The 230,686-nt window shown below is 71.1% G+C and carries 196 protein-coding genes, 5 tRNA genes, 1 pseudogene and 1 riboswitch; of the genes and pseudogenes, 139 read left to right on the top strand and 63 right to left on the bottom strand.

Annotated elements, in window-relative coordinates:
* From ACIQRW_RS24660 to ACIQRW_RS24720, 13 genes and pseudogenes are all read left to right on the top strand, one after another.
* Positions 1 to 130, top strand: a pseudogene (locus ACIQRW_RS24660) (IS481 family transposase); the annotation flags it as partial.
* 172 nt (positions 131 to 302) lie between these two features.
* Positions 303 to 1,346: an agmatine/peptidylarginine deiminase gene (locus ACIQRW_RS24665; protein WP_403764094.1), complete on the top strand. Its 1,044-nt coding sequence runs from the start codon at positions 303 to 305 to the stop codon at positions 1,344 to 1,346.
* The gene (locus ACIQRW_RS24670) at positions 1,343 to 1,957 is read left to right on the top strand and encodes a TetR/AcrR family transcriptional regulator (protein ID WP_403764096.1); all 615 of its coding nucleotides are present in this window, start codon (positions 1,343 to 1,345) and stop codon (positions 1,955 to 1,957) included. The genes ACIQRW_RS24665 and ACIQRW_RS24670 overlap by 4 nt, the downstream gene beginning before the upstream one ends.
* 308 nt (positions 1,958 to 2,265) lie before the next feature.
* Positions 2,266 to 3,873: a citramalate synthase gene (gene cimA / locus ACIQRW_RS24675; protein WP_403764098.1), complete on the top strand. Its 1,608-nt coding sequence runs from the start codon at positions 2,266 to 2,268 to the stop codon at positions 3,871 to 3,873.
* Positions 3,874 to 4,173: 300 nt separating this feature from the next.
* Complete coding sequence (locus ACIQRW_RS24680) at positions 4,174 to 5,148, top strand: LacI family DNA-binding transcriptional regulator (protein WP_403764099.1); 975 nt, start codon at positions 4,174 to 4,176, stop codon at positions 5,146 to 5,148.
* A gap of 88 nt (positions 5,149 to 5,236) precedes the next feature.
* On the top strand, positions 5,237 to 6,916 hold the full coding sequence (locus tag ACIQRW_RS24685; RefSeq protein ID WP_403764101.1) for an ABC transporter substrate-binding protein: 1,680 nt from the start codon (positions 5,237 to 5,239) through the stop codon (positions 6,914 to 6,916).
* Between the two features lie 27 nt (positions 6,917 to 6,943).
* Positions 6,944 to 8,062: an ABC transporter ATP-binding protein gene (locus ACIQRW_RS24690; protein WP_403764103.1), complete on the top strand. Its 1,119-nt coding sequence runs from the start codon at positions 6,944 to 6,946 to the stop codon at positions 8,060 to 8,062.
* Positions 8,059 to 9,039: an ABC transporter permease gene (locus ACIQRW_RS24695; RefSeq protein ID WP_398616003.1), complete on the top strand. Its 981-nt coding sequence runs from the start codon at positions 8,059 to 8,061 to the stop codon at positions 9,037 to 9,039. Before ACIQRW_RS24690 ends, ACIQRW_RS24695 begins: the two co-directional genes overlap by 4 nt.
* Positions 9,040 to 9,098: 59 nt before the next feature.
* Positions 9,099 to 10,103, top strand: coding sequence for an ABC transporter permease (locus ACIQRW_RS24700; protein ID WP_403764105.1), 1,005 nt, complete (start codon positions 9,099 to 9,101; stop codon positions 10,101 to 10,103).
* A complete protein-coding gene (locus ACIQRW_RS24705; RefSeq protein WP_403764107.1) occupies positions 10,100 to 11,116 on the top strand; it encodes an ABC transporter ATP-binding protein in 1,017 nt (338 codons plus the stop codon). Before ACIQRW_RS24700 ends, ACIQRW_RS24705 begins: the two co-directional genes overlap by 4 nt.
* 66 nt (positions 11,117 to 11,182) lie before the next feature.
* Positions 11,183 to 12,595 (top strand): GH1 family beta-glucosidase, encoded by a 1,413-nt coding sequence (locus ACIQRW_RS24710; RefSeq protein ID WP_403764109.1) that lies wholly within the window; start codon positions 11,183 to 11,185, stop codon positions 12,593 to 12,595.
* Positions 12,596 to 12,661: 66 nt separating this feature from the next.
* The gene (locus ACIQRW_RS24715) at positions 12,662 to 15,769 is read left to right on the top strand and encodes a glycoside hydrolase family 3 N-terminal domain-containing protein (RefSeq protein WP_403764111.1); all 3,108 of its coding nucleotides are present in this window, start codon (positions 12,662 to 12,664) and stop codon (positions 15,767 to 15,769) included.
* Between the two features lie 57 nt (positions 15,770 to 15,826).
* Positions 15,827 to 17,209, top strand: a complete 1,383-nt coding sequence (locus tag ACIQRW_RS24720) for a hypothetical protein (protein WP_403764113.1) — start codon at positions 15,827 to 15,829, stop codon at positions 17,207 to 17,209.
* Positions 17,210 to 17,352: 143 nt separating this feature from the next.
* Here ACIQRW_RS24720 and ACIQRW_RS24725 read toward each other — a convergent pair whose 3' ends face one another.
* Both ACIQRW_RS24725 and ACIQRW_RS24730 read right to left on the bottom strand, forming a co-directional pair.
* A complete protein-coding gene (locus ACIQRW_RS24725) occupies positions 17,353 to 19,662 on the bottom strand; it encodes a FlgD immunoglobulin-like domain containing protein (RefSeq protein ID WP_403764115.1) in 2,310 nt (769 codons plus the stop codon).
* Positions 19,663 to 19,796: 134 nt separating this feature from the next.
* A complete protein-coding gene (locus ACIQRW_RS24730; RefSeq protein ID WP_403764117.1) occupies positions 19,797 to 20,807 on the bottom strand; it encodes a YdcF family protein in 1,011 nt (336 codons plus the stop codon).
* 137 nt (positions 20,808 to 20,944) lie between these two features.
* Between ACIQRW_RS24730 and ACIQRW_RS24735 the strand changes: the two genes are divergently transcribed.
* Together ACIQRW_RS24735 and ACIQRW_RS24740 are read left to right on the top strand one after the other, a co-directional pair.
* The gene (locus ACIQRW_RS24735) at positions 20,945 to 21,178 is read left to right on the top strand and encodes a hypothetical protein (RefSeq protein WP_403764119.1); all 234 of its coding nucleotides are present in this window, start codon (positions 20,945 to 20,947) and stop codon (positions 21,176 to 21,178) included.
* A 181-nt stretch (positions 21,179 to 21,359) separates the two neighbouring features.
* Positions 21,360 to 21,500 (top strand): hypothetical protein, encoded by a 141-nt coding sequence (locus ACIQRW_RS24740; RefSeq protein WP_403764121.1) that lies wholly within the window; start codon positions 21,360 to 21,362, stop codon positions 21,498 to 21,500.
* Positions 21,501 to 21,529: 29 nt separating this feature from the next.
* Here ACIQRW_RS24740 and ACIQRW_RS24745 read toward each other — a convergent pair whose 3' ends face one another.
* The gene (locus ACIQRW_RS24745) at positions 21,530 to 22,117 is read right to left on the bottom strand and encodes a TetR/AcrR family transcriptional regulator (protein WP_403764123.1); all 588 of its coding nucleotides are present in this window, start codon (positions 22,115 to 22,117) and stop codon (positions 21,530 to 21,532) included.
* A 140-nt stretch (positions 22,118 to 22,257) separates the two neighbouring features.
* Here ACIQRW_RS24745 and ACIQRW_RS24750 point away from each other — a divergent pair, with 140 nt between their 5' ends.
* The 3 genes from ACIQRW_RS24750 (at position 22,258) to ACIQRW_RS24760 (ending at position 24,542) form a co-directional block, all read left to right on the top strand.
* Entirely contained in the window at positions 22,258 to 23,139 is an 882-nt protein-coding gene (locus tag ACIQRW_RS24750) for an NAD(P)-dependent oxidoreductase (RefSeq protein WP_403764125.1), read from the top strand.
* Between the two features lie 93 nt (positions 23,140 to 23,232).
* Entirely contained in the window at positions 23,233 to 24,105 is an 873-nt protein-coding gene (locus ACIQRW_RS24755; protein WP_403764127.1) for a GyrI-like domain-containing protein, read from the top strand.
* A gap of 194 nt (positions 24,106 to 24,299) precedes the next feature.
* Positions 24,300 to 24,542 carry a hypothetical protein gene (locus tag ACIQRW_RS24760; protein ID WP_403764129.1) on the top strand — a complete coding sequence of 81 codons (243 nt, stop codon included), beginning with the start codon at positions 24,300 to 24,302 and terminating at the stop codon, positions 24,540 to 24,542.
* 88 nt (positions 24,543 to 24,630) lie between these two features.
* Here the strand turns inward: ACIQRW_RS24760 and ACIQRW_RS24765 are convergent, their stop codons facing one another.
* Together ACIQRW_RS24765 and ACIQRW_RS24770 are read right to left on the bottom strand one after the other, a co-directional pair.
* Positions 24,631 to 24,813: a DUF397 domain-containing protein gene (locus ACIQRW_RS24765; protein WP_403764411.1), complete on the bottom strand. Its 183-nt coding sequence runs from the start codon at positions 24,811 to 24,813 to the stop codon at positions 24,631 to 24,633.
* The gene (locus tag ACIQRW_RS24770; protein WP_403764131.1) at positions 24,744 to 25,739 is read right to left on the bottom strand and encodes a Scr1 family TA system antitoxin-like transcriptional regulator; all 996 of its coding nucleotides are present in this window, start codon (positions 25,737 to 25,739) and stop codon (positions 24,744 to 24,746) included. The genes ACIQRW_RS24765 and ACIQRW_RS24770 overlap by 70 nt, the downstream gene beginning before the upstream one ends.
* Positions 25,740 to 25,852: 113 nt before the next feature.
* Between ACIQRW_RS24770 and ACIQRW_RS24775 the strand changes: the two genes are divergently transcribed.
* Together ACIQRW_RS24775 and ACIQRW_RS24780 are read left to right on the top strand one after the other, a co-directional pair.
* Positions 25,853 to 26,266: an ATP-binding protein gene (locus ACIQRW_RS24775; RefSeq protein WP_403764133.1), complete on the top strand. Its 414-nt coding sequence runs from the start codon at positions 25,853 to 25,855 to the stop codon at positions 26,264 to 26,266.
* Positions 26,267 to 26,341: 75 nt separating this feature from the next.
* Entirely contained in the window at positions 26,342 to 27,325 is a 984-nt protein-coding gene (locus ACIQRW_RS24780; protein ID WP_403764135.1) for an NAD(P)/FAD-dependent oxidoreductase, read from the top strand.
* Positions 27,326 to 27,335: 10 nt separating this feature from the next.
* On the opposite strand, the gene ACIQRW_RS24785 is transcribed toward ACIQRW_RS24780, so the two are convergent.
* Positions 27,336 to 27,506, bottom strand: coding sequence for a hypothetical protein (locus tag ACIQRW_RS24785; RefSeq protein WP_215108372.1), 171 nt, complete (start codon positions 27,504 to 27,506; stop codon positions 27,336 to 27,338).
* Positions 27,507 to 27,846: 340 nt separating this feature from the next.
* Here ACIQRW_RS24785 and ACIQRW_RS24790 point away from each other — a divergent pair, with 340 nt between their 5' ends.
* A complete protein-coding gene (locus ACIQRW_RS24790) occupies positions 27,847 to 28,113 on the top strand; it encodes a GlsB/YeaQ/YmgE family stress response membrane protein (RefSeq protein WP_217229323.1) in 267 nt (88 codons plus the stop codon).
* Between the two features lie 144 nt (positions 28,114 to 28,257).
* Positions 28,258 to 29,781: a catalase gene (locus tag ACIQRW_RS24795; RefSeq protein ID WP_403764137.1), complete on the top strand. Its 1,524-nt coding sequence runs from the start codon at positions 28,258 to 28,260 to the stop codon at positions 29,779 to 29,781.
* A 151-nt stretch (positions 29,782 to 29,932) separates the two neighbouring features.
* On the opposite strand, the gene ACIQRW_RS24800 is transcribed toward ACIQRW_RS24795, so the two are convergent.
* The gene (locus ACIQRW_RS24800; RefSeq protein WP_403764139.1) at positions 29,933 to 30,406 is read right to left on the bottom strand and encodes an NUDIX hydrolase; all 474 of its coding nucleotides are present in this window, start codon (positions 30,404 to 30,406) and stop codon (positions 29,933 to 29,935) included.
* A 106-nt stretch (positions 30,407 to 30,512) separates the two neighbouring features.
* On the opposite strand from ACIQRW_RS24800, the gene ACIQRW_RS24805 reads away from it, so the two are divergent.
* Positions 30,513 to 31,127 (top strand): GNAT family N-acetyltransferase, encoded by a 615-nt coding sequence (locus ACIQRW_RS24805; protein WP_403764141.1) that lies wholly within the window; start codon positions 30,513 to 30,515, stop codon positions 31,125 to 31,127.
* A 76-nt stretch (positions 31,128 to 31,203) separates the two neighbouring features.
* Here ACIQRW_RS24805 and ACIQRW_RS24810 read toward each other — a convergent pair whose 3' ends face one another.
* The gene (locus ACIQRW_RS24810; protein ID WP_403764143.1) at positions 31,204 to 31,752 is read right to left on the bottom strand and encodes a hypothetical protein; all 549 of its coding nucleotides are present in this window, start codon (positions 31,750 to 31,752) and stop codon (positions 31,204 to 31,206) included.
* A 670-nt stretch (positions 31,753 to 32,422) separates the two neighbouring features.
* Between ACIQRW_RS24810 and ACIQRW_RS24815 the strand changes: the two genes are divergently transcribed.
* The 3 genes from ACIQRW_RS24815 (at position 32,423) to ACIQRW_RS24825 (ending at position 43,214) form a co-directional block, all read left to right on the top strand.
* Complete coding sequence (locus ACIQRW_RS24815) at positions 32,423 to 36,115, top strand: LamG domain-containing protein (protein WP_403764145.1); 3,693 nt, start codon at positions 32,423 to 32,425, stop codon at positions 36,113 to 36,115.
* Between the two features lie 225 nt (positions 36,116 to 36,340).
* A complete protein-coding gene (locus ACIQRW_RS24820; protein ID WP_403764147.1) occupies positions 36,341 to 42,835 on the top strand; it encodes an RHS repeat-associated core domain-containing protein in 6,495 nt (2,164 codons plus the stop codon).
* A 22-nt stretch (positions 42,836 to 42,857) separates the two neighbouring features.
* Positions 42,858 to 43,214, top strand: a complete 357-nt coding sequence (locus ACIQRW_RS24825) for a hypothetical protein (RefSeq protein ID WP_403764149.1) — start codon at positions 42,858 to 42,860, stop codon at positions 43,212 to 43,214.
* A gap of 129 nt (positions 43,215 to 43,343) precedes the next feature.
* On the opposite strand, the gene ACIQRW_RS24830 is transcribed toward ACIQRW_RS24825, so the two are convergent.
* Complete coding sequence (locus ACIQRW_RS24830; RefSeq protein ID WP_403764151.1) at positions 43,344 to 43,910, bottom strand: MSMEG_1061 family FMN-dependent PPOX-type flavoprotein; 567 nt, start codon at positions 43,908 to 43,910, stop codon at positions 43,344 to 43,346.
* Between the two features lie 211 nt (positions 43,911 to 44,121).
* Here ACIQRW_RS24830 and ACIQRW_RS24835 point away from each other — a divergent pair, with 211 nt between their 5' ends.
* The 4 genes from ACIQRW_RS24835 (at position 44,122) to ACIQRW_RS24850 (ending at position 48,276) form a co-directional block, all read left to right on the top strand.
* The gene (locus ACIQRW_RS24835; protein WP_403764153.1) at positions 44,122 to 45,189 is read left to right on the top strand and encodes a FecCD family ABC transporter permease; all 1,068 of its coding nucleotides are present in this window, start codon (positions 44,122 to 44,124) and stop codon (positions 45,187 to 45,189) included.
* A complete protein-coding gene (locus ACIQRW_RS24840; protein ID WP_403764155.1) occupies positions 45,186 to 46,274 on the top strand; it encodes a FecCD family ABC transporter permease in 1,089 nt (362 codons plus the stop codon). Before ACIQRW_RS24835 ends, ACIQRW_RS24840 begins: the two co-directional genes overlap by 4 nt.
* A 64-nt stretch (positions 46,275 to 46,338) precedes the next feature.
* Entirely contained in the window at positions 46,339 to 47,148 is an 810-nt protein-coding gene (locus ACIQRW_RS24845; protein ID WP_403764157.1) for an ABC transporter ATP-binding protein, read from the top strand.
* A 90-nt stretch (positions 47,149 to 47,238) separates the two neighbouring features.
* Positions 47,239 to 48,276 carry an iron-siderophore ABC transporter substrate-binding protein gene (locus ACIQRW_RS24850; protein WP_403764159.1) on the top strand — a complete coding sequence of 346 codons (1,038 nt, stop codon included), beginning with the start codon at positions 47,239 to 47,241 and terminating at the stop codon, positions 48,274 to 48,276.
* An 89-nt stretch (positions 48,277 to 48,365) separates the two neighbouring features.
* Here ACIQRW_RS24850 and ACIQRW_RS24855 read toward each other — a convergent pair whose 3' ends face one another.
* Together ACIQRW_RS24855 and ACIQRW_RS24860 are read right to left on the bottom strand one after the other, a co-directional pair.
* Positions 48,366 to 48,986, bottom strand: a complete 621-nt coding sequence (locus ACIQRW_RS24855; protein WP_403764161.1) for a YceI family protein — start codon at positions 48,984 to 48,986, stop codon at positions 48,366 to 48,368.
* Between the two features lie 315 nt (positions 48,987 to 49,301).
* Complete coding sequence (locus ACIQRW_RS24860) at positions 49,302 to 50,468, bottom strand: DNA gyrase subunit B (RefSeq protein ID WP_403764163.1); 1,167 nt, start codon at positions 50,466 to 50,468, stop codon at positions 49,302 to 49,304.
* Positions 50,469 to 50,951: 483 nt separating this feature from the next.
* Here ACIQRW_RS24860 and ACIQRW_RS24865 point away from each other — a divergent pair, with 483 nt between their 5' ends.
* The gene (locus ACIQRW_RS24865) at positions 50,952 to 51,476 is read left to right on the top strand and encodes a hypothetical protein (RefSeq protein ID WP_403764165.1); all 525 of its coding nucleotides are present in this window, start codon (positions 50,952 to 50,954) and stop codon (positions 51,474 to 51,476) included.
* 52 nt (positions 51,477 to 51,528) lie between these two features.
* On the opposite strand, the gene ACIQRW_RS24870 is transcribed toward ACIQRW_RS24865, so the two are convergent.
* Positions 51,529 to 52,200 (bottom strand): peptidoglycan-binding domain-containing protein, encoded by a 672-nt coding sequence (locus ACIQRW_RS24870; RefSeq protein WP_403764167.1) that lies wholly within the window; start codon positions 52,198 to 52,200, stop codon positions 51,529 to 51,531.
* A gap of 167 nt (positions 52,201 to 52,367) precedes the next feature.
* Positions 52,368 to 53,594: a glycoside hydrolase family 64 protein gene (locus tag ACIQRW_RS24875; RefSeq protein ID WP_403764169.1), complete on the bottom strand. Its 1,227-nt coding sequence runs from the start codon at positions 53,592 to 53,594 to the stop codon at positions 52,368 to 52,370.
* A gap of 372 nt (positions 53,595 to 53,966) precedes the next feature.
* Between ACIQRW_RS24875 and ACIQRW_RS24880 the strand changes: the two genes are divergently transcribed.
* From ACIQRW_RS24880 to ACIQRW_RS24890, 3 genes are all read left to right on the top strand, one after another.
* Positions 53,967 to 57,836, top strand: a complete 3,870-nt coding sequence (locus tag ACIQRW_RS24880; RefSeq protein ID WP_403764171.1) for an endo-alpha-N-acetylgalactosaminidase family protein — start codon at positions 53,967 to 53,969, stop codon at positions 57,834 to 57,836.
* 291 nt (positions 57,837 to 58,127) lie between these two features.
* The gene (locus tag ACIQRW_RS24885; RefSeq protein WP_215111292.1) at positions 58,128 to 59,711 is read left to right on the top strand and encodes an acyl-CoA carboxylase subunit beta; all 1,584 of its coding nucleotides are present in this window, start codon (positions 58,128 to 58,130) and stop codon (positions 59,709 to 59,711) included.
* A gap of 71 nt (positions 59,712 to 59,782) precedes the next feature.
* Positions 59,783 to 59,986: an acyl-CoA carboxylase subunit epsilon gene (locus tag ACIQRW_RS24890; protein WP_030076048.1), complete on the top strand. Its 204-nt coding sequence runs from the start codon at positions 59,783 to 59,785 to the stop codon at positions 59,984 to 59,986.
* A 75-nt stretch (positions 59,987 to 60,061) separates the two neighbouring features.
* On the opposite strand, the gene ACIQRW_RS24895 is transcribed toward ACIQRW_RS24890, so the two are convergent.
* The 8 genes from ACIQRW_RS24895 to ACIQRW_RS24930 all read right to left on the bottom strand — a co-directional run bounded on the left by ACIQRW_RS24895 (position 60,062) and on the right by ACIQRW_RS24930 (position 70,727).
* Positions 60,062 to 60,643 carry an ATP/GTP-binding protein gene (locus ACIQRW_RS24895; RefSeq protein ID WP_014048542.1) on the bottom strand — a complete coding sequence of 194 codons (582 nt, stop codon included), beginning with the start codon at positions 60,641 to 60,643 and terminating at the stop codon, positions 60,062 to 60,064.
* A complete protein-coding gene (locus ACIQRW_RS24900) occupies positions 60,624 to 61,280 on the bottom strand; it encodes a DUF742 domain-containing protein (protein ID WP_403764174.1) in 657 nt (218 codons plus the stop codon). Before ACIQRW_RS24900 ends, ACIQRW_RS24895 begins: the two co-directional genes overlap by 20 nt.
* A gap of 90 nt (positions 61,281 to 61,370) precedes the next feature.
* Positions 61,371 to 61,784: a roadblock/LC7 domain-containing protein gene (locus ACIQRW_RS24905; RefSeq protein ID WP_006127847.1), complete on the bottom strand. Its 414-nt coding sequence runs from the start codon at positions 61,782 to 61,784 to the stop codon at positions 61,371 to 61,373.
* A 10-nt stretch (positions 61,785 to 61,794) separates the two neighbouring features.
* Positions 61,795 to 65,031, bottom strand: coding sequence for a nitrate- and nitrite sensing domain-containing protein (locus ACIQRW_RS24910; RefSeq protein WP_403764176.1), 3,237 nt, complete (start codon positions 65,029 to 65,031; stop codon positions 61,795 to 61,797).
* Positions 65,032 to 65,392: 361 nt separating this feature from the next.
* Positions 65,393 to 65,974 carry an ATP/GTP-binding protein gene (locus ACIQRW_RS24915; RefSeq protein ID WP_073213974.1) on the bottom strand — a complete coding sequence of 194 codons (582 nt, stop codon included), beginning with the start codon at positions 65,972 to 65,974 and terminating at the stop codon, positions 65,393 to 65,395.
* Positions 65,955 to 66,362, bottom strand: a complete 408-nt coding sequence (locus tag ACIQRW_RS24920) for a DUF742 domain-containing protein (protein ID WP_003966010.1) — start codon at positions 66,360 to 66,362, stop codon at positions 65,955 to 65,957. The genes ACIQRW_RS24915 and ACIQRW_RS24920 overlap by 20 nt, the downstream gene beginning before the upstream one ends.
* Positions 66,363 to 66,497: 135 nt before the next feature.
* Positions 66,498 to 66,911 (bottom strand): roadblock/LC7 domain-containing protein, encoded by a 414-nt coding sequence (locus tag ACIQRW_RS24925; protein WP_006127850.1) that lies wholly within the window; start codon positions 66,909 to 66,911, stop codon positions 66,498 to 66,500.
* 9 nt (positions 66,912 to 66,920) lie between these two features.
* Complete coding sequence (locus ACIQRW_RS24930; RefSeq protein ID WP_403764178.1) at positions 66,921 to 70,727, bottom strand: nitrate- and nitrite sensing domain-containing protein; 3,807 nt, start codon at positions 70,725 to 70,727, stop codon at positions 66,921 to 66,923.
* A 584-nt stretch (positions 70,728 to 71,311) separates the two neighbouring features.
* On the opposite strand from ACIQRW_RS24930, the gene ACIQRW_RS24935 reads away from it, so the two are divergent.
* From ACIQRW_RS24935 to ACIQRW_RS24975, 9 genes are all read left to right on the top strand, one after another.
* The gene (locus ACIQRW_RS24935; protein ID WP_403764180.1) at positions 71,312 to 71,494 is read left to right on the top strand and encodes a hypothetical protein; all 183 of its coding nucleotides are present in this window, start codon (positions 71,312 to 71,314) and stop codon (positions 71,492 to 71,494) included.
* 94 nt (positions 71,495 to 71,588) lie between these two features.
* Positions 71,589 to 72,374 carry a fumarylacetoacetate hydrolase family protein gene (locus ACIQRW_RS24940; protein ID WP_401156610.1) on the top strand — a complete coding sequence of 262 codons (786 nt, stop codon included), beginning with the start codon at positions 71,589 to 71,591 and terminating at the stop codon, positions 72,372 to 72,374.
* 7 nt (positions 72,375 to 72,381) lie between these two features.
* Positions 72,382 to 73,851, top strand: a complete 1,470-nt coding sequence (gltX, locus tag ACIQRW_RS24945; protein ID WP_403764413.1) for a glutamate--tRNA ligase — start codon at positions 72,382 to 72,384, stop codon at positions 73,849 to 73,851.
* Between the two features lie 99 nt (positions 73,852 to 73,950).
* A complete protein-coding gene (locus tag ACIQRW_RS24950) occupies positions 73,951 to 74,670 on the top strand; it encodes an HAD family hydrolase (RefSeq protein WP_403764182.1) in 720 nt (239 codons plus the stop codon).
* A gap of 88 nt (positions 74,671 to 74,758) precedes the next feature.
* Positions 74,759 to 74,830, top strand: a tRNA-Gln gene (locus ACIQRW_RS24955).
* Between the two features lie 38 nt (positions 74,831 to 74,868).
* Positions 74,869 to 74,941: transfer RNA gene (locus ACIQRW_RS24960), tRNA-Glu, on the top strand.
* Between the two features lie 62 nt (positions 74,942 to 75,003).
* A tRNA-Glu gene (locus ACIQRW_RS24965) sits at positions 75,004 to 75,076 on the top strand.
* A gap of 12 nt (positions 75,077 to 75,088) precedes the next feature.
* Positions 75,089 to 75,160 (top strand) — tRNA-Gln (locus ACIQRW_RS24970).
* Between the two features lie 20 nt (positions 75,161 to 75,180).
* A tRNA-Glu gene (locus tag ACIQRW_RS24975) sits at positions 75,181 to 75,253 on the top strand.
* Between the two features lie 204 nt (positions 75,254 to 75,457).
* Here the strand turns inward: ACIQRW_RS24975 and ndgR are convergent.
* Positions 75,458 to 76,174: an IclR family transcriptional regulator NdgR gene (gene ndgR, locus ACIQRW_RS24980; protein WP_003966003.1), complete on the bottom strand. Its 717-nt coding sequence runs from the start codon at positions 76,172 to 76,174 to the stop codon at positions 75,458 to 75,460.
* Between the two features lie 174 nt (positions 76,175 to 76,348).
* On the opposite strand from ndgR, the gene leuC reads away from it, so the two are divergent.
* From leuC to ACIQRW_RS25000, 4 genes are all read left to right on the top strand, one after another.
* Positions 76,349 to 77,776: a 3-isopropylmalate dehydratase large subunit gene (leuC, locus tag ACIQRW_RS24985; RefSeq protein WP_403764185.1), complete on the top strand. Its 1,428-nt coding sequence runs from the start codon at positions 76,349 to 76,351 to the stop codon at positions 77,774 to 77,776.
* A gap of 2 nt (positions 77,777 to 77,778) precedes the next feature.
* Positions 77,779 to 78,372, top strand: a complete 594-nt coding sequence (leuD, locus tag ACIQRW_RS24990; RefSeq protein WP_403764187.1) for a 3-isopropylmalate dehydratase small subunit — start codon at positions 77,779 to 77,781, stop codon at positions 78,370 to 78,372.
* A 104-nt stretch (positions 78,373 to 78,476) separates the two neighbouring features.
* Positions 78,477 to 78,704 carry a hypothetical protein gene (locus tag ACIQRW_RS24995; protein WP_030589444.1) on the top strand — a complete coding sequence of 76 codons (228 nt, stop codon included), beginning with the start codon at positions 78,477 to 78,479 and terminating at the stop codon, positions 78,702 to 78,704.
* A gap of 142 nt (positions 78,705 to 78,846) precedes the next feature.
* Positions 78,847 to 79,521, top strand: a complete 675-nt coding sequence (locus tag ACIQRW_RS25000; protein ID WP_397924014.1) for an HU family DNA-binding protein — start codon at positions 78,847 to 78,849, stop codon at positions 79,519 to 79,521.
* 95 nt (positions 79,522 to 79,616) lie between these two features.
* On the opposite strand, the gene ACIQRW_RS25005 is transcribed toward ACIQRW_RS25000, so the two are convergent.
* Together ACIQRW_RS25005 and cofC are read right to left on the bottom strand one after the other, a co-directional pair.
* Positions 79,617 to 79,820 (bottom strand): hypothetical protein, encoded by a 204-nt coding sequence (locus tag ACIQRW_RS25005; RefSeq protein WP_403764189.1) that lies wholly within the window; start codon positions 79,818 to 79,820, stop codon positions 79,617 to 79,619.
* 10 nt (positions 79,821 to 79,830) lie between these two features.
* Complete coding sequence (cofC, locus tag ACIQRW_RS25010; protein WP_403764415.1) at positions 79,831 to 80,517, bottom strand: 2-phospho-L-lactate guanylyltransferase; 687 nt, start codon at positions 80,515 to 80,517, stop codon at positions 79,831 to 79,833.
* A 147-nt stretch (positions 80,518 to 80,664) separates the two neighbouring features.
* Between cofC and ACIQRW_RS25015 the strand changes: the two genes are divergently transcribed.
* From ACIQRW_RS25015 to ACIQRW_RS25025, 3 genes are read left to right on the top strand one after another with little or no spacing between them, the layout of a single operon-like run.
* Positions 80,665 to 81,417 (top strand): lysophospholipid acyltransferase family protein, encoded by a 753-nt coding sequence (locus tag ACIQRW_RS25015; RefSeq protein ID WP_403764191.1) that lies wholly within the window; start codon positions 80,665 to 80,667, stop codon positions 81,415 to 81,417.
* Positions 81,414 to 82,424: an NAD(P)H-dependent glycerol-3-phosphate dehydrogenase gene (locus tag ACIQRW_RS25020; protein ID WP_097867896.1), complete on the top strand. Its 1,011-nt coding sequence runs from the start codon at positions 81,414 to 81,416 to the stop codon at positions 82,422 to 82,424. The genes ACIQRW_RS25015 and ACIQRW_RS25020 overlap by 4 nt, the downstream gene beginning before the upstream one ends.
* Positions 82,425 to 82,458: 34 nt before the next feature.
* Complete coding sequence (locus tag ACIQRW_RS25025; RefSeq protein WP_403764193.1) at positions 82,459 to 83,634, top strand: D-alanine--D-alanine ligase family protein; 1,176 nt, start codon at positions 82,459 to 82,461, stop codon at positions 83,632 to 83,634.
* A 19-nt stretch (positions 83,635 to 83,653) separates the two neighbouring features.
* Here ACIQRW_RS25025 and ACIQRW_RS25030 read toward each other — a convergent pair whose 3' ends face one another.
* Both ACIQRW_RS25030 and ACIQRW_RS25035 read right to left on the bottom strand, forming a co-directional pair.
* On the bottom strand, positions 83,654 to 84,142 hold the full coding sequence (locus ACIQRW_RS25030) for a DUF3515 domain-containing protein (RefSeq protein ID WP_359620816.1): 489 nt from the start codon (positions 84,140 to 84,142) through the stop codon (positions 83,654 to 83,656).
* 20 nt (positions 84,143 to 84,162) lie between these two features.
* Positions 84,163 to 84,396, bottom strand: a complete 234-nt coding sequence (locus ACIQRW_RS25035) for an Lrp/AsnC family transcriptional regulator (RefSeq protein WP_006127869.1) — start codon at positions 84,394 to 84,396, stop codon at positions 84,163 to 84,165.
* A 219-nt stretch (positions 84,397 to 84,615) separates the two neighbouring features.
* Between ACIQRW_RS25035 and ACIQRW_RS25040 the strand changes: the two genes are divergently transcribed.
* Both ACIQRW_RS25040 and thiD read left to right on the top strand, forming a co-directional pair.
* Positions 84,616 to 85,596, top strand: coding sequence for a thiamine-phosphate kinase (locus ACIQRW_RS25040; protein ID WP_403764196.1), 981 nt, complete (start codon positions 84,616 to 84,618; stop codon positions 85,594 to 85,596).
* Between the two features lie 36 nt (positions 85,597 to 85,632).
* On the top strand, positions 85,633 to 86,454 hold the full coding sequence (gene thiD, locus ACIQRW_RS25045; protein WP_403764198.1) for a bifunctional hydroxymethylpyrimidine kinase/phosphomethylpyrimidine kinase: 822 nt from the start codon (positions 85,633 to 85,635) through the stop codon (positions 86,452 to 86,454).
* Positions 86,455 to 86,538: 84 nt separating this feature from the next.
* Here thiD and rpmB read toward each other — a convergent pair whose 3' ends face one another.
* Positions 86,539 to 86,724 (bottom strand): 50S ribosomal protein L28, encoded by a 186-nt coding sequence (gene rpmB / locus ACIQRW_RS25050; protein WP_003965989.1) that lies wholly within the window; start codon positions 86,722 to 86,724, stop codon positions 86,539 to 86,541.
* A 256-nt stretch (positions 86,725 to 86,980) separates the two neighbouring features.
* Here rpmB and ACIQRW_RS25055 point away from each other — a divergent pair, with 256 nt between their 5' ends.
* The 9 genes from ACIQRW_RS25055 (at position 86,981) to mutM (ending at position 96,249) form a co-directional block, all read left to right on the top strand.
* Positions 86,981 to 88,681 carry a DAK2 domain-containing protein gene (locus ACIQRW_RS25055; protein WP_403764200.1) on the top strand — a complete coding sequence of 567 codons (1,701 nt, stop codon included), beginning with the start codon at positions 86,981 to 86,983 and terminating at the stop codon, positions 88,679 to 88,681.
* Between the two features lie 57 nt (positions 88,682 to 88,738).
* Complete coding sequence (gene recG / locus ACIQRW_RS25060) at positions 88,739 to 90,961, top strand: ATP-dependent DNA helicase RecG (RefSeq protein ID WP_403764202.1); 2,223 nt, start codon at positions 88,739 to 88,741, stop codon at positions 90,959 to 90,961.
* 138 nt (positions 90,962 to 91,099) lie between these two features.
* Positions 91,100 to 91,684, top strand: coding sequence for a 16S rRNA (guanine(966)-N(2))-methyltransferase RsmD (gene rsmD / locus ACIQRW_RS25065; protein ID WP_403764204.1), 585 nt, complete (start codon positions 91,100 to 91,102; stop codon positions 91,682 to 91,684).
* 26 nt (positions 91,685 to 91,710) lie between these two features.
* On the top strand, positions 91,711 to 92,190 hold the full coding sequence (coaD, locus tag ACIQRW_RS25070; RefSeq protein WP_176968165.1) for a pantetheine-phosphate adenylyltransferase: 480 nt from the start codon (positions 91,711 to 91,713) through the stop codon (positions 92,188 to 92,190).
* A 116-nt stretch (positions 92,191 to 92,306) separates the two neighbouring features.
* Positions 92,307 to 93,422, top strand: a complete 1,116-nt coding sequence (locus tag ACIQRW_RS25075) for an ATP synthase F0 subunit B (protein ID WP_403764206.1) — start codon at positions 92,307 to 92,309, stop codon at positions 93,420 to 93,422.
* Positions 93,423 to 93,582: 160 nt separating this feature from the next.
* On the top strand, positions 93,583 to 94,254 hold the full coding sequence (locus tag ACIQRW_RS25080; RefSeq protein WP_050358610.1) for a DUF177 domain-containing protein: 672 nt from the start codon (positions 93,583 to 93,585) through the stop codon (positions 94,252 to 94,254).
* Between the two features lie 2 nt (positions 94,255 to 94,256).
* The gene (gene rpmF / locus ACIQRW_RS25085) at positions 94,257 to 94,430 is read left to right on the top strand and encodes a 50S ribosomal protein L32 (protein ID WP_003965982.1); all 174 of its coding nucleotides are present in this window, start codon (positions 94,257 to 94,259) and stop codon (positions 94,428 to 94,430) included.
* Between the two features lie 19 nt (positions 94,431 to 94,449).
* Positions 94,450 to 95,274, top strand: coding sequence for a ribonuclease III (gene rnc / locus ACIQRW_RS25090; protein WP_003965979.1), 825 nt, complete (start codon positions 94,450 to 94,452; stop codon positions 95,272 to 95,274).
* A 114-nt stretch (positions 95,275 to 95,388) separates the two neighbouring features.
* Positions 95,389 to 96,249, top strand: coding sequence for a bifunctional DNA-formamidopyrimidine glycosylase/DNA-(apurinic or apyrimidinic site) lyase (gene mutM / locus ACIQRW_RS25095; RefSeq protein WP_403764208.1), 861 nt, complete (start codon positions 95,389 to 95,391; stop codon positions 96,247 to 96,249).
* Here mutM and ACIQRW_RS25100 read toward each other — a convergent pair.
* Both ACIQRW_RS25100 and ACIQRW_RS25105 read right to left on the bottom strand, forming a co-directional pair.
* The gene (locus tag ACIQRW_RS25100) at positions 96,222 to 96,608 is read right to left on the bottom strand and encodes a winged helix-turn-helix transcriptional regulator (protein ID WP_403764210.1); all 387 of its coding nucleotides are present in this window, start codon (positions 96,606 to 96,608) and stop codon (positions 96,222 to 96,224) included. The genes mutM and ACIQRW_RS25100 overlap by 28 nt on opposite strands.
* Before the next feature lie 100 nt (positions 96,609 to 96,708).
* Positions 96,709 to 97,662, bottom strand: a complete 954-nt coding sequence (locus ACIQRW_RS25105) for a CAP domain-containing protein (RefSeq protein ID WP_403764212.1) — start codon at positions 97,660 to 97,662, stop codon at positions 96,709 to 96,711.
* Between the two features lie 232 nt (positions 97,663 to 97,894).
* Between ACIQRW_RS25105 and ACIQRW_RS25110 the strand changes: the two genes are divergently transcribed.
* From ACIQRW_RS25110 to ACIQRW_RS25125, 4 genes are all read left to right on the top strand, one after another.
* A complete protein-coding gene (locus tag ACIQRW_RS25110; RefSeq protein ID WP_026291025.1) occupies positions 97,895 to 98,176 on the top strand; it encodes an acylphosphatase in 282 nt (93 codons plus the stop codon).
* 438 nt (positions 98,177 to 98,614) lie between these two features.
* A complete protein-coding gene (locus ACIQRW_RS25115; protein WP_003965973.1) occupies positions 98,615 to 98,827 on the top strand; it encodes a hypothetical protein in 213 nt (70 codons plus the stop codon).
* Positions 98,828 to 99,150: 323 nt separating this feature from the next.
* The gene (locus ACIQRW_RS25120; RefSeq protein ID WP_403764214.1) at positions 99,151 to 102,870 is read left to right on the top strand and encodes an AAA family ATPase; all 3,720 of its coding nucleotides are present in this window, start codon (positions 99,151 to 99,153) and stop codon (positions 102,868 to 102,870) included.
* A gap of 205 nt (positions 102,871 to 103,075) precedes the next feature.
* A complete protein-coding gene (locus ACIQRW_RS25125) occupies positions 103,076 to 104,494 on the top strand; it encodes a sugar porter family MFS transporter (RefSeq protein WP_403764216.1) in 1,419 nt (472 codons plus the stop codon).
* Positions 104,495 to 104,607: 113 nt separating this feature from the next.
* Here ACIQRW_RS25125 and ACIQRW_RS25130 read toward each other — a convergent pair whose 3' ends face one another.
* The gene (locus tag ACIQRW_RS25130; RefSeq protein WP_403764218.1) at positions 104,608 to 105,564 is read right to left on the bottom strand and encodes an LLM class flavin-dependent oxidoreductase; all 957 of its coding nucleotides are present in this window, start codon (positions 105,562 to 105,564) and stop codon (positions 104,608 to 104,610) included.
* Positions 105,565 to 105,780: 216 nt separating this feature from the next.
* On the opposite strand from ACIQRW_RS25130, the gene ftsY reads away from it, so the two are divergent.
* Positions 105,781 to 106,989, top strand: a complete 1,209-nt coding sequence (ftsY, locus tag ACIQRW_RS25135; RefSeq protein WP_403764220.1) for a signal recognition particle-docking protein FtsY — start codon at positions 105,781 to 105,783, stop codon at positions 106,987 to 106,989.
* An 87-nt stretch (positions 106,990 to 107,076) separates the two neighbouring features.
* Here the strand turns inward: ftsY and ACIQRW_RS25140 are convergent, their stop codons facing one another.
* The gene (locus tag ACIQRW_RS25140) at positions 107,077 to 107,724 is read right to left on the bottom strand and encodes a bifunctional DNA primase/polymerase (RefSeq protein WP_403764222.1); all 648 of its coding nucleotides are present in this window, start codon (positions 107,722 to 107,724) and stop codon (positions 107,077 to 107,079) included.
* A 456-nt stretch (positions 107,725 to 108,180) separates the two neighbouring features.
* Here ACIQRW_RS25140 and ACIQRW_RS25145 point away from each other — a divergent pair, with 456 nt between their 5' ends.
* From ACIQRW_RS25145 to ffh, 5 genes are all read left to right on the top strand, one after another.
* Complete coding sequence (locus tag ACIQRW_RS25145; protein WP_403764224.1) at positions 108,181 to 109,656, top strand: hypothetical protein; 1,476 nt, start codon at positions 108,181 to 108,183, stop codon at positions 109,654 to 109,656.
* Positions 109,657 to 110,031: 375 nt separating this feature from the next.
* A complete protein-coding gene (locus ACIQRW_RS25150; RefSeq protein WP_403764226.1) occupies positions 110,032 to 111,384 on the top strand; it encodes an ammonium transporter in 1,353 nt (450 codons plus the stop codon).
* Entirely contained in the window at positions 111,381 to 111,719 is a 339-nt protein-coding gene (locus tag ACIQRW_RS25155; RefSeq protein WP_007452846.1) for a P-II family nitrogen regulator, read from the top strand. The genes ACIQRW_RS25150 and ACIQRW_RS25155 overlap by 4 nt, the downstream gene beginning before the upstream one ends.
* Positions 111,720 to 111,748: 29 nt before the next feature.
* Positions 111,749 to 114,208, top strand: a complete 2,460-nt coding sequence (locus ACIQRW_RS25160; RefSeq protein ID WP_403764228.1) for a [protein-PII] uridylyltransferase — start codon at positions 111,749 to 111,751, stop codon at positions 114,206 to 114,208.
* A 121-nt stretch (positions 114,209 to 114,329) separates the two neighbouring features.
* Positions 114,330 to 115,877, top strand: coding sequence for a signal recognition particle protein (gene ffh / locus ACIQRW_RS25165; RefSeq protein WP_403764230.1), 1,548 nt, complete (start codon positions 114,330 to 114,332; stop codon positions 115,875 to 115,877).
* A gap of 75 nt (positions 115,878 to 115,952) precedes the next feature.
* Here ffh and ACIQRW_RS25170 read toward each other — a convergent pair whose 3' ends face one another.
* A complete protein-coding gene (locus ACIQRW_RS25170) occupies positions 115,953 to 116,837 on the bottom strand; it encodes an SAM-dependent methyltransferase (protein ID WP_403764232.1) in 885 nt (294 codons plus the stop codon).
* 451 nt (positions 116,838 to 117,288) lie between these two features.
* On the opposite strand from ACIQRW_RS25170, the gene ACIQRW_RS25175 reads away from it, so the two are divergent.
* From ACIQRW_RS25175 to ACIQRW_RS25255, 17 genes are all read left to right on the top strand, one after another.
* On the top strand, positions 117,289 to 117,882 hold the full coding sequence (locus ACIQRW_RS25175) for a hypothetical protein (RefSeq protein ID WP_398063140.1): 594 nt from the start codon (positions 117,289 to 117,291) through the stop codon (positions 117,880 to 117,882).
* 157 nt (positions 117,883 to 118,039) lie between these two features.
* The gene (gene rpsP / locus ACIQRW_RS25180) at positions 118,040 to 118,480 is read left to right on the top strand and encodes a 30S ribosomal protein S16 (RefSeq protein ID WP_215108526.1); all 441 of its coding nucleotides are present in this window, start codon (positions 118,040 to 118,042) and stop codon (positions 118,478 to 118,480) included.
* 2 nt (positions 118,481 to 118,482) lie between these two features.
* Entirely contained in the window at positions 118,483 to 118,722 is a 240-nt protein-coding gene (locus ACIQRW_RS25185; protein ID WP_073771547.1) for an RNA-binding protein, read from the top strand.
* Positions 118,723 to 118,843: 121 nt separating this feature from the next.
* Positions 118,844 to 119,437, top strand: a complete 594-nt coding sequence (rimM, locus tag ACIQRW_RS25190) for a ribosome maturation factor RimM (RefSeq protein ID WP_403764235.1) — start codon at positions 118,844 to 118,846, stop codon at positions 119,435 to 119,437.
* The gene (gene trmD, locus ACIQRW_RS25195) at positions 119,437 to 120,258 is read left to right on the top strand and encodes a tRNA (guanosine(37)-N1)-methyltransferase TrmD (protein ID WP_397923960.1); all 822 of its coding nucleotides are present in this window, start codon (positions 119,437 to 119,439) and stop codon (positions 120,256 to 120,258) included. The genes rimM and trmD overlap by 1 nt, the downstream gene beginning before the upstream one ends.
* A gap of 130 nt (positions 120,259 to 120,388) precedes the next feature.
* Positions 120,389 to 120,739: a 50S ribosomal protein L19 gene (gene rplS, locus ACIQRW_RS25200; protein ID WP_265599056.1), complete on the top strand. Its 351-nt coding sequence runs from the start codon at positions 120,389 to 120,391 to the stop codon at positions 120,737 to 120,739.
* A gap of 66 nt (positions 120,740 to 120,805) precedes the next feature.
* Positions 120,806 to 121,576 (top strand): signal peptidase I, encoded by a 771-nt coding sequence (gene lepB, locus ACIQRW_RS25205; protein ID WP_403764238.1) that lies wholly within the window; start codon positions 120,806 to 120,808, stop codon positions 121,574 to 121,576.
* A complete protein-coding gene (gene lepB / locus ACIQRW_RS25210) occupies positions 121,569 to 122,645 on the top strand; it encodes a signal peptidase I (protein ID WP_403764240.1) in 1,077 nt (358 codons plus the stop codon). Before lepB (ACIQRW_RS25205) ends, lepB (ACIQRW_RS25210) begins: the two co-directional genes overlap by 8 nt.
* Entirely contained in the window at positions 122,548 to 123,441 is an 894-nt protein-coding gene (gene lepB / locus ACIQRW_RS25215; RefSeq protein WP_403764417.1) for a signal peptidase I, read from the top strand. Before lepB (ACIQRW_RS25210) ends, lepB (ACIQRW_RS25215) begins: the two co-directional genes overlap by 98 nt.
* A 50-nt stretch (positions 123,442 to 123,491) precedes the next feature.
* Positions 123,492 to 124,247, top strand: a complete 756-nt coding sequence (lepB, locus tag ACIQRW_RS25220; protein WP_403764242.1) for a signal peptidase I — start codon at positions 123,492 to 123,494, stop codon at positions 124,245 to 124,247.
* Complete coding sequence (locus ACIQRW_RS25225) at positions 124,244 to 124,732, top strand: NUDIX hydrolase (RefSeq protein ID WP_403764244.1); 489 nt, start codon at positions 124,244 to 124,246, stop codon at positions 124,730 to 124,732. The genes lepB (ACIQRW_RS25220) and ACIQRW_RS25225 overlap by 4 nt, the downstream gene beginning before the upstream one ends.
* Before the next feature lie 64 nt (positions 124,733 to 124,796).
* The gene (locus tag ACIQRW_RS25230; protein ID WP_003965949.1) at positions 124,797 to 125,105 is read left to right on the top strand and encodes a DUF2469 domain-containing protein; all 309 of its coding nucleotides are present in this window, start codon (positions 124,797 to 124,799) and stop codon (positions 125,103 to 125,105) included.
* A 158-nt stretch (positions 125,106 to 125,263) separates the two neighbouring features.
* On the top strand, positions 125,264 to 125,623 hold the full coding sequence (locus tag ACIQRW_RS25235; protein WP_215108509.1) for a YraN family protein: 360 nt from the start codon (positions 125,264 to 125,266) through the stop codon (positions 125,621 to 125,623).
* Complete coding sequence (locus ACIQRW_RS25240; RefSeq protein WP_403764246.1) at positions 125,623 to 127,245, top strand: YifB family Mg chelatase-like AAA ATPase; 1,623 nt, start codon at positions 125,623 to 125,625, stop codon at positions 127,243 to 127,245. Before ACIQRW_RS25235 ends, ACIQRW_RS25240 begins: the two co-directional genes overlap by 1 nt.
* Before the next feature lie 329 nt (positions 127,246 to 127,574).
* Positions 127,575 to 128,687 (top strand): DNA-processing protein DprA, encoded by a 1,113-nt coding sequence (dprA, locus tag ACIQRW_RS25245; RefSeq protein WP_403764419.1) that lies wholly within the window; start codon positions 127,575 to 127,577, stop codon positions 128,685 to 128,687.
* A 254-nt stretch (positions 128,688 to 128,941) separates the two neighbouring features.
* Entirely contained in the window at positions 128,942 to 129,778 is an 837-nt protein-coding gene (gene whiG / locus ACIQRW_RS25250; RefSeq protein WP_403764248.1) for an RNA polymerase sigma factor WhiG, read from the top strand.
* A 105-nt stretch (positions 129,779 to 129,883) separates the two neighbouring features.
* Positions 129,884 to 130,441, top strand: a complete 558-nt coding sequence (locus ACIQRW_RS25255) for a helix-turn-helix domain-containing protein (protein ID WP_351048204.1) — start codon at positions 129,884 to 129,886, stop codon at positions 130,439 to 130,441.
* Here ACIQRW_RS25255 and ACIQRW_RS25260 read toward each other — a convergent pair.
* Positions 130,431 to 131,141 carry a murein hydrolase activator EnvC family protein gene (locus tag ACIQRW_RS25260; protein WP_403764249.1) on the bottom strand — a complete coding sequence of 237 codons (711 nt, stop codon included), beginning with the start codon at positions 131,139 to 131,141 and terminating at the stop codon, positions 130,431 to 130,433. The two genes, ACIQRW_RS25255 and ACIQRW_RS25260, sit on opposite strands and share 11 nt — an antisense overlap.
* Before the next feature lie 345 nt (positions 131,142 to 131,486).
* On the opposite strand from ACIQRW_RS25260, the gene rpsB reads away from it, so the two are divergent.
* From rpsB to ACIQRW_RS25305, 9 genes are all read left to right on the top strand, one after another.
* A complete protein-coding gene (gene rpsB, locus ACIQRW_RS25265; protein ID WP_228923188.1) occupies positions 131,487 to 132,437 on the top strand; it encodes a 30S ribosomal protein S2 in 951 nt (316 codons plus the stop codon).
* A gap of 99 nt (positions 132,438 to 132,536) precedes the next feature.
* Positions 132,537 to 133,373, top strand: coding sequence for a translation elongation factor Ts (gene tsf, locus ACIQRW_RS25270; protein ID WP_007452481.1), 837 nt, complete (start codon positions 132,537 to 132,539; stop codon positions 133,371 to 133,373).
* Between the two features lie 161 nt (positions 133,374 to 133,534).
* Positions 133,535 to 134,311: a UMP kinase gene (gene pyrH, locus ACIQRW_RS25275; protein WP_097962327.1), complete on the top strand. Its 777-nt coding sequence runs from the start codon at positions 133,535 to 133,537 to the stop codon at positions 134,309 to 134,311.
* 122 nt (positions 134,312 to 134,433) lie between these two features.
* Positions 134,434 to 134,991: a ribosome recycling factor gene (gene frr, locus ACIQRW_RS25280; RefSeq protein WP_018960718.1), complete on the top strand. Its 558-nt coding sequence runs from the start codon at positions 134,434 to 134,436 to the stop codon at positions 134,989 to 134,991.
* Positions 134,991 to 136,073 carry a phosphatidate cytidylyltransferase gene (locus tag ACIQRW_RS25285; RefSeq protein ID WP_403764252.1) on the top strand — a complete coding sequence of 361 codons (1,083 nt, stop codon included), beginning with the start codon at positions 134,991 to 134,993 and terminating at the stop codon, positions 136,071 to 136,073. The genes frr and ACIQRW_RS25285 overlap by 1 nt, the downstream gene beginning before the upstream one ends.
* Positions 136,074 to 136,182: 109 nt before the next feature.
* Positions 136,183 to 137,289 (top strand): 23S rRNA (adenine(2503)-C(2))-methyltransferase RlmN, encoded by a 1,107-nt coding sequence (rlmN, locus tag ACIQRW_RS25290; protein ID WP_403764254.1) that lies wholly within the window; start codon positions 136,183 to 136,185, stop codon positions 137,287 to 137,289.
* Positions 137,290 to 137,368: 79 nt separating this feature from the next.
* A riboswitch (TPP riboswitch) is annotated at positions 137,369 to 137,485 on the top strand.
* An 81-nt stretch (positions 137,486 to 137,566) separates the two neighbouring features.
* The gene (locus tag ACIQRW_RS25295) at positions 137,567 to 138,661 is read left to right on the top strand and encodes a thiamine ABC transporter substrate binding subunit (protein WP_403764256.1); all 1,095 of its coding nucleotides are present in this window, start codon (positions 137,567 to 137,569) and stop codon (positions 138,659 to 138,661) included.
* An 80-nt stretch (positions 138,662 to 138,741) separates the two neighbouring features.
* Positions 138,742 to 140,367, top strand: coding sequence for an ABC transporter permease (locus tag ACIQRW_RS25300; protein WP_403764421.1), 1,626 nt, complete (start codon positions 138,742 to 138,744; stop codon positions 140,365 to 140,367).
* Between the two features lie 5 nt (positions 140,368 to 140,372).
* The gene (locus ACIQRW_RS25305; RefSeq protein WP_403764258.1) at positions 140,373 to 141,422 is read left to right on the top strand and encodes an ABC transporter ATP-binding protein; all 1,050 of its coding nucleotides are present in this window, start codon (positions 140,373 to 140,375) and stop codon (positions 141,420 to 141,422) included.
* Positions 141,423 to 141,661: 239 nt separating this feature from the next.
* On the opposite strand, the gene ACIQRW_RS25310 is transcribed toward ACIQRW_RS25305, so the two are convergent.
* Complete coding sequence (locus ACIQRW_RS25310) at positions 141,662 to 142,330, bottom strand: response regulator (RefSeq protein WP_403764260.1); 669 nt, start codon at positions 142,328 to 142,330, stop codon at positions 141,662 to 141,664.
* Complete coding sequence (locus tag ACIQRW_RS25315; protein ID WP_403764262.1) at positions 142,324 to 143,610, bottom strand: sensor histidine kinase; 1,287 nt, start codon at positions 143,608 to 143,610, stop codon at positions 142,324 to 142,326. The genes ACIQRW_RS25310 and ACIQRW_RS25315 overlap by 7 nt, the downstream gene beginning before the upstream one ends.
* A 141-nt stretch (positions 143,611 to 143,751) precedes the next feature.
* On the opposite strand from ACIQRW_RS25315, the gene ACIQRW_RS25320 reads away from it, so the two are divergent.
* From ACIQRW_RS25320 to ACIQRW_RS25330, 3 genes are all read left to right on the top strand, one after another.
* Positions 143,752 to 144,984: a glycosyltransferase 87 family protein gene (locus ACIQRW_RS25320; protein WP_403764264.1), complete on the top strand. Its 1,233-nt coding sequence runs from the start codon at positions 143,752 to 143,754 to the stop codon at positions 144,982 to 144,984.
* Entirely contained in the window at positions 144,981 to 146,189 is a 1,209-nt protein-coding gene (locus ACIQRW_RS25325; protein WP_403764266.1) for a glycosyltransferase family 4 protein, read from the top strand. The genes ACIQRW_RS25320 and ACIQRW_RS25325 overlap by 4 nt, the downstream gene beginning before the upstream one ends.
* Before the next feature lie 104 nt (positions 146,190 to 146,293).
* Positions 146,294 to 146,749, top strand: a complete 456-nt coding sequence (locus ACIQRW_RS25330) for an SRPBCC domain-containing protein (RefSeq protein WP_018960709.1) — start codon at positions 146,294 to 146,296, stop codon at positions 146,747 to 146,749.
* A gap of 50 nt (positions 146,750 to 146,799) precedes the next feature.
* On the opposite strand, the gene ACIQRW_RS25335 is transcribed toward ACIQRW_RS25330, so the two are convergent.
* The 4 genes from ACIQRW_RS25335 to ACIQRW_RS25350 all read right to left on the bottom strand — a co-directional run bounded on the left by ACIQRW_RS25335 (position 146,800) and on the right by ACIQRW_RS25350 (position 150,750).
* Positions 146,800 to 147,960 carry a hypothetical protein gene (locus tag ACIQRW_RS25335; RefSeq protein WP_403764268.1) on the bottom strand — a complete coding sequence of 387 codons (1,161 nt, stop codon included), beginning with the start codon at positions 147,958 to 147,960 and terminating at the stop codon, positions 146,800 to 146,802.
* Positions 147,942 to 148,679, bottom strand: coding sequence for an ABC transporter ATP-binding protein (locus ACIQRW_RS25340; protein ID WP_403764270.1), 738 nt, complete (start codon positions 148,677 to 148,679; stop codon positions 147,942 to 147,944). Before ACIQRW_RS25340 ends, ACIQRW_RS25335 begins: the two co-directional genes overlap by 19 nt.
* 215 nt (positions 148,680 to 148,894) lie before the next feature.
* A complete protein-coding gene (locus ACIQRW_RS25345; RefSeq protein WP_403764272.1) occupies positions 148,895 to 150,274 on the bottom strand; it encodes an aspartate aminotransferase family protein in 1,380 nt (459 codons plus the stop codon).
* Complete coding sequence (locus ACIQRW_RS25350; RefSeq protein WP_007452460.1) at positions 150,259 to 150,750, bottom strand: Lrp/AsnC family transcriptional regulator; 492 nt, start codon at positions 150,748 to 150,750, stop codon at positions 150,259 to 150,261. Before ACIQRW_RS25350 ends, ACIQRW_RS25345 begins: the two co-directional genes overlap by 16 nt.
* Positions 150,751 to 150,927: 177 nt before the next feature.
* Here ACIQRW_RS25350 and ACIQRW_RS25355 point away from each other — a divergent pair, with 177 nt between their 5' ends.
* The 3 genes from ACIQRW_RS25355 to ACIQRW_RS25365 all read left to right on the top strand — a co-directional run bounded on the left by ACIQRW_RS25355 (position 150,928) and on the right by ACIQRW_RS25365 (position 154,318).
* The gene (locus tag ACIQRW_RS25355) at positions 150,928 to 152,367 is read left to right on the top strand and encodes a gamma-aminobutyraldehyde dehydrogenase (RefSeq protein WP_403764274.1); all 1,440 of its coding nucleotides are present in this window, start codon (positions 150,928 to 150,930) and stop codon (positions 152,365 to 152,367) included.
* Between the two features lie 190 nt (positions 152,368 to 152,557).
* Positions 152,558 to 153,721: a spermidine/putrescine ABC transporter substrate-binding protein gene (locus ACIQRW_RS25360; RefSeq protein WP_403764276.1), complete on the top strand. Its 1,164-nt coding sequence runs from the start codon at positions 152,558 to 152,560 to the stop codon at positions 153,719 to 153,721.
* 54 nt (positions 153,722 to 153,775) lie between these two features.
* A complete protein-coding gene (locus tag ACIQRW_RS25365; protein WP_403764278.1) occupies positions 153,776 to 154,318 on the top strand; it encodes a hypothetical protein in 543 nt (180 codons plus the stop codon).
* 73 nt (positions 154,319 to 154,391) lie between these two features.
* On the opposite strand, the gene ACIQRW_RS25370 is transcribed toward ACIQRW_RS25365, so the two are convergent.
* From ACIQRW_RS25370 to ACIQRW_RS25395, 6 genes are all read right to left on the bottom strand, one after another.
* On the bottom strand, positions 154,392 to 155,606 hold the full coding sequence (locus tag ACIQRW_RS25370; RefSeq protein ID WP_403764280.1) for a serine hydrolase domain-containing protein: 1,215 nt from the start codon (positions 155,604 to 155,606) through the stop codon (positions 154,392 to 154,394).
* 140 nt (positions 155,607 to 155,746) lie between these two features.
* Entirely contained in the window at positions 155,747 to 156,409 is a 663-nt protein-coding gene (locus ACIQRW_RS25375) for a response regulator (protein ID WP_403764282.1), read from the bottom strand.
* Positions 156,406 to 157,584, bottom strand: coding sequence for a sensor histidine kinase (locus tag ACIQRW_RS25380; RefSeq protein ID WP_403764284.1), 1,179 nt, complete (start codon positions 157,582 to 157,584; stop codon positions 156,406 to 156,408). The genes ACIQRW_RS25375 and ACIQRW_RS25380 overlap by 4 nt, the downstream gene beginning before the upstream one ends.
* Complete coding sequence (locus ACIQRW_RS25385) at positions 157,584 to 158,381, bottom strand: SAM-dependent methyltransferase (RefSeq protein WP_403764286.1); 798 nt, start codon at positions 158,379 to 158,381, stop codon at positions 157,584 to 157,586. The genes ACIQRW_RS25380 and ACIQRW_RS25385 overlap by 1 nt, the downstream gene beginning before the upstream one ends.
* 81 nt (positions 158,382 to 158,462) lie before the next feature.
* Positions 158,463 to 159,176, bottom strand: a complete 714-nt coding sequence (locus ACIQRW_RS25390; protein WP_403764288.1) for a glycerophosphodiester phosphodiesterase — start codon at positions 159,174 to 159,176, stop codon at positions 158,463 to 158,465.
* A 22-nt stretch (positions 159,177 to 159,198) separates the two neighbouring features.
* A complete protein-coding gene (locus tag ACIQRW_RS25395; protein ID WP_403764290.1) occupies positions 159,199 to 160,233 on the bottom strand; it encodes an adenosine deaminase in 1,035 nt (344 codons plus the stop codon).
* A 120-nt stretch (positions 160,234 to 160,353) separates the two neighbouring features.
* Here ACIQRW_RS25395 and ACIQRW_RS25400 point away from each other — a divergent pair, with 120 nt between their 5' ends.
* Positions 160,354 to 161,061, top strand: a complete 708-nt coding sequence (locus ACIQRW_RS25400) for a DUF4190 domain-containing protein (RefSeq protein ID WP_403764292.1) — start codon at positions 160,354 to 160,356, stop codon at positions 161,059 to 161,061.
* A 406-nt stretch (positions 161,062 to 161,467) separates the two neighbouring features.
* Here ACIQRW_RS25400 and ACIQRW_RS25405 read toward each other — a convergent pair whose 3' ends face one another.
* The gene (locus ACIQRW_RS25405) at positions 161,468 to 162,025 is read right to left on the bottom strand and encodes an NADAR family protein (RefSeq protein WP_403764294.1); all 558 of its coding nucleotides are present in this window, start codon (positions 162,023 to 162,025) and stop codon (positions 161,468 to 161,470) included.
* 207 nt (positions 162,026 to 162,232) lie between these two features.
* On the opposite strand from ACIQRW_RS25405, the gene ACIQRW_RS25410 reads away from it, so the two are divergent.
* From ACIQRW_RS25410 to ACIQRW_RS25445, 8 genes are all read left to right on the top strand, one after another.
* The gene (locus ACIQRW_RS25410; RefSeq protein ID WP_397654607.1) at positions 162,233 to 163,747 is read left to right on the top strand and encodes a gamma-aminobutyraldehyde dehydrogenase; all 1,515 of its coding nucleotides are present in this window, start codon (positions 162,233 to 162,235) and stop codon (positions 163,745 to 163,747) included.
* Positions 163,748 to 163,809: 62 nt separating this feature from the next.
* Positions 163,810 to 165,057, top strand: a complete 1,248-nt coding sequence (locus ACIQRW_RS25415) for a PotD/PotF family extracellular solute-binding protein (RefSeq protein ID WP_403764296.1) — start codon at positions 163,810 to 163,812, stop codon at positions 165,055 to 165,057.
* 132 nt (positions 165,058 to 165,189) lie between these two features.
* Positions 165,190 to 166,344 carry an ABC transporter ATP-binding protein gene (locus tag ACIQRW_RS25420; RefSeq protein ID WP_403764298.1) on the top strand — a complete coding sequence of 385 codons (1,155 nt, stop codon included), beginning with the start codon at positions 165,190 to 165,192 and terminating at the stop codon, positions 166,342 to 166,344.
* Positions 166,341 to 167,282 carry an ABC transporter permease gene (locus tag ACIQRW_RS25425; protein ID WP_403764300.1) on the top strand — a complete coding sequence of 314 codons (942 nt, stop codon included), beginning with the start codon at positions 166,341 to 166,343 and terminating at the stop codon, positions 167,280 to 167,282. The genes ACIQRW_RS25420 and ACIQRW_RS25425 overlap by 4 nt, the downstream gene beginning before the upstream one ends.
* Positions 167,282 to 168,085 carry an ABC transporter permease gene (locus ACIQRW_RS25430; protein WP_403764302.1) on the top strand — a complete coding sequence of 268 codons (804 nt, stop codon included), beginning with the start codon at positions 167,282 to 167,284 and terminating at the stop codon, positions 168,083 to 168,085. Before ACIQRW_RS25425 ends, ACIQRW_RS25430 begins: the two co-directional genes overlap by 1 nt.
* 24 nt (positions 168,086 to 168,109) lie before the next feature.
* On the top strand, positions 168,110 to 169,528 hold the full coding sequence (locus ACIQRW_RS25435) for an NAD(P)/FAD-dependent oxidoreductase (protein WP_403764304.1): 1,419 nt from the start codon (positions 168,110 to 168,112) through the stop codon (positions 169,526 to 169,528).
* A 149-nt stretch (positions 169,529 to 169,677) separates the two neighbouring features.
* Positions 169,678 to 170,151: a hypothetical protein gene (locus ACIQRW_RS25440; protein ID WP_403764306.1), complete on the top strand. Its 474-nt coding sequence runs from the start codon at positions 169,678 to 169,680 to the stop codon at positions 170,149 to 170,151.
* Positions 170,152 to 170,240: 89 nt separating this feature from the next.
* Complete coding sequence (locus ACIQRW_RS25445; protein ID WP_403764308.1) at positions 170,241 to 172,064, top strand: chitinase; 1,824 nt, start codon at positions 170,241 to 170,243, stop codon at positions 172,062 to 172,064.
* Here the strand turns inward: ACIQRW_RS25445 and ACIQRW_RS25450 are convergent.
* Both ACIQRW_RS25450 and gabT read right to left on the bottom strand, forming a co-directional pair.
* The gene (locus ACIQRW_RS25450) at positions 172,015 to 172,863 is read right to left on the bottom strand and encodes a phosphatase PAP2 family protein (RefSeq protein WP_403764310.1); all 849 of its coding nucleotides are present in this window, start codon (positions 172,861 to 172,863) and stop codon (positions 172,015 to 172,017) included. The two genes, ACIQRW_RS25445 and ACIQRW_RS25450, sit on opposite strands and share 50 nt — an antisense overlap.
* A gap of 148 nt (positions 172,864 to 173,011) precedes the next feature.
* Positions 173,012 to 174,352 (bottom strand): 4-aminobutyrate--2-oxoglutarate transaminase, encoded by a 1,341-nt coding sequence (gene gabT, locus ACIQRW_RS25455; RefSeq protein ID WP_403764312.1) that lies wholly within the window; start codon positions 174,350 to 174,352, stop codon positions 173,012 to 173,014.
* A 267-nt stretch (positions 174,353 to 174,619) separates the two neighbouring features.
* On the opposite strand from gabT, the gene ACIQRW_RS25460 reads away from it, so the two are divergent.
* From ACIQRW_RS25460 to ACIQRW_RS25480, 5 genes are all read left to right on the top strand, one after another.
* Positions 174,620 to 177,052, top strand: coding sequence for an ATP/GTP-binding protein (locus ACIQRW_RS25460; RefSeq protein WP_403764314.1), 2,433 nt, complete (start codon positions 174,620 to 174,622; stop codon positions 177,050 to 177,052).
* Positions 177,053 to 177,238: 186 nt separating this feature from the next.
* Entirely contained in the window at positions 177,239 to 178,813 is a 1,575-nt protein-coding gene (locus tag ACIQRW_RS25465; RefSeq protein ID WP_403764316.1) for a PucR family transcriptional regulator, read from the top strand.
* Between the two features lie 55 nt (positions 178,814 to 178,868).
* Entirely contained in the window at positions 178,869 to 179,465 is a 597-nt protein-coding gene (locus ACIQRW_RS25470) for a TetR/AcrR family transcriptional regulator (protein ID WP_403764318.1), read from the top strand.
* A 100-nt stretch (positions 179,466 to 179,565) separates the two neighbouring features.
* Entirely contained in the window at positions 179,566 to 180,801 is a 1,236-nt protein-coding gene (locus tag ACIQRW_RS25475; RefSeq protein WP_403764320.1) for an MFS transporter, read from the top strand.
* A gap of 145 nt (positions 180,802 to 180,946) precedes the next feature.
* Entirely contained in the window at positions 180,947 to 182,392 is a 1,446-nt protein-coding gene (locus tag ACIQRW_RS25480) for an aldehyde dehydrogenase family protein (protein WP_403764321.1), read from the top strand.
* 457 nt (positions 182,393 to 182,849) lie between these two features.
* Here the strand turns inward: ACIQRW_RS25480 and ACIQRW_RS25485 are convergent, their stop codons facing one another.
* On the bottom strand, positions 182,850 to 185,867 hold the full coding sequence (locus ACIQRW_RS25485; protein ID WP_403764323.1) for an NACHT domain-containing protein: 3,018 nt from the start codon (positions 185,865 to 185,867) through the stop codon (positions 182,850 to 182,852).
* 219 nt (positions 185,868 to 186,086) lie between these two features.
* Between ACIQRW_RS25485 and ACIQRW_RS25490 the strand changes: the two genes are divergently transcribed.
* From ACIQRW_RS25490 to ACIQRW_RS25530, 9 genes are all read left to right on the top strand, one after another.
* Entirely contained in the window at positions 186,087 to 186,392 is a 306-nt protein-coding gene (locus ACIQRW_RS25490; RefSeq protein WP_403764325.1) for a hypothetical protein, read from the top strand.
* A 60-nt stretch (positions 186,393 to 186,452) separates the two neighbouring features.
* Positions 186,453 to 188,408 (top strand): acyl-CoA dehydrogenase family protein, encoded by a 1,956-nt coding sequence (locus tag ACIQRW_RS25495; RefSeq protein ID WP_403764327.1) that lies wholly within the window; start codon positions 186,453 to 186,455, stop codon positions 188,406 to 188,408.
* A gap of 86 nt (positions 188,409 to 188,494) precedes the next feature.
* Positions 188,495 to 189,736 carry a 3-phosphoshikimate 1-carboxyvinyltransferase gene (aroA, locus tag ACIQRW_RS25500; RefSeq protein WP_403764329.1) on the top strand — a complete coding sequence of 414 codons (1,242 nt, stop codon included), beginning with the start codon at positions 188,495 to 188,497 and terminating at the stop codon, positions 189,734 to 189,736.
* 71 nt (positions 189,737 to 189,807) lie between these two features.
* Entirely contained in the window at positions 189,808 to 191,061 is a 1,254-nt protein-coding gene (gene dxr / locus ACIQRW_RS25505; protein ID WP_403764331.1) for a 1-deoxy-D-xylulose-5-phosphate reductoisomerase, read from the top strand.
* Positions 191,058 to 192,368 (top strand): M50 family metallopeptidase, encoded by a 1,311-nt coding sequence (locus tag ACIQRW_RS25510; protein WP_403764333.1) that lies wholly within the window; start codon positions 191,058 to 191,060, stop codon positions 192,366 to 192,368. The genes dxr and ACIQRW_RS25510 overlap by 4 nt, the downstream gene beginning before the upstream one ends.
* Before the next feature lie 171 nt (positions 192,369 to 192,539).
* The gene (gene ispG / locus ACIQRW_RS25515) at positions 192,540 to 193,694 is read left to right on the top strand and encodes a flavodoxin-dependent (E)-4-hydroxy-3-methylbut-2-enyl-diphosphate synthase (protein ID WP_397923872.1); all 1,155 of its coding nucleotides are present in this window, start codon (positions 192,540 to 192,542) and stop codon (positions 193,692 to 193,694) included.
* A 187-nt stretch (positions 193,695 to 193,881) separates the two neighbouring features.
* Entirely contained in the window at positions 193,882 to 194,727 is an 846-nt protein-coding gene (locus ACIQRW_RS25520) for a GNAT family N-acetyltransferase (RefSeq protein ID WP_265599017.1), read from the top strand.
* Between the two features lie 68 nt (positions 194,728 to 194,795).
* The gene (locus ACIQRW_RS25525; protein WP_403764336.1) at positions 194,796 to 195,377 is read left to right on the top strand and encodes a GNAT family N-acetyltransferase; all 582 of its coding nucleotides are present in this window, start codon (positions 194,796 to 194,798) and stop codon (positions 195,375 to 195,377) included.
* A gap of 69 nt (positions 195,378 to 195,446) precedes the next feature.
* Positions 195,447 to 197,150, top strand: coding sequence for a proline--tRNA ligase (locus tag ACIQRW_RS25530; protein WP_403764338.1), 1,704 nt, complete (start codon positions 195,447 to 195,449; stop codon positions 197,148 to 197,150).
* Between the two features lie 154 nt (positions 197,151 to 197,304).
* Here the strand turns inward: ACIQRW_RS25530 and ACIQRW_RS25535 are convergent, their stop codons facing one another.
* From ACIQRW_RS25535 to ACIQRW_RS25545, 3 genes are read right to left on the bottom strand one after another with little or no spacing between them, the layout of a single operon-like run.
* Entirely contained in the window at positions 197,305 to 198,219 is a 915-nt protein-coding gene (locus ACIQRW_RS25535) for an aminoglycoside phosphotransferase family protein (protein WP_403764340.1), read from the bottom strand.
* A 31-nt stretch (positions 198,220 to 198,250) separates the two neighbouring features.
* Positions 198,251 to 198,781, bottom strand: a complete 531-nt coding sequence (locus tag ACIQRW_RS25540; protein ID WP_403764342.1) for a ferritin-like domain-containing protein — start codon at positions 198,779 to 198,781, stop codon at positions 198,251 to 198,253.
* On the bottom strand, positions 198,778 to 199,317 hold the full coding sequence (locus ACIQRW_RS25545; protein WP_403764344.1) for a hypothetical protein: 540 nt from the start codon (positions 199,315 to 199,317) through the stop codon (positions 198,778 to 198,780). The genes ACIQRW_RS25540 and ACIQRW_RS25545 overlap by 4 nt, the downstream gene beginning before the upstream one ends.
* A 176-nt stretch (positions 199,318 to 199,493) precedes the next feature.
* Between ACIQRW_RS25545 and rimP the strand changes: the two genes are divergently transcribed.
* From rimP to ACIQRW_RS25595, 10 genes are all read left to right on the top strand, one after another.
* Positions 199,494 to 199,997 carry a ribosome maturation factor RimP gene (rimP, locus tag ACIQRW_RS25550; RefSeq protein WP_215107249.1) on the top strand — a complete coding sequence of 168 codons (504 nt, stop codon included), beginning with the start codon at positions 199,494 to 199,496 and terminating at the stop codon, positions 199,995 to 199,997.
* A 2-nt stretch (positions 199,998 to 199,999) separates the two neighbouring features.
* A complete protein-coding gene (gene nusA / locus ACIQRW_RS25555) occupies positions 200,000 to 201,040 on the top strand; it encodes a transcription termination factor NusA (protein ID WP_007452815.1) in 1,041 nt (346 codons plus the stop codon).
* A 113-nt stretch (positions 201,041 to 201,153) separates the two neighbouring features.
* Positions 201,154 to 201,432 carry a YlxR family protein gene (locus tag ACIQRW_RS25560; protein ID WP_403764347.1) on the top strand — a complete coding sequence of 93 codons (279 nt, stop codon included), beginning with the start codon at positions 201,154 to 201,156 and terminating at the stop codon, positions 201,430 to 201,432.
* Positions 201,433 to 201,584: 152 nt separating this feature from the next.
* Positions 201,585 to 204,743 carry a translation initiation factor IF-2 gene (gene infB / locus ACIQRW_RS25565; protein ID WP_403764349.1) on the top strand — a complete coding sequence of 1,053 codons (3,159 nt, stop codon included), beginning with the start codon at positions 201,585 to 201,587 and terminating at the stop codon, positions 204,741 to 204,743.
* Between the two features lie 199 nt (positions 204,744 to 204,942).
* A complete protein-coding gene (locus ACIQRW_RS25570; RefSeq protein WP_403764351.1) occupies positions 204,943 to 205,236 on the top strand; it encodes a DUF503 domain-containing protein in 294 nt (97 codons plus the stop codon).
* 36 nt (positions 205,237 to 205,272) lie between these two features.
* Complete coding sequence (gene rbfA, locus ACIQRW_RS25575; protein WP_403764353.1) at positions 205,273 to 205,788, top strand: 30S ribosome-binding factor RbfA; 516 nt, start codon at positions 205,273 to 205,275, stop codon at positions 205,786 to 205,788.
* Positions 205,785 to 206,741, top strand: coding sequence for a tRNA pseudouridine(55) synthase TruB (gene truB / locus ACIQRW_RS25580; protein ID WP_403764355.1), 957 nt, complete (start codon positions 205,785 to 205,787; stop codon positions 206,739 to 206,741). Before rbfA ends, truB begins: the two co-directional genes overlap by 4 nt.
* Positions 206,742 to 206,974: 233 nt before the next feature.
* A complete protein-coding gene (locus ACIQRW_RS25585) occupies positions 206,975 to 210,517 on the top strand; it encodes a trypsin-like peptidase domain-containing protein (RefSeq protein WP_403764357.1) in 3,543 nt (1,180 codons plus the stop codon).
* A gap of 43 nt (positions 210,518 to 210,560) precedes the next feature.
* The gene (locus tag ACIQRW_RS25590; RefSeq protein ID WP_403764359.1) at positions 210,561 to 211,517 is read left to right on the top strand and encodes a bifunctional riboflavin kinase/FAD synthetase; all 957 of its coding nucleotides are present in this window, start codon (positions 210,561 to 210,563) and stop codon (positions 211,515 to 211,517) included.
* A 63-nt stretch (positions 211,518 to 211,580) separates the two neighbouring features.
* Entirely contained in the window at positions 211,581 to 212,711 is a 1,131-nt protein-coding gene (locus ACIQRW_RS25595; RefSeq protein ID WP_403764361.1) for an XdhC family protein, read from the top strand.
* Here the strand turns inward: ACIQRW_RS25595 and ACIQRW_RS25600 are convergent, their stop codons facing one another.
* On the bottom strand, positions 212,712 to 214,037 hold the full coding sequence (locus ACIQRW_RS25600; protein ID WP_403764363.1) for an MFS transporter: 1,326 nt from the start codon (positions 214,035 to 214,037) through the stop codon (positions 212,712 to 212,714).
* Positions 214,034 to 214,669, bottom strand: a complete 636-nt coding sequence (locus ACIQRW_RS25605) for an ArsR/SmtB family transcription factor (protein ID WP_403764365.1) — start codon at positions 214,667 to 214,669, stop codon at positions 214,034 to 214,036. The genes ACIQRW_RS25600 and ACIQRW_RS25605 overlap by 4 nt, the downstream gene beginning before the upstream one ends.
* Positions 214,670 to 214,841: 172 nt before the next feature.
* Between ACIQRW_RS25605 and ACIQRW_RS25610 the strand changes: the two genes are divergently transcribed.
* A complete protein-coding gene (locus ACIQRW_RS25610) occupies positions 214,842 to 215,399 on the top strand; it encodes a dihydrofolate reductase family protein (RefSeq protein WP_403764367.1) in 558 nt (185 codons plus the stop codon).
* A 12-nt stretch (positions 215,400 to 215,411) separates the two neighbouring features.
* On the opposite strand, the gene ACIQRW_RS25615 is transcribed toward ACIQRW_RS25610, so the two are convergent.
* From ACIQRW_RS25615 to eccE, 9 genes are all read right to left on the bottom strand, one after another.
* A complete protein-coding gene (locus ACIQRW_RS25615; RefSeq protein WP_403764369.1) occupies positions 215,412 to 216,479 on the bottom strand; it encodes an oligopeptide/dipeptide ABC transporter ATP-binding protein in 1,068 nt (355 codons plus the stop codon).
* Positions 216,476 to 217,594 carry an ABC transporter ATP-binding protein gene (locus ACIQRW_RS25620; RefSeq protein WP_403764371.1) on the bottom strand — a complete coding sequence of 373 codons (1,119 nt, stop codon included), beginning with the start codon at positions 217,592 to 217,594 and terminating at the stop codon, positions 216,476 to 216,478. The genes ACIQRW_RS25615 and ACIQRW_RS25620 overlap by 4 nt, the downstream gene beginning before the upstream one ends.
* Positions 217,540 to 218,514, bottom strand: coding sequence for an ABC transporter permease (locus ACIQRW_RS25625; RefSeq protein ID WP_403764373.1), 975 nt, complete (start codon positions 218,512 to 218,514; stop codon positions 217,540 to 217,542). Before ACIQRW_RS25625 ends, ACIQRW_RS25620 begins: the two co-directional genes overlap by 55 nt.
* Entirely contained in the window at positions 218,511 to 219,602 is a 1,092-nt protein-coding gene (locus ACIQRW_RS25630) for an ABC transporter permease (RefSeq protein ID WP_403764375.1), read from the bottom strand. The genes ACIQRW_RS25625 and ACIQRW_RS25630 overlap by 4 nt, the downstream gene beginning before the upstream one ends.
* Positions 219,603 to 219,605: 3 nt before the next feature.
* Positions 219,606 to 221,483 (bottom strand): ABC transporter substrate-binding protein, encoded by a 1,878-nt coding sequence (locus tag ACIQRW_RS25635; RefSeq protein WP_403764377.1) that lies wholly within the window; start codon positions 221,481 to 221,483, stop codon positions 219,606 to 219,608.
* A 218-nt stretch (positions 221,484 to 221,701) separates the two neighbouring features.
* Entirely contained in the window at positions 221,702 to 224,770 is a 3,069-nt protein-coding gene (locus ACIQRW_RS25640; RefSeq protein WP_403764379.1) for an SCO5717 family growth-regulating ATPase, read from the bottom strand.
* A 419-nt stretch (positions 224,771 to 225,189) separates the two neighbouring features.
* Positions 225,190 to 225,423 carry a DUF397 domain-containing protein gene (locus ACIQRW_RS25645; RefSeq protein ID WP_032792700.1) on the bottom strand — a complete coding sequence of 78 codons (234 nt, stop codon included), beginning with the start codon at positions 225,421 to 225,423 and terminating at the stop codon, positions 225,190 to 225,192.
* An 86-nt stretch (positions 225,424 to 225,509) separates the two neighbouring features.
* Positions 225,510 to 226,220, bottom strand: coding sequence for a hypothetical protein (locus tag ACIQRW_RS25650; RefSeq protein WP_215102984.1), 711 nt, complete (start codon positions 226,218 to 226,220; stop codon positions 225,510 to 225,512).
* On the bottom strand, positions 226,217 to 227,572 hold the full coding sequence (gene eccE / locus ACIQRW_RS25655; protein ID WP_403764382.1) for a type VII secretion protein EccE: 1,356 nt from the start codon (positions 227,570 to 227,572) through the stop codon (positions 226,217 to 226,219). The genes ACIQRW_RS25650 and eccE overlap by 4 nt, the downstream gene beginning before the upstream one ends.
* A gap of 183 nt (positions 227,573 to 227,755) precedes the next feature.
* Here eccE and eccB point away from each other — a divergent pair, with 183 nt between their 5' ends.
* Both eccB and mycP read left to right on the top strand, forming a co-directional pair.
* Complete coding sequence (gene eccB / locus ACIQRW_RS25660) at positions 227,756 to 229,288, top strand: type VII secretion protein EccB (RefSeq protein ID WP_403764384.1); 1,533 nt, start codon at positions 227,756 to 227,758, stop codon at positions 229,286 to 229,288.
* A gap of 13 nt (positions 229,289 to 229,301) precedes the next feature.
* Complete coding sequence (mycP, locus tag ACIQRW_RS25665) at positions 229,302 to 230,564, top strand: type VII secretion-associated serine protease mycosin (RefSeq protein WP_403764386.1); 1,263 nt, start codon at positions 229,302 to 229,304, stop codon at positions 230,562 to 230,564.
* Positions 230,565 to 230,686 lie beyond the last annotated feature (122 nt).

The following is a 230,686-nucleotide window of genomic DNA, read 5'->3' on the forward strand; positions in this document are numbered from 1 at the left end:
CTCGAACGAGGAGCGGACCCAGGCCCTGGCAGACTTCCTCCACACCTACAACCACCACCGCTGCCACACCGCACTCGGAGGCCAGCCCCCGATCACCCGCGTCAACAACCCTGCGGGTCAATACACCTAGGGCTCTCGTCCGGGCTCCCGCCCAGGGATCGGGCCGCACCCGTCTTGTCGCCGGTGCGGCCTTTTTCCTGCCCGAGGAATAGAGCGTCGCTCTAAAAGATTGGGCCGAAACTTTCCTGCCGCTTCGGAGCACCGTTAGAGTGACACTCTAACCCCCTCGCTCAGGAGCCCCCATGCCCGTCGCCCCCGCCCCCTTCCGTATGCCCCCCGAGTGGGGCCCCCACGAGCGCACCTGGATGGCCTGGCCGGGGCCCAACCCCACCTTCGCCTCCGACGCCGAGCTGGACGAGGCCCGCCGCGCCTGGGCCGGTGTCGCTCGGGCCGTGCGGCGCTTCGAGCCGGTGACCGTGGTCGTCGGGCCCGGTCAGGAGGAGGGGGCGGCGGCGCTGCTCGGGCCGGACGTGGAGCTGGTCGTGCGGCCGCTCGACGACGCCTGGATGCGGGACATCGGCCCCACCTTCGTCACCGACGGCCGGACGCTCGCCGCCGTCGACTGGACGTTCAACGGCTGGGGCGCCCAGGGCTGGGCCCGCTGGGAGCACGACCAGCACATCGCCCGGGCCGTCGCCGAGCTGGCCGCGGCCCCCGCCCACAGCTCCCCGCTCGTCAACGAGGGCGGCGCGATCCACGTGGACGGCGAAGGCACCGTCCTGCTCACCGAGACCGTCCAGCTCGGCGCGGAACGCAACCCCGGCTGGACTCGGGAGCAGGTCGAGGCGGAGGTCCACGCCCGCCTCGGCACCGAGAAGGCCATCTGGCTGCCCCGGGGGCTGACCGGCGACTACGGGACGTACGGCACGCTCGGCCATGTCGACATCGTCGCCGCCTTCGCCCGCCCGGGCACCGTGCTCGCCCACGTCCAGCCGGACCCGGCCCACCCCGACCACGAGGTCACCCGGGAGAATCTGGCGATCCTCCGGGCCGCCACCGACGCCAGGGGGCGCCCTCTGGAGGTCGTCGAGGTGCCCGCGCCCACCGTGCTCCGCGACGAGGACGGGCAATGGGTCGACTACTCCTACATCAACCACTACCTCTGCAACGACGCCGTGATCCTCTGCGCCTTCGACGACCCGCGCGACGAAGAGGCCGCCGCGATCTTCCGGGGCCTCTTCCCGGACCGTACGGTGACGCCGGTCGACGCCCGTACGATCTTTGCCGGCGGTGGAGGCATCCACTGCATCACCCAGCAGCAGCCGAAGGTCCGAGCGAACCCATGACCCGCGCCCCCCGCCGTACCCACCACGCCGCCCCGCCCCGCGATGACGTCCTCGCCGCCGCCATGGCCACCGTCGCCGAGCGCGGCCTCGACGGGCTGACCATGGCCGGGCTGGGGCGGGAGGTGGGGATGAGCAGCGGGCACCTCCTCTACTACTTCCGCACCAAGGACGAACTGCTCCTCCAGACCCTGGAGTGGAGCGAGCGGCGCCTCGGGGCCGAGCGCGGCGCCCTGCTCGCCCGGCCGGGGACGGCCCGCGAGCGGCTGGACGCGTACATCGACCTCTACCTGCCCGCCGGGCACCGCGACCCCCACTGGACGCTCTGGCTGGAGGTCTGGGGCCGCTCGCAGAACGCCGACGACGACGCCCGCTCCCGGCAGGCCGCGATCGAGGGCGTCTGGCACCGTGACCTGGTGGCGCTGCTCGCCGAGGGGGTCTCGCGCGGCGAGTTCCGGCCGGTGGACGCCGACCGGTTCGCCGCCCGGCTGCGGGCGCTGCTCGACGGGTTCAGCATCCATGTGACCGTCGGGATCCCGGGGACGGGCCGCGAGCAGGTGCTGACGCAGGCGGCGGAGTTCCTGGACGAGACGCTGGCACGGGGCGCTCACTGAGCGATGCGACCAGCGTCACGACCGCATCCTGAGACACCGCAGTCACGGGGCCGTCGCTGTGCGAGACTGCCTCCGTGTCCTCGTTCGTCATGATTATTGGCAGCAGGCGCGCCGGTCCGCAGTGACCGCCCCGTACCACCCTGTACGGCGCGGCCATCGTGCCCCAGACCCGCGCGCAGACCTCTCGCACCCGCGAGGGGTTTTTTCGTTTTCCGGCCCGCACCCGGGCTGGGCGGAGCGCGCGAGATGATGGGGGCAAGTGGAGCCCGATCGTCCGGATCCACTCATCCGACAGGAGTCAGATCAGCATGACCACCAAGGCCAACGCCACCGACGACAGTTTCCATGTCTTCGACACCACACTGCGCGACGGTGCTCAGCGTGAGGGCATCAACCTGACGGTCGCCGACAAGCTGACCATCGCCCGTCATCTGGACACCTTCGGTGTGGGGTACATCGAGGGCGGCTGGCCGGGGGCCAACCCGCGCGACACGGAGTTCTTCGCCCGCGCCCAGCAGGAGATCACGTTCGAGAACGCCCAGCTCGTGGCGTTCGGCGCCACCCGCAGGGCCGGCGGCAGCGCGGCCGAGGACCCCCAGGTGAAGGCGCTCCTGAGCTCCGGCGCCCCCGTGATCACGCTGGTGGCCAAGGCGCACGACCGGCATGTGGAGCTGGCCCTGCGCACCACCCTGGAGGAGAACCTGGAGATGGTCCGCGACACCGTCTCCCACCTCCGCGAGCAGGGCCGCCGGGTCTTCGTGGACTGCGAGCACTTCTTCGACGGCTACCGCGCCAACGCCGAGTACGCGAAGTCCGTGGTCCGCACCGCGTACGAGGCGGGCGCCGAGGTCGTCATCCTCTGCGACACCAACGGCGGCATGCTCCCCGCCCAGGTCCAGGCCGTCGTCTCCACCGTCGTCGCCGACACCGGCGCCCGCCTCGGCATCCACGCCCAGGACGACACCGGCTGCGCCGTCGCCAACACCCTGGCCGCCGTGGACGCCGGCGCCACCCACGTCCAGTGCACGGCCAACGGCTACGGCGAGCGGGTCGGCAACGCCAACCTCTTCCCGGTCGTCGCCGCCCTGGAACTCAAGTACGGCATGAGGGTGCTGCCCGAGGGCGCGCTCGCCGAGATGACCCGCATCTCGCACGCCATCGCCGAGGTCGTCAACCTCACCCCCTCCACCCACCAGCCGTACGTGGGTGTCTCGGCCTTCGCCCACAAGGCCGGGCTGCACGCCTCCGCGATCAAGGTCGACCCCGACCTCTACCAGCACATCGACCCCGAGCTGGTCGGCAACACCATGCGGATGCTGGTCTCCGACATGGCGGGCCGTGCCTCCATCGAGCTGAAGGGCAAGGAGCTCGGCATCGACCTCGGTGACGACCGAGCCCTGGTCGGCCGGGTCGTGGAGCGGGTCAAGGAACGCGAACTCCAGGGCTACACCTACGAGGCCGCCGACGCCTCCTTCGAACTGCTGCTGCGCGGCGAGGTCGAGGGCCGGGCCCGGCGCTACTTCCGTACGGAGTCCTGGCGGGCGATCGTCGAGGACCGCCCCGACGGCACCCACGCCAACGAGGCCACCGTGAAACTCTGGGCCAAGGGCGAGCGGATCGTCGCCACCGCCGAGGGCAACGGCCCGGTCAACGCCCTGGACCGGGCCCTGCGCGTCGCCCTGGAGCGGATCTACCCGCAGCTCGCCAAGCTGGAGCTGGTCGACTACAAGGTCCGCATCCTGGAGGGCCGCACGGGCACCGAGTCCACCACCCGCGTGCTCATCACCACGGGTGACGGCACCGGCGACTGGGCGACCGTGGGGGTCGCCGAGAACGTCATCGCCGCCTCCTGGCAGGCATTGGAGGACGCGTACACCTACGGCCTGCTGCGCGCGGGCGTCGAGCCCACGGAGTAGCCCGCCGGGAACGTACCCGCGCGAGAGCCGCCGCCCGTCACCGGGTGGCGGCTCTCGCGCGTTCAAGAGGTGAACGCACAACACTCCCTGCCAGGTGGGCAGATGGGTCCGGACCAATCTCGGCGTGAAGTATTGACGGCCCCGTATCGGCGCGGTTAACTCCAGCCGCAACGCCGGTACCGGTTCCGGAACCGGTACCGAACGCGTCGGCGGACGTGCCGCAGCCCTGCCCGCCGCACTGCCCCACCCTGCTCCCACCTGCTCGTTCCCCCACCCCTGCCTGGTCCCGTGGAGGCCCGGATGCGTGTCACCATCGCCGATGTCGCCCGTGAGGCCGGCGTCAGCAAGACGACCGTGTCGCGGGTCATCAACACCAAGGGCGAGGTGGACCGCTCCACAGCGGCCCGTGTTCGTGAAGTGATCGCACAGCTCGGCTACGTACCCAGCTCCGGAGCCGTCGGTCTCGCCCGCGGTTCCAGCCGTACGGTCGGCATGCTCGTGCCCTCGCTGACCTGGCCGTGGATGGGCGAACTGCTCCAGGGCGTCGTCGACACCGTCGAGGCCGCCGACTACGGGCTGCTGCTCTTCACCTGCAACCGCGGGGCCGAGTCCGTCCAGCGCTTCACCAGCCAGGTGTCCGCGCGCGCCTTCGACGGGCTCGTCGTCGTCGAGCCCGAGAACACCCTCGGCCACCTCACCGAACTGCACCGCGACGGCCTGCCGATCGTGCTCATCGACGATCGCGGCCACCACCCGGAATTCCCCTCCGTCGTGACCACCAACCACGAGGGGGGCGCGTCCGCGGCCCGCCACCTGCACGCCGCCGGACGCTCCCGGCCCCTGGTCCTGACCGGCCCGCAGAACTTCGGATGTGTACGGGACCGGCTGGACGGATTCCGTTCCGTGCTGCCCACCGAACTGGTCGTCGAAGGAGACTTCACCGAACGCGGCGGGCGGCTCGCCGTCGAGGAACTCCTCGCGCGCGGCGTCGCGTTCGACTCCGTCTTCGCGCACAACGACATCAGCGCGGCGGGCGTGCTCCGCGCCCTGCGGGCCGCCGGTCGCCGGGTCCCGGACGACATCGCCGTCGTCGGCTTCGACGACATCCCGATGGCCGAACACACCGAACCGCCCCTGACCACCGTGCGCCAGCCCACCCGCCGGATGGGCGAGACGGCGGCCCGAATGCTGCTCTCCCACCTCGGCGGCACGCCCGTACCGGACGGACCGGCCGTGCTGCCCACCGAACTGGTCGTGCGCCACTCGGCGCCGTGACGGACCCGGCCGCACGGCCGCGCCCCGCTTCGCCCCCTTCCGCCCGCCGGGATCTCTCCGACCCCGGCAGCCCCTTCCTGGAGTCGCCATGTCCGCACGCCGTCGCACCACCCTCAGAGCGGTCGCCGCAGCCACCGTCGTGGTGGCGCTCGCCGCCGGTTGCTCGAACGCCAACTCGGGTGCCAACAAGGGGGGCGGCGCCGCGGGCGGCGTACTGACCCTGGGCAAGCCGGACGGGCCGCAGACGAACAACAGCAACCCGTTCCTCAACACCTCGGCGGGTGCGGTCCTCGGCTACCGGTACATGATCTACGAGCCGCTGGCCATGACGAACATGATCAAGCCCACCGAGAAGGCCGACCCCTGGCTCGCCTCCGAATGGGCCTGGGAGGACAACTTCACCAAGGTCACCTTCACCCTCGACGAGAAGGCGAAGTGGGCCGACGGCAAGCCGCTGACGGCCGCCGACGTGGAGTACACCTTCAACCTCCTCAAGAAGCACTCGGCGCTCAACTGGAACGGCATCCCCTTCGACGGGATCGCGGTCGAGGACGGGAAGGTCGTGCTGACCTTCGAGGAGTCCCAGTTCGTCAACCAGAACAAGATCATCCAGACCTTCATCGTGCCCAAGCACATCTGGGAGAAGGTCGAGAACCCGGAGACCTGGCCCAACCGCACCCCGGTCGGCTCCGGACCGTACAAGCTCAAGACGTTCACCCCGCAGACCACCACCCTGACCGCGACGCCGAGCTACTGGAACGGCACCACGAAGGTCAAGGAGCTGCGCTACACCGCGTACAACGACAACAGCGCCGCCACCACCGCGCTGGCCACCGGCAAGGTCGAGTGGTCCTTCGTCTTCATGCCGAACCACAAGCAGCTGTTCATCGACAAGGACCCCGAGAACCACCAGCTCTGGTTCCCCTCCGGCCTCGGCATCCACGGCCTGTGGTTCAACACCGCCCGCAAGCCCTTCGACAACCCGGCGCTGCGCAGGGCGATGGCGATGGTCGTCGACCGCAAGGCCATCCACATCCAGGCCCAGGCCACGCTCTACCCGGAGATCACCAACCCGACCGGCATCCCGCTCCCCGCCGGTGAGCCCTTCCTCGCCCCCGAGTACCGGGACGCCACCACCAAGCCCGACGTCGCCGGGGCCAAGAAGGTGCTCGACGAGGCCGGGTTCACCCTCAGCGGCGGGGTGCTGAAGGACCCGGACGGCAAGCCGGTGAAGCTGACCTTCACCGACCCGGCCGGCTGGAACGACTACATCACCGGGCTCGCGATCATCAAGGACAACATCAAGGAACTCGGCATCGACGCCAAGGTCAAGACGCAGACCGCCGAGGCCTGGGGCGCGGACGTCGCCAACGGCAACTTCGACGCCACCCTGCACTGGACCAACAGCGGCGCGACCCCCTACGACATGTACCAGAACATCATGGACGGGGCGATCCTCCAGCCCATCGGCAAGAGCTCCCAGCAGGGCAACTTCGGGCGCTTCAAGAGCCCCGAGGCCACCGCGGCGCTCAAGGAGTACGCCAACGCCACCGGGGACGAGGCCCGGACGAAGGCCCTCAACACCATCCAGAAGATCTTCGTCGAGGAGGCGCCCGTCATCCCGACGGCCGCCGCGCCCATCGGAGCCGAGTACTCCACGAAGAACTGGATCGGCTGGCCCACCGAGGCCAACCCGTACGCCCCGCCGCAGCACACCCAACCCACCGCGCTGGAGATCGTGCTCAACCTCAAGCCCTCCTCCAAGTAGGCACGGGGAAGACGGGAAGAACCGGCCATGACAACCAGCGACCAGCCCGGGCACGTGCCGTCCGGCACCGATGTGGTGCTCGAAGCGCGCGGAGTCACCAAACACTTTCCCCTGCGACGCACCGCCCGCGACCTGTTCGCCCGCCGGCGCCGCAGCGTCCACGCCGTCGACGACGTCTCGCTCCGGCTGAGACGCGGCACCGTCACGGCCCTGGTGGGGGAGTCCGGCTCGGGCAAGTCCACCGTCGCCCGCCTGCTGGCCCAGCTCCATCCGCTCACCTCGGGCGAGATACGGCTGGGCGGCGAGCCGGTGGTGGCCGGTCGCGGCCGGTCCTTCCGCCGCTACGTACGCCGGGTCCAGCTGATCTTCCAGGACCCCTTCGCCTCGCTGAACCCGGTGCACACCGTGCGCTACCACCTGACCCGCGCCCTGAAGATCCACGGCCGGGCGGGCAGCGGGGAGGCGGAACTGGAACAGAACCTGGCCGACCTGCTGAACCGGGTCCAGCTGACCCCGCCCCAGCAGTTCCTGGACAAGTTCCCGCACGAGCTGTCGGGCGGGCAGCGCCAGCGCGTCGCGATCGCGCGGGCGCTCGGCGCGGACCCGCAGGTCCTCCTCGCCGACGAACCCGTCTCGATGCTCGACGTGTCGATCCGGCTCGGCGTCCTCAACCTGCTCCGCGACCTCAAGGAACGCCTCCACCTGGCGATCCTCTACATCACCCACGACATCGCCTCCGCCCGCTACTTCGCCGACACCACCCTCGTGATGTACGCGGGCCGGATCGTCGAGGGCGGCGACAGCGAACGCGTCACCCAGCACCCCGCCCACCCCTACACCCAGCTCCTGATCGCCTCCGCACCCGACCCCGACCGGATCGTCGCCGAGGAGGAACAGGAGGAGACCGGCACCGGCGAGCCGCCCTCCCTGATCACCCCGCCCGCCGGCTGCCGCTTCCACCCCCGCTGCCCCAAGGCGATGGAACGCTGCCGGACCGAACTCCCGCCGCGCTTCGACCTGCCCGACGGGCAGTGGGCGGCCTGCTGGCTCTACGACGGGGCGGCGACGGGACGAGCCGCCGCGTACGGCGCGGCCGCGCCCGCCACCGGCGTCAACGGCCCGGCCACGAAGGAGGCCACCCGGTGAAGTACATCCTCCAGCGCCTCGCCTTCTACGCCGTCACCGCGTGGGCCGCGATCACCATCAACTTCCTCATCCCCAGGCTCATGCCGGGCGACCCCGTCCAGGCCCTCCTCAGCCGCTATCAGGGGCAGCTCGACACCAAGGCCATCGACTCCCTGAAGGCCCTGTTCGGCCTCGACGAGCAGCAGTCGATGTGGCAGCAGTACACCGACTACTGGGCCCACCTCCTCGACGGCGACCTCGGCCTCTCCTTCACCTTCTTCCCCACCCCGGTCAGTGAGGTCATCGGCCAGTCCCTGCCCTGGACCCTGGCCCTGGTCGGCATGACCACGCTGATCAGCTTCGTGCTGGGCACCGGTATCGGCGTCTACAGCGGCTGGAAGCGCGGCTCCTGGCTCGACTCCCTGCTGCCGGTCACCACCTTCATCTCCTCCATCCCGTACTTCTGGCTCGGCCTCGTCGCCATCGCCCTGTTCGCCGAGAAGTGGTCGCTGTTCCCGAACTCCGGCGGCTACGACAACGCGCTCGTCCCGGCCTTCGACTGGCCGTTCATCTCCAGCGCCCTCTACCACGCGGTCCTGCCCGGCGTGACGATCGTCCTCAGCGCGGTCGCCGGCTGGATCCTCGGCATGCGCAACATGATGGTCACCGTCTCCTCCGAGGACTACGTGATGGTGGCGCAGGCCAAGGGACTGTCCGAGCGGCGCGTGATGTTCGGCTACGCGGCCCGCAACGCGGTACTCCCCAACATCTCCGGCTTCGCCCTCTCCCTCGGCTTCATCGTCGGCGGCACCCTGCTCGTCGAGATGGTCTTCACCTACCCGGGCATCGGCTTCCAGTTGCTCCAGGCGGTCGGCGGCAAGGACTACCCCCTGATGCAGGGCGTCTTCCTGATCATCACGCTCTCCGTCCTCGCGGCGAACCTGCTGGCCGACCTCGTCTACGCCGCCCTCGACCCCCGTACCCGGAAGGAGGCGTGACCGTGCCCGACCCCGCCGTCCGCGCCGCCCGACCCCGTACCCGGAAGGCCTGAGGCCCCATGTCCGTCACCGCCACCGATGTCGCCGTCCTCGACGGCGCACCCCCGCCCGCGGCGCCCACCCGCCGGGCCCGGCTCCGGTTCCTGCGCGGCGGGAAGACCCGCACCGGGCTGATCCTGTTGGCGTTCTTCGTCCTGCTGGCGGTCGCCGGGCCCTGGCTCGCCCCGTACGACCCCGACGCGATGAGCGACCAGCTGCTCCAACCGCCCTCCGGCGAGCACTGGTTCGGCACCACGCACACCGGGCAGGACGTCTTCTCGCAGATCCTCGTCGGCACCCGGGGCGTCCTGGTCGTCGGGCTGCTGGCCGCCGTCATCGCGACCGCCCTGTCCGTCCTCATCGGGGTCAGCGCCGGATTCCTCGGCGGGGCCGTCGACGAGATCCTCTCCGCGCTCTCCAACATCTTCCTGGTGCTGCCCGGACTCCCGCTGATCATCATCGTCGCGAGCTTCGTCCCCGACACCGGGGACATCGTCATCGCCGTCGCCATCGCCCTGACCTCCTGGGCCTGGGGAGCGAGGATCCTGCGCGCCCAGACCCTGTCGCTGCGCCGCCGCGACTACGTGGAGGCCGCCCGCGCCACGGGCGAGTCGACCCCCCGGATCATCCTCTTCGAGATCCTGCCGAACCTCACCGCCGTCATCGCCTCCGGCTTCGTCGGCACGGTCATCTTCGCGGTCCTCACCGAGATCACCCTCGCCTTCATCGGCGTCGCCGACATCTCCCACTGGAACTGGGGCACCGTGCTCTTCTGGGCCCAGTCCAACCAGGCCCTCGCCCAGGGAGCCTGGTGGTGGTTCGTCCCGGCCGGCCTCTGCATCGCCCTGCTGGGCACCGCGCTCGCCCTCATCAACTTCGGCATCGACGAGTTCGTCAACCCCCGCCTGCGCACCGCCACCGGATCCTCCCGGAAGGTCAAGATGCGCGTCGGCTTCACCCCCGTGGCCCGGAAGACCCCCGGTGCGGGCCACCCCGGGCAGAGCAGCAAGGAGCCGCGCCCATGAGCGCCGAGCCGGTCCTGACCATCAGCGGACTCAACGTCGACTACGGCACCGACAGAGACGCCGTCCACGCCCTGCGCGACATCGACCTGACCCTCCACCGCGGCGAAGTCCTCGGCCTCGCGGGCGAGTCGGGCTCGGGCAAGTCCACCCTCGCCTACGCGGTGACCCGGCTGCTGTCCCCGCCCGGCGTCATCACCGGGGGAGAGGTCCACTACCACCGGCCCGGCGGCGACCGCGTCGACATCCTCTCCCTCGCCCCGCACCAGCTGCGCGCCTTCCGCTGGCAGGAGCTGTCCATCGTCTTCCAGGGGGCGATGAACTCCCTCAACCCGGTGCACACCGTCCACAGCCAGCTCACCGACGTCCTCGCCGCCCACCGGCCCGAACTGAGGAAGCGCCAACGCACAGCAAGGGCTGAGGAGTTGCTCAGCCTGGTCGGCATCTCCGCCGACCGGCTCGCCGCCTACCCGCACCAGCTCTCCGGCGGCATGCGCCAGCGCGTGATGATCGCCATGGCGCTCGCCCTGGAACCCGAGATCGTCATCATGGACGAGCCGACCACCGCGCTCGACGTCGTCATGCAGCGGCAGATCCTGCGACGACTCGTCCAGTTGAGGGAACAGCTGAACTTCTCGGTCGTGTTCATCACCCACGACATCTCCCTCCTGATCGAATTCTCGGACCGGATCGCGATCATGTACGGGGGCCGCATCGTGGAGGAGGCGGGTGCGGCGGAGATCTACCGCGACCCCCGCCACCCGTACAGCGACGGGCTGCTCCACTCCTTCCCCGCGCTCCACGGCCCCCGGCGCGAACTGACCGGCATCCCCGGCTCCCCGCCCCACCTCTCCGCGATGCCCACCGGCTGCGCCTTCCACCCGCGCTGCGGCAAGGCCTTCGAGCCGTGCGCCGCCGAGATCCCGACGCTGACCCCGCCCACCGCCGAACCCGGCCGCGCGGTCGCCTGCCACCTGCACACCACCCGCCACGGAACACCGGGGGCCGCCCGCTGACCGCACGCGCCGCGCCCTGCCGCCCACGTACGCCTACGCCCACGTCTCTACGCCTACGGAGCCCCGATGAACCTCGCCCCCACCCCGCAGCGACTCCTCCGTCCGGCCCCGGTGCGAGGGCTCCCGACCGACTTCCGCTGGGGCGTCGCCACCTCCTCGTACCAGATCGAGGGAGCCGTGGCCGAGGACGGCCGCACCCCGTCCATCTGGGACACCTTCTGCCGGGTGCCTGGGGCCGTCGAGGGCGGCGAGAGGGGCGATGTGGCCTGCGACCACTACCACCGGATGCCCGAGGACGTGGAGCTGATCGCGGGCCTCGGCATCGACACGTACCGCTTCTCGCTCGCCTGGCCCCGCATCCAGCCGGGCGGCCGGGGCCCCGCCAACGCCAAGGGCCTCGACTTCTACAGACGCCTGATCGACGAGGTGCAGGGGCGCGGGATCACCCCCTGGATCACCCTGTACCACTGGGACCTGCCGCAGGAGCTGGAGGACGCGGGCGGCTGGCCCGCGCGGGACACCGCCCTGCGCTTCGCGGAGTACGCGGCCCTCGCGTACGAGGCCTTCGGCGACCGGGTCGAGCACTGGACCACGCTGAACGAGCCCTGGTGCTCGGCGATGCTCGGTTACGCCTACGGCCTGCACGCCCCCGGCCGCCGCGACCTCGGCGACGCCATGGGCGCCGTCCACCATCTGCTCCTGGGCCACGGTCTGGTCGCCGGCGCACTGCGGGACGCGGCCGGGAGCAACCCCCTGGAGCTGGGCATCACCCTCAACCTGGGCACCGCCACCCCCGAGACCGACAGCGCGGCCGACCGCGAGGCGTGCCGCCGCGCCGACGGCATGGGCACCCGGCTCTACCTCGACCCGCTCGTCCACGGCCGCTACCCCGAGGACGTCGTCGCGGACCTGGCCGCCCAGCACATCGAACTCCCGGTCAGGGAAGGCGATCTGGCCGCCATCGCCGCCCCGCTCGACGTCCTCGGCGTCAACTTCTACCGGGGCATGCAGTTCTCGGGCGTCGCCGAGGACGGATCGGCCGCCGGGGCCGACGGCCTCCCCGTCACCCGGGTCGTGGAGCGCGACCTGCCCCGTACCGCGATGGACTGGGAGATCACCCCCACCGAACTCACCGACCTGCTCGTGCGGTTGCAGCGCGACTACGCCCTGCCGACCGTCATCACGGAGAACGGCGCCGCCTTCGACGACACCGTCGCCGCCGACGGCTCCGTCCCCGACGCCGACCGCACGGCCTACCTCGCCGACCACATCGCCGCAGTCGTCGCCGCCCGCGCGCAAGGGGCCGACGTCCGGGGCTACTTCGCCTGGTCGCTGCTGGACAACTTCGAGTGGGCGTACGGCTACGACAAGCGGTTCGGCATCGTCCGGGTGGACTACGACACCCAGGTCCGCACACTCAAGGACAGCGCCAAGTGGTACCGCGACACGATCCGCCTCACCCGCCGCGAGCGCGCGTAGGGCCTGCCGACAGCCCTGACCCGCCGGCCCGTTCGGGCGACCGACCCGAGAAGAGAGCGCTCCCAGATGCCCCGTACACCGCACCTCCGCCCCCGGCCCCGGACGGGCCGGAGCAGAACCGCGACGGCCGCCCTCGCCGCCGTGGCCGTGCTGGCCACCCTGCTCGCCGGATCGGCCACCGGACCCGCCGCGGCGGCCGATGAACCGGCCCCCGTCCTCGTCGACCGCTTCGAGGGCGAGGTGCCCCTCGGCGGTCAGCCGCCCGCCGACGCCCTCTTCACCTGGGGCGGCGACGCGGACGACCACCCGAAGCTGAAGCTGGCCGAACGCGCGGACGCCCCCGAGGGCGGACACGTCCTCGAAGGCTCCTACGACATCAGCGCGTACGGCGGCTTCAGCCACGAGTTCGCCGCCGACACCCCGCCGCGGGACTGGACCGCCCACCAGGGCGTCCGCTTCTGGTGGTACGGCCAGAACACCGCGCCCCTGCCGCCCGGCTCCGGCAAGAAGATCAACTTCGAGATCAAGGACGGCGGCGCGAACGGCGGCGCTTCCGAGCTGTGGACCACCTCCTTCACCGACGACTGGGAGGGCTGGCACCTGGTCGAGATCCCCTTCGCCGACTTCGTCTACCGGGCCGACTACCAGCCCGTCGGCGGCATCGACCAGCTCCTCGGCCTCAACGAGATGTGGGGTTACGCCCTCACCCTGCCCGGCGGCGCGCCCGGCACGTTCGCGATGGACGCCGTCGAGCTGTACGGCAAGGCGGACCCGGCCCTCACCGCGAGCGTCGTCACCGACTCGCCGGTCCGGCCGGTGAAGAACGGCGACCGTGCCGATATCAGCCTCTCCGTCGCCACGACCGGCTCCGTGCCCACGGAGGAGCCCGTCACCGTCACGTACACCACGAAGGGCGGCACGGCCGAGGCCGGGAAGGACTACACCCCGGTCACCGGCAGCCACACCTTCCCCGCGGGCACCGCTGCCGGCACCACCCACCGGATCACCGTCCGCACGGCGAAGGCGTCGAAGCCCGCCGGGGCGAAGACGATCCCGCTGGAGCTGACCGTCACCGGCGCCAAGGCCCCCAAGGAGAACCCGCAGGTCGTCATCGACGCCCACGGGCTCCCGTACCAGAACGCGAAGCTGCCCGTGAAGCAGCGGGTGGCGGATCTGCTGGGGCGCATGTCGCCCGCCGAGAAGGCCGGCCAGATGACCCAGGCCGAGCGCAACGCGCTCCGCGCCCCCGGTGACATCGCCGCCTACGACCTCGGTTCGCTGCTCTCCGGCGGCGGCTCGGTCCCCACCCCCAACACGGCGGCCGCCTGGGCGAAGATGACCGACGCCTACCAGCTGCGCACCCGGACCACCCGCTTCCAGATCCCGCTGATCTACGGCGTGGACGCGGTGCACGGGCACAACAACGTGGTCGGCGCGACGATCATGCCGCACAACATCGGCATCGGCGCGGGCCGCGACCCGAAGAGCGCGGAGCGGACCGGCGCGATCACGGCGAAGGAGGTCCGCGCCACCGGCGTCCCGTGGGACTTCGCCCCCTGCGTCTGCGTCACCCGCGACGAACGCTGGGGCCGCTCCTACGAGGCGTTCGGCGAGGACCCCGCCCTGGTCGAGGCCATGGAGACGGTCATCCAGGGCATGCAGGGCAGTCCGTCCGGCAAGGACCTGCACCGCAACGACAAGGTGCTGGGCAGCGCCAAGCACTTCGTCGGCGACGGCGGCACCGCGTACGGCTCCTCCACCACCGGCTCGTACACGGTCGACCAGGGCGTCACCGAGGTCACCCGCGAGGAGCTGGAGGCCGTTCACCTCTCCCCGTTCGAGGAGTCGGTGAAGCGGGGCGTCGGCACGGTCATGCCGTCGTACTCCTCGCTGGACGTCCTGGGCGATGACCAGGGCCCGGTGAAGATGCACGCGAACGCCGAGATGATCAACGGCGTCCTCAAGGACCGGATGGGCTTCGAGGGCTTCGTCATCAGCGACTGGCAGGCCATCGACCAGATTCCCGGCGACTACGCGAGCGACGTCCGTACCTCGGTCAACGCCGGTCTCGACATGATCATGGTCCCGACCGCCTACCAGGACTTCACGAGGACCCTGAAGGACGAGGTGGCGGCGGGCCGCGTCACCGAGGCCCGGATCGACGACGCGGTCGCCCGCATCCTCACCCAGAAATTCCGCCTCGGCCTCTTCGAGAAGCCGTACGCGGACACCACCCACCTGGACAAGGTCGGCTCGGCCGAGCACCGCGCGGTGGCCCGTGAGGCGGTGGCCAAGTCCCAGGTGCTGCTGAAGAACGAGGGAGCGGTTCTCCCGATCGAGCCGGACCAGAAGGTGTACGTCGCCGGGTCCAACGCCCACGACATCGGCAACCAGGCCGGCGGCTGGACCATCAGCTGGCAGGGGTCCTCCGGGGAGACCACCACCGGCACGACGATCCTGGAGGGCATGCGAAAGGCGGCGCGGACCCCCGAGTCCGTGACGTTCTCCCAGGACGCCTCCGCCGCCACGGACGGTTACGACGTGGGCGTGGTCGTCGTCGGCGAGACCCCGTACGCCGAAGGCATCGGCGACGTCGGAAACGGGCACGACCTGGAGCTGACGGCCGCCGACCGGGCAGCGGTCGACAAGGTCTGCGCCGCCATGGAGTGCGCCGTCCTCATCGTCTCCGGCCGCCCCCAGCTCATCGGCGACCGGCTCGGGAAGATCAACGCACTGGTGGCCTCCTGGCTGCCGGGCTCCGAGGGCGACGGCGTCGCCGACGTCCTCTACGGCAGGCGGGCCTTCACCGGACAGCTCCCGGTGACCTGGCCGAAGTCGGAGGCCCAGCTCCCGATCAACGTGGGGGACACCGCCTACGACCCGCAGTTTCCGTACGGCTGGGGCCTGACCACCCTGAAGAAGCCCCCGGTCGGCGGTGAGCCGGCCCTCGCTGCTCTCGCCGTCGCCGCCCGGGCCGCCGAGAAGGCGCACCTGGGGAAGACCCCGGCGGGCAGGGCGATCGTGGACCGGGCCCGGCTGCTGGTCCAGCGGAAGATCGACGGGGCGTTCACCCAGGAGGTCTCGAAGCCGTTCGCGGAGGCGGACCACCTGCTGCTCACCGGTGATCTGACCGGGGCGGTGGACAGGCTGCGCACGGCGTACCGGGCGGCGTAGGAAACGCGCTCCCAGGCGGGCGACGACGTTCGTCGCCCGCCTGGAGTAGCGTTAAGTATGAGGAAAAGGCTCTTCCCCGCGCTGCTGGCGGGCCTGCTGCTCATCTTCGCAGCGGCGGCCCTCGCCCTGACCTCCCCCGCGTCGGCCGCGCCCGCCGCGACCATCCAGGACGCCGCCCAGGCCCTGCGCGACGACCCGGTCTACGTGGACCCGGGCGCTCGCGATCAGCTCTCCGTCGCTGACGAGAAGGCCCTGGAGAACAAGATCACGGACGCCGGCAAACCGGTGTTCGTTGCCGTCCTCCCCGATACCCCGGCCTTCCCCGCGGAAGGCCTCCTCCAGACCCTGCGCAGCGACACCGGCATCACCGGCGTCTACGCGATACGCCTCGGCGACGGCTTCGACGCGGGCGCGGACCCGCAGGTCATGCCCACCCGAGCGGTCGACAACCTCACCGCCGCCGTGGAGAGCCCCACCACCGCCGGCAACGCCGACACCCAGCTCAACGCCTTCGTCGACCGCGCCGTCGAACAGGCCCGGGGCAGCGCCCCCGCCTCCTGGTCCGGCGGCTCAGACGGTGCGGACGGGGCCGGAGCCCCGGTCGGCGGCCTGATCACCCTCGGCGCGCTGGTCGCGGCGGGCGGCGCGGGCGCGTTCGCGATCTCCCGCCGCAACAAGCGCCGCCAGGAGGAAGAGGAGCGCGCCGCGCTCGACAAGCTCCGGGTCGTCGTCGACGAGGACATCACCGCGTACGGCGAAACCCTGGAACGCCTGGACTTCCACCCGGCTGAGAAGGGCGCGGACGACACCATGCGCGCCGACTACGAACGGGCCCTGGACTCCTACGAGAGCGCCAAGACCAAGATGGAAAGGGCCACACACCCCTCGGACGTCCGGGGAGTCACCCGGTCCCTGGAGGACGGCCGCTACTCCCTCGCGGTCCTGGAGGCCCGCCGCACCGGCGCGGAGATCCCGGCCCGCCGCCCGCCGTGCTTCTTCGACCCGCGCCACGGCCCCTCGGTCGCCGACGTGCTCTGGACCCCGTCCGGCGGCGCGTCCCGCGAGGTCCCGGTCTGCGGCGCGGACGAGGCGCGGCTCACCCGGGGCGAGGACCCGATGAGCCGTACGGTCGACGTCGGCGACGGCAACCGCCGCCCGTACTGGGAAGCGGGCCCGGCGTACGGCCCGTGGGCCGGCGGCTACTTCGGCGGTGGCCTGCTCCCCGGCCTCCTGGTCGGCACCATGCTCGGCTCGATGCTCGCGACCCCGGCGTACGCCTCCGAGTACGGCGGCGGTGACTTCGGCGGCGGCGCGGGCGGCGACTGGGGCGGCGGTGACTTCTCCGGCTCCGACTTCGACGCCTCGGGCTTCGGCGGGGGCGGCGGTTTCGGCGACGGCGGAGGCTTCGGGGGCGGCGGCTTCGACGGCGGCGGATTCTGAGCGTTCGTCGCCGCCCTCCCGCGCCCGGGGCCCGGCGGATCCCCGCAGCCGGGGCCCGGACCACGGTCCGGGGCCCGGCTGCGCGCCGGACCACGCCCCGGGGCGGCGGAGGGCCGCCCCCGGACCGTGGTCCGGATGCGCGCTCAGCCGGTGGTGACCCTCAACGTGCCCGAGGCGGTGACATCCGCACCCGTGCCGTCCGATGGGGCCGCAGTCAGCCTCCAGGTGTAACCGCCGGCCGGCACGGGGTCGCCGGAGGCTGACGTGCCGTCCCAGCTGACGCGTACCGTGCCGCGCGTGTCCTCGCCCGTCCAGGTGCGGACGGTCTCGCCGGTCGAGCGACGGGTGAGGGTGAGCTGCCAGGACGCCGCCGGCTTGGAGAGCCACCACGCGGCGCTCCACGCGCCCGCCGAGGTGGCGGGCACGGTGCTGTGGGTGACGCCCAGGGGGGAGAGTGCCTGCTGCGGGGCGGTGACGTGGATGGTGTCGTCGGTCCCGACCCAGGCGAGCTTGCCCGCTGCCGGGTCCAGGGTCCAGGTGGTGCCGCGGCCGTCGTCGTCCGTGGGCGGCTTCACGCCCGTGACGGTGCCCAGGTCGGCGGTGGATCCGTCGGGACGCAGAGCGGTGAGGCGCAGGTCCCCGGAGGCGTCGCGCGCGGCCAGGAACCGGTCGCCGAGCAGGACCCGGGACACCGGGGCGGGGTAATCGCGGTGCGTCGCCGTGTCGTACACGCCCGCCGCGTCCTGGGAGGCACAGCTCCAGTACACGAGGCTGCCGCTGACCTGGAGTTCGGAGGGCACGCAGTCGACGCCCAGATCATGGCTCCCGGTCGCCCGCCCGGAGCGCGGGTCGACCACGTTCACCGTGCCGGGATTGCCGGGCGCCGACTTGTACAGCCGGTCCCCGGCCAGCGCCGCGCCCTGCGCCCGCTGGTCGCGGACGACGAGGTCGCGGGTGATGTCGACGACGTACTGCCGGCCGCCCGCCTCGTACAGCACGAACTCCGGTGATGTGTCGATGATGCGGCCGAGGCCGTTCATGTCCGCCAGGGGGATGCCGTCGGTCTGCTGGTCCGGGTCGTCGCCGGTCACGAGGACGTCGCCGCCGGTCTCCGGATCTCTGATCACCTGGGCCAGTCCCTCGTCCGTGCCGTCGGCGAACCTGCCCGCCGTCACGAGAGCCGGGAACGCGGCGAGCGGAGCGCCGTCCGCCGGGTCGGGACCCGCCCCGATCTCCTTGCCGTGCATCTTCCCGTCCCTGTCGAGGTAGTTGATGTACCGCAGCCGTCCCCGGTCGAGGCTCAGCGCCCCGATCGTGCCGTCCGCGGTCTTGACCAGGGGAACCTCCCGCAGCACCAGCTCGCTGACGAGTTCCAGACCGTTGATGCTGAACAAACGGATCGCGCTCTTGCCGTCGTCGCCCCTGCCGAGCGCCACGACCGAACCGGTCCCCTCCGCGCGGAGGAAGGTCCCGAAGACGCTGCCCAGGAGCATCCGGGGAGTGTCCGCACCGGCGAACGGCGTGAGATACAGCGGGCCGCTCAGACCCTCGTACCAGAGCACGTTGTCGCCCACCACGTAGGAGGTGACGTCACTGTCGGAGGACGCCGTGGTGATCGGGACGACGCGGGGCGCGGCCGTGCTCTCCCGCTGACGGACCCTGACGCCCGGCCCGCCGTCGCCGCCCCGCGAGAACCAGCTGACGGTGGTCTGCGTGATGCGGAAGCTGCTCGCGTCACCGGTCACGGGCAGCGGCACGACCCGGCCGTTGTACGCGGTCAGGATGCCGTAACCGGGGGAGCCGTCGGCGAGGCGGTAGCCGATGACGAGCTGGTTGGACCACGAGCTCAGCAGCACGGGCTCGGCTCCGACGGTGGCCCCCGCGGGCAGCTGGACGACGGGATCGTCGGCGGCGGCCCCGCCCCGGGCCACCCGCAGTTCGTGACTCCCGTCGCCCCGGTCGACCGTCGCCAGCACCCAGCCGCCCGAGATGCGCAGGTTGAGGTAGCCGGCGGGCACCGTGACGGTGCTCGTGAAGGCGGGGTCCTCGATGCCGATCCGCACGACGTCCGTGCCGCCGTCCGCGCGCGGCCGCGTGTAGATGGCCCGGTTGAACTCGTCGTGACCGTGGACGAGCATGTCCTCGGCCACGTCGTCGAGTTCCGGCACCGCCTTCGTACGGCTGTTGTACGTGTTCGTCCAGAGGTAGCTCTGGCCCTCGCGGTGCAGGACACCCTGGCTGCCGGTCGCCAGGACCGTCTCGTGGCCCTCGCCGAACCGGTCCGGCGCGGGTATCAGGACCTCCGCCGCCTCCGCCTTCCCGGCGGCGTGGGCCGTGGCCGGCAGAGCCGTGGCGAGCCCTGCGGCCAGCACCACCGCGACGGCCGCCGCCCCTGTGGCCCGCCCGGTACGCCGGCTGTGGGTGCGGCTGTTCGTGTGCAGGTGTCGGGACACCTGACCCCCCTCGTCAGTTGACCGATGATGCGCATCCGCGATGCGAACGTGATCAACCTTATTCATGTGTGGGGGAGTTGTGGCTGAAACGTGGGTAATCGGTGATACGAAGAAGGGCCGACGGGGGACGGTCGCTACTTCCGGCTCACCCACCAGGCGGCCACTCCGCCGAGGACGATCAGCACGCACATCACCGTGTTGCTCCGCCGGTAGTCCACGAGGATCGCGGTGAACTCGCGGAGCGTCGCGTTGGGCCAGAAGTACGCGGCCGTGGGCGAGCCCACCACCTGCCCCCGGATCCGGACCCGCCGGGCGGTGAGAGCGGCGCGGAAGGCGTGGTAGTTGTTCGTGACGACGACGCACCGGTAGCCGGGCTTGGCCTCCTCCATGATCGCCTTGCTGAACCGCAGGTTCTCCTCGGTGTTCGTCGACCGGTCCTCCCGCTCGATGAGGTGTGCCGGAAAGCCCTCGGCCACCAGGTGGTCGGCCATCGCGTGGGATTCCGGCAGGTCCTCGTCGGGCCCCCGCCCGCCCGAGGTGATGAGCACGGGGGATCCGCCGCGCCGGGAGAGCCGTGCGTGCACCTCGCGCCCGCGCTTCAGTCGGCTGGCCAGCAGCGGCGGCACGGTGGAGCCGCCGACGAGCCCCGAGCCCAGTACGACCACGAAGTCGGCCTTGCGGCGCACCCGCAGCCGCCCGTAGAGGAACGCGTAACAGACGAAGCACAGGAACAGGAACGAGAAGTAGAGCGCCAGCCCGCCGGCCGCCGTCGCCGCGCCGATCAGTATCGGTGTCCGCAGGGCGGCGGCGGTGGCGAGCAGGGCGACCACGGCGAGGATGGCCAGGGCGGCCAGCAGGGAGAGCAGATTCGACGGGCTCCTGCCCTCCTTGCGCAGCATGCGTACGCCGTTGAGGAACAGGAAGCACGTCAGTACGAGCACCGCCACCGCCCCCAGGCCCAGCAGGGACCACACCACGACGGGCGCGGAGGCGGAGCCGGAGTCGACCAGCCGGTACAGCAGGCCGGCCAGCGCACAGAGCGCGGCGAGCCCCAGGATGACGGCGTTACTGAACTTGCGGCGCTCGCGCAGCACGCTCACACAGAAGACGAGGAAGAGGAGTGCCGCGGGGGCGTAGACCACCATGCGCACAGACTAGGCAGCGCTCAGGGAGCCGTTGACGGCGAGGTGGGGAAAGGCGACTGCGACCGGACGCTGTCGCCAGGTTCTGTGATCGTCGATCGGGGCGTGCCCTTTGGGGGGTCCGAGCCGTTGAACCCGGCATGAAGAAGCGAAGCGTACTCGCCGCCGTCACCCTCGCCACCGGAGCGGTCATCGCCGCCATCTCCCCGCCCCCGGGAGGCGGGGACACCGCGCACGCCGCCGAGCCGCCCATCAGCCTGGGCGCGCTGGACAACGTCGGCGAGCTCGGCACGCTGGTCGACGGTGCGGCGGGGGCGACCACCTCCACCGCCGGCACGGTCACCAGCACCGTGGAAGGCGCCCAGCTCAGCTGAACCGGCTGGGAAAGGGGGTGGGGGCGACCGAAGGGTCGCCCCCACCCCTTTCCCGTTCCCGGCGCCCCGCCGACGGGCCGGGCCGACCGTGCGGCCCCCGGTCAGGCCAGAAAGTCGACCTGCGGGCAGGAGCCCGCCCCGGCGGCGGCCCGGTAGACGGCTGCGCGGGGCGACAGCCGAGATGCTCCAGTTCTGCGCCGACAACAGCATCGCCGCCGACGTCGAGGTCCTCCCATCGGCACAGGTGGACACGGCACTCGACCGCCTCCGGCGGAACGACGTCCGCTACGGCTCCGTGCTCGACCTGTCCGACCTGGACTGAAGAGACGGCCGGCCGTACAGGTCAGGGCCTCAGCGGCCGGGTGCGTCGACCCCGTACGACCTGATGAGCCGGGCCAGCTGCCGGCCCGCCGCCAGGAGGGGGTCATCGCTCCGGTTGACCTGGGCGGTGACCTCGGCGCCCTCCATGGCGCTGATGACGGTGGTCGCCAGCTCGCGGGCGGCCTCCGCCGGGAATCCGCAGCCCAGCAACTTGTCGCGGACGAGCCGCTCCCAGCCGTTCAGCGCGTCGGCGCAGACCTGCTGGAGCTTTGAGTCGGTCCCGAGCGTCTCCAGGGCCGCAGCCGTCACCGGGCAGCCGTCGACCCAGCCCGACTCCTTGAGCCCGGCGGCCAACTGGCGGGTGCAGGAGAGCACCGCCTCCGCCGGGTCGGACTCGCCGTCCAGGGCTTTCTCCAGCAGCGCTGCGAACTCCTGCGCGCTGTACCGGATCGCGGCGACCGCGACGGCCTCCTTGCCACCCGGGAAGAAGTGGTAGATCGACCCCAGCGTGGCCTGCGACTCCGCGGCGATCTGCTTGATGCCGGTGCCGACGTAGCCCTGCCGCTGGATGAGGCGCGCGGTCGCCACGACGATCCGGTCCCGGGTGCTGGTCTGCATGCCGTCACTGTAGCGGGCATTGGGTAGAGCGTTCGTTCTAGAGCTGTGCTAGCTTTTCGATGTGCTCTGAATAGAGCGATCGTTTTAGTCGGGGCCAGGGGTCCGATTCTCTTTCCCGACCCACCTGTTGGAGGTAGGCAATGAACAGCGCACAGAACTCGGTCACCGTCATCGGACTGGGCCCCATGGGCCGGGCGATGGCCGCGGCCTTACTCGACCGCGGATACGCGGTCACCGTCTGGAACCGCACCGCCTCCCGCGCGGACGACCTGGTGGCCCGAGGGGCGACCCTCGCGCAGAGCCCCGCCGACGCCGTCGCGGCGAACGAGGCGATCGTCCTCAGCCTCACGGATTACGCGGCGGTCAACGCCGTACTGGAGCCCGCGACGCAGGCCCTGGACGGCCGGGTCCTGCTCAACCTCACCTCCGCCACGCCCGAGGAGGCCCGCGCCGGAGCCGACTGGGCGGCTGGGCACGGTGCCGTACAGCTCACCGGTGGTGTCAACTCACCTCCGTCCGGCATCGGGCAGCCCGAGTCGTCGACCTTCTACAGCGGGCCGCGCGAGGTGTTCGATCGGCACCGGGCGGTGCTCGAAGTGCTGACGGGCCGGGCCGAGCACCACGGCGAGGACCCGGGGCGTGCCGCGCTGCTCTACCAGATCGGCGTGGGGATGTTCTGGACCGCCATGCTGGGCTACTGGCAGGCCGTCGCCCTTGCCCGCGCGAACGGCCTGACGGCGGCCGACTTCCTGCCGCACGCCGACGACACGGCGAACTCCCTCACGCAGTTCTTCGCCTTCTACGCCGACCGCATCGACGCGGGAGTGCACGTAGGCGACGTGGACCGCCTGGCCATGGGGATGGCGAGCGTCGAGCACGTCCTGCAGACCAACGCCGACGCGGGAGTCGACACCGCCCTCCCGGCCGCCGTCGTCGACCTGTTCCGCCGGGGCGTGGAGGCGGGGCACGGCGCGGACAGCTTCTCGTCCCTGGTGGAGCTGATGGCGAAGCCCGGGAAGTAGCCGTCCGCCGGACCGACCGATCCGGGCACGGACGGTCGGGTCCGGCAGGATGACCTCTTCCTACGGTGAACGAGCAAGGGAAGGAGTCAGCGGTTGCTGGAACGGCTGAACGACGCGATGGAGCACATCGAGGCGCATCTCGGTGAGCGCATCGAGATGGCGGAGCTCGCGCGTATCGCGATGACGTCGGAGTACCACTTCCGCCGGATGTTCTCCGCGCTCGCGGGGCTCCCGCTGTCGGAGTACATCCGTCGCCGCCGCATGACGGTCGCGGGGGCCGAGGTGCTCGGCGCCCCCGACCGGACGCTGCTGGACGTGGCGGTGCGGTACGGCTACGACACGGGGGAGGGCTTCGCCCGCGCCTTCCGTGCCGTGCACGGCATCGGCCCCGGCGAGGCCCGGAGAAGCGGCGCGGTTCTGCGGTCCCAGCAACGGCTGACCTTCCGGCTCATCGTCGAAGGGAGTAGCGACATGCGGTACAGGCTGGTGGAGAAGGACGGCTTCCAGGTGGTCGGAAAGAGGGCACGCGTGCCTCTGATCCACGAGGGTCCGAATCCGGCCATCGCGGAGTTCATCCGGGGGATCGGCCGGGAGGAGCTGGACCGCATCGCGGCCCTCTCGGACCAGGAGCCGGCGGGCATCGTCGGGGTGAGCGACCAGCTCGACCCGAGCCGCGCGGAAGGCACCGAACTCGACTACTACCACGGGGTGGTGACGAGCGCGGAGGCTCCGGAGGACCTGGACGCCCTGGACGTACCGGCAGGGGCCTGGGCGGTCTTCGAGAGCGAGGGCGAGTTCCCGGGGGCCCTCCAGTACCTCTGGCGGGACGTGTTCACCCAGTGGTTCCCGTCGAACCCGTACGCCTCCCGGCCCGGCCCGGAGATCCTGCGGGTGCGGCTGTCGGAGGAGGGGAAGCGGGCGGAGGCGGAGCTGTGGATCCCGGTGGAGCGGACCGCCGGGGGCTGAGCGAGCCGCGCGAAATATGCGGCACGGCACAGGTTTACGGCCATGGGGCATATGCGATGTCTTAATGGTCCAGACCTATTGTGCGGCGGGGCTCCGCTCGCTAGCTTTTCCCTGGCGGCGCGCGCTGATCGGTTTGGCTCTACCCATTCACTGATGCACTGTCATGTGCGTTGACTGAAAACGGAGTTACCGACATGCGTAGACGTATCACCACCGTCGCGGTCACTGCTGTGGCGGCGGCCGCGATGGCCCTCGGCGCGGCCTCCACCGCCTCCGCAGTGGGCTCGGGCTACACGATCCGTGGCCACTACGAGTCGCAGGCGGCCTGCCAGGCCGCCGGGGCGGCCGGCGCCGCCAACCACATCTGGAGCCCTCTGTTCATCTGCAAGCCGTTCGCGGCCAAGCCGAGCGTGTACGAGCTGTGGGTGCGCTACTGATCCCGCCGCGCACAGACGGGAACCGCCCCGCTTCCGGCCGAGTTGGTGGCCGGGGGCGGGGCGGGTTCTCTTCGTGTACGGGGGTGGCTCAGACGGCCGCGCTGCCGTGGACGAAGGCGCTCCAGGCGGCGGGCTCGACGGTGAGGACGGGGCCGTCGGTCACCTTGGAGTCGCGGACGTGGACGGCGGAGGGGTGGGCGGCTACTTCGACGCAGGCTCCGCCGTCGCCGTTGCTGTAGCTGGACTTGCTCCAGTGGTAGGCGACCTCAATGCAGTCTCCGCCGTCGCCGTTGCTGTAGCTGGACTTGAACCAGTGGAGGGCTGTGGAACCGGGGGCGGGGTGTGCTGCGCGGGACATGTCTCTCCAAGCAGTGCGTCAAGCAGTGCGTCCAGTAGCCGGGTGCTCTCCGCGACGGTGAGCGCCTGGGAACGCAGCATCCCATACCTCTGCATAAGCGCGCTGACGTCGGCGGGTTCGTCGTACAGCTCTCCGCGCAGCTGGCCGTCGACGTACACGAGCCCGTCGTGGTCGGGCGTCTCCAGCAGAACGAGCGGCCCCGCGAGCCCGGCGTGCCGAGGGGTGTTCCGAGGCATGATCTGGATGGTGACGAACGGCAGATCCATGCAGCGCCGCAGGTGGAGGAGCTGCTCAAGCATGACGTCGGGGTCGCCCATCTGGGCGTGCAGGATGCTCTCCTCCAGGATGAAGTGGAGGATCGGCCGGGGCTTGCGCTCCAGGATCTTCTGGCGGCCGAGGCGCTCCGCGACCCGCTTCTCGATCTCGTCCTCTTCGAGCGGTGGGTAGTTGCAGCCGAAGATGAAGCGGGCGTACGCCTCGGTCTGGAGCAGCCCCGGGATGAGCTGCGACTGGTACGAGAACAGGCTCACCGCGTTCTGCTCGTACTGCACGAAGTCCTTCACCAGCGCCTGATAGCGCTCCTTCCGCGGAATTCGCTCCACCGCGACCCGCAAGGCGCCCTTGGTGTCCAGTAGTTCATCGAGCTGGGTGGCCAGGTCCAACTGAAGCGCCCGCCGCCCCTGCTCGATCGAGGCGATCGTGTCCTCGCCCACCCCGGCGGCCTGCTCGGCGAGGGCGGCCTGTGTCAGCCCGGCGAGTTTGCGGAAGTGGCGCAACTGCGCCCCGACCAGCTGCCATGAGGTAACTCGCCTGATGCCGCTCTGCTTTCCCGGTTGCATGACCTGGCTCTCCCCGTTCTGGTCCCGCTGTCAACCCGTCAGAACCCGTACAAAAGCTTTTGTACGCCTCTCCGCTCTGCTGAAGCCTAGTTACAGCGTGTGAGCGTGGAAGCATGAACGAGACAACCCAACTCCCGTACTACCGCGCCGCCTTCTACTGCCGTGAGCGCAGGTCGATCCCGGTCGTACGCAAGTTCGCCCGTAAGGCGCTGATCGAGTGGGAGTGCGAGAAGCGCGCGGACGATGTGCTGCTCTGCGTGACCGAGCTGGCGACCAACGCCCTCCGCCACGGCGTCCCGCCGGGGCGTGGCTTCAAGGTCCACATCTACCTGGAGCGGATCGAGAACGCGCTCCGCGTCGAGCTGCACGACAGCGGCGACGGCGAGGTGCGCCCGTCCGACGGGATGCCGGGGGCCGACGACGAGGGCGGGCGCGGGTTGCTGCTGGTCGAGGCGCTGGCGGACAAATGGGGGGTGGGCGAGCGGAACCCCGGCAAGATCGTGTGGTGCGAGTTCGACCTCTCCTGACTTGCCATTCCGGCAAGGATGTTTGTCGTTTCGGCCTCATGGGCGCACTCTCTTCCTCAACCGGAGGTGATCCGCATGGAGAGCAGGAGAGACGACATGAAGCAGCAGCGGTACGACGTGGTGATCGTGGGCGGCGGGGCGGCCGGCCTGAGCGGGGCGCTGACCCTGGCGCGGGCCCGGCGTTCGGTCCTGGTGATCGACGCGGGCGAGCCCCGTAACGCGCCCGCGTCCCACGTCCACAACTACCTGGGCCGCGAGTCGACCCCGCCCGGCGAGCTGCTGGCGATCGGCAGGGGCGAGGCCGCCGGGTACGGGGCGGAGATCGTCGAGGGCCGGGTGGCCTCGGCCGAGCGGCTGCCGGGCATGCGGGGCTTCCGGGTGGCGACGGAGGACGGCCGGAGCGTCGAGGCGCGCAGGCTGCTGGTGACGACGGGGCTCGTCGACGAGCTGCCGCCCGTGCCCGGTCTGGCGGAGCGCTGGGGGCGCGAGGTGCTGCACTGCCCGTACTGCCACGGCCACGAGGTGGCGGACCGCCCGATCGGCGTGCTCGCCACCGGGGCCCTCGCCGTGCACCAGGCGCTGATGTGGCGGCAGTGGAGCGAGGACGTCACCCTCTTCCGGCACACGGGCCCGGAGCCGACGGACGAGGAGTACGAGGAGCTGGCGGCCCGGGGCGTGGCGGTGGTGGACGGCGAGGTGACGGGCCTGGAGGTCGCGGACGACCGGTTCACCGGCGTACGGCTGGCCGGTGGCCGGGTGATCCCGCGCGAGGCGCTGGTGGTGCAGGCGCGCTTCGTCGCGCGTTCGGCCGTACTGGAATCGCTGGGGCTGGTCCCGGTCGCGCAGGAGATGGGCGGCGAGGTGATCGGCACGTACATCCCCACCGAGCCGACCGGCGCGACGGAGGTCCCCGGAGTCTGGGCGGCGGGCAATGTCACCCGCCTCACCGAACAGGTCATCGGCGCCGCCGCGGCCGGCCTCATGGCGGGCGGGGCGATCAACGGTGACCTGATCACCGAGGACACCCGTGACGCGGTGGAGGCACGGCGGCGCGGCTGAGCGGGCGCCGTTACGGGATCAGGGCCCCGAGGAGGTCGCGGGCCCACCCGAAGAACGTGTGCACCAGCACCGCCAGCAGCACCAGAACCCCCAGGATCACGGCGGTGACCCAGGAACAACTGCCCCCGGGGCCCGCCGATGGCTCGTCCCGCCCGCCCAGCTCCGCATCGAACAGATCCATGGTTCCGTCCCCATCCCGCCCCATCACCCGAGACCGGTGACCGGAGCCCCCCGGCTCCGTGGGTGAAGACTCGCACGGTCGGGAGCGGCCTGAGCAGGCGGTGCCGTACTCGGATGGGGGAGGGGAAAGTACTCAGTCGGCTCGACCGCCCTTGATGCTCACGCCCGTGTCGGTCCACGTCCGTGCCGTGCCCGTCCGGCGTAACGCAGGCAGGTCAATCGTGGAGCCCCTGGGGTGACGGGCGAGGCCCGGCGGATGTGTGAGTTCCGGTTGAGGGGATACGCGGAGGGTCCCGGCACCACGAGGGTGCGGGGCGTCGGCAACGTAGAAGGAGATTTCCGTGGGCATCATCGCCTGGATCCTCATCGGCCTGTTCGCGGGGCTCATCGCCAAGGCGCTGACGCCCGGCAAGGACCCCGGCGGCTGCCTCATCACGATGGTCATCGGCATCGTGGGCGGGCTGCTCGGCGGCTGGCTCGGCAAGGTGATCTTCGGTGTCGACTCGATCGACGGATTCTTCAGCCTGTCGACATGGATCGCCGCCGTCGTCGGCTCGGTGATCGTCCTGCTCGTCTACCGACTGGTCGCGGGACAGCGATCGCGCTGACCCGGCACGGAGGTCCGCCGGGCGCAGGTCCTCGACGAGTCAATTCATCCAGGTTTGCCTACATTGGCAGAGGGTCAACAGGGCAGCCGTAGTAGGAGCCATCGCCGACACGTCTGCGGAAGACAAACAAGAGGAAACGACGACATGACCGACACCTCTCGCAAGCCGACCACCTCCGACTCCGGCGCCCCGGTGGAGAGCGACGAGCATTCGCTCACCGTCGGCCCGGGCGGGCCGATCCTGCTCCAGGACTCCTACCTGATCGAGCAGATGGCCCAGTTCAACCGCGAACGCATCCCCGAACGCCAGCCGCACGCCAAGGGAAGCGGTGCCTTCGGCAAGTTCGAGGTGACCGCGGACGTCTCCCGGTACACGAAGGCCGCGCTCTTCCAGCCCGGCACGACGACCGACCTGGTCATCAGGTTCTCCACCGTCGCGGGGGAGCGGGGCAGCCCGGACACCTGGCGGGACCCGCGCGGCTTCGCGGTGAAGTTCTACACCAGCGAAGGCAACTACGACATGGTGGGCAACAACACCCCCGTGTTCTTCGTGAAGGACCCGATGAAGTTCCAGCACTTCATCCGGTCGCAGAAGCGCCGCGCGGACAACAACCTCCGCGACCACGACATGCAGTGGGACTTCTGGACCCTCTCGCCGGAGTCGGCCCACCAGGTCACCTGGCTGATGGGCGACCGGGGCATCCCGCGGACCTGGCGCCACATGAACGGCTACACCTCGCACACGTACATGTGGATCAACGCCGAGGGCAAGCGGTTCTGGGTGAAGTACCACTTCAAGACCGACCAGGGCATCGAGACGTTCACGCAGCACGAGGCCGACCAGATGGCCGCCGCGGACACGGACTACCACACGCGTGATCTCTTCGAGCACATCCGCGACGGGGAGTTCCCGAGCTGGACGCTGAAGGTCCAGATCATGCCGTACGAGGACGCGAAGGACTACCGGTTCAACCCGTTCGACCTGACCAAGGTGTGGCCGCACGGCGACTACCCGCTGATCGAGGTCGGCCGGATGACGCTGGACCGCAACCCCACGGACAACCACGCCGAGATCGAGCAGGCGGCCTTCCAGCCGAACAACCTGGTGCCGGGCATCGGCCCGAGCCCGGACCGCATGCTGCTGGCCCGGCTGTTCAGCTACGCGGACTCGCACCGCTACCGCATCGGCGGCAACTACCAGCAGCTCCCGGTCAACGCCCCCGTCGTCCCGGTGCACACGTACTCCAAGGACGGGGCGATGGCGTACCGGAAGACCACCGACCCGGTCTACGCCCCGAACTCCAAGGGCGGCCCGGCGGCCGACACGGAGCGCTACGGCACCCCGCCGAGCTGGTACGCCGACGGCGACATCACCCGGGCCGCCTACGTCGACCATGCCGAGGACGACGACTGGGGCCAGCCGGGCACGATGGTCCGCGAGGTCCTGGACGACGCGGCACGGGACCGGCTGGTGGACAACATCGTGGGCCACCTGCTGAACGGGGTGACCGAACCGGTGCTGAAGCGGGCGTTCCAGTACTGGACGAACGTGGACGCCACCCTCGGCAAGCGCGTCGAACAGGGTGTCCGCGCGAAGGCGGGCGAGAAGGACCCCAAGGCGGCGGAGCAGAGCAACCCCGCACGCTCGTCGATGCAGCGCAAGGCCTGAGGCGGGCCCGGCCGTACAGCAAGGCCCTCGCCCCGTCGGACCGACGGGGCGAGGGCCTAGCCGTTTCCTCCCCGGACCGTGGGCCGGGGCGATCAAAGGCGAAGGTGCAGCGGCCCACCACCGTGCTTCGGCCTCCTCCACACGGGATCGCTCAGTGCTGGATCAGGCCGCAGACCGGGACGGGGGCGACGTGCCCGGAGGGCGGAAGGGTCCGCGCCAGGGCGAGCCCGACGTCCACCAGCGACGACCGGTGCAGGCGGGCCACCTCGGGCAGCGGGGTCCACGCCGATTCGGCGGTGTCGCCGTTCGGCTCGGGCCGCAGCCGGCCACCGGTGACGCGGACACGGTAGAAGACGCCGACGTTCTGCAGCTCGGGCGCACCGGGCCGGCGTCGCTCGGCCGCCGGAACCACCCGCGAGTCCACGCCGAGCAGACGCTCGACGACGGCCTCCAGCCCGGTTTCCTCGGCGACCTCCCGGATCACCGCGTCGTACGGATCCTCCGCGTGCTCGACCCGGCCGCCCGGAAGTGTCCACGTGCTCTCGCCGCCCGGATCCACGGCAAGCGCGAGCAGGACCCGCCCGTCCTCGATGCACACCGCGTACGCGGCCAGTCGCCGATCCATGCGGGGAGGGTATCGCCGGAGTCCGGGCACGTGCGTCCGGAGGGGGCGGCGTCTGAGGACCGGCGTCCGGGACCCCCCTCACCGCTCAAGATCATCGCGGTGCAGAATGACCTGTATGTCGATAAAGAACACGCCTCAGGCGGCCACGCTCGACGATGCCCCGTCGATCAGCCGCACCCTGGCCCGCGCCTTCGCCGACGACCCGATGATGGGGTGGTTCTTCCCCGGCGGGGCCTCGCGCGAGCCCGACCTGGTCCGTTACTTCACCACGATCTTCACCCGCCAGTACGGACGCCACGGGGTGTGCGAGCGCACCGGGTCCGCGGCCGCGTTCTGGGTGTCGCCGGAGGGGCAGGAGAAGGCCGTTCCCGACGCGGAGACCGTCGCGGAGCTGGAGGAGATCCTGGGCGACCGGGCGCCCCTGTTCCGCGAGGCCGTCCAGGCCGCCGCCGAGCAGGGACCCAAGGAACCGCACTGGTACCTCGCGGTCGTCGGCGCGGACCCGGCCGCCCGGGGGCAGGGGCACGGGGCGGCGCTGCTGCGTTCCGGGCTCGCCAAGGCGGACGCGGCGGGCCTGCCGGTCTATCTGGAGTCCTCCAAGCCGGACAATCTGCCCTTCTACGAGCACTTCGGCTTCACGGTGCTGGGCGAGGCGGCACTGCCCGGCGGCGGACCGGCGCTGTGGGTGATGCGACGGGAGCCGCGCCCGGCCGGGCGCTAGGAGGACGACGGCGGGTGGGGCCCGAGGCCCCGCCCGCCACGTCGGGCGTATGACCACGATCGGCGCGCCGGCCTGTTCAGAGGCGGGCGGCGGGGAGGGGCTCCACGGCGAACGGGCGCGGCCCGAAGGCCTGGTCGGAGCGGGCGCGCACCAGCGGGAGCGCCTGACGGAGGTCCGCGCCGAGGTGGTGCAGCGAGTCGCCACCACGCGACTCCCAGACGGCGAACTCCCCGTTCCTGTCGCGTGATGCGGTGTTCCACAACAAGGCATCGTCGTTCTCGCTCCACGCGAAGACCTCCAGGCTGGCCGCCAGGGACCACTGGCCGTCCGGCTCGATCATCCAGTCGAACTCCTCGGCCTCGCCCTCTCGGTAGCTCGCGCGAATACGCGCCGTGAGCCGGTCGGCCCGACCGTGCAGGCCGTCGGCGTACCCCGGCAGGACCGGTGGATAGACCAGCCACATCCCGAAGGTGCGTCCCCACCCCGCGTGGCGAACGAACGCCCGATAGGAATCCGGGAACCCCCCGCCGTCCGCGAAGCGGAATCCGTCGAGGACCTCGAAGTCGATGTGCTCCACCGTCGGTGCACCCGGAAGACGCAGCTCGGCCACGGGATCGCTGATCATGCCGTGGATGCTAGCGACCTGGACCCACAGAACGACCGGGGTTGCGGAACGCGCACGACCAGCGCGGTGGCAGGACGGTCCCCGCGCGCAACCCGCACGGGGACACCTGGGACGTCACGTGCCGGGTCCCGGACGGCTGCCTGCTGCTGGTGCTGTCCACTCGGACCGGGTCGCCTGTCCGCAGGCAGAGGGGCGGTGCGCCGGTTCCGACGCCCCCGAGAACCGCGGGGATCACTGACTGCTACGACGATCCTCGCCCCACGCCGGCGGACGGCGTGCCCAGTTCCAGGCCCCGACGACGGCCAGAGCGGAGCAGGGGCGCGGTGGAGGAGCATCCGGCCCGCGTTCACCTACCGGAACTCCTCGTGATCGGCGTGAGGATGCCGCGCAGGACCGGCACCAGCGCGGCCGCGTCAAATCTGCTTGCTCCGTGACGAGTTGCCGAAATAGCCGACCGTTCGGTCCGTTTCCTCAAACGCGACCCTAGTGTCCTTCTTCGGTCGAACTCGCCCACCTTTGCTATCGCTACGCGGATCAATAGTGAGCTGGATCACGCTTGACGCGTCCCCTGCAACCCCTGATATTTGGCTGACTTTTGTGAAGGCCATGTGGAAAACGGGGCGGGTTCGTGATTGGTGTGGTGTGGCGTCGAGGGCGTCACGGTGTGTGCGTGGCGGCCGTTCTGGCCGCCATGTTGAGCGTGGCTCCCGGCGAGAACTCGCAGGCGGTGGCGTCGCCCGTCCCTCCGGCCTCTGTGGAGTCCCCGGAGCTCCGGGCCTCGGCCGCCGCCGTCGCGGCCGGCGAACGTGTGGAGGTTGTGGAGGAGCGCTCCGAGCGGGAGACCGTCTTCGCCAACCCCGATGGGGCGACGTTCACGCTGGAGAAATCGATCACTCCGGTTCGCGTGGCTTCCGATGGGGAGTGGGTCGAGCCGGATCCGACTCTGGTGCGCAATACGGACGGGTCGGTCGGTCCTGAGGCGGCCGCCGTGGACCTCTCGTTCTCGGCCGGGGGCGACGGCGCCGACCTCGTCACCATCGCCGAGGGCGGGCAATCCGTGTCGCTCGGCTGGCCGGGCGTGCTGCCCGCGCCCCGTCTCGACGGACAGCACGCGGTCTACGAGAACGTCCTGCCGGACGTGAACCTGATCCTCACCGCGACGGTGGAGGGCTTCCGGCAGGTGCTGGAGGTGAAGACGCCCGAGGCGGCGGCGAACCCGGCACTCAAGGCCATCGAGTACCGCATCGGCGCGCAGAACCTGACCGTCACGGCCGGGGTCGGCGGAGGAATGGACGCTCTGGACGGCAACGGCCGACCCGTGTTCCGTTCACCTGCCGCCCGGATGTGGAACTCCGCCGGCGACGGAGCGGCCGCCGCTCCGGCCGGGCGTTCCCTCTACCTGGCCTCTCCCACCGGTTCCGCCACTGACGAGCCCGTGGCGGTCGGCCCGGTGGAGGAGGGCGATCACCTGGCGGGTCCAGGTGCGGGTGACGCGTCCGCGGCGATGCAGCTGAAGCTCACGGGGACGACGGTGACGGTCGAGCCCGACGCCGATCTGCTGTCCAGCACCGACGAGAACGACTTCCCGCTCTACATCGACCCTCCGGTCGAACTGAACGAGTCCGAGCGCACCGTGCTCTCCTCGGACGGCGACGTGTTCTGGAACTTCTCCGGCGGCGACAACGGCATGAGCGTCGGGAAGTGCGGTTCGGCGGTGATCGGAGGAGTCTCGTACTACTGCGGCAACGGCTATGTGAACCGCATGTACTTCGAGTTCGCCCCCGGTAACCTCAAGGGCAAGCACGTCCTCGACGCCACCTTCCGGGTGACGGAGACCTGGTCGTTCTCGTGCGACGCACGCTGGATCGACCTGGAACGTACGAACAACATCTCGTCGTCCACGAAATGGCCCGGCCCCAAGAAGCTGGACCAGATGGGCGACCGCAACGTATCCGCCGGTCGTGGCAGCCACTGCTCCCCGTCCCAGCCGCGTGCACCGATCGAGTTCCACGACTACGCGCCGGAGCCGGACGAGAACCTGACGCTGACGGTCCGCAGCTTCGCCGACGGCAAGATCTCGCGGCTGACGCTCATGCTCATGGCCAAGGACGAGTCCGACACGATCGCGTGGAAGCGGTTCGACGACGATGCCGTCCTGAGCGTCGACTACGTCGGCAAACCGGCCAAGCCCAGCAACATCGGTCCTGTCGTGGGCGGATCACACGACTGCAACACGGTCGAATCCGATCCGGCGGTCGTCACCGATCCCACCCCAGACCTGACGGCCACACCGCAGACAGCGGCTGGCGGCGAGTCCGGCGCGAAGCTCCGCGTCGCCATGGACGTCGACAGGAAGCAGAGCGACGGCACCTGGGTCAACGCGATGAGTGAAATCGTCCGTCCCAGCAGTGGATATGTCGGGGACAACGTCAAGGTCACCGCTACGGCACCGACGCTCCCGGAGAACACTCCCCTGCGGATGCGCGCCTGGACACGTTCCCACTATGGCTCCGAGTGGCTGGCCGGTCCTTCCAACGGATCCACCACGGGATGGTGCTACTTCAAGATCGACAGCAAGGCTCCCAAGCCTCCGACGATCACCTTCAATTACGCGGACGAGGATGCCTACACACCGTGCACGGCCAATGACTGTGTGCCGCACGGCAAGCCCGGCAAGGCGGGATCGTTCAATCTGGGCCCCGCGCCGGGCGATGTGAACACCGCGTACCGCTACCGACTGACCAGCGGCTCGTTCGACTCGGGCTGGTCCGCGTACAAGCCGGGGGCCACCGCGACCATCGCGCCCGTTCCACCAACTTCGGGCACGATGGTGCTCTTCGCGGAGGCCAAGGACAACTATGCGGCCGGGGCGGCCAATTCCGTCGAGTTCGTGGTGAAGGAAGGCGAAGGCCCTGTAGCGCGCTGGAACTTCGCCGAGACGTCCGGCGCCGCTTTGGACACGTCCACTACCGATCAGTCTCTGCGGGACAACGCAGCCCTGGCCGGCGGAGCGGTCCGTACCGACCGGGGCCGTCGGGGGGAGGTCACGGTCACTCGGGCCACGGAAACGACGTCGGCAGTCAAGAACACCGACAGCGGTCTGAAACTGAACGGCACGACCGACTACGCGGTCACCAGCGGCCCGGTCATCGACACACGTGCCTCGTACACCGTTGCCGCCTGGGTGCGAATGGACGTTCCTACGCGCAATGCCACGGTGTTCGGCCAGAACGGTGTCAACCGAAGCCCCTTTTATCTGGGATACGAGCACACCAGCAAGAAGTGGTCCTTCCGTGAGGTGAACACCGATGCTGCGGTCGGCACACCGTTCTCCTATCAGAGGGTCGAGTCCAAGAGGCCGGCGGTGCCGATGGTATGGACGCACCTGGCCGGAGTGTTCGACGCCGCCAACAACACGATCAGCCTCTACGTGAACGGGGAACTGCAGGGCACCACGCCCTTCACGACAGCCTGGGCCGCCCCAGGGCCCTTGCAGATCGGCCGGGTTCAGTGGTCGAGCGTGTACACCGACTACTTCCCCGGTGTGATCGACGAGGCGGCCGTCTGGCAGGAAGCGCTGACCGGCACTCAAGTGGCCGAGGAGAGTGAGCTCATCGACGCCCATGCATTGCCGTCCGTTGAGCTGGTCACCGCCTGGACTCCCGCAGGAGCACAGGGAACAACGCTCAGAGACACCGTGTCGGGGTACGGCTCCGATCTGGCGCTGTCATCGGGTGCCTCACTGGCCGATGACGAACTCGTGCTGAACGGGACCACCGGGGCGGGTACGACAGCTGGGCCCGTCGTAGACGACTCGGGCTCCTTCACAGTTACTACGCAGGCGGTCGTTGACGCAGCGAAGATCCTTTCCAAGCCGGACGGTTACAAGGCTCAGATTCTCGGTCAACGCACAGCCACGGGATCATCATGGAGCCTTTGGTTCGAAAAGACCGGTACGCGACAGGAACCCGAACTCGACGAGAACGGCGACCGGATCGTCGACGAGAACGGAAATCCCAGAACGACACCCGTTCCGGTCGGCCGCTGGCACTTCGGGCGCCTGACCGCAGATGGCACCGGGGCTTCCGTCGAGAGCATGGAAGAAGCACTGATGGACACGGAGACCCGTCTCACCGGTGTCTACAACGCCCGGCACCGGACGATCCAGCTATATCTCACGTCCGACCAGCAGGCCAGCGACGGCATCGCCTACACCGCACAGGTCGGAACCGGCGAACTCGCGGTCGGTAAGGGCTATCTCGGGTCCTGGGCCAATTACCTCCCCGGCCGACTCAGTGACATCCGCCTCTGGGCAGGCGCGCTGAGCGACAGCAAGCAGGTCTCCGACGTCGTCGGAACCTGAACCGCTTCCGTACCTGCTTCCTCGGGGGCGGTCGGCTCCGTACACGCGGGCCGCCCCCTGTCCCCCCGCACTCCACACCGCTGTCCCGCCTTCGAGCGGTTCGGCCGCTCCCGGAGAGATGACGTGTCCGTGTCCCGATCCCTTCCCGCCCTTCTGAGACGTATCTCAGTACGCAGCTCCGCCTCCGGTGGCGCTGGGAAGCTCCGCGTACCCCTCGTCGGGGCGTTGGCGCTCGCCCTCTCCGTACCGGCCGGACTCACCCCGATCGCCATGGCAGCGGACCCGTTGGGGCGTCCCGATGTCCCGGAGCCCCGGGTCAGCAAGGTCCAGACCGTTCCGGCCGTCGGGACGAGCAAGGCGCGCGAGCGCGCGGCGAAGAACAAGGCCCTCAACGCTCGGCAGGCGGCACAGGCCCGTGGCGAGCACGCGGCACGCTGGCCCAAGCCCTCGCGGAGTGACCAGGAGATATCCGGCAAGCCCGGCACATCGGGGGCCGGGCCCGTCTCCCTGACCGCGCCTCGCCCCGCGACCTTCTCCCGCGCGGCGAAGCCGACGCCGATTGCCGACGGCACGGCCAGGGTGAGCGTTCTCGACCAGAAGGCCGCTCGAAGCGCGGGTGTCACCGGCGTGATGTTCACCGTCGCGGCGGACTCCCCGGGCGATGCGGGGCTGATGGTCGACTACTCCTCCTTCGCCGACGCGGTGGGCGGAAACTGGGGGCCCCGCCTCGGCCTGGTGTCCCTCCCCGCATGCGCGCTGACCAGCCCGCGGAAGCGGGAGTGCCGAGCGCAGACCGTCGTGCCGTCCCGGAACGACGCCGTCGCGCAGACGGTTTCCGCACAGGTGGCCGTACCTCGTACTGCCGCGACCAGGAGCGGCGCGTCCTCGGCGGCCGTCTTCGCCGTGACGGCATCCGCCACTCCGGCGTCCGGCGCGGGCGACTACCAGGCGACGCCGCTGGCAGCGTCCTCCAGCTGGGAGGCCGGCGGCTCGTCGGGATCGTTCACCTGGTCCTACCCTCTCAGTGTGCCGCCCGCAGCCGCGGGCCCGTCGCCATCTCTCGGCATCTCCTACGACTCGGGCAGCATCGACGGCCGGACCTCGAACACCAACAACCAGGGTTCCATGCTGGGCGAGGGATTCGACCTCACCTCCTCCTACATCGAGCGCAAGTACGGCTCGTGCGAGGACGACGGGCAGAACGACAAGCTCGACCAGTGCTGGAAGTACGAGAACGCCTCCCTCGTCCTGAACGGCAAGTCCACCGAGCTCGTCAAGGACGACGGCACGGGCGTCTGGCGGCTCAAGAACGACGACGCCTCCCAGGTCACCCACGAGACCGGCGCCACCAACGGTGACGACGGCGACGACATCGTGGGCGGCAAGGGCGACGGCAAGGGCGAGTACTGGAAGGTCATCACCGGTGACGGCACGGTCTACACCTTCGGCCTGAACAAGCTGCCCGGTGCGGGAACCGAGCGGACCAACTCCGTCTGGACCGTGCCCGTCTTCGGCGACGACTCCGGAGAACCCGGATACTCCTCCGGCACCGGCTTCTCCGGCCGCGCCAAGACCCAGGCGTGGCGCTGGAACATCGACCTCGTCACCGACGTCCATGGCAACGCCGCCACCTACTGGTACAAGGCGGACACGAACCACTACGCCAAGAACGGCGACAAGACCAAGCTCGCCGAGTACACCCGAGGCGGCTACACCCAGGAGATCAAGTACGGCCTGCGCTCGGACGCCCTGTTCACCGGCAACGCGTCCGGGAAGGTGGACTTCGACTACAGCGAGCGCTGCACCGCCGACGACTGCTCCTCGTTGACCGAGGACACCGCGAAGAGATGGCCGGACGTCCCCTTCGACGCCATCTGCACGGCCGGCGAGACCGACTGCCTGGCCACCGGCCCGTCCTTCTTCACGCGCAAGATGCTCACCGGCATCAACACGAGCGTCTGGTCCACGGCCGCCGAGCCCGACGCTTACAAGCCGGTCGACAGCTACACCCTCGCCTACCAGTTCCTGGACGGCGCGGACATCGGCAACCCCTCGGACAAGACCCTGGTCCTCAAGTCGCTCCAGCGGACCGGCAAAAATGGCGGAACTGTCGCCGTTCCGCCGGTGGAATTCGGCTACCACATGCGGCCCAACCGGGTCGACGCCACGGACAACATCCTCCCTCTGACCCGCCCGCGCATCAACACCGTCACCAGCGAGACCGGCGCCATCACCACGGTCACGCTCTCGGACCCGCAGTGCGTCCGGGGCAGCAAGATGCCCAAGGCGGAGGACGACAACAGCCTCTCCTGCTACCCGGTGTACTGGCCGGTCAACGGCGGAGACCCGGAACTGGATTGGTTCCACAAGTACAACGTCACCGCCGTCACCACCTCCGACCCCGCGGGCCAGAACCCCGCGGTGGAGAACTCGTACACCTACGAGAACCCCGGCTGGCACTACAACAACGACCCCTTCACCCCTGAGGACGAGCGGACCTGGTCCAGCTGGCGCGGCTACCAGAAGGTCACCACGTACACGGGCGACGCCGACCATCCGCAGTCCAGGACGGTCCGCCTGTACATGCAGGGAATGCACGGTGACAAGCGCCTCGACGGCACTAGCCGCAGCGTCCAAGTACTGGGGATCGACATCGCGGGCCTGAACGCCTCCGACGCCACCGACCTCGACGTCTACGCGGGCTTCCTGCGCCAGGAAATCACGTACAACGCGGCGCAACCGGTCTCCGTCTCCTTCAACAACATCTGGTACAAGGAGACCGCCAGCCAGCAACGCTCGTATGCCAGCACCAAGGCGAACTACGTGCGCACCGCCCGGGCGTACCAGAACACCTACCTGCCCGTCAGCAACACCTGGCGACGCAGCCAGACGACACACACGTACGACCCCACCTACGGCATGGTTACCCGGAGCGAGTCGAGCGGTGACCTGGCGAAGTCCGGTGACGAGACCTGTAGCCGCACCTGGTACGCGCGCAACCCGGCCGAGGGGCTGACGAGCATCGTCTCCCGTACCCGGGTCGTCGGGGCCGCCTGCTGGGACTCCGCCGGGGCGACCGTGACCGATGACAAGCTGAGTCTGCCGACGAACTCCACGACCCGGGGGGACGTGCTCTCCGACACCGCGGCCGTCTACGACAACGCCGCCGGCTGGACCGCTACCCAGACCCCGACCCGCGGGCTCGCCACCTGGGCCGGCCGGGCCAAGGCCTACCCGGCAGCCGTCGGGACCAGCGACCGTCACCCGGCGATGAACGGCGGCTGGCAGACCCTCGCCAAGACCACGTACGACACCCTCGGCCGCCCTCTCACCGTCACCGACGCCAAGGAACACGTCACCTCCACCGCGTACTACCCGGCGGCTGCCGGCCCGCTTACCGCCACCATTGTCTCGGCCCCCAAACTGACCTCTTCCAACGGCCAGGTCCACAAGTCGTACACCTACCTGGACCCGGCTCGCGGTTCGGTCACCAGCACGGTCGATGCGAACAACAAGGAGACCGAGAGCACCTATGACGCCCTGGGCCGCGTCACCGCCACCTGGGCGCCCAACCGGACCCAGGGCATCGACACACCGACGGCGAAGTACGGCTACAACTTCGCGCGCGGCAGCCAGCCCTGGAGCTCCGTCAGCACCCTCAAGGGCGACGGCCAGACCTACCGGACCAGCTACGCCATCGCCGATGCCCTACTGCGTCCGCTTCAGAGCCAGACCGACTCACCCCTCGGCGGCCGGATCCTCACCGACATCCGCTACGACTCGCGCGGACTCGCCTACGAGACGTACGCGGACATCTACGACAATCTGCAGACTCCGAACGGCACCTACGCCCGTGCCTCCTACGCCCACACCCCGGCGCTGACCCGGACGGCGTTCGACGCGGCGGCCCGGCCCACGACGACCACGTTCACCGTGTTCGGGGAGGACCGCTGGTCGACCACCACCAGCTACACCGGAGACTCGACCGCCACTACCGCGACCAAGGGCGGCAACGCCACTCGCACCATCACCGACGCGCTGGGCCGGACCGCGGAGACTCGCACCTACGGAGGCACCACTCCGACGGACACGGCGTACGGAGCCGCTGCCGGCACCCCGTACACCCGGGTGAAGTACGACTACACCCGTGACGGCAAGCCGTCGGTGATCACCGGCGTCGACGACGCGAAGTGGACCTACTCCTACGATCTGTTCGGCCGCGAGACCGACACGACCGACCCGGACAAGGGCCGCACCCGCACCGAGTACACCGACCTGGACCAGGTCGGCGTCACCACGGACGCGCGCAACGCGAAACTGCTCTACGCGTACGACGAGCTGGGCCGCAAGACCGGCCTGTGGCAGACCGCGCAGTCGGAGGCCAACAAACTCGCCGACTGGACCTACGACACGCTCCTCAAGGGGCTGCCCGACGCGTCCACCCGCTACGTGGGCGGAGCCACCGGCAAGAAGTACAAGAAGCAGGTCGCGGCATACGACACCCTCGGCCGTCCCACCAGTAGCAACGTCGTGCTGCCGGCCGACGAGCCGATGGTCACCTCCGGGGCCGTCACGTCCACCCTGACCTTCGGTACGGCCTACTTCCCGGACGGGAGCGTTGCCAACACCAAGGAGCCCGGCGCCGGAGGTCTCGCTGCCGAGATCGTCTCGGCCACGTACAACCCCACCGGTCTGGTCACGAAGCTCTCGGGCACGAGCCCCTATCTCCTCGGTGTGACCTACTCCGCCATCGGCCAGGTGGAACAGCTCTCGCTGGGAGCGGGTGCGAAGAACACCTACATCACCAACAAGTACGAACCGGGCACCGGCCGCCTCACGCGCAGCCATGTGACGGACCAGACGCACCCGTACATGTTGCAGGACCTCAACTTCGCCCGGGACGACGCCGGGAACGTCCTGTCGATCCTCGACCCCACCACGCTGGGCGGCACCGGCAAGGCCGACAACCAGTGCTTCACCTACGACGCGCACCGGCGCCTGACCGAGGCCTGGACCCCGAAGTCCGCCGACTGCTCCACCTCCGGCCGCACGACGGCCAACCTCGACAGCGCGGCGCCGTACTGGACGAGCTACAGCTACAACAGCGCGGGCCAGCGCAGCAGTGAGACCAGCCACACCGCGACCGGTGACGCGACCACCGGCTACGAGTACAAGACGCCGACCGGTCAGCCCCACCCCCTGGTGAAGACCACCGGGGCGAAGGCCGCAACGTACGGATATGACCTGGCGGGCAACACGACCACTCGCCCCGGCACCCAGGCGACCCAGACCCTGGCCTGGAACTCCGAAGGCGAACTGGCCTCCACCACCGAACCGGCGGCCGGGACCAAGCCGGCTCTGGGCACCAGCTACCTGTACGACGCGGACGGGGAACTGCTGATCCGCCGCGCTACCGGCGACGGGGACACGGTCCTTTACCTCGGCTCGACGGAGGTGCGCCTCACCGTCAAGGGCACCGCGAAGACGGTCACGGGCACGCGCTACTACAGCGCCGCGGGTCAGACGCTCGCCGTCCGTACGGCCACGTCGGGCACGGCCGGCACCAAGCTCAGCTTCCTGGCCGCCGACCACCACGGCACCAGCAGCATCGCCACCGATGCCACCACTCAGGCCGTCACCAAGCGCTACAGCACGCCGTTCGGCGCCCCGCGCGGGCCCAAGCCGACCGCCTGGCCGGACGACAAGGCATTCCTCGGCAAGCCGGCCGACTCCGCGACGGGCCTGACCCATATCGGCGCCCGAGAGTACGACCCGGGGATCGGCCAGTTCATCAGCGTCGACCCGTTGCTCGAAATCGACAAGCACCAGACACTCAACGGCTACAGCTACGCCGGCCAGGCACCCGCCACGAACTCCGACCCGACCGGCACCTGCCTGGACCCGGGCAACGGCAGGTGCCAGCCCGGGGACAACAGCGGCAAGCCGGACCCGTCGTTCCCGATCAACACCAGTTCGCCGCCCGGCGACGGCGGGCCGGGCTGGAACGGGACGGCTCCGACCGGCGGCACCGGGGGCACCAACGGTGATGGAGGCGGTGGCGGTGGCGGCGGTGGTGGCGGTGGAGGAACCTGCTACTACGCCATGGGAACCGGGAACTGTGGATCGGGGATCGCGTCCGTGACTGGCCCGGCATATTCGAAAGAATATTACGGGAACTATCAGGGAGGTTATCCCGCTGCGCCCGGGCTGTCCGGAGAGGCCAGTCAGGAGGTCGTCGAAGAGATCCTCCTTATCATGTGCGGATGGGTGCCGGTTGCTGGGGCCGGATGCGATGCATATGACGTCAAGCGTTCCCTGGACGAGGAGGACGCGGTCGGTGCTGGATTGGGGATTCTTGGATTTGTCCCTCTTTTCGGTGACCTTGCCAAGTTCCCGAAGCAGCTCAAGAAGGTTGACGATGCTGTCGAGGCAACAGACACCACACGCAAGGCTCTGAAGCCTGACTTGTCAGACCCGCAGACCTTCAGGGGCGCCACTGCCGGTGATGTCGAGAAGGCCCTCGAAGGGCTGGAAAGGGCGCCGGCGCCGCATTCCACCGGTGGTGGGTTCAGGGTCCGCATACCTGGAGGCATGGCGATAGTCGAGGCGGGTGACGAAGCCATGAACGACGTGACGCACAAGGCGCCGTATATCAAGTTTCAGATCGGGAAGAAAGTGGAAAGAATTCCCCTCGCAGGTAATCCGGCTCTCGATGACTAGCTGGAGGGGTATCGTGCGCAAAATGAATGAAGATGAGTACTTCCTCTACGTGAATGTTCTGGAGGGTTCCGCGTTGTGGTCCATCCTCGCCGATCGCAGCGGAAGTGAAGACGAGGCTGCCTGGGAAGCCCTCATTCCGCTCTATTCGGATCTGCTGATCCGCTGGGTGAATCTCGGGTACGTGAAGCTGGTGGTGGGTGAGGGGTGGACCGCCGCGGAAACAGGCCGAGATCTCCCCCGGGGTCGAGCGGTCGGCGTGCTCGCCGACGAGTCGAGTTGGCGTTACGTGCCCGAAGAGGGAAAGCAGATCTGTGTTGTCCCCGGCGAGGTTCGAATTACTGATCATCTCGCGTTGTCCGGAGACTCCGGGGCTCGATGACCGATTTCGGGGTAGCTATAAGAAAAGCCCGAACTTTCGGTTCTGCGAGACAGCCGGAGCGATGATCCGAGGTGGGTGGCCATGGCATGCCCGGCGCCATCGGCGAAGGGCATGCCGCCCACCTCCCGTTCAGCCGGTCTCCGCCCCTGCCCACGTCTGAGGCGCCCACACTCCCGACCGCTTCAGTGACGCCGGGCAGTGGCGGAAGATCTCGTCGATCTCGACGACCAGGGCCAGCTTCGGGCGCTGGCCCTGCACCGTCATCGCGTCGAAGAACGGGGCGTCCGTGACGATGTGGGCCCGGCCGTTGACGCGCAGGACGTCCATCGCGCCGGGTATCAGGTAGAGCAGGCCCACGCGCGGGTTGGCCAGGATGTTGTGGAAGCTGTCCGCGCGGCGGTTGCCCGGGCGGTCGGGGAGGGCGATGGTGCCCGGGTCCAGGACATGGGTGAAGCCGGGGGCGCCGCCGCGCGGGGTGGCGTCGCAGTTGCCGGCCGCGTCCGACGTGGCCATGGTGCACAGCGGCGAGCGGGCCAGCAGGTCCAGGTCGTCCTCGGTGAGCCGGTCGTGGACCTTGTCGATGACGATCGGGTGCGGGGTCCCCAGGAGCTCGCGCAGTTCGTCCGCCGAGCCCAGGGGTACGGCCCCGGCCAGCGGACCGGTGACAGGGGCGGAGGGGGCGGTGGCGTACGACAAGGAAGTGCTCCGGAGCTCGTGGGGTGCGGCAGCGCATGGTCGAACAGGCGCTGTTAGGGTGACCTTACTTTGGGCCCCCTTGTGTTCCCCGTCCGGGGTGGACCGGTCGACGAGGGTGTCACCCGTGCCCCGGGGAGCCCCGGTGCCGACGAGCAAGGGTTGAGGAACGAACAGTGCACCACCGCATTCCGGCCGCCCCGGTGGCCCGGTCGTGAGCGGCCCGGCCCTCCTGACGAAGGAGAAGCCGCCGGGCGGCGGCAAGGAGACGCGGCGCAAGCGCAGCCGCCCCGTGCTCGCCCTCGGGCTCCTGGCCGCCCTCGCCGTGCTCTTCCTCGCCGTGATCGCCAGCCTCGCCATCGGGTCCGGCGACGTGCCCTTCCGGGACGTCGTCGACGGGGTCCTCGACCCGGACACCTCGGTCAAGGGCCAGCTCATCGTCCAGGAGGTCCGCATCCCGCGCACCGTCGCCGGGCTGCTCGCCGGTGCGGCGCTCGGCCTCGCGGGCACGGTGATGCAGGGCGTCGCCCGTAACCCCCTCGCCGACCCTCAGCTCCTCGGCATCAACGCGGGCGCGTCCGTGGCCGTGGTGTGCTCGATCACCCTGCTCGGGTTCACGGTCGCCACCCAGTTCATCTGGTTCGGCTTTCTCGGCGCGCTGCTCGCCGCCCTCCTCGTGTACGGGGTCGGCTCGCTCGGGCGGGAAGGCGCCACCCCGGTGAAACTGGCGCTCGCCGGGGCCGCGACCAGCGCCGTGCTCACCTCGGTGACCAGCGCGATCCTCCTCCAGGACCGGGGCAGCTACGACCAGTTCCGGTTCTGGCAGCTCGGCGCGCTGACCGCCCGGTCCTCCGAGGTGCTGTGGCAGGTCTCGCCGTTCATCGCGGCCGGTGTCGTCCTCGCGCTGGCCCTCGGGCCGCAGCTCAACGCCCTCTCCCTCGGCGACGACCTGGCCCGCGGCCTCGGCCAGCGGGTCGGGACCATCCGGATGGTGTCCGCCCTCGCCGTGGTGATCCTCTGCGGCGCGGCCACCGTCGTCGCCGGGCCCATCGGCTTCGTCGGGCTCGCCGTACCGCACGCCGCCCGGCTCATCACCGGACCCGACTACCGCTGGGTGCTCCCGTACAGCATGGTGCTCGCCCCGGTCATGCTCCTCGTCGCCGACATCGTCGGCCGGGTCATCGCCCGCCCCGGAGAGGTCCAGGTCGGCGTGATCACGGCCGCCATCGGCTGCGTCCCGTTCATCTGGCTGGTCCGGCGCAGGAAGCTGGTGGAACTGTGAGCCGCACACCCGCCGTCGTCGAGGACGCCGCCCGCGCGGACAAGGAGCGGCTCGCCGACGCCGTACGCCAGGTGTCCGCCGTACGCGGCCGGAGCCTGAGGCGCTCCGTCCTCGTCGGCGGCGCCCTGCTGGCCGCCGTGATCGTCATGTTCGGCGTCTCGCTCAGCTTCGGCGACATGGTGATGCCGATCGGGAAGGTCGTCGCCACCCTGTTCGGCGGCGGCGACGGCGGATCACAGTTCGTCGTCCTGGAACTGCGGCTGCCCCGCGCCCTCCTCGCGATCCTCGTCGGCGCGGGATTCGGCCTCTCCGGAGCCGTCTTCCAGACCGTCCTGCGCAACCCGCTCGCCAGCCCCGACCTCATCGGCATCAGCGCCGGGGCCAGCGCGGTCGCCGTCACCGCCGCCCTGCTCTTCCAGGTCAGCGGGCTCGCCCTCTCCGCGAGCGCCCTCACCGGTTCCCTGGTCGCCGGGGCGGCCATCTACCTGCTCGCCTGGCGGCAGGGCATCGCCGGCCAACGCCTGGTCCTCGTCGGGATCGGCGTCGGCATGGGCCTGTCCAGCATCGTCTGGTACGTGATGGCCCGCTCCGACGTCACCGACGCTCAGGAGGCGTTCCGCTGGCTCGCGGGCAGCCTCAACGGCCGTTCCTGGGGCCAGGTGTGGCCGCTGCTCACCGCTCTCGGCGTCCTCGTTCCGCTCACCGTCCTCGCCGCCCACGCGCTGCGCCCCCTCCAGCTCGGGGACGACGCCGCCGCCGGGCTCGGCGCGAAGGTCGAGGGCGGCCGGCTCGCGCTGCTGGGCTGCGCGACCGCGCTCGCCGGGGTCGCGACCGCCGCCGCCGGACCCGTCGGGTTCGTGGCGTTCGTCGCCGCCCCGATCGCCCGCCGCCTGGTCCCGGGCCGGGGCGCGGCCCTGCCGCAGGCGGCCCTGACCGGGGCGCTGCTGGTCCTGGTCGCCGACTTCGCGGCGCAGCACGCGCTGCCCTCCGTGCAGCTGCCGGTGGGCGTGGTCACGAGCATCATCGGCGCCCCGTATCTGCTCCTGCTCCTCGCCCGCGCGAACCGCGTGGGCGGCGGGGGCTGACATGGCGAAGCGGACAGGGACGGAACAGACAGTTCAGAAGGACGACGAAAGGCGTGGCCCCCTCGTGGCCGATCACACTCTGGAAGCCCGGGACGTCCGGCTCGGTTACGGCGAACGCGAGATCGTCCCGGGCCTGAGCGTGGCGGTGCCGCCCGGCCGGATCACCGTCATCGTCGGCCCCAACGCCTGTGGGAAGTCGACACTGTTGCGGGCGATGGCCCGGCTGCTGGCCCCGTCCGCCGGGGCGGTGCTCCTGAACGGCCGGTCCATCCAGGACATGCCGACCAAGGAGGTCGCCGCCGTACTCGGGATCCTGCCGCAGAGCCCCACGGCCCCGGAGGGCATCACCGTCTCCGACCTGGTCGGACGCGGCCGTTACCCGCACCAGGGCTGGTTCCGCCGCTGGAGCGCCGAGGACGACGAGGCGGTCGCGCGGGCCCTGCTGTCGACCGACGTCCTCGAACTCGCCGACCGTTCCGTGGACGAGCTGTCCGGCGGCCAGCGCCAGCGGGTGTGGATCGCGATGGCGCTGGCCCAGCGCACCGACATCCTGCTGCTCGACGAGCCGACGACCTTCCTGGACGCCAGCCACCAGCTGGACGTCCTGGACCTGCTCACCGACCTCAACCGCGAGCAGGGCGTCACCATGGTGGCCGTGCTGCACGACCTGAACCTGGCCTGCCGGTACGCGGACCACATGATCGCCATGAAGTCGGGGCGGATCGTCGCGGAGGGCCGACCGGTCGACATCGTGACGGAGGAGCTGGTCGGCGAGGTCTTCGGCATGCGCTGCTCGGTGATCGAGGACCCGGCGTCGGCCACCCCGATGGTCGTGCCACTGGGCCGCCACCACGTGAAGGACCCGGCTGCCTGAGCCACGCACGGAACCGTGTGGGCCAGGTACGGAACCCGGTGGGTCCACCCGATGGCACCGTTGTCATTAGGTGAGGCTAACCTAAAGGGCATGAACGCTTCCGCTCCCCGCGCCCGGCGCCCCCGCCGCACCCCTCTCCTCGCGGCCGGCGCTGTCGCCGCCCTGCTCGTCGGCCTCTCCGCCTGCGGTTCGTCCGGTGACTCCGACAGCTCCGCCTCCTCCGCCTCCTCCGCCTCCGAAGGGGCTTCCGCAGGCGCCTTCCCCGCGAAGGTGGCCACGAAGTTCGGCGAGGTTACCGTCGACAAGCAGCCCGAGCGCATCGTCGCTCTCGGCTGGGGCGACGCCGAGACCGTGCTCGCGCTCGGCGGCCAGCCGGTCGGGGCCAGTGACTGGCTGCCGTTCGGCGGCGAGGGCGTCGGCCCGTGGGCCAAGGGCATGTACGACAAGAAGCCGGAGCTGATCGGCACGATGGAGCCGGAGTTCGAGAAGATCGCCTCCCTCCAGCCGGACCTGATCCTGGACACCAAGTCCAGCGGCGACCAGACCCGCTACGACACCCTGAAGAAGATCGCCCCGACCGTGGGCGTGCCCAAGGGCGGCGACCAGTACAAGCTCTCGTGGGAACAGCAGACCACGATGATCGCCGCGGCGATGGGCGTGCCGGAGAAGGGCGAGAAGCTGATCGCGGAGACCGAGAAGAAGTTCGAGGCCGCCGCGAAGGCCCACCCCGAGTTCAAGGGCCGGACGATCACCCTCGGCTCGCGCACCTCGGAGGGCTTCGGCGTCTACGTCGGTGGCACCGGGCGCGTCGACTTCGTCGAGCGGCTCGGCTTCGAGAACAACCCCGAGGCCGAGGCCAAGGCCGGCGAGAGCTTCTCCGTCCCGGTCTCCAAGGAGAACCTGGACATGCTCGACGCCGACCTCACGGTCATGGCGCCGATCGGCATCCCGGCCACCGACATCAGCGGCGACCCGCTGTACAAGGCGGTCCCGTCGGTCAAGACGGGCAACGCCCTCGTCTTCGACGACAAGGACATCTCCCAGGCCTTCGCCACGGACTCGGTCCTGTCCGTCTCGTACGCCCTGGAGAAGGTCGTCCCGCTCTTCGCGGAGAAGGTCGCGAAGTAGCTCTGAACGCACCGCGCGCCCCGTCCCCGGGAGAACCGGGTGCGGGGCGCTGCTGTGTGACGGGCGGACGCGCTCGGCGTCCGGAGGCGTCAGGCCGTCGGGGCCGCGGCCTTGATCGCGGAGATGTCGAAGGTCAGCTTCACCTTGTCGCTGACCATCACGCCACCGGTCTCCAGCGCCGCGTTCCAGGTCAGGCCCCAGTCGGAGCGCAGGATGTCCGCGCTGCCCTCGAAGCCGACGCGCTCGTTGCCGTAGACGTCGGTGGCGGAGCCGTTGAACTCCAGGTCGATGGCGAGCGGACGCGTGACGTCCTTGATGGTCAGGTCGCCGGTGATCCGGTACGCCTCGCCGCCCAGCTGCTCGGCCTTCGTCGAGCGGAACGTCATCAGGGGGAACTTCTCGGCGTCGAAGAAGTCGCCGCTGACCAGGTGGCCGTCGCGGTCGGCGATGCCGGTGTCGACGCTGGCGATCTTCACGTCGATGGAGGCGGAGGAGTTCGCCGGGTCCGTGCCGTCCACCACCAGGGTGCCCTCGTGCTCACCGAAGGAGCCGCGCACGTTCGTGACCATCGCGTGGCGCACGGTGAAACCGATGCTGCTGTGCGCGGGGTCAAGGGTGTACGTGCCGGTCAGGGCTGCCAGCGCCGGGTCCACCGAGGGGGCCTCGGTGACGGTGGGGGCGGCGGTCGACTTGCGGGTGAACAGAGCCATGGCTCCTCCTCGGGGATGCGCTGCGGGGGACGGATCGAGCGGCGCCGAAGGTGTTGTTCAACCTTCAACAAGTTCGACTGTAACCCCATCTAGTTCAAAGTTCAACATCTGGCGTTCGGGCATCTGCGTGTCCGGGCCGGCTGGGGTGATGGAGCAACCTGCTGTCCGGCCCGGCGAGCGCGGCCCGCTGTCACGGCCCACGTCGACCGCGTGCACGGGCTGAGGCCGCCACCGGCCGGACAGGTCGCCTGCGGCGCTCGGCGGACCCAGGCACACGAACCCGTCCGCGCCCCCGCGCATGGCTCTGCCAGCTGTTCAGTCCCGGCGATCGGTCCGGAGGATCCGGTCGACGATCTGCGCGGCGCGCTGCGGCTGCTCCTCGAACCAGCTGCCGAGGTGTTCGCGGACAGCCTCCCCGACACAGCCGCGTACCTCGGTGTTGCCCAGCAGTTCGCGCGTGGCGCCGAGGTATTCGGGGTGGTCGAGTTTCACCGACACGACTGCCGTGAGGCCATCGCCGATCCGGTCGGCCCGGGGAGCGTTGTCCCCTGCCGGCAGCCCTCTCTCACGCGCGTACGCGGTGACCGCCGCCGCCACTCCGTCTCGGAAGCCGTCCACGTGCGTGCCGCCCTCACGAGTGGCCCGGCTGTTGGTGAAGCCGCGTACGCGCTCCTGGTCGGAGCCGCTCCACAGCAGGGCCACCTCCATCGTCCCCGCCATCCGCGGATCCTCGTGCTCGAAACCGATGACGTCCGGGGGGAAGAAGGCCCCGGTCTCCGCGTCGAGGGCGGCCACGAAGTCCCGCACGCCGTCCGGAAACCGGAAGCTCACCGCCCGGGCCCCGCCCGCCGGGCGCTCGTCGGTCAACGAGATTTCCAGGCCCCGGTTGAGGAAGGCCACCTGCCGGAAACGCTCAGCCAGCACGGCGAACGAGCACCGCGTCGTTTGGAAGAGCTCCGCGTCGGGCCAGAAGGCGATGACCGTCCCGCTTCCGGCCGTCGGCCCCGTGGCGGCGGGCCGGGCGGCCGCGACACCGCGCGCGTACTCCTGCACCCGGCGCGTCCCCCCGTGCCGCACCTCGGCCGTCAGTCTGCTCGACAGGGCGTTGGGCACGAAGAGCCCCGTAAGGCACCCCGGGCTCACGTGCGCGATGTGCCGACCACCGCGTTCAGCGGCGGGCAGGCCGGTCAGCAGCGCTTCGAGACCGCCGCCGCCGGTGTCCCCGTCGGCCGCGAAGGGAACCTCAGGTCCGCGGTCGGCGACCCGCACTCCGCCGTCGTGGGTCAGCGTGACATCGACGGAGCCGCCTTCGCGGCCGGTCAGAACACGGTTCACGGTCCACCCCACGACCTGGAACACCAACTCGTGCAGTCCGCGTTCGCCCGTCGAGCCAACCCACATACCGGGCCGCTTCCGAACGGCTTCCCGCCCCTCCAGCGCCTCGATCCCGACCCCGCCGTACCCTATCCTCTTCCCACTCACGAAGACCCCTCCCATGGTGTTCGGTAGATAGCCGCAGCCTATGCAGGATCCATGAAAACGCCAGGTCAGGGGTGTTTCGGCGAAGTTGTGAGCGGGTGGGTGGGAGCGTGCGGGAAGCAGTCGGTCGGCGGGCCCCGGACCACGCCCGGAACACGGCCGCAGCCCCGCCGAAGCCGCGTACGGCCTCACTCCGGGCACCCCTGAGGCCTCTCATTCCATCAATGGCGGGTGGACGGCCAACGAAGCTCGACCCGGTGGACTGCCGGGCCCACGTCGAGGCGATGCGGGTCCCGCCCCACCCGGGCGTCCCGCCATCCCAGGACTCCGCCCTCCCAGGGGGCCTGTCCCCCTGAGGCGTCCCGCCGAGTCGTCCCGCCCTCTGGCGGACGCGCGTAGAACTCGGGCACTATCTCCCTGCCCGGCGTGCGCGGCCCCGCGCCCGTACGTCCCCTGATTTGTCATGAGCAGGAGGAATCCCCCCCCATGGTGACCCGTCCACGACTCCGCTCCGCCCTCACCGCCCTGGCCCTCGTCCTCGGCGCCCTCTTCGTGCCCGGTATCGGCGCTCTCGGCAGCGGTGCCACCGAGGCGCACGCCGTGACCAAGCTGACCCACGCGCAGGCGACCTCCCGGTTCAGCTCGTCCGGGGTCACCTGGTCGTCCTCCGGCGGCTGCTCCAACCGGTCCGTCCCCACCTGCACGTCGTTCGACCAGCTCAACCTGGCGAGCGCCCAGGGCGCGCAGACCCTCAAGAGCGCCACCGGCTGCGCGCTCAACATCACCGGCGGCACGGAGACCGGGCACGCCGGCGGCACGTACTCCCACTGGAACGGCTACAAGCTCGACTTCGCCAAGAGCACCTGCCTGAACAACTACGTCACCGGCACCTTCACCTACATCGGCACGCGGGGCGACGGCGCGCGCCAGTACCAGTCCGGCTCCGGCAACATCTACGCGGACGAGGGCAATCACTGGGACGTTACTTACTACAACTGCGGCGGCTGCTGACACCAGCGATGGCCGAAGGGGCCGCCCCGCACCGGGGGCGGCCCTCACCGCCCTACGGGATCGGGTCGGCGTCCGGGCCCTCCTGCTCCAGCAGGTCCCGGGCGAAGTCCTCCCACTGCGCGTACCGGTCCGGATGCGCGGACCGCTGGACCGCCTGGCACACGTCGCCGGGCTCCATCGACTCCCAGCCGTCGATCTGGAGCAGCCCCGGATTGGCGCTGGGCGAGGGCAGCCCGTAGAAGGACTTCGCCGCGGTCGGCACATGGGTGATCTGCGCCGGCGTGCCCCAGCCCATGCTGGGACGCTGCTGGAAGACGCCGAGCGAGTCATGGTCGACCGGAGACGTGTAGTTGACGAACTTCGACTCCTGCATCGCCGTCATCAGCGCGATGACCTGGGCCTCCTCGGAGAGCTCCGCCCCCTTCCCGACGCCGATGACCGTCCGGGCGTGGGCCAGCTGCTCCGGGCCGAGGTCGGCCGCGGCGGCGAAGAACACCCGCAGCTCGCTGTCCGGGGCCGACCTGAGCAGCCGCGCGGTGGCGGTGTCCACCCGGCCGGTCGCGGGCAGGCCGTAGCTCTGCTGGAAGGCGCGCAGGCCGTGCGCGCCGGGGGCCTGCGGGGCGGGGGACGGCGGCGGGGCGGGGTCGGCGTGCGCCGGAGCCGCTGCGGTGAGCAGGAATCCGGCGGCGACCGCCGCGAGCATGCGGCGGGGAAGTCGGTTCATTCGCATACGGAACCGTCCCGGGGCACCGGGGCGAAGTCAAGAACGCCACACAACGTGTCAATTGATGAGGTATCGGATGGCCCGAAGGCGTCGGTCGGGGCCGGACGTGCGTGTGCCCCCGCCGGAAGGAACAAGGGGCGGGGGCACACATGCCTACCGGGCGGGCGTCAGGAGCCCACGGTCACCGTGAAGCGGCGCGGGTTCCCGTCGTGCGCCGCGCCCGAGACGTCCGGCTCGCCGTCCGGGCGGACGTCGTCGTACGGGAACGCGTAACCGATCGGGCTGTTCGCGTGGACCACCCGGGACCAGTGGTTGGTGACCGCTCCCTTGTAGTAGTCCGCCGTCGACGTGCCGTTCGGCTGGCTCGGGTGGCTCAGCATGATCGAGCGGTTGAAGCCCGCCGCCAGCCGGGCCAGGATCGCCTTCTTGTCGTCGGAGTCGCCCGGGTTGTTGGTGAACGGGCCGTGGTTGCAGGTGAAGATGTCCTTCGTCTGCGGCTTGACGAAGGTGTGGCCGCCCTCGAAGGTCAGCGTGTCCCCGCTGACCCGGCCGGCCAGCGTGCCCCGGCCGCCCTGGAGGTCGATGCGCAGGTCCTCGGAGCGGTACTTCTCCCAGACCTCGTCGATCTGCGCGGTGAACAGGTCCCGGAACGGCATCTCGGCGGGCCGGTCGAAGTACGGGGCCATGATGTTCTGCGGCGAGACGACCCGCAGGACGCCGCCGTCGTCGCTCCGGGTGATCAGCTTGTCCCACGGCTGTCCGTCGGCGGCGGCCTGGGCGGTCAGGTCGTCCGCGATCCGCTGCACCGCGCCGTCCGGGAGCGGGGCCACGGTGTGCGTCGCGTCGCCCTCCAGCGTGATGCCGATCGGGAGGGCCGTCACCAGGTCGACGTAGCTGATGTTGGAGTACAGCTGCTCGGTGTTGAAGGTGAACTCGCAGAACGACCAGGTGCGCCCGTAGTTGGGGTCCGTGGGCGTCGCGAAGGCGGGCTCCACGAGCGAGGGACCCGGGTTGAGGTAGAAGTCCAGCTTGTCGTCGCGGACGAAGTAGACCCGCGCCCCGTACATCTGCGGCAGGGTCAGCACGACCGGACCGGCACCCGCGCCCTTGAGCGGGATCGCGCAGTCGACGGGCAGCGGGGTCTGCGGCGCGCCGGGCGAGTCGGGGCGGTAGACGCCGCCGTCCGGCTTGAGCAGCACCCAGCGGTCGGTGCCCAGCTCGTGGCCGGTCACATACGCGTGCACCGTGCCCGGCAACGACTTGTTCTCCAGGGCCAGTTCGCAGGTCGCCGGGGCCGCGGAGGCGCGGGGACTCAGAGCGGTGCCCCAGGCGGGGTACGTGAGCGCCGCGGCCGAGGCGGCGGCGCCGGTCAGGAATATTCGGCGTGAAATCACGAGGGGACTCCCGAGGTGGTGGGGGGCCGCAGGCGGGTGGTGGGGGGTGGCGCGGGGAGGTACAGGACCGTGGGGGTGCCTGCGGTGCGCACCACTCTCGCGAGGCCCGGAACGAGCGTCAAGACTTGTGACTGAGAGCGCTCTCAAAAGTGCCGGGTCTTCACAACTCGACGCCCCGAAGCGGTACTTGCCGGAACCGAGCGGGTGCGAACCGTGACCGCCCGGGGGCGTCGACGGCCAAGAGGTGAACGAGGCCCCGCTCGGCCCCGCACCGTCCTGACTTGGACTAACGCACCGGGGTTGTTGGACGGAGTCGGCCCCCGGAGCCGAAGTTCGTTGACGATGTCCGGACACGGCGACTACTCAGGGGCCATGTCGCCAAGATTCCCTCGCCCCGGCCTGGTCGCCGCGGCCTCAGCAGCCGTCCTGGCGCTCAACGGGACCGCCCTCCCCGCCGCAGCCGCCGATCCGTCCCCCGCCCCGGCCGGGGCGGCGGAGTCGGCCGGCTCCGCCGTCATCGGATCCGACCGGCTCGCCGTCGCCGTCGCCGACGACTTCCCGCGCGTCCTGTCGTACACCGACCGGGGGAGCGGTGAGCAACTGCTCGGCTCCACCCGGCCGGTCACCGCCGTCACCCTCAACGGGACCGCCCACCCGGTGAAGCTCAAGGGCTCGCCGAAGGTCACCCGCTCAGCGGCCCGCTACACCCTCGCCTTCGAGGACCTCCCGGGCGTCGAGATCGACGCCTCGCTCACCGTCTCCGGGCGGGCCACCACGTTCAGGGTGACCGCCGTCCGCGACACCGCGGCGTTCCGGGTCGGGACCATCGACATTCCCGGGCACGACCTGATCTCGGTCGGCTCCGCCGAGGCCGGGGCCGCCACCGCGTTCACGAAGCTCGACCCGGACTCCACCCGCACCGCCGACGTCTTCGCGAAGATCACCGGGGAGACCGAACCCGACTCCGCGCCCGTCGGGGCCAGTTACGCGATCCTCAACAACGGCTCGCTCGCCGCGGCGGTCGAGTCCAACTCCTCGTACGACAAGCCCGCCGGGGCCACCGGCGGCGACGACGCCCGCTTCTGGCACCAGGCGCGCGCCGAGGAGGGCGGCGGCGTCCGGGTCGGCGTCTGGTCCGGCCAGTGGACCTACCGGGGCGAGGGCGCGCCGAAGCCCGAGAGCGGCGAGAACCTGCCGTGGGCCAAGGTCGTCGTCACCCCCGACGCCAACGGCGACAAGGCCGTCGACTGGCAGGACGGGGCCGTGGCCTTCCGCACCATCGGCGTCACCGCGCCGGGCAGCGAGGACACCGCGAAGCGGGTCGTCACCCATATCCCGTTCAACTTCGCCAGCCAGGCCACCCACCCCTTCCTGCGCACCCTCGACGACGTCAAGCGGATCTCGAAGACCACCGACGGCCTCGGCCAGCTCGCCGTCCTCAAGGGGTACGGCTCCGAGGGCCACGACTCCGCCCACCCCGACTACGGCGGCAACTACAACAAGCGGGCCGGCGGGCTGAAGGACCTCAACACCCTGCTCAAGGACGGCGAGAAGTGGGGCGCCGACTTCGGCGTCCACGTGAACGCCACCGAGTCCTACCCGGAGGCCAACGCCTTCTCCGAGCAGCTCGTCGACAAGACGAAGCCCGGCTGGAACTGGCTCAACCAGAGCTACTACATCGACCAGCGCCGCGACATCAACAGCGGAGACCTGGAGAAGCGCTTCCAGCAACTGCGCGACGAGACCCACAAGAACCTCGACTTCCTCTACATCGACGTCTACTACAGCCACGGCTGGATCGCCGACAAGACGATCCAGGCCGTACAGAAGCAGGGCTGGACCGTGGGCACCGAGTGGGCCGACAAGTTCGAGCGCGCCTCGCTCTGGTCGCACTGGGCCAACGACCTCAACTACGGCGGGGCCACCAACAAGGGCCTGAACTCGCAGATCACCCGGTTCATCCGCAACGGCGAGAAGGACATCTGGAACAACCACCCGGTCCTCGGCCAGACCGCCCTGGAGGACTTCGAGGGCTGGACCGGCGAGACCGACTGGAACGCCTTCACCGCCAACATCTGGCAGAAGAACCTGCCCGCGAAGTACCTCCAGCAGCAGCGGATCACCCGCTGGGACGGCAACGACATCACCTTCACCGGCGGGGTGCGCGGCACGGTCGAGGACGGGAAGCGGACCTTCTACGACCAGGGCCGCAAGGTGCTCAGCGGCACCGACTACCTGCTGCCGTGGGACAGCGGCAAGAAGCTCTACCACTACAGCGAGACCGGTGCCACCAGCAGCTGGGAGGTGCCCGGCAAGGGCCCGTACACCGTCTACGAGCTGTCCGACAACGGCCGGAAGAAGGTCGCCACCGTACGCCCGGCGAACGGGAGGATCACCCTCACCGCCGCCGCCGGACAGGCCTACGTCCTCTACCCCGACCGTGCGCCGAAGGAGACGGAGGCCGCCTGGGGGAAGGGGACCGGGCTGAAGGACCCCGGCTTCAACGACCGTGACCTGAAGGGCTGGACGAAGACCGGCACCGCCGCCCGCGACACCGACGAGCAGGGCCGCAACAGCGCCGAGCTCTCCGGCCCGGGCCCGGCCGCGCTCTCCCAGACCGTCACCGGACTCAAGCCCGGCAAGCGCTACACCGCCTCCGCCCTGATCGAGGTCGAGCCCGGCGCGAGCCGTCGTACGGTGTTGAGCGCGGGCGGGAAGGCGGTGGCCGTCGAACGCTCCACGGCCGAGGACTTCGTCGCCGCTTCCGACTGGCATGGCACCTACTTCCAGCGCGCCAAGGTCAACTTCACCGCCCCCGCGAACGGTCGCACCACCCTCCGCGTCGAGGCGGCGGCGGGCTCCACGGCGAAGGTCCGCGCCGATGACGTACGGATCGTCGAGAACGCCCCCGCGACCCGCAGCGGCACGGTGGCGTACGAGGACTTCGAGGCCGTCGACCAGGGCTGGGGCCCCTTCCTCAAGGGCGACGCGGGCGGCTCCACCGACCCCCGCACCAGCATTTCGCAGCTCCACGCCCCGTACACCCAGTCCGGCTGGAACGGGAAGCGAGTCGACGACGTGCTCGGCGGGAAGGAGTCCCTCAAGGCCCACGAGGAGAACACCGGGCTCGTCTACCGCACCGCCCCCTGGACCGTCCCGATGAAGGACGGACACCGGTACGAGGTCGCGTTCGACTACCAGTCCAGCCACGCCGGGGCCTACAGCTGGGTGGAGGGCTACGACCGGGCCGCCGACGGCAAGGCCTCCTCGACCGAGACCCGGGCCACCCCGATCGGGCAGCAGCGCACCACCGGGAAGTTCAGCCGGACGCTCACCGCGGGCTGCGGCGACACCTGGACCGGGCTGCGCAAGCTGCCCGGAGCACCCGAGGGCGCGGACTTCGTGCTCGACGGCTTCACCGTCACCGACCTCGGACCGGCCCCCGCCGGGCAGGAGGCCGTGTGCGGCACCCTCGACGTGGCCGCCGACGCCGAGACCCTGGAGCCGGGAGCCCCGAACACGGTGAAGGCGACCTTCGGCAACGACGAGGCGAGCGCTGCCACCGGCGTGCGCCTCGCGCTGACGGTGCCCGACGGCTGGAAGGCCGAACCCGTGGGCACGGTCGCCTTCGACTCGGTCGCCCCGGGCGCGAAGGCCACCGGCAGCTGGCGGGTCACCCCGCCCGTCGACGCCCCCTACGACACGTACGCGCTGGACGCGAAGGCCACGTACACCGTCGGGGGAGCGGCCAGGACGCTCGGCGCGGGAACCTCCGTCCGTACGCTTCCGCCCCCGCCCACCGCGGACAGCTGGGCCGGCGACCTCGACTGGACCGCCTCGCAGAACGGCTGGGGTCCGGTCGAGCGCGACCGCTCCAACGGGGAGTCCGGGGCCGGTGACGGCAGCCCCCTGAAGATCGGCGGCGTCGCCTACGCGAAGGGCCTGGGCACGCACGCCCCGGCGAAGATCCGCTACTACCTGGGCGGGAAGTGCACCTCCTTCACCGCCGAGGTGGGCGTGGACGACGTCCAGGCCACCCGGGGCAGTGTGCGGTTCTCGGTCACCGCCGACTCCACGGAGAAGGTGGCGTCACCGGTGCTGCGGGCGGCCGACCCCGCCTGGAAGCTCACCGCCGACGTCACCGGCGCGAAGTACGTCGAGCTGATCGTCCAGGACGGCGGCGACGGCAACGGCAACGACCACGCCGACTGGGGCGACGCCCGCTTCCACTGCGGAGGCTGACCGCCGTCCGCCCGGCTTCCCGGGCGCGGTGGGCGGCGGGGAAAGGTGCCGCGCCATACTGAGGGGGCCTTGTGGGCCCGCCATACTGAGGGGGCCCTTGTGGGCCCCCTCAGGGGCATGTGGCCCACGGCACACCCCCCTCTTGTGGGGTCTTCACAACCGAAAGCGGCGTTTCGCTGGTGGATCGCGTGCACGGCGGCGCGGTTCTGTTCACTCCCACCACGAAACCGGGCAGGAGACTGTACGGAGTCGACGGCACGATTTCTGGGTCGGTGTTCGTAGGGTCAGTACATGACCGTTGTGGACGAAACCCAGGGCCGGCCGAACGACGCCCGAGGCCGGGTGGCCGAACTGCTGGCCCTGCGCGAGCAGGCGCGGCGCGGACCGAGCGAGCGGGCGACCGAGGCGCAGCACGCCAAGGGGAAGCTGACCGCCCGGGAGCGGATCGAACTGCTGCTGGACCCGGGTTCGTTCAAGGAGGTCGAGCAGCTGCGCCGGCACCGGGCGACCGGTTTCGGCCTGGAGGCGAAGAAGCCGTACACCGACGGTGTCATCACCGGCTGGGGCACGGTCGAGGGCCGCACGGTCTTCGTCTACGCGCACGACTTCCGGATCTTCGGCGGGGCGCTGGGCGAGGCGCACGCCACGAAGATCCACAAGATCATGGACATGGCCATCTCGGCCGGTGCTCCGCTGGTGTCGCTGAACGACGGCGCCGGGGCCCGTATCCAGGAGGGCGTCTCGGCGCTCGCGGGCTACGGCGGCATCTTCCAGCGCAACACCCGGGCGTCCGGTGTGATCCCGCAGATCAGCGTGATGCTCGGCCCGTGCGCGGGCGGCGCGGCCTACAGTCCGGCGCTGACCGACTTCGTGTTCATGGTCCGTGAGACCTCGCAGATGTTCATCACCGGACCGGACGTCGTGAAGGCGGTCACCGGCGAGGAGATCACCCAGAACGGCCTCGGTGGCGCGGACGTGCACGCCGAGACCTCGGGCGTCGCGCACTTCGCGTACGACGACGAGGAGACCTGCATCGCCGAGGTCCGCTACCTCATCGGGATGCTGCCCTCCAACAACCGCGAGAACCCGCCGACCGTCGAGAGCGACGACCCCGCCGACCGGCGCGGCGACGTCCTGCTGGACCTCGTCCCGGCCGACGGCAACCGCCCGTACGACATGCACAAGGTGATCGAGGAGCTCGTCGACGACGGCGACTACCTGGAGATCCACGAGCGCTGGGCCCGCAACATCATCTGCGCGATGGCCCGCCTGGACGGCCAGGTCGTCGGCATCGTCGCCAACCAGCCGCAGGCGCTGGCGGGCGTGCTGGACATCGAGGCCTCCGAGAAGGCCGCACGTTTCGTCCAGATGTGCGACGCTTTCAACATCCCGATCATCACTCTTCTGGACGTCCCCGGCTTCCTGCCGGGCGTGGACCAGGAGCACGGTGGGATCATCCGCCACGGAGCGAAGCTGCTCTACGCCTACTGCAACGCCACCGTGCCGCGGATCTCGCTGATCCTGCGGAAGGCCTACGGAGGCGCGTACATCGTCATGGACTCCCAGTCCATCGGGGCCGACCTCACCTACGCCTGGCCGACCAACGAGATCGCGGTGATGGGCGCCGAGGGCGCGGCCAACGTCATCTTCCGCCGGCAGATCGCCGACGCCGAGGACCCCGAAGCCATGCGCACCCGCATGGTCAAGGAGTACAAGGCCGAGCTGATGCACCCCTACTACGCGGCCGAGCGCGGTCTCGTCGACGACGTCATCGACCCCGCCGAGACCCGCGAGGTGCTCATCGCCTCGCTCGCCATGCTCCGCAACAAGCACGCCGACCTGCCGTCCCGCAAGCACGGCAACCCCCCGCAGTAGTCCTCCTCCGCAGCGGCGCGATCCGCCGCACGGTCCACGACATCCTGCCGAGAAGACGGAGACACCCCACCATGAGCCTGACGTCCGCCGAGTCCGTCCTGCGCGTCGAGAAGGGTCACGCCGACCCCGAGGAGCTGGCGGCCATCACCGCCGTCCTGATGGCCCGCGCCGCCGCCCAGCCCGCCGCCCCCGCCCACCGCGGCCGTGACACCGCCGGCTGGCGGCGCCTGGAGCGCACGCCCGGCTTCCGCGCCCCGCACAGCTGGCAGGGCTGACCTCCTCGGTGACCGTACGAAGAAGGGCCCCGCACTCCGAGGAGTGCGGGGCCCTTCCACGTACCGACCGGTGTCCTAGCGCAGCCGCGCCATCAGGGCGTGCTCGACCAGCGTGATGAGCGCGCTCTTGGCGTCCGCGCGGTGCCGGGCGTCCGTCGTCAGGATCGGGGTGTCCGGCCCGATCTGGAGCGCCTCGCGTACTTCGTCCGGGGTGTAGGGCTGGTGTCCGTCGAAGCCGTTGAGGGCGATGACGAAGGGAAGCCCGCTGTTCTCGAAGTAGTCGACGGCGGGGAAGCAGTCGGCGAGGCGGCGGGTGTCGACCAGGACGACGGCGCCGATGGCGCCGCGGACCAGGTCGTCCCACATGAACCAGAAGCGGTCCTGACCGGGCGTACCGAAGAGGTACAGGATCAGGTCCTGGTCCAGGGTGATGCGTCCGAAGTCCATGGCCACCGTAGTGGTGGTCTTGTCCCCGGTGTGGGTCAGATCGTCGATGCCCGCCGAGGCGGACGTCATCACGGCTTCGGTGCGCAGCGGGTTGATCTCCGAAACGGCACCGACAAACGTGGTCTTACCCACGCCGAAGCCCCCTGCCACCACGATCTTCGCCGAGGTAGTGGAGCGGGCCGCTCCGCCGCTAGAGCTTGCGAAGTCCACTGAGCACCCTTTCGAGCAGTGTCACATCTGGCTGGCCGCCGGCGGCCTCGTCGCCGCCGGGCTGATGGATAGCGACGAGTCCGGCCTCGGCCAGGTCGGCGACGAGGATCCGGGCAACGCCGAGGGGGATCGAGAGCAGGGCCGAGATCTCGGCCACCGACTTGATCTCGATGCAGAGCCGGCAGATCCGCTGGTGCTCGGGCAACTGCCCTTGCAGCCGGGACAGATCGGCCGTGGTGCTGACCAGCGCCTCGATGGCGAGCTGGTAACGCGGTCGGGTCCGGCCGCCGGTCATGGCGTACGGACGGACCAGCGGGTTGTGCGCGGCGGGCTTGGCGGGCTCGGGAGCCCGCCGCTGCTGTACCGGCTGAATGCGCGGCTGCTGGGGTGCGTCGTACCGCTGGGGCTGCTGCGGTTGCTGCGGCCACCCCGCCCCCGGCTGCTGCGGGGGCCACTCGGACCCCTGCGCGCCGTGAGCACCCTGCTGCTGCTGGTGGTGCTGCGGCTCCTGGTATGGCTGGTACTGGCCGGGGCCCTGCCCGCCAGATGCGGCAGGGAAGCCGAAACGGTTGTCACCGTGCTCACCCGGAACCCTCTGGTCACCGTTGTACGGGTGCCCGCCTGTGGGTGTTGCCACGTTTCCTCCTCCGACTGCCGGTCACCGATCCCAGTGGGGCCGCGCCACCGCACTTTATGGCGCGGTGGCGAGAAACGCACTGTCTGTCTGCTAGTTAAGAAGACTTCCCTGAAGTTCGGCGCGGAGGTCCGGAGTCAGGACACTGCCCGCGCGGTCCACCAGAAGGGCCATTTCATACCCAACCAGACCGATATCGGCGTCCGGGTGGGCCAGAACAGCGAGTGAGGATCCGTCGGAAATGGACATGATGAAGAGGAATCCCCGCTCCATCTCCACAACGGTCTGATTCACGGCGCCGCCCTCGAAGATCCGCGAGGCGCCCGCGGTCAGCGACGTCAGACCGGAGGCGACGGCCGCCAGCTGGTCGGCGCGGTCGCGCGGGAAACCCTCGGACATCGCCAGCAGGAGTCCGTCGGCGGAGACCACCACCGTGTGCGACACCCCGGGGGTGTTGTCCACGAAATTGGTGATCAACCAGTTGAGATTCTGCGCCGCCTGGCTCATCGGGCTCACACTAACGCTCCTGGTTGTAGGTGGTACTGGTGTCCGTACCCTCGCTGCGTCCCCGCTGGACCCCCCGCCGCAGGTTGCTCAACCTGCCCCGGACGTCTTCGGGCGCGCGGGAGACCTGTGGGCCGCCCTGCTGGGTCTGCTCCGCCGTGCCCTCGACCAAGTTGGCCTTGGGTACGCGCCGGGGGAGGCCGGAGGGGGTGATTCCGCCCGCCTTCGGCTCACGGAGCTTCTCGGCCCGCTCCCAGCGCTCGTCGTTCGTCGAGCGCCAGTCGTCGGTGCCGTCCCCGTCCGTCTGCGGGTCCTGCCGCTGTTCCTGCTGCGGCTGGGGCCCCGGAGCCGGATCGGGCTGGTCGTTGCCACGGCCGCCGGGGCCGGGCTGCCAGTGCTGCTGAGCGCCGCGGCGCGGCAGACCGGCTTCGGTCAGCTCGTGGCCGACGTTCGGGGTGGGCCCCGGACGGTCGAAGCCTACGCGCTCCGAAGGCTCTGCGGGCGTGCTCGGAACAGATTCCGATTCGGCGGGAGCGATCGGCTCATAAGTGTTCTGGAAACCACTCTGAACAGGCCAATCATCCTGGTGGGACTGGTCCGGCGAAGCCGCGTACGGGTCGGCGTACTGACCCTGCTGAGCCTGCTGATCGGCATATGCCGATTCCGGATAACCGTCTCCCGGGTGCTGCTGCGCCTGCTGGTCCCGCTGCTGCGGGTAACCGTCCCCGGCACCGTACTGCTGCTGGTACGTCTCCTGGTACGGCTGCTGCGCCTGCTGCTGCCCGTACTGGTCCTGGCCGTAGCGCTCGTCGGCGTAACCCTGTTGCTGCTGTCCGCCGTACGGGTCGCCCGCGTACGGCTCCTGCGCGTAGCCCTGCTGTTCCCGGGAGTTGTCACCGAACGGGCCGCCCGGGCCCGTCTGGGCCTCCAGGGCCGCCCTGCGCTCCTCGCGCATCAGCGAGCGGTTGACCGGGTCCAGCTGACCCGGGTCCGCCGGGGCCTCGTAGCGCGAGTCGTCGAAGCCGAGCTCCGCCGCCGTGCGCATCGGGGCCTGCTGCGGCGCCGGCTCGAAGGCCTGCTGCTGCTCGGGGATGATCGAGGAGACGGTGAAGTCGTCCTGGCCGGAGCCCGGTTCGCCACCGCCACCGTGGGTGATGGCGTCCGGCAGCATGACCAGCGAGGTGGTCCCGGCCTGCTCGCCCGAGGGGCGCAGCTGGACCCGGATCCCGTGCCGGTCGGCCAGTCGGCCGACCACGAACAGGCCCATGCGCTGCGACACCGCGGCGTCCACGGTCGGCGGGTTGGCCAGCTTGTGGTTGATGTCGGCGAAGTCCTCGGCGGTGAGGCCGATGCCCTTGTCGTGGATCTCGACCATGACACGGCCGTCGGGCAGCCGGGTCGCGGTGACCTTGACCTTCGTCTGCGGCGAGGAGAACGTGGTGGCGTTCTCCAGCAGCTCGGCCAGCAGGTGCACGAGGTCGGTGACGGCCTGGCCGTGGATCTCGCTCTCCGGCACGCCGGTCAGCTGGATGCGCTCGTAGGACTCCACCTCGGAGGAGGCGGCCCGCAGGACGTCCACCAGCGGAACCGGCTGGTTCCAGCGGCGGCCGGGCTCCTCGCCCGCGAGGACGAGGAGGTTCTCGCCGTTGCGGCGCATACGGGTGGCCAGGTGGTCCAGCTTGAAGAGGCTCTCCAACTGGTCCGGGTCGGCCTCGTTGTTCTCCAGGTCGGTGATGAGGGTCAGCTGGCCCTCGATCAGCGACTGGTTGCGGCGCGAGAGGTTCGTGAAGATCGCGTTGACGTTGCCCCGCAGCATGGCCTGCTCCGCGGCGAGCCGGACGGCCTCGCGGTGCACCTGGTCGAAGGCGCGGGCGACCTCGCCGATCTCGTCCTGCGTGGTGATCGGGATCGGCTGCACCCGGGTGTCGACCCGGCCCGGGTCGGTGCGCGAGAGCTGGTCGACGAGGGAGGGCAGCCGCTGCTCGGCGATGCCGAAGGCGGCGGTACGCAGCTGGCGCATGGAGCGGCTCATCTGGCGGGCCATGAGCCCGGCCAGGATGAAGGCGGCCAGCAGCGCGATGACGACGACGAGACCGTTGACGATGGCGTCGGTCTTGGCGTCGGAGGAGATGCTCGCGGCCTCGTCCACCGCCTTGGTGACGAGCTCGTCCTCGACGGTGGCGTACCCCTCGAACTTCGCGGTCGCCGCGGCCATCCAGGTCGCGGGCGTGATGCCCTTGGCCGCCAGGTCCTCGGGGTCCTGCCCCTGGCCGATCTCCCGGGCCATGCCGTCGAAGACCGAGCCGTCGATGCTCGGCGGGGCCACGAAGGGCTCGCCCGCGGCCTCGGCCTGCTCCTTGGCCGCCTTGAGCTGCTTGGCGCCCTCGGCGGCCTTGCCGGCCATGACCTGCTTGAGCCGGTCGACGTCGTCCTGGGTGCCCCCGGAGTTGAACTCGCCCAGCGCGATCTGCTCCAGGTAGTTGTACGAGCCGAAGGCCTTGACCTGGTCGTTGTACGTACCCGGCTTCTTGCTCGGGCGCACCAGAAGGTGCATGCCGATCGAGCGCTGAAGCGATTCTGCAGCCTTGGACAGCTCGATCGCGTAGACCGTACGGCCGTAACTGGTGATGTTGCCGGTGCCGAGGCCGAGCTCGTTGGAGAACTCCATCAGCGAGTGCTGGACCTGGACGTAGCCCTCTTCGGTCTTCACCGGGTCCAGGGCCTGCGAGTAGGCGGCCTTGCGCAGCTCGGGAAGCTTGGGCTCCTCGCCCTTGAAGAGCTTCAGACGGCGCTCCAGGCCCGGCTTCGCGGGCATGTCCTTCACCGCGGCGTCGAACTTCCGCGCCGCCTCGTCCGTGGTGGCCCGGGTCTGCTCGACCACATCGGCGTCACGGTCGCCCGAGAGCAGCGGCTCCGCGCTGAGGTCCCGCTCGTTCAGCAGCGCCTGTCCGTAGTCGGACGCGGCGCGCACGACGACCGCGATCTTCTCGGCGTCCTGCGCCTCGCTCCAGGTGTCGATGGAGCCCTTCACCTGGAAGCCGCCCATGACGAGGCCGACCAGCACCGGGATCAGGAGGATCGCGTTCAGCCGGGTGGCCACCCGCCAGTTGCGCGGGGACATCCGGCTGGTGCTGCCACCACCGGTGGGCTCCGTGCCGGGCACCTCCGCAGGGGACGACACGGCGCGCGACGGCGGGGTGAAGTTGCCCCGCTCGGGCTGCGCCGCGGAGCCCTCGTTGCTTCGCCTCACTCGACCAACAACCTCTCGGCGTCGGCACCTACGCTGTGCCGGATTATTCGTTCAGGGCGGTCCTACTGGGGAGTTCGTCGAATTGCAGCACGGGGACCGGTCCCGTTCCAAACAGTCGGAATCAGCGATTCCGAGTGGCCCAGACCTCAGATAAAACGGGCATAAAGAGCGAGCCCCGTCAAAAGGCGGGGCTCATGTGAGCGCAGTGACACCGAATGGATGCGTCGGGTGGCGGCGTGGAGTCAATTCTCTCTCGAAACGTTATGAACACGGGGGCGGATCGTGTCAAACGACACAGGCCGCCCCCGCGTGACTACTGCAACTTCCGTATGCCGATATCGACTTACGCCTGGTGGAAGAACTACTTCAGGCGTGCCATCAGCGCGTGCTCGACCAGGGTGATCAGGCCGCTCTTGGCGTCCGCCCGGTGCCGGGCGTCCGTCGTGATGATGGGTGCGTCGGGCCCGATCTGGAGCGCCTCGCGTACTTCGTCCGGGGTGTAGGGCTGGTGTCCGTCGAAGCCGTTGAGGGCGATGACGAAGGGGAGCCCGCTGTTCTCGAAGTAGTCGACGGCGGGGAAGCAGTCGGCGAGGCGGCGGGTGTCGACGAGGACGACGGCGCCGATGGCGCCGCGGACCAGGTCGTCCCACATGAACCAGAAGCGGTCCTGACCGGGCGTACCGAAGAGGTACAGGATCAGGTCCTGGTCGAGCGTGATGCGTCCGAAGTCCATGGCCACCGTAGTGGTGGTCTTGTCCCCGGTGTGGGTCAGATCGTCGATGCCCGCCGACGCGGACGTCATGACGGCCTCGGTGCGCAGCGGGTTGATCTCCGACACGGCCCCGACGAACGTGGTCTTGCCCACGCCGAAGCCGCCCGCCACCACGATCTTCGCCGAGGTGGTGGCGCGGCCCGTACCGCCGTTAGAGCTTGCGAAGTCCACTGAGCACCCTTTCGAGCAGTGTCACATCCGGCGCGCCGCCGGCCTCTCCGTTGCCCGGCTGGTGGATGGCCACCATGCCGGCTTCCGCCAGGTCCGCCACCAGGATCCGGGCGACGCCGAGCGGCATCGACAGCAGTGCCGACACCTCCGCCACCGACTTGACCTCACGGCAGAGGTGGCAGATCCGCTGGTGCTCGGGGAGCAGGGTCCCCAGATGCGCGGGGTCTGCCGTCGTGCTGACCAGTGCCTCTATCGCGAGCTGGTAGCGCGGCCGGGTCCGGCCGCCGGTCATGGCATAAGGACGAACCAGCGGCTGGTCGCCTTCCCCGTCGTACGACGCGTGGTGCAGTGCGCCGTACGGATCGGGTGAGGCGGGTGGCGGGGTCATGAATCCTCCGGGCGTGACAGCAGGTTCTCGGCTTGCCGTCTGCAAGGGGCCGGTGAGGGGACTAAAGCGGCCTGACGGGTGAGGGTTGTGGGCATTACCTGGGGGGATCGTGTCGTGAATCCGCTGGATGGCCGCCTAGTGGAGCAGACTTCCTTGGAGTTCGGCGCGGAGGTCGGGCGTGAGGACGGTGCCCGCACGGTCGACCAGGAGGGCCATTTCGTACCCGACCAGACCGATGTCGGCGTCCGGGTGGGCCAGAACGGCCAGTGACGAACCGTCGGAGATGGACATGAGGAAGAGGAATCCCCGCTCCATCTCCACAACCGTCTGACTGACGGCGCCGCCCTCGAAGATCCGGGACGCACCCGCGGTCAGCGAGGTGAGACCGGACGCGACCGCCGCGAGCTGGTCGGCGCGGTCGCGCGGGAAACCTTCGGACATCGCCAGCAGCAGGCCATCCGCGGAGACCACCACCGTGTGGGAAACCCCTGGGGTGTTGTCCACGAAGTTGGTGATCAGCCAGTTCAGATTCTGCGCGGCCTGACTCATGGGGCTCAACTAACGCTCCTGCTGGTGAGTGGGGCCGAGATGGATACTGCCGGTCTGCGGGCCGTTGTTGGCCTGCCGACCCTGCTGGATGCCCCGGCGGAGATTGGTCAGACGACCGCGCACGTCATCGGGCGCGCGCGAAACCTGTGGTCCGGACTGGTGATTCTGCTGCTGTGCGGTCCCCGGAACCAAATTGGCGCGGGGAACACGGCGGGGCAGCCCGGAAGTGGTGACCCCGCCGGCGGCGGGCTTCTTGACCCTTTCGGCCTGGCGTACGAGCTCGTCGTTGGGCGAGGCCCGCCACGAGCTGGTGACCGAGGGGTCGGCCGCACCACGCCGAGGCATGGGCGGGACCGGCACATCGGAGGAGTCGGGAGCGGCCGGCGCCTGCGGTTCGGCGGGCGGCTGCTGGCCGCCCTGGCCCGGACCGTGGAACCAGTTCGTCTCCAGGGTGTCGTACAGCGGCGTACGGCCGTCCCCGGGACCGGCCGGCGGCAGGGCCTCCGGCTGCTGGGGCTGGAGCGGCAGCGCCGGACGGTACGGAGGAGCCTCGTTCGCCGGGGAGGCGGACGGCAGCGGCGCACCGAAGTCATTGCCCTCCGAACCGCGCTGACGCGGCGCGGGCAGCTGCTGACCCTGGTCGTACTGCCCCTGGCCCAGCTGGTTCTGGTCCGGCTGCTGCGGGACACCGAAGTCGGGCCGCGCGAACTGCGCGGTGCTCGCCGGGTCCTGGCCCTGCGGAGCGCCCTGCGGGTACGACCGGTCCTGGGGAGCCCCCGGCGCCGAGAAGTCGGGCCGGGCGAACTCGGAGGTCGCACCGGGGCCCTGGCGGTCGTCCGACGGCCGCTGGCTCAGCGGGGCGTTGAACGACCGGTCCTGGCCGAGGTCCGCCGGAGGGGCGAACTGCCCCGTCGCGTCGTGCTCCTCGTGACCGCGCGGCGTGTCCGCGCCCCAGCTGGTGGTCGCCGGCCGCTGCGGCTGCGGGTTGCCCCCGGGCAGCTCGGCACGCGGTCCACCGGGCGGCGGCAGCTGACGGCCGGGTCCGCCGGACTGCTGGAAGCCGCCCTGGGCGGGGCCGCTCTGCTCCTGACGGCCCTGGGGCTGCTGCGCTCCCGGGCCCGGGCCCTGCTGGTTCTGGTTCGACTGGTTCTGCCAGCCGGACGGGTTCTGCTGGTTCGGCGGTGCGAACTGACCCGGGCGTCCGTTCTGCCCGGGGGAGGGCGGAGCGGCGTGCCCGAACAGGTTGGTCGCGTCACCGCGGCCCGGGGCCTCGCCCTGCGGGCCGCCCTGGCCGCCGCGGGCGCCGAGCCGGGCGCTGTTGCCGAAGGCGCCGGAGAGGCCGCCGCCCTGGCGCTGGGGCGCCGGACCCTGACCGGGGAAGTCCTGGCCCGGTCCGCCGTTGTCCGGCTGGCCGCCGCCCTGAGGGCCCTGCGGACGGCCGGCGCCGGTGTCCCGGGCCGGCAGTGCCGCCCGGGGACCCGCGCCCGCGCCGACCTGGCCGCGCTGGGCGCCCGGTCCACCGCCGAGGCTCTTGGCGCCCGGACCGGCCGGTCCGCCGCCCAGGCCCGCGCGCTGGCCGTTGCCGGCGCCGTTCCCGTTGCCCGCGAGCAGACCGCCCGGGGCGCCGGGCTGCTGTCCGGGGCCCTGCTTGGACGGGGGCTGCTTGCCGCCGTGTGCGACGTCGACGGGCAGCATGACCAGTGCGGTCGTGCCGCCGGAGTCCGAGGGGCGCAGCTGGATCCGGATGCCGTGACGCAGCGACAGCCGGCCGACCACGAACAGACCCATGCGGCGGGAGACGGAGACGTCCACGGTGGGCGGCTGCGCGAGCCGCTCGTTGATCGCGGCGAGGTCCTCGGGGGAGAGGCCGATGCCGGTGTCGTGGATCTCGACGAGCACCCGCCCGTCGGGCAGCGCGTGACCGGTGACCTTGACCTTCGTCTGCGGCGAGGAGAACGACGTCGCGTTCTCCAGCAGCTCGGCGAGCAGGTGCACGAGGTCGTTGACGACCCGGCCGGCGACCTCGGTGGCGGGCACCGCGGACAGCTCGATGCGCTCGTACTGCTCCACCTCGGAGGCGGCGGCACGGAGCACGTCGACCAGCGGGACGGGCCGGGTCCACCGGCGTCCCGGCTCCTCGCCCGCGAGGACGAGGAGGTTCTCGCCGTTACGGCGCATACGGGTCGCGAGGTGGTCGAGCTTGAAGAGCGAGGACAGCTGGTCCGGGTCGGCCTCGCGGGCCTCCAGCTCGGAGATGAGCGAGAGCTGGCGCTGGATGAGGCCCTGGGAACGGCGCGAGAGGTTGGTGAACATCGCGTTGACGTTGCCCCGGAGGAGGGCCTGCTCGGCGGCGAGGCGGACAGCCTCGCGGTGCACGTCGTCGAAGGCCGCGGCCACCTGGCCGATCTCGTCCCGGGAGTGCACGCCGACCGACTCCACGGAGGTGTCGACGTCCTGCGGGTCGGTCTCGGAGAGCTGCTTGACGAGCTCGGGCAGCCGGTCCTGGGCGACCCGGGTGGCGGTGTCCTGCAGACGCCGCAGCGAACGGATCATGGAGCGGGCCACCACGAAGGCGCCGACGAGCGAGACGCCGAGCACGATGAGGATGACCGCACCGTTGATGATCGCCTCGCGCTGGGAGGCCTGGCGCAGCTCGCGGGCCTTGGCCTCCATGTCGCTGAGGAGGGTGGCCTCGATCGTCTCCATGGCCTTGATCTTGATGGTGCTCTGGTCGTACCAGTCCAGGTACGACCGGACCTGCTTGCCCTCGATCCCGTTCGTGGTGTCCAGGATCCGCTTGGCGTACATGTTCCCGGCGTTGATCTCCGGGTTGCCGTTGTCCAGGGGCGCCATGAGCTCCTCGGCGCTCTCCCCGGTCGTCCCGTAGATCGTCTTGAACGAGGTGAGGGCCCGGGACTCCTTGGCGAGCGCGTTGGAGCCGAACTGCCGGTCGTTCGGGTTGAGGTGCGGCTCCTTGACCGAACCGCCCGGCAGGGCCGCGGCGATGACCGCGCGCTGGACCGAGGCGTACTCCTTGGCGGAGGAGAACGCCGCGAGGGCGCGGGTCCGCTTGATCATGTCCGGGTTGCTGGTCGCCTGCGCCATGTCCTGCGAGAGGCTCAGCAGCGAGGTGATCAGCTGGTTGTACTGGTCGATGGTGTTGAGGCTGGGTGCGCCCTCTTCGTACGCCGTCTTGCGGATCGTACGGATGGTGCCGAGCTGGGAGGCGATCTGCGAGATGCTCGCGTGGATGCTGTCGAGCGCCTCGTCGCCCTCGGAGTCACCGATCGAGTCGGTCTCGTCGAGGAAGGCGTCCTTGGCCCGGTCGGTCTTGTCCCGGGGCCCGGTGACCTTGTAGTCGGTGGGCTTGGACTTGTTGGACAGCGGACCGGCCGACTGGTCGCGCTCCATCTGGAGCGCCTGGGCGAGCGTGGTCGCCTGCTTGGTCATCTTCGTCAGCAGCTGCATGTGCTGCAGCTGCTGGCTGTCGTTCATGGACTCGTTGATCCTCAGACCGCCCAGGCTGGTCGCGGCGACCACGGGGAGGGCGAGGAGCGAGACCAGTCGCGTGCTGATGCGCCAGTTACGGAGCGCTATGCGCGAACCCGTGTCGACCGGGCCGCGCGGTTGTGCGGGCGTGTTCGGCTCCGCGCCGCTGCTCGTCGTGGAGCCCGAGCGCTGCGCGCGGTCGTTGTTGTCGCCGGCAGCGGCCGGCCCGGGGTTCTGGGCGTGCTGGGGCGAGGAGCCGCGGTCGGTCCCGCCGCGCGGCTCCTGTTCCGCCGGAGCGCTGCCATCCCTCTTGAAACGTCCCTGCACTAGCGTCGCAACCTCTGGACCAGGCGTCCCGCCCGCGTGTGCGGACAAGAACGGTGTCGGCGTCGTGGGGCGCTGGACGCGCCCCATGGGTGGTCGTGTGAGTGACCGGCGTACTTCCCCCTCCCGCCGCCACTCGGCGCTGCGTTGCGCCCCTGCGCGCCGGCCTGAAACCCGCGGCGGTGCGTGGAATTCCAGCACAGTGCAGGATCTCCAACAAGGGCCATGTACCGGGCTGTGACCTGCGTGACACGTTGTGATGGGCGGGTAACAAGCAGTGGAGAGTGATCATGGGTAAAGCGGACTATTGCGGAGGACTCACCTAGGGGCGGGGGGTGTCCCAGACGCGATGATCAGGAGCGGAATAGTGGATTCAGTGATGCATTGTCCGTTTTCTGGACCATGGTCAACTGTCCGCAATGGGTCAATTGTCGATTAGTTCGTGAGCAAACTCACATGATGATCGTCGCCTCATCACGGCTCCGGCGGGGAATCGGATGTTTAGCCTGACGCTTTACAGGGATGGCGAATCCGACAAGCCGGCGCCGCGAAGAGCGACGCCCTCACCGACAGGGTCCTGACGGCAGATGAAGACGACGACGATGTTCCGCAACATTGCCAACCCCCGGCGCACCACGCTGGCGCACCTCAAGGACGCCGAAGCGCTGCAGACGCCGCCCCAGCCGGAGCACGCCGCCGACCTGCCGACCGTGACGGCCAACCCGCGCCGCACCATCCTGATGGAAGCCCCGGTCACGGCCGCCCAGTAGCGGCCCCGCAATGCGCGCGGCTGTCCCCTCTCATCGGCGTTAGCCTGGAGCGTCAGTCTTCAGTCAGCCAGCAAGTGAGGGGCGACAGCATCCCGTGCGCATCGCCAGGTTCTCCATCGACGGCAATGTCGCCTTCGGCGCCGTCGAGGGACAGGGCACCGTGGAATCCGGTGACCTCGTCCTCGACATCATCAAGGGCATTCCGTACGCCGACTTCGAGCTCTCGGGCACCAAGGTCCCGCTGAACAAGGTCCGGCTGCTGCCCCCCGTGCTCCCCAACAAGGTCGTGGCCATCGGCCGCAACTACGCGGAGCACGCCGCCGAACTCGGCCACGAGGTCCCCGACGCGCCGATCACCTTCTTCAAGCCCACCACCTCGGTGATCGGCTCCGGCGACGCGATCGAGTACCCCTCCTTCTCCAACGAGCTGCACCACGAGGCCGAGCTGGCCGTGGTCATCGGCCGCATGTGCCGCGAGGTCCCCCGCGAGCGGGTCAAGGACGTCATCCTCGGCTACACCTGTGCCAACGACGTCACCGCCCGCGATGTGCAGCAGCGCGAGAAGCAGTGGGCCCGCGCCAAGGGCTTCGACACCTCCTGCCCGCTGGGCCCCTGGGTGGAGACCGACGTGGACCCCCACGACCTCACCATCCAGGCGACGGTCAACGGCGAGCAGCGACAGCTCGGCCGCACCAGCGACATGGTCCGCTCCATCGAGGACCTGATCGTCCACATCACGGAGGCCATGACGCTGCTCCCGGGCGATGTGATCCTCACGGGCACCCCCGCAGGGGTCGGCCCCCTGCACGTCGGCGACGAGGTCGCCGTCACCATCGAAGGCATCGGCACTCTCACCAACAAGGTGATCAAGCGTGGTTAACGCACCAGTGGCACCTGTCCGCGTCCGTTTCTGTCCCTCCCCGACCGGCAACCCGCACGTGGGCCTGGTCCGCACGGCCCTGTTCAACTGGGCCTTCGCCCGGCACCACCAGGGCACCCTGGTCTTCCGGATCGAGGACACCGACGCGGCGCGCGACTCCGAGGAGTCCTACCAGCAGCTGCTCGACTCGATGCGCTGGCTGGGCCTGGACTGGGACGAGGGCCCCGAGATCGGCGGCCCGCACGCCCCCTACCGCCAGTCGCAGCGGATGGACCTGTACAAGGACGTCGCCGAGAAGCTGCTCGCCGCCGGGTACGCCTATCCCTGCTACTGCACCACCGAGGAGCTGGACACCCGCCGCGATGCCGCCCGCGCCGCGGGGAAGCCGTCCGGCTACGACGGCCACTGCCGCGACCTCACCGCCGAGCAGAAGAGCGCGTACGAGGCCGAGGGCCGCAGCTCGATCGTGCGCTTCCGGATGCCCGACGAGGCCATCACCTTCACCGACCTGGTCCGCGGCGACATCACCGTCCAGCCGGAGAACGTCCCGGACTACGGCATCGTCCGCGCCAACGGGGCCCCGCTCTACACGCTCGTCAACCCGGTCGACGACGCGCTGATGGAGATCACCCACGTCCTGCGCGGCGAGGACCTGCTCTCCTCCACCCCGCGCCAGATCGCCCTCTACCGGGCGCTCATCGAGCTGGGCATCGCCAAGGACACCCCCGCCTTCGGCCACCTGCCGTACGTCATGGGCGAGGGCAACAAGAAGCTCTCCAAGCGCGACCCGCAGGCCTCGCTCAACCTCTACCGCGAGCGCGGGTTCCTCCCCGAGGGCCTGCTGAACTACCTCTCGCTGCTGGGCTGGTCGATCGCCGAGGACCGCGACATCTTCTCGATGGACGAGCTGGTCGCCGCGTTCGACATCAAGGACGTCAACGCCAACCCGGCCCGCTTCGACCTCAAGAAGTGCGAGCACATCAACGCCGAGCACATCCGCATGCTGGACGTGAAGGCCTTCACCGAGGCCTGCGGCCCCTGGCTGCGGGCCCCCTTCGCCCCCTGGGCCCCGGAGGCGTTCGACGCGGAGAAGTGGACGCGGATCGCCCCGTACGCCCAGACCCGGGTCACGGTGCTCTCCGACATCACCGACAACGTCGACTTCCTCTTCCTCGACGAGCCGGTGGAGGACGAGGCGTCCTGGACCAAGGCGATGAAGGGCGACCCGGTCGCGCTCCTGACCACGGCCCGCGCCAACCTGGAAGCGGCCGACTGGAGCGACCCGGAGTCCCTGAAGAACGCCGTCCTCACCGCCGGCGAGGCCCACGGTCTCAAGCTCGGCAAGGCGCAGGCCCCGGTCCGCGTCGCCGTCACCGGCCGCACCGTCGGCCTGCCGCTCTTCGAGTCCCTGGAGATCCTGGGCCGCGACAAGAGCCTGGCCCGCGTGGACGCCGCGCTGGCGAAGCTGACCGCGTAGGCGACAGGACACCCCCGAGGAGGGCCGCGGCCGACCGGCTGCGGCCCTCCTCCGCTTTTCCGCCTCCACCACCCCTGGCATGCGGCTACCGTGAGATCCATGCCGATCCGCGCCGTGCTCTGGGACATCGACGACACGATCTTCGACTACGCGGGCGCCGACCACACCGGCATGCGGCAGCACCTGGGGAGCGTGGGGCTGCCCGAGGGCTACGCGTCGGTCGACGAGGCCCTCGCCGCCTGGAAGGCGATCACCGCCGTGCACTGGGCGCGCGTCGCCGCGGGGGAGACGGACTTCCTCGGGCAGCGGCGGGACCGGGTCCGCGAGTTCCTCTCGCGGGCCATGGCGGACGCCGAGGCCGACGACTGGTTCGCCGGCCACCTGACGCACTACGAGGCCGCCTGGCGGCTCTTCCCGGACGTGCTGCCGGTCCTGGACCGGCTGGCCCCCGGCTACCGGCACGCGATCCTCTCCAACTCCAGCACCCACAACCAGCACCGCAAGCTCACCGCGCTCGGCGTCCGCGACCGGTTCGAGTCGATGGTCTGCGCCGTGGAGCTGGGAATCTCCAAGCCGGAGGCCGGCGCCTTCCACGCGGCCTGCGAGACGCTCGCGCTGGAGCCGCACGAGGTGGTGTACGTGGGCGACGAGCCCGACATCGACGCCGGCGGGGCCGTGGCCGCCGGGCTGACCGGCATCTGGCTCGACCGGCGGGGCAGGGGCGGGAGGCCGGATCTCGTGACGATCACCGGGCTCGACCAGCTGCCCGGGCTGCTGGCGGGCAATACCCGTTTTGGAGCGCCGGACACCTTCGGGTAATGTTCTTTCTGCGCCGCCCGAGCGGGCCGAAAGATCCGGCCGGGAAGCGCAGACAGAGATGAAACCCCCACCAGGGGTTGCGTTTCAGTGGGCTATGGTGTAATTGGCAACACTACGGTTTCTGGTACCGTCATTCTAGGTTCGAGTCCTGGTAGCCCAGCGCAAGACCAAGCAGTACGAGCAAGATCAGCAGGACAAGCCCCCGTTGTGTAGCGGCCTAGCACGCTGCCCTCTCACGGCAGTAGCGCCGGTTCGAATCCGGTCGGGGGTACAGATCCTTCCCGCGAGAACATCATGGGTCGCACCCATCGCTCTCGATGCAGGATCGCTAGGGCCCCCGTTGTGTAGCGGCCTAGCACGCTGCCCTCTCACGGCAGTAGCGCCGGTTCGAATCCGGTCGGGGGTACTTGTCACACCATGGGCTATGGTGTAATTGGCAACACTACGGTTTCTGGTACCGTCATTCTAGGTTCGAGTCCTGGTAGCCCAGCGCAAGTCAGCAGTAAACACGCCCCCGTTGTGTAGCGGCCTAGCACGCTGCCCTCTCACGGCAGTAGCGCCGGTTCGAATCCGGTCGGGGGTACAACAGAGCAGTACAGGAAGGCCCTCCACCTCGGTGGAGGGCCTTCCTGCTGGTCAAGAGCGATCCGGAGCGAGGGCGCCCCACGCCAAGTCGCCTGCCCGGCACCGTAGTTACGCCCTGTGGGGAGCCCGGGAAGGAAAAAGGGCCGCCACGACGCTGGGGCGGCCTTCGGGGAGTTCGGTCAAGAGGTAGTGGTGTGCGGCGTCAGCCCGTGCGGCGAAGAGCCTCGCTCAGCCGTGCCGCCGAGTCGATGACCGCCTGGGCGTGCATCCGGCCCGGGTGGCGGGTCAGTCGCTCGATCGGCCCGGAGACCGAGACCGCGGCGACCACCCGGTTCGACGGGCCGCGCACCGGGGCCGAGACCGACGCGACGCCAGGCTCCCGCTCGCCGATCGACTGGGCCCAGCCCCGCCGCCGTACGCCGGAGAGCGCCGTCGCCGTGAACCTGGCGCCCTGGAGACCCCGGTGCAGGCGCTCCGGCTCCTCCCAGGCCATCAGGATCTGGGCGGAGGAACCCGCCTTCATCGTGAGGGTCGAGCCGACCGGCACCGTGTCCCGGAGTCCGGACAGCCGTTCCGCCGCCGCCACGCAGATGCGCATGTCGCCCTGCCGGCGGTAGAGCTGCGCGCTCTCGCCGGTGATGTCGCGCAGGTGGGTGAGCACCGGTCCGGCCGTGGCCAGCAGGCGGTCCTCGCCCGCCGCGGCTGCCAGTTCCGACAGCCGGGGGCCGAGAATGAACCGGCCCTGCATATCCCTCGCCACCATCCGGTGGTGTTCCAGTGCCACGGCCAGTCGATGGGCCGTGGGCCGTGCGAGCCCGGTCGCCGCGACCAGCCCGGCGAGGGTGGCCGGACCGGACTCCAGGGCGCTCAATACCAGAGCTGCCTTGTCGAGAACGCCGACGCCGCTAGAGTTGTCCATACGACGATACTCCCGTCTCACTCTGTGAAACGCAAGTTCAATTTCCGGCGGAAGTTGCGAACCTGTACGGGCGGCCGCACAACGGCTCGTAGCCACCGCCCCGCACGGGGGTCCGGACGGAGGCACACCGAATCTCTAGTTGGGCCGGCGAAGACGCCGGCCGGAGGGAAAGCGATGGGTAGGACACTCGCGGAGAAGGTCTGGGACGACCATGTTGTCCGGCGCGCGGAGGGCGAGCCCGACCTTCTCTACATCGATCTGCACCTGCTCCACGAGGTGACCAGCCCCCAGGCCTTCGACGGGCTGCGCCAGGCCGGACGTCCGGTACGACGCCTCGACCTCACCATCGCCACCGAGGACCACAACACCCCGACCCTCGACATCGACAAGCCGATCGCCGACCCGGTCTCCCGGGCCCAGCTGGAGACCCTGCGCAAGAACTGCGCGGACTTCGGCGTCCGGCTGCACCCGCTGGGCGACGTCGAGCAGGGCGTCGTGCACGTGGTCGGTCCGCAGTTGGGTCTGACCCAGCCCGGCACCACCGTGGTCTGCGGCGACTCCCACACCTCCACGCACGGCGCGTTCGGCGCGCTGGCGTTCGGCATCGGCACCAGCCAGGTGGAGCACGTCCTCGCCACCCAGACGCTGCCGCTGGCCCGCCCGAAGACCATGGCCATCACGGTCGAGGGCGAACTGCCCGACGAGGTCACCGCGAAGGACCTGATCCTGGCGATCATCGCCCGGATCGGCACCGGCGGCGGACAGGGCTACATCCTCGAATACCGCGGCTCCGCCATCGAGAAGCTCTCGATGGAGGCCCGGATGACCATCTGCAACATGTCGATCGAGGCCGGCGCCCGCGCGGGCATGATCGCCCCGGACGCCACCACCTTCGACTACCTCAAGGGCCGCGACCACGCCCCCGAGGGCGAGGAGTGGGACGCCGCCGTCGCGTACTGGAAGACCCTGCGCTCCGACGACGACGCGGTGTTCGAGGCCGAGGTCGTCATCGACGCCACCGAACTGGCCCCGTTCGTCACCTGGGGCACCAACCCCGGCCAGGGCGCCCCCCTGTCGGCCAACGTCCCCGACCCGGCTTCGTACGAGGACGCCTCGGAGCGCTTCGCCGCCGAAAAGGCCCTGGAGTACATGGGGTTGACCGCCGGGCAGCCGCTGCGTGACATCAACGTCGACACCGTCTTCGTAGGTTCGTGCACCAACGGCCGCATCGAGGACCTGCGCAACGCGGCGTCGATCCTGGATGGCCGCAAAGTCGCGACAGGTGTACGGATGCTGGTCGTCCCCGGCTCGGTCCGGGTCGCGCTCCAGGCCGTCTCCGAGGGCCTGGACAAGGTCTTCACCGAGGCCGGCGCCGAATGGCGGCACGCGGGTTGCTCGATGTGCCTCGGCATGAACCCCGACCAGCTGGCCCCCGGCGAGCGCTCCGCCTCCACCTCGAACCGCAACTTCGAGGGCCGGCAGGGCAAGGGCGGCCGCACCCATCTGGTCTCGCCCCAGGTCGCCGCCGCCACCGCGGTGCTGGGCCATCTGGCCTCGCCCGCCGACCTGTCCGACGCCCGTACCCCCGCCGGAGTCCGATAGCCATGGAAGCATTCACCACGCACACCGGCCGGGCCGTTCCCCTGCGCCGCAGCAACGTCGACACCGACCAGATCATCCCCGCGCACTGGCTGAAGAAGGTCACCCGCGACGGGTTCGAGGACGGGCTCTTCGAAGCCTGGCGCAAGGACGAGAACTTCGTCCTCAACCGCCCCGAGCGCCAGGGCGCCTCGGTCCTGGTCGCCGGTCCCGACTTCGGTACGGGCTCCTCCCGCGAACACGCGGTCTGGGCCCTGCAGAACTACGGCTTCAAGGCCGTCGTCTCCTCCCGCTTCGCTGACATCTTCCGGGGCAACTCGCTGAAGAACGGGCTGCTCACCGTGGTCCTGGAGCAGAAGGTCGTCGACGCGCTCTGGGAGCTGACGGAGGCCGACCCGACTGTCGAGGTGACGGTCGACCTGGAGGCGCGCCAGGTCCGCGCCGAGGGCCTCACCGCCGACTTCGAGCTCGACGAGAACGCCCGCTGGCGACTGCTCAACGGCCTCGACGACATCAGCCTCACCCTTCAGAACGAAGCGGACATCGCCGCGTACGAGGCGGCCAGGCCGGCCTTCAAGCCGCGTACCATTGCCGCCTGAGCAGCGCTTTTCCAGGACTGCGCCCCCTGCCTCCCGGCAGGGGGCGCAGTCGCTTGTTGAGACCCCGTCGGGCGACAACTCGCCCCAGATGGCACAATCGGTGCATGGAACGCGACAGCCAACTCAAGCTCTATGGCCAAGTCGCCGACCGATTGAAGGAAGCGCACGCGAAGGTGCGTGCACTGCAAGTCCCGGAGGGCGTACGGATGGCGCTGACCCGGAAGCTGCTGGTCGTCACGGCCGCGGCGAAGCACGATCTCCCGGACGCGGCAAGGCGTCTGGACCGGATGATGAAGGACCTCGATGAGGGCCGATTCCCCGAAGGTGACTGACACGTGGAACTGCGCATCGGTCGACTTCGTTGCGGCACTAGGGTGATTAGCCCGTTTCGTGTTTGATTTGCGGTATATATCTGCCTAACGTGCGAAAAAGCTTGAACACTTTCGTTCTGGCAATGTCTCCGAAGGGGAAGACGTGAACAAGGCGCAGCTCGTAGAAGCGATTGCCGACAAGGTCGGCGGCCGTCAGCAGGCCGCAGACGCTGTCGACGCGGTACTCGACGCGATCGTCCGTGCCGTTGTCGCAGGGGACCGTGTCTCGGTCACCGGCTTCGGCTCGTTCGAGAAGGTCGACCGCCCCGCCCGGTACGCCCGCAACCCGCAGACGGGTGAGCGCGTCCGGGTCAAGAAGACCTCGGTGCCCCGCTTCCGCGCGGGCCAGGGTTTCAAGGACCTGGTGAGCGGCTCGAAGAAGCTCCCCAAGAACGACGTGGCCGTCAAGAAGGCTCCCAAGGGCAGCCTCTCGGGCGGATCCTCCGCCGCCCGTACGACGGTGAAGGCCGCCGCCGCCAAGAAGTCGGCCGCCAAGAAGGCCACCGCGAAGAAGACCACCGCCAAGAAGGCGACTCCGGCGAAGAAGACCACCGCCGCAGCCAAGAAGGTCACCGCGAAGAAGACCACCCCGACGGCCAAGAAGGCCTCCGCGGCCGCCAAGAAGGCGACCCCGGCGAAGAAGGCCGCGACGACCGCCAAGAAGGCCTCTCCCAGCAAGACCGCGCCCGCCAAGAAGACCACGGCGAAGAAGGCGCCCGCGAAGAAGACCACGGCGCGCACGACCACGGCCAAGAAGGCCACCGCACGCAAGAAGTGAGACCGGGCACCCGCTCGCTCATCACAACGCGCCGGGCCGGGCTCCCCTCCGGGGGAGCCCGGCCCGCGGGCTTTCCGGGCCCTGGCGAACCACTTCTAGAACGTCTGCAGCGTCACCAGAGTGATCCGCAGGCCCGCTCCCTCACCCTCGCCCTCGATCCGCACCCGCTGCCCCGGACGCAGCAGCAGCAGACCGCCCGCGTCGAAGGCCGGGGCGTCGAAGTCCACCGGGGTGCCGTCGTCCAGCAGCACGCTGCCGCTGCGGGTCTCGGGGTCGTACGTGTACGAGGTCGCCTGCATGGGCGGCAGCCTATCGGTCACGGGACGGGGCGGCCGCGGTCGCGATCCGCGCCGTGTGCGACCCGACCCCCAGGGCCAGGGCGACCCGCAGATCCTCGCCCGTATCCACGTCCCGGCGCACCGAGTCGACGCCGGACAGCGCTATTTCCACCGCCCCCGACGCCAGGTGCCGGGCCCCGGACGGGCCACCGAAAGCCGGACGGAATTCCGCACCGCCCGCGGCGGCCAGAAATGTCGTTCCGATTCCCGCCGCGTCCCGGAGAAAAGCGCTGGGAAAAGCGGAAGCAAAATCGAGCACCCGCGCCAATTCGTCGGTGCGCAGTGCCGGCAGATCCGCGTTGAGCGCGGCCACCGCGGCGGCGGGCCGCAGGGCCCGCACGGAGCGTGCGCCGTGCGCGAGCGCGGCGTTGAGCCCGGCCCCCGGAGCGTCCGGCACGATCCGCGCCCCGAGCGCGGAGAGAGCCGCCGCGGCCACGGCATCGTCCGTGACGACCACCACATCCCGCACCAGGGAACAGGCCAGCGCCCCGGCCACCGTGTCCTGGGCGAACGCCAGGGCCAGCCGGGGCCGCGCATCCTCGCCCGCCGCTTGCCCCAGGCGGCTCTTGGCCCGTGCGAGCGGCTTCAGCGGAACGACCAGGGACCAGGGCCCGGCCGGATCGGTGTTCGTGGCGATCTCCCCCTCCGTACGCGTCAGCACTTATTCTCGCCTGCCGGTACGACAACCTGGAGGTCCACTACCGAACGTGAGGCGTACGGTGTTCTCGACAGAGCAGGGGCCTGGGGCGAGACTTGACCGTCAGTAGCCAGGCTGCAGGTCGAAATCCCTAAGGAAGGTGTCCGAGTGTCCCGCCGCAGAATCGGCTTTTGGTACCGCCTGGCGGCGGTCATCGCCAAGCCGCCATTGGTGGTTCTGTTCAAGCGCGACTGGCGGGGGATGGAACACATTCCGGCCGACGGCGGATTCATCACCGCCGTCAATCACAACTCCTATCTGGACCCGCTCTCCTACGGCCACTTCCAGTACAACACCGGGCGGGTGCCGCGGCTCCTGGCGAAGGCCGGCCTCTTCCGCACCCCGTTCGTCGGGATGATGCTGCGCGGCACCGGCCAGATCCCCGTCTACCGCGAGACCACCAACGCCCTGGACGCCTTCCGGGCCGCCGTCGACGCCATCGAGCGCGGCGAGTGCGTCGCCTTCTACCCCGAGGGCACCCTCACCCGCGACCCCGACATGTGGCCGATGGCCGGCAAGACCGGGGCCGCCCGGGTCGCCCTGATGACCAAGGCGCCCGTCATCCCCGTCGCCCAGTGGGGCGCCAACCTCGCGATGCCTCCCTACGCCAAGGAGAACAAGTTCCGGCTGTTCCCCCGCAAGACACTCCAGGTGCAGGCCGGACCGCCCATCGACCTCGGCCGCTTCTACGGTCTGGAGCCGACCCCCGAGGTGCTCCGCGAGGCGACCGAGGTCATCATGGCGGCGGTCACCCGCGAGCTGGAGGACCTGCGCGGCGAGAAAGCGCCCGCCGAGCTCTACGATCACCGCAAAGCCCGTGCTGAACAACGGCGCAGGGCCCAGGGAAAGGGACCCACGTGACGCACCCCGTAAAAGCAGCCGTCTTCGGAACCGGCTCATGGGGTACGGCCTTCGCCGTGATCCTCGCCGACGCGGGCTGCGAGGTCACCCTCTGGGGCCGCCGCGCCGAGGTCGCCGAGACCATCAACACCACCCGCACCAACCCGGACTACCTCCCGGGCATCGCGCTCCCCGACTCCATCCGCGCCACCACCGACGCCGCCGAGGCCCTGCGCGGCGCGGAGTTCGCGTTCCTCGTCGTGCCCTCCCAGACGCTGCGGGCCAACCTCGCCGACTGGGCCCCGCACCTGGAGCCGGACACCGTCCTGGTCTCCCTGATGAAGGGCGTCGAGCTGGGCACCGCCGAGCTGATGAGCGAGGTGATCGCCGACGTCACCAAGGTCTCCGCCGACCGCATCGCCGTCGTCTCGGGACCCAACCTGGCCAAGGAGATCGCCGAGCGACGCCCCGCCGCGGCCGTCGTCGCCTGCGCCGACGAGTCCGTCGCCCAGCGCCTCCAGGCCGCCTGCCACACCTCGTACTTCCGGCCGTACACCAACACCGACGTGGTCGGCTGCGAGCTCGGCGGCGCCGTGAAGAACGTCATCGGCCTCGCCGTCGGCATCGCGGACGGCATGGGCCTCGGCGACAACACCAAGGGCTCCCTCATCACCCGGGGCCTCGCCGAGACCACCCGCCTGGGTCTGGCCATGGGCGCGGACCCGTTGACGTTCTCTGGACTCGCGGGCCTGGGCGACCTGGTGGCCACCTGCTCCTCGCCGCTCTCGCGCAACCACACCTTCGGCACCAACCTCGGCCGCGGCATGACGCTCCAGGAGACGATCGCCGTCACCAAGCAGACCGCCGAGGGCGTCAAGTCCTGCGAATCGGTCCTCGACCTGGCCCGCAGGCACGGGGTCGACATGCCCATCACCGAGACCGTCGTCTCGATCGTCCACGAGGGCAAGTCCCCGGTCGTCGCCGTCAAGGAGCTGATGTCGCGGAGCGCCAAGGCCGAGCGACGCTGACGTCTCCCTTACCAGCAGGTACGCTCATCGCGATATGAGCAGCGAGAACCTCCCCCAGAGCCCTGAGCGCGCCGAGAGCCCTGTGCCGCAGCGCCGCAAGCCCCGCGTGGCTGTCGTGTTCGGCGGCCGCAGCTCCGAACACGGCATCTCGGTCGTCACGGCCGGCGCCGTCATGAAGGCCATCGACCGGACCAAGTACGACGTCCTGCCGATCGGCATCACGACGGACGGCCGCTGGGCGCTCACCGCCGACGAGCCCGAACGCATGGCCATCACCGACCGCAAGGTCCCCGACGTGGACCGGCTCACCGAGTCCGCCGAGGGCAGCGTCGTGCTCTCCGTGGACCCCGGCAGCCGTGAGGTCCTCTACAGCGAACCCGGTTCCGTGCCCAAGGCGCTGGGCGAGGTCGACGTCGTCTTCCCCGTGCTGCACGGCCCGTACGGGGAGGACGGCACCCTCCAGGGGCTTCTCGAACTCTCCGGTGTGCCCTACGTCGGCGCGGGTGTCCTCGCCTCCGCCGTCGGCCAGGACAAGGAGTACATGAAGCGCGTCTTCCTCTCCTTCGGGCTGCCGGTCGGACCGTACGAGGTCGTCCGCCCCCGCGAGTGGGACAACGCCCCCGCGGCCGCCCGCAAGCGGATCGTGGACTTCGCCGGCGAGCACGGCTGGCCGCTGTTCATCAAGCCCGCCCGCGGCGGCTCCTCGATGGGCATCACCAAGGTCGACTCCATCGAAGGGCTCGACGAGGCGATCGAGGAGGCCCGCCGCCACGACCCGAAGTTCCTCGTCGAGTCGCTGCTGCGCGGCCGTGAGATCGAGTGCGGCGTGCTGGAGTTCGAGGACGGCCCGCGCGCCAGCGTGCCCGCCGAGATCCCGCCGGTCACCGCGCACGACTTCTACGACTTCGAGGCCAAGTACATCGACTCGGCCGCCGGGCTCGTGCCCGCGCCGCTCACCGAGGAGCAGACCGCCGAGGTGCAGCGCCTGGCCGTCGCGGCCTTCGACGCCGTCTCCTGCGAGGGCCTGGTGCGTGCCGACTTCTTCCTCACCGAGGACGGCACCTTCGTCATCAACGAGATCAACACCCTGCCGGGCTTCACCCCGATCTCCATGTACCCGCGCATGTGGCAGGAGAGCGGCGTCAGCTACCCGGAGCTGGTCGACCGGCTGATCCAGGCCGCGTTGAGCCGCTCCACCGGACTGCGCTGACGAAGCCGACGGCCGGCCTTCAGAACTTGCTCGGTACCGTCTTGGAGACCGGGCCGGCGAACGAGGCCAGCGGGGTGATGTCGTGGGCGTACGTCGAGTCCAGCGTGACCTCGACGTACGCCTTGCGGTACGTGGTGGTGAACCGCGGACCGGAGTCCTCGGGCTCCTCCAGCATCCACTGCACACCGTCCGCCTCGACGCCCTGTGACTGGGGGTCGTCCATCTTGGCGGGCCGGGGGACCCCGCAGCGCAGTACGATCGCCCCGTCCCCCCAGCCGGCGGTCAGCTCCGAATCCGGGGAGGGGTCGCTGCGTTCCAGTTCGAGGACGGTCTTCGGCAGTTCCTCGTGCAGGGCCTCGCAGTACGCCGCGGCCTCCGAGGGCGGGGTGGGAACCGTGATCGAGGGCTGCGCGTCGCTGAGAGAACAGCCCGCCGCGGCCAGCACGAGCACGGCAGCGGACGGACCGAGGAATATCGAGCGGGGGGAACGGCGGGCGGATGACGTCACCGGCCCAGCCTAGACGGGGGTCAGAGGTGGACGACCGGGCAGGTCAGGGTTCGTGTGATGCCGTCCACCTGCTGCACCTTGGCGACCACCATGCGGCCGAGTTCATCGACCGTGTCCGCTTGGGCCCGCACGATCACGTCGTACGGACCGGTGACGTCCTCTGCCTGGATGACTCCCGGGATCTTGGAAATGGTCTCGGCGACGATCGACGCCTTGCCCACTTCGGTCTGGATGAGGATGTACGCCTGTACCACGGAACCTCCAGGGCGGCCACGAGGATCATGTGGGGGAAAGGGACGCCACGTTATCGCGTTGCCGCGGGCCACGGGGAGACCTACGGGCCGGATGACGTCCACAGCGTGGCGTACAGGGCGCAGAAGTTGACGTATCTCTTGACGGTACCGACAGCACAGACGGCTCGCGACCGGGGGCCCGGACGGGTGTCCGGGGCGATAAAGGAGAGGTGAGACTCGGTGAAGGGAACCGTGGGCGAGTTGGGGGAGTTCGGGCTCATCAGAGAGCTCACGTCCCGGCTCACCACCACTCCGGCGGTACGGCTGGGGCCCGGCGACGACGCCGCGGTCGTGGCCGCCCCCGACCGCAGGGTCGTGGCCAGTACGGACATCCTGCTGGAAGGCCGGCACTTCCGGCGTGACTGGTCGACGGCGTACGACGTCGGCCGCAAGGCCGCAGCCCAGAACCTCGCCGACATCGCGGCCATGGGCGCCGTGCCCACCGCGCTGCTCCTCGGCCTCGTCGTCCCCGCCGACCTCCCCGTCACCTGGGCCGCCGAACTGATGGACGGGCTGCGCGACGAGTGCCAGGTGGCGGGTGCCGCCGTGGTCGGCGGCGATGTGGTCGGCGGTGACACGATCACCGTCGCGATCACCGCCCTCGGCGACCTGCGCAACCACGAACCGGTCACCCGGGCCGGCGCCCGCCCCGGCGACGTCGTCGCGGTCACCGGCTGGCTCGGCTGGTCCGCCGCCGGATACGCCGTGCTCTCCCGCGGCTTCCGCTCGCCCCGCGCCTTCGTCGAGGCCCACCGCCGCCCCGAACCGCCGTACCACGCGGGCCCCGCGGCCGCCGGGCTCGGCGCCACCGCGATGACCGACGTCAGCGACGGCCTCGTCGCGGACCTCGGGCACATCGCGGAGTCCAGTAAGGTCCGCATCGACCTGCGATCCGGCCTCATCGACATCCCCTCGCAGATGTCCGACATCGGCCAGGCCGTCGGCGTCGACCCGCTCCAGTGGGTGCTGACCGGGGGAGAGGACCACGCGATCGTGGCGACGTTCCCGCCGGACGTGAAGCTGCCCGCCCGCTGGAAGGTGATCGGCGAGGTCCTCAACCCCTCCGCCCTGCCCCAGGTCACCGTCGACGGCGCGCCCTGGACCAGCAAGGGCGGCTGGGACCACTTCGGCTCCATCGAGGACTCCCCGCCACGCGCGTGAGCGGGGACGGCACGTGCGAGCACTAGATTGCTGCGTATGCCCATACGTACCGCTGTCCCGCCCCGCGTGCTCACCGTCGCCGGATCCGACTCCGGCGGCGGTGCGGGGATCCAGGCCGATCTGAAGACGATGCTCGCCCTCGGCGTGCACGGCATGAGCGTGCTCACCGCCGTCACCGCACAGAACTCCCTCGGCGTCCAGGGCGCGTGGGAGCTTCCGGTGGACGCCGTACGCGCCCAGTACCGAAGCGTCGTCGACGACATCGGCGTCCAGGCCGTGAAGACAGGAATGCTCGCCTCCGCCGCCTTGGTGGAGACCGTCGCCGAACTCCTCGTCACAACCGATGCCCCCGTCGTCGTCGACCCGGTCGGCGTCTCCAAGCACGGCGACGCGCTGCTCGCCGCCGAAGCCCTCGATTCCGTACGGACGAAGCTGCTGCCCGTCGCCACCGTCGCCACCCCGAACCTCGACGAGGTGGCCCAGCTCACCGGGGTCATGGTCACCGACGAGAGCGGAATGCGCCGGGCCGCCGAGGAGATCCTCGCCTTCGGGCCCCGCTGGGTCGTGATCAAGGGCGGCCACCTGCCCGGTGAGGCGGTGGACCTGCTCACCGACGGGAGCGCGGAACACTGGCTGCGCGCCCCCCGGCACGACAACCGCCACACCCACGGCACCGGCTGCACCCTGGCCTCGGCCATCGCCTCCGGGCTCGCGCTCGGGAATGACGTGCCCACGGCGGTACGGGACGCGAAGACGTACGTCACCGGCGCGATCGAGGCCGGCTTCCCGCTCGGCGGCGGCATCGGCCCCGTCGACCACGGCTGGCAGACCCGCCCGACGGCCGATCCGGCTGCCTGATCAGCCCTGGGCACAGCAAAAAGCCGGTCCACCGAGGTGGACCGGCTTTTTGGGCAACCGGCAGGCTGCGCTACGACGGGGACGTCAGCGCGCGACCTTGCCGGCCTTGATGCACGAGGTGCAGACGTTGAGCCGCTTCGGCGTCCGACCGACCACTGCACGCACGCGCTGGATGTTGGGATTCCAGCGACGGGACGTACGGCGGTGCGAGTGCGAAATGCTGTTGCCGAAGCTCGGCCCCTTGCCGCAAACGTCGCAGTTGGCAGCCACGGGTCACTCCAAAGACTTCAGATGCACTTACAGTGAAATCCGGCGCGCCGGAATCATTTGACTGAAGTGGCGGTACCGGAGGAATGGCCCGACTCTCATCGGGCAACCGGAGCAGCATACAACGCCTGCTTCGGAGATACGAAACTACCACGGGTCGGCCCCCCACCCCGCCCGCCCCCTGTCCGGACCGGAACCCCGGCAGGCGGGCTAACCTGCGGTGCAGTCCGTCGCCACGGCCGATCGAGGAGGACCATCGGTGCCGCAGCTCCCCGACGATCTGAACGCCGTCGCGGTGCGCACGTGGTGCTCACTGGCCCTGGAGGCCCTGGGCCGGGAGCGCGCGGAGATCGACGCGATCAACGTCTATCCCATCGCCGACGGGGACACCGGCACCAACCTCTATCTGACCGTCGAGTCCGCCGCCGCGGCCGTCGAAGCGGTGTTCGCCGCGCACGAGACCGGAGCCACCGCGCCCGCCACCGCCGACGCCGTACGCGCCATGGCGCACGGCGCCCTGATCGGCGCCCGCGGTAACTCCGGCACCATCCTGGCCCAGCTGCTGCGCGGCATGGCGGGAGTCCTGGCCGACGGCGGCGACGCGGCCCACCTGCGCCTCGCCCTCACCCGGGCCGCCGACGCCGCCCGCCGGGCCGTCGCCCACCCCGTCGAGGGCACCGTGCTCACCGTCGCCGCCGCTGCCGCCGAGTCCGCCGCGGGCGAGGAACCGGACCTGTGCACCGTCGTGCACGCCGCGTACGCCGGAGCACTCGCGGCCCTCGCGAAGACGCCCGAGCAGCTCGCCGTCCTCGGCCGGGCGGGCGTGGTCGACGCCGGGGGCCGGGGGCTGGTCGCGGTACTGGGCGCGCTGGTGGAGACCGTGACCGGGCAGGCTCCGGTACGGGGGCCCCGCACCGGGCCCGGGAGGACGCCCGCGCCCGTGGACGGCGGCTCCGTGGTGGGCCTGCCGGTGGGCGGCACCCCGGTGGAGTCAGGTGGTCCCGCGGGGGAGGGGCCGCTGGACTGTCCCGAGGACGGGGGCGCCGGGCCCGCGTTCGAGGTGATCTACCTCCTGGAGGCCCGTGACGAGCAGGTGGCCCGGCTGCGCACCCGGCTCGACGCGCTCGGCGACTCCCTGGTCGTGGTGGGCGGCGACGGGCTCTGGCACGTCCACGTCCACGTCGACGACGCCGGGGCGGCCGTGGAGGCGGGCGTCGAGGCCGGGCGGCCGTACCGCATCCGGATCACCCACTTCGCCACCGAGAGCGGCCACGACCTCCGCGTCCAGGCCGAACCCACCCAGCGCGCCGTCGTCGTCGTCGTCCCCGGTGACGGACTGGCCGGGCTCTGCACCGAGGCCGGCGCCACCACCGTGATCGCCCGCCCCGGCGAACCGCCCGCCAGCGGCGAACTGGTCGACGCCATCCGCCGCGCCCACGCCCGTGAGGTGGTGCTGCTGCCCAACGACGCGGCCCTGCGCCACACCGCCGCCGCGGCCGCCGAACAGGCCAGGACCGAGGGGGTCCGGGTCGCCCTCGTCCCCACCCGGGCCGCCGTCCAGGGCATCGCCGCCCTCGCCGTCCACGAGCCCGACCGGGGCTTCGACGAGGACGTGGTCGCCATGACCGCCGCCGCCGGCGCCACCCGCTACGCCGAACTGGCCGTCGCGGAGCGCCAGTCGTGGACCATGGCCGGGATCTGCCAGGCCGGGGACATCCTCGGCCTGATCGACGGCGACGTGGCCGTGATCGGCGCCGACGTCCCGGCCACCGCCCGCACCGTCCTCGACCGGATGCTGGCGGCGGGCGGCGAGCTGGTGACCCTCGTCCTCGGCGAGGACGTCCCCGACGCGCTGGCCGACGCGCTGGAGGAGCACGTGCGCGAGGGCTACCTCGCCGTGGACACCGTGGTCTACCGGGGCGGGCACCAGCGCGCCCCCCTGCTGATCGGCGTCGAGTAGCCGGGAATCCGCGGCACGGTCGCGCCCGGCGGACAGCTGTCAGTGCCGTGGTGTGCAATGGATCGCGTGTCCTCGTTCGATGAACCTCTCAAGAAGCTGCTCGGCGGAGCCACCGCGAAGGTGATGGCCGAACACCTCGACCTGCACACGGTCGGTGATCTGCTGCACCACTACCCGCGGCGGTACGAGGAGCGCGGCAAGCTGACCGCGCTGGCCGACCTCCCGCTGGACGAGCACGTCACGGTGCTCGCCCAGGTCGCCGACGCCCGGATCCTGATGTTCAACAACGGCCGGGGCAAACGCCTGGAGGTCACCCTGACCGACGGCAGCGGCCGCCTCCAGCTGGTCTTCTTCGGCCACGGAGTCCACAAGCCGCACAAGGAGCTGCTCCCGGGCCGCCAGGCGATGTTCGCGGGCAAGGTCTCCGTCTTCAACCGCAAGATGCAGCTCGCCCACCCCACGTACCAACTGCTCGACGCCTCCGACGCCGACGAGGCGACCGAGGCCGTGGACGCCTTCGCCGGACGGCTGCTGCCGATCTACCCCGCCTGCAAGCAGCTCGACTCCTGGCGGATCGCCAAGGCCGTCGACGCCGTACTGCCCAGCGCGCGGGACGCGGTGGACCCGCTGCCAGCCTCCCTGCGCGAGGGCCGGGGCTTCACCTCGCTGCCCGAGGCGCTGCTGAAGGCGCACCGCCCGCAGACGAAGGCGGACGTCGAGGACGCCAGGGCCCGGCTCAAGTGGGACGAGGCGTTCGTCCTCCAGGTCGCCCTGGCCCGCCGCCGGTACGCCGACACCCAACTGCCCGCCGTCGCCCGCCGCCCCGTCACGGACGGCCTGCTGGACGCCTTCGACGCCAAGCTGCCCTTCACCCTCACCGAGGGCCAGGAGAAGGTCAGCAAGGAGATCTTCGACGACCTGGCCACCGAGCACCCGATGCACCGCCTCCTCCAGGGCGAGGTCGGCTCCGGGAAGACGATGGTGGCGCTGCGCGCCATGCTCACCGTGGTCGACGCCGGCGGCCAGGCAGCGATGCTCGCTCCCACCGAGGTCCTCGCCCAGCAGCACCACCGCTCGATCACCGAGATGATGGGCGAGCTGGCCGAGGGCGGCATGCTCGGCGGCTCCGACCGCGGGACGAAAGTCGTCCTGCTCACCGGGTCCATGGGCATGGCGGCCCGCCGTCAGGCCCTGCTCGACCTGGTCACCGGCGAGGCCGGCATCGTCATCGGCACCCACGCCCTCATCGAGGACAAGGTGCAGTTCCACGACCTCGGCCTGGTCGTGGTCGACGAGCAGCACCGCTTCGGCGTGGAACAGCGCGACGCCCTGCGCTCCAAAGGGAAGCAGCCGCCCCACCTCCTCGTCATGACCGCCACTCCCATCCCCCGTACGGTCGCGATGACGGTCTTCGGCGACCTGGAGACCTCCGTCCTGGACCAGCTCCCGGCCGGCCGCTCCCCGATCGCCAGCCACGTCGTCCCCGCCAAGGACAAGCCGCACTTCCTCAGCCGCGCCTGGGAACGCGTCCGCGAGGAGGTCGAGAACGGCCACCAGGCGTACGTGGTCTGCCCCCGCATCGGCGACGACGCGGAAGAGGCGGAGGGGAAGGGCGGGAAGAAGGCGAAGGCCAAGAAGCAGGCCGCCGACGAGGACCCCGAGAAGCGGCCGCCGCTCGCCGTGCTGGAGATCGCCGACGAGCTGCGCAAGGGCGCGCTGGCCGGACTGAGCGTCGAGGTGCTGCACGGGAGGATGCACCCCGACGAGAAGGACGACGTCATGCGCCGCTTCGCCGCAGGCAACGTCGACGTCCTGGTCGCCACCACCGTCATCGAGGTCGGGGTCAACGTCCCCAACGCCACCGCCATGGTGATCATGGACGCCGACCGCTTCGGCGTCTCGCAGCTCCACCAGCTCCGCGGCCGCGTCGGCCGTGGCTCCGCCCCCGGGCTCTGCCTGCTGGTCAGCGAGGCCCACGAGGCGAGCCCCGCCCGCGCCCGGCTCTCCGCCGTCGCCGCCACCCTCGACGGCTTCGAGCTCTCTCGCATCGACCTGGAGCAGCGCCGCGAGGGCGATGTGCTGGGCCAGGCCCAGTCCGGAGTGCGCTCATCGCTGCGGATGCTCACCGTCATCGACGACGAGGAGGTGATCGTCGCCGCCCGCGAGGAGGCCGTCGCGATCGTCGCCGCCGACCCCGAGCTGGAACACCTGCCGGAGCTGCGCACGGTGCTGGCCGCCCTCCTGGACAAGGACCGCGAGGAGTATCTCGACAAGGGGTGAGGGCGCGGGGGCGTCCTGCCGGTCGGGCCGGTGCGGGCCGCACGCCATATCGTGGACGCACGGCACGCGCACAGCGCGCGTACCGACCGCCGACGGCCCCGTGCGCCGTACGCCCCCGACCCCGAGGACCCGACACCCATGACCCGCGTGATCGCCGGCTCGGCCGGCGGACGCCGCCTGGCCGTCCCGCCCGGCACCGGCACCCGCCCCACCTCCGACCGTGCGCGCGAGGGCCTCTTCTCGACCTGGGAAGCGCTGCTCGGCACCCTGGAGGGGGCCAGGGTCGCCGATCTGTACGCCGGATCCGGCGCCGTCGGCCTCGAAGCGCTCTCCCGCGGCGCGGTCCACGCCCTGCTCGTCGAGGCCGACCCGAAGGCCGTCCGCACCGTCCGCGACAACGTCCGCACCCTCGGTCTCCCCGGCGCCGAAGTCCGCACCGGCAAAGCCGAGCAGATCGTGACAGGACCGGCGCCCGCCGACCCGTACGACATCGTCTTCCTGGACCCGCCGTACGCCGTCACCGACGACGATCTCCGCGAGATCCTGCTCACACTCCGTGCTCAGGGGTGGATCGGCGACGATGTGCTCGTCACCGTGGAACGCAGCACCCGGGGCGGAGAATTCGGCTGGCCCGCCGGATTCGAGCCACTGCGGTCCCGTCGCTACGGCGAGGGAACGCTTTGGTACGGTCGCGCCGCCGCTACGTGCGAAGACGCACGATGACCGGACCGGAGAGCGAGGGAATCACAGTGCGCCGCGCCGTCTGTCCGGGGTCGTTCGACCCCATCACCAACGGACATCTCGACATCATTGGCCGAGCCTCGAAGCTGTACGACGTGGTGCACGTGGCGGTGATGATCAACCAGTCCAAGAAGGGGCTGTTCACCGTGGACGAGCGGATCGAGCTGATCCGCGAGGTCACCGCCGACTTCGGCAACGTCGAGGTGGAGTCCTTCCACGGCCTGCTGGTCGACTTCTGCAAACAGCGGGAGATCCCGGCGATCGTGAAGGGCCTGCGGGCCGTCAGCGACTTCGACTACGAGCTGCAGATGGCCCAGATGAACAACGGCCTCTCCGGCGTCGAGACGCTCTTCGTGCCGACCAATCCGACGTACAGCTTCCTGTCGTCCTCGCTGGTCAAGGAGGTGGCGACCTGGGGCGGCGATGTCTCCCACCTGCTGCCGCCGACCGTGCACGCGGCGCTGGTGAAGCGGCTGGGTGAGCGCTGAGCCGCTGACGGCCCGTCATCAGGTGTCGGGCGGCGGCCGACTGGCCTTACAGTCGTCCCGTCCGTCTCCAACGGAGCAGCAGCTTCAACAGAGCAGCAGAGAGTGGCGAGCACACGGTGGACGTGCAGAAGAAGCTCGACGAGATCGTCGAAGCGGTCGGGAGTGCCCGATCCATGCCCATGTCGGCCTCGTGCGTGGTCAACCGCGCCGAGCTGCTCGCAATGCTCGAAGAGGTACGCCAGGCCCTGCCCGGCTCCCTCGCCCAGGCGCAGGAGCTGATCGGCGGCCATGAGCAGCTCGCCGTGCAGGCCCGGCAGGAGGCCGAGCGGATCATCGAGTCCGCCCACGCCCAGCGCGCCTCGCTGATCTCCGAGACCGAGATCGCCCGCCAGTCGCAGAGCGAGTCCGACCGGATCCTGTCCGAGGCCCGCCGCGAGGCCGAGGAGGTCCGGGCCGAGGCCGACGACTACGTCGACAGCAAGCTCGCCAACTTCGAGGTCGTCCTCACCAAGACCATCGGTTCCGTGGACCGGGGCCGCGAGAAGCTCCTCGGCCGCGGTCAGGGCCTGGACGAGCAGGGCTATCAGGACCCCGACTTCGCCGAGGCTCCCGAGCGCAGCGCCGACCCGGAGACCCTGCGGCAGCGGGCCGACGCCTATGTCGACGCCAAGTTCGGCGCCTTCGAGGCCGTTCTCGCGAAGACCCTGGAGGCGGTCGGCCGAGGCCGCCAGAAGCTGCACGGCCGGGTCGCGAGCGACGATCTCGGCGCGCACATGGCCGCCCAGGACGCCGCGGGCGCCCAGGGGCACACCAGCGACGCCGACTACCTGGCCGGCCTCGCCGAGCTCGCCCCGGAACCGCAGCAGCCGCCCCAGCCGCCCCACCAGCCCCAGTACCCCGCGCCGCCGCAGGGCGAGCCGAGCTACGCGCAGGCGGCGTACGGCTATCAGGAGCAGCCGCAGCAGCCGCTCCAGCAGGGCGTCCAGGACGCGTACGGCTACCAGCAGCAGCCTGATCCGTACGCGGCGTACCAGCAGCCGGGGGGCTATGACCCGAACGGGTACCCGCCCCAGCCGGGGACCCAGCCGGACTACGGCTGGCCGCAGCAGGCCCAGCAGCCTCAGCCCCAGGCGGCCGACCAGCGGGACGGGGGCGCGCTGGACGAGACCAGCCTCTTCGACACCAGCATGATCGACCTGGAACAGCTGCGCCGGTACGAGCAGGGCCGCTGATCCCGGGCGGGCCGACCCGATTGGGTGCTGAGCGGTCCGTCCAGTATCCTGAATCCTCGGTCGCACATAGGTCCGCGATCTCGGCTGCCCGTTTCGTCCACGGAACGGAGACGGTTCGTCCCCGGACCGTAGACGGCCCTCCCTTCGCAGTACGACACCCATGATTTCGAAAGCAGGAAAAGCCCTGAACGGCCACCTCGACCACCGCAATCCTCTCGTGTTCGATACGCACGAGCTGGGTCGGCGTCCCGGTGCTCTGAAGCGGCTGACCCGCACGGTGGACGCACCCGGTTCACCGGTCCTGGGCATCGACGGCGTCATCGGCGTGCCGGAAGGCGCACCCGTGGAGCTGGACCTCCGCCTCGAATCGGTCATGGAAGGGGTGCTTGTCACAGGCACCGCCCGTGCAACCGCCGAGGGGGAGTGCGTAAGGTGTCTGGAGCCGCTGACCGTAGAGGTCGACGCGGATTTCCAGGAGATGTTCTCGTACCCTGACGCCGATGACCGGGGCCGCAGCAGTGCGGCGGAACCGGCCGACGACGCCGAGGACGACGAGGACAGGTTCTTCCTCGAGGACGGCTTGTTCGACCTCGAGTCAATGCTGCGTGACGCGGTAGTGCTCGCACTGCCGATGCAGCCGGTGTGCAAGGAGACCTGCGCCGGTCTGTGTTCCGAATGCGGAATCAGGCTGGACGAGAATCCGGACCACCACCACGACGCCCTCGATATTCGTTGGGCGGCACTGCAAGGACTCGCCGAGACCGTTCAGGACGGCGAGAAGGACAACATGGGCGGCGCCGAACCGGGCGTCGACGAGAAGCAGGAGAAGTAGCCGTGGCTGTTCCGAAGCGGAAGATGTCGCGCAGCAACACGCGCCACCGCCGGTCGCAGTGGAAGGCTGCGGTCCCCACCCTGGTTTCGTGCGAGCGTTGCCAGGAGCCCAAGCTCCAGCACATTGCGTGCCCGAGCTGCGGCACCTATAACAAGCGCCAGGTCCTCGAGGTCTGAGCGGCTGGTGAGAGGCCCGATGTCTGAGTTGTCCAGCGCCAAGAAGCAGGCAGACAACGTCAACACAGCCTCGTCCCACACGCTTCTGGAAGGGCGGCTCGGGTATCACCTCGAGTCCGCCCTTCTGGTGCGTGCGCTGACCCACCGTTCGTACGCATACGAGAACGGCGGTCTCCCCACCAACGAGCGGCTCGAATTCCTCGGGGATTCGGTGCTCGGCCTGGTGGTCACGGACACGCTGTACCGCACCCACCCCGACCTGCCCGAAGGCCAGCTGGCCAAGTTGCGGGCCGCGGTGGTCAACTCGCGTGCACTTGCGGAAGTGGGCCGCGGCCTCGAACTCGGCTCCTTCATCCGGCTCGGCCGCGGTGAAGAGGGCACGGGGGGCCGGGACAAGGCTTCCATCCTCGCCGACACACTGGAAGCAGTGATCGGCGCGGTCTATCTCGACCAGGGCCTCAGCGCGGCCTCGGAGCTGGTCCACCGGCTCTTCGACCCGCTGATCGACAGGTCCTCGAACCTCGGTGCCGGCCTGGACTGGAAGACCAGCCTCCAGGAGCTCACCGCGAGCGAGAGCCTCGGAGTCCCCGAGTACCTCGTCACGGAGACCGGTCCGGATCACGAGAAGACCTTCACTGCTGCCGCTCGCGTCGGTGGTGTCTCGTACGGCACCGGCACCGGCCGTAGCAAGAAGGAAGCGGAGCAGCAGGCGGCCGAGTCCGCCTGGCGTGAGATCAGCGCCGCCGCGGAGGCACGGCAGGCCGCGGAGAAGTCCGCGGCCGACGGAGGGGCCGCCGACACCCCTGCCGATCCGTCGCCGAACACGGACGCCGCTCCGGCCTGAAGCGAAACGGGAACCCCTCGGTGCCATGCGCACCGGGGGGTTTTCCCCTGTCCCGGGGAGCGGTTCTCCCGAAGAACCGCTCCCGTACCACCGTCGTGTCTGGAGTAGTGCATCGTGCCTGAGCTGCCCGAGGTCGAAGTCGTCCGCCGGGGCCTTGAGCGCTGGGTCAGCGGCCGCACCGTCAGCGAGGTCGAGGTCCTGCACCCGCGCGCGGTCCGCCGGCACCTCGCGGGCGGCGTCGACTTCGCCGCCCGGCTGCGCGGAGTCCGCTTCGGGGCGGCGATGCGCCGCGGCAAGTACCTCTGGGTGCCGATCGACGAGGCCTCCGCCTCGCTGCTGGGACACCTCGGCATGAGCGGACAGCTGCTGGTGCAGCCGGCGGACGCGCCCGACGAGAAGCACCTGCGGATCCGGATGCGGTTCGACGACGCGCTCGGCACCGAGCTGCGCTTCGTCGACCAGCGCACCTTCGGCGGGCTCTCGCTGCACGACAACACCCCCGACGGCCTGCCGGACACCATCGCGCACATCGCCCGGGACCCCCTCGACCCGCTCTTCGACGACGCCGCGTTCCACGCCGCGCTGCGGCTGCGCCGTACGACGGTCAAGCGTGCCCTGCTCGACCAGTCGCTGATCAGCGGGGTCGGCAACATCTACGCGGACGAGGCGCTCTGGCGCGCCAAGCTGCACTACGACCGGCCGACCGCGACCCTGACCCGCCCCAGGTCCGCCGAGCTGCTCGGTCACGCCCGCGACGTCATGAACGCGGCACTCGCCCAGGGCGGCACCAGCTTCGACAGCCTGTACGTCAACGTGAACGGTGAGTCCGGCTACTTCGACCGGTCGCTCGACGCGTACGGCCGGGAGGGCGAGCCCTGCCACCGGTGCGGCACCCCGATGCGCCGCCGCGCCTGGATGAACCGCTCCAGCTACTACTGCCCGCGCTGTCAGCGCCCGCCGCGCGCCTCGTCGTAACGCGTACGGGCGGCCAGCACGTCGTCCATCCGCCCCTCGACGAACCGGATCAGCCCGAGGAGCCTCTCCGTGACCTCGCGGCCGAACGGGGTGAGCTCGTAGTCCACCCGGGGCGGGTTGACCGGCTGGGCCTCCCGCAGGACGAGCCCGTCCCGCTCCAGCGCGTGCAGGGTCTGGGCGAGCATCTTCTCGCTGACCCCGTCGACCCGGCGGCGCAGCTCGTTGAACCGGAGGCTTCCCTCGTACAGGGCGCCGAGTGTCAGGCTGCCCCAGCGCCCGGTGGCGTGCTCCAGCGTGGAGCGCGAGGGGCACTCCCGGGAGAAGACGTCGAACGCAAGGCGGTCCGTACCACTGGCCATGGCAGAAGCTTACTCCCGCACAGTGCTCACCCCGAGGGAGCGCTGTGCGGGAGTAAGCGGATGGTGGAGGTGGACCGCGGACGTGGGCCTTGCAGCTGGGTCAGAAGCCGAAGTTCTGGACCCACCACGGGCCGCCGGAGCCCTCGTGGATGCCGATGCCGATGGTCTTGTAGTCGCAGTTGAGAATGTTCGCCCGGTGGCCTTCGCTGTTCATCCAGCCCTCCATCACGGCCTGGGCGTCGGCCTGGCCGCGGGCGATGTTCTCCGCGCCGAGCCCCTGCACGCCGGCCTGCGCGGCCCGGTCCCAGGGAGTGTCGCCGTCCGGGTCCGTGTGGTCGAAGAAGCCGCGGGCCGCCATGTCCTCGCTGAAGTTCTGGGCGAGCGAGGTCAGCGGGGCGCTGGTGCTGAGCGGGGAGCAGCCGGCCTTCGCGCGCTCCTCGTTCACCAGCGCCAGCACCTCGCTGCGTGCGGAGGCGTCGGTGGGAGAAGGGCTCGGCTTCTTGCTGGGCGGCGGGGCGGAGGAGGTCTTCGGCGGGGCCGGGGCCTTGCTCGCCGGGGCGCTGCTCTTCTCCGGGGCCTTCGGTGCGGTGGGTGCCTTCGCCTTCTCGGTCGGGGTGGCCGCCGGCTTCTTCGACGTGGCGGGGGCGGCCGACTTCGACGGAGTCTTCGAGGGCGAGGCCGAGGGCGTCTTGGACGGTGTCTTCGACGGAGCCTTGCCCGGTGCCTCCGGGCGCTCGGAGCCCCGGCTGGTCGGGGAGGCGGACCGGTCGGCCGGCGCGGTGGAGCTGCCGCCCTGTGTCAGCAGGTCCGGAGCGCCGCCGGTGCGCACCTGGTCGGCGGCGGTGGTGTTGCCGGAGGTGTAGGTGTCGCCGCCGGGGATCAGACCCGAGGCGACGGCGACCGCGCCGACGGCCACGGCCGCCGAGACGCCGAGGAGTCCGGTGCGGATCGGCACGGCGGACTTCTTGCGGCGCGTGCCCCGGCGTCGCGAAGCGCCCCCGGCCCCGGGTTCTTCAGCGGCGGGGCCTGCGGCGGATCGTCGGTGGCGTCCCATGCGCTGTGCCTTCCTGGTACTCCGGACGCCCTGGCGACGTCGCTCGACTGCCCCGTTGATCGAATTCGGTGGCACGCGGGGTGAATGTCGCCGCTTGATCGACTTTTCGGTCGACAACCTGACACCCATCCGATGCTCACCCGATCGAGTGAGGCTGTTCCGACGGGACTGTAGCCCATGGCCGAAAGGGGGCGACGTGCTTCACGAGCAATTGGCCGGTTAGCGTTCGGGCATGAACGAAGAAGCGCGCCTCGTCGTCTGGGTACGCGGCCGAGTACAGCAAGTAGGCTTCCGCTGGTTCACCAGGGCAAATGCTTTGGAGATCGGCGGTCTCATCGGGTTCGCCCTCAATCTCGACGATGGCAGGGTGCAGATCGTGGCCGAAGGGCCGCGTGAGAATTGCCACCGTCTGCTGGACTGGCTCCGGTCCGACGACACACCCGGGCGCGTGGACGGAGTCACTGAGATCTGGGACACCCCGCGCGGCGGATACGACGGATTCGCCATCCGCTGATCCCGCGCCGCGCGGGCCGTCGGATCCGTTCGGTGAACGACGCGCGCCGAACAGTCACCGGAACGTCCATTCGGGCCCCCGCACCCGAAATGACCTGCGACGGGACCCGGCGGCGGCCGATGGTTGCCAGATACGGGATGTCGTGCAAGGCTGCGGCATTGACGAAGATCCGCACACCCCTCGGGGTCCCGCTGGAGAGTCGCGCCGCATGATCGTCCGGCAGCGCACCCCCGGGACACCCGGGTACACAGGGTGTGATCGTGTTGACCGTCAAACTTTTTGGTGAGACGCTGAAAACCCCGCGCACCTTAGCTGTTCGGTAGAGCTGATTAGCAGCAGAACCGCAGTGGTGACAGAGCCCTGCCGAGCACCGCGGGTGCGATCCCCAGACGACCCACACCGCATCGGTCGGTCACTCATTGTGGAGGACCATCCATCATGGCAAAGGCGCTTCTCGGTTACGTCGGCGGTTCCGACCCGCGACTCCTCGCCGAGATGCGACGGCTCCAGCAGCGCGTCCAGGACCTGGAATCCGAGCTCAACCGGATCCAGGACGAGAACGACGCGCTCAACGCCGCCGCCCAGCACCAAGAGTCGCTGCTCGACAGCATCGACATCGACGTACCCCAGGGCGAGCCTGCGCTGACCTGACCACCCTGGCCCCTTCGGGCCGGTCGGGCCGGGCACGCTCAGTAGCCTCGGAACATCTCTGATTCGTTCTGCGTCACGGATCGCCGTCCCCGAACACCGGGGTTCCCGCTTCGCCGGGGACGTCGTTGTCCGGTCGTTCTGCGATGCACCGCGCAGGACCGGCAGCTGGATTCACGCAGACACCAGCATGATTCACAGGGACGCCTCGGCGTCCCTTTTTCTTTGCCCGACCCCCACCCCGGACGTACCGGCCTTCGCTTACCGTCTGATGTGCCCTGCACCTTCATCAGCGAAACCGAGAGTGAAAGGTAGAGTCCGGCGGCGTGCACCTCAAGGCCCTGACCCTGCGTGGTTTCAAATCGTTCGCGTCCGCCACCACCCTGCGGTTCGAACCGGGGATCACCTGCGTCGTCGGTCCCAATGGATCCGGCAAATCCAATGTGGTGGACGCGCTCTCCTGGGTCATGGGGGAACAGGGCGCCAAATCCCTGCGCGGCGGCAAGATGGAAGACGTGATCTTCGCCGGGACGACCGGGCGGCCCCCGCTCGGCCGCGCCGAAGTGTCGCTGACCATCGACAATTCCGACGGCGCATTGCCCATCGAGTACGCCGAAGTGACGATCACTCGGATCATGTTCCGCAATGGCGGCAGCGAATACCAGATCAATGGCGACACCTGCCGGCTGCTCGACATCCAGGAACTCCTCTCCGACTCCGGCATCGGCCGCGAGATGCACGTCATCGTCGGGCAGGGCCAGTTGGACTCCGTGCTGCACGCCGACCCGATGGGCCGCCGGGCCTTCATCGAGGAGGCCGCGGGCGTCCTGAAGCACCGCAAGCGGAAAGAGAAGGCGCTGCGGAAGCTGGACGCGATGGGCGCCAACCTGGCCCGGGTCCAGGACCTCACCGACGAACTGCGCCGCCAGCTCAAGCCGCTCGGCCGGCAGGCCGCCGTCGCCCGTCGGGCCGCCGTCATCCAGGCCGACCTGCGCGACGCCCGGCTCAGGCTCCTCGCGGACGACCTGGTGGCCCTGCGGGACGCGCTGCGCGACGAGATCGCCGACGAGGCGGAGCTGAAGAAGCGCAAGGACGCGGCCGAGGCCGAGCTGAGGACGGCGCTCTCCCGCGAGGCCGAGCTGGAGGGCGAGGTGCGCCGGCTCGCGCCCCGGCTCCAGCGCGCCCAGCAGACCTGGTACGAGCTGTCGCAGCTGGCCGAGCGGGTCCGCGGGACGATCTCGCTGGCCGACGCCCGGGTCCGCAGCGCCTCCGAGGCGCCCGCCGAGGAGCGCCGGGGCCGCGACCCCGAGGATCTGGAGCGCGAGGCCGCCCGGATCCGTGAGCAGGAGGCGGAGCTGACGGCGGCCCTGGAGGCGGCCGAACACGCGCTGGAGGACACCGTCGCCCACCGCGCCGACCTGGAACGCGAGCTGGCCGCCGAGGAGCGTCGGCTCAAGGACGCGGCCCGCGCCATCGCGGACCGGCGCGAAGGGCTGGCCCGGCTCAACGGCCAGGTCAACGCGGCCCGCGGCCGGGCCGGTTCGGCACAGGCCGAGATCGACCGGCTGGCCGCCTCGCGCGACGAGGCGCAGGAGCGCGCGACGAGCGCCCAGGAGGAGTACGAGCAGCTCAAGGCCGAGGTCGAGGGGCTGGACGCGGACGACGAGGAGCTGACCGGCCGCCACGAGGAGGCCAAGCAGGCCCTCGCCGAGGCCCGGGCCGCCCACAGCACGGCGCGCGACGAGGCGACCGCCGCCGAGCGCAGGCGGGCGGCGGTCGCGGCCCGGCACGAGGCGCTGGCCCTGGGGCTGCGCCGCAAGGACGGTACGGGCGCGCTGCTCGGGGCCCGGGACCGGCCGGCCGGACTTCTCGGCCCGGCCGCCGAACTGCTGACCATCGAGCCCGGTTACGAGATCGCGGTCGCCGCCGCCCTCGGCGCGGCGGCGGACGCCGTGGCCGTCACGGACCCGGCCACGGCCGCCGACGCGATCCGGCTGCTGCGCGAACGGGACGCGGGGCGTGCGGCGATGCTGCTGGGCGCGGACAGCGCGGATCCCGCGGACAGCGCTGCCGCCGCGCCCCGTCACGTACCGGAGCAGGCACCCGTACGGGAGGCGGCGGAGAAGCCCGCGCCCGCCGTGCTGCCCGCGCAGGGGGGCACGGAACCCGGGTCGGCGGCGCGGAGTGGCACGGACGCCGCGGCACACCCGGCGGGCCGTGCCGGGACGACCACCACCGTCCTCGCCGCGCCCGCCGTCGCCGACCTGGTGCGCGGGCCCGCCGCGCTGCTCGGCGCCGTACGCAGCCTCGTACAGGACATGGTGGTCGTCGGGACGCTGGAGAACGCCGAGGAACTGGTGGCCGCGCACCCCGGGATCACCGCGGTGACCGCTGAAGGCGACGTGCTCTCCGCCCACTTCGCCCACGGCGGGTCGGCCGGGGCGCCCAGCCTCCTGGAGGTGCAGGCCTCCGTCGACGAGGCCGCCGCCGAGCTGGCCGACCTCGCCGTGCGGTGCGAGGAGCTCGCCGGGGCCCAGCGTCTGGCGGGGGAGCGGCGCACGGAGCAGACCGCGCTCGTCGAGGAGCTGGGGGAGCGCCGCCGGGCGGCCGAGCGGGAGAAGTCCGGCTTCGCCCAGCAGCTCGGGCGGCTCGCCGGGCAGGCGCGGGGCGCGGTCGGCGAGGCCGAGCGCATGACCGCGTCCGCCGCCCGCGCCCAGGAGGCACTGGAGCGGGCGACGGAGGAGGCCGAGGAGCTGGCCGAACGGCTGCTGGTCGCCGAGGAGGCCCCGGCCGAGGAGGAGCCCGACACGTCCCGGCGGGACCGGCTCGCCGCCGACGGGGCCAACGCCCGCCAGACCGAGATGGAGGCCCGGCTCCAGGCCCGTACCCACGAGGAGCGGGTCAAGGCGCTGGCCGGCCGCGCCGATTCGCTGGACCGGGCCGCCCGCGTCGAACGGGAGGCGCGCACCCGTGCCGAACAGCGCCGGGCCCGGCTGCGGTACGAGGCCGAGGTCGCCTCCGCCGTGGCCTCGGGCGCCCGTCAGCTGCTGGCGCACGTCGAGGTGTCCCTCGTACGGGCCGACCAGGAGCGGACGGCGGCCGAGGTGGCGAAGGGCGAGCGGGAGCGTGAGCTGGCCGTCGAGCGCGACCGGGGCCGGGGACTGAAGGGCGAGCTGGACAAGCTCACCGACTCGGTCCACCGGGGCGAGGTGCTGGGCGCGGAGAAGCGGCTGCGGATCGAACAGCTGGAGACGAAGGCCCTGGAGGAGTTGGGCGTGGAGCCCGCCGGGCTGGTCTCCGAGTACGGGCCGGACCAGCTCGTGCCCCCGTCGCCCGCCGCCGAGGGCGAGGAACTGCCGGAGGACCCGGAGCATCCCCGTAACCGGCCGAAGGCGTATCTGCGGGCCGAGCAGGAGAAGCGGCTGCGGTCGGCCGAACGGGCGTATCAGCAACTCGGGAAGGTGAATCCGCTTGCCCTGGAGGAGTTCTCGGCGCTGGAGGAACGGCACAAGTTCCTCTCCGAGCAGCTTGAAGACCTGAAGAAGACCCGGGCCGATCTGCTCCAGGTGATCAAGGAGGTCGACGAGCGGGTCGAGCAGGTCTTCACGGAGGCCTACCGGGACACCGCCCGTGAGTTCGAGGGCGTCTTCTCGCGGCTCTTCCCCGGCGGCGAGGGGCGGCTCGTCCTGACCGACCCGGACAACATGCTCGCCACCGGGGTGGACGTCGAGGCGCGTCCGCCGGGCAAGAAGGTGAAGCGGCTCTCCCTGCTGTCGGGCGGCGAACGGTCCCTGACGGCGGTGGCGCTGCTGGTCGCGATCTTCAAGGCCCGGCCCAGCCCGTTCTATGTGATGGACGAGGTCGAGGCCGCGCTCGACGACACCAACCTGCAACGGCTGATCCGGATCATGGCGGAGCTCCAGGAGAGCTCCCAGCTGATCGTGATCACCCACCAGAAGCGGACGATGGAGGTCGCCGACGCGCTGTACGGCGTGTCCATGCAGGGCGACGGGGTCTCGAAGGTCATCAGCCAACGGCTGCGCTGACTTTTTACCGAATCATCAGAAGTTCAACGCACCTTTTGTGCGCTCCTGGGTACACGGGGATCGACCCGCTGTTTGACTTCGCTTCTTGAACGCATACCCTCTGCAAAGTTGATTTCGCCTTCAAGTGGTGGCGGGCCGAATGTTGTGCCCCACTGGGAAGGCTCACCCCCCACGTCTGACTTGCGGCCAGGCATCAGGAGTTCACGTGACCAGCACTGCGAACGGACCCGAGTCCGGGGCCCGGGCGGCCCATCCGGACCACCTCGGCCATGTCATCTTCATCACCGCGGCCGCGGCCATGGGCGGCTTCCTCTTCGGCTACGACAGCTCCGTCATCAACGGGGCCGTCGAGGCGATCCGCGACCGGTACGACATCGGCTCCGGCACGCTCGCCCAGGTCATCGCCATCGCGCTGATCGGCTGTGCGATCGGCGCCGCCACCGCCGGACGGATCGCGGACCGGATCGGCCGCATCCGCTGCATGCAGATCGCCTCGGTGCTCTTCACGGCCAGCGCGATCGGCTCCGCGCTGCCGTTCGCGCTCTGGGACCTGGCGGTGTGGCGCGTCATCGGCGGCTTCGCCATCGGCATGGCCTCCGTGATCGGCCCGGCCTACATCGCCGAGGTCTCCCCGCCCGCCTACCGCGGCCGGCTCGGCTCCTTCCAGCAGGCCGCGATCGTCATCGGCATCGCCATCTCCCAACTGGTGAACTACGCCGTCCTCCAGATCGCCGACGGAGACCAGCGCGGCGAGATCCTCGGCCTGGAGGCCTGGCAGTGGATGCTCGGCGTGATGGTCGTCCCGGCCATCCTGTACGGGCTGCTCTCCTTCGCCATCCCCGAGTCCCCGCGCTTCCTCATCTCGGTCGGCAAGAAGGCCGAAGCCCGCAAGATCCTCGAAGAGGTCGAGGGGAAGAACATCGACCTCGACGCCCGGGTGGCCGAGATCGAGACCGCCATGCACCGCGAGCACAAGTCCTCCTTCAAGGACCTGCTCGGCAACCGCTTCTTCTTCCTGCCCATCGTCTGGGTCGGCATCGGCCTGTCGATGTTCCAGCAGCTCGTCGGCATCAACGTCGCGTTCTACTACTCGGCGACTCTGTGGCAGTCCGTCGGCATCGACCCGACCGACTCGTTCTTCTACTCGTTCACCACGTCGATCATCAACATCATCGGCACGGTGATCGCGATGGTGCTGGTCGACCGGGTGGGCCGCAGGCCGCTCGCCCTCGTCGGTTCGGTCGGCATGGCCGTCGCGCTCGCCGTCGAGGCGTGGGCGTTCTCCGCGGACCTGGTCGACGGCAAGCTGCCCGAAACCCAGGGCGTGGTGGCCCTGATCGCCGCCCACGTCTTCGTGCTCTTCTTCGCCCTGTCGTGGGGTGTCGTCGTCTGGGTCTTCCTGGGCGAGATGTTCCCGAACCGTCTGCGCGCGGCCGCCCTCGGCGTCGCCGTGTTCGCGCAGTGGATCGCCAACTGGGCGATCACCGCCAGCTTCCCGAGCCTCTCCGACTGGAACCTCTCGGGGACGTACATCATCTACGCCTGCTTCGCCGTGCTCTCGATCCCCTTCGTGCTGAAGTTCGTGAAGGAGACCAAGGGCAAGGCGCTGGAAGAGATGGGCTAAATCCCCCGCTGCCCCTCTCTTCGAACCGCGCGGCCCCGGCTCACCGAGCCGGGGCCGTCGGCTTCTCCAGCGCCCCGCCCCGCCCCGGCTCGCCGAGTCGGGGCGGGGCTGTATCAGGCAGTCGCTTCGCAGAACAGCCGCAGGCTGCGCCATCCCTCCTCCACCGGCATCCCCCCGCACAGCGGGTGCAGCACCAGGCTCTCCGCCTCCAAAGCCTTCAGCTCGTCCGGCGTGACGATCCGGTACACCCCCTCCTCGCGCAGCTCCGCCACCGTCGTCGCCGCCGAGCGGACGGCCGAGCGGATGTCCTCGGACTGCCAGGAGGAGTACGTCCGCGCCTCGTGCAGCAGGTGGTCGCCGTACAGCGCCCACGTCCGCTCCGGGTCCTCGGAGACATGCAGCAGCGGTGTGCGCTCCGCGGGCATCATGCAGAAGCCCTCCGTCCCGTGCTCCGCGCGCCGATCGTGGTAGTACGCCTCCAGCTCCGGCAGATACGCGCTCGGGAACAGCGGCAACCCCAGCCGGGCCGCCCGCCGCGCCGCCGCCCGTGAGCTGCCGCCGACCAGCAGCATCGGGTGCGGGCGCGTGTACGGGCGTGGGGTGACGCGTACCGTACGGCCCCGGTACGAGAACGGCTCCCCGGTCCACGCCGCCAGCAGCGTCTCCAGCAGCTCGTCCTGGAGCCTGCCGCGCCGCCCCCACCCGACCCCGGCCCGCTCGTACTCCTCGGGGCGGTAGCCGATCCCCGCGACCGTCACCAGCCGGCCCGCGCTCAGCAGGTCCAGCACCGCGATGTCCTCCGCGAGACGCAGCGGATCGTGCAGCGGGCCGACGATCGCCGAGACGGTCACCGCGATCCGGCGGGTGGCGCCGAAGACCGCCCCGGCGAAGGTGAACGGGGAGGGCAGCCAGGAGTTCGCCACGCCGTGGTGCTCCTCGGTCTGCACCGTGTCGACGCCGTGCTCGTCCGCGTACGCCGCCATCTCCAGGGCGGCGCGGTAGCGCGCCGAGAGCGATACGGGGTCGGCTTCGGGGTCGACGAGATTGAACCGGACCACTGTGAAGGCCATCGGAGGCGTCCCTTCGCCGAGCGGGCAAGCGGGCAAGCGGGCAGGCAAGCGGGCGGGCAGTCTGACGGGCGGGCGGCACCGTAGCTGACGTAGCGTCAGAAGTGTAGGGGTCGGTGTTCGAATTACCGCCAAAAGGTGCATAGGGACCCGATGGATCGCCGGGGGGCCAGCACGGGCCGCGCCCGCGGCACGGCCGTGGCCGATACTGGACGGGTTATGGAACTCGTCGAAATCGTCATCCTCGCTGTAGTCATCGCCCTGGTCGCTGTCGGCCTGGTCGGCGGGCTCGTGGTCGGCAACCGCAAGAAGAAGCTGCCGCCCCCGCCGCCGAGCACGCCGACCATCACTCCTCCCGCCGAACCACAGGTCGGCGAGGAGGCCGAGACGCCGCGCGACGAAGCGCGGCGCACCATCGACGAAGTCGGCCTCCCGGACGCCACCGCGCCCGCGGAGGAGGCCCCGGTCGCCGAGGCCCCCGCGCCGCCCGCGCTGGAGGTCCCCGAGCCCACGGCCGGCCGGCTCGTCCGCCTGCGGGCCCGGCTCGCCCGCTCGCAGAACTCGCTGGGCAAGGGGCTCCTCACCCTGCTCTCCCGCGACAACCTCGACGAGGACACCTGGGAGGAGATCGAGGACACCCTCCTCACCGCCGACGTCGGCGTCGCCCCCACCCAGGAACTGGTCGAGCGGCTCCGTGAGCGCGTCCGGGTGCTCGGCACCCGCACCCCCGAGGACCTGCGTACCCTGCTCCGCGAAGAGCTGATCGCGCTGCTCGGCCCGGACTTCGACCGCGAGGTCAAGACCGAGGGCGGCGCCGAGACCCCCGGCGTCGTCATGGTCGTCGGCGTCAACGGCACCGGCAAGACCACCACCACCGGCAAGCTGGCCCGGGTGCTCGTCGCCGACGGCCGCAGCGTGGTGCTCGGCGCGGCCGACACCTTCCGCGCCGCCGCCGCCGACCAGCTCCAGACCTGGGGCGAGCGGGTCGGCGCGCGCACGGTCCGCGGGCCCGAGGGCGGTGACCCGGCGTCGATCGCCTACGACGCGGTCAAGGAAGGCATCGCCGAGGGCGCGGACGTCGTCCTCATCGACACCGCGGGCCGACTGCACACCAAGACCGGCCTCATGGACGAGCTGGGCAAGGTCAAGCGCGTCGTGGAGAAGCACGGCCCGCTGGACGAGATCCTGCTCGTCCTCGACGCCACCACCGGACAGAACGGCCTCGTCCAGGCCCGGGTGTTCGCGGAGGTCGTGGACATCACCGGCATCGTCCTCACCAAGCTCGACGGCACCGCCAAGGGCGGCATCGTCATCGCGGTCCAGCGCGAGCTGGGCGTACCGGTGAAGCTGATCGGCCTCGGTGAAGGGGCGGACGACCTCGCCCCGTTCGAGCCGGGCGCCTTCGTGGACGCCCTGATCGGCGACTGACCCACCTCGCATCCGTACGGTGGACGGGCGGCGGCTCCGGTGAGGAGCCCGCCGCCCGTCCACCGTTCTCCGTGCCCGCCGCGAGCGCTACGAGCGGTGGCAGACGTACGCCAGCGTCCCCAGCAACAGCCGCGCCTGCGGGGGAGCGGCCGCCGTGTCCAGCAGCGGGGGCCGCAGCCAGCGGACCGGGCCGAGGCCGCCGAGGTCGGAGGGCGGGGCGGTGATGTGGGTCCCCGGGCCGAGGGCGCGCAGATCGAGGCCCGCGTCGTCCCAGCCCATCCGGTAGAGCAGCTCGGGCAGCTCGGCGGCGGCCCCGGGGGCGACGAAGAACTGCGCCCGCCCCGTCGGCGTCACCGCGACCGGTCCCGACGGCAGCCCCATCCGCTCCATCCGCACCAGGGCACGCCGCCCGGCCCCCTCCGCGACCTCCAGGACGTCGAAGGCGCGGCCCACGGGCAGCAGCATCGCCGCTCCCGGCGTCTCGGCCCAGGCGTCCGACGCGCGGTCCAGGCCGGTCCCCGCGGGGACCTCCCGGGCGAAGTCCAGCGGGTGGGCTCCCGGCGCCGGGCAGGCCGGCTCGCCGCACGAGCAGGAGCCGGCCTCGGCCCGCGCTCCCGGCGCCACCGCCCAACCCCACAGCCCCGTGTACTCGGCCACCGCGGTGCCCTCGGTGCCGCGGTGGCGTCGCCGTGCACCGGATCGCATCTCCCGGATGCCGCCGATCGTGAAGCCCATGCCCCCTCCAACGGGTCCGGGTCGTCGGTGGTTACGACCCGCGTTGCTCGGGTAACCCTCCGTCGCTGAAACTCGATCGAGTGGCGTGCGCGGTAGTGCGAAAGGGAGTGCGCCACGGAGCGCGCGCCCCCGAGTGCTTCCGTCCGCTCGCCCTCGGTCCTGGTTGCTCAAGTCAAGCGCTCCCAGCGGCAGTCGGGTTCATTCGAAGGGGTGGCGAATGGTGGCGTTTCTGCAATCCCCCTCGCGGGAGGGGTGATCGTAGGATTACCGTCGGTACACGAACCCTGGGAGTATGTGCACCCACGGGTATGCCGCGGGCAACCCGATTTCCTGTTCGATGATGTCGGTGATGGCGGTCCGATTAATGGGGTCTCAACTCCCGTACGGACAGCACCGATGCACGGCATTCTGATATTGGTTCGCGCGATGAGGTTTCGGCGGGATGGGGGCGTTCCAGTGAGTGGCAGCGGCGCAGGCGACACGGATGCCGGGAAGCGCCCCAACGGGCAGTTGGGCTCGTGGTTCGTGCGCAGTGGCTGGTCCAAGGGCGAGCTGGCACGTCAGGTGAACCGGCGGGCGCGGCAGATGGGCGCCCTCCACATCAGCACCGACACCTCCCGGGTGCGGCGCTGGCTCGACGGGGAGCAGCCGCGCGAGCCGATCCCACGCATCCTCTCCGAGCTGTTCTCGGAGCGCTTCGGCACCGTCGTCGCCGTCGAACAGCTCGGGCTGCGCACCGCCCACCAGTCACCCTCGGTGGCCGGAGTCGACCTGCCCTGGGCCGGCCCCCAGACCGTCGCCCTGCTCAGCGAGTTCTCCCGCAGCGACCTGATGCTCGCCCGGCGCGGCTTCCTCGGCAGCTCGCTGGCGCTGGCCGCGGGGCCCGCCCTCATCGAGCCGATGCAGCGCTGGCTGGTGCCCGTGCCCACCCAGAGCCCCGGCGAGCCGGAGTCCCCGGCCGCCGCCCACCGCCCCTCCCGGCTCTCCCGGCCCGAGCTGGACCTGCTGGAGTCGACCACCGCGATGTTCCGGCAGTGGGACGCCCAGTGCGGCGGCGGACTGCGCCGCAAGGCCGTCGTCGGGCAGCTGCACGAGGTCACCGACCTGCTCCAGGAGCCCCAGCCGGGACCCACCGCCCAGCGCCTCTTCCGCTGCGCCGCCGAACTGGCCGAGCTGGCGGGCTGGATGAGCTACGACGTCGGCCTCCAGCCCACCGCCCAGAAGTACTTCGTGCTCGCCCTGCACGCCGCCAAGGAAGCCGGGGACAAGCCGCTCGGCAGCTACATCCTGTCCAGCATGAGCCGCCAGATGATCCACCTGGGCCGCCCCGACGACGCCCTGGAGCTGATCCACCTCGCGCAGTACGGCAGCCGCGACTGCGCCACCTCCCGTACGCAGGCGATGCTGTATGCGATGGAGGCCCGCGCCTACGCCAACATGGGCCAGCCCAGCAAGTGCAAGCGGGCCGTCCGGATGGCCGAGGACACCTTCCTGGACGCGGGTCTCGACGGCGAGCCGGAGCCCGACTGGATCCGCTTCTTCTCCGAGGCCGAGCTGAACGGGGAGAACGCCCACTCCTACCGCGACCTGGCCTATGTCGCCGGCCGTAGCCCCACGTACGCCTCGCTCGCCCAGCCCGTCATGGACAAGGCCGTCGAGCTGTTCGGCGAGGACGACGAGCACCAGCGCTCCTACGCGCTCAACCTCATCGGCATGGCCACCGTCCATCTCCTCCAGCGCGAGCCCGAGGAGTCCACCGTGCTCGCCACCCGCGCCCTGAAGATCGCCAAGAAGGTCCGCTCCGAGCGGGTGAACACCCGCCTGCGCAAGACCGTCGACACCGCTGCCAGGGACTTCGGCGACGTCGCCGACGTCGCCCGGCTCACCGAGCTGCTCCACGAACAGCTGCCGGAGACCGCCGAAGCGGTCTGACCGACACCCCGGCCCCGGCCGCGGCGCCCCTTCCGTACAGCCCGACTCGGCTCCCCCATTGCCTGGTCACACGGAGGGTCGCCGTGGCCGGTTTCGTGTTTTCCGCCTCCTGGGCGTTTCAACCGCACCGTATGCGGCGTGCGCTGCATGGTAGGCAGGGCACGGACGCGCCACCCCGGCTTCATATCGCCGTAACACGCGATCCCTCTTCGTCACGCTCGCGAAACACCGTGCGGCATCCCCGGAAACGGCGCTCGGCCAATCTCATGGCGCATAACCGGCCCGCACCTGACCCATCAGCCGGCCCGCACCTTCCCAGTGGTCCCGCAGCATTCCCCCGCACGCCGCGGCCGCACCGACGACGAGGAGACGCCGATGCCCCCAGGCATCACGACGCTTGCCGCAGACGCCCCCGAGCTGTCTGCCGCCAACACCGGGTTCATGCTCATCTGCTCGGCCCTGGTGATGCTCATGACCCCCGGCCTGGCCTTCTTCTACGGAGGCATGGTCCGCGTCAAGAGCACCCTCAACATGCTGATGATGAGCTTCATCAGCCTCGGGATCGTCACGATCCTGTGGGTGCTCTACGGATTCAGCCTCGCCTTCGGCACCGACGTCGGCTCGGTCATCGGCTGGAGCTCCGACTACGTCGGCCTCAGCGACATCGGCGTCACCGAACTCTGGGACGGCTACACCATCCCGGTCTACGTCTTCGCCGTCTTCCAGCTGATGTTCGCCGTCCTCACCCCGGCCCTGATCAGCGGCGCCCTCGCCGACCGGGTGAAGTTCACGGCCTGGGCGGTGTTCATCGTCCTGTGGGTCACCGTCGTCTACTTCCCCGTCGCCCACTGGGTCTGGGGCGCCGGCGGCTGGCTCTTCGAGATGGGCGTCATCGACTTCGCCGGCGGTACGGCCGTTCACATCAACGCCGGTGCCGCCGCCCTCGGCGTCATCCTGGTCATCGGCAAGCGCGTCGGCTTCAAGAAGGACCCGATGCGGCCGCACAGCCTGCCGCTCGTCATGCTCGGCGCGGCCCTCCTGTGGTTCGGCTGGTTCGGCTTCAACGCCGGATCCTGGCTCGGCAACGACGACGGCGTCGGCGCGGTCATGTTCCTGAACACCCAGGTCGCCACCGCCGCGGCCGTCCTCGGCTGGCTCGTCTACGAGAAGCTGCGCCACGGCTCCTTCACCACCCTGGGCGCCGCCTCCGGCGCGGTCGCCGGACTCGTCGCCATCACCCCGGCGGGCGGCTCCGTCAGCCCGCTCGGCGCCATCGCGGTCGGCGCCATCGCCGGTGTCCTGTGCGCCATGGCGGTCGGCCTGAAGTACAGGTTCGGCTACGACGACTCCCTGGACGTCGTCGGCGTCCACCTCGTCGGCGGAATCATCGGCTCCATCCTGGTCGGCTTCTTCGCCACCGGCGGTGTCCAGTCCGACGCCAAGGGCCTCTTCTACGGCGGCGGCCTCGAACAGCTCGGCAAGCAGGCCATCGGCGTCGTCGCCGTCCTCGCGTACTCTCTGGTCGTCTCCGCGCTCATCGCCCTCCTGCTCGACAGGACGATCGGGATGCGGGTCTCCGAGGACGACGAGATCTCCGGCATCGACCAGGTCGAGCATGCCGAGACGGCGTACGACTTCAGCGGCGCCGGCGGCGGCACGGTCTCCCGCACCACCGCCCCCGCGACGGACCCGACGGCAGCACCGAAGGCAAAGAAGGTGGACGCATGAAGCTCATCACCGCGGTCGTGAAGCCCCACCGGCTGGACGAGATCAAGGAGGCCCTCCAGGCCTTCGGCGTCCAGGGGCTCACCGTCACGGAAGCCAGCGGTTACGGGCGACAGCGCGGCCACACCGAGGTCTACCGGGGCGCCGAGTACACCGTCGACCTGGTCCCCAAGATCCGCATCGAGGTCCTCGTCGAGGACGAGGACTCCGAACAGCTCATCGAGGTCGTCGTCAAGGCCGCCCGTACCGGCAAGATCGGTGACGGGAAGGTCTGGAGCGTCCCGGTCGAGACCGCCGTCCGCGTACGGACCGGCGAGCGCGGCCCGGACGCCCTCTGACCTACGGCCCGCAAACGGAAGGCAGCTGGGTGACGAGTACCGAAGCGACCACCGAAACCGAAGGCTCGGGACCCAGCGGCTACGCGGCGGCCCGGCTGCGCCTCCTCCAGCAGGAGGCGCGGTCCGGGCCGCCGCGCCGTGCGGCCCTCGCCCGCCTCACCGACGACTGGCTCACCGGCCTGTTCACCGCCGCCGCTCCACGCGCCGGGGTACGGGGCGCGGCCCTCGTCGCCGTCGGCGGCTACGGCCGCGGCGAGCTGTCCCCGCGCAGCGACCTCGACCTGCTCCTCCTGCACGACGGCAGCGCCGACGCGGCGGCCCTCGCCGCCCTCGCCGACTCCGTCTGGTACCCGGTCTGGGACCTGGGGCTGGCCCTCGACCACTCCGTACGCACCCCCGGCGAGGCCAGGAAGACCGCGGGCGAGGACCTCAAGGTCCAGCTCGGTCTGCTGGACGCCCGCCCCGTCGCCGGCGACCTCGGCCTCGTCGCCTCACTGCGCACCGCGATCCTCGCCGACTGGCGCAACCAGGCCCCCAAACGTCTCCCCGCCCTCCACGAGCTCTGCCAGGAACGCGCGGAACGGATGGGCGAGCTCCAGTTCCTCCTGGAACCCGACCTCAAGGAGGCCCGCGGCGGCCTCCGCGACGCCACCGCCCTGCGCGCCGTGGCCGCGTCCTGGGTCGCCGACGCCCCCCGCGAAGGCCTCACCGAGGCCCGCCGCACCCTCCTGGACGCCCGAGACGCCCTCCACCTCACCACCGGGCGCGCCACCGACCGCCTCGCCCTCCAGGAACAGGACCAGGTCGCCCAGGCCCTCGGCCTCCTCGACGCCGACACCCTGCTCCGCAAGGTCTACGAGGCCGCCCGCACCGTTTCGTACGCCACCGACGTCACCTGGCGCGAGGTCAACCGGGTCCTGCGCGCTCGCTCCGTCCGCCCGAGGCTCCGCGCCATGCTCAGCGGCGGGCTCGGCTCCAAGGCCGCCCCCGAGCGCACCCCGCTCGCCGACGGCGTGGTGGACGCGGACGGCGAAGTGGTCCTCGCCCGCGCCGCCCGCCCCGAACGCGACCCGGTCCTGACCCTGCGCGCCGCCGCGGCCGCCGCCGAGGCCGGGCTCCCGCTCTCCCGCCACCTCGTCCGCCACCTGGCGGCCACCGCCCAGCCGCTGCCGGTCCCCTGGCCGCCCGAGGCCCGCGAGGAACTCGTCACCCTGCTCGGCGCGGGAGAGGCCACCGTCGGCGTCTGGGAGGCGCTCGAAGCGGAAGGCATCATCACCCGGCTGCTGCCCGACTGGGAACGCGTCCACTGCCGCCCCCAGCGCAACGCCGTCCACACCTGGACCGTCGACCGGCACCTCGTGGAGACCGCCGTCCGCGCCTCCTTCCTCACCCGCCGCGTCCACCGCCCCGACCTCCTCCTGGTCGCGGCCCTCCTGCACGACATCGGCAAGGGCTGGCCCGGCGACCACTCCGTGGCCGGCGAGGTCATCGCCCGGGACATGGCCACCCGCATCGGCTTCGACACGCACGACGTGGGCGTCATCGCCACCCTCGTACGCCACCATCTGCTGCTCGTCGAGACCGCCACCCGACGCGACCTCGACGACCCCGCCACCGTGCGGTCGGTCGCCGAAGCCGTCTCCAGCACCTCCACGCTGGAACTGCTGCACGCCCTCACCGAGGCCGACGCGCTCGCCACCGGGCCCGCCGCCTGGAGCTCCTGGCGCGCCTCCCTCGTCACCGACCTCGTCAAACGCGTCGCCGCCGTCCTCGCCGGGGAGTCCCCCGACGAGCCCGAGGAGGCCGCGCCCAGTGCCGAGCACGAACGCCTCGCCATCGAGGCCCTGCGCACCGGCGAACCCGTCCTCGCCCTGCACACCCGGGCAGAGGAGCCCGCCGAGGACGGCGAAGTGGAACCCGTCGGCGTCGAACTCCTCATCGCCCTGCCCGACCGCCCCGGTGTCCTGCCCGCCGCCGCCGGAGTCCTCGCCCTGCACCGCCTCACCGTGCGCGCCGCCGACCTGCGCGCGGTGGAGCTCCCCAACGAGCTGGGGGAGCGGGCGGACCTGCTGCTGCTCAGCTGGCGGGTCGCCGCCGAGTACGGGTCCCTCCCGCAGGCCGCCCGCCTCCGCGCCGACCTTGTACGCGCCCTCGACGGCTCCCTGGACATCCGGGCCCGCCTCGCCGAGCGCGAGGCCGCCTACCCGCGCCGGCGCGGCGTGAAGGCCCCGCCGCCCCGGGTGACCGTGGCCGCCGCCGGCTCCCACCGCGCCACCGTCATCGAGGTCCGCGCCCAGGACGCCCCTGGCCTGCTCCACCGGATCGGCAACGCCCTGGAAGGCAGCGCGGTACGCGTGCGCAGCGCCCATGTCTCCACCCTCGGCGCCAACGCCGTGGACGCCTTCTACGTCACCGGGACCGACGACGAACCACTGTCCCCGGCCCGGGCCGCCGAGGTCGCCCGGGAGGTCGAGAAGGCCCTCGGCTGACCGCGTACGACCGGCCCTCGTCCGGCAGGTTCCGGGCGAGGGCTATCCGTTCCCCGGGGGACGGATACCCTGGAGGGCGACTGACCTGCCCCGCCCCCGACCCTGAGGACCGACGAGCGCCGTGTTCGATACTCTCTCCGACCGCCTTAGCGCGACTTTCAAGAACCTCAGGGGCAAGGGCCGCTTGTCCGAGGCCGACATCGACGCCACGGCACGCGAGATCCGTATCGCTCTGCTGGAAGCCGACGTCGCCCTGCCCGTGGTCCGGGCCTTCATCGCCAATGTGAAGGAGCGGGCGCGCGGCGTCGAGGTCTCCCAGGCGCTGAACCCCGCCCAGCAGGTCGTCAAGATCGTCAACGAGGAGCTCGTCTCCATCCTCGGCGGTGAGACCCGGCGGCTGCGGTTCGCCAAGACCGCGCCCACCGTGATCATGCTCGCCGGCCTCCAGGGCGCCGGTAAGACGACGCTGGCCGGAAAGCTCGGCCTCTGGCTCAAGGGCCAGGGCCACTCCCCGCTGCTCGTCGCCTGCGACCTCCAGCGCCCCAACGCCGTCAACCAGCTGAGCGTCGTCGCCGAGCGCGCCGGCGTCGCGGTGTACGCCCCCGAGCCGGGCAACGGCGTCGGCGACCCGGTCAAGGTCGCCAAGGACTCCATCGAGTTCGCCAAGGCCAAGGTCCACGACATCGTCATCGTCGACACCGCCGGCCGCCTCGGCATCGACCAGGAACTGATGCGGCAGGCCGCGGACATCCGTGACGCCGTCAGCCCCGACGAGATCCTCTTCGTCGTCGACGCGATGATCGGTCAGGACGCGGTCAACACCGCCGAGGCCTTCCGCGACGGCGTCGGCTTCGACGGCGTTGTGCTCTCCAAGCTCGACGGCGACGCCCGCGGTGGCGCGGCCCTGTCGATCGCCCATGTCACGGGCAAGCAGGTCATGTTCGCGTCGAACGGCGAGAAGCTGGAGGACTTCGACGCGTTCCACCCGGACCGGATGGCCTCCCGCATCCTCGACATGGGTGACCTGCTCACCCTGATCGAGCAGGCGGAGAAGACGTTCAGCCAGGAAGAGGCCGCCAAAATGGCCTCGAAGCTCCAGTCGAGCAAGGGTGGCAAGGACTTCACCCTCGACGACTTCCTGGCCCAGATGGAGCAGGTCCGCAAGATGGGCTCCATCTCCAAGCTGCTCGGCATGCTGCCCGGCATGGGGCAGATCAAGGACCAGATCAACAACATCGACGAGCGCGACATCGACCGCACCGCCGCGATCATCAAGTCGATGACCCCCAAGGAGCGCGCCGAGCCGACGCTCATCAACGGCTCGCGCCGGGCCCGTATCGCCAAGGGTTCGGGCGTCGAGGTCTCCGCGGTCAAGAGCCTGGTGGAGCGCTTCTTCGAGGCCCGCAAGATGATGTCGAAGATGGCCCAGGGCGGCGGCATGCCCGGGATGCCGGGCATGCCCGGGATGGGTGGCGGCCCCGGCCGTCAGAAGAAGCAGGTCAAGCAGGCCAAGGGCAAGCGCAAGAGCGGCAACCCCATGAAGCGCAAGGCCGAGGAGGCCGCAGCCGCCGAGCGTCGTGAGCAGGCGGGCCAGGGCGGCGCGTTCGGTCTGCCCGCCCAGGAGGACAAGAACTTCGAGCTGCCGGACGAGTTCAAGAAGTTCATGTAGCGCGAGCAGAGCACCACGCGTAAGGGGCGCCCCTTCTCAGGGGCGCCCCTTACGCGTGTCGCGCTCCGCGTTGGCTCAGGTCACGCAGACCAGATAGCGGAACACGTTCGGCATCCTCACCGTGCCGTCCTGCCGCCGGTGCGGATGCAGGGCCTCCGCGACCTCCTTCTCCACCTGGGAGCGGTCCGTGGCCCGTACGGCGGCGTCGAAGAGCCCGGTGGACAGCAGGCCGCGGACCGCGCTGTTCACGTCCGCGTAGCCGAACGGGCAGGACACCCGCCCCGAACCGTCCGGCTTCAGCCCGGCCCGCGCCGCCACGTCCTCCAGATCGTCCCGGAGCGTCGGCCGCCACCTGCCCGGTTCGGTACGCGGCGGACGCGCGGACTCCGCCAGCCGCGCGGCCACCCGCAGCACCGCGGCCGTGGCGCAGCGTTCCGGCGGCCCCCATCCGGTCAGCACCACCGAGGCGCCCCGGACCGCCAGCGGCACGGCCGACCGCAGCGCCGGCACCAGCCCCTCGGAGTCCCCGGCCGCACAGCCGATCGGCTCGAAGACCGTGATCAGGTTGTACGGGGCGCCGTCCGCGCCGGCGGGCGCGGGCAGCCCGTCCTCCAGCAGCCGGGCCCGACGGCGGGCCGGATGCGGGGAGTGCGCGGGCGCGTCGTCCCAGCCCGCCTCGGGCAGCAGCCGTGCCCGGGCCAGCGCCAGGCGCTCCCGGTCGGAGTCCACACCCGTGACGTGCGCCCCCCGGGCCGCCGCGACGAGCATCGCGAGGCCCGAGCCACAGTCGAGGGACAGCATCCGGGTGGCGGCCCCGACTTCCATCCGGTCGTACACCGCCTCGTACAGCGGCGCGAGCATGCGTTCCTGGATCTCGGCCCAGTCACGTGCGCGGGTACCGGCGTCCGCCGGTGCGGAGGCATCCGCGGCCGACTGGTTCCGTACGAGCGTTGGTGTCATGGAAAGTGCCCCAATCCGCCAAGAGGTCGGTCGTGCCCGAGTGGACGTCCCCCGTGTGCGTGTGTTCCGCACCCCGTAGCCAGAGAACTGCGCATCCGCCGTTCCGTCCAGGGGTTGTGGAGCAGTGCTTGCGTGCCCCGTTCGTGCGCCCCGTCCCACGTCTGCTCTCCGACCAGTCTTACCCGACACCCCGCGCCGGGCACGTCGAACGGAGGGGCGGGTAGTCTCTCGGGCGGATTCGTCAGGAGCGCGGGCCGCCCGCGCTCCTCACATCCGGAGCCCGGGGCGTACCGCACGCTGTGCACCACCTTGGTGTGAGCTGTGCGTCTTCTCCGCAGTTCTGCGCACCCGCCCTCGTCCGGACGCATCAAGGGCAACTGACTGGTACGTGCAAATTATTTGGGATGCCCCGGAATAGGAACACCGGGGCCCTCGGGCTCGTTGTCACGACGTGAGCACGACACCACCTGTACTTGCCGCAGAGCTGGCACAGGCGTGGGCCGACATTCAGCGGTACCACCCCGAGCTGCCCGATCTTGCCGCGCCCGAGTCCCTGATCGGAGAGTCCTCGTCCGCCTGTGGCGCCGAGCTCTCCTTCGAGCGACTGCTCCATGAGGCAGTCCACGGCATCGCCGCCGCGAGAGGAGTCCGAGACACCTCCCGCGCCGGCCGCTACCACAACCGACGCTTCCTCGCGATCGCCGAGGAGCTGGGCCTCGATCATGCCGAGGAACCCCACCCCAGCAGCGGATTCTCGCTGGTCACGCTGGTTCCGGAAGCCAAGCGCCGGTACCGTCCGACCACCGAACGGCTACAGCGCGCCCTCAAGGCGCACACCGTCGCCACCGCCGCCGACACCAAGCGCTCCTTCCGCGGACCTGCCGCCCGGCACGGTTCCTCCGGGGGCGGTGTGCGGGTCAAGGCCGTCTGCGACTGCGGACGCAATGTCCGCGTCGTGCCGTCGGTCCTGGCGCAGGCGCCGATCGTCTGCGGCGGCTGCGGCAAGCCGTTCCGGATTCCGGAAGCGGCGGTCGCGGTGGGGTGAGCCGATGTGGTGTGGCACAATAGCTAGCTGTACTCGACAGTCGCACAGGACCCCTCTCTCCTCCGGCTGGCGCGTCCATCGGGCACTCCGAGTACCGCAACCCCACGTGGCATCTAGTTGTGCCCAACCACGTCATAGACCAGGAGACACCACTTCCGTGGCAGTCAAGATCAAGCTGAAGCGTCTGGGCAAGATCCGTTCGCCTCACTACCGCATCGTCGTCGCCGACTCCCGTACCCGCCGTGATGGCCGGGCCATCGAGGAGATCGGCCTGTACCACCCGGTGCAGAACCCCTCGCGCATCGAGGTCAACGCAGAGCGCGCGCAGTACTGGCTGTCCGTCGGCGCCCAGCCGACCGAGCCGGTCCTCGCGATCCTGAAGCTCACCGGTGACTGGCAGGCCCACAAGGGCCTCCCGGCCCCCGCGCCGCTGCTGCAGCCGGAGCCCAAGGCTGACAAGCGCGCGCTGTTCGAGGCGCTGTCCTCGGACGGCGACGAGGCCAAGGGTGAGGCCATCACCCCCAAGGCCAAGAAGTCCGACAAGAAGGCGGACGAGGCGGCTGAGGCCCCCGCGTCCACCGAGTCGACCGAGGCCTGAGCATGCTCGAGGAGGCTCTCGAGCACCTCGTGAAGGGCATCGTCGACAACCCCGACGACGTACAGGTTGCCGAGCGCACCCTGCGTCGCGGGCGCGTGCTGGAGGTCCGGGTCCACCCCGAAGACCTCGGCAAGGTGATCGGCCGTAACGGCCGCACCGCTCGCGCTCTGCGCACGGTCGTGGGTGCCATCGGCGGCCGTGGGATCCGCGTCGACCTCGTCGATGTGGACCAGGTTCGCTGATAAGCGAGTTGAACACCGGCCAGGGCCGGGGAGGGCCTTCGGGCCGTCCCCGGCCTTTGTCGTCGGCCACCCGGACGTTTCCGACAGGTCGACGTCCCCACCCCACCAATCGGAGAACAGCGTGCAGTTGGTAGTCGCGCGGATCGGCCGCGCCCACGGCATCAAGGGCGAGGTCACCGTCGAGGTACGAACGGACGAGCCGGAGCTGCGGCTCGGACCCGGCACCGTCCTGGCCACCGAACCGGCGGCGACCGGTCCGCTGACGATCGAGACGGGCCGGGTCCACAGCGGCAGGCTCCTGCTGCGCTTCGAGGGCGTGCGCGACCGCACCGGCGCCGAAGCGCTGCGCAACACCCTGCTGATCGCCGAGGTGGACCCGGAGGAGCTCCCCGAGGACGAGGACGAGTTCTACGACCACCAGCTGATCGACCTCGACGTGGTGCTCGCCGACGGCACCGGGATCGGCCGGATCACCGAGATCTCCCACCTGCCCTCGCAGGACCTGTTCATCGTGGAGCGCCCCGACGGCAGCGAGGTGATGATCCCCTTCGTGGAGGAGATCGTCGCCGAGATCGACCTGGAGGAGCAGCGCGCGGTCATCACCCCGCCGCCCGGCCTGATCGACGAGAGCGAGGCCGTGGTCGCCTCCTCGCGCGATGAAGAGGAAGAGGCCGCGGCCGGGGACGCGGACGAGGCGCCGAAGGGCGACGCCTGATGCGGCTCGACGTCGTCACGATCTTCCCGGAGTACCTGGAACCGCTGAACGTCTCCCTCGTCGGCAAGGCCCGCGCCCGCGGCGTGCTGGACGTCCACGTCCACGACCTGCGGGAGTGGACGTACGACCGGCACAACACGGTCGACGACACCCCCTACGGCGGCGGCCCCGGCATGGTCATGAAGACCGAGCCCTGGGGCGAGGCGCTCGACGAGGCCCTGGCCGACGGCTACGAGGCCGGGGCGCACTCCCCGGTGCTCGTCGTGCCCACGCCCAGCGGCCGGCCGTTCACCCAGGAACTGGCCGTCGAACTCTCCGCCGAGCCCTGGCTCGTCTTCACCCCGGCGCGGTACGAGGGCATCGACCGCCGGGTGATCGACGAGTACGCCACCCGGCTGCGGGTCGTCGAGGTCTCCATCGGGGACTATGTGCTGGCTGGCGGGGAAGCGGCCGTCCTGGTGATCACGGAGGCCGTGGCCCGGCTGCTGCCGGGCGTCCTCGGCAACGCCGAGTCCCACCGGGACGACTCCTTCGCCCCGGGCGCGATGGCCAACCTCCTGGAGGGCCCGGTCTTCACCAAGCCGCCCGAGTGGCGCGGCCGCTCCATCCCGGACGTCCTGCTCAGCGGCCACCACGGCAAGATCGCCCGCTGGCGGCGGGACCAGGCCTTCGCCCGCACGGCCCTCAACCGGCCCGACCTGATCGAGCGGTGCGAGGCCAGCGCCTTCGACAAGAAGGACCGTGAGATCCTCTCCATCCTCGGCTTCGCACCGGAGCCCGGCGGCCGATTTTGGCGCAGGCCCACCGCCGTGGAAGAATAGGCCGCTGCTGTACGTCCGGTGTGCGCCCCTGCCACAGGGGGAAAGACGCCCGCCCGACGCGATCAGCACTCCGAACTCTTCAACGACATCCCGTCGATGACCTGTGGCATCGGCGAAGAAAGCAGAAACCATGGCTTCCCTGCTCGATGGCGTCAACGCCGCCACCCTCCGTTCGGACCTCCCGGCGTTCCGCCCCGGTGACACCGTCAACGTCCACGTGCGCGTGATCGAGGGCAACCGCTCCCGTATCCAGCAGTTCAAGGGCATCGTCATCCGCCGCCAGGGCTCGGGCGTCAGCGAGACCTTCACGGTCCGCAAGGTCTCCTTCAGCGTCGGCGTCGAGCGCACCTTCCCGGTGCACAGCCCGATCTTCGAGAAGATCGAGCTCGTCACCCGTGGTGACGTCCGTCGTGCCAAGCTGTACTTCCTCCGTGAGCTGCGCGGCAAGGCCGCGAAGATCAAGGAGAAGCGCGACCGCTGAGCCGCCGCCGGGCCATCCCCCTGGGGGTGACCCGTCCACAGCATGGCCGGATAAGCTTCGGCCGCGATGGACACGCAAGCACAGCACTCGGAGCGCGACCGCTCCTCGGAACCCGACACGGGGTCCGGGGAGAGGTCGCGCTTTTCGCGTATACGGGACCGTGTCGTCTCCGTCCTGTCCTGGCGGCGTGTGCTCACCGGGGTGGTCCTGGCCACCGTCGCCCTGCTGCTGTTCAGCTCCTACGTGGTCCAGCCCTTCCTGATCCCCAGCCGCTCGATGGAGCCCACGCTGAAGGTCGGTGACCGGGTTCTCGTCAACAAGCTGGCGTACCGTTTCGGCGCCGAGCCCGAGCGCGGCGACGTGGTGGTCTTCGACGGCACCGGCTCGTTCGTACGGGAGGACCTCGACGCGAACCCCCTGACCGGGCTGGTGCGCGGGGCGGCCTCCTCCCTGGGGCTCACGGAGCCCGCCGACACCGACTTCGTGAAGCGGGTGGTGGGTGTGGGCGGTGACCGTGTCGTCTGCTGCGACGCGCGGGGAAGGCTCGCGGTCAACGACGTGACGGTGGACGAGCCGTACCTGTACCCCGGTGACACCGCCTCCCGGGTGCCCTTCGACATCGTGGTGCCCGTCGGCACCCTGTGGATGATGGGCGACCACCGCAGCCGCTCCAGCGACTCCCGGGACCATCTCGGATCGCCCGGCGGCGGGATGGTCCCCGTCGAGCGGGTGACCGGCCGGGTGGACTGGCTGGGCTGGCCGCCTGCCCGGACGGGTTCGCTGGAGGGGACCGGCGCCTTCGGCGGCGTACGGGTGCCTGGCGCGGTGCATGGGTAACCGCGGGCGTCCGCGCGGCGCACCCGATCCCGGCGCGGCCCTGCCGACCGGGACGAGGCCCACCGGGCCGCGCTCCCTGCCCACCCGGGCCGACCGCCGACGGCTGGCCAAGAAGGTCCGGCGCAAGCGTCGCGGGTCCGCGGTGAGGCAGATACCCGTCCTCGTTGTCGTGGCGCTGCTGATCGCGCTCGTCCTGAAGACGTTCCTGGTGCAGGCGTTCGTCATCCCGTCCGGGTCGATGGAACAGACCATCCGGATCGGCGACCGGGTGCTCGTGGACAAGCTGACCCCGTGGTTCGGGTCGAAGCCGCAGCGCGGCGACGTCGTGGTGTTCAAGGACCCCGGCGGCTGGCTCCAGCAGGAGGACCCCGGGGAGAAGAAGGACCCGCCGATCGGCGTCAAGCAGGTCACCGAACTGCTGACCTTCATCGGGCTGCTGCCGTCCGACGACGAGCAGGACCTGATCAAGCGGGTCATCGCGGTGGGCGGCGACACCGTGAAGTGCTGCGGCGAGGACGGCCGGGTCACCGTCAACGGCGTACCGCTGGCCGAGACGTACCTCCACCCCGACGACCGGCCCTCGACCATCTCGTTCGAGGTGAAGGTTCCCCAGGGCCGGCTCTTCATGATGGGGGACCACCGGTCCGACTCGGCCGACTCCCGCTTCCACCTCGACGAACCCGACCGGGGCACGGTCTCCGAGGAAGAGGTCGTGGGGCGGGCCGTCGTGATCGCCTGGCCGTTCGGCCACTGGAGCACCCTGGAACAACGCGACGCCTTCGGCGCGGTCCCGGACGCGCGCGCATCGGAGGCGGCGGCTCCGGCCCCGTCGAATAGTGTGGCACCTCCGGATCCCTATGGAATGGTCCGGCTCCCGACCCCTGCGGAACTCCCGCTCGTTATGGGAGTGGTGGGCCTGCACCGGATCGGGCGCGGGCAGTGGCACGTATTGAGGAGTGGATGTGGGGGATTTGGCGGTCGGCGCACGATCCGGACACGACGAACCCGAGGACCGGCCGGAGCGCGACGAGTCTCCCGCGGGCGGGGCGGCGGTCCCGCCGGAGGGTGAGGGCGACCCCGCGGGCGACGGCGGCAGGCCGGCCAGGAGGCAACGTTCCTTCTGGCTGGAGCTTCCGCTGCTCGTCGGTATCGCGCTGGTTCTGGCGCTGCTGATCAAGACGTTCCTGGTCCAGGCGTTCTCGATCCCCTCGGACTCCATGCAGAACACTCTGCAGCGGGGTGACCGGGTGCTGGTCGACAAGCTGACCCCGTGGTTCGGCTCGGAGCCGGAGCGCGGCGAGGTCGTGGTCTTCCACGACCCGGGCGGCTGGCTCGAGGACACCGTGACCCCGGAGCCCAACGCGGTGCAGAAGTTCCTGAGCTTCATCGGCCTGATGCCGTCCTCCGAGGAGAAGGACCTGATCAAGCGGGTCATCGCGGTCGGCGGCGACACCGTGGAGTGCAAGGAGAACGGGCCGGTCACGGTCAACGGGAAGAGCCTGGACGAGAAGTCGTTCATCTTCCCGGGGAACACCCCGTGCAACGACAAGCCCTTCGGCCCAATCAAGGTGCCGGACGGCCGGATCTTCGTCATGGGCGACCACCGGCAGAACTCCCTGGACTCGCGCTACCACCAGGAGCTTCCGGGACAGGGCACGGTCTCCACGGACGAGGTCGTCGGCCGCGCCGTCGTCATCGCCTGGCCACTGGGCCGCTGGGCGACCCTCCCGGTCCCGGACACCTTCGACCAGCCCGGTCTGAACGCGGCCGCCGCGATGGCGCCGGCGGCACTGGGTGTAGCCGGAGCGGTGCCCCTCGTGTTGTGGCGCCGCCGGAGGCTGACCGCCGGGCGTACCGCCGGGTAGGGTGCCGACTCGGATCAGCGATTGTCGATCTCCGACGGGGGAGCGCTGGGATGAGCGGTACAGGACGCAAGGAAGACGGCCGCGGCTGGCTCGGCGCCATGGTGTCGGGCTTGGCCATGGCCGTCGGCTGTGTGCTCTTCCTCGGCGGTTTCGTCTGGGCGGCGGTGATCTACCAGCCGTACACGGTTCCGACCGACTCGATGTCCCCCACGGTGAAGCCCGGTGACCGGGTGCTCGCCGAGCGGATAGACGGCGCCGATGTCCGGCGCGGCGACGTGGTGGTCTTCACCGACCAGGTCTGGGGCGCCACGCCGATGGTCAAGCGCGTCGTCGGGGTCGGCGGCGACAAGGTGGCCTGCTGCGGCCGGGACGGGCGGCTCACCGTCAACGGGACCCCCGTCGACGAGCCCTACCTCGACCCGGGCCCGGCGGCCCCGGGCACGAAGGCGCCGGCCTCGCCCCAGGACTTCTCCGCCACCGTGCCCCAGGGCCAGCTCTTTCTGCTCGGCGACGAACGGGCCACCTCCCTGGACTCCCGGGTCCACCTCCAGGACGGTGGCGAGGGCTCCGTGCCGCTGAGCGCGGTACAGGCCCGGGTGGACGCCGTGGCCTGGCCGATGGACGGCATGATCGACCGGCCCTCCTCGTTCGCCGCGCTGCCCGGCGGGGTGTCCGCCGCCGGGCCGCTGCCGTTCCAGCTGGGCGCGATCGTGGTGGGAGTCGTACTGATCCTCGGCGGCGCGGTGTACGGGCCCGTGGCGGCGCGCCTCGCCCGCCGGAGGACGCCCGCCGGAGCGGCCCGATGACCTCCGGGGCCCGCAGGGTCGCCCGGGTGGTCCTTCTGGACCCCGACGACCGCGTCCTGCTGCTGCACGGCCATGAGCCGGACGACCCGGACGACACCTGGTGGTTCACCCCGGGCGGGGGCCTGGAGGGCGACGAGACCCGGGAGGCGGCGGCCCGCCGCGAGCTGGAGGAGGAGACCGGGATCACGGACATCGAGCTGGGCCCGCTGCTCTGGACCCGGATCTGTTCCTTCCCGTTCGACGGGCGGCGCTGGGACCAGGACGAGTGGTACTACCTGGCCCGTACGACGCAGACCGCGACGGCCCCGCAGGGCCTCACCGACCTGGAACTGCGCAGCGTCGCCGGTCTGAGGTGGTGGACTTCCGCCGAACTGCTCGCGACGCGTGAGACGGTGTACCCGACCAGACTCGCCGAGCTGCTCCGCACGCTCCTCGACGAGGGTCCCCCGTGCGATCCGCTGGTTCTGGCCCCCGAAATCGTCTAATCGTCCAGGGGCGCCGGAGGCTGACGCACAATGGGGGCACGCACGGCTGAAGGGGAAACATGCCATGAGCGCCGAGGACCTCGAGAAGTACGAGACCGAGATGGAGCTGAAGCTCTACCGGGAGTACCGCGATGTCGTCGGTCTGTTCAAATATGTGATCGAGACCGAACGGCGCTTCTACCTCACCAACGACTACGAGATGCAGGTGCACTCCGTCCAGGGTGAGGTTTTCTTCGAGGTGTCCATGGCGGACGCCTGGGTCTGGGACATGTACCGGCCCGCGAGGTTCGTCAAGCAGGTCCGCGTCCTGACCTTCAAGGACGTCAACATCGAAGAGCTCAACAAGAGCGATCTGGAACTTCCGGGAGGCTGACCCCGCGCTGCCCGGTGCCGGGCCCCCGATACGCGCGTCGCGGATACGACCCGGTCACCCTTGTGGGTGGCCGGGTTTTCCACATCCGCGGAGTTGTCCACCAAGATCCACATCTTGGGGCGGGCCGGGTCACAGTCGGTGCCGGAGGTGGTGCCGATATGAACGCACGGGGGGCACTCGGGCGGTACGGCGAGGATCTGGCGGCGCGGCTGCTGGCCGAAGCCGGAATGGCGGTGGTCGAGCGCAACTGGCGCTGTCGCGCCGGAGAAATCGACATCGTGGCCAGGGACGGCGACGCCCTGGTCTTCTGCGAAGTGAAGACGCGCAGGTCACAAGGGTTTGAACACCCCATGGCGGCGGTCGGTCCGGTCAAGGCGGACCGGTTGCGACGGCTCGCCGAGATCTGGCTCGACCGGCACGGCGGGCCACCGCCCGGCGGGGTCCGCATCGATCTGATCGGGGTGATCGTGCCCCGGCGCGGAGCCCCGGTCGCGGAGCACGCCCGGGGGGTGTCCTGATGGGCTTCGCGCGAGCGTGTTCCGTGGCGCTGGTCGGCGTCGAGGGTGTGGTGGTGGAGGTCCAGGCGGACCTGGAGCCGGGCGTGGCGGCCTTCACCCTGGTCGGACTGCCGGACAAGAGCCTGGTCGAGAGCCGGGACCGGGTGCGGGCCGCCGTGGTCAATTCCGGTGCCGAGTGGCCGCAGAAGAAGCTCACGGTCGGCCTCTCCCCGGCCTCCGTGCCGAAGAGCGGTTCGGGTTTCGACCTCGCCGTCGCATGCGCGGTCCTCGGGGCTGCGGAGCGGATCGACCCCGCCACGATCGCCGACGTGGTGATGATCGGCGAGCTGGGTCTGGACGGCCGGGTCCGTCCGGTACGGGGCGTGCTGCCCGCCGTCCTCGCGGCGGCCGAAGCGGGGTACGAGCAGGTCGTGGTCCCCGAGCAGACGGCCGGGGAGGCTGTCCTGGTGCCGGGGGTCTCGGTCCTCGGCGTCCGGAGCCTGCGCCAGCTCATCGCCGTCCTGTGCGACGAACCGGTGCCCGAGGAACCGGCCGACGGCCAAGGACGCCCCGACGCCATGCTGGCCGGGCTCATGATCCCGGGCACGGGCCTCGGTACGGGGCTCGCCCCGGCCGCCGGGCGGGGTGACGGGCACCGGCCCGACCTGGCGGACGTCGCGGGGCAGCCGCGCCCGCGCCAGGCCCTGGAGGTGGCCGCGGCCGGGGGACACCATCTGCTGTTCTCGGGCCCGCCGGGCGCCGGCAAGACCATGCTGGCCGAGCGGCTGTCGTCGGTCCTGCCGCCGTTGACCCGGCAGGAATCCCTCGAAGTGACGGCGGTCCACTCCGTGGCGGGCATCCTCCCCCCGGGTGAACCGCTCGTCTCCCGGGCGCCCTACTGCGCCCCGCACCACTCGGCGACCATGCAGTCCCTGGTCGGCGGGGGCAACGGGATGCCGAGGCCCGGGGCGGTGTCCCTGGCCCACCGCGGAGTGCTCTTTCTGGACGAGGCCCCCGAGTTCTCGGGCAAGGCCCTCGACGCGCTGCGGCAACCGCTGGAGTCGGGGCATGTGGTGGTCGCGCGGTCCGCGGGGGTGGTGCGGCTGCCGGCCCGTTTCCTGATGGTGCTGGCCGCCAATCCGTGCCCCTGCGGCCGGCACTCGCTCACCGGCGCGGGCTGCGAGTGCCCGCCCTCGGTCGTCCGCCGCTATCAGGCGCGGCTGTCCGGGCCCCTCCTCGACCGGGTGGACCTGCGGGTCGAGGTGGAGCCGGTCGACCGCGCGGACCTCCTCGGGCAGGGCGGCCGGGGCGAGTCGACGGCCGTCGTCGCCGCACGGGTGCGGGACGCCAGGGCCCGGGCGGCCGAGCGGCTGGTCGGCACCCCGTGGACCACGAACAGCGAGGTGCCGGGCCACGAGCTGCGGACCCGGCTGCTCGTGGCCCCGGGAGCGCTGGCGGCCGCGGAGCGGGATCTGGAGCGCGGCATCCTTACCGCCCGGGGCCTGGACCGGGTGCTGAGAGTGGCGTGGACCGTGGCGGATCTGCGGGGCGCCGACCGCCCGGACGTTTCCGACGTGGCGGTCGCCCTGGAGCTGCGTACGGGCATCCAGCGCGGGGTGCCGATGGGGGTGGGGGAGCGGTGACCGGGCTGACGGGGGAGGCGCTGCCGGGGCGCGGGTGCCCGCCGGGGCCCGGCCGGGAGTCGGTCCGGGACGGTGACCCGGGCGAGAGCCGGGAGTGCGGGGCGGAGCCGGGCCGGGAGTGCGGGGCGGAGCCGGGCCGGGGGCGCGGCGCGGAGCTGGGCCGGGAGTGCGGCGCGGAGCTGGGCCGGGAGTGCGGGGGAGGGGCGGACCGGGAGTGCGGCGCGCAGTCCGGCGGCCGGCAGCACGGGCCGGAGCCCGTCCGGGACGGCGGCCGGGACCCCGGCCGGGACGGGGAGGCGGAGCGGCTGGCCAGGGCCGCGCTGACCCGGGTGCTGGAGCCGGGGGACGAGCGCGCGGGGCGCTGGCTCCGGCGGATCGGCCCGATCGAGCTGATGCGGAGGCTCACCGTCGAGGACGGCTCCGCCGAGAGGCTGCCGGGGATGACCGCCGCACGGCTCGGGGGCTACCGGCTGCGAGCCGCCGGAGCGGAGCCGGGGCGGGACCTGGCCGCGGTCGCCGCGGTGGGCGGGCGCTTCGTCTGCCCGGGGGACCGGGAGTGGCCGAGCCAACTGGACGACCTGGGCGACGCGCGGCCCGTCGGGCTCTGGGTGCGGGGGCGGCCCGATCTGCGGCTGTGGTCCCTGCGCTCGGTCGCGGTGGTCGGCGCGAGGGCCTGCACCCCGTACGGGGCGCACATGGCGGCGGCCCTCGGCTCCGGTCTCGCCGAGCGGGGCTGGGTGGTGGTGTCGGGCGCGGCGTTCGGGGTGGACGGGGCCGCCCACCGCGGCGCACTGGCCGCAGGCGGAGCGACGACGGCGGTGCTGGCCTGCGGGGTCGACGTCCCCTACCCGCGCGGGCACGCCGAGTTGCTCGGGCGGCTGGCACAACAGGGCCTCATCGTCGCCGAGTTGCCCCCGTCCTCCCACCCCACCCGCAGCCGATTCATCCTGCGCAACCGTGTGATCGCCGCGCTGACCAGAGGGACGGTCGTGGTGGAGGCCGAATACCGCAGCGGTTCGCTGGTCACCGCCCGCCAGGCGCAACGGCTCGGCCGCTTCGCGATGGGGGTCCCCGGCCCCGCCACCAGCGGACTGTCGGCAGGGGTCCACGAGCTGTTGCGCGGTGAGGGCGTGCTCGTCACCGACGCCGACGAAGTCGTCGAGCTGGTCGGGGACATCGGCGACCTCCCACCGGTCCGCCGCGGCCCGGTGCTGCCGAGGGACCACCTGGACGCGGTCACCGCGCGGGTCCTCGACGCACTCCCCTACCACGGTGTCGCCCATCCCCGTGACCTCGCCCGCACCGCGGGGACGTCCGCCGACGAAACTCTCGGTCGCCTGTACGAACTGCACTCACTGGGGTTCGTCGAACGCGAAGGCGACGGCTGGCGGTTGACGCTTCCGTCGGCACGCAACGACGACGCGCGGCGAGGCGGTACTTGACCTGGAGCATTCGGGTGAAAAGGTAAGGCCGATGACCTCGCACGATCGATCGGTGACCTGTTCAGGGCCCGCGCCCACGGCGGCGGCCCCGGCCTCCGACGGGCGCGGACGGCGTGAACGGCGGAACGCGATCAGGCGGCAGGGATCTCCATTCCTGCGCGGACTGCGACGTCACAGTCACGCTACGCTCACAAGGATTCCGCCCCAGACAAAAGTCCCCCAGCACTTCACGGCAGAACGGCTCAAGGCACCACATGCCCCAGCACACCTCCGGGTCTGACCGCGCGGCAGTACCACCGGTTGCGCGTGGCACTGTGCGCCCTCCCGCCCCCTCCTCCCTCGACGAGTTGTGGCGCTCCTACAAGACCACGGGCGACGAGCGGCTGCGGGAGCAGCTGATCCTGCACTACTCGCCGCTCGTGAAGTACGTCGCGGGCCGGGTGAGCGTGGGGCTGCCGTCCAACGTCGAGCAGGCCGACTTCGTCTCCTCCGGGGTCTTCGGACTGATCGATGCCATCGAGAAGTTCGACATCGAACGGGCCATCAAGTTCGAGACGTACGCGATCACCAGGATCCGCGGCGCGATGATCGACGAACTCCGGGCCCTGGACTGGATCCCGCGGTCCGTCCGGCAGAAGGCGCGGAACGTGGAGCGCGCGTACGCCACGCTGGAGGCGCAGTTCCGGCGTACGCCGTCGGAGGCCGAGGTCGCCTCGGAGATGGGCATCGCGCTGGAGGAACTGCACGCTGTTTTCAGCCAGTTGTCGCTGGCGAACGTGGTCGCCCTGGAGGAGCTGCTGCACGTCGGCGGCGAGGGCGGCGACCGGCTGAGCCTGATGGACACCCTGGAGGACACCGCCGCCGACAATCCGGTGGAGGTCGCCGAGGACCGCGAGCTGAGAAGACTGCTCGCTCGGGCCATCAACACTCTCCCCGACCGCGAGAAGACCGTGGTGACCCTCTACTACTACGAGGGCCTCACCCTCGCGGAGATCGGCAACGTGCTCGGGGTGACCGAGAGCAGGGTCAGCCAGATCCATACCAAGTCCGTGCTCCAGCTCCGGGCGAAGCTGGCCGACTCGGGCCGCTGAGGCACCCTTCCCGGCACTCTCCGGCCATCCGATCGGCGGCCGTGCCCTTCCCCCGCACGCCTGCCGCCGTAGAGTGGAGGCGTGCCCAGGATTCGAGCGGCCTCCGTGGCCGAGCACCGGACCATGCAGCGCGGCGCCCTCCTGGACGCCGCGCGCTCCCTGCTGTCCGAGGGCGGTACGGAGGCGCTGACCTTCCCCGCGCTCGCCGAGCGCACGGGCCTCGCGCGCTCCTCCGTGTACGAGTACTTCCGCTCCCGTGCCGCCGTCGTCGAGGAGCTGTGCGCCGTCGACTTCCCCGTCTGGGCGGCCGAGGTCGAGAACGCCATGCAGGGCGCCGAGACGCCCGAGGCGAAGATCGAGGCGTATGTGCGCCGGCAGCTCGACCTCGTCGGGGACCGTCGCCACCGCGCGGTCGTCGCGATCTCGGCGAGCGAGCTGGACGCGGGCGCCCGGGAGAAGATCCGGGCCGCGCACGGCGGGCTGATCGCCATGATCGTCGAAGCGCTGGGCGACCTCGGCCACACACAGCCCAGGCTGGCCGCCATGCTCATGCAGGGTTCGGTCGACGCCGCCGTGCGCCGTATCGAACTGGGTGTCGCGGAGGAGCCGGACGTCATCGCGGACACCGTCGTCGCGATGGTTCTGCGCGGCGTCAGCGGCTGACCCGGGCGGCGTCCGGCTCCGGCACCCCGAACACCGGCAGCAGCCGCGAGGGGCCCCTCCGCAGCAGCGAGAGCGGGTCCAGATAGGCGTCCCCGCGCCGCAGCCCCCAGTGCAGACAGCTCTCCGCGCAGTGGAACGGCCCCTCCTCCAGCACCCCGACCGGCTGCCCGGCCCGGGTGCTCTCGCCCTCCTCGACCAGCGCCCGCACCGGTTCGTACGTGGTGCGCAGCGGCGGCGAACCGCTGCCGGCCACCTCGACGGCGACCACCCCGCGTCCCGCCACCCGCCCCGCGAACGACACCCGGCCGTCGGCGGCCGCCAGCACCCGGGCACCCGGCCCTGCCGCGAGGTCCACGCCGCGATGACCGGGCCCGTACGGGCCGGCTGGCGGCTCCCACCCCCGTAACACCGCGGGCCTCCCCGCCAGCGGCCAGCTCCGGGCACCGCTGCCGGTGCCGCCTTCCGTGCCGCCCTCTGTGCCGCCTTCCGCGCCGCCGTCCGTGCGGGCGCCCGCACGGACGGACGTGTGGGCGCCCGATCCCGGCGAGGACGCGAGGGCTCCGGTCGGGACGACGGACCCACCCGGGGCCGAGGGGCCGGCCGGGAGCAGCACGTACAGCGGGAGCACAAGGATCACCAGGAGCAGCAGGAACGGGGTTCGGTGGGCGGGGGAGCGGCCTGGGCCGGGCTGAAGGCGCATGACGCCACGATGGCCCGGAGGCCTGGATTCCGGGGATCAGGGACCGTTCCTGTGGACTACTCGCCGGTTGTGGATATCGCGGCCACCCGGCCGTGGACGTCACCGTCACCCGGCCGTGGACGTCACCGTCACCCGGGTGTGGACATCGCCGTCACCGGGCACCCGACCGGTCCCGTACACTTCTTACGGCGATCCGGGTCACCGGGTCGACTTCGCACGCCCCGCCACCTCCCTCTTCTCGGGGGTGGCCGCGCTCCTCGGTCCCTCGTGGCACGGCGCGTCGGGGCGTCAGGCGCGAGCGCAAACCTGCGGTCGCGATAACCGAGCACCTCAAGGAGTACGGCCATGGCCGTCGTCACGATGCGGGAGCTGCTGGAAAGCGGCGTCCACTTCGGTCACCAGACCCGTCGCTGGAACCCGAAGATGAAGCGCTTCATCTTCACCGAGCGCAACGGCATTTACATCATCGACCTGCTCCAGTCGCTGTCGTACATCGACCGCGCCTACGAGTTCGTCAAGGAGACCGTCGCCCACGGCGGCTCCATCATGTTCGTGGGTACGAAGAAGCAGGCCCAGGAGGCCATCGCCGAGCAGGCGACGCGCGTCGGCATGCCGTACGTCAACCAGCGTTGGCTCGGTGGCATGCTCACCAACTTCTCCACCGTCTACAAGCGCCTTCAGCGTCTGAAGGAGCTTGAGCTCATCGACTTCGAGGACGTGGCCGCCTCCGGCCTCACCAAGAAGGAGCTCCTGGTCCTCTCGCGCGAGAAGGCCAAGCTGGAGAAGACCCTCGGTGGTATCCGCGAGATGCAGAAGGTGCCCAGCGCCGTCTGGATCGTCGACACCAAGAAGGAGCACATCGCCGTCGGTGAGGCGCGCAAGCTCCACATCCCGGTCGTCGCGATCCTCGACACCAACTGCGACCCCGACGAGGTCGACTACAAGATTCCGGGCAACGACGACGCGATCCGCTCCGTCACCCTGCTCACCCGCGTGATCGCCGACGCCGTCGCCGAGGGCCTCATCGCCCGTTCCGGTGCCGCTACCGGTGACTCGAAGCCGGGCGAGAAGGCCGCCGGCGAGCCCCTCGCCGAGTGGGAGCGCGACCTGCTCGAGGGCGACAAGAAGGACGAGACCGCGGCTGCCGCCGAGGTCCAGTCCTCCGTCGAGACCGAGAAGGACGCCGCAGCCGACGCCGAGACGCCGGCCGAGGCCGTCGCCGAGGCCGAGGCCGCTGTCGAGGCTCCGGCCGCCGCCGAGGCCCCGGCCGCCGACGCGGACGCCGAGCAGGCCTGACACCCGTCACGGCTGCTGACGGCGGGGGCCGACGCCACAAGCGTCGCCCCCGCCGTTCACCCGTAGATCTTTCAGACTTCGAGAGAGACATACAGACTCATGGCGAACTACACCGCCGCTGACGTCAAGAAGCTCCGCGAGCTCACCGGCGCCGGCATGATGGACTGCAAGAAGGCGCTCGACGAGGCCGACGGCAACGTCGACAAGGCCGTCGAGGCGCTCCGTATCAAGGGTCAGAAGGGCGTCGCCAAGCGCGAGGGCCGCTCTGCCGAGAACGGTGCCGTCGTCTCCCTCATCTCCGAGGACCAGACGTCCGGCGTTCTCCTCGAGCTGAAGTGCGAGACGGACTTCGTCGCCAAGGGCGAGAAGTTCCAGGCCGTCGCCAACACCCTCGCCGCTCACGTCGCCGCCACCTCCCCGGCCGACATCGAGGCGCTCCTCGCCTCCGAGATCGAGGCCGGCAAGACCGTCCAGGCTTACGTCGACGAGGCCAACGCCAACCTCGGTGAGAAGATCGTCCTGGACCGCTTCGCGCAGTTCACCGGCGCCTTCGTCGGTGTGTACATGCACCGCACCATGCCCGACCTGCCCCCGCAGATCGGTGTTCTGGTCGAGCTGGACAAGGCCGACGCCGAGCTGGCCAAGGGCATCGCGCAGCACATCGCCGCCTTCGCCCCGAAGTACCTGTCCCGCGAGGACGTCCCGGCCGAGGTCGTCGAGGCCGAGCGTCGCGTCGCCGAGGAGACCACGCGCGCCGAGGGCAAGCCCGAGGCCGCGCTCCCGAAGATCGTCGAGGGTCGGGTCAACGGCTTCTTCAAGGAGGCCACCCTCCTGGGCCAGCCGTACGCGCTGGACGCCAAGAAGTCGGTCCAGAAGGTCCTGGACGAGGCCGGTGTCACCCTGAAGCGCTTCTCGCGCATCAAGGTCGGCATCTGAGTCCGTCCGGGCGAACAGCGCCGGACCCGATAGGGTCTGGTGCAGTCGACGGCCGCACCCACGCCGGACGACCGCAGATCTGACGAGGAGGCCATTGCCGCTGTAGGGACACCAGACCCACCGGCAATGGCCTTCTTCGTATGTGCACGAGGAGAATTTCCATGGACAAGGGCGCGGACGCCATTCAGGCCGACGACAAGCGCGACGACGACAAGGGTTCCGGACGCTTCATGCTGAAGCTCTCCGGTGAGGCATTCGCCGGCGGCGGCGGTCTCGGCGTCGACCCCGACGTCGTGCACACCATCGCCCGCGAGATCGCCGCCGTCGTACGCGACGGCGCCCAGATCGCGGTGGTCATCGGAGGAGGCAACTTCTTCCGCGGCGCCGAGCTCCAGCAGCGCGGTATGGACCGGGCCCGATCCGACTACATGGGCATGCTCGGCACGGTCATGAACTGCCTGGCGCTCCAGGACTTCCTGGAGAAGGAGGGCATCGACTCGCGCGTCCAGACCGCCATCACCATGGGCCAGGTCGCCGAGCCGTACATCCCGCTCCGTGCCGTACGGCACCTGGAGAAGGGGCGCGTGGTGATCTTCGGCGCCGGTATGGGCATGCCGTACTTCTCCACCGACACCACCGCCGCTCAGCGTGCCCTGGAGATCGACGCCGAGGCGCTGCTCATGGGGAAGAACGGTGTGGACGGGGTCTACGACTCCGACCCGAAGGCCAACCCCGACGCGGTGAAGTTCGACGCACTGGAGTACGGCGAGGTGATCACCCGCAATCTGAAGATCGCCGACGCCACCGCCATCACGCTCTGCCGTGACAACCAGCTCCCGATCCTCGTCTTCGAGCTGACCACCGAGGGCAATATCGCTCGCGCGGTCAAGGGTGAGAAGATCGGCACGCTCGTGAGCGACGAGAGCACCCGGGCCTGACGGCCCCCCAGGATGGACAACGGCCTGCCGGTCGGACACCGTGCAGGTGAGGACGCGACGCAGGACCCGCAGGGCCAGGCGATGACGACGCCGGGCCCACCCAAGACACGCAGGAGCACGTGGTGATCGAAGAAATCCTCCTCGAGGCCGAGGAGAAGATGGAGAAGGCCGTTGTCGTCGCGAAAGAGGACTTCGCCGCGATCCGTACCGGCCGCGCGCACCCGGCGATGTTCAACAAGATCGTCGCCGACTACTACGGCGCGCTGACCCCGATCAACCAGCTGGCCTCGTTCTCGGTTCCCGAGGCGCGGATGGCCGTCGTGACGCCGTTCGACAAGACCGCGCTGCGCAACATCGAGCAGGCGATCCGCGACTCCGACCTCGGCGTCAACCCGAGCAACGACGGCAATATCATCCGGGTGACGTTCCCCGAGCTCACCCAGGACCGCCGCAAGGAGTACATCAAGGTCGCCAAGACCAAGGCCGAGGACTCCAAGATCTCGATCCGCTCCATCCGCCGCAAGGCCAAGGAGACCCTCGACAAGCTCGTCAAGGACAAGGAGTCCGGCGAGGACGAGGTGCGCCGCGCGGAGAAGGAGCTCGACGACACCACCGCGAAGTACGTCGCGCAGGTGGACGAGCTGCTCAAGCACAAGGAAGCCGAGCTGCTCGAAGTCTGATGAACGACTCTTCCTGGGGTGCCCCGCAAGGAGCCGGTCACTGGGGCACGCCCGAGATGAGGGCTGCCCCGGCGGGTCCTGCCCACGATGTGCATGGCGCCCAGCAGACTCGGCCCATGCCCAACGTGCCGGACGTTCCCGACGCAGGTAGAGACGCACAGAGCCGCGACGACCGGGACAGGGAAGCCGCTCACGTCAGCGGCCCCCTGTTCCGTGACGAGAAGCCGCAGGAGCCCATGTCCACCCCGCTGCCGCCCCCGCAGAAGAAGCGCGCGGGGCGTGATCTGCGCGCCGCCATAGGGGTGGGCGTGGGTCTCGGCGCCGTCATCGGCGTCTCGCTGTTCATCGTGAAGGCCGCTTTCATCGGCGTGATAGTGGCCGCGGTCGTCGTCGGCCTCTGGGAGCTGACCTCCCGCCTCCAGGAACGCAAGGGCATCAAGGCGCCCCTGGTGCCGTTGGCCGTCGGCGGAGCCGCGATGGTCGTCGCGGGTTACGCGCGAGGGCCCGAGGGCGCCTGGATCGCGATGGCCCTGACCGCCCTCGCGGTGCTGGTCTGGCGGATGACCGAGCCGCCGGACGGGTATCTCAAGGACGTCACGGCCGGGGTCTTCGCGGCGTTCTACGTACCCTTCCTGGCCACCTTCGTCGCCCTGATGCTGACGGCGGACGACGGGTCGTGGCGGGTCCTGACCTTCCTGGTCCTCACCGTGGTCAGCGACACGGGGGCGTACGCGGTCGGCTGGCGCTTCGGCACGCACAAGCTCGCCCCCCGCATCAGCCCCGGCAAGACCCGCGAGGGCCTGCTCGGAGCGGTCGCCTTCGCGATGGTCGCCGGCGCGCTGTGCATGGAGTTCCTGATCGACGAGGGCGCCTGGTGGCAGGGACTGCTGCTCGGCCTCGCGGTCGCGGCCAGCGCCACCCTCGGCGACCTGGGCGAGTCCATGATCAAGCGGGACCTCGGGATCAAGGACATGGGCACCCTGCTCCCCGGCCACGGCGGCATCATGGACCGGCTGGACTCGCTCCTGCCGACTGCGCCGGTCGTCTGGCTGCTGCTGGTGCTGTTCGTCGGCTCCGGCTGACCGCCTCGGCATCCCGGCACCCTTTCCCACCTGCACGTTTCACGAGTGAGGGTCCGTCGCCCACAGGGCGGCGGGCCCTCACCCGTCTGTCTGCGACACTGGATGAACCATGCCTAAGCCCGGAGAACTCACTTTCGTCGCGCCCCGCGGATCCAAGAAGCCGCCGCGGCACATCGCCGACCTCACGCCCGCCGAGCGCAAGGAAGCGGTCGCCGCGACCGGTGAGAAGCCGTTCCGCGCCCAGCAGCTCTCGCAGCACTACTTCGCGCGGTACGCGCACGATCCGGCCGAGTGGACGAACATCCCGGCCGGATCGCGGGAGAAGCTGGCCGAGGCGCTGTTCCCCGAGCTGATGTCCGTGATGCGGCACATCAGCTGCGACGACGACACCACGCGCAAGACCCTGTGGAAGCTGCACGACGGGACGCTCGTCGAGTCCGTCCTGATGCGCTACCCCGACCGCGTCACGATGTGCATCTCCTCGCAGGCCGGCTGCGGTATGAACTGCCCCTTCTGCGCCACCGGGCAGGCCGGCCTCGACCGCAATCTGTCGACCGCCGAGATCGTGCACCAGATCGTCGACGGCATGCGCGCCCTGCGCGACGGCGAGGTGCCCGGCGGGCCCGCGCGGCTGTCCAACATCGTCTTCATGGGCATGGGCGAGCCGCTCGCCAACTACAACCGCGTGGTCGGCGCGATCCGCCGTCTCACCGACCCGGAGCCGGACGGTCTCGGCCTCTCGCAGCGCGGGATCACCGTCTCCACCGTGGGTCTCGTCCCGGCCATGCTGCGCTTCGCCGACGAGGGCTTCAAGTGCCGTCTCGCCGTCTCGCTGCACGCCCCGGACGACGAGCTGCGCGACACCCTGGTCCCCGTCAACACCCGGTGGAACGTCCGCGAGGTGCTGGACGCCGCCTGGGAGTACGCCGATAAGTCCGGCCGCCGGATCTCCATCGAGTACGCCCTGATCCGCGACATCAACGACCAGGCCTGGCGGGGCGACCGGCTCGGCCGGCTGCTCAAGGGCAAGCGGGTGCACGTCAACCTGATCCCGCTGAACCCCACGCCCGGCTCGAAGTGGACCGCCTCGCGGCCCGAGGACGAGAAGGCCTTCGTCGAGGCCATCGCCGCCCACGGCGTGCCCGTCACCGTCCGGGACACCCGCGGTCAGGAGATCGACGGGGCCTGCGGGCAGCTGGCGGCCTCCGAGCGCTGAGGGCTCTCCCGCAGCCCTTGGCCTCGCCCGGACGGGCGGCCGAAATCCGCCGGTGTAGCCTGGGCTCGAAATCAACTTCATATTCCGACAGGGGAGCGCCACAGCGCTGAGAGTGCGGCACCAAGGACAGGTTGGCCGCAGACCCTCTGAACCTCGCCCGGGTCATTCCGGGTAGGAAGTTCGGACCTTACTCAAGCTGTTGCGCCCTGCCCGCTTCCGGTTCGCCGGACCGCGGGCGGGGCCGCGTCTCTTCCTGGTCATCTCCAGGAGGAATCACATGAACACCACCACGAAGTACGCGGCGACCGCGCTCGCCGCCGCTCTCGGCGTCACCGTGCTCGCGGGCTGCGGCGACGAGGGTTCCGCCGGCTCCGGGGAGTCCAAGGGCCCCGGCTCCAAGACCGTGACCCTGGTCAGCCACGACTCCTTCAACGTCTCGGACAAGGTGCTGAAGGCGTTCACGAAGGAGACCGGCTACAAGGTCGAGATCCTCAAGAGCGGCGACGCCGGGGCCGCGCTCAACCAGGAGATCCTGACCAAGGGCTCCCCGCGCGGCGACGTCTTCTTCGGCGTCGACAACACCCTGCTCTCCCGCGCCCTCGACAACGGCCTGTTCACCGCGTACGAGGCCAAGGGCCTGGACACGGTCGCGGCGGACACGCAGACGGACGAGAAGAGGCGGGTCACGCCCGTCGACACCGGCGACATCTGCGTCAACTACGACAAGAAGTACTTCGCCGACAAGAAGCTCGCGCCGCCGAAGACCTTCGACGACCTGCTGAAGCCCGCGTACAAGAACCTCCTCGTCACCGAGAACGCCGCCAGCTCCTCGCCCGGCCTCGGTTTCCTCCTCGGCACCATCGCCGCCCAGGGCGAGGACGGCTACGAGGCGTACTGGAAGAAGCTGAAGGCCAACGGCGTCAAGGTCGTCGACGGCTGGGAGCAGGCGTACAACGAGGAGTTCTCCGGCTCCGCGGGCGGCAAGAAGGCCAACGCCGACCGGCCGCTCGTCGTCAGCTACGCCTCCAGCCCGCCCGTCGAGGTGCTCTACGCCGACCCGCAGCCGAAGGAGGCGCCCACCGGGGTCGCCACCGGCACCTGCTTCCGGCAGACCGAGTACGCGGGACTGCTGACCGGGGCGAAGAACGAGGCGGGCGGCAAGGCACTGCTGGACTTCATGATCAGCAAGACGTTCCAGGAGGACATGCCGCTGAACATGTTCGTGAACCCGGTCGTGAAGGACGCGACCCTTCCCGAGCTGTTCACGAAGTTCGGCGAGAAGATCGACACGCCTCCCACCGTCGCACCCGAGAAGATCACCGCCAACCGTGAGCAGTGGATCCAGTCGTGGCAGTCGCTGGTCCTGAAGTAGAGCCCGGGGCGAAGACCGCCGGGGCCGCCCGGGAACGGCACCGGCCCGGGCGGCGCGGGGCCGCGCTGCGGCTCGGCCTGATGGCCGTGCCCGTCGCGTTCTTCGCGCTGTTCTTCGCCTATCCCGTGACCGCGATCGTCGGCCGCGGGCTCAAGGCGGGAGGCGACTGGCAGTTCGGGCGGATCGGCGAGGTGCTGGCCCGCCCGGACATCCTCGACGTCCTCTGGTTCACCACCTGGCAGGCCCTCGCATCGACCGCGCTCACTCTGCTGATCGCCCTGCCCGGGGCGTATGTCTTCGCCCGGTTCGACTTCCCCGGCAAGCAACTGCTGCGGGCGGTCGTCACGGTGCCGTTCGTGCTGCCCACCGTCGTCGTCGGCACCGCGTTCCTGGCGCTGCTGGGGCGGGGCGGGCTCCTCGACGAACGGTGGGGCGTCCGCCTCGACACCACCGTGTGGGCGATCCTGCTGGCCCACGTCTTCTTCAACTACGCCGTGGTCGTACGGACGGTGGGCGGGCTCTGGTCCCAGCTGGACCCCCGGCAGGAGGAGGTCGCCCGGGTGCTCGGCGCCGGACGGTTCGCCGCCTTCCGGCGGGTGACGCTGCCCGCGCTCGCCCCGGCCGTCGCCGCCGCCGCGCTGATGGTCTTCCTCTTCACCTTCACCTCCTTCGGCGTCGTACAGATCCTCGGCGGACCCGCCTACTCCACCCTGGAGGTGGAGATCTACCGGCAGACCGCGCAGCTGCTGGACCTGCCGACGGCCGCCGTACTGACCCTGGTGCAGTTCGCCGCGGTCGGCGCGATCCTGGCCGTCCACGCCGCGACCGTACGCCGCCGGGAGCGGGCGCTGAAGCTCGTCGACCCGGCGCAGACCTCCCGCCGGCCGCGCGGCCCCGGACAGTGGGCGCTGCTCGGCGGTGTCCTCCTCACCGCGCTGCTGCTGATCCTGCTGCCGCTCGGGGTGCTGGTGGAGCGCTCCTTCGACGGAGCCGGCGGTTCCGGCGGGTACGGCTTCGGCTACTACCGGGCCCTCCAGTCGGCCGGCTCCGGTGGCTCCTCCACCTTCCTGGTCCCGCCGCTGGAGGCCGTCGGCAACTCCCTGCGGTACGCGCTCGTCGCGACGCTCATCGCGCTCGTCGTCGGCGGGCTCGCGGCGGCGGCCCTGACCCGGCGGGCCGGGCCGCTGGTCCGCGGCTTCGACGCGCTGCTGATGCTGCCGCTCGGGGTGTCCGCCGTCACCGTCGGCTTCGGCTTCCTGATCACCCTGGACGAGCCGCCGCTCGACCTGCGCACCTCCTGGATCCTGGTCCCGCTGGCCCAGGCGCTGGTCGGCGTCCCCTTCGTCGTACGGACCATGCTGCCCGTACTACGCGCGGTCGACGACCGGCTGCGGGAGGCCGCCGCTGTGCTGGGGGCCTCCCCGCTGCGGGCGTGGCGGGAGGTCGATCTGCCCCTGGTGCGGCGGGCGGTGCTGGTCGCGGCGGGTTTCGCCTTCGCCGTCTCCCTCGGGGAGTTCGGCGCGACGGTCTTCATCGCGCGGCCGGACAACCCGACCCTGCCGGTCGCCGTGGCCCGGCTGCTGGGCCGGTCGGGGGAGCTCAACTACGGGCAGGCGATGGCCCTCAGCACGATCCTGATGCTGGTGTGCGCGGTGTCGCTGCTGCTCCTCGAACGTATCCGCACCGACCGATCCGGGGAGTTCTGAACGACATGCTGAGCTTGCGGGAAGCCACCGTGCGGTTCGGGAAGCGGACGGCGCTGGACGCGGTCGACCTGGAGGTCGCCGACCACCGGATCGTCTGCCTGCTCGGCCCCAGCGGCAGCGGGAAGTCCACTCTGCTCAGGGCCGTCGCCGGGCTCCAGCCCATGGACGGCGGCCGGGTCCTGCTGGCCGGCGAGGACCAGAGCGGCGTCCCGGTGCACCGGCGCGGCCTCGGTCTGATGTTCCAGGACCACCAGCTCTTCCCGCACCGGGACGTCGGCGCCAACGTCGCTTTCGGGCTCCGGATGCACGGCGTCGGGCGGGTCGAGACCGAGCACCGGGTCCGCGAGCTGCTGGAGCTGGTCGGTCTGCCCGGGGCCGAACGCCGCGCGGTCGCCGCGCTGTCCGGCGGTGAGCAGCAGCGCGTCGCCCTGGCCCGCGCGCTGGCCCCGCGCCCGAAGCTCCTGATGCTGGACGAGCCGCTCGGCCAGCTCGACCGCAGCCTCCGCGAACGCCTCGTCGTCGAACTGCGTGCCCTCTTCCAGGAGTTGGGCACCACCGTGCTGGCCGTCACGCACGACCAGGGCGAGGCGTTCGCCCTCGCCGACCAGGTCGTCGTGATGCGGGACGGCCGGATCGCGCAGGAGGGCAGCCCGCTGGACGTCTGGCAGCGGCCCGCCTCGGCGTTCGTCGCCCGCTTCCTGGGCTTCGACAACGTCACCGGGGCGACCGTGACCGGCCGGGCCGCCGCCACCGCCTGGGGCAAGGTCCCGGTTCCCGAGGACTCCCCGCAGGGCGAGGTGGATCTGCTGGTCCGGCCCGCCGGGGTCCTGATCGGCGCTCCCGAGGACGGCCTGCGCTGCACGGTCGGCGTCCGCACCTTCCGGGGGAACCACGTGACCGTACGCCTGACGCCCGAGAACGCGCCGGTGCTGGAGGCCGAGTGCGCCCTGCGGGACACCCCGGAGGAGGGTGCGGTCGTGGGCGTACGCTTCGACGCCGCCGAGACGGTGGTGCTGGCGGCCGGGGCGGACGTTCCCGAGGAGGGCGCCTCCTAGGTCGTGTCCGCAAAGTCTCGTCTGGCCCACGACGCCTGGCACGCACTCTCGCGGCGTTGCCGAAATGCCCGAGTAGCTCCGCTACTAGGACACTCCGGCGCCTTGCGAGAGCACGCACCAGACGCCGCGGGCCCCGCCCAGAGGGCGGACGACGATACTTCGCGGACACTCCCTAGGGCCTGTCGTCAAACTGCCGTCGTCGCCCGGCAGGCGGCAGTTTGACGACACTCCCCAAGGGCTCAGGGAGCCTGCGTCCCTGCCACCACCAGCCCCAGTTCGTACGCCAGGATGACCGCCTGCGCCCGGTCCCGCAGTTCCATCTTCGCGAACAGCCGGTTGATGTGGGTCTTCACCGTGTGGTCGGTGATGGTCAGCCGGTCGGCGATGGCCGCGTTGGACAGGCCCCGCGCGATCAGGACGAGCACCTCCGCCTCGCGCGCGGTCAGCCCGTCGATCGAGCGCGGCGGGGGAGCGCTGACCCGCTGCCGGGTGAACTCCGCGATGAGCCGCCCGGTGATCTCGGGAGCCAGCAGGGCGTGCCCGTCCGCCACCACCCGTACCGCGTGCAGCAGTTCGGGGAAGGTCGCGTCCTTGAGCAGGAAGCCGCTGGCTCCGGCGGTCAGGGCGTCGTACACGTACTCGTCCAGGCCGAACGTCGTCAGCATCAGTGCCCTCGTCGCCCCGCCCGACGCAGCGACGATCCCGCGCGCCGCGTCGATGCCGCTGAGCCTGGGCATGCGGATGTCCAACAACGCCACATCGGGCCGTAGTTCGGCCGCCCTGAGCACGGCCTGTTCGCCGTCCTCCGCCTCTCCGACCACGTCGATGTCGTCCTGGGTGTTCAGCAGCCCGGAGAACGCCGTCCGCACGACCGCCTGGTCGTCGGCCACCAGCACCCGGATCACCACGGCAGTTCCGCCTCCACGAGGAATCCGCCGGCCGGGCCCCGGCCGGTGGTGAGTCCCCCGCCGAGCAGGGCGGCCCGTTCGGCCATGCCCACCAGGCCGTGCCCCTGCCGCCCGGAGCTACCGGAGGGGGCTGGACCCGGCCCGTCGTCCGACGCGCGGACCGTCAACAGGCCCGGACGGTAGTGGAGTTCCACGACGGTGTGCGCACCCGGCGCATGCCGTCGGGCGTTCGTCAGGGCCTCCTGGACGATTCGGTACGCCGACAGCTCCCAGGACGCGGGCAACGGCGCCCGCTCGCCGGTGACCCGCAGTTCGGCCGCGCCGCCCACCGCCCGGTGCTGATCGAGGAGGTCGTCGAGACCGGCCAGCGAGGGCTGCGGGGCGGTGAGCGGGGCCGTTGCGCCGCCGTCACCCGTCCGCAGCACCCCGAGCAGCCGCCGCAGCTCCGCCATCGAGGCCCGGGCCGTCCCCGCGATCTCCTGGAAGGCGTCCCGTGCCGGGGGCGAGAGGTCCGGCGTCGTGTACGTGGCGCTCTCGGCGCGCACCGCGATCACCGACACCGAGTGGGCGATCATGTCGTGCAACTCCCGTGCGATCGAGGCCCGTTCCGCCTCGGCCGCCTGCCGTCGCTCCATCGCCAGCAGCCGGGACTGCGCGGCGGCCCGGGTGTGCCGGGTCTCCTCGCGCGCCCGCACCGCGTCGCCCGTGCTCACCGCGCCCAGGACCATCACCGTCAGCACCAGCGTCTCGGCGTACAGCCCCAGACTGAACCGGTCCGTGCCCTGGAGCGCGGGCAGCCCGGGGGAGCCGTCCCGGGCCCACCGGTCGATGTGCACCAGATTGACGGCCAACGCGGCCAGCGAACCGGCCAGGACGAGCACCGCCGGATGCTGAACCCGGTGCCGCCCGAGCGTGTAGCAGCCGATCAGGGAGCCGGCGATGGTCGCGTACGCCATGTTGCCGTCCGTCGCGAAGCTGAGGAGGGCCGCGCCCACGGTCAGGAACCCCACGGCGGGCCGCGTCGCCCGCAGGGCCAGCGAGGCCGTGCAGACCAGCACCCCGAAGGCCGTGATCGCCGAACCCGGTACGACGGCCAGCTCCACGACCGCGAAGAGCGTCAGCGCGGCTCCGGTCAGCCAGGCGTACGCGGGCTCCGCCGTCCAGTGCCGCAGCCGTCGCCGGATGCCCCGGTCCGCCGGCAGGACGTCGGCGCTGGCGGGGGCGGTAGCGGTAGCGGTGGTGGTGGCCGGGCGGTCCGGCGGCGGGACGGTGCGCGTCATACGGAGATTCTTCGTCACCCGTCGGGCCGGCGCATCGGAGCAGGGGTGGAATTCGCGGCGCCGTCTCATGCCACGGGTTGACCTCAAGGACCGGACGGTGGTGTGACGTTCCGTGAACGGCCCGTTCCTAGCCTCGGACGCATGGCCACTTTCGCGCTCCCCGCCCCTCCCGACCTGCACCGGGACCGTCCCGCGCTGCCCGGCGACGCGGCCTGGTGGGCGTTCTGCGCGGCGACCGCCCTGGCGCTCGGGATCTTCTCCTCGCTCGGCCCGCACCGGGTCTGGGGAGCCGCCGCGACACTCGGCTACACGGCCGCCGCGGTGCTCGCGGCCCGTGGGCGGAGCCCCCGTACGGCCGGGGCGGTCGCCGTATCCGGCGCGGTGCTGCTGCCCCTGCTGGTGCTTCTCGCCGTGGACCGGGCGCAGTTGGAGGTCGACGTCGTCGCCCGCTCGGCGGGGCTCCTGCTCTCCGATGGCACGCCCTACCTCGAACGGCCCACCGTGCCCGAGGACTTCAACCCGTACCTCCCGGGCATGGCGGCCTTCGGGATCCCGGAGGCGGTGGCCGGGCCCGGGCCGTTCACCGACCCCCGGCTGTGGATGGGCGCCGCCTTCCTCGGCGCGTTCGCCCTCGCCCTCCCGGCGGGGGCCCGCCGGGAGGCGCCCCGGTGGCTCGCCGCCTGCCCCCTGGTGGCGCTGCCGCTCGCGGTCGGCGGCGTCGATCTGCCGGTGGCCGGGCTGATGTGCCTGGGGCTGGCCGGGGCGGGGCAGGGGCGGCCCGGCCGGGCCGGGCTGGCGCTCGGTCTGGCCGCCACCCTCAAGTGGACCGCGTGGCCGGCGGTGCCGGTGGCCCTCGCCCTGCTCGCCACGGCCTCCGGCGACGGCCGCCGGGGGAGCCGCGCCGCCCTGCGCTGCGGGCTCGTCGCCGTGCTCACCGCCGCCGCGCTCGTCCTGCCCGCCGCACTGCGCGCCCCGGGAGCCTTCCGGACCCATGTCGTCGACTTCCCCCTCGGGCTCACCGGAGCGGTCTCGTCCGCCGCCAGCCCGTTCCCCGGCCATCTGCTCGCCACCCAGGTCCCCGGCGGCCGGACCCTGACTCTCCTGCTGCTCGGGGTGAGCGCCCTGCTCCTCGCCCTCTCCCTGCTCGTCCGACCCCCCACGACGGCGTCGGCCGCCGCCGCGCGGCTCGCCCTCGGACTGCTCCTGGCCATCGCCTTCATGCCCGCGACCCGGTTCGGCTATCTGGTGCACCCGCTGGTCCTCGCGGCCTGGGCCCTCGCCCGGCAGCCGCCCGCCCACCCCCTCCGCATACGAGAACGGGTGCGTGAACTCGTACCCGAAGCCGTACGCCGACGGAAGCAGGCCTCCCGATGACGCGCCGCCGCACCCTCGTGGTGACCAATGACTTCCCGCCGCGCCAGGGCGGCATCGAGACCTTCGTCCATGCCATGACCAGCCGGTTCCCCACGGACTCCGTGGTCGTCTACACCTCCGCCGAACCCGGGGCGACCGCCCACGACGCCGCCCTGCCCCACCCCGTGGTCCGCGACCCGGCCCGCACCCTGCTCCCGGTCCCGCGTGTCGCCGCCCGCGCGGTGGAGATCGCCCGCCACCACGGCTGCGACGGTGTCTGGTTCGGGGCCGCCGCACCGCTCGGGCTGCTGGCGGGCCGGCTGCGCCGGGAGAGCGGGGTGCGGCGGGCCGTGGCGACGACGCACGGGCACGAGGTGTGGTGGGCCCGCACGCCCGGGGCCAGGGCCCTGCTCCGGCGGATCGGCGACCGCACCGACACCGTGACCTACCTGGGCGAGGCGACCCGCGCGCCCATCGCCGCCGCACTCGGCCCCGCCGCCGCCCGCCGCATGGTGCGCCTGGCGCCTGGGGTGGACGCGGAGGCGTTCCGCGTACGGGAAGGGGCGCGCGACGCCGTACGGGAAGGGGCGCGCGACGCCGTACGGGCCGGGGCGTGCGACGGCGTACGCCCTCCGGCGGGCGGCGTCCGCGAGCGGTACGGCCTGGGCGGGCGGCCCGTGATCCTCTGCGCGGCGCGGCTCGTCCCGCGCAAGGGCCAGGACACCCTGATCCGTGCCCTGCCCGCCGTACGGCGCGCGGTGCCCGACGCCGTACTCCTGCTGACCGGCGACGGGCCCTACGCCCGGCCCCTGCGCCGGCTCGCCGCGGACACCGGGGTCGCGGACGCGGTGGTCCTCGCGGGCGGGCAGCCGCACGCGGCGATGCCGGAGCACTACGAGGCCTGCGACGTCTTCGCCATGCCGTGCCGCACCCGCAGGCGGGGCCTGGAGGTGGAGGGGCTGGGCATCGTCTTCCTGGAGGCCGCCGCCTCCGGGCTGCCGGTCCTCGTCGGCGACTCGGGCGGCGCGCCGGACACCGTACGGGACGGGGAGACGGGACACGTGGTCGACGGGCGCGACGTCGCCGCCGTCGCGGACCGGCTCGTCGCCCTGCTGCGGGACCCGGCGGCAGCCGCGGCGATGGGGGAGAAGGGCCGGGCGTGGGTCCGCGAGGCGTGGGGGTGGGAGAGGACGTACGACACCCTGGCGGGACTGCTGACCCCCTGACCGGCGTGGCAGGGGGGCGGCGGGCCGGGCAAGCTGGAGGCGGACAATCCCGCGCCCGGCGATCCGGCCGCGTGGGACGGCCGGATCGGACAAGGACCGTGATCATGACCGGTGGCACCCGCGAGGGCATCGACCTCACCCGCGTCCTGCACGCCCCCCAGCAGCGCGTCTTCGCCGCCTGGACCTCACCGGAGGACTTCGCCGCCTGGTACGGGGGCGAAGCGGACGTCCCCCTGGACCGGGTGGCGATGGACGTACGGCCCGGCGGCGCGTGGAGCCTGGTCATCGTGATGCCGGGCGTGGAGATGCCCTTCCACGGGATCTACCGCGAGGTGAGCGAACCCGACGGTCTCGTCCTCACGCTCAAGGACGCCTCCGCGCCGGAGGACGCCGAGGGCGAGATCGTCACCGTCACCTTCAGCGACCTCGGCGACGGGACCACCGAACTGGCCTTCCAGCAGCGCGGCGGCAACCTCACCCCCGAGCAGTACGCGGCGGCGGAGGACGGCTGGGAGGCCTTCTTCGACGCCCTGGCCGCCCGCCTCGCCACCCATCCCTGAGCCGGCCGGGGCTCCCGTCCCCGAACCTCCGGTAGGGAACCGCCGGCGGTTCACTTCGTCAGCGGAAGCGCCGCCAACTGCGCGATCACCCACGTCAGCGGGGCGAACAGGGCCAGCAGCGCGCCCGCCCGCAGCGCCGTCGCCCGGCGCAGCGTGGCGGCCGGAGCCCCCATCCTGAGCAGCGCCTCGACCGTGTGGGCGCGGGCGTGCTTGGCCTCCAGCGCCGAGGTCAGCAGCGTCGCCGTCGTACAGCCGAGGACCAGCAGCGCGCCGAGTGCGGTGAGCGGGCCGTACGGGCGCTCGTCACCCCCGTACAGCGCCGAAGCGGCGATCGCCGCGGACAGCACCGCGCAGACGACCCCGAGCGGGCGGCCGATCCGGCGCGCCTCGTCCATCAGGACCCGCCCGGCCAGCAGCCGTACGGCACCGGGGCGCACGGCCTGCAGCGCCCGCCCGCACAGATGGGTCAGGCTCGGCCCCGCCATCGCCAGGCCGACCGCCGTGAGCGTCCACCCGATCAGTACCGCCACCGGGGTGGAGTCGTACCGTCCGGGCAGCGGAAACGCGCTCCCCGCCGCACCCCGTGACGCGATCGCCTCGACCGCGAGTCCGGCAGCCGTCAGTGCCACGCCCCAGGGGAGGCCGGCCGGGGCCGGCGCGGGCTCCGGCAGTTCCTCGGAGCCGAAGGTGTCCCGGGCCGGGTCGGGCCGTGACCGCAGCGCCAGCGCGCTCGCCGTCGACGCGGCGACCGGTACGAGCGCCAGCAGCATCAGGGCGGCGGCCAGCGGCAGCGGACTGCCCGCGCCGAGGAACTCCGCGGCGCCTCCGTCGAACGGCATCCCGGTGAGATCGCCACGCAGATGCAGGAAGAAGAGCAGGGCCAGCATGGAGCCGAGCGTGGTGGAGACGGCGGTGGAGACCGCGGCCAGCGCGGACAGCCGGACCGGGCCGAGGCCCACGGAGGAGAGGCCCGGCCGGGGCCGGGTGCTCGGGTCGGTCCGGGCCACCGCCACGGCGAACTGCACGGTGGCGGCGAGCGGGACGAAGCACCACAGGAGCCGCAGCACCGAACCGGCGGAGGCCGGGTGCGCGGCGGCGTACCCGAGGGCGCACAGGAGGAGGAACCCGACGCCGGCCGAGGCGGCGGCCACCAGCAGTCGCCGGACCAGGACGAGGGGATGGGACCCGCGGGCTAGACGGAGAGCGAGCACGCCGCGCGGCCCTCCGCTTCCGGTTTCGCGGGCACGGGACCGGTGGCGACGCAGCGGCCGTCCAGCAGCGGGACGGCCCGGTCGGCGAGCGCGGCGACCTCGGCGTCGTGCGTGGCCAGCACGACGGTGATGCCGTGCGAGCGGGCCGCCGTGGTGAGGGTGCGCAGCACCTGGGTACCGTCCGTGCGGTGCAGGGTCGCGGTGGGCTCGTCGGCGAAGATCACGGTCGGCTGTGCGGCCAGGGCCCGCGCCACGGAGATCCGCTGGCGCTGCGCCTGGAGCAGGGCGTGCGGCCGCTTCCGGGCGAAGGCGGCGATGTCCAGGCGCTCCAGCCACTCGGTGGCGGTCTTCCGGGCGGCCCGGTGCGAGACGCCGCGCAGCAGCAGGGGCAGCGCGGTGTTCTCCCAGACGGTCAGCTCCGGGACCAGCTCCGGATCGGAGGCGATCCAGCCGAAGCGCTCCCGGCGCAGCTGTTCGCGGACCCGGGGGGCCATGGTGTGGACGGGGACGCTGTTGAACCAGACCTCGCCCTGCTGGGGCACCAGCCGGCCCGAGAGGCAGTGCAGCAGCGTGGTCTTCCCGCTGCCGCGCGGTCCGGTCACAGCGAGGATCTCGGCGTCCCGGACACCGAGGGAGACACCGCCGAGACCGGGCGATCCGTTGTGGGAGTGGTGCAGGGAACGCGCCCAGATCACGTCGTTGTCCGGCGGGGCCACCATGGCGTACACCTCGGTTCAGGTCAGATTTCCCGTCCCCCGTACGGGGGAACGAAGACGCGGCCGATCGGTCACTCGGCACCGTAGATAGTCGGACCGGTGCGGGCGCACAGCACGCGGCCCGGATACGCCCCTTGTCACTCGAAGGGGTGTATCCGGGCCGGAGAACCGTATGAAATGACCGCCGGTGGGCGATCAGCCGGGGGACCTGGTGTCGGTCAGAGCTTCGTCCAGGCCTCCGTGAGCACGGCCCGCAGGATGCCCTCGATCTCGTCGAACGTCGACTGGTCGGAGATCAGCGGCGGGGCGAGCTGGATGACCGGGTCGCCGCGGTCGTCGGCCCGGCAGTACAGGCCGTTGTCGTACAGCGCCTTGGAGAGGAAGCCGTACAGGACGCGCTCGGTCTCCTCGTCGGTGAACGTCTCCTTGGTGGCCTTGTCCTTCACCAGCTCGATGCCGTAGAAGAACCCGTTGCCGCGGACGTCGCCGACGATCGGCAGGTCGTGGAGCTTCTGCAGCGTCGTCAGGAAGGCGTTCTCGTTGTCGAGGACGTGCTGGGTGAGGTTCTCGCGCTCGAAGATGTCGAGGTTGGCGATGCCCACCGCGGCGGAGACCGGGTGGCCGCCGAAGGTGTAGCCGTGCAGGAAGGTGTTGCCGCCCTCGTAGAACGGCTCCGCGATCCGGTCCGACACGATGCAGGCGCCGATCGGGGAGTAGCCCGAGGTCATGCCCTTCGCGCAGGTGATCATGTCCGGCACATAGCCGAACTTGTCGCACGCGAAGATGGTGCCGAGCCGGCCGAAGGCGCAGATGACCTCGTCGGAGACGAGCAGCACGTCGTACTTGTCGCAGATCTCGCGGACCCGCTGGAAGTAGCCGGGCGGCGGCGGGAAGCAGCCGCCCGCGTTCTGCACGGGCTCCAGGAAGACGGCCGCGACGGTCTCGGGGCCCTCGAAGAGGATCTCCTGCTCGATCTGGTCGGCGGCCCAGCGGCCGAAGGCCACCGGGTCGTCGCCGAAGAGCGGGGCGCGGTAGATGTTGGTGTTCGGCACCTTGTGCGCGCCGGGGACCAGCGGCTCGAAGGGGGCCTTCAGGGCCGGGAGGCCGGTGATGGACAGCGCGCCCTGCGGGGTGCCGTGGTAGGCGACGGCACGCGAGATGACCTTGTACTTGGTCGGCTTGCCCTTGAGCTTGAAGTACTGCTTGGCAAGCTTCCAGGCGGTCTCGACGGCCTCGCCACCACCGGTGGTGAAGAAGACCTTGTTGAGGTCGCCCGGGGCGTAGTCGGCGAGACGCTCGGCCAGCTCGACGGCCTTCGGGTGGGCGTAGGACCACACCGGGAAGAAGGCGAGCTCCTGGGCCTGCTTGTACGCCGTCTCGGCGAGCTCGTGACGACCGTGACCGGCGTTGACCACGAACAGGCCGGAGAGACCGTCCAGGTAGCGCTTGCCCTTGTCGTCGAAGATGTACGTTCCCTCGCCACGCACGATGGTGGGAACGGGCGCGTTCTCGTAGTCCGACATGCGGGTGAAGTGCATCCACAGGTGGTCGTACGCGGTTCGGCTGAGGTCCTTGCTCACGGCTATCGGGTTCCCCACATATAGGTCTGCTTCTTGAGCTTGAGGTAAACAAAGCTCTCGGTGGAGCGCACTCCGGGAAGGGTCCGGATGCGTTTGTTGATCATCTCCAGCAGGTGGTCGTCGTCCTCGCAGACGATCTCCACCATCAGGTCGAAGGAGCCCGCGGTCATGACCACGTACTCGCACTCGGCCATGGCCGACAGGGCTTCGGCCACCGGGTCGAGGTCGCCCTCGACATTGATGCCGACCATCGCCTGGCGCCGGAATCCCACGGTGAGCGGGTCCGTGACGGCGACGATCTGCATCACGCCCTGGTCGAGCAGCTTCTGGACGCGCTGGCGCACAGCCGCTTCGGAGAGGCCGACGGCCTTGCCGATCGCGGCGTACGGACGCCGTCCGTCCTCCTGGAGCTGCTCGATGATTGCGAGGGAGACGGCATCGACCGCTGGCGGTGATCCGTTCCCGGTCCTGGAGTCTGCGCTGCGACTGGCCACGCACCCACCATGCACCGCTCCTCGTCTGTCTCGCAACCCCAGATCGATGAAATTCGTTGTCTGCGTGCCTGGATCTGACTGAATCCGAAGTTGGGGGCGGGTGGGTATGTCGAAAGCGTCACCGGAACGATTAGGGTGGACATCTCACCCATCGGACAGCCGACAGGAGGGGTGGTTGTGACCACCGAGGTGCGCCGTCTGCGCAACTACATCAACGGAGAGTTCCGGGACGCCGCGGACGGGCGGACCATCGATGTGGTCAGCCCGGTGACGGAAGAGGTCTACGCGACCTCGCCGCTCTCCGGTCAGGCCGACGTCGATGCCGCCATGGAGGCCGCCGCCGCGGCCTTCCCCGCTTGGCGCGACACCACGCCCGCCGAGCGCCAGAAGGCCCTGCTGAAGATCGCGGACGCGTTCGAGGAGCGGGCCGAGGACCTGATCGCCGCCGAGTCGGAGAACACCGGCAAGCCGCTCGGTCTGACCCGCAGCGAAGAGATCCCGCCGATGGTGGACCAGATCCGCTTCTTCGCCGGGGCCGCACGACTCCTCGAAGGCCGCTCGGCCGGCGAGTACATGGAGGGTCTGACCTCCATCATCCGCCGCGAGCCGGTCGGTGTCTGCGCCCAGGTCGCGCCGTGGAACTACCCGATGATGATGGCCGTCTGGAAGTTCGCCCCGGCGCTCGCCGCGGGCAACACGGTCGTCATCAAGCCGTCCGACACCACCCCGGCGTCGACCGTGCTGATGGCCGAGATCATCGGGCAGATCCTGCCCAAGGGCGTCTTCAACGTCCTGTGCGGCGACCGGGACACCGGCCGCGCCATGGTCGAGCACCCGACCCCGGCGATGGCCTCCATCACCGGTTCGGTACGGGCCGGCATGCAGGTCGCCGAGTCCGCGGCCAAGGACGTCAAGCGCGTCCACCTGGAGCTCGGCGGCAAGGCGCCCGTCGTGGTCTTCGACGACGCCGACATCGCCAAGACCGTCGCGGGCGTCTCCGAGGCGGGCTTCTTCAACGCAGGCCAGGACTGTACGGCCGCCACCCGCGTCCTGGTCCACGAGTCGATCCACGACGCGTTCGTCACCGAGCTCGCCAAGGCCGCCGCCGACACGAAGACCGGGCAGCCGGACGACGAGGACGTGGCGTACGGCCCGCTCAACAACGCCAACCAGCTGAAGCAGGTGAGCGGCTTCATCGAGCGGCTCCCCGCCCACGCCAAGGTCGAGGCGGGCGGCCACCGGGTCGGCGACAAGGGCTACTTCTACGCCCCGACCGTCGTCTCCGGCCTGAAGCAGGACGACGAGATCATCCAGAACGAGGTCTTCGGACCCGTCATCACCGTCCAGTCCTTCACCGACGAGAAGCAAGCCGTCGAGTACGCCAACGGCGTCGACTACGCGCTCGCCTCCTCGGTGTGGACGACGAACCACTCCCGCGCCATGCGCATGTCCAAGAACCTCGACTTCGGCTGCGTGTGGATCAACACCCACATTCCGCTGGTCGCCGAGATGCCGCACGGCGGATTCAAGAAGTCCGGCTACGGCAAGGACCTCTCCGCCTACGGCTTCGAGGACTACACCCGCATCAAGCACGTCATGACGTCCATCGAGGACTGACCCTCTCGTTGACGCGGTGTACGGCCCCGGGCTCCGGCCCGGGGCCGTTTCCGTTCCCCTCTGTACAAGGTGTGCGGGCGGGTCTGTACAAGGTGTGCGGGGCGGGCCCGCCCCGCTGGACGCTTGGTCCATTGTCCGCGCGGCCGCCGACCGGCATTCTGCGCGGGTGCGAGCGATCAGGAAGAACCCCATGTCCCGCCGTTCCCTGCTGCGCGCCCTCGGGGCGGGAGCGGCCGGCGCCACCCTGGCCGGCTGCGGGGTGCCCGCCGCCTTCGTCGAGCCCGGCGACCGGGCCGGCCGCGACAGCTCCGCCACCGACCAGACCCTGCACTTCGCCAACTGGCCGCTCTACATCGACACCGATGACGACAACGAGTCGAAGCGGCCCACCCTGGACGCCTTCTCGCAACGGACCGGGATCTCCGTCACGTACACCGAGGAGATCAACGACAACGACGAGTTCTTCGGGAAGATCAGCCCCGCGCTGATGAACCACCAGGAGACCGGCCGGGACCTGATCGTCATCAGCGACTGGATGGCCGCCCGCTTCGTCCGGCTCGGCTGGGTCCAGGAGATGGACCGCGCGAGGCAGCCCAACGTCGCCGAGTACCTCGACCCGCTGCTGCGTGAGCCCGCCTTCGACGAGGGGCGGCTTCACAGCGTCCCCTGGCAGTCCGGGATCACCGGCATCGCCTACAACCGCAAGAAGCTCGGCCGCGAGATCCGGTCCACCGACGACCTGTGGGCGGACGACCTCCGGGGCCGGGTCACCCTGCTCTCCGGGCTCGACGAGTCGTTCGCGCTGCTCATGCAGGGCAACGGCGTCGACATCACCCGCTGGACGGCCGACGACTTCCACGAGATCTGCGAGCAGACGGAGAAGCGGGTCCGCTCGAAGCACATCCGCCGCTTCACCGGCAACGACTACATCAAGGACCTCGCCACCGGCGACGTGCTCGCCTGCCAGGCGTACTCCGGCGACGTCATCCAGCTCCAGGCCGACAACCCCGACATCGAGTTCGTCGTCCCCGAGGAGGGCGCCGAACTGTGGGCGGAGTCCCTGATGATCCCCAACCTCGCCCGCCACAAGCGCAACGCCGAGCGGCTGATCGACCATTACTACGACCCCGAGGTCGCCGCCGAACTCGCCGCCTGGGTCAACTACGTCTGTCCCGTGCCCGCCGCCCGGGACGTCCTGGCCTCCTCGAAGGACGAGGAGACGGCCGCGCTCGCCGAGGATCCGCTGATCTTCCCCGACGGTGCGATGCGCGAGCGGCTCGCCATCGCCCGCGACATCACGTCCGAGGAGCGGATGGGGTTCGCCAAGAAGTGGAACTCCATCGTCGGCTTGTGAAGCCTTAACAGGGGTGCCGTAAAGGGGTGGTAAACACGGGCGTACGCTGCGGACATGAGCGAGCGACACGCCCTCACGCGGCGTATACGCAGGTGGTTGGTGTTCTTCATCGTCTCTCTGGTGCTGAGCGGGCTCACGGCTTTCCCGCTCGTCACCGAACTCCGCTGGGCCGAGGAGCTGCTGGGCGCCTCGGCCTCCCCGGTCCCCGAGCATCTTCCCGGACTGATGGAGTGGATCACCCGGGTCCGCGAAGGGCTCGACACCGTCGACCGCGAGCAGCCCTTCATGCTGTACGGCACCGACTGGCTGGCCTTCGCCCACCTGGTCATCGCGGTCGCCTTCTACGGCCCCTACCGCGACCCGGTCCGCAACATCTGGGTCATCGAGTTCGGCATGATCGCCTGCGCCGGGATCATCCCGCTCGCCCTGATCTGCGGCCCGATCCGCGACATCCCGTTCTGGTGGAGCCTGATCGACATGTCCTTCGGGGTCTTCGGCGTCATCCCGCTGCTGATCGTCCGCCGCATGATCAAACGCCTGGAGGCACTGGAGCAGGCGGCCACCGCGGCCCCGGCGCCCGTGCCGGCGAGCGCTTGACGCCCACGGCCCGTCCGGACGCGATCGGCCGGACACCTTTCGGGCCGTCGGCCGTCGCGAGGCCGCGTCCGGCTCACGCGGCGGGCGGCGCTCCGAAGGCGGCCACCACGATGCCCATCGCCGTGGCGTTCGCGTCCTTCCCCTTCGCGTCCGTCGCGCCGACGCTGTAGACGAGTGTGCGGGAGAGGTCGCGGGTGGCCGCCACCACCGCGTTGTATCCCCAGCGGCCGCCCGTCTTGCCCCACACCTGGCGGCCGCCCAGGGTGAACACGGAGAGACCGGCGCTGAACCGCGCCGGCTCCCCGGAGCCGTAGGTGCGCACCGAGGCGTCTGGCAGCGTGAACATCTCCTCCAGCAGCGGCCCGCGCACCACCCGCCCGCCGAACAGGGCGGTGGCGAAGCGCTCCAGATCGGCGGTGGTCGAGATGATGTCCCCGGCCGCCCACCCGTCGGTCGGCCCCCACACCGTGACATCCCGCAGTTCTGTGCCCCCGTCCGGCGTCGCGAATACCTGGTAGCCCCGGTTGTGCGGGCCGCGGATGGTGGGGTCCGAGCCGGGGAAGTACGTGGACCGCAGGCCGAGCGGGCGCAGGATCCGGTCCGACACCTCTTGCGCGTACGCGTGCCCGGTGACGCGCTCGATCAGCAGCCCCAGGACCGTGTAGTTGATGTTGAGGTAGTGCTGGCTGACGCCCGGCGCGAACTCCCGCTCCTTCGCCGTGGCGGAGGCCACCATGGAGCGCGGGGTGTGGACGTCGAAGCGGTGTGCGTACCACTCCTCCAGGTTCGTGCCCGGCAGGTCCGCGGCGGGTATCCCGCTGGTGTGGTCGAGCAACTGGCGCACGGTCACCTCCCCGTACGCGGCCGGGATCAGGTCCGGCAGATAGTGCCGGGCGGTGCGGTCCAAGGACAGCTTCCGCTCGCCCGCCAGTTGCAGCACCGTGGCCGCCGTGAACACCTTGGTCACCGATCCGGCGCGGAAGCGGGCCGCCGGATCCGCCGGCCGGCCCGAGGGCAGATCACGCACTCCGGCGCTGCCGCGCCACGACCCGCCGGTGCCGCCGACCCGGACGAGCGCGGCGACGGCGTCCTGGCGCGGGAGGCCGTCGATCGCCGCGCGCAGGGCCCGGGCGTCCGGAGCGTCCTGGCTCCGGGGTGCGCCGGAGGCCACCGGGCGGGAGCCCGGAGCGGCGTCGGCGGGGGCGCTCGCGGACACGGGCCCGGCCGCCCCGCAGGTGATGCCGAGGACCAGGGCGGTGGCCAGGAGTGTGCGGACGGATCTGTTCACCGGATGCCTCCAAGGGAGAGAATGTCGTCAACTGCTGGTGGACTTCATTCTGTTGGCCCGTTGGTCATAGCGGATCACCCGCCCGGGCGGTCCTCGGCGGGGATCTCGCTCCCTCGGCCGGGGGAGCGAGCGCCGGTGGCTCACCCGGCCGAGGGAGCCACGAGCCCGGTCTCGTAGGCGCAGATGACGGCCTGGATGCGGTCGCGCAGCCCCAGCTTGGACAGCACATTGCTCACATGGGTCTTCACCGTGTGCTCGCTCACCACGAGCGCCGCCGCGATCTCCGCGTTGGACAGGCCCCGCGCCAGGTGCAGCAGGGTCTCCCGCTCCCGGACGGTCAGGACTTCCAGCCGGTCGGCCGGCGGCGCGGGCCGGCCCGCCGGGCGCGAGGTGTACTCGGCGATCAGCCGCCGCGCCACCGACGGGGCGACCAGCGACTCCCCGGCGGCCACCACCCGCACCGCGTGCACCAGATCGTCCCGGCGCACGTCCTTGAGCAGAAAGCCGCTCGCACCCGCGTGCAGCGCCTCGTACACGTACTCGTCCGCGTCGAACGTGGTCAGCATGACCGTCCGGCAGCCCCCTTCGGCGGCGATCTCCCGGCACGCCGCGATGCCGTCCAGCACCGGCATCCGGATGTCCAGCAGTGCCACGTCCGCCCGCAGCCGGCGCACCGCCGCCACGGCCTGCGCCCCGTCCCCCGCCTCCGCCACCACCTCGATGCCGGGCTGGGCGTCCAGGATCATCGCGAAACCGCTGCGCACCAGCTCCTGGTCGTCGGCGACCACCACCCGGACCGTCACGTCCGCACCCCTTCGGCCCCGGGCGCGAGCGGCAGCCCGACGACCAGCTCGAAGCCCCGCCCGCCGGGCCCACCACCGGCCCGCACGGTGCCGCCGTGCGCGGCGGCCCGCTCCCGGATCCCGATCAGCCCGAGCCCCTGGGTGGTCCCGGGCCCCTGCCCGTCGTCCCGCACCGTGATCGTCAACTCGTTCTCCCCATAGCTCAGTTCCGCCTCCACGCGGTCGGCCCGCGCATGCTTGACGACGTTCGTCAGGGCCTCCTGCACGATCCGGTACACCGTCGCCCCGGTGTCCTGCGGCAGTGGGCGGACCGTCCCCGTCGTCGTCATGACGACCTCCGGGCCGCCGCCGCGCACCCGCGCCAGCAGAGCCGGCAGCTCCGCGAGCCCCGGCTGCGGCGAACGGGGCGCGGGAGCCCGGCCGAGCCCGTCCTCGCGCAGCAACCCGAGCATCCGGCGCAGCTGCACCATCGCGTCCCGGCCCGTCTCGGAGATCGCGTCGAACGCGGCCTCCGCACGCTCGGGGGCGGTCCGGACCGCCACCGGCCCGGCCTCCGCCTGCACGATCATCAGGCTCACCGCGTGCGAGAGGATGTCGTGCATCTCCCGTGCGATCCGGGCCCGTTCGCGCGCCGCGGCCCGCTCCGCCTCGATCCGCCGACCCAGCTCCGCCTGGAGCGCCCGGTCCTCCACCGCCGCCACATAGGCTTTGCGGGTGTGGTTGAGCCGCCCGAAGGCGTACGCGGCACCGAACACGAACAGCGAGAACAGCAACTCCCGCGCCTCGCCCGTGTTCCAGGCCACCGACGGGAACACCGCCGCGCCGACCAGCACCGCGACCGCCAGCCGTTTGCGCGGCGGGGACAGTTCGGCGACCGTGTAGAACGTCACCAGTCCGGCGTACGGCAACGGCTGGCCCGGACCGTCGAGGGCCAGCGTGTACAGCGCGCCGCCTGCGAGCGTCGCCAGCAGCACGGCGACCGGTGCGAGACGCCGGGCGGCCAGCGGCAGCACGGTCAGGGTCGTCAGACCGTACGCGCCCCGGGTCGCCTCCGGCAGGTCCGGTGCGCGCGGCACGACGAACGGCATGGTCACTGCGGCCTGCACCGCGAGCGTGATCCACAGGTCGACGGCCCGCGGCCCGCGCAGCCGTGCCGACAGGCCCGGGAAGCGCATCAGGGCTTCCGGGCCACCACCCCGAACTGCGCGACCTCCGGCTCCCGCGGGTTCGTACGCCAGCGGGAGCAGGAGACGATCCCCGGCTCCAGGATCTCCAGACCGTCCAGGAAACCTGCGAACTCCTCCCTGCTGCGGGCCGTGATGGGCGGGGTGGCGTTCTCGTTCCAGAAGCGCATCGCCGCCTCGTTGCCCTCGCCGCCCAGCTCCAGCGTCGGGTGGGTCAGCACCAGGTGGCTGCCCGACGGCACGGCCGCCATCAGCGTCCGCACGATGGACCGCGCCTCGTCCGTGTCCAGCACGAAGTTCAGGATGCCGAGCATCATCACCGCGACCGGCCGGCCCAGGTCCAGGGTGGGCTCGGCGGCCCGCAGGATCTGCTCGGGGCGGTGCGCGTCCGCGTCGACGTACTCGGTCGCGCCCTCCAGCGAACTGGTCAGCAGGGCACGGGCGTGCGCCAGCACGATCGGATCGTTGTCCACGTAGACGATGCGCGCGTGCGGCGCGGTGTGCTGGGCGATCTCGTGGGTGTTGTTCACGGTCGGCAGCCCGGTGCCGATGTCCAGGAACTGGTCGATGCCCACGTCGCCGGCCAGATGGCGCACTACACGGCCGAGGAACGCCCGGTCCGCGCGGGCCACTTCACCGATGCTCGGGTACATCCCGGTCACCCGGTCGCCCACCGCCCGGTCCACCGGGTAGTTGTCCTTGCCGCCCAGCCAGTAGTTCCACACACGGGCGTTGTGCGCGACGTCGGAACGTATCCGGGCGGTGGCCGCCTGCGGTCGGGGGTCCATCACAGCTGCTCCTCGATGGCCAAGGGCCCGGCGCCCCGGAGCGGCGACGGGCGGTGCGGGGGTCCCATCATGCCGGACCGATCAAGAGCCGCCGCGACCGGGCGAGTTGGCCAGCAGCCGGTGAAGCGTGTCGATCCGGTTGGTGGTGATCGAGTCGACGCCCCGCTCGATCAGCCGGCGCATCGTGCGCTTCGTGTCGGCCGTCCACGCGGAGACGAGCAGCCCGTCCCGGTGGGCCCGGTCCGTCAGCTCCCGGCTCACCAGACCGAAGCGGTAGTTCAGCCAGCGCGGCTTCACCGCGGCCAGCAGCTCCGGACGCGGCGGGGCCAGCGTGGTCCAGGTCAGGGCGATCTCGGCGGACGGATCGGCGGCGCGCACCCGCAGCATCGCGTCCGCGCTCGCGCAGTAGTACGCCCGCTCGCCGGCCCCGCACTCCCGGACCGTGCCGACGATCTTCTTCACCGAGGCGTCCGTGGAGCCGGGCAGGTCCACCATCACCCGGTGCGCCCCGACGGCGAGCAGCGCCTCGCGGAGCGTGGGCACCCCGCCGCCCGTCAGCTCCTTCAGCTCCGCGTGGTCCAGTCGGTCCAGCCTCCGGTCGTGGCCCCACAGCCGCTCCAGCGTCGCGTCGTGCAGCAGGACGGGCACCCCGTCGCGGGTCACCCGCACATCGATCTCGACCGCGTCCGCCCCCCGTTCGAGGGCGGAGCGGATCGAGGGCAGAGTGTTCTCGCGCGCGAGATACGGATCGCCGCGATGTCCCACGGCGGTGACGCTGGTGACGGTGTTGGCCATGGGGCCATTGTCGACGACCGGGTCAGCGGCCGGGGGCCCGGAGCCAGTTCGTCGTGTACGTGTCGATCTCCTCGGCCAGCTTCCGCTTGCCCGCCGGGTCGAGGAAGGAGGCTTCCACGGCGTTCTTCGCGAGCTCCGCGATGCCGCGCTCGTCGAGCTCCAGCAGCCGGGCGGCCACCGCGTACTCGTTGTTGAGGTCGGTGCCGAACATCGGCGGGTCGTCGCTGTTGACGGTCACCAGCACACCCGCCGCCACCATCTCCCGGATCGGGTGCAGCTCGATGTCCGTGACCGCGCGGGTGGCGATGTTCGACGTCGGGCAGACCTCCAGCGCGATGCGGTGCTCGGCGAGGTGCTCCAGCAGCTCGGGGTCCTGGACGGAGCTGGTGCCGTGCCCGATGCGCTCGGCGCGCAGGGAGGTCAGGGCGTCCCAGATGGTCTGCGGTCCCGTGGTCTCCCCGGCGTGCGGCACGGAGTGCAGGCCCGCGGCGATGGCCCGGTCGAAGTAGGGCTTGAACTGGGGGCGGTCCACCCCGATCTCCGGTCCGCCGAGGCCGAAGGAGACGAGCCCTTCGGGCCGGTGCTCCACCGCGAGCCGGACGGTCTCCTCGGCCGACTGGAGCCCGGCCTCGCCCGGAATGTCGAAGCACCAGCGCAGCACGACGCCCAGCTCGGCCTCGGCGGCCTTGCGCGCGTCCTCGATGGCCTCCATGAACCCGACCTCGGGGATGCCCCGCCGGGTCGAGCTGTACGGCGTCACGGTCAGCTCCGCGTACCGGATGTTCTGCCGGGCCATGTCCCGCGCCACCTCGAAGGTGAGCAGCCGGACGTCCTCGGGGGTGCGGACCAGGTCCACCACCGAGAGGTAGACCTCGATGAAATGCGCGAAGTCGGTGAAGGTGAAGTAGTCGGCCAGCGCCTCCGGGTCCGTGGGGACCTTGGAGTCCGGGTGCCGGGCGGCCAGCTCCGCGACGATCCGGGGCGAGGCCGACCCGACATGGTGGACATGGAGCTCGGCCTTGGGCAGCCCGGCGATGAAGGGATGCGGATCGGTCATCGGAAATCTCCCGTTCGGCGTGACGTCGGCCGGGCGTACCGGCCCCACCGATCATCGCAGGCGGGGTCCGGGGCGTTGAGGCCTGGCCGTAGCATGACGGGACCACGATGGGGGAGGCCCATGTCAGACAACACAGAGCAGCCCGGGGGCGGGGCCGCGCCGCGCGATCCGTGGGCACCGCCGGACAGCAGGGTGGAACTGGGCAAGCCGGCTGCGCACACGCCGCCGCCCGCCCCGGTCCACGACCAGCCGACCATGACGTCGATGCCGAGCGCCGGACCGGCCGCGGGAGACGGCACGGGGCCGATACCCCAGGCCGGGGGCTTCGGGCCCGCACCGTCGGACGTACCGCCGCCGCCGATCGGCCCGAACGGCCCCGGCCACGCGGCCCCGCCGCCCGCCGCGCACTACGGCTACCCGGCTCCGCCCCCGCAGCCGTACGGCGGCTACCCGGGCTACGGCGCCTACGGAGCGGGTCCGGTCGGCTGGGCCCCCGCGCCCAACAACGGACTGGGCACGGCCGCGATGGTGATCGGCATCATCTCGGTGGTCGGCTTCTGCCTCTACGGCCTCAACATCATCCTCGGCATCCTCGCGCTCATCTTCGGCATCATCGGCCTCGGCCGTGCCAAGCGCGGCGAGGCCACCAACCGGGGCATGGCGCTCGCCGGGGTCATCCTCGGCTCCGTCGGCATCGTCGTGGGCGCCGCGATCCTCGGCCTGATCATCTGGGCCGCGACGAGCGCCGACAGTGACAGCGACAGCGACTACGACGGCACCTACGACGACCCGTTCGCCACATCGCTGGTCGTCGAGGACCGCCGCTAGGGCGTGTTTCGAAAGTCCCGCCTGCTCGGCGACGCCTGGCACTTCCCCAAGCTCTCGGCTTCGCTCGAGCAGGGGAGACCCCATCCCTCGCCGCGTTGTCGGGATCACCCCGATACATCCAGTATCGGGGCGACCCTCCGCCTTGCGATCGCACGCACCAGACGCCGCCGAGCCCGCCCTCCGGGCGGACGGCGCTACTTTCGAAACACGCCCTAGCACCGCCGCCGCGAACGCCGGACACCTCGGCCGGGCAGGGGCCGCTCCCCGCCCGGCCGAGCTTCGGTGGCCGCCTCCCGCAGCGCCCCCCCGTACGGGAACCGCCCCGGACACCTGCGTACGGGAACCGCCCCCGACACCTGCGTACGCGTACGGAAACCGCCTCGGTCGCCCCCGTACCGGAACCGCCTCAGGCCCCCGCGCCCGCCCGCAGCCTCTCCCGCGCCTCCATCAGCGCGAAGCCCAGCAGATTCAGCCCCCGCCACTGCTGCGGCCGTTCCACCCGCTCGTCGTCCGCCGCGAGCCCGACGCCCCAGATCCGGTCCAGCGGGGACGCCTCCACCAGCACCCGGCTCCCGGTGCCCAGGAGGAAGCCGCCCAACTCCGGGTCCTGCCCGAACTTGTGCGTGCTGCCCGCCACCACCAGGGCGAACCGCTCCCGTATCCACACGTCCTCGTCGAAGCCGCGGACCAGGCGCCCCGCCTTCTTCGCCGCCGCCGGGCTCTTCGCCGACACCGCCGCCCGCTCCGCCTCCGGATCGCCGAAGAGCCGCGCCTTGCCGGCCATCATCCAGTGCTCGGCACTCGCGTACGTCACCCCGTCCACCGTGAACGGCGACGGCCACCACTGGCTGAGGCAACTCCTCCCCAGCCGCCCGTCCGGGCGCGGCCGGTGCCCCCAGAACGGCAGGTACTTCACCCGCTTGCCCTGCGCCACGTCCGCCAGAAGCCCATCGATCGGTCCCATGGCATGTGAGTGTGGCATCCGCCACTGACACTCCGTACGGGGATTTCCGCACCGACACGACACATGGTCGACAGATTCCGTCGCGTAACCAAAAGGCAACAACGGAATCACTTGTTGGGCTTGAACCCCTCTGTCAGGATCGGCACTCAATTCACGAAGAAGCTACGCCGACCCCGCCCAGCGGGTACAGCGGCGGAGGAGAGCGTCATGAGCAACGGCTTCCAGGTTCAGGACCGCTTCGCGGAAGGTGCGCAGTACATCGGCGGCAAGCTGCTCCCCGGCACGTCCGGCAACCACCACGAGGTGGTGAACCCGGCGACCGGCAGATGCGTGCTCCGCTACGAGCTGGCGGGCGCCGACGACGTGGACGCGGCCGTCGCCGCCGCCCGCGCCGCCTTCCCCGGCTGGTCCGGTGCCACCCCCGGCGAACGCTCCGAGGCGATGCACCGATTCGCCGCGGTCCTCGCCGAGCAGGCGGACGACTTCGCGTACGCCGAGTCCCTCCAGTGCGGCAAGCCGATCAAGCTCTCCACCGAGTTCGACGTCCCGGGCACCGTCGACAACGCCGCCTTCTTCGCGGGCGCGGCACGCCACCTGGAGGGCAAGGCCGCCGCCGAGTACGACGGCGACCACACCTCCTACGTACGCCGCGAGGCGATCGGCGTCGTCGGCTCCATCGCCCCCTGGAACTACCCCCTCCAGATGGCCGCCTGGAAGGTCCTCCCGGCCGTCGCCGCGGGCAACACCATCGTCCTCAAGCCCGCCGAGCTGACCCCGCTCACCTCGCTGATGTTCGCCCAGGCCGCCACCGAGGCCGGTATCCCCGACGGCGTCATCAACATCGTCACCGGCGCGGGCAAGGACGCCGGCGAGCACCTCGTCGGCCACCCCGACGTCGTGATGACCTCCTTCACCGGCTCCACCGCCGTCGGCAAGCGGGTCGCGGAGATCGCCACCGCCACCGTCAAGCGCCTCCACCTGGAGCTCGGCGGCAAGGCCCCCTTCGTGGTCTTCGACGACGCCGACCTGGAGGCCGCCGTCCACGGCGCGGTCGCCGGCTCCCTCATCAACACCGGCCAGGACTGCACCGCCGCCACCCGCGCCTACGTCCAGCGCCCGCTCTACGACGCCTTCGTCCGGGACGTCGCCGCGCTCATGGAGACCGTCCGGCTCGGCGACCCCTTCGACTCCGCCACCGACCTCGGCCCCCTGATCAGCCACGCCCAGCGCGACCGCGTCGCCGCCTTCGTCGAGCGGGCCCGCGGCTACGCCCGGGTCGTCACCGGCGGCGAGGCCCCCGGCGGCGACCTCGCCGACGGCGCGTACTACCGGCCCACCCTCGTCGCGGACGCCGCCCAGGACAGCGAGATCGTCCAGTCGGAGATCTTCGGCCCCGTCCTCGTGGTGCTGCCCTTCGACACCGACGACGAGGGCATCGCGCTCGCCAACGACACCCCGTACGGACTGGCCGCCTCCGCCTGGACCCGCGACCTGTACCGCGCGAACCGCGCCACCCGCGAGATCCAGGCGGGCTGTGTGTGGGTGAACGACCACATCCCGATCCTCTCCGAGATGCCGCACGGCGGATACAAGGCCAGCGGTTTCGGCAAGGACATGTCGGCGTACTCCTTCGAGGAGTACACGCAGGTCAAGCACGTCATGTACGACAACACCGCGGTCGCCCGCAAGGACTGGCACCGCACGATCTTCGGGGACCGATAGCAGCTGCCGCGCGACCAGGGCCCACGGGCCCGAGCGGCCTCCCACCCGAAAGGGCAACGCGTATGGAGAGTTACGAGCCCGAGCGCCTCTCGTCCGCCCAACTGGCGGCCATGAGGCGATCCCTGACCAGCGGACGGGGCGCCCTCACCCGCCGCTCCCTGCTGCGCGCCTCCGGCGCGGGCGCGCTCGCACTGGGCGGCATGGCCACCCTCGGCGCGTGCGGCATCCCGCCCGCCAAGCGCGCCGACGCCCAGGCGGCCTCCGACGACCACTCGGCCAAGGAGAAGGAAGTCACCTTCTCCAACTGGACCGAGTACATGGACGTCAGCGAGGACGAGAAGGGCCGCCCCACCCTGGAGGCCTTCACCAAGCGCACCGGGATCAGGGTCAAGTACACCGAGGACATCAACGACAACGTCGAGTTCTTCGGGAAGATCAAACCGCAGCTCGCGGCCGGCCAGAACACCGGGCGCGATCTCATATGCGTCACCGACTGGCTCGCCGCCCGCATCATCCGGCTCGGCTGGGCGCAGAAGCTCGACCCCTCGAACCTCCCGCACGCCTTCGCGAACGTCTCCGCCCAGTTCCGCACCCCCGACTGGGACCCGGGCCGCGCCTACTCCTATCCCTGGACCGGCATCCCGACCGTCATCGCGTACAACGTGAAGGCGACCGGCGGCCGCAAGGTCGACTCCGTCACCCAGCTGCTCGACGACCCGAAACTCAAGGGCCGCGTCTCCTTCCTCTCCGAGATGCGCGACACCGTCGGCATGACCCTCCTCGACCAGGGCAAGGACCCGGGGAAGTTCACCGACACCGACTTCGACGGCGCGATCGGCCGCCTCCAGAAGGCCGTCGACAAGAAGCAGATCCGCCGCTTCACCGGCAACGACTACACCGCCGACCTCAGCAAGGGCGACATCGCCGCCTGCGTCGGCTGGGCCGGGGACATCATCCAGCTCCAGGCCGACAACCCGGACATCAAGTTCGCGATCCCGGCCGCCGGATACATCACCTCCAGCGACAACCTCCTGGTCCCCGCGCAGGCCCGGCACAAGACCAACGCCGAGAAGCTCATCGACTACTACTACGAGCCGCCGGTCGCCGCCCAGCTCGCCGCGTACATCAACTACGTCTGCCCGGTCGACGGCGTACGCGACGAACTCGCCAAGATCGACGAGTCGATGGCCTCCAACACGCTGATCCTTCCCGACAAGGAGATGGCGGCGAAGTCCCGCTCCTTCCGCTCCCTGAGCGCGAAGGAAGAGACGGCGTACGAGGAGAAGTTCGCCAAGCTCATCGGCGCCTGACCACGGACCCACCGCCGGGCCCGCCGCTGGACACCCCGCCAGCCGCATCACGAGACGAACGGTCCGGCGGCCCGGCCCGCCCGAGGGCACCCCTTTCCCCGAACTCCCCCGAACACACTGGGACTGCGACCCATGACACAGCAGCAGCAGACCGCGGGCGGCGACGTCCGCCTCGCCGGGATCAGCAAGACCTACGGCTCCTTCACCGCCGTGCAGCCGCTCGACCTGACCGTGCCCCAGGGCTCCTTCTTCGCCCTGCTCGGCGCGTCCGGCTGCGGCAAGACCACCACCCTGCGGATGATCGCGGGCCTGGAGGAGGCCACCACCGGCACGGTCTTCCTCGGGGAGAAGGACATCACCGACCTGCCCCCGTACAAGCGGCCCGTCAACACCGTCTTCCAGAGCTACGCGCTCTTCCCGCACCTGGACATCACCGAGAACGTCGCCTTCGGGCTGCGGCGGCGCGGCATCAAATCGGTGAAGAAGCAGGTCGACGACATGCTGGAGCTCGTCGAGCTCGGCGATTTCGCCCGCCGCAAACCGCACCAGCTCTCCGGCGGCCAGCAGCAGCGCGTCGCCGTCGCCCGCGCGCTCATCAACCACCCGCAGGTCCTGCTGCTCGACGAACCGCTCGGCGCCCTCGACCTCAAGCTCCGGCGTCAGATGCAGCTGGAGCTCAAGCGGATCCAGACCGAGGTCGGCATCACCTTCGTGCACGTCACCCACGACCAGGAGGAGGCCATGACCATGGCCGACACCGTCGCGGTGATGAACGGGGGCCGCGTCGAGCAACTCGGCGCGCCCGCCGACCTCTACGAGAACCCGCGCACCACCTTCGTCGCCAACTTCCTCGGCACGTCCAACCTCATCGAGGGCGAGGTCGTCTCCACGGGCGGCGATCTGGTGGTGGCCGCGGGCGGCGGCAAGCTCACCCTGCCCCGCGAGCGGTGTTCCGCCCCCACGACGAGCGGCGGCCGGCTCCTCCTCGGGATCCGGCCCGAGAAGATATCCCTGGCCCACGTGGACGACGCGGACTCCATAGCCGCCGGCCGCAACCGCGTCACCGGCCGTATCGTCGACTCCAGCTTCATCGGCGTCTCGACCCAGTACGTGGTCGAGAGCCCGGCGGGCAAGGCGCTCCAGGTGTACGAGCAGAATGTCGAGAGGCGCACGGGACTCCTTCCCGGCGCCGAGGTGATCCTGCACTGGAACCCCGCCCACACCTTCGGACTCGACGCCGACCAGGACATCGACGCCGGCGTGGAGAGCGTGGAGGACGCGGCGTGAGCCTCACCGAGGCGCCGCCCGCGCCCCCTTCACAGCCCGAGGAGCCCCAGGAGCTCAAGCTCCGCAAGCCCTCCACCCGCAAACGCCTCGTCCCGTACTGGCTGCTGCTCCCCGGCATCCTCTGGCTGGTCGTCTTCTTCGCCCTGCCGCTCGTCTACCAGGCCTCCACCTCCGTACAGACCGGCTCGCTGGAGCAGGGCTTCGAGGTCACCTGGCACTTCCAGACGTATGTGGACGCGCTGCGCGAGTACTACCCGCAGTTCATCCGGTCCCTGCTGTACGCGGGCACCGCCACGATCCTGTGCCTGCTGCTGGGCTACCCGCTCGCCTACCTCATCGCCTTCAAGGCGGGCCGCTGGCGCAACCTGGTGCTCGTCCTGGTCATCGCCCCGTTCTTCACCAGCTTCCTCATCCGTACCCTGGCCTGGAAGACGATCCTCGCCGACGGCGGCGCGGTCGTGGACGTGCTGAACACCCTGCACGTCCTGGACGTCACCAGCTGGCTCGGCTGGACCGAGTCCAACCGGGTCCTCGCCACCCCGATGGCCGTCGTCTGCGGTCTGACGTACAACTTCCTGCCGTTCATGATCCTGCCGCTCTACACCTCGCTGGAGCGGATCGACGGCCGGTTGCACGAGGCGGCGGGCGACCTCTACGCCACCCCCGCCACCACCTTCCGCAAGGTGACGTTCCCGCTCTCCATGCCCGGCGTCGTCTCCGGCACCCTGCTGACGTTCATCCCGGCCAGCGGCGACTACGTCAACGCCGAGCTGCTGGGCTCCACCGACACCAAGATGGTCGGCAGCGTCATCCAGAGCCAGTTCCTGCGGGTCCTGGACTATCCGACGGCCGCCGCGCTCTCGTTCATCCTCATGGCGATCGTCCTGCTGGCGGTCACCTTCTACATCCGCCGCTCCGGGACGGAGGACCTGGTCTGATGCCCGTACTGCGCTGGATACGCCGGAACCTGGTCGTCATCGCTGGTCTGCTGACCCTCGCGTACATGATCCTGCCGAACATCGTCGTGATGGTGTTCTCGTTCAACAAGCCCAACGGGCGCTTCAACTACGCCTGGCAGCGCTTCTCGCTGGACGCCTGGAAGGACCCCTGCGGCGTCGCCGACCTGTGCGGCTCGCTCTCCCTCTCGCTCCAGATCGCCTTCTGGGCGACGCTCGGGGCGACCGCGCTCGGCACGATGATCGCGTTCGCGCTGGTCCGCTACCGCTTCCGGGCGCGCGGCGCGATCAACTCGCTGATCTTCCTCCCGATGGCGATGCCCGAGGTCGTCATGGCCGCGTCCCTGCTCACGCTGTTCCTGAACATGGGCGCCCAGCTCGGCTTCTGGACCGTGCTCATCGCCCACATCATGTTCTGCCTCAGCTTCGTGGTCACGGCCGTCAAGGCGCGTGTCATGTCGATGGACCCGCGACTGGAGGAAGCCGCCCGCGACCTGTACGCGGGCCCCGTGCAGACCTTCGTACGGGTGACCCTCCCCATCGCCGCACCGGGAATCGCGGCGGGAGCGCTGCTCGCCTTCGCGCTCTCGTTCGACGATTTCATCATCACGAATTTCAACGCGGGCTCCACCGTCACCTTCCCCATGTTCGTCTGGGGATCGGCGCAGCGCGGCACGCCCGTGCAGATCAACGTCATCGGCACCGCCATGTTCATCATTGCGATATCGGTGGTTCTCGTCGGCCAGTTCGTAGCAAGCCGACGGAAGAACAACGCTCGACCCTGAATTTCCCAAAAGGAGTTGGAAACCATGGCCCCAGCCGCCATGCGTACTGCTGCCGCACAATCGATCGCCGGCGCGAAGCCGGTCTCCTACTGGCTCGACGACCCGGCCAAACCCGATGCTCTGCCCGCCCTCACCGGCGACGAGCACACCGACCTGCTGGTCGTCGGCGGCGGCTACAGCGGTCTGTGGACCGCGCTCATCGCCAAGGAGCGGGACCCGGACCGGGACGTCGTCCTCATCGAGGGGCACGAGGTGGGCTGGGCCGCCTCGGGCCGCAACGGCGGCTTCTGCGCCGCCTCCCTCACCCACGGCCTGGCCAACGGCGTGGAGCGCTGGCCGGACGAGATCGCGAAGCTGGAGGAGTTGGGGGAGCACAACCTCGACGCCATCGAGGCCGCGGTAGCCCGCTACGGCATCGACTGCGAGTTCGAGCGCACCGGCGAGATCGATGTCGCCACCGAACCCCACCAGCTTCAGGAGCTGCGGGAATGGCACGAGGAGATCGTGGGGCTCGGCATCACGGGCGTAGACTTTCTGGACCGTGACGCCCTGCGCGCCGAGGTCGACTCGCCCACGTTCCTCGGCGGGCTCTGGGACCGGCGCGGCGTCGCGATGCTGCACCCGGCGAAGCTCGCCTGGGGCCTGAAGCGGGCCTGCCTGGAGCTGGGCGTACGGATCCACGAGCACACCCGGGGCCTGGACCTGGTCCGCTCCGGATCAGGAATGGCGGTCCGTACCCCGTACGGGCGGGTCTTCGCGCGCCGCGTCGCCCTCGGCACCAACATCTTCCCGTCGCTCGTCAAGCGGATCCGCCCGTACACCGTGCCCGTCTACGACTACGCGCTGATGACCGAACCGCTCACCCCGGAGCAGCTCGACTCCATCGGCTGGAAGGGGCGCCAGGGACTCGGCGACAGCGCCAATCAGTTCCACTACTTCCGGCTTTCCGCGGACAACCGGATTTTGTGGGGCGGATACGACGCGATCTACCCGTACGGAGGCCGGCTCAGCTCCGATCTCGACCAGCGGCCGGAGACGTTCCTGAAACTCGCGGAGCAGTTCTTCACCTGCTTTCCGCAGCTTTCCGGACTGCGTTTCTCGCACGCCTGGGGCGGTGCGATCGACACCTGTTCCCGCTTTACGGCGTTCTTCGGAACGGCCCATCAGGGGCGGGTCGCGTACGCCGCCGGATACACCGGTCTCGGCGTCGGATCGACCCGCTTCGGGGCCGAGGTGATGCTCGATCTGCTCTCCGGCGAGGAGACGACACGGACCCGCCTGGAAATGGTCCGCTCCAAGCCGATGCCGTTCCCGCCGGAGCCCTTCGCCTGGGCCGGGATCGAGATCACCAAGCGGTCCCTGGCCCGCGCCGACAGCAACGGCGGGCACCGCAATCTGTGGCTGAGGGCGATGGACAAGCTGGGCCTCGGCTTCGACAGCTGAGCCGCGTCCGGCCCAGGTCAGACGCTGTGACCCACTTCACTACCAACGAGTAGCCGCAACCCGCGTCATAGTCGGCGCCGAACGCTCTCTCGCACGTGTAACGCACCGGCGGAAACCCCGCCGGTGCTCACGTCAACGGGAGGCTGGTCATGACTGGCTCGGAAACGAAGGCCGCGGTCGAGTGGCTCACATCGGTGGCACCGGATCCGGCCGCCTGCCGGTGGGAGTGGGAGCGTCATCCGCACGGGATCGCGCTCCTTCCGGCCGGCAGGCGCTGGGACGTTCTGATCCTCCCGGGCGGGCTGGGCTATCCGACGCTCGACGTCCTGACCCGCCTGATCGACCGTCCGGGCCCCGTTCTCGCCGACTTCGGAGAGTCGCGCATGGGCTTCTTCGTCCCACCGGGCACCGTCTCCCGCTGGATCGGCACCGGGATCAGGGGCTGCGGTCAGGGCACCTGGATCGTCGTCCCGTACCCGGGGCGGGCCACCGGGGGAGTGCGCTGGCTGGTCCCGCCGGACGGTTCGGGCACCCTCACGGACGCCGGGCTCCTAGAACTCGCGATGCACGAGGCTGCGGGCGCGGCCGCCCGGGACGCCCGCGGGGAGCGCCGGGAGGGCTGAGCCGGCCGCCAGAGGTCTTGACAACCTGATTGGTCTGGACCATGTTGTGCGCACGCCAACCTCGAATTCCCCCCTGCGCGGAGGCTGTTGTGGAACGCACCGGACCAACCGTCAGATTTTCCGGACTTCTGGCCGTCAGCTCGGCCATCCTGCTCGCCGCCGGCGCCCTGGTCGCCACGGCTCCGGCGGCAGGCGCCGCCGATGTGGACCTGGCACGCAACGGCGGCTTCGAGGCGGGCCTGGACGGCTGGAACTGCGCGGCCTCCAGCGGCGCGGCCGTCTCCACGCCCACCCGCAGCGGCACCTCCGCGCTCAAGGCGACCCCGGCCGGCAACGACCACGCCAAGTGCTCCCAGAGCGTCACGGTCAAGCCCAACTCCTCGTACACGCTCAGCGCCTGGGTGCAGGGCAGCTACGTCTACCTCGGCGCGTCCGGCACCGGGACCACCGACGTCTCCACCTGGACGCAGTCCCCCGGTGCGTGGAAGCAGCTCACCACCACCTTCAAGACCGGGCCCTCCACCACCTCCGTGAGCGTCTACACCCACGGCTGGTACGGCACCCCGGCCTACTACGCCGATGACCTCACCCTCGTCGGCCCCGGCGGCGAGCCCGTCGTGATCCCGGCCGTCCCCGCCGGCCTGAAGACCACGGCGATCACCTCCTCCTCGGTCGCGCTCTCCTGGAACGCCGTCTCCGGCGCGAGCGGCTACCACGTCTACCGTGGCGGTACGAAGGTCGCCACGGCCACCGGTCCTTCCGCCACCGTGACGGGCCTGACCGCCTCCACCGCGTACAGCTTCCAGGTCACCGCCGCCAACGCGGCCGGCGAGTCCGCGAAGTCGGCCGCCATCACCGCGACCACCACGGCGGGCGGCGGAGGCGGCGACACCAAGCTCCCGCCCCGCGCCCTCGTCGGCTACCTGCACTCCAGCTTCGCCAACGGCTCCGGCTACACCCGGATGGCGGACGTGCCCGACTCCTGGGACGTCATCAACCTCGCCTTCGGTGAGCCCACCTCCGTCACCTCCGGCGACATCCGCTTCGCGCTCTGCCCGGTCGCCGAGTGCCCGAACGTCGAGTCCGAGGCGGAGTTCAAGGCCGCGATCAAGGCCAAGCAGGCCGCGGGCAAGAAGGTGCTGATCTCGATCGGCGGCCAGAACGGACAGGTGCAGCTCGGCTCCACCGCGGCCCGGGACGCCTTCGTCACCTCCGTCTCGAAGATCATCGACACCTACGGCCTGGACGGCCTGGACATCGACTTCGAGGGCCACTCCCTCTCCCTCAACACCGGCGACACCGACTTCCGCAGCCCCACCTCACCGGTGATCGTCAACCTGATCTCCGCGGTGAAGTCCCTCAAGGCGAAGTACGGCCCGGACTTCGTCCTCACGATGGCGCCCGAGACCTTCTTCGTGCAGCTCGGCTACCAGTTCTACGGCTCCGGCCCCTGGGGCGGCCAGGACCCGCGCGCCGGCTCCTACCTGCCGGTCATCCACGCACTGCGCGACGACCTGACCCTGCTGCACGTCCAGGACTACAACTCGGGCCCGATCATGGGCCTGGACAACCAGTACCACTCGATGGGCGGCGCGGACTTCCACATCGCGATGACCGACATGCTGCTCGCAGGCTTCCCGGTGGCGGGCGACACCAGCAAGGTCTTCCCCGGCCTGCGCCCCGACCAGGTCGCCATCGGCCTCCCGGCCTCCACCCAGGCGGGCAACGGCCACACCTCACCGACCGAGGTCAACAAGGCGCTCAACTGCCTGACCAAGAAGACCGACTGCGGCTCCTACCAGACCCACGGGACCTGGTCCGACCTGCGCGGCCTGATGACCTGGTCCATCAACTGGGACCGCTTCAACAACTGGGAGTTCTCGAAGAACTTCGACGCCTACTTCGGCAACTGACCCACCACAGGGGCGCGAGCACCCAAGGCCCCAGGCACCAACTGGCCAGCACGTCCAGCGGCCAGTGGTAGCCGTGCAGCACCAGACCGATGCCCGTCGCCGTGGTCAACAGGATCGCGGCGACGGGCATCATCCACGCCCGGGGCCAGGAGGCCTCCCGAAGCCACGACGGACGGGGGAGAGCCAGCAGCACCAGGGCCGACGCCCCGTACGCCACGGCGGCCGTCGCCGTATGACCGGACGGGTAGTAGTTGACCGCCTCGGTCAGCGGCCCCTGCCGGGCCGTGGCCACCTTCAGCGGGATCACCAACGCGGGCACCGCCGCCATGGTGAGGGCCGCGTACACCGCGAGCCGCCGGGCGCCGCGCCACAGCGCGTACCCGACCGCGCAGGTCAGCACCGGAAGCGCCACCGGCATCCCGCCGAGATCGGAGAGCACCTGCGTCAGCGGAGCCGGGCCGTGGCCGAACAGCTCCCCGCCCACGCGCTCGTCGAGCCGCAGCAGCGGACCCTCGACGGCGACCTGCCAGGTGATCAGCGAGAAGAGGGCCGCGAGCAGGCCGAGAAAGCAGAGAACGAGAGGGGCCGGCCACCCGGGAACAGGGGGGGTTGTTCCGGGATGGCCGGCGAGATCGGTTCGCCGCGCGCCCCGGGGGGTGTGGGGCGGGCGGCCGTCCGATCGGTGAGGAGTCCCGGAGCCGGAGGCTCCGGTGTGCGCGAACGCACGCCCGGGACGGCGCTGGGGAAGCCCCGGCCCGGCGTCGGCCGCGGTTTCCCGCGACCGATGTGTTTCTCTCATCTGCAGAAACCGTACGGCAGCGGAGGGGTGGCCGACAGTCGCCACCACCTCCCGCCATCGCCCCCGCACACGTTCTTCACAGGCCCTCACCCGGATGGCGGACGGAAGCGGCGAAAGGCCGCCCCCGCCCGTTCCCGGGTTCGAAGGATCAGAGCGTGCCGAATGCCTGCTCGATCACGTCGAGGCCCTCGTTCAGCAGGTCCTCGCCGATCACCAGCGGCGGCAGGAAGCGCAGCACGTTGCCGTACGTACCGCAGGTGAGAACCATGACGCCCTCGGCGTGACAGGCCTTCGCGAGCGCGCCGGCCGCCTCCGGGTTCGGGTCCTTCGTGCCGGACTTCACGAGCTCGATCGCGATCATCGCGCCGCGACCGCGGATGTCGCCGATGATGTCGCCGTTGGGCAGCTTGGTCCGCATCTCGGCGAGGCGGCCCTTCATGACCTCCTCGATCCGCCTGGCCTTCCCGTTCAGGTCCAGCTCGCGCATCGTCTCGATGGCCCCGAGCGCACCGGCACAGGCCACCGGATTACCGCCGTACGTACCGCCCAGGCCACCCGCGTGCGCGGCGTCCATGATCTCGGCGCGGCCCGTCACGGCGGACAGCGGCAGACCCCCGGCGATGCCCTTGGCGGTGGTGATCAGGTCCGGAACGATGCCCTCGTCCTCGCAGGCGAACCACTGGCCGGTACGGCAGAAGCCGGACTGGATCTCGTCCGCGACGAACACGATGCCGTGGTCCTTCGCGAACTGCGCGATCGCCGGGAGGAAGCCCTTGGCCGGCTCGATGAAACCGCCCTCGCCGAGCACCGGCTCGATGATGATCGCGGCGACGTTGTCCGCGCCGATCTGCTTGGTGATCTCGTCGATGGCCTGCGCGGACGCCTCGGCGCCGGCGTTCTCGGCACCGGTCGGCCAGCGGTAGCCGTAGGCGACCGGGACGCGGTAGACCTCGGGCGCGAACGGGCCGAAGCCCTGCTTGTACGGCATGTTCTTCGCCGTCATGCCCATCGTGAGGTTGGTGCGGCCGTGGTAGCCGTGGTCGAAGACGACGACGGCGGTGCGCTTGGTGTGGGCGCGGGCGATCTTCACCGCGTTCTCGACGGCCTCGGCGCCCGAGTTGAACAGCGCGGACTTCTTCGCGTGGTCGCCCGGCGTCAGCTCGGCGAGCTGCTCACAGACCTCGACGTACCCCTCGTACGGCGTGACCATGAAACAGGTGTGGGTGAACTCCGCGAGCTGCGCGGAGGCCCGCCGCACGACGGCCTCCGCGGAGGCGCCCACGGAGGTCACGGCGATCCCGGACCCGAAGTCGATCAGCCGGTTGCCGTCCACGTCCTCGATGATCCCCCCGCCCGCACGGGCGGTGAACACCGGCAGGGTGGAGCCCACACCTGCGGCGACGGCGGCGAGGCGGCGAGCCTGCAGCTCCACCGACTTCGGGCCGGGGATGGCAGTGACGACGCGGCGCTCCTGCGGGATTGCGGTCATGAGGGGCTCCTGGGGGTGTTTCGGACGCTCTTCTCCTCGCAGGCTAGGGGCGGGGGAGGGGTGCGGGCATGCTCCGATCGGGAGTGGTGGGGGTGTGTCCTTGTCCTCGGCGGACAGATGGCGGGCGGGTGGCGGGACGAGGCGCGTCCGCGTCCGCTCCGCCTCGCGGGACGGTCACTATCCGGGCGCGTTGCTGAACTCACCGTGTGCGCGCACTAGATTGACCGGGGCAGCGGACGGACCGGCAGGTCAAGGGGGCAGTGGTTCATGGACGACGACGGCACACGGGGTGTACGGGGACCGAGCGCGGAGAGGGTCCCCGGACCGGCCCTCCCGCCACCGCCCACGACCCCGCCGCGGGTGCCCCCGCCCGCCGCCGGCCCTCGTTCGGCGGCCCCGTCCGTCGAGCAGCGCCCGACCCGGCCCGGAACGGCCCCGCCGGTCGAGCAGCCGCTCCCCGGCGCCCCGGTCGACGCCTGGCTGCGCACGCCCCGTCCGCCGCAGGAACCGGGCGTCTGGCGGTACGGATACACCCCGCCGCCGCCCGAGGAACCCGAGGGCGTCTCGAACCGGTCGCTGTTGGTCGGCGCGCTGATCTCCCTGCTCTCCGCGCTGCTGCTGTGGTCGCTGTGGCGCAACGGCTATCTTCCCTACCGCCTCGTCCCGCTGAAGCTCTTCACCCCGGGGGAGTGGTGGAACCCGGGGACGTCCGGTGGCCCCCGCACCATCGAGGGCAGCGACGCCCTCACGGTGTACGAGGCGATCCTCTTCGGCCTGCTGGCCTACGGCTGCGGCCGGATCGGTAACTTCTCCGAGCTGTTCCGCCGCCATGTCGCCGACCGGGGACAGCCCTTCCTCGCGCTCGCGGCAGCCGCCGCGGCGGGCCTGACCCAACTGCTCGTCTGGAAGGAGGCGCTTCCGGTCGTCCGCCCGGTCCTGGTCCTGGTCGCCTCCGTCGCGGGCGGCGAGATCTACCAGAGCCAGACCGTCGTCAACGTCATCTACGCGGTGATCGCCGCCGCCGTGCTCTACCCCTTCGCCCGGCTCGGCCGCTGGCGCGAACTGATCGCCGCCCGCCGGGGCACCGGTGCCCCGGCGCCGGACGGCACCGCGGCGGCCCCCGCGGCCGAGACCTCCGCCGACCAGTGGCCCGAGCTGCGCGCCGCGGGCTGGACCGACGCCGCGGACACCCTCACCGCCGAGGCCCGCACCGGGCGGATGAACGACGTGGACGCGGCCCGGCTGCGCCACGCCTGGACGCTCGCCACCCAGCGGCCCGACCGGCTCGCCCCCCTCGCGGAGTCCGTCCTCCGGACCGGAGGCGCCGCAGCCCTGCACCCCTCCGGCCACCGCGACCTGCCCCGGCGCGGAGCCCGCCACGACGTGCTCACCGGCCAGGTCAGGATCGGCCGGTGCGCGGACGACCCGCACAACCCCTACGTCCGCCGGGGCACGGGCCTCGCCCTGGAACCCGCACTGCTCGGCACCTCCCTGCTCGCGGTCGGACCGCCCGGCGCCGGGAAGACCACCCGGCTGATCCGGCCGGTGGTCGAGGCCCTCGCACTGCGGGCGCTGGCCGGACAGGCCGCGGTCCTCGCCGTCGGAGGCGCGGGGGCGCCGCTCGGTCCGGACGACGCCTTCGACGTCGTCGTCCGTGTCGGCCACCCCGGCTCCGCCCACGACATCGACCTGTACGGCGGCACCACCGATCCCGACGAGGCGGCAGCCGTTCTCGCCGAAGGGCTCGTCGGCGATGTCGGCAGTCTCGACAGCCGCCGGGCCGCCACGGTCCTCGCCCAGCTGCTCGGCCCCTACCGTGCGGCCCACGGCCACTTCCCCTCCGTCCCCGAACTGCGCGAACTCCTCGACGGCACGCCGGTCGCACTCGCCGGCCTCCGCGCCTCCCTCGAAGCCGCCGGCCACCACGCGATGCTCCGCGAGCTGGACGCGCGGTCCCGGCAGGCGGGCGGCCCCGGCGACCCCGCACCGGCCCTCGCCGACCGGGTCGCGCTGCTCGACCGGCCCGCGTTCGCCGGATTCTTCGCCACCGGCCCGGACGCCCGGCCGTTCTCGCTGCGGGCGCTCGGCCAGCATCCGCTGCGGGTCCGCGTCGACCTGCCGGAGCGCGGCCACGCGGAGGCGTCCCGGCTGCTCACCCGGCTGCTCCTCGCCCAGTTCACCGCGATCACCGCGGCCCGCACCGACACCACGCTCTTCGCCTGCCTGGTCCTGGACGACGCGACCCACGCCGTGACCGCCGAGACCGTGCGGGGCATCCGCCGACTGCGCTCGGTCAACGCGGGGGCCGTCCTCGCCCTCCGTACCGTCGACGACGTCCCCGAGACCCTGCACACTCCGCTGCTCGGCGCGGTCGGCTGCACGGCCGCCTTCTCCGGCATCACCACCTGGGACGGCAAGCGCTTCGCCGAAGCCTGGGGCAAGGAATGGGTCGAGACCCGCGAGGTCGCCCAGCACACCGTCTTCGCCGACCAGCCGTTCACCCGCGCCCTGCACGCCCTGCGCAAACTCGTCACCGGCAAGGCCGTGACCACGGACGCGGTGACCGTACGACAGGTCGAGCGGGAGCGCTGGTCGGCCTCGGAGCTGGCTTACGCGGTGCCGACCGGGCACGCTGTCCTCTCGCTCACCACCGTTCAGGGCGAACACGCACCCCCCCTCCTCGTCCACCTCGACGGCTGAGGACACCTACCGGGAAGTAGGGCGAAGGGCGGCTGAGAGCGGTTACCGGCACTCTGCCGCCCTGGCAGAATCGGAGGCAGCCGTTCATACGCGACGGCGAAATTCGGTGTCACCGATCCGGCAGGCGATCCGCCGTCCGCACGGTGGCGCCGCGACCTCGTCCCCGACCTTGAGGGTTCCCGGCCCATGCCCCCCACGCTCGCCTCGCTCGTCCAGCACTCGGCGCTCAAGCTCACCGTGCGAGCGGGCGCGGACCGGCTCGGCACCCCCGTGCGCTGGGCCCACGCCAGCGAGCTGGCCGACCCCGTCCCGTACATGGACGGCGGCGAACTCCTCCTCGTGACCGCCACCAATCTCGACGCCGACGACCCCGAGTCCATGCGGCGCTACGTGCGGCGGCTGGCCGGGGCCGGGGTCGCCGGGGTGGGGTTCGCGGTCGGGGTGAACTACGACGACATCCCGGCCGCCCTCGTGGAGGCCGCCGAGGAGGCCGGGCTGCCGCTCCTCGAAGTCCCCCGCCGCACCCCGTTCCTCGCCATCAGCAAGGCCGTCTCCGCCGCCATCGCCGCCGACCAGTACCGCGCGGTCACCGCCGGCTTCGAGGCCCAGCGCGAGCTGACGAAGGCCGCGCTCGCCGGGGACGGCCCCGCCGACCTCCTCGCCCGGCTCGCCGCCCACATCGACGGCTGGGCCGCGCTGTACGACACCTCCGGCGCGGTCCTCGCCGCCGCCCCCGACTGGGCCGCCCGTCGCGCCGCCCGCCTCACCCCCGACGTCGAGCGGCTCCGGGACCGCCCCGCCCCCGCCAGCGTCGTCGTCGGCGACAGCGAGGACCGGGTCGAGCTCCAGTCGCTGGGCTCCGGCCGCCGGGCCCGCGGCGCGCTGGCCGTCGGCACCGGCGCCGCACTGGGCACCGCCGAGCGCTACGCCGTGCACTCCGCCGTCGCCCTGCTCACCCTGACCACCGCCCGCTCCCGCTCCCTCCAGGGCGCCGAGCAACGCCTGGGCGCCGCCGTCCTGCGCATGCTGCTCGCCGGGCAGCCGGACCACGCGCGGGCGGTCGCCGGCGATCTCTACGGCGGGCTGCTCGACGCCCCGTTCCGGCTGCTCATCGCCGAGACCGCCGCCCCCGCCGGGTCCGAGCTGCTCACCGAGACGATGGAGGCCGCCGCCGCCCGCTCCGGCGAGGCGCTGCTCCTGGTCCCCGAGGGCGAGCGCGTCGTCGTGCTCGCGGCGGACGGCGGCTCCGCCGTCGCCGCCTGCGCCGCCTACGCAGAGGCCCAGGACGACCGCGCCCCGCGCGAGGGCGGCGCCGAGGACAGCGACGTCGTGGTCGGCCTCTCCGCCCCCTCGGGCCCGATCGCCGTCTCCGCCGCGTACAAGCAGGCCGAGCAGGCCCTCTCCGTCGCCCGCAGGCGCGGCAGGGCGCTGGTCGAGCACGAGGAGCTGGCCACCGGCTCGGTGCTGCCGCTGCTCGCCGACGACGCGGTACGGGCCTTCGCCGACGGCATGCTCCGCGCGCTGTACGAGCACGACGCCAAGGGCCGCGGCGACCTCGTGGCCTCCCTGCGCGCCTGGCTCTCCCGCCACGGCCAGTGGGACGCCGCCGCCGCCGACCTGGGCGTGCACCGGCACACCCTGCGCTACCGGATGCGCCGCGTGGAGGAGATCCTGGGCCGCTCGTTGGACGACCCGGACGTCCGCATGGAGCTGTGGCTCGCCCTCAAGACGACCGAGGCGGCGACGCCCGCCGAGGGGTAAGCGCCGGACATCATCCCGTATTGCGTCGAGCGTTCCAAAACCCTAGAGTGCTGACATGGCCCGACCGAGACAGTTCGACGAGGAACGGGCCCTGGACGCCGCGATGCGCACCTTCTGGGAGTACGGCTACGAGGCCACTTCCACCCAGGACCTGTGCGACGCCACGGGGTTGGGGCGCAGCAGCATCTACAACACCTTCCAGAGCAAGCACGAGCTGTTCGCGCGCTCGCTGGCGCGCTACCTGGGCGCCATGGCCGACGCCCAGGACGCCGTACTCGACGACGAGTCCCGCTCACCCGGCGAGCGGGTGCGCGCCCTCCTCGACAAGATCGTGGCCGACGAGTTCGACCACCGCCCCGGCGGTCGCAGCCTGGGCTGCCTGGGGGTCAACTCCACGGTCGAGTTGGCGGCCCGCGACCCGGAGGCCGCCCGGCTCCTGGACCGGGACGCCGCCCGCAGGCTGCGGAGCCTGTCAGGCGTCATCGCCGCCGGGCAGCGCGATGGCTCCATCGCCTCCGCGCGGGGCTCCGACTCCCTCGCTCGCTACGTCAACGCCGTCATCGGCGGCATGCGCGTCACCGCCCAGGGCGGAGCCGACCGCGCGGCCGTCCAGGCCGTCGCCGACACCGCGCTGGACGCCTTGATCCGCTGAACGTTCTCACCCCGCCGCGCTCGGGTGCGGCGGCCCATTCACGCCCATGTTTTGAACTGGTCCATCCAAAACGTCATCGCACCCACGAGGGGGAGCCACCGTGCCCCGTGCCGTCCACGTACTGGCCTTCGGCATCTTCGCCATGGTCACCAGCGAATTCGTCGTCGCCGGACTGATGCCGCAGATGGCCGAAGGGCTGGGCGTCACCGTCCCGCAGATCGGCTACCTGATCACCGTCTTCGCCCTGTCCATGGCACTCGGCGGACCGCTGCTCTCCGTCGCCCTGTTGCGGCTTCCGCCCAAGACCGCGCTCATGGTCCTCTTCCCGGTCTTCCTGGCCGGCAACGTGCTCGCCGCCACCGCCTCCGGCTACCCGGCCATGGTGGTCGCCCGGGTCATCACCGGGGTCGCCTCGCAGGCCTTCTTCGGCGTCGCGATCTCGCTCGGCGCCCAGCTCACCCGCCCCGAGATACGCGGCCGGGCCGTGGCGGTCATCCTCAACGGGCTGATGCTCGGCACCCTGCTCGGGCTGCCGCTGGCCACCCTGACCGGCGAACGGTACGGCTGGCGCGCCGCGTTCTGGGTCATCTCCGCGCTGACGGCCGCCGCCGCCCTGTGCACCCTGATCGGCGTGGACCGGACCGGCCGGCCGGAGGGCAGCGGTACGTTCCGCTCCGAACTGACGGCCTTCCGCGCCCCCGGGCTCTGGCTCACCCTGCTCACCAGCACCATGGTCATCGGCGCGACCTTCTCCGCCTTCAGCTACCTCAACCCGATCCTCACCGAGGTCACCGGATTCTCCTCGGGCACGGTCCCGCTGCTGCTCCTGGCGTACGGCGCCGCCACGGTGATCGGCAACACCGTCGTCGGCCGGCTCGCCGACCGGTACGCCCTCCCGGTCCTGTTCGGCGGCCTGTCCCTGAACGTGGTGTTCCTGGCCGGGTTCGCCCTGCTGGCCGGGTTCGGGATCTGGGCGGTGCTCTGCATGCTGGGCATCGGTCTCGTCGGGGTCACCATGAACCCGGCCCTGATCACGCGCGTGCAGCGCCGGGGCAACGCCCGGCCGCTCGTCAACACCGTGCACAGCTCCTTCATCACCCTCGGCGTGGTCCTAGGCTCGGCGCTGGGCGGCCTGGGCGTCGACCGGTTCGGCCTGCGGGCCCCCCTCTGGCTGGGCGCGGGACTCGCGGTGGCCGGCCTGCTCAGCCTCGTACCGGATCTCGTCCGGCGGACGGGGAGGCCCGGAACGTCCCGGCCCGAGCGATCCGGCGACACCGCCTCCGCCGATTCGGAGCACCCGGCAACCGCTCCGCTCCACGCCGGACAAAAGCCCTGAGCCTCTCCTCGCCCTACCGTGGGACCACGGAGAGAGCCTTCCGAGCGCCACCACCTCCGCCACCACCTGCGTCACCACCTGCGTCACCACCTGCGTCACGACCTCCTCACAACCTCCTCACGACCTCCGAAGGGCCGGAACCTCCATGACTTCGCCCCACGCCTTCTGGGTGGCCGGCCGCCAGGCCACCGGTGCCGACAGCTTCGACGTCACCAACCCGTACGACGGACGCCTCGTCGGCACCGTCAGCGTGCCGACCGACGCCCAGGTCGAGGAGGCCGTCGCCGCCGCCCACGCGGTGCGCGACGAGTTCGCCGCCACCCCGGCGCACGTCCGGGCCGCTGCCCTCGACCACGTCGTACGGCGGCTGACGGAGCGCACCGAGGAGATCGCGCAGCTGATCTCGGCGGAGAACGGCAAGCCGATCAAGTGGGCCCGCGGTGAGGTCGGCCGGGCCGTGTCCGTGTTCCGGTTCGCCGCCGAGGAGGCCCGCCGCTTCAACGGCGGCGAGGCCCAGCGGCTCGACACCGACCTCGGCGGCACCGGCCGCCTCGGGCTGACCCGGCGCTTCCCGCGCGGGGCCGTCCTCGGCATCGCGCCCTTCAACTTCCCGCTGAACCTCAGCGCCCACAAGGTCGCCCCGGCCATCGCCGTCGGCGCCCCGATCATCCTCAAGCCCGCCCCGGCGACCCCCATCTCCTCCCTCATCCTGGGCGAGCTGCTCGCCGAGACCGACCTCCCGGCCGGTTCCTGGTCCGTCCTGACGGTCCCGAACGACAGGATGCCCGCCCTCGTCCAGGACGAGCGCCTGCCGGTCATCTCCTTCACCGGCTCCGGCCCGGTCGGCTACGCGATCATGGAGTCGGTGCCCCGCAAGCACTGCACCCTGGAGCTCGGCGGCAACGGCGCGGCCGTCGTCCTCGGCGACTACGCCTCGGAGGCGGACCTCGACTGGGCCGCCACCCGGATCGCCACCTTCTCCAACTACCAGGGCGGCCAGTCCTGCATCTCCGTGCAGCGCGTCATCGCCGACGCCGCCGTCTACGACCGGCTCGTCCCCAAGATCGTCGCCGCCGTCGAGGCCCTGGTCACCGGTGACCCGGCCGACGCCGCCACCGACGTCGGCCCCCTCGTCAGCGAGGACGCCGCGAAGCGCGTCGAGTCCTGGGTCGACGAGGCCGTCCAGGGCGGCGCCCAGCTGCTCACCGGCGGCAAGCGCGACGGGGCCACCTACGCCCCGACCGTCGTCGCCGGCCTCCCCGACGACGTGAAGCTCTCCTGCGAAGAGGTCTTCGGCCCGGTCATGTCCCTCCAGAAGGTGGACGGCGAGGCCGAGGCGTTCGCCGCCGTCAACTCCTCCAAATACGGCCTCCAGGCCGGCGTCTTCACCCACGACCTCCAGACCGCCTTCCGCGCCCACCGCGCCCTGGAGGTCGGCGGCGTGATCATCGGCGACGTCCCCTCGTACCGCGCCGACCAGATGCCGTACGGCGGCGCCAAGCAGTCCGGCGTCGGCCGCGAGGGCGTCCGCTACGCCATGGACGACTACACGTACGAGCGCGTCCTGGTCCTCACCGGCCTCGCCCTGTAACACCCCGGACGACCCCCGCCCGCGCCCCCGCCTGGACAGCGGGTGCGGGCGGGGGCGCGAAACGGACGGCCCGAACCCACTGTGCGGGGGTTCGGGCCGTCCGGCCGTATGGAGGTTCCGGGGTTCGCCGCGGGGACCAACGGCACCAGCCAGGCTCTCCCGCAGGGGTGTCGTTCACCTGGTCGGTGAACGACACCGATGACAGCAGCCTCGCCGCATGACTGGAACCTACTCCGGGCTGTGCCCGGTCTACCCCTCCGACGAGGTGCTGCTCCCTCCCTTCGTGGACCTGGTCGCCACAGAGGGCGGGGCGTAGGTCGACACCGGGCTGTCGGTGGTCCTCCGGTGGGACAACAACCCGACGAGCTTCAACTCCGACGCGGCACGGGTTCTTGCCCCGCCTCGCCGGCCTTCGGGGCACTTGTACGGTGCGCTGGTCGACGCGCCCGGCCACACGTCAGTGAGCCAGGGTTCGGATCCAGGTGACCCCTCCGGCGTTGAGTGCCAACTCTCTGCCGTTGTGACTGAGCGCCAGGGAGTCGACGGTCTTGTCCCCCGACCAAAGGTCATCCGTGCCGCTACAGTCAGTGAAATTCATCAGGTAGATGCGTCCGCCAGCTTCGTTTGCTGCGCGGGCACCGTTGCCGCTCATGCTCCAATCTTCAAAAGTACCAGTCGGGTTCTTGCAATCCACTTTGACGTTCGTTTGAGTGTCGAGTCTGCGGACCAAACGGTAGTCCCCACCGATTTCAGATTGAAGCAGGTAACGAAGACCGGCGCTGGCGTGATTGAGTTGGCCCTCAAAAAATTTCGTCCTCCGGGGATGTTCCTCATTTCCCCATGGAAATAGCTCATAGACCCGATATTCGAAAAATTCGTCTTCGCCGGTGTCCTGCACGCTTTCGGTGTACCCCAGTACTCCGTCAGGGATTACGATTGGTGCGCTGCCGAAATCATCGGAAGATGTAAGGTGTTGTTTCGGGATGGAGTGATCAGGTGTGGCGACCTCGTCGCCGGTCTCTGTGTCCCAGTGCTTGATGTTTCCGTGCTCGTCGACTGTGATAAGGGTTTCGCTTCCACGTGGACCGAAAGTCATGGATGCGACTGTGCCGGTGTCTATGAATTCGACTGGCGAGCGGTCGGAAGTGCCGGGCATTAAGAGTGCTCCAGTCAGGAGCAGGGTGACTGCGGTGGCTCCGGTTGCCGCCTGGATTGTGCGATGACCGGTGCGAGGGTCGGGGGTGCTGCGGTCTTGGGCCGGCGCGCGGCTTGCGAGCCGTTCTTGCAGGCGGACGTGCCGGAACTGGTAGGCGCCTGCTGACTGGCGCAGAAGTTGCCGATCCCTGGCGTCCGAAAGGAAGTGCAGGAGATTCCAGGGCAGCTTCCCTTGGGCGGCAAGGGAAAAGCGGAGGATTGAAAATCTCGGCCACGCCCTGGTGAGAAGAATCAGTAGAGAGAAGACCGCTCCGGGTAGCGGGGTGGCCAGGATGAAGGCCCATGTTGATCTGTATGCAACGCTGTTGCTGAGGTCATCGGCGATGAAGGTGGCGATTGAAGGGGGAATGGGGGTGGAGGTGGCTTCGGAAAAAAGAATCAGAGCGGTCGACCACATGATAGTGCTCAGCGGTGCGACAGTGACCCCGAAGACCGCTCCCGCCGCGAGAGCTCCGGTCAGCGATGATGCCCGGTCCTGGCGGAGCAAGTCCGCAGGACTGGCCTTCTTTGAATGTTCCGGAGGTGCATCGAGCCAGGAATGCACAGCGAGGGCGAGACAGAGCGCGAGAACACCCCCACACACTGCCGCCGTCGGCATGACGATGTCCGCGAGATCCGCCTCGTTCCATGCGCCTGAGAACGAGAGAGCGATTGCCCCCGCCACGCCTACAGGGAGCGCCGGAGTGGCAGCCAGCTTCAGACCGGTCGTGAATCCTCGTCCCAGCCGCGCCAGGGATCCGCCCCGCCTCAACGACAGCGCGCCCGGTGACGCACCCGGTGCTGCGTACCAGACGATCATGGTCAGAATTGCGCAACCGATTCCAATACCCACAGCCAATTCTGCGGGCGGCGCGTCGCTACGTGGGCCCACGAAGAGCATCCGAGCGACCACGGTGAACGTTGCGAGCAAGCCGGCGGCGGTCCCCACGGCAAGACCAGCGAGGGGGGACGACAGTCGTTGGCTCAGGAGCCACCAGACGAGGTCACGTTCGCGGTGCTGCTGGAGATAGACAGCCAGGTATGTCAGATACTTTTCGGCCTGCTTGGCATCGTGCTCCCAGACATCCGCGTCCCGGCCTCCGTCGCGACCTGGATCCGGAGCATATGCGGCGGTGACGATGTGATCGAGGAGATGGTCCTGCACCGCGTGCGAGCTGTCGAAGTCGAGGAGTTCACCGGGGTCCCGATCGCAGTTGCTGTACACGGTGCGGGCCAGGGTGAGGGCCAGCGGGGTGGACAGCGCGGCTGCCATCGGGCCGTCGGGATTCGCCCGCAGGTGCGTGTATACCGGCTCCCATTGGACGCCGTCGGGCCAGTTGGCGTCACTCAAGTAGGCGATCATGTCCGCAGTCGGGACCGGTGCCACCTCTACGACCGGTGCGCGACGCAGGACGGGCGCGCCGCCGGCAATGACATCCTGGAACTCGGTCGAGCGGCAGGTCAGTACGACTCCGACGCCGTCACCGCAGGATTTGTTGATCGTGCTCACGGCGTCACGTCGCGAGGCCTCGGGCATCTCGTCCAGGCCATCCAGGATCAGCAGCAGCCGCTGTGCCCGCAGCAGCATCCTTGGAATTTCGGTCCGCCCGCCGTAGTAGGCAGTGCCCAGAGTGCGCTCGATCCAGTCCTTGAGCGATTCGCCCAGGGGATCCCAGCCGGCCAACGTGAGTAATACGGGAACCGGCGCGCCCGCTTCGCGTTCGGCGAGCAGGCCCAGGGTGAGAATCGCTGCCAGAACAGTCTTGCCGGAACCGGGTTCGCCCAGTACGACGAGTCGGCCTGCGGGGACACGGCGGTATCCCTCGGCGAGCCGCCGGGCAGCCGCGTCGAAGTCCCCCTCCAGCCGGCCGTTCAGCGACGGTCGCAGTACGAGACCGTCGCCGGCGCCTCTGTGCGTTTCCTCGGGCGGCGCGGCTACCGGTCGGCGGGTGGCGGACCAGGCCAACGGGATCACGCGAGGAGTGCGCAGGTTGCGGGCGGCTACCTCCTCTTCCCACTGCGCCCTTACTGAGACTGCCAGGTCGTCCGCGAGCTGCGCCGCGTCGGTTGGCGGCGGTAGCGTCGGGAAGAACTGTGCCAAGGACACCAGCAGTGCGGCCATGGAAACGAACAACCCGATCCAGGCGACCAGTTGTTCGTAGTCCTCGTACTGGCCGGAGTCCAGGAGAATCCAGCCGAGCGCGAAGGACGCGAGAGCGGACAGCACCATAAGGCTGAGCCGCACATACCGTCGCTGCACGTGGACGGGAAGTCGAGTCATCGGCACAGGATGCCGGACAGGAACTGGATCCAGGTCCGGAATAGACCGTTCCGCCTCAAGGTGGGGTGAGTTTCAGACGTCGTGAGACCTGGCCCGATCGCCCATTCTCGTGCTCCGTCCGAGCCGGCAGTTGGGGCGGCTACTCTGCTGCCGCCGCTGGTTCTGGGCCGGGCGCTACGCACACGCCGGGGAGCCCATGTGGCCACGAGGAGTCTCGCGATGAACAAGGCGCCGCACGCCGCCGAGATCGGTGACGACCTGGAGCTGGAATTCGAGCCGGAGGTCATGGGCGATCAGTTCATGGACGCCTGCCAGAAGCTCCGCGACACCCAGCGGCTGAGCGGTGTGATCCTGGACGACCTGTCGGGGGTCGACCGGTGCTGCGCGGTGCGCGAGGGTCGCGGGACGACGTCCTGGAGGCGCAGCGCCCGTACACCAGCCGTCCGCGTATCCGTGCGCGGGGACTGCTGCGGGTGCCGAACCACGGGTACCCGGGTTACATACGGACCAGTAAGCAGCGACTAGCAGTCCGTGTGTCCAGGTGTCGATCCCGTCCCGGTGACGCGCGGCGAGGTGAGGTCCCTCATGTCCGCACCACACAACACCCCCCAGGTCCCCAGCGCGCCCAAGGTCACCGAGCGTGAAGCGCGACGGGTCGCCGAGGCCGCCCGGGAGCAGGACTGGCGCAAGCCCAGCTTCGCCAAGGAGCTGTTCCTCGGGCGCTTCCGCCTCGACCTGATCCATCCGCACCCCCTGCCGCCGCCCGACGACATCCGGCGCGGCGAGGAGTTCCTGGCGCGGCTGCGCACGTTCTGCGAGACGCACGTCGACAGCGCGCGGATCGAGCGCGAGGCGAAGATCCCCGATGAGGTGATCAGCGGGCTCAAGGAACTGGGCGCTCTCGGGATGAAGATCGAGACCAGGTACGGCGGGCTCGGCCTCACCCAGGTGTACTACAACAAGGCGCTCGCCCTGGCCGGCTCGGTCAGCCCCGCGATCGGCGCGCTGCTCTCCGCGCATCAGTCGATCGGCGTACCGCAGCCCCTGAAGATCTTCGGCACCCAGGAGCAGAAGGACGTCTACCTGCCCCGGCTGGCCACCACCGACATCTCCGCCTTCCTGCTGACCGAGCCGGACGTCGGCTCCGACCCGGCCCGCCTCGCCACCTCCGCGGTGCCCGACGGGCCGGACTACGTCCTCGACGGCGTGAAGCTCTGGACCACCAACGGCGTCGTCGCCGACCTCCTGGTCGTCATGGCCCGGGTCCCCGTCTCCGAGGGCCATCCCGGCGGCATCACCGCGTTCGTCGTCGAGGCCGACGCCCCCGGCGTCACCGTCGAGCACCGCAACGCCTTCATGGGCCTGCGCGGCATCGAGAACGGCGTCACCCGCTTCCACCGGGTCCGGGTGTCCGGCGCCTGCCGGATCGGGCCCGAGGGCGCCGGTCTGAAGATCGCCCTGACCACCCTCAACACCGGCCGCCTCTCGCTGCCGGCGATGTGCGTGGGCGTGGGCAAGTGGTCCCTGAAGATCGCCCGCGAATGGTCCGGAGCCCGGGAACAGTGGGGCAGGCCCGTCGCCAAGCACGCGGCGGTCGGCGCGAAGATCTCGTTCATCGCGGCCACCACCTTCGCCCTGGAGGCCATCGTCGACCTCTCCTCGCAGATGGCCGACGAGGACCGCAACGACATCCGCATCGAGGCCGCCCTCGCCAAGCTCTACGGCTCCGAGATGGGCTGGCTGATCGCCGACGAACTGGTCCAGATCCGCGGTGGCCGAGGCTTCGAGACCGCCGAGTCGCTGGCCGCCCGCGGCGAACGCGCGGTGCCCGCCGAGCAGATGCTCCGGGACATGCGGATCAACCGGATCTTCGAGGGCTCCACCGAGATCATGCACCTGCTGATCGCCCGCGAGGCCGTCGACGCCCATCTCAAGGTCGCGGGCGACATCATCGACCCCGACAAGCCGCTCTCCGCCAAGGCGAAGGCGGGCGCGAACGCCGCCGGGTTCTATGCCCGCTGGCTGCCCAAGCTCGTCGCCGGGCCGGGACAACTGCCGCGTACGTACGGCGAGTTCCACCCCGCCGGGCACCGCGACCTCTCCGGTCACCTCCGGTACGTCGAACGGTCCTCGCGCAAGCTGGCCCGGTCCACCTTCTACGCCATGTCCCGCTGGCAGGGGCGGATGGAGACCAAGCAGGGCTTCCTCGGCCGGATCGTCGACATCGGGGCGGAACTCTTCGCGATGAGCGCCGCCTGCGTCCGCGCCGAGCACCTGCGCGGGACGGGGGAGCACGGCCGCGAGGCCTACCAGCTCGCGGACGCCTTCTGCCGGCAGGCCCGCATCCGGGTCGAGGAGCTGTTCACCCGCCTGTGGTCCAACACCGACGACCTCGACCGGCGCGTCGTCGACGGCGTCCTGGCGGGGACGTACACCTGGCTGGAGGAGGGCGTCGTCGACCCCAGCGGCGAGGGCCCCTGGATCGCGGACGCCACCCCGGGGCCCTCCGCCCGGGAGAACCAGCACCGACCGGTGCGCTGAGGGCTGTCCGTACGGGGTACGTCCACCACGTCCACGCACCGGACGTACCCCGTACGCCCCGCCCACCGCAGGGCAGGATGAGAGCCGTGACCGTCATCGACATCCCCGGCTCCAAGTCCGTCACCGCCCGCGCCCTCTTCCTGGCCGCCGCGGCGGACGGCACCACCACCCTGCTGCGACCGCTGCGCTCGGACGACACCGAGGGCTTCGCCGAAGGCCTGAAGAGCCTCGGCTACACGGTCGACCGGGAGGCCGACCGCTGGCACGTCGAGGGTCGCCCCGCCGGGCCCGCCGCCCCCGACGCCGACGTCTTCTGCCGCGACGGCGCGACCACCGCCCGCTTCCTGCCCACCCTCGTCGCGGCCGCCGCCTCCGGCACGTACCGCTTCGACGCCTCCGCCCAGATGCGCCGCCGCCCGCTCGCCCCGCTCACCCGCGCCCTCACCACGCTCGGCGTCGACCTGCGCCACGAGGCGGCCGAGGGGCACCACCCGCTGACCGTCCGGGCCGCCGGGATCGAGGGCGGCGAAATCGTCCTGGACGCGGGGGAGTCGTCCCAGTACCTCACCGCGCTGCTGATGCTCGGACCGCTCACCGCGAACGGGCTGCGGATCGAGGTCACCGAGCTGGTCTCCGCGCCGTACGTCGAGATCACCCTCGCGATGATGCGCGACTTCGGCGTGGAGGTACTGCGGGAGGGGAACACCTTCACCGTCCCTCCCGGCGGCTACCGGGCCACCACCCACGCCGTCGAGCCCGACGCCTCCACCGCGAGCTACTTCTTCGCCGCCGGGGCCCTCACCGGCCGCGAGGTCACCGTCCCCGGCCTCGGCATCGGCGCGCTCCAGGGCGACCTGCGCTTCGTCGACGTCCTGCGGGACATGGGCGCCGAGGTGGAGGTGGGCGCCGACGCCACCACCGTCCGCTCCACCGGCCGGCTCCGCGGCCTCACCGTCAACATGCGCGACATCTCCGACACCATGCCGACCCTCGCCGCCATCGCCCCCTACGCGGACGGACCCGTGCGGATCGAGGACGTCGCCAACACCCGGGTCAAGGAGTGCGACCGGCTGGAGGCGTGCGCCGAGAACCTGCGCGCCATGGGCATCACGGTCCACACCGGGCCCGACTGGATCGAGATCCACCCCGGGACACCGAAGCCGACCGAGATCGCCGCCCACGGCGACCACCGCATCGTGATGTCCTTCGCGGTCGCCGGACTGCGCACCCCAGGACTGACGTACGACGACCCCGGCTGCGTACGCAAGACGTTCCCGCGCTTCCACGAGGCGTTCCAGGGCTTCGCGGACGGCCTTGTGGCGCGCTGACCGGAAGGGGCGGCGCGGCCCACACGGGACGCGCTGTCCCCGCACACAGCCGGAGCGGCAACAATGGGGGCATGAGCGACAGCCCCGCCCCCCTCGCCGATCCGCATCTCGTCTTCGACGCCGCGGACGGCCGCCGGGATCTCGTGATCCTCGGCTCCACCGGGTCCATCGGCACCCAGGCCATCGACCTGGTCCTGCGCAACCCCGACCGCTTCCGGGTCACGGCGCTCTCGGCCGCCGGCGGCCGGGTCGCCCTGCTGGCCGAGCAGGCCCGCCGGCTGCGGGTCGACACGGTCGCCGTCGCCGCCGAGGAAGCGGTCCCCGCCCTGCGCGCGGCGCTGCGGGAGAGTTACGGGCCCGGCGAGCCGCTCCCCGAGATCCTGGCCGGACCCGACGCCGCCGCCACGCTCGCCGCGAGCGCCTGCCACACCGTGCTCAACGGCATCACCGGCTCGATCGGGCTCGCCCCCACCCTGGCCGCGCTGAAGGCGGGCCGCACGCTCGCCCTCGCCAACAAGGAGTCGCTGATCGTCGGCGGCCCGCTGGTGAAGGCGCTCGCCGCCCCCGGCCAGATCATCCCGGTCGACTCCGAGCACGCCGCGCTCTTCCAGGCGCTGGCCGCCGGCACCCGCGCCGACGTCCGCAAGCTCGTCGTCACCGCCTCCGGCGGACCTTTCCGGGGCCGTACGCGCGAGGAGCTGGCCGACGTCACCCGGGAGCAGGCGCTCGCCCACCCGACCTGGGCGATGGGTCCGGTCATCACGATCAACTCCGCGACCCTGGTCAACAAGGGCCTGGAGGTCATCGAGGCGCACCTCCTCTACGACATTCCGTTCGACCGGATCGAGGTCGTCGTCCACCCCCAGTCCTACGTGCACTCCATGGTCGAGTTCAGCGACGGCTCCACGCTCGCCCAGGCCACCCCGCCGGACATGGGCGGCCCCATCGCCATCGGCCTCGGCTGGCCCCAGCGCGTCCCGGACGCCGCCCCCACCTTCGACTGGACGAAGGCGTCCAGCTGGGAGTTCTTCCCACTGGACACCGAGGCCTTCCCGTCGGTCGGCCTCGCCCGGCACGTGGGCGGGCTCGGCGGCACCGCGCCGGCCGTCTTCAACGCCGCGAACGAGGAATGCGTGGACGCTTTCCTCGCCGGACAGCTGCCCTTCAACGGAATCATGGATACGGTCACCGCTGTGGTGTCCGAACACGGCACCCCCGCCCCGGGAACCTCGCTCAGCGTGGCGGACGTCCTCGAAGCGGAAACGTGGGCCCGCGCACGGGCCCGGGAACTCTCGGCGAAAGCGACAGCGGAGGCGCGCGCATGAGTCTGACCTCGGTCCTGCTGACGGTCCTGGGGATCGCCGTCTTCGTCGTGGGCCTGCTCTTCTCCATCGCCTGGCACGAGCTGGGCCACCTCTCCACGGCCAAGATGTTCGGCATCCGGGTCCCGCAGTACATGGTCGGCTTCGGCCCGACGATCTGGTCGAAGAAGAAGGGCGACACGGAGTACGGCATCAAGGCCATCCCGGCCGGTGGCTACATCCGGATGATCGGGATGTTCCCGCCGGGACCCGACGGCCGGCTCGAAGCCCGCTCCACCTCGCCCTGGCGCGGCATGATCGAGGACGCCCGCTCCGCCGCCTACGAGGAGCTGGAGCCGGGCGACGAGAAGCGGCTCTTCTACACGCGCAAGCCGTGGAAGCGCGTCATCGTGATGTTCGCCGGCCCCTTCATGAACCTGATCCTCGCGGTCGCCATCTTCATGGGCGTCGCGATGACCTTCGGCTTCCAGACACAGACCACCGAGGTCGCCGGCGTCCAGCAGTGCGTGATCTCGCAGAGCGACAAGCGCGAGACCTGCAAGGACGGCGACCCGGTCTCGCCCGCCAAGGCCGCCGGCCTCCAGGAGGGCGACAGGATCGTCGCCTTCGACGGGAAGAAGGTCGACGACTGGGCGACGCTCTCGGACCGCATCCGCGAGACCATCGGCCCCGCCACCCTCGTCGTCGAGCGCGACGGCAAGGAAGTGACCCTCGACGCCGTCCTGCGCGAGAACGCCGTCGCCAAGAAGGACGGCAACGGCCAGGTCGTCCCGGACCAGTTCATCAAGGCGGGCTACCTGGGCTTCGCCGCCCGGACCGAGATCGTGCCGCTCTCCTTCGTCGACTCCACCGTCCGCATGGGCGACATGATCGAGAACGGCGTCGACTCGATCATCGCCCTGCCGTCCAAGATCCCGGCCCTCTGGGACGCCGCCTTCAGCGACGGCCAACGGGCCGACGACTCGCCGGTCGGCGTGGTGGGCGCGGCCCGGATCGGCGGCGAGGTGATGAACCTCGACATCCCGGCGCAGAACCAGATCGCGATGATGCTGTTCCTGCTCGCGGGCTTCAACCTCTCGCTGTTCCTGTTCAACATGCTGCCGCTGCTCCCGCTGGACGGCGGGCACATCGCGGGCGCGCTCTGGGAGTCCCTGCGGCGCAATGTGGCCAAGGTCTTCCGGCGCCCCGACCCCGGCCCGTTCGACGTGGCCCGGCTGATGCCGGTCGCCTACGTGGTCGCCGGACTCTTCATCTGCTTCACGCTGCTGGTCCTGGTGGCCGACATCGTGAACCCCGTCAAGATCTCCTGACGGCCGCGCGGCACCCCAGGTGTCGGCCGGGCACACACCCCGTGTCCGGCCGCTCACCAACGGGTGGACTTGTCGACACGGTGCGTCCGTCCCGCCTCCGGTGCCGTAACCTCGAAGGCTGGAGCCCGCCGATCTCGGGACCTTGATCCACACCTTGGGGATGCACAGCGCATGACTGCGATTTCTCTCGGAATGCCGGCCGTTCCGACCAAGCTCGCCGACCGAAGGGTCAGCCGACAGATCCAGGTCGGTACGGTCGCGGTCGGCGGCGACGCACCCGTTTCCGTGCAGTCGATGACGACGACACGTACGTCGGACATCGGCGCCACGCTCCAGCAGATCGCCGAGCTAACGGCGTCCGGCTGCCAGATCGTCCGGGTCGCGTGCCCGACGCAGGACGACGCCGACGCGCTCGCCACGATCGCCCGGAAGTCGCAGATCCCGGTGATCGCCGACATCCACTTCCAGCCGAAGTACGTCTTCGCCGCGATCGACGCCGGCTGCGCCGCGGTCCGGGTGAACCCGGGCAACATCAAGCAGTTCGACGACAAGGTCAAGGAGATCGCGAAGGCGGCCGCCGAGACCCGCACCCCGATCCGGATCGGCGTCAACGCCGGCTCCCTGGACGCGCGGCTCCTGAAGAAGTACGGCAAGGCCACCCCCGAGGCCCTCGTCGAGTCGGCCCTGTGGGAGGCGTCCCTCTTCGAGGAGCACGGCTTCGGCGACATCAAGATCTCGGTCAAGCACAACGACCCGGTCGTGATGGTCAACGCCTACCGCCAGCTCGCCGCCCAGAGCGACTACCCGCTGCACCTCGGCGTCACCGAGGCCGGACCGGCGTTCCAGGGCACCATCAAGTCGGCCGTCGCGTTCGGCGCGCTGCTCTCCGAGGGCATCGGCGACACCATCCGCGTCTCCCTCTCGGCCCCGCCGGCCGAGGAGGTCAAGGTCGGCCTCCAGATCCTGGAGGCGCTCAACCTCAAGCAGCGCCGCCTGGAGATCGTCTCCTGCCCGTCCTGCGGCCGCGCCCAGGTCGACGTCTACAAGCTCGCCGACCAGGTCAGCGCCGGCCTGGAGGGCATGGAGGTCCCGCTCCGCGTCGCGGTCATGGGCTGCGTCGTCAACGGCCCCGGCGAGGCCCGCGAGGCCGACCTCGGCGTCGCCTCCGGCAACGGCAAGGGCCAGATCTTCGTGAAGGGCGAGGTCATCAAGACCGTCCCCGAGTCGAAGATCGTCGAGACCCTCATCGAAGAGGCCATGAAGATCGCCGAACAGATGGAGAAGGACGGCATCCCGTCCGGCGAGCCCGAGGTCTCCATCAGCTGACCCGCGCCGTACCTGCTCACCGCCGCCCCGCCGGGCCCCGTGCCCGGTGGGGCGGCGCCGTGTCCGGGGACCGGCCCCCGCCCGCACCACCGCCCTGCCCGCAGACCGTCTTCCGGACTCGAGCGGCGTTCGACAGGCTCGTCGGTTAAAGTGCGGAAATCAGCAGACCGCATGGTGAGGCCCCCTCGTGTTGACGCAGACCACCACCCGGGTCCTCGAACCCAGCGACCTCCAAGCAGCGCTCGCCATCCTGGAGAGCGAGCCCGTGGCCAACGCCTTCGTGACGTCCCGCGTGCAGGTCGCGGGCCTGGACCCCTGGCGCCTCGGCGGCGAGATGTGGGGCTGGTACGCCGACGGCATGCTCCGCTCCCTGTGCTACTCCGGCGCCAACCTCGTCCCCATCTGCGCCGGACCCGAGGCCGTCCGCGCCTTCGCCGACCGGGCCCGCAGGGCCGGCCGCCGCTGCTCCTCCATCGTCGGCCCCGCCGAACCCGCCACCCAGCTCTGGCGGCTCCTCGAACCCAGCTGGGGCCCCGCCCGCGAGGTCCGCGCCAACCAGCCCCTCATGGTCACCGAGAGCCTCTCCGCCGACGTCACGCCCGACCCGCTCGTCCGCCGCATCCGCAAGGACGAGACCGAGGTCCTGATGCCGGCCTGCGTGGCGATGTTCACCGAGGAGGTCGGCATCTCCCCGCTCGCCGGCGACGGCGGACTCCTCTACCAGGCCCGCGTCGCCGAACTCATCGGCACCGGCCGCTCCTTCGCCCGCATCGACGACGGCAAGGTCGTCTTCAAGGCGGAGATCGGCGCGGCCACCCCACAGGCCTGCCAGATCCAGGGCGTCTGGGTCGCCCCCGAACACCGCGGCAAGGGCCTCTCCGAAACGGGCATGGCCGCCGTCCTGCGCTACGCACTCGCCGACGTCGCCCCCGTCGTCAGCCTGTACGTGAACGACTACAACACCCCCGCCCGCAAGGCCTACCGCCGTGTCGGCTTCCGCGAGGTCGGCGCGTTCATGAGCGTCCTGTTCTGAACCGTCACGCGCGCCCTCCCCGGGAACTCACGGTTCTGGCCGCCCGCCCCGGCCAGTAGGGTTCCCGCATGGCAGCAGCAGCCCCCGGAGAAGGCCCCGCAGCACCCGACGCCGAGATCGGCCCCGTCGACCTGGCCGCCCGCGTCGACGAAGCCCTGCGCGTCCAGGCGGCCGCCTTCGGACTGAGCCAGGACGAGATCGACGTACGCCGCCACATCGTCCTCAGACACCTGGAACACCCCCACGCCCGCGCACTCGGCGCCATCACCCCCGACGGACGGCTCGTGGGCTTCGTCTACGGGCTGCCCAACGACCGCACCCAGTGGTGGTCCACCGTCGTCGAGCCCTATCTGCGGGCCACCGGCTCCGACGGCTGGCTCGACGACTCCTTCGTCATCACCGAACTCCACGTCCACCCGGACCACCAGCAGCGCGGCATCGGTCGCACCCTGATCACCGCCATCACCGACGCCGTCGGCCACCCCCGGTCGATCCTCTCGGCGATCGACAAGGACAGCCCGGCCCGCACCCTGTACCGCTCGCTGGGCTACCGCGATCTGGCCCGCCAGGTCGTCTTCCCGAGCGCCACGCAGCCCTACGCGGTCATGGGCGCGCCCCTGCCGCTGCTGCGCGCGAAGCCCGGGGCCTGAATGGATTTCCGCCAGCCCGCACCGCCCGGCTAACCTCGGGCTCACCACCCTTGCGAGCAGGAGTTCATCATGGCCCAGGTCCAGCGCATGTCCCGATTGATGGTCAAGACACTGCGCGACGACCCGGCGGACGCCGAGACGCTCAGCCACAAGCTGCTGGTCCGCGCCGGGTACGTCCGCCGCAACGCGGCCGGCATCTGGTCCTGGCTGCCGCTCGGCAAGAAGGTCCTGGACAACATCTCGAACGTGGTCCGCGAGGAGATGGACGCCATCGGCGCGCAGGAAGTCCTGCTGCCCGCCCTGCTGCCCAGGGAGCCCTACGAGGCGTCCGGCCGCTGGGAGGAGTACGGCGACCTGCTCTTCCGCCTCAAGGACCGCAAGGGCGGCGACTACCTCCTCGGCCCCACCCACGAGGAGATCTTCACCCAGACCGTCAAGGACCAGTGCACGTCCTACAAGGACCTGCCGGTGATGCTCTACCAGATCCAGACGAAGTACCGCGACGAGGCCCGCCCCCGCTCCGGCGTGCTCCGCGGCCGCGAGTTCCAGATGAAGGACTCGTACAGCTTCGACACCACCGACGAGGGCCTCGCGCACTCCTACGCCCTGCACCGGGCCGCGTACATCAAGATCTTCGAGCGCCTCGGTCTGGACCACCGCATCGTCTCCGCCGTCTCCGGCGCGATGGGCGGCTCGGCCTCCGAGGAGTTCCTCGCCCCCGCCGCCGCCGGTGAGGACACCTTCGCGGACTGCCCCAACTGCGACTACGCCGCCAACACCGAGGCCGTGACCTTCGCGCTCGCCCCGGTCGACGGCTCGGCGCACGGCGCGGTCGAGGAGCTGGACACCCCCGACACCCCGACCATCGAGACGCTCGCCGCGCACCTGGGCGTCCCCGCCTCCGCCACCCTGAAGAACCTGTTGGTCAAGGTGGACGGCGAGATCGTGGCCGTCGGCGTCCCCGGCCACCGCGAGGTCGACCTCGGCAAGCTCGGCGAGCACCTGGCCCCCGCCGTCGTCGAGCTGGTCACCGCCGAGGACTTCGTCGGCCGCGACGACCTCGTACGCGGTTACGTCGGCCCCCAGGGCCTGGAGAAGGTCCGCTACCTCGCCGACCCCCGCGTCGCCCCCGGCACCTCCTGGGTCACCGGCGCCAACCAGGACGGCAAGCACGCCGCGAACGTCGTCGCGGGCCGCGACTTCGAGGTCGACCAGTACCTCGACGTCGTCGTGGTCGAGGAGGGCGACCCCTGCCCGAAGTGCGGCACCGGCCTCACCCTGGACCGCGCCATCGAGATCGGCCACATCTTCCAGCTCGGCCGCAAGTACGCCGACACCTTCCAGCTCGACGTGCTCGGCCAGCAGGGCAAGCCCGTCCGGGTCACGATGGGCTCGTACGGCATCGGCGTCTCCCGCGCCGTGGCCGCCCTCACCGAGCAGACCGCCGACGACAAGGGCCTGTGCTGGCCCCGCGAGATCGCCCCGGCCGACGTCCACGTCGTCGCCGCGGGCAAGGCCCTCCAGACGGAGCTGGCCCTCGACGTCTCGGAGAAGCTCAACGCGGCGGGCCTGCGCGTCCTGGTCGACGACCGCCCCGGCGTCTCGCCCGGCGTGAAGTTCACCGACTCCGAGCTGATCGGCGTGCCCAAGATCCTGGTCGCGGGCCGCCGCTCCGCCGACGGCGTCCTGGAGCTCAAGGACCGCCGCACCGGCGAGCGCGAGGAACTGACCGTCGACGAGGCGATCGCCCGCCTGACGGCCGACCTGGCCTGATCACGCACACCGCCTACGAGGAGGGCCCCCGCGCACCGTGCGCGGGGGCCCTCCTCGTACGTACGCCGGACTACAGCCAGCCTCGTACGTACGCCGGACTACAGCCAGCCTCGTACGTACGCCGGACTACAGCCAGCCTCGTACGTACGCCGGACTACAGCCAGCCCGCGAACTCCAGGTTGACCTCGCCCATCTGCCGCCGCCCCTCGGCCAGCGCGCGGGTGCCCGACTCGACCGCCCGGAACAGCGTCCACCCGTGCAGCCGCGCCTGCTCCACCTCCAGCGACTCCGCCAGCCTCTTGACCCGTCGCCGGGCCGTCACCGGGCCACCGGGAGAGGCGATCAGATCCTCCACCCGGTCCCGCACCAGCCGCGCCAGGTCATAGGCGCGCTCGCCCACCAGCGGCTCCGGACCCACCGTCAGCCACGGTGCCCGCTCCCCGGAGAACACCTTGCTCTGCCGGAAGTTGCCGTGCAGCAGCAGGAGTTCGGGCGATCCCTGCACCAGCTCCGCCCGCGCCGCGAGCGCCGCGTCCACCAGCGGCGCCAGCTCCGGATCGGCCTCGGCGGCCGCCCGCATTCCGGCGCTCTGCCGATCGGTCCGCCCGGCCACGCTCTCGAAGGCGTGCCCGGCCGGCGGCTCCACCCACAGCCGCCGCAGCGTGCCCGCCGCCTCCAGAAGCGCCTTCGCCTCCGGCAGCGAACGCAGCGACACCTCGTGGTGCAGCCGCTCCAGCAGCAGCGCACCGGACGCGTCGAGCTCCGGCGCGTCCAGCGCCTTCACCGCGCCCCACCCGTTCCAGTGCTCCAGCGCCACCCGCTCCAGCCCGGGATCGGCGGCCAGCGGGGCGATCTTCAGCGCTGCCGGGGCCCCGTCGGCCCGCCGCACCAGAACCACCAGGGAGCTGCGCCCGCCGGGGGCGGCCACCCGCTCCACGGTGAGGCCGCCCCCGGTGGTGAGCGCCTGCTCGGTCAGCGCGGGAAGCGCGTCCAGCCAGTCGGCCGCCGCGGCGTCCCCGTACATCTCACCGAGCGCGCGCACCAGGCGCTGCGGCGGTTCGAAACCCATACGTCGTGTGTTCCCTTTCCGGTTCTTCGTATCAGCGCGCGCCGTCCGCGCCGGCGGCCTCCACCGGGCCCGTCGCGGCCGGATCCGCACCGGCGGCCCGCTCGGCGAGCCCCGGAAAGGCTACGTTGCCGCCCCGCCAGCGGGCCGACCGCACCGCGGCCTCCCGCAGCGCACCGGCTGCCTCCTTGCGGCGAGCGCCCTCGGTGGCCCGTACGAGATCGGCGTAGGCGCCCGCGATCCGGTCCTCCAGCACCGCGGCCAGCCGTACCGCCGACGGCGAGTCCGCGACGGCGAACGGCAGAGCGTACGCGGCGTCCGAGGCCACCGGACGCCCGCCCAGGTCCCGCACGGTGCGCGCCAGGGCGTCCCGGCGGGCCCGGTGCCCGTCGTACGCCGCGCGGGCCGCGTCGCCCCGCTTCCCGTCGAGGCGGCCGCCCAGCAGCCCGTAGCCGTACACCGCGGCGTGCTCGGCGGCCAGGGCCGCCTGGACGGCGGTCAGCTCGGGGGAGTCGGCGTCCTCCTCGGACGGCCGGACGGAACGGGTGTCGGATCGGGTGCTCATGCGGCTGCCTCCTCGGCCAGTTCGGTCAGCAGATACGCGTGCGCCGCCGCGGCCGCCGCCACCGAGGCCAGCAGCCGGGCCAGCTCCGGCTCGACGTCCAGCAGGGCCTCGGCGTACGCGTCGGCCCGGCGGCGCTCGTCGGCGGCCAGCTCCCGCACCGCGGCCTTCGGGTCGGCGGACACCGGTCCTGGCGCGGCCGGAGGGGCGTCGGCCTTCGGGCCGCCCTTCGCGCGCGGCGGCGCCAGCGCCTTCCCGTGTTCCCGCACGGCGGCCCGCAGGGGCGCCAGGCCCGCGGCCGTCGCCGGATGCGCCTCGGCCACCAGGTCGTACCGGGCGAGCAGGAGGGCGCCGTCGCGCGCCGCCTGCTCGCGCAGCTCCCTGGCGGCCTTCGCGGCGGCGGCCCGCGCGCCGGAGTGCGCGGGCTTCCCGCCGTCCGCCGCCTCGTCGCCGCCCCCGCAACCGGTCAGCACCGCACCCAGGGCGAGGGCTCCCGTAGCGGTGAGCGCCCCCCTGCGCGTCGTCCCCGTGCGCCGCACGTTTCTCCTTCGGGCCTGGACCGATCCTGACAGGATCTGTCCTGATGTGATCACCGCAGGCGAGCGTACCCGCGGCCGAGCGGCAGGCGGACGGCAACACCCCTGGCGACCGGATACCCTTTGACCTGACGCACGACGATCCCCACAACAGCACACGCGGCCGAGGAGTCACCCGGATGAGCACCACCCAGAGCGAGAGGCTGCGCGGGTTGCTGGAACCGCTCGTCAGCGCGCAGCAGCTGGACCTCGAGGAGATCGAGGTGTCCCGGGCCGGCCGCCGAGGAGTGCTGCGGATCATCGTGGACTCCGAAGAGGGCGTGGAGCTGGACGCCTGTGCGGAGCTGAGCCGCGCGATCTCCGAGAAGCTGGACGAGACCGACGCGATGGGCGAGGGCGAGTACGTCCTCGAAGTCAGCTCCCCCGGCGCGGACCGCCCGCTGACCGAGCACCGCCACTACGTACGCGCCATCGGCCGACTGGCCAGGTTCCACCTGGCCGGCGACGGCTCCGGTGAGCTGGTCGCCCGCATCCTCGCCGTCGACGAGGACGGGCTCGACCTCGAAGTGCCCGGCGTCAAGGGCCGCAAGCCCACCGCCCGCCGCCTCGCCTTCGACGAGATCGCCAAGGCGCGCGTGGAGATCGAATTCAACCGCAAGGACAAGAAGGAAGAGGAGGCGTAGCCGTGGACATCGATGTGAAGCTTTTGAAGGGCTTGGCGCAGGACAAGGAGATCCCCTTCGACGTGCTCGTCGGGGCGATCGAGTCGGCCCTCCTCATCGCGTACCACCGCACCGACGGCAGCCACCGCCGGGCGCGCGTGGAGCTCGACGCGAACGGTCACGTCACGGTGTGGGCCAAGGAGGACCCGGCCGACCTCGAAGAGGGCCAGGAGCCCAAGGAGTTCGACGACACCCCGTCCGGCTTCGGCCGGATCGCCGCCACCACCGCCAAGCAGGTCATCCTGCAGCGGCTGCGCGACGCCGAGGACGACCGCACCTTCGGGGAGTACGCGGGCCACGAGGGCGATGTCGTCACGGGCGTCGTCCAGCAGGGCAAGGACCCCAAGAACGTCCTGGTCGACATCGGCAAGATGGAAGCCATGCTGCCGGTCCAGGAGCAGGTCCCGGGCGAGGAGTACGTGCACGGCCTGCGCCTTCGTACGTATGTCGTACGGGTCGCCAAGGGCGTCCGCGGTCCGTCGGTGACGCTCTCGCGCACCCACCCCAACCTGGTGAAGAAGCTCTTCGCCCTGGAGGTCCCGGAGATCGCGGACGGGTCGGTGGTCATCGAGGCCATCGCACGCGAGGCCGGCCACCGCACCAAGATCGCCGTGCGCTCCACCCGGGCCGGCCTGAACCCCAAGGGCGCCTGCATCGGCCCGATGGGCAGCCGTGTGCGCAATGTCATGGCCGAGCTGCACGGTGAGAAGATCGACATCGTGGACTGGTCCGACGACCCGGCCGAGATGGTCGCCAACGCCCTCTCGCCCGCCCGGGTGAGCAAGGTCGAGGTCGTCGACCTCGGCGCCCGCTCCGCCCGCGTCACCGTGCCGGACTACCAGCTGTCGCTGGCGATCGGCAAGGAGGGTCAGAACGCCCGCCTCGCCGCCCGCCTCACCGGCTGGCGCATCGACATCCGTCCGGACACCGAGACGGACGAGGAGCGCGAGAACGCCGACCGCGAGCGGGCCGAGCGGGCCCGGGAGCGCTCGGAAAGGCGTTGACCCGGAAGGGCTCCAGGGAATAGATCTGGGCGCTACGCCGCTGAGATCACGACAACATCCGTTCGATTTCTGCCCCAAAGCGGCGAGGTCGGTACGGGGAGGTAGACTTAAACGTGTCTGGCCGGACGCAAGCCCGCGCTTGCCCCGAGCGAACCTGTGTGGGATGCCGGGAGCGAGCGGCCAAGAGCGAGCTGCTGCGCATCGTGGTGGACGAGGGCGCCTGCGCCCCTGATCCACGCGGTACGCTGCCCGGCCGGGGTGCTTACGTGCACCCCGTCTCTGTCTGTCTCGACCTGGCGGTCCGCCGCCGGGCGTTCCCCCGGGCCTTCAAGGCCACGGGGCCGTTCGACACCGCGGCACTGACGCGGTTCGTCGAGCGGGTTGCACCGTAAGAAAAGTGAACGGCACGGGTCCCCGTGCGGTCAGGTACCTCGCGAGTTGGAAGTAGGTCGAGATTGCGATGAGCAGCACTCGATGAGTACGCGATGAGTACGCCCATGAAGTAGCGACGGTCCGGCGGTAACCCGGACCTAAAAGGAGCGAAGTGGCTAAGGTCCGGGTATACGAACTCGCCAAGGAGTTCGGCGTCGAGAGCAAGGTCGTCATGGCCAAGCTCCAAGAACTCGGTGAATTCGTCCGTTCGGCGTCCTCGACGATCGAGGCGCCGGTTGTACGTAAGTTGACCGACGCACTGCAGGGGCCCGGCGGCAACGCCGGCAAGTCCGCTGCCAAGCCCGGTGCGCCCCGCAAGGCGGCGCCCGGGAAGCCCGCAGCGCCCTCCCCGGCAGCTGCGGCACGTCCCGGGGCCCCGAAGCCCGGCGCACCGGCTCCCAAGCCGGCCGCCGAGGCCGAGACCCCCAGCAGCACCCCGGCGGCGCCCTCCGCGCCGTCGGCGGGCCCCCGTCCGGGCCCGAAGCCCGCGCCGAAGGCGGCCCCGGTGACCCCGGTCCCGGCCGCCGAGTTCTCGGCTCCGGCTCCGGCCCAGCCTGCTGCCCCGCAGCAGCCCCAGGCCCCGCGTCCCGCGGGTGCCACCCCCGGCCCCCGTCCCGCACCCGCCCGTCCGGCTCCGGCCGGCGGTCAGCGTGACGGCGGTCAGCGCGACGGCGGCCGTGACGGTGCCCAGCGCGACGGCGGCCGTGGTGGCGAGCGTGGCGGCGACCGCCCCGCACGTCCCGCGGGCCAGGGCGCCCCGCGCCCCGGCGGCGCCCGTCCGGCCGGTCCCCGTCCGGGCAACAACCCCTTCACCTCCGGCGGTTCCACCGGCATGGCGCGCCCCGGCGCGCCCCGTCCGGGCGGTGCCCCGCGCCCCGGTGGCGGCTCGGAGCGCCCCGGCGCCCCGCGTCCCCAGGGCAGTGGCCCCGGCGGCGCCCCGCGCCCCCAGGGCGGTCAGGGTCAGGGCGGTGCCCGTCCCACTCCGGGCGGCATGCCCCGCCCGCAGTCTCCGCGTCCCGGCGGCGGTCCCGCCGGTAACCGTCCCAACCCGGGCATGATGCCGCAGCGTCCCGCAGCGGGCCCGCGTCCCGGCGGTGGCCCCGGCGGTGGCCGTGGTCCCGGCGGCGGTGGCGGTCGTCCCGGCGGTGCCGGTGGCGGCGGCGGTCGTCCCGGTGGCGGCGGCGGCTTCGCCGGTCGTCCCGGCGGCGGCGGTGGCGGCGGCTTCGCCGGCCGTCCGGCCGGTCCCGGTGGCGGCGGCGGTGCCGGTCGTCCCGGTGGCGGCGGCGGCTTCGGCGGTCGTCCCGGCTTCGGTGGCCGTCCCGGTGGCCCCGGTGGCCGCGGTGGCACACAGGGTGCGTTCGGTCGTCCCGGCGGTCCGGCGCGTCGTGGCCGTAAGTCGAAGCGGCAGAGGCGCCAGGAGTACGAGGCCATGCAGGCCCCGTCGGTCGGCGGCGTCATGCTGCCTCGCGGCAACGGACAGGCCGTCCGGCTGTCGCGCGGCGCCTCGCTCACCGACTTCGCGGAGAAGATCAACGCCAACCCGGCGTCGCTCGTCGCCGTGATGATGAACCTCGGCGAGATGGTCACCGCCACGCAGTCCGTTTCCGACGAGACGCTCCGGCTTCTCGCCGAGGAGATGAACTACGTCCTGGAGATCGTCAGCCCCGAGGAGGAGGACCGCGAGCTGCTCGAGTCCTTCGACATCGAGTTCGGCGAGGACGAGGGCGGCGAAGAGGCTCTGGTCTCGCGTCCGCCGGTCGTGACCGTCATGGGTCACGTCGACCACGGTAAGACCCGACTGCTGGACGCGATCCGCAAGACGAACGTCGTCGCGGGCGAGGCCGGCGGCATCACGCAGCACATCGGCGCGTACCAGGTCTCCTCCGAGGTCAACGGCGAGGACCGCAAGATCACCTTCATCGACACCCCGGGTCACGAGGCGTTCACCGCCATGCGTGCCCGTGGTGCGAAGTCGACCGACATCGCGATCCTCGTGGTGGCGGCCAACGACGGTGTGATGCCCCAGACGATCGAGGCGCTGAACCACGCCAAGGCGGCCGAGGTGCCGATCGTGGTCGCGGTCAACAAGATCGACGTCGAGGGCGCCGACCCGACCAAGGTGCGCGGGCAGCTCACCGAGTTCGGTCTGGTGGCCGAGGAGTACGGCGGCGACACCATGTTCGTCGACATCTCCGCCAAGCAGGGCCTCAACATCGAGGCGCTCCTGGAGGCCGTCGTCCTCACCGCCGACGCCTCGCTCGACCTGCGGGCCAACCCGGAGCAGGACGCGCAGGGTATTGCGATCGAGTCCCACCTCGACCGCGGTCGCGGTGCCGTCTCGACCGTCCTGGTCCAGCGCGGAACGCTGCGCATCGGTGACACGGTGGTCGTGGGCGACGCCTACGGCCGAGTCCGCGCCATGCTCGACGACAGCGGTCAGAACGTCCAGGAAGCGGGTCCCTCGACCCCCGTCCTGGTGCTCGGTCTCACCAACGTCCCGGGCGCCGGCGACAACCTCCTGGTGGTCGACGAGGACCGTACGGCCCGTCAGATCGCCGAGAAGCGTGCCGCCCGTGAGCGCAACGCCAACTTCGCCCGCAAGGGCGTCCGGTTCTCCCTGGAGAACCTGGACGAGGCGCTCAAGGCCGGTCTGGTCCAGGAGCTCAACCTCATCATCAAGGGCGACGCGTCCGGTTCGGTGGAGGCTCTCGAGTCCTCGCTGCTCCAGCTCGACGTCGGCGAAGAGGTCGACATCCGGATCCTGCACCGCGGTGTGGGTGCGGTCACCGAGTCGGACATCAACCTGGCGACCGGCTCCGACGCCATCGTGATCGGCTTCAACGTGCGCGCCGCAGGGCGTGCCGAGCAGATGGCCGAGCGCGAAGGCGTGGACGTCCGGTACTACTCGGTCATCTACCAGGCGATCGAAGAGATCGAAGCGGCCCTCAAGGGTCTGCTCAAGCCGGAGTACGAAGAGGTCGAGCTCGGCACGGCGGAGATCCGCGAGATCTTCCGCTCGTCCAAGCTGGGCAACATCGCCGGTGTGCTGGTCCGCTCCGGCGAGGTCAAGCGCAACACCAAGGCGCGCCTGCTGCGCGATGGCAAGGTCATCGCGGAGAGCCTCAACATCTCCGGTCTGCGCCGCTTCAAGGACGACGTCACCGAGATCCGCGAAGGCTTCGAGGGCGGTATCAACCTCGGAAACTTCAACGACATCAAGATCGACGACGTCATCGCGACGTACGAGATCCGCGAGAAGCCGCGAGGCTGATCAACTCTCGGGTCCGCGAGGATCCGCGGGGTTCGGGAAGGGGTCCGGGAGTTCGCTCCCGGCCCCCCTCCACCAAGGTCGGGGCCGGTCGACGGGTCGTATTTCCGTCGATCGGCTCCGGCCGTTCCGGTACGGTTCTGATGTCCCCGGCAAGCTCTGGCGGGGCACGAACCCGAACCGGCGGGACATCCGGACATACATGTATGTGGGGACCCTGTCCTTCGATCTGCTCCTCGGCGACGTACGGTCGTTGAAGGAGAAGCGTTCCGTCGTCCGCCCGATCGTCGCCGAGCTCCAGCGCAAGTACGCGGTGAGCGCGGCCGAGACCGGCGGACAGAATCTCCATCGCAGGGCCGAGATCGGCCTTGCCGTGGTCTCCGGTGACACCGGACACCTCGCGGACGTACTGGACCGCTGCGAACGGCTGGTCGCGGGACGCCCCGAGGTGGAGCTGCTGTCGGTGAGACGGCGGCTGCACAGTGACGAAGACTGACAGTCGAGCGAAATCAGAAGGAAGAGTGACGGACCGGTGACCGACAACGCGCGGGCCCGCAAGCTGGCCGATCGCATCCAGGTCGTGGTCGCGGAGACCCTGGACCGGCGAATCAAGGATCCGCGGCTGGGATTCGTGACGATCACGGACGCCCGGGTCACCGGCGACCTGCGGGAGGCCACGGTCTTCTACACGGTCTACGGCGACGACGAGGAGCGCGCGGCCTCCGCCGCGGCGCTGGAGAGCGCCAAGGGCGTCCTCCGCACCGAGGTCGGCCGGCAGACCGGGGTCAGGTTCACGCCGAGCCTGGCCTTCGTCCCGGACGCCCTCCCGGACAACGCCCGCACCATCGAGGACCTCCTCGACAAGGCGCGGGCCAAGGACGCGGAGGTGCGCCAGGTGTCCACGGGCGCGCAGTACGCCGGCGACGCCGACCCGTACCGCAAGCCCGAGGACGAGGACGACGAGACCGGGACCGGGACCGACGGATCCTCCGAGAAGACCGGGACCGACGGATCCTCCGAGAAGAACGAGGGCCCGGCCTCCGCATGACCGAGCAGACCACCACTCCGAATGATGACAGTGGGAGCGAAGTGACCTCGGACAAGGGCGGTGGCGGGCGACGGGAGGGCGGCCTTGTCATCGTCGACAAGCCGTCCGGCTTCACTTCGCACGACGTCGTCGCCAAGATGCGCGGCATCGCCCGCACCCGGCGGGTCGGCCACGCAGGCACGCTGGACCCGATGGCGACCGGAGTCCTCGTGCTCGGGGTCCAGCGGGCCACCAAGCTGCTGGGCCACCTCGCCCTGACCGAGAAGGAGTACCTCGGCACGATCCGGCTCGGCCAGGACACCGTCACCGACGACGCCGAGGGCGAGATCACCTCGTCCACCGACGCCTCCGGCGTGACCCGCGAGTCCATCGACGCCGGGGTGGCCGCACTGACCGGCCGGATCATGCAGGTCCCGTCCAAGGTCAGCGCCATCAAGATCGACGGCAAGCGGTCCTACGCGCGGGTGCGCGGCGGCGAGGAGTTCGAGATCCCGGCCCGTCCGGTGACCGTCTCCTCCTTCCGCGTCTACGACGTCCGCGAAGCCGTCGCCGAGGACGGCACCCCCGTCCTCGACCTGGTCGTCTCCGTCGTCTGTTCCTCGGGGACCTACATCCGCGCCATCGCCCGCGACCTCGGCGCCGGACTCGGCGTCGGCGGCCACCTGACCGCGCTGCGCCGCACCCGCGTCGGCCCGTACGGACTGGACGAGGCCCGGACGCTCGACCAGCACCAGGAGGAGCTGACCGTGATGCCGGTCGCCGAGGCGGCCGCCTCCGCCTTCCCCCGCTGGGACGTGGACGAGAAGCGCGCCAAGCTGCTCCTCAACGGCGTACGCCTGGACATGCCCGCCCATCCGCCGGGGCCGGTCGCGGTCTTCGGGCCCGACGGCGCGTTCCTCGTGCTCGTCGAGGAGGAGAAGGGCAAGGCCAAGAGCCTCGCCGTCTTCGCCTGAGCCACACCTCGCACCTGCCGCACCCCACGCTTCGGCGGGTCATGCGTGGAGCGGGCACCCACCCCCCAACCCGGTGCCCGCTCCACGTTCCCCTCCCCGGCACCATTCCTGCTCCCCGGGGGACACGCTTATTCACCCCATTGGACGGGCGCTCGGAGTGAATACCGGGGGCGTGGGGGGCGCTTTTCCCGTCCGCGCGCTCCAGGAGATCACCGGCGGCCTAACGTCGCACCATGGGCAGTGGGGACCGGTCGAAGCTGGTAAGAATCTGTGATCAGGCCGGCCGGCCGCGAGGGACGGGATTCGTCGCGGACGACCGCGGCACGGTCGTCACCGCCCACCAGGCCGTGACCTCCCCGGGCCCGCTCCTCCTGCACGGCACCGACGGCCGCACCTGCACCGTCGCCCCCGACGACATCACCGCGCTGCCCGCCCTGGGCCTCGCCCTCCTGCGCACCGGTGGCCCCGACGCCCTCGACGCGGAGCCCCTGCCCATCGCCGGACGCGACCGCGCCGAGCCCGGCGGCTACGTGGACATCGCCGCCCACGGGCGGCGCGAGGCCCGGGTGCTCGGCACCACCCCCGCCACCTACACCGCACCGGACGGTGGCGGCCACCCGGTCCCCGCCGCTCTGGAGCTGGCGCTGGGCACCGACGGCCGCGATGCCCTGCGCTCCGGGGGCGCGGCCATCGGCGGGCCCGTCACCGACCCGGCCACCGGCGCCGTCGTCGGCATCCTCTGCACCGCCCTCACCGCCCCGCACGAGGCGGCCGGCCTCGCGCTCCCGATCAGCCGGGGCGCGGACGACACGCTGGACGCCCTGCTGCGCCGCAACGCCACCGCCGCCCCCGCCTACGGCCCCGATCTCAACCTCGCCGGGGCCCTCCAGCTCACCGCCACCTCCGTCGGCTCGGCGGACGGCCCGCGAGCCCGCACCGCCCCCGTCGAGCGCGCGGACGTCCACGCCGAGTTCGCCGCCTTCGCCGCCGGTACGGGGCTGGTCCTCGGCCTCGTCGGAGCGCCCGGCACCGGCCGCACCACCGAACTGGCCGCCCTCGCCGACCGCCGCGCCGGCGGCGGCGCGCCCGCCCCCACACTCTGGCTGCGCGGCGCGGACCTGCTGGCCGAGGACACCTCGATCGCGGACGCCGCGAGCCGGGCCCTCGCCCGTGTCGCCCGGATCGTGACCGCGGCGGGCGCCCGCGGCGACATGAGCACGGCCACCCCGGAGCGCGTCGCCCGGCTCGCCGCCGACGCCGGGCAGCCGCTCCTGGTGGTCCTCGACGGACCCGAGGAGATGGAGCCGCTGCTGGCCCACCGGCTCGCCGACTGGACGGCAGGCACCGCCGCCTGGCTGCGCGAGCAGGGCGTCCGGCTCGTCGTGGCCTGCCGCCCCGAGCACTGGGAGACCGCGGGCGTCCTCTACCCGCCGGGCGCCCTGCACCGCCCGCACCGTCCCGCCCGCAGGCTGCCGGCCGCCCTGCGCCTGGGCGACCTCACCCCCGAGCAGGCCGAGCGGGCCAAGGAGGCCTACGGCATCCCGCCCGCCGCCCTCGCCCCCGGCCACGACCGGCACCCGCTCACCCTGCGGCTCCTCGCCGAGGTCCGCGCCGCGCTGCCGCCCGGGGTGCCGGGCCGCCCCGACACCGAGGACGTCTTCGGCGCCCACCTCGATCTGCTGTGCGTGCGCGTCGCGGTCCGGATCGCGGCCGCCGCCGACGAACAGCCCCGCGGCGCCGCCGTGCGCCGGCTCGCCGCCGGGGTCGCGGGCCAGGTCCACGAGGCGGCCCGCCGCTGTCTGGGGCCGGGCCAGGGCGAGCTGGACCGGACGGCGTTCGAGGAGATCTTCCCCTGGCGCACCGGCTGGGCCTCCGCCGTCCTCACCGAGGGCCTCCTCGTCCCCGCCGGGGCGGGCTACCGCTTCGCCCACGAGGAGCTCGGCGACTGGGTGCAGGGCGCCCACCTCGACCTGGACGCGGCCCTGCGGTCCCTGGTGCACCGCTGGCACCGGGGGAGCGGCGGCCCGGAACGGGTCCCGCACCCCCGCACCGCCGGCGAACCCCGCAGCCTGCCCGTGCCCCGGCACCGCATCGGACCGGTGATCCAGGCGATGGTGCTCCTCGGCCGCCGCCAGGGCACCGCCGCGCTCGCGCACCGGATGGCCGACCTGATCGAGGCGCTGGACCGGCTGTGGACCGACGCGGGCCCGCGCGACGAGGACGCCGCCTGGTGGGCGGCCCACCTGTTGAACGGCAGCCTGCTGCGGGTGCCCGACGCCCGCCCCTATCTCGGCGTCCTGCGGGTCCTCGCCGGACGCATCACCCGCCGCACCGCCGCCCCCGAGGGACTCGGGGCGTACGGGGAGTTCGGGCCCTGGTTCTGGCGGCGGCTGAGACTGCCCGAGGAAGACCGCATCGATCTGCTCCGCCGCCTCGTGCCCGCCGACGGACTGCCCCGCACCGACGGCGACGAACGCTATCTGGACGCGGTCGCCCGCCGCCTCGCCCTCGACGCCCCGGCCGTGCAGCCGCTGCTGTGCCGCTGGTTCACCGACGAACGCCCGCTGCTCGTGGGCCCCGACGCGCCGGACGTCCCGCTGCGCCCCACGGTCGCCGCCGCCGCGCAGGCCCTGCTGTACGCCCGCCGCGACCTCGCCCTCGACGAACTGGCCGACGCGCTGATCGCCACCCCGCACCAGCGCGCCGGGGAGCTGCTGCTGGCCCTCGCCGAGGACGAGCCCACCGCGCTCTGCCGGGCCGTGGAGCGCTGGGCCCGCGACGAGGACCGCCCGGCCCGCCGCTCCGCCGCCGCCCGCTACGGCGGACTCCTCCAGCAGCGGGTCACCGCCGAGGGCGACCGGGCCCTGCTGCGCTCCGCCGCCGAGGTCCTGCTGGACCGCCCCGAGGACGCCGCCCTGCACGGCGCCGCCCTCACCCTCCTCGTCCGCGACCCGGTGGCCAGGAGAACCCACCTCCCCGGGGCGCTGCGCGCGTTCGCCGCCGGAGACCCCCGGCTGCCCGTCGAACTGCTCGCCGAGGTGTTCCCGGCCCACCAGGAGCCGGTCCTCGCCGCCCTCCGCGCCCGCCTCGCCCGCCCCGGGGACGGTGGGGGAGCGGTGCTGCGGGCGCTGGCCGGGCTCGACACGCCCGCCCTCGCGCTGCACGTCGCCGGACTCTTACGGGAGTACATCGACGCCCATCCCGAGGACGGCACGCACGCCGCCGAGTACGTCGACCTCCGCCTGGAGCACGGTCCGGCCGCCCGGGCACTTCTCCTGCCCCTGGTGACCGGGCTGCTGCGGGACCGCCCCGCACCGCCGCCGGTCCGCGCCGCGCTCGCCCGGGTCCTCGCCGGGGCCGGCAGCGCCGCCTCCCGGCCGCTGCGGGCGGAGCTGCTGGAGGTCCTGCTGGAGTTCGAGCAGGTCACCGGCCGGGACCCGGACGTGTTGGAGGCCCTGCTGCGGGCCGCCGCCGAGGGCTCGGAGCGCCGCCCGGAGATCCGTACCCGCGCACTCGTCCACCGCACCGGGATGCTGCTGGTCCGCACCCCCGAGGGCGCCGCCCGTTTCGACCGGGGGCTGGTCGAGCTGGCCCGCGCGGTGCCCGGATTCGCCGTACTCGTCACCCGCTGGCTGGCCGACGCCCCGCAGGAGTGGGCGGCGGTCGTGGGGCCGAGCGCCCGGCGCACGGTCGAGGCGTTGGAGACATCACGCCCGCCGATGCCGATGCCGATGCAGGCGGCGGGACGTGAGCATGGCAGTCTTAGACCTGCGTAATCGACATACACACGTACACAGGTTCGGGCGAGGAGCGGTCACAGTGCAGCGCTGGCGTGGCTTGGAGGACATCCCCCAGGACTGGGGGCGCAGCGTCGTCACCATCGGCTCCTACGACGGCGTGCACCGCGGACACCAGCTGATCATCGGCCGGGCCGTCGAGCGCGCCCGTGAGCTGGGCGTCCCGTCGGTCGTCGTCACCTTCGACCCGCACCCCAGCGAGGTCGTCCGCCCCGGCAGCCACCCGCCGCTGCTCGCCCCGCACCACCGCCGCGCCGAGCTGATGGCCGAGCTGGGCGTGGACGCCGTGCTGATCCTGCCGTTCACCGCCGAGTTCTCCAAGCTGTCGCCCGCCGACTTCATCGCGAAGGTCCTCGTCGACCGGCTGCACGCCAAGGCCGTCATCGAGGGCCCCAACTTCCGCTTCGGCCACAAGGCCGCGGGGAACGTCGCGCTCCTGACCGAGCTGGGCGCCACCTACGACTACACCGTCGAGGTCATCGACCTGTACGTCACCGGCGAGGCGGGCGGCGGACAGCCGTTCTCCTCCACGCTCACCCGACGGCTGATCGCCGAGGGCGACGTCGACGGGGCCGCCGAGATCCTCGGCCGCCCGCACCGGGTCGAGGGCATCGTGGTGCGCGGCGCGCAGCGCGGCCGGGAGCTGGGCTTCCCGACGGCCAACGTCGAGACCCTCCCGCACACCGCGATCCCCGCCGACGGCGTCTACGCCGGCTGGCTGGAGGTGGACGGTGAGTCGATGCCCGCCGCGATCTCGGTCGGCACGAACCCGCAGTTCGACGGCGTCGATCGGACCGTCGAGGCGTACGCCATCGGCCGCGTCGACCTGGACCTGTACGGGCTGCACGTGGCCATCGACTTCCTCGCGTACGTCCGCGGCATGCTGAGGTTCGACTCGATCGACGACCTCCTGGTCGCCATGGCCGCCGATGTGAAGCGCGCCGGCGAGCTGACCGCCGCCTACGACCTCAGCCACTGACGTCGGGGCCACTCGTCACATTCCCGCCGTGCGGTCCGGCCGGGGACGGCGGATGCTGACAGCGTGCGCGACATCCTGCCCGACCTCCGTGCCCGGTGTGCCGACGGCATCCCCTTCGCCCTGGCGACCGTCGTCGCCGTGCACGGCAGCGCGCCCCGCGACCCCGGTGCCGTGCTGGCCGTCGACGCGGCGGGGACGGTGCTCGGCAGCGTCTCCGGAGGCTGTGTCGAGGGCGACGTGTACGAGGTCGCCCGCGAGGTGCTCGCCGGGGCCGGGCCGCGCGTGGTGTCGTACGGGATCAGCGACGACGAGGCGTTCGGGACGGGCCTGACCTGCGGCGGCACGATCGAGGTCCTGGTGCGCGCCTACGCGACCGCCGCCGAACGCGAGGATCTCGCGGCCGTGCTGGACCTGATCGCCGCCGATCGGCCGGTCGCCGAGGCCACGGTCCTGTCCGGAGCCGCGGAGACCGGAGCACGCCTGGTCGTCCGGCCCGCCGACACCCCTGGCAGCCCCGGCACTCTCGGTTCCGAAGGGCTGGACGCCGCCGTCACCGACGACGCCCGGGGGCTGCTGGCCCAGGGGCACACCGGGACCCAGTGGTACGGGGCGCATGGCCAGCGCCGGATGCAGGAGGTCGCCGTCTTCGTCCGGACGTACGCCCCGCCGCCCCGCATGCTCGTCTTCGGCGCGATCGACCACGCGGCGGCCACCGCCCGCATCGGCTCGTTCCTCGGCTACCGGGTCACCGTCTGCGACGCCCGCCCCGCCTTCGCCACCCGGGAGCGGTTCCCGGTCGCCGACGAAGTCGTCTGCGCCTGGCCGCACGACTATCTGGAGGCGGCCGAGGTCGACACCCGTACGGTGATCTGCGTCCTCACCCACGACCCGAAGTTCGATGTGCCCCTGCTCGCCGCCGCGTTGCGCACGCCCGCCGCGTACATCGGGGTGATGGGCAGCCGCCGCACCCACCGCGACCGGCTGGCCCGGCTGCGCGCGGCCGGGGTGGACGAGGCCCACCTCGCGCGCCTCGCCTCGCCCGTGGGCCTCGATCTCGGAGCCCGTACACCGGAGGAGACGGCGGTCTCGATCGCCGCCGAGATCATCCAGCACCGCTGGGGCGGCACGGGCCGGCCGCTCGGCGAACTGTCGGGGGCGATCCACCACCCTGGCGGGCCGACCGGCACGCGGTGATCAGGGCACCGCCTTCGCCCCGTCCTGAACCGCCTCCCCGGGTACGCCGTGCTCCCGGGTGCGGTCCATGGCCCGCCACTCCGGCCGCAGCCCGGCCAGGGTCGTGGTGAGGAAGTACGCGGCCCCGCAGACGAGCAGCACCGGAGCCAGTCCGGCAGCCGTCACCGCCGCCCCGGCGAGCAGCCCGCCGAGCGGGATGCCGGACCAGGCCAGCGAGTCCCCGAGGGCGTTGACCCGGCCCAGCATCCGGCGCGGCACCCGTTCGACGAAGACGGCCCCCAGCACGGGGTTGATGAACCCGGCTCCGAAGCCGCTGACGGCGAAGACGGCCAGCACCACGCCCAAGGGGGCGTCCACCGCGAGGACCAGGAACCTCGGAGCCCCGGCCAGCAGGAACCCGACGAGGAACACCACCCTGCGGGGCAGCCGGTGGGCGGCCATCGCCGCGATGAGACTCCCGCCCACCGCGGCGGCCCCCATCACCGTGCTGACAACGCCGATCGCCGCCGGACCGTTGCCGGACTCCCCGGCCCACACGGGGATCATCAGGGTGGTCAGCGCCGCGTCCAGCAGGTTGGTGATCCCGACCACGACGATGACGGCGAGCAGCAACGGATCGCCGCGCAGATGGGTGAAGCCCTCGCCGAACCGCCGCCAGTAGCCCGGCTCCTGGGCGTCGGCAGATACTGAGGGGGCCACGGCCGGACGCCCCGTGCCGCGCGGCAGCGCGACCGCGACGATCACCGAACCGAGGACGAAGCAGCCCGCGTTGACGACCAGGCCCGTCATGGGGCCGAGCAGCGCCACCAGGGCGCCGCCCGCCGCCGGACCGATGGTGGAGGCGAGCCGCTCGATCACACCGGACAGGCCCATGGCCCGCTCCAGGGGTGTTCCGGCGCGCTCGGCGGCCTCCGGGACCATGACCTCCTTCGCCAGGTCGCCCGGACCGCGAGCGGACCCGATCACCGCGACCAGGCCCAGCAGAACGGGGAAGGACAGCAGGTCCAGGGTGTGCAGCAGCGGGATCGCCGCGGCTGCGGCCGCGCTCGCCAGGTCCGTGGTCCAGGAGACGGTCCGTGGGCCCGTGCGGTCCACCAGCGGGCCGGACAACGCCTTGACCAGGACGTAGGGGGCCATCTCGCAGAAGGCGACAAGCCCGGTCCGCGTCGCACTGCCCGTGGTGACGAGGACGAACCAGGGGAGGGCGATCAGGGAGATCCGGGTGCCGGTCACGGAAGCGGCGATGGCCGCCAGCACCCCGGCCAGCGGCCGTAAGGACCGGTCGGCGGGTATGACGCCGGTGCCGCCCGGGTCCCCGGTGCTCACGGTGCCTCGGCTTCCGGGGCGGGCGTGTTCGGCTCGGGCAGGAAGTGGGTGATGACGCCGACGCGCTCCGCGCCCGCCGGGGCGGTCGCCGCGTTCTCCGGGGTGTCCCGCCGGTAGCGGCCGATGACGTCCCACAACTCCTGGTAGAGGTCGGTCGCTTCCTCGGGGGTGAGCCGCAGGACCCAGTCGCTCAGGTCGAACCGCTCCCGCCAGACGCGGGGCATCGTCTGCAGATCGTTCAGCGTCTGCTGGGTGCGCAGGGCGTAGATGGAGGCGACGGACTGCTGGTAGGCGAGGGCGGCCTCGGGTTCCCGCTCGGCCAGTTCCGGGTCGTTGAACCAGGTCGTCCGGTGCACCGAACGCCACCAGCGCTCGCGGGCGTTGCCGCGTTCCGTGTCCTCCTCGACGAAGCCCGCCGCGCCGAGCTGCCGCAGGTGGTAGCTGGCCGTTCCGGAGTTCACCCCGAGCCGCTCCGCGAGACGGGTGGCCGTGGACGGGCCGTGCTTTCGCAGCAGCCCGATCAGCTGTACGCGGACCGGGTGCGCCATGGCGCGCAGCCCCTTGGCGTCCAGGACGACCGATCCCTCGTCCAGGGACGGGTCGTCGGAAGGGTGCGGAGTGTCGTCTGTCATGCGGCAGACTGTAGACCGCAAAGAGTTCTTCGCAAAGATCTCTTCGCGAAGAACTCTTTGCGGTCTTTCGCGGCGGGGTGACGACGCATGCCGGCCGATGAATTCCGCGGGGCCCGGCGGTCCATCTCTGCGGGACCGCCGACAGGCGCGCGTCCGCACAGAAGGAGACACCGTGGCCAAGCTCATCTACTCCATGATCACCTCGCTCGACGGCTACGCCGAGGCGGCGGAGGGCAGCCTCGGCACCGGGGCCGAGGATCCGGAGGTGCACACCTTCGTCGGCGACCTCTTCCGCCCCGTCGGCACGTACCTCTACGGCCGGCGGATGTACGAGACGATGGTCTACTGGGAGACCGCGCACACCGAGCCCGACCAGCCGCCGCACATCCTCCAGTACGCCCGTGACTGGCAGGCCGCGGAGAAGGTCGTGTACTCCACGACGCTCGACGAGGTGTCCAGCGCGAGGACCAGGGTCGAGCGGACCTTCGACCCGGACGCGGTGCGCCGGCTCAAGGCCGAGGCCGAACACGACCTCACCGTCGACGGCCCGAACCTCGCCGGCCAGGCCATCGCGGCCGGCCTGGTGGACGAGTACCACCTTTTCATCACCACGAGTGTGGTCGGCGGCGGCAAGCGGTTCTTCCCCGACGGCGTGCGCCTCGACCTCGAACTGGTCGAGGAGCGCGCCTTCGCCAGTGGACTGATCTACGCCCGCTACCGGACCCGTTGAACAGCACCTGCCTCAGGCGGGCGCCTCGGCGGGCCCGCCCCGGTCCTCCCCACCGCACGCCGCCGCCCAGTGGCACGCCACCTGGGTGCCCCCGCCGCCGCTCAGCACCGGGAGATCCACCGTGCGGCATGCCTCCGCCACGCCCGCCCGCTCCGCCTCGCCCGAAGCCAGGACCTGGCAGCGGACGTGGAACCGGCAGCCACCGGGCACCTTCGAGGGGTCCGGCGGCTCCCCGGCCAGCACGACCGGTTCACCCTCCGCCTCCGGGAGCACGGACAACAGGGCCCGTGTGTACGGATGCCGGGGGGCCGTCAGCAGCTGCTCGACCGGGCCCGTCTCGACGATCCGGCCCAGATACATCACCGCCACCCGGTCCGCGATGTTCCAGGCGAGCCCCAGATCGTGGGTGACGACCAGGGCCGAGAGCCCCAGCTCGTCCCGCAGACGCAGCAGCAGCGCCAGGATCTCGCCCCGTACCGACGCGTCCAGCGAGGCCACCGGCTCGTCGGCCACGATCAGCTCCGGCTCCAGCACCAGGGCCCCGGCGATCACGACGCGCTGGCGCTGACCGCCCGACAACTCGTGCGGGAAGCGCAGGAAGAACCGCTCCGGCGGTCGCAGCCCGGCCCGGGAGAGGGCTTCCGAGACGGCCGCCCGCTCGTCGCCCGCGTACCCGTGGATGCGCAGCCCCTCGGCCACCGCGTCGTACACCGTGTGCCGCGGGTTGAGCGAGCCGCTGGGGTCCTGGAGGACCAACTGCACGCGCTTGCGGTACGCCTTGAGCGCCCGGCCCGAGTAGTCGAGCGGGGCGCCGCCGAAGGTGACCCGGCCAGAGGTGGGCGGGACCAGGCCGAGCAGGGAGCGGGCGAGCGTCGTCTTGCCGCAACCGGACTCGCCCACCAGCGCGACGATCTCGCCGGGACGGATGTCGAGGTCGACGCCGTCGACGGCGCGGGCGGTGGCGGCCCCGCGCCGGCCGGGAAAGGCGACCTTCAGCGTCTCGGCGCTGAGCAGGGGAGCGGTGTCGACCGGAGGGGTGCCGACCGGAGGAGCGGCGCCGGCCGGAGGGATGGTGCTCATGTCGTGCTCCTCGGGTCGCCGGCGGCGGGGGCGTCCACCAGGACGCAGGCGGCCCGGTGCTCGGCACCAACGTCCCGCAGCTCCTGGTCCTCGGTGGCGCAGGAGTCGAGCGCCACCGGGCAGCGCGGATGGAAGGTGCACCCGCCGGGCAGTGCCGAGGGGTCCGGTGGGTCTCCCGGCAGGCCGCGCGGGGCGTGCCGGGAGGAGAGGTCCCCGATCCTCGGGAACGCGGCGGAGAGCGCCTTGCCGTACGGGTGGCGGGCGTCCGTGTACACCTGCCGGGCGGGACCCTCCTCGACGACCCGGCCCGCGTACATCACCGAGAGCCGGTCACAGGTGTCGGCGAGCACCGCGAGGTCGTGGCTGATCATGATCAGCCCGACGCCCTGGTCCGCGACGAGCGCCTCGATCAGCCGCAGGATCTGCGCCTGGATCATCACGTCGAGGGCGGTGGTCGGCTCGTCCGCGACGATCAGCCGCGGATCGCAGGCCAGCGCCATGGCGATCATCACGCGCTGCCGCTGACCGCCCGACAGCTCGTGCGGATAGGCCTGGGCCCGGGCGGCGGGCAGCCCCACCTGCTCCAGCAGCTCACCGGCCCGCTTGCGGGCGGCGGCAGGGGTGGCCCTGCTGTGGAGCAGGATCGGCTCGGCGATCTGGTCCCCGACCCGGTGCACGGCGTTCAGCGAGTGCATCGCGCCCTGGAAGACGATCGACGCGCCCGCCCAGCGGACCGCCCGCAGCCGCCCCCACTTCATGGTCAGGACGTCCTCGCCGTCGAGGAGGATCTCGCCGGTCAGCGTGGCCGTCGCGGGCAGCAGCCGTAGCAGCGCGAGGGCCAGCGTCGACTTGCCGCAGCCGGATTCCCCGGCGATGCCGAGCTTCTGCCCGGCCTCGACCCGCAGATCGACCCCCCGTACGGCGGGGACGGCGTCGGCCCCGCCCCCGTAGGTGACGGTCAGGTTCCGCACCTCCAGGAGCGGCGGATCGCCGGTGGGCCTCGTCGGGTCGGGGGAGTCGGCCGGGTCCGGGTTCGGTGTGGTGGTCGTGGTCGTGGCGGTCAACGGGACACCCCCAGCTTGGGGTTGAGCACGGACTCGATGGCACGGCCGCACAGGGTGAAGGCGAGGGCGACCACGGCGATGGCGAGTCCGGGCGGAGCGAGGTACCACCAGTTGCCGGAGCTGACCGCGCCGGCCTCGCGGGCGTCCTGGAGCAGACCGCCCCAGGAGACGATCGTGGGATCGCTGAGCCCGAGGAAGGCGAGGGTCGCCTCGGTGAGGATGGCGGTGGAGATCACGAGTGTGGTCTGGGCCAGCACCAGCGGCATCACATTGGGCAGGACGTGACGGGACATGATGTGGCGGTGTCCGCCGCCGAGCGCCCGGGAGCGTTCGATGTACGGGCGGGACTCGACGGACAGGGTCTGGGCGCGGACCAGGCGTGCGGTCGTCGGCCAGGTCGTCACGCCGATCGCCAGGATCGTCGTCCACACCGACCGGGACAGGACCGTGGCCAGGGCGATGGCCAGCACCAGGGTCGGCATCACCAGGAACCAGTCGGTGACCCGCATGATGACGGTGGCGTACCAGCCCTTGAAGTGGCCGGCGGTGATCCCGATGAGGGTGCCGATCGCCACGGACAGGAAGGCGGCGAGCAGGCCGACCGTCAGCGAGACCCGGGTGCCCCAGAGCATCAGGGCCAGCAGGCTGCGGCCGAACTGGTCGGTCCCGAGCGGGAATGCACCGCTCGGCGCCTCCATCGGGCCGCCCGGGGCGGTCGTCACGCTCTGCGAGTCGGCTCCCACCAGCAGCGGGGCGGTCAGCGCGAGCAGGGCGATCACCGCCAGCACGGCGAGTCCGACGAGACCGGCGCGGTGCGTGCGGTACTGCCGCCAGAAGCGGAGCACCGCCTGCCGCCGCCGGGCCCGGGTGAGGGCGCGCGGGCTCTGTACCGGGGCCGCCTTCTCCGGCTGCCCGGAGGGCTTCCGGGCGTCCGGCTCCAGCGGCTCGGGCTTCTGCATCGACGTCGTCATCGGCCCACCCGGGGATCGAGCAGCGGATAGATCACATCGGCCAGCGTGTTCATCAGGATCACCGCGGCGGCGAACACGAAGAACAGCGCCTGCACCAATGGCAGGTCGGGCACGCTCAGCGCCTGGTAGAAGAGGCCGCCGAGCCCCGGCCAGGAGAACACGGTCTCCACCAGGATCGCCCCGGCGACCGTCGTGCCGAGGTTCACGAAGAGCAGCGTCACGGTCGGCAGCATCGCGTTCGGCACGGCGTGCTTCCGGCGGACGAGGTCGTCGCGCAGCCCCTTGGCGCGGGCGGTCGTCAGATAGTCGCTGCCCATCTCGTCCAGCAGCGAGGAGCGCATCACCAGCAGGGTGCGCGCGTACTCCACGGCGACGAGCGTGATGACGGGCAGCACCATGTGGTGGGCGATGTCCAGCACCCGGTCGAAGCCCTCGGTGTCGCCGGACTCCATACCGCCGGTCGGGAAGAGCCCGGGGATCGGGCCGATGCCCACCGACAGGGTGATGATGAGGAGCAGGCCGAGCCAGAACGAGGGCACCGAGTACAGCGTCAGCGCGAACGCGGTGTTGGCGCGGTCCCCGGTACTGCCCTTGCGCCAAGCGGAGCGGGCGCCCAGCCAGATGCCGAGCAGCGTGTAGATCACGAAGGCGGTGCCGGTCAGCAACAGGGTGGCGGGCAGCGCCTCGGCGATCTTGTCGACGACCGGGGCGCGGAACTGGTACGACGTACCGAAGTCGCCGGTCAGAGCCTTGCCGCAGTACTGGGTGAACTGCTCCCACAGCGGCAGGTCGAGGCCGAACTCACGGCGCATCGCCGCGATCTGCTCGGTCGACACCTGACGGCCGCCGGTCATCTGCTTGACCGGGTCGCCGGGGATCAGCCGGAAGAGGAAGAAGCTGGTGACGAGGACGGCGAAGAGGGAGACGGCCGCCCCCGCGAGCTTGCCCGCCGCGTAGCGGGCGTAGGCGGCGGTGGAGCGGGAGCGCGGGGAGCGGGCCGACGGCCCGGCCGGAGCCGGGCCGCCGGATTCGGTGCTCGCCACGCCCGCCGCGCCCTCTCGCAGGGCGGGAGTGCTTTCTGAGCTCATGGACTATTCACGGTCTTCCGCGGTGGAGCGGCGACGCATGGCGAACAGGAGTCCGCCACCGGCGAGGACGACGACGGCGATCCCGACCCCGATGAACACTCCGGTGGAGCTGCCACCGGAGTCGGAGGAACCGGACGAGGAGGCCCCGGCGGCCGGGACCGCCGACCACCAGCTCCAGTAGCCGTCCTGGCCGTAGATGTTGCCCGCGGCCGACGGCATGGTGGTGATGGACTCGATGTGGTCGGTGCGGTAGGCCTCGACGGCATTCGGGTACGCCATGACGTTCATGTACCCGGTGTCGTACAGCCGTGACTCCAGTTGTTTGACCAGATCCGCCCGCTTGGCGGGGTCGTACTCGGCCAGTTGCTTCTTGTAGAGCTCGTCGTACTGCTTGTCGCAGATGAAGTTGTCGGTCGAGGCCGTCTCCTTCGCCTTGGCCGGCAGGGCGTCGCAGGTGTGGATCGACAGGACGAAGTCGGGGTCGGGGTTGACGGACCAGCCGTCGAAGGCGAGGTCGTACTCACCGGCGTACCAGGGGTCGGAAACGTTGTCGAGGCAGTCGACCTTCAGCCCGATACCCTGCTCGCCCCACCACTCCTGGAGGTACTTGCCGATCGCCTTGTCGTTGGGGTCTGTGGCGTGGCAGAGGATGCGGAAGTCGAGCGGCTTGCCGTCCTTGCCGACGCGCTGGCCCGCGCCGTTCTTCTTGTACCCGGCCTCGTCCAGGAGGGTCGCGGCCTTCGCCGGGTCGTAGGCCAGCTTCTGGTCCGCCGACGGCTTCCAGAAGTAGTCGCCGAAGCGTGGCGGGATGTAGCCCTCGCCCTCGACGGCGTGGCCCTGAAAGACCTTGTCGATGATGGTCTTGCGGTCGACCGCCATGAACAGCGCGTGCCGCACCTTCTGGTCAAGCAGCGCCGGGTGCCCGTCGCCGAACTTCTGTCCGTCCTTGGTGCGGGCGCCGGGGTTGACGGCGAGCGCGAAGAAGCGGCGGCCCGGGGCGTCGTTCACCTTGATGTCCGGGGCGCTCTCCAGCGAGGCGGACTGGGCCGGGGTCAGGCTGGGGCTGCCCGCGACGAAGGACACCTCGCCCTTGCGCAGGGCGGCCACGGCCGCGTCCTGGTCCTTGTAGTAGCGGAAGACCAGTTCGTCGAACTTGGGGGAGCCGCGCCAGAAGTCCTTGTTGGCCTTCAGCTTCACATAGCTGTCGACCTTGTAGTCCGTCACGATGAACGGACCGTTCCCCACGATGGGGAACTCCTTGTCGTTGTTGAACTTCGAGAAGTCGCCGACCTTCTCCCAGAGGTGCTTCGGGACAATCGGCACATCGAGCGCGGCCATCGTGGCCTGCGGCTCCTTCAACCTGATGACCAGCTTGTCCTTGCTGGGGGCGGTCACCTTCTCGAAGTTGCCGACGAAGCTGCCGTTGGAGGTCGCGGCAGCCTCGTCCGTCATCATCTTGTTGAACGTCCAGGCCGCGTCCTCCGCGGTGGCCTGCTGCCCGTCGGACCACTTCGAGTCCGGGCGGATCGTGTACGTCCACGTCAGCTTGTCCGCGGAGGGCTCCCACGCGGTGGCGAGGCCCGGGATCGCCTTGTTGTCCTTGGGGTCGTAGTTGGTGAGGAAGTCGTACATCAGCCGCAGGACGCTCGTGCTGAGCAGCCGCTGCGCCAGGAACGGGCTGAGCGAGTCGACGCTCTGCGCGACGGCGACCGTGAGCGTCGTCTTCCCGTCGTCCGCGCGCGCCTCGGAGGGGGCGGGCGCGAGCAGGTTTCCGGGGACGACGGATCCGGCGGTGAGTGCCAGGGCGGCCACGCCGGAGGCCAGCAGGAGGCGCAGGCGTCGGCGTGGCCGGGTGGAGTGGTGGGGAACTCTAGTGACCATGGACGGGGACCTCGCGTCATCACTCGCTGAAGAAGGCGGGTAGATCTCTGGTTCGCCAGTTGGTGAAGCGAAGGTTTATCAGCGGTGGTCGAGGCTCGTCAACGGTCAGTCAAACAGCGTGTGGGCTGCGGGAATAGCGGAAGGGCCCGCACCGCGCGAGCGGTACGGGCCCTTCACAGGCCCTGCGTTTACCCCCATTGGTCTACACCACTTCTGCCCTACTGCTGAGGCGCCGCCGGCGGTTGCGGAGGTGTCTGCTGCCAGCCGGCGGGGGGCACCGGACCCTGCAACTCGGGCTGGCCTGCCGGGTTGGCGTGCTCACCCTGCTGCTCCGGCTGCGCCTGCTGCGGCGCGGCGGCCCCGGGCGCACCGGGCCCGGCCTGCGGGGGAGGAGCCTGGAGCCACCCGTTCTGCGGTCCGCCCGGTGCCCCCTGCGGGGCGTAGGGGCCACCCGGCTGACCTGCCGCCTGATATCCCCCGTACGGCGGCTGTCCACCGTAGGGCTGCTGCTGGGCGTACGGCTGCTGGTGCCCCGGCTGCGCCTGTCCGGCCTGCTGCCCTTGCTGTCCCGGCTGGGGGTGCCCGGGGTGCTGCGGCTGCGGCTGCTGCGGGTAGGGCTGGCCGGGGCCGGGCTGCTGCGGTGCGTACGGCTGCTGGCCGGGGATCTGCTGTCCGGGCATCTGCTGTCCGGGAACGTGCTGCCCGGGAACGCCCGGCTGCCCCGGCATCGGCTGTCCCGGCATCGGCTGTCCCGGCATGGGCTGTCCCGGCGCCGGGTAGCCCTGCTGGCCGGGCATCGGCGGGGCGAACTGCGGCGGCGGGTTCTGGCCGTCCCCCGTCCACAGTCCCTGCTGCTGCTGGGCCCGCGCGAAGTCCTCGGCCACCAGCGCCGAGAGGTGGAAGTACGCCTCACGGGTCTTGGGCCGCATCATGTCGAGGTCGACCTCGGCGCCCGCCGCCAGGTGCTCGTCGAACGGCACGACGACGACTCCGCGGCAGCGCGTCTCGAAGTGCTGGACGATGTCGTCCACCTTGATCATCTTGCCGGTCTCGCGGACGCCGGAGATGACGGTCAGCGAACGCTGCACCAGGTCGGCGTAGCCGTGCGCCGAGAGCCAGTCCAGCGTCGTCGACGCGCTGGACGCGCCGTCGACCGAGGGCGTCGAGATGATGATCAGCTGGTCGGCGAGGTCGAGCACCCCGCGCATCGCGCTGTAGAGCAGCCCGGTGCCCGAGTCGGTGAGGATGATCGGGTACTGCTTGCCGAGCACCTCGATCGCGCGCCGGTAGTCCTCGTCGTTGAACGTCGTGGAGACCGCCGGGTCCACGTCGTTGGCGATGATCTCCAGACCGGAGGGGGCCTGCGAGGTGAACCGCCGGATGTCCATGTACGAGTTGAGGTACGGGATCGCCTGCACCAGGTCGCGGATGGTCGCCCCGGTCTCGCGGCGCACGCGTCGGCCCAGCGTGCCGGCGTCCGGGTTGGCGTCGATGGCGAGGATCTTGTCCTGCCGCTCGGTGGCCAGCGTCGAACCCAGCGCGGTCGTCGTGGTGGTCTTGCCGACACCGCCCTTGAGGCTGATGACGGCGATCCGGTAGCACGACAGCACCGGGGTGCGGATCAGCTCCAGCTTGCGCAGCCGTTCGGCCTCCTCCTTCTTGCCGCCCAGCTTGAACCGGGAGGCGGCGGAGGGGTTACGGCTGCTCTTGGCCTTCTGCTTGCCCCGCACCAGCCGGTCGGAGGAGAGCTCGACGGCCGCCGTGTACCCGAGCGGGGCGCCGGGCACCGACCGCTCGCGCTGGTCGTGCGCGACGGGGGTGGGCCAGGCTCCGCCCGTACGCGGGTCGACAGGCGGTTGTTGCTGCTGCTGAGGCGGCTGGGGCTGGGCGGCCTGGGGCTGCTGTCCGTACGCCTCCGGCTGCTGCGGGGCGACGGGGGCGGGGAGGTTGGGGGTGCCCTGGGCCGGGAAGGGCGCGTGCGGCTGCGGTGCGTTGGGTGCTTGTCCCGGCTGGCCTGGGTGGCCGGTCTGCGGGAAGCCGTAGCCGCCCTGCGGCGGGAAGCCGTACCCGCCCGCGCCCTGGGGGGCCTGGGGGTGCGCCTGAGGCGGTAGCGGTGCTCCGGGGCCGTGCTGACCGTGCTGACCGTGCTGACCGGGGAACGGCTGTTGCTGGTGCGGCTGTTGGGGAGCCTGGGGTGCCTGAGGGGACTGAAGCGCCTGAGGTGCTTGCGGCGGCTGTCCCGTCTGCGGGAAGCCGTAGCCGCCGGGCGCCTCGTTCGCCGGGGCGGAACCGGGCCACTGCGCCGCGGGTTGCGGCGCGGAGGGCGCCGGAGCAGCCGGCTGGAAGGTGGGGGGCAGCGGCGGCAGCGCGCCCCCCTGGGCGGGCGGCGACCACGGCACCGGTGCGGCGGCGGCCCGCGGGGCGTCGGCGACGGGAGGCGGCACGTCCTGGGGGCCGACGTCCTGGGGACCCGCGTCCAGGGGTGCGACGTCCTGCGCGCCCGTGCCCGTAACGCCGTCGGGGGCGGGTACGCCATCGGGTCCCGGGACCTCGTCGGCGCTCGCTCCGGCCGTGCCGCCGTCCTCGGAATCCGCGGAGCTCGCGTGCGTACGGGAGGCGGCCTCGGAGTCCGTGTCGGCGAGCGAAGGAAGGGTGGAGGCGGCCGGCTCGGAGGACGTAAAGGGCGTAACGGGTGAGGAAGCGTCCTCGGAACCCGTCCCTTCGGCGGGTCCGGCCGCGGCTTCCGCCTCGCGCTCCGCGATCTCCCGCTGGAGCGCGGCGGGCGAGAACCGCATCGTCGAGCCGCTCTCCACATCACCGCCGCCGAACGGACCGGCATCCCCGCTGTCGGCCGCCGGAGCAGCAGCCGGAGCGTCCTGCGCCTGCGTGTGCGGAGCGGGAGCGTCCGGAGCCTGGGTATCCGGAGCCTGCGTGTGCGGAGCAGGAGCGTACGGCGTCTCCGGTACGGCGGGGGAGACCGGGGCCTCCGTCGCCGCGGGGACGGCCGGCTCGGCGGGCGCCGGAGGGGCGGGTGCCCAGTTGGGGTCGAAGCCGCCCGGCGTCGCCGACAGGTCAGGCGAGGACAGGGGCGCCCCGACCGGCGGCGGAGGCGGCGCCAGGTGTGAGCCCGCTCCTCCCGACGAGTCCCCCGCCGCGTTCTGCGTGTACCAGGCGGGAGGGGTGTAGTCGATGGTGAACTCACCCGTCATCTCGGCGGGATCCGCGTCGGACGACTCGTCGACGGGCATGTCCCATCCGCCGCGGATCTCGTCCCGATCGCCGTTCACTTTGCCTCCTGGTGTGGTCGAGCACCCTTGTGCCGTGGTGGGTGGGGGCGACCGTTCCCGATGTGCCGGTACGCCCGGCTCTCCCCCTTGCGACGCGCATCACCTGCTCGCAGGTTTCTTCTGCCGCGCCCCACCCACCCTAATCGCCATCCGGTGAACTCAGGCAGGGCGTAGGGCACGGCAAACCCCGCCCCACGGGCCGGGTGTCGCACCCCGGTGAACGACGTGCGAAGGAACGGGGACGACGAGACGGTCAATCCGTGCCATACACGTACAGGGTGAAGCGGGAAAGCTCACTCCGGCGGCCACCACCCTTCGCGGCGCTCCGGCGCCTCCGCGGGACCGAACCCGCGTGACGCCGGACCTGTGTGAGGGAGCTGTGTGAGGGGACCTGTGCGAGGGGACGTATGTGAGGGGACCTATGTGAGGTCGAACTCACCGTCGCGAGCGCCCAGGACGAACGCCGTCCACTCCGCCTCGGTGTACCGCAGGACGGTGTCCGGGTCCAGCGAGGAGCGCATGGCGACGGCGCCGTCCGGCAGATGCGCGATCTCGACCCGCTCCTCCGCCTCCTCGGTGCCGGGCGCGCTGAGCCACGTCACATCCGAGATGTCGAGAGCGTAGAGCTCGTCCTTTTCCTGCTGGGTGCCCATGACGGCGTCCCTTCGATCGAACGGATTCGGTGCGTGGTCCATTTTCCCCGGAGGGAGGGGTGTTCGTGGGCCGAACGGTGCAGGAATCAGTCCATCCGGCGAGCTGTGCCCAGCAGTCCGGTCTCGGCGTCCGTCGCGTTCGTCATCACCCAATGGTGTTCGCGCCCCGCCACCCAGAGGGTGACACCGTCCGCCAGGGTGGGCAGCGCCTCGTACTCGGCGCGCGCCAGCCCCAGGATCCGGCCGATCTGCTCGGCCTCGCCGGGCGAGACCCGCTGGATGCCCACCAGCGCGGACGACCGCATCAACCGCGGTGCGACAGGGCTCAGATAGGGAAGCAGCGTCAACACGGACTGCCACGGCGAGGACACCACCCGGCCGCGCGGCGGTCGCATGCCGCAGTCCCGCACGACGACCACGGGGCTGCCCACGGTCGCTCCCGTCGGCGGAACACGGCCCACGTCGTACAGGGAGACACACTCCAGCCCGGCGCCCGCCGCCTGGGCGAGCGTGGTCCAGGCCTGGACGCGACCGGTCTCGACCGCCACCCGGGCACCGGTGCCCGCCGCCCGCAGCGCCAGGACCTGTGCCGTCCACAGCCCGCCGATCAGCGTGACGTCGTACGGCACCGGGCGGTGGAAGCCGATCAGCTGCGGCTTGTTGTTCGCGTCGTTGCCGATGATCACGCCGTCGTCGCCGACCGGCAGGGACAACGCCCCCAGGTGGTCCGCGGCCACGGTGTGACCCGCATGGCGGGGGCCGCGCAGCCCGCGCCGGGGCTCGGTCCGGTTGCTCACTGTGCGCCTCCCAGCGGGAGCGTGGCCAGGACGCCCGGCAACTGCTCGCGGTCCAGTCGTGCCAGCCCCACCTTGGCGTGCCGGGCTGCCTGCTCCAACGTCCTTCTCACACCGATCAGTTCGGTGTCCGAACCGCCGGTGACCCGCACATGCCCGGCCACGCTCGTCGAGCCCTGGCGCACCCCGCGGCGCACCGTCAGGCTGAACGTCGTCGCGTACGCCGGCACCGAGGTCAGCAGCGCGACCAACTGCGGCAGCGGCGTCGCGCCCCGGCCCAACTCGGGCCAACGGTCCACCGCGTACGTGGTGTGCCAGCGGTCGTCGCACCGCCAGACCCGGGACGTCTCCATCGTGCGCCGCTGCGGAGCGGCGTCCGGCCGGCCCGCCCGCCCCGACAGGATGGGATTGGCGCACGCGGAGGTGGCCACAGCGGAGTTCAACTCGTCCTGGTCCAGCACCGCGGCCTGGAAACCGGCGCCCGTGACCCGGCTCGCCACATGGTCCGCGACCCGCACCAGGCAGCGCTGCGCACCCTCCAGCCCGCCGCCGCGCGCCTCGATGGCCTCACGACACAGCTCGGGATCCAGCTTCACCGCCACCCACGTCATCCGCAGGGCGGGCGCACCGGTCTGGTCCTGCAACGGAGCGTAACTGAGCCGGGCCACCGACTGTTGCGGCAGATGAGGGGCCGGCGCGCACCGCACCTGCTGCACCAACTGCGCCGACTCCAGCACGATGTCGTCGACCTGGAGGGCGTCGCCCAGCAGGGACAGCGGGAGCGACCGGGCGCCGAACGCGGGCCTCAGCGACTCGCCGCTCGCCTCCACCCGCACCACGGCCGTCAGGAACGTGCCGTCGCCGAGCATGCCGACCGTCCGGTGGGCCCGGTCCACATACACCTGCGGGCCGAAGCCGGGCACGTTCTCGGCGACCGGCGCCAGCATCGGCTCCACGTCCGAGGGCGGCGTGGCCGCGGACCGGCGCCGGGCCCGGAGCCCGAGGGCGCTCGACACCCAGTCCTGGAGCGCGCGGCCCCGTCGGCGTACCACCGCGAGAGCGACCAGCAGACAGAGCACCACGAGCGACGGGATCAGCCAGGCGCCACCGAGCGCCGCACCCACGGCGGCGATCACGAGGCCCACCTCGACGATCACCATCTGCCGCAGCACGGGGCGCACCCGGTCGGTCCGCGAGATCGAACGCAGCGTCGTCGCGGCGGGGGCGCTCGGACCGGGGGTGCCGGAGGGCTGGGCGGGAGGCGTCGCGGGCGACTCGTTGCTACGTTGCCTCCGGGAAGTCCCGGAGGTTCGACGGCCGGCCCGCCCGGTACGCTCGCGCGTAGCTGCACCCATCGCCGCGTTGCCCCCTCGTGTCCGTATTCACCGCTTTTTACACGGGTGTTGATCGGGTCGTCACCCTACCTGAGCACAGGGAGCGGAACCCCAGCAGGCATAGTAGGGGCGCGGTACGGCAGCGGGGGCCGACGGTGCGTGTGGGACCCTGTTCGATCACTGGGGAGAAGGGTCAGCGGACACATGGCATCACGGCGGGATGAGCTCAACGCCTATACCTTTGCGAAGCGGCGGTTGATCGCACAGTTCCTGCAACCCAACCCCACAGGTTCCGAGGAAGGCGCCCCCAAACCGCTGCGCGCGGTGGTGCCCGGGGCCATCATCGCCGTACTGGTTCTCGCCGGTTTCGGCGCCTGGGGCATGTTCAAGCCGGTGGCCCCGCAGAAGTGGGACGCCCCCAAGGAACACGTCATCATCGCCAGCAAATCCACCACCCGGTACGTGGTGCTGGAGACCGACGGCAAGAAGCAGTTGCACCCCGTCCTGAACATGGCCTCGGCCAAGCTCCTGCTCGCCCCGGACAAGGGCACCGTCGTCAACGTCAACGAGTCGGTCCTGGACAGCGGCAAGATTCCGCACGGTGCGACGCTCGGCATCCCGTACGCCCCCGACCGGCTGCCCGACTCCAAGGAGGCGGGCGCGGCCAAGCGCTGGGCGGTCTGCGAACGGCCCGGCGAGGGCGGCAGGGCCATCCAGAAGGCGACCTTCATCTTCGCCGAGCGCGAGGAGAAGAAGACCGAGGGCAAGAGCGCCCTGCGGGGCGGTCAGCTGATGTACATCGAGGGACCGGGACCGGATCGGACCCGCTACATCGTGGACGCCGCAGGCAAGGCCTATCCCGTCCAGAAGGACGAACTGCTCCTGCGCACCCTGGTCGGCCAGGACACCGAGCCCCAACGGGTCTCGGCCGCCTGGCTGGCCACGCTCCACACCGGGGCCCCGATCACCTTCCCGACCGTGGACGGCACCCCGGGGGCCCCCGCGGGCGCCCCCGGCACGCTCGACGACCGGACGAACCGGGTCGGCATGGTCCTGACCGCCACGGCGGGAACCAAGACCCAGAGCTACGTCGTCCTGCCGGGCAGGGTCGCCCCCGTCTCGGACTTCACCGCCAAGCTCCTGCTCAGCAGCCGGCAACTGGTGGACCTCAAGCAGGCCGGCAACGCCAAGCCGGTCAGCGCCGCCGAACTCGAGCCGGGCGCCCCCTTCAACCAGAAGAGGGACTGGCCGGTCAGCAAGCCCGAGCCCGTCAACTCCCCTGACGTCAAGAAGGGCAGCCGGAACACCGTGTGCAACGTACTGCGCGGCGTCGACGCGGACAGCGGTGCCACCACGCTGAGCACCTGGGTGGGTACGAGCTTCCCCGCGACGCTCCCCACCGGCTCCAGCAGCGCCTACGTCACGCCGGGATCGGGTGAGTTCTTCCGCCAGTTCAAGGGCTCGTCGACCAGCGCCGGCTTCCTGTTCCTGGTCACGGACACCGGCCTGCGCTACGCGATGCAGTCCAACAGCGACAGTGGCCAGGGCGACTCCGGCATCGGCGAATCCGGCTCGAAGAAGGAGCGGGAGTCCCAGCAGGAGGAGGCGCAGCAGGCGCAGAACCGGCTGGGCTACAAGGACGTCGACCCCAACCCCGTACCGGCGGTCTGGTCCGCCCTCCTGCCGACCGGCCCCCGGCTCTCCACCGGCGCGGCCAGCCAGCCGCAGGGTTCGTGAGCGGGGCACGGACATGGCGATCCACGACCACGACCACCACGGCCCGGCCCGCCGCCTGCTCATCGCCACGGCGGCGGCGGCCGTCCTCGTCGTCACCCTGCCTGCGTTCCCGGCGGCCGCGGACGACTCGACCCAGTGCACGTTCCCCTCGAAGAACTACCCGGGCCGGCCCTGGGCGTTGCAGCGCGTCCTGTTGGACGAGGTGTGGAAGCAGTCCACCGGCAAGGGCGTACGCGTAGCGGTCATCGACACCGGAGTCGACGTCAGGAACAAGCAGCTCAAGCCCGCCGTGGACACCGGGGCGGGCCGCAACTTCCTGCCGAAGGGCCTCAAGAACGACGACGGAACGAAGATCGAACGCGGCAAGGAGAACGGCACCACGGATACCGTGGGCCATGGCACCAAGGTCGCCGGCATCATCGCCGCGCGCAAGGCGAAGGGCACCGGCTTCAGCGGCCTCGCCCCCGATGCGACGATCATCCCGATCCAGCAGAACGACGCCGAGGGCCACGGCACGACCGGCAGCCTCGCCCGAGCGATTCGATACGCCGCCAACGAGGCGGACGCGGACATCATCAACATCTCCCAGGACACCGCCGACGCCGTGAAGCCGTCCGCGGAACTGCGGCAGGCCGTGGACAACGCTCTCGCCCGGGATGTCGTGGTCGTCGCCTCGGCCGGCAACGACGGGCTCGGCGGCAACGTCAAGGAGACCTACCCGGCGTCCTTCAAGGGTGTCCTCGCCGTCGCCTCCTCGGACCGGAACAACGAAAGGGCGGCCTTCTCGCAGTCCGGCGACTTCGTCGGCATCGCCGCTCCCGGGGTGGACATGGTCTCCACGGTCCCCGGCGGCGGACACTGCGCCGACAACGGAACCAGCTTCTCCGCCCCGTACGTCGCGGGAGTCGCCGCCCTGATCAAGGCGAAGCACCCCGACTGGACGCGGGAGCAGATCGTCGCGCAGATGCAGCAGACGGCGGAACGCTCGGTCGCGGGCCACGACATCCTGGTCGGCTGGGGTGTGGTCGACCCGGTTCGCGCCCTCACCGACGACGACAAGCCGATCGACCGCCCGGTCGCGAGCGAAGGGGTGAGCAAGGGCAAAGCCCCCACCCCCGCCGAACTCCACCTGGGCGAAACGGCCGCCGAGCGGAACGCGCGCCTGGCGACGTACGTAGTGGTCGGCGGCGGCGTCCTGGTGGCGGCCATCGCGGGTACGGCTGTGGCGGTACGGGACAGGCGGAGACGCGCGGGGCGTTTGGCGGGCGCGGCATAACGACGGGAACGGTGAAGAACAGTGAAGAGTCGGTCATGAGACAAGTCACGTGACTCTCAAGTCGATTGGCGCTGTCGTACGCAGTGACTAGAGTTGTCGGGATGAGATCGGATCGGACCGCG

The organism is Streptomyces sp. NPDC091287, assembly GCF_044768525.1.
Lineage (GTDB): Bacteria > Actinomycetota > Actinomycetes > Streptomycetales > Streptomycetaceae > Streptomyces.

Coding starts and splice junctions, on each gene's coding strand:
- ACIQRW_RS25530 (WP_403764338.1), top strand. CDS start 195,447: ATGGCCCAGGTCCAGCGCATGTCCCGATTGATGGTCAAGACACTGCGC.
- ACIQRW_RS25540 (WP_403764342.1), bottom strand. CDS start 198,781: ATGAGCACCCGATCCGACACCCGTTCCGTCCGGCCGTCCGAGGAGGAC.
- gabT (WP_403764312.1), bottom strand. CDS start 174,352: ATGACCGCAATCCCGCAGGAGCGCCGCGTCGTCACTGCCATCCCCGGC.
- ACIQRW_RS25570 (WP_403764351.1), top strand. CDS start 204,943: ATGTATGTGGGGACCCTGTCCTTCGATCTGCTCCTCGGCGACGTACGG.
- ACIQRW_RS25240 (WP_403764246.1), top strand. CDS start 125,623: ATGGGCTTCGCGCGAGCGTGTTCCGTGGCGCTGGTCGGCGTCGAGGGT.
- ACIQRW_RS25005 (WP_403764189.1), bottom strand. CDS start 79,820: ATGCAGGCGACCTCGTACACGTACGACCCCGAGACCCGCAGCGGCAGC.
- ftsY (WP_403764220.1), top strand. CDS start 105,781: ATGGAACTCGTCGAAATCGTCATCCTCGCTGTAGTCATCGCCCTGGTC.
- ACIQRW_RS24685 (WP_403764101.1), top strand. CDS start 5,237: ATGTCCGCACGCCGTCGCACCACCCTCAGAGCGGTCGCCGCAGCCACC.
- tsf (WP_007452481.1), top strand. CDS start 132,537: ATGGCGAACTACACCGCCGCTGACGTCAAGAAGCTCCGCGAGCTCACC.
- ACIQRW_RS25405 (WP_403764294.1), bottom strand. CDS start 162,025: ATGGGACCGATCGATGGGCTTCTGGCGGACGTGGCGCAGGGCAAGCGG.
- ACIQRW_RS24665 (WP_403764094.1), top strand. CDS start 303: ATGCCCGTCGCCCCCGCCCCCTTCCGTATGCCCCCCGAGTGGGGCCCC.
- ACIQRW_RS25025 (WP_403764193.1), top strand. CDS start 82,459: ATGAGCAGCGAGAACCTCCCCCAGAGCCCTGAGCGCGCCGAGAGCCCT.
- ACIQRW_RS25470 (WP_403764318.1), top strand. CDS start 178,869: ATGGCCCGACCGAGACAGTTCGACGAGGAACGGGCCCTGGACGCCGCG.
- ACIQRW_RS24935 (WP_403764180.1), top strand. CDS start 71,312: ATGAAGACGACGACGATGTTCCGCAACATTGCCAACCCCCGGCGCACC.
- leuD (WP_403764187.1), top strand. CDS start 77,779: ATGGAAGCATTCACCACGCACACCGGCCGGGCCGTTCCCCTGCGCCGC.
- rimP (WP_215107249.1), top strand. CDS start 199,494: ATGAGCACCACCCAGAGCGAGAGGCTGCGCGGGTTGCTGGAACCGCTC.
- ACIQRW_RS24710 (WP_403764109.1), top strand. CDS start 11,183: ATGAACCTCGCCCCCACCCCGCAGCGACTCCTCCGTCCGGCCCCGGTG.
- ACIQRW_RS25130 (WP_403764218.1), bottom strand. CDS start 105,564: ATGGCCTTCACAGTGGTCCGGTTCAATCTCGTCGACCCCGAAGCCGAC.
- dxr (WP_403764331.1), top strand. CDS start 189,808: ATGAGCGACAGCCCCGCCCCCCTCGCCGATCCGCATCTCGTCTTCGAC.
- rlmN (WP_403764254.1), top strand. CDS start 136,183: ATGCCTAAGCCCGGAGAACTCACTTTCGTCGCGCCCCGCGGATCCAAG.
- ACIQRW_RS24880 (WP_403764171.1), top strand. CDS start 53,967: ATGTCGCCAAGATTCCCTCGCCCCGGCCTGGTCGCCGCGGCCTCAGCA.
- ACIQRW_RS25105 (WP_403764212.1), bottom strand. CDS start 97,662: ATGGGACGCCACCGACGATCCGCCGCAGGCCCCGCCGCTGAAGAACCC.
- ACIQRW_RS24920 (WP_003966010.1), bottom strand. CDS start 66,362: ATGACCCCGCCACCCGCCTCACCCGATCCGTACGGCGCACTGCACCAC.
- ACIQRW_RS24775 (WP_403764133.1), top strand. CDS start 25,853: ATGAACGAGACAACCCAACTCCCGTACTACCGCGCCGCCTTCTACTGC.
- thiD (WP_403764198.1), top strand. CDS start 85,633: ATGCCCATACGTACCGCTGTCCCGCCCCGCGTGCTCACCGTCGCCGGA.
- mycP (WP_403764386.1), top strand. CDS start 229,302: ATGGCGATCCACGACCACGACCACCACGGCCCGGCCCGCCGCCTGCTC.
- ACIQRW_RS24780 (WP_403764135.1), top strand. CDS start 26,342: ATGGAGAGCAGGAGAGACGACATGAAGCAGCAGCGGTACGACGTGGTG.
- ACIQRW_RS25300 (WP_403764421.1), top strand. CDS start 138,742: ATGGCCGTGCCCGTCGCGTTCTTCGCGCTGTTCTTCGCCTATCCCGTG.
- leuC (WP_403764185.1), top strand. CDS start 76,349: ATGGGTAGGACACTCGCGGAGAAGGTCTGGGACGACCATGTTGTCCGG.
- ACIQRW_RS24770 (WP_403764131.1), bottom strand. CDS start 25,739: ATGCAACCGGGAAAGCAGAGCGGCATCAGGCGAGTTACCTCATGGCAG.
- ACIQRW_RS24700 (WP_403764105.1), top strand. CDS start 9,099: ATGTCCGTCACCGCCACCGATGTCGCCGTCCTCGACGGCGCACCCCCG.
- ACIQRW_RS24745 (WP_403764123.1), bottom strand. CDS start 22,117: ATGCAGACCAGCACCCGGGACCGGATCGTCGTGGCGACCGCGCGCCTC.
- ACIQRW_RS25630 (WP_403764375.1), bottom strand. CDS start 219,602: ATGAGCTCAGAAAGCACTCCCGCCCTGCGAGAGGGCGCGGCGGGCGTG.
- lepB (WP_403764242.1), top strand. CDS start 123,492: ATGAGCGGTACAGGACGCAAGGAAGACGGCCGCGGCTGGCTCGGCGCC.
- ACIQRW_RS25100 (WP_403764210.1), bottom strand. CDS start 96,608: ATGGCCAGTGGTACGGACCGCCTTGCGTTCGACGTCTTCTCCCGGGAG.
- ispG (WP_397923872.1), top strand. CDS start 192,540: ATGACTGCGATTTCTCTCGGAATGCCGGCCGTTCCGACCAAGCTCGCC.
- ACIQRW_RS25360 (WP_403764276.1), top strand. CDS start 152,558: ATGTCCCGCCGTTCCCTGCTGCGCGCCCTCGGGGCGGGAGCGGCCGGC.
- ACIQRW_RS25295 (WP_403764256.1), top strand. CDS start 137,567: ATGAACACCACCACGAAGTACGCGGCGACCGCGCTCGCCGCCGCTCTC.
- ACIQRW_RS25430 (WP_403764302.1), top strand. CDS start 167,282: ATGCCCGTACTGCGCTGGATACGCCGGAACCTGGTCGTCATCGCTGGT.
- ACIQRW_RS24865 (WP_403764165.1), top strand. CDS start 50,952: ATGGTGACCCGTCCACGACTCCGCTCCGCCCTCACCGCCCTGGCCCTC.
- ACIQRW_RS25365 (WP_403764278.1), top strand. CDS start 153,776: ATGAGCGAGCGACACGCCCTCACGCGGCGTATACGCAGGTGGTTGGTG.
- ACIQRW_RS24950 (WP_403764182.1), top strand. CDS start 73,951: ATGCCGATCCGCGCCGTGCTCTGGGACATCGACGACACGATCTTCGAC.
- ACIQRW_RS25480 (WP_403764321.1), top strand. CDS start 180,947: ATGACTTCGCCCCACGCCTTCTGGGTGGCCGGCCGCCAGGCCACCGGT.
- ACIQRW_RS25440 (WP_403764306.1), top strand. CDS start 169,678: ATGACTGGCTCGGAAACGAAGGCCGCGGTCGAGTGGCTCACATCGGTG.
- ACIQRW_RS25450 (WP_403764310.1), bottom strand. CDS start 172,863: ATGAGAGAAACACATCGGTCGCGGGAAACCGCGGCCGACGCCGGGCCG.
- ACIQRW_RS25185 (WP_073771547.1), top strand. CDS start 118,483: ATGCTCGAGGAGGCTCTCGAGCACCTCGTGAAGGGCATCGTCGACAAC.
- ACIQRW_RS25465 (WP_403764316.1), top strand. CDS start 177,239: ATGCCCCCCACGCTCGCCTCGCTCGTCCAGCACTCGGCGCTCAAGCTC.
- lepB (WP_403764240.1), top strand. CDS start 121,569: ATGGGTAACCGCGGGCGTCCGCGCGGCGCACCCGATCCCGGCGCGGCC.
- ACIQRW_RS25330 (WP_018960709.1), top strand. CDS start 146,294: ATGACCGGTGGCACCCGCGAGGGCATCGACCTCACCCGCGTCCTGCAC.
- ACIQRW_RS24905 (WP_006127847.1), bottom strand. CDS start 61,784: ATGAGCCAGGCGGCGCAGAATCTCAACTGGTTGATCACCAATTTCGTG.
- lepB (WP_403764238.1), top strand. CDS start 120,806: ATGGACACGCAAGCACAGCACTCGGAGCGCGACCGCTCCTCGGAACCC.
- ACIQRW_RS24825 (WP_403764149.1), top strand. CDS start 42,858: ATGAATGAAGATGAGTACTTCCTCTACGTGAATGTTCTGGAGGGTTCC.
- ACIQRW_RS24720 (WP_403764113.1), top strand. CDS start 15,827: ATGAGGAAAAGGCTCTTCCCCGCGCTGCTGGCGGGCCTGCTGCTCATC.
- ACIQRW_RS25230 (WP_003965949.1), top strand. CDS start 124,797: ATGAGCGCCGAGGACCTCGAGAAGTACGAGACCGAGATGGAGCTGAAG.
- rplS (WP_265599056.1), top strand. CDS start 120,389: ATGGCTTCCCTGCTCGATGGCGTCAACGCCGCCACCCTCCGTTCGGAC.
- ACIQRW_RS25510 (WP_403764333.1), top strand. CDS start 191,058: ATGAGTCTGACCTCGGTCCTGCTGACGGTCCTGGGGATCGCCGTCTTC.
- recG (WP_403764202.1), top strand. CDS start 88,739: ATGGATCGCGTGTCCTCGTTCGATGAACCTCTCAAGAAGCTGCTCGGC.
- ACIQRW_RS25115 (WP_003965973.1), top strand. CDS start 98,615: ATGGCAAAGGCGCTTCTCGGTTACGTCGGCGGTTCCGACCCGCGACTC.
- ACIQRW_RS24760 (WP_403764129.1), top strand. CDS start 24,300: ATGCGTAGACGTATCACCACCGTCGCGGTCACTGCTGTGGCGGCGGCC.
- ACIQRW_RS25490 (WP_403764325.1), top strand. CDS start 186,087: ATGAACAAGGCGCCGCACGCCGCCGAGATCGGTGACGACCTGGAGCTG.
- ACIQRW_RS25390 (WP_403764288.1), bottom strand. CDS start 159,176: ATGGCCAACACCGTCACCAGCGTCACCGCCGTGGGACATCGCGGCGAT.
- ACIQRW_RS25645 (WP_032792700.1), bottom strand. CDS start 225,423: ATGGGCACCCAGCAGGAAAAGGACGAGCTCTACGCTCTCGACATCTCG.
- pyrH (WP_097962327.1), top strand. CDS start 133,535: ATGGACAAGGGCGCGGACGCCATTCAGGCCGACGACAAGCGCGACGAC.
- ACIQRW_RS24730 (WP_403764117.1), bottom strand. CDS start 20,807: ATGGTGGTCTACGCCCCCGCGGCACTCCTCTTCCTCGTCTTCTGTGTG.
- rpsB (WP_228923188.1), top strand. CDS start 131,487: ATGGCCGTCGTCACGATGCGGGAGCTGCTGGAAAGCGGCGTCCACTTC.
- ACIQRW_RS25635 (WP_403764377.1), bottom strand. CDS start 221,483: ATGGTCACTAGAGTTCCCCACCACTCCACCCGGCCACGCCGACGCCTG.
- ACIQRW_RS24705 (WP_403764107.1), top strand. CDS start 10,100: ATGAGCGCCGAGCCGGTCCTGACCATCAGCGGACTCAACGTCGACTAC.
- ACIQRW_RS25435 (WP_403764304.1), top strand. CDS start 168,110: ATGGCCCCAGCCGCCATGCGTACTGCTGCCGCACAATCGATCGCCGGC.
- rnc (WP_003965979.1), top strand. CDS start 94,450: ATGTCTGAGTTGTCCAGCGCCAAGAAGCAGGCAGACAACGTCAACACA.
- ACIQRW_RS24890 (WP_030076048.1), top strand. CDS start 59,783: ATGAGCCTGACGTCCGCCGAGTCCGTCCTGCGCGTCGAGAAGGGTCAC.
- truB (WP_403764355.1), top strand. CDS start 205,785: ATGACCGAGCAGACCACCACTCCGAATGATGACAGTGGGAGCGAAGTG.
- ACIQRW_RS24810 (WP_403764143.1), bottom strand. CDS start 31,752: ATGATCAGCGATCCCGTGGCCGAGCTGCGTCTTCCGGGTGCACCGACG.
- ACIQRW_RS25140 (WP_403764222.1), bottom strand. CDS start 107,724: ATGGGCTTCACGATCGGCGGCATCCGGGAGATGCGATCCGGTGCACGG.
- ACIQRW_RS25340 (WP_403764270.1), bottom strand. CDS start 148,679: ATGGTGGCCCCGCCGGACAACGACGTGATCTGGGCGCGTTCCCTGCAC.
- ACIQRW_RS24995 (WP_030589444.1), top strand. CDS start 78,477: ATGGAACGCGACAGCCAACTCAAGCTCTATGGCCAAGTCGCCGACCGA.
- ACIQRW_RS25325 (WP_403764266.1), top strand. CDS start 144,981: ATGACGCGCCGCCGCACCCTCGTGGTGACCAATGACTTCCCGCCGCGC.
- ACIQRW_RS25535 (WP_403764340.1), bottom strand. CDS start 198,219: ATGGGTTTCGAACCGCCGCAGCGCCTGGTGCGCGCGCTCGGTGAGATG.
- ACIQRW_RS25315 (WP_403764262.1), bottom strand. CDS start 143,610: ATGACGCGCACCGTCCCGCCGCCGGACCGCCCGGCCACCACCACCGCT.
- ACIQRW_RS25410 (WP_397654607.1), top strand. CDS start 162,233: ATGAGCAACGGCTTCCAGGTTCAGGACCGCTTCGCGGAAGGTGCGCAG.
- ACIQRW_RS25585 (WP_403764357.1), top strand. CDS start 206,975: ATGGGCAGTGGGGACCGGTCGAAGCTGGTAAGAATCTGTGATCAGGCC.
- ACIQRW_RS24800 (WP_403764139.1), bottom strand. CDS start 30,406: ATGGATCGGCGACTGGCCGCGTACGCGGTGTGCATCGAGGACGGGCGG.
- ACIQRW_RS25080 (WP_050358610.1), top strand. CDS start 93,583: ATGATTTCGAAAGCAGGAAAAGCCCTGAACGGCCACCTCGACCACCGC.
- ACIQRW_RS25260 (WP_403764249.1), bottom strand. CDS start 131,141: ATGCGCCTTCAGCCCGGCCCAGGCCGCTCCCCCGCCCACCGAACCCCG.
- ACIQRW_RS25495 (WP_403764327.1), top strand. CDS start 186,453: ATGTCCGCACCACACAACACCCCCCAGGTCCCCAGCGCGCCCAAGGTC.
- ACIQRW_RS25605 (WP_403764365.1), bottom strand. CDS start 214,669: ATGACAGACGACACTCCGCACCCTTCCGACGACCCGTCCCTGGACGAG.
- ACIQRW_RS25225 (WP_403764244.1), top strand. CDS start 124,244: ATGACCTCCGGGGCCCGCAGGGTCGCCCGGGTGGTCCTTCTGGACCCC.
- ACIQRW_RS25110 (WP_026291025.1), top strand. CDS start 97,895: ATGAACGAAGAAGCGCGCCTCGTCGTCTGGGTACGCGGCCGAGTACAG.
- ACIQRW_RS25385 (WP_403764286.1), bottom strand. CDS start 158,381: ATGGACCCCCGACCGCAGGCGGCCACCGCCCGGATACGTTCCGACGTC.
- ACIQRW_RS25400 (WP_403764292.1), top strand. CDS start 160,354: ATGTCAGACAACACAGAGCAGCCCGGGGGCGGGGCCGCGCCGCGCGAT.
- ACIQRW_RS24680 (WP_403764099.1), top strand. CDS start 4,174: ATGCGTGTCACCATCGCCGATGTCGCCCGTGAGGCCGGCGTCAGCAAG.
- rsmD (WP_403764204.1), top strand. CDS start 91,100: ATGACCCGCGTGATCGCCGGCTCGGCCGGCGGACGCCGCCTGGCCGTC.
- ACIQRW_RS24735 (WP_403764119.1), top strand. CDS start 20,945: ATGAAGAAGCGAAGCGTACTCGCCGCCGTCACCCTCGCCACCGGAGCG.
- ACIQRW_RS25625 (WP_403764373.1), bottom strand. CDS start 218,514: ATGACGACGTCGATGCAGAAGCCCGAGCCGCTGGAGCCGGACGCCCGG.
- ACIQRW_RS25415 (WP_403764296.1), top strand. CDS start 163,810: ATGGAGAGTTACGAGCCCGAGCGCCTCTCGTCCGCCCAACTGGCGGCC.
- ACIQRW_RS25460 (WP_403764314.1), top strand. CDS start 174,620: ATGGACGACGACGGCACACGGGGTGTACGGGGACCGAGCGCGGAGAGG.
- whiG (WP_403764248.1), top strand. CDS start 128,942: ATGCCCCAGCACACCTCCGGGTCTGACCGCGCGGCAGTACCACCGGTT.
- ACIQRW_RS25155 (WP_007452846.1), top strand. CDS start 111,381: ATGAAGCTCATCACCGCGGTCGTGAAGCCCCACCGGCTGGACGAGATC.
- ACIQRW_RS24715 (WP_403764111.1), top strand. CDS start 12,662: ATGCCCCGTACACCGCACCTCCGCCCCCGGCCCCGGACGGGCCGGAGC.
- ACIQRW_RS25305 (WP_403764258.1), top strand. CDS start 140,373: ATGCTGAGCTTGCGGGAAGCCACCGTGCGGTTCGGGAAGCGGACGGCG.
- ACIQRW_RS25285 (WP_403764252.1), top strand. CDS start 134,991: ATGAACGACTCTTCCTGGGGTGCCCCGCAAGGAGCCGGTCACTGGGGC.
- trmD (WP_397923960.1), top strand. CDS start 119,437: ATGCGGCTCGACGTCGTCACGATCTTCCCGGAGTACCTGGAACCGCTG.
- ACIQRW_RS25320 (WP_403764264.1), top strand. CDS start 143,752: ATGGCCACTTTCGCGCTCCCCGCCCCTCCCGACCTGCACCGGGACCGT.
- ACIQRW_RS25235 (WP_215108509.1), top strand. CDS start 125,264: ATGAACGCACGGGGGGCACTCGGGCGGTACGGCGAGGATCTGGCGGCG.
- ACIQRW_RS25395 (WP_403764290.1), bottom strand. CDS start 160,233: ATGACCGATCCGCATCCCTTCATCGCCGGGCTGCCCAAGGCCGAGCTC.
- ACIQRW_RS24870 (WP_403764167.1), bottom strand. CDS start 52,200: ATGAACCGACTTCCCCGCCGCATGCTCGCGGCGGTCGCCGCCGGATTC.
- ACIQRW_RS25420 (WP_403764298.1), top strand. CDS start 165,190: ATGACACAGCAGCAGCAGACCGCGGGCGGCGACGTCCGCCTCGCCGGG.
- ACIQRW_RS25170 (WP_403764232.1), bottom strand. CDS start 116,837: ATGACACCAACGCTCGTACGGAACCAGTCGGCCGCGGATGCCTCCGCA.
- ACIQRW_RS24785 (WP_215108372.1), bottom strand. CDS start 27,506: ATGGATCTGTTCGATGCGGAGCTGGGCGGGCGGGACGAGCCATCGGCG.
- ACIQRW_RS24670 (WP_403764096.1), top strand. CDS start 1,343: ATGACCCGCGCCCCCCGCCGTACCCACCACGCCGCCCCGCCCCGCGAT.
- ACIQRW_RS24750 (WP_403764125.1), top strand. CDS start 22,258: ATGAACAGCGCACAGAACTCGGTCACCGTCATCGGACTGGGCCCCATG.
- ACIQRW_RS25615 (WP_403764369.1), bottom strand. CDS start 216,479: ATGAGCACCATCCCTCCGGCCGGCGCCGCTCCTCCGGTCGGCACCCCT.
- ACIQRW_RS25485 (WP_403764323.1), bottom strand. CDS start 185,867: ATGACTCGACTTCCCGTCCACGTGCAGCGACGGTATGTGCGGCTCAGC.
- ACIQRW_RS24690 (WP_403764103.1), top strand. CDS start 6,944: ATGACAACCAGCGACCAGCCCGGGCACGTGCCGTCCGGCACCGATGTG.
- ACIQRW_RS25150 (WP_403764226.1), top strand. CDS start 110,032: ATGCCCCCAGGCATCACGACGCTTGCCGCAGACGCCCCCGAGCTGTCT.
- ACIQRW_RS25525 (WP_403764336.1), top strand. CDS start 194,796: ATGGCAGCAGCAGCCCCCGGAGAAGGCCCCGCAGCACCCGACGCCGAG.
- ACIQRW_RS24885 (WP_215111292.1), top strand. CDS start 58,128: ATGACCGTTGTGGACGAAACCCAGGGCCGGCCGAACGACGCCCGAGGC.
- ACIQRW_RS24740 (WP_403764121.1), top strand. CDS start 21,360: ATGCTCCAGTTCTGCGCCGACAACAGCATCGCCGCCGACGTCGAGGTC.
- ACIQRW_RS24855 (WP_403764161.1), bottom strand. CDS start 48,986: ATGGCTCTGTTCACCCGCAAGTCGACCGCCGCCCCCACCGTCACCGAG.
- ACIQRW_RS24925 (WP_006127850.1), bottom strand. CDS start 66,911: ATGAGTCAGGCCGCGCAGAATCTGAACTGGCTGATCACCAACTTCGTG.
- ACIQRW_RS24805 (WP_403764141.1), top strand. CDS start 30,513: ATGACCTGTATGTCGATAAAGAACACGCCTCAGGCGGCCACGCTCGAC.
- ACIQRW_RS24795 (WP_403764137.1), top strand. CDS start 28,258: ATGACCGACACCTCTCGCAAGCCGACCACCTCCGACTCCGGCGCCCCG.
- eccE (WP_403764382.1), bottom strand. CDS start 227,572: ATGGGTGCAGCTACGCGCGAGCGTACCGGGCGGGCCGGCCGTCGAACC.
- eccB (WP_403764384.1), top strand. CDS start 227,756: ATGGCATCACGGCGGGATGAGCTCAACGCCTATACCTTTGCGAAGCGG.
- ACIQRW_RS25380 (WP_403764284.1), bottom strand. CDS start 157,584: ATGCGCTTCCCGGGCCTGTCGGCACGGCTGCGCGGGCCGCGGGCCGTC.
- ACIQRW_RS24850 (WP_403764159.1), top strand. CDS start 47,239: ATGAACGCTTCCGCTCCCCGCGCCCGGCGCCCCCGCCGCACCCCTCTC.
- ndgR (WP_003966003.1), bottom strand. CDS start 76,174: ATGGACAACTCTAGCGGCGTCGGCGTTCTCGACAAGGCAGCTCTGGTA.
- cimA (WP_403764098.1), top strand. CDS start 2,266: ATGACCACCAAGGCCAACGCCACCGACGACAGTTTCCATGTCTTCGAC.